Consider the following 230,686-nt stretch of genomic DNA (forward strand, 5'->3'; position numbering starts at 1 on the left):
AGGAGTTGCGCGTACGCCTGCTGCCGTCGCTGTTCGACCGTCTGCTGGAGTCGGCGGCCCGGTATGTGTTCGGGCGGGCGGTGAACCGGCTGCTGAGGATGGGGTGACGGACGTTACGATCGACCCCACGTGCCGGCGGCCCGGCCGGTCGGGGGAAGGGGAGAACGTGCCCGAGGAGAACGTGCGGCTGGAGCTTCGGATCGACTCGGGTCCGGGAGCCACCGCGGAGCAGACCGACCGTCAGGTCCGCAGTCTGTACGGCGATCTGCGGACCCTCGGCCTCCTCCGCGTCGAACGCAAGACCGTTGCCGCACCCGCCAAGTCGATGGCCGGCGTGGGACACGACCTCGCGGTGCTGGTGGTCAGCGGCGCCTTCTCCGCCGCCGCGCTCAAGGCCGTGAGCAATGTCGTCGTCGCCTTCGTGCAGCGCTCGAAGGCACGGTCGGTCGAGTGGGAGATCGACGGTCACAAGGGGTCGTTCGGCGCCCTGTCCGCCAAGGACCAGCAGGCGCTGGTCGAAGCGGTGACCGCACGGATCGGAGCGGGCACGGCCGCCCTGACCGGCACCACGAACGACCCGGGCACCGCCCCGGCCATCGACCCGAACACCACCAGCGATCCGGGAGTTGGCGATGGCGGGACGCCGGATCGCACTGCTCGTCGCGACTGACGGCTACCAGGATCCCGGGCTCAACCGGCTCAGGGCACCCGCCCGGGGTGCCGCCGAACTGAAAGCCCTGCTGCGGGACCCGGCGATCGGCCGCTTCGACTTCGTACGCGAACTGCCGAACCGGCCCAAGGAAGAGATCGAGACCGCGGTCGAGGAGGTCCTCAGCAACCGCGACCCCGACGATCTCGTCCTGCTCTACTTCGCCTGCCACGGCATCCGCAACGACGCCGACCGGCTGTTCTTCGCCACGCTCGGCACGCAGTTGAAGCGTCCGCACACCACCGCCATCCCGGCCGCCTTCCTGCACCAGCTCCTCGACGAGTGCGAGGCCCGCACCAAGATCGTGCTGCTGGACTGCTGTTACAGCGGGCTCTTCCACCGGGGTTCCCCCATGTCGCCCGCGCCCGTGGACGTGGAGGCGGCGCTCGCCGGGCGCGGCACGTTCGTCATCACGGCGTCGACAGCGCTGGAGTACGCGTACGAGGGGGAGTTGCTGACCCTCGACAACAGTCTGTCGGCTCCTCGGTTCACGGCGGCCGTGATCGAGGGGCTGAGCACCGGCCTCGCCGACCAGAACCGGGACGGAGTGATCACTCCGGAGGAGCTGTACACGTACGTCCACGACACGGTGATCAACCAGGCGGGGCCCGAGCAGACGCCGACCAAGTCGGGCCGGTGCGAGGGGAATGTCGCCCTCGCCTACGCGCCCTGGATCGACGCGTCCGCCGGGCCCGCCGCCCGGGCCGCGATGGCCGAGGAACTCACGCTCGGCTCGCTGCTGCCGCCACCGGTGGAGACCGTCGACCGGGGTTTCATCTGCGACGCGTGGGAGGGCTCGTCCCGGCTGCTCGTGCCCGTCGGGCGGCTGGAGAACAGCACCGGGGGCGATCCCATGTGCGTCGACTTCGCCGGCCGGGACGGGAACGCGGCGGTGGTCGGCAAGCTGGGCAGCGGCAAGACGACTCTGCTCCGCTCCATGATCATGTCGCTGGCGCTGACCCACACCGCGCACGAGGCGGAGTTCCATCTGCTGGAGGGCGCGGTCAACCGGCTCGGGGTGCTGCGTTCGCTGCCGCACGTACGGACGTTCGCGGCGCCGCACGAGCACAGCGCCGTCGAGGCCGCCCTGACGGCGGTCAAGGCCGTGATCTCCACCCGGCGCACCCTGTTCCGCGACCTCGACATCGACTCCGTCGAGGCGTTCCGCGCGCTGCGCACGACGGACCGGATCGAGGAGGGGACGGCAAGCGATGTCTTCCTCGTCGTGGACGGATGGCTCGACTTCACCTATGAACACCCGGAGTTCGCGGACACGGTCCAGAAGCTGGCCAACGCCGGTCTGAACTACGGCGTCCATCTGCTGGTCTCGGCCCGCCGCTGGAGCGACTTCACCACGGACCTGCGGGGGCTCCTCGGCACCCGGCTCGAACTCGCCCTGGACGACCCGGAGGAGTCCTTCTTCGACCCCGCGCTGGCTTCGGGGGTCGCGGTCGGCTGGGCACTGTCCCGGCGCCGGAGGTTCCGGGTGGCGGTGCCGCGCTTCGACGACGGGGTGGGGCCGGTGGCGGCACTGGAGTCGTTGACGGGGACGGCGGAGCTGGTGCGGGCCGGGTGGGAGGGTCTGCGGGACGAGGACAGCACCGACACCGAGTCCGCCGACGGCTGGCAGTACGCCTCTCACCGGATGCTGCTGGGTGTCGACGACCCGGCCTCGCTGGATCTGACGGCCCTGCGCGAGCGGCCGGCCGCCGGGGACCGGCTGCGGGTGCCGATCGGTGTCGGCGAGGGTGGCCGGCTGGTGATGCTCGACCTCAAGGAGGGCGCTCAGAACGGCATGGGGCCGCACGGACTGTGCGTGGGGGCGACCGGGTCCGGCAAGTCCGAACTGCTGCGCGCGATCGTGCTGGGGCTCGCCGTCCGTCACTCCCCCGAAGAAGTCACCTTCGTCCTGGTCGACTTCAAGGGGACCACGGCCTTCGCCGGGCTGGCCGAGCTGCCTCATGTGTCGGGGCTCGTGACACAACTCTCCGACGAGCCGCTGCTCGTCGCACGGCTGCGCGAGACCCTCCGCGGTGAGCTGTACCGGCGTCAGCAAGTGCTCCGTAGCGGCGGCTGGGCGAACGTCCAGGACTACGAGAAGGCCCGCACCACCCGCACCGACCTCGATCCCCTTCCCGAACTCGTCGTCGTGGTCGACGAGTTCACCGACATCCTGCGCGCCCAGCCGGACTTCCTGGAGCTGCTTCTCCAGGTCTGCCGGCTGGGCAGATCGCTGGGCGTCCATCTGCTGCTGGCCACCCAGCGGATGGAGGAGGGCGACAGCCGTCGGCTGGACACCTACCTCTCGTACCGCATCGCTCTGCGCACCTTCAGCGCCTCGGAGTCCCGCTCGGTGCTGGGCACACCCGACGCCTTCCATCTGCCGAACGTCCCGGGCAACGGATTCCTCAGGACCGACGCGCCCGACGAGGTGGTCCGCTTCAAGGCCTCGTACGTGTCCACCCCCCTCGCGGGTTCGGACGACGCCTACGGCTCCGCCTCGCTGCTGGACGTCGTCGTCGGCCAACTGGCGGCCACCCGCCCGGTCGCGCGCCGGATCTGGCTGCCGCCGCTGGACAGATCACCCGCCCTCGAACAACTGCTCCCCGCGAAGCTGGTCGTCGACGAGCAGCGTGGCCTGCACTCCCCGCGATCCGAGCCCCTGCGCGCTCCGTTCGCGCTCGCGGACGAGCCGTTCCAGCAGCGGCGTGCCGTCGTCTCCTTGAACGCCTCCGGGGCCGAGGGGAACGCCCTGGTCGTGGGCGGCCCGCAGTCCGGCAAGTCGACCCTGCTGGCCACGCTCATCACCTCGTTCGCCCTCACCCACACGCCCGCCGAAGTGCAGTTCTACTGCCTCGACTTCGGCGGCGGCGGACTCGCGCCCCTGGCCGGACTGCCTCATGTCGGTGGCGTCTTCTCCCGGCTGGACCCGGACCGGGTCCGGCGTACGGTCGCCGATTTCTCCAGGATCCTCGCCGAGCGCGAGGACTCCTTCCGCGTTCACGGCATCGAGTCGATCCACGCCTACCGTCGCCGCCGCGCCGCCGGCGAGTGGCCGGACCAGGGCCTGGGCGACATCTTCCTCGTCGTCGACGGCTGGGCGACCCTCCGGACGGACTTCGAGGCGCTCGAACCGGTGATCACGGACATGGCTGTCCGTGGCCTGGAGTACGGCGTGCATCTGCTGATCAGCGCCTCACGGTACGGGGAGATCCGCCCGTCCCTGCGCGATCTCCTGGTCAGCAGAATCGAGCTGCGTCTCGGCGATCCGACGGAGTCCGAGATCGACCGGCCACAGGCGCAGTACGTCCCTCTGGGAGCACCCGGCCACGGCCTGTCACGCGACAGGCTGCACTTCGTGACCGCCCTGCCGGCACTGGGAGGCGGGGCCGAGGAGGAATCCGGCGAGGCGAGGGACCGCCTGGTCGCCGCCGTCCGCGACAACTGGCCGGGCCCGACCGCTCCACCCGTACGCACTCTCCCGACCCTGGTCCCCCTCGGCGAACTCCCCGGCCCCCACGGGTACCCCGGCCACGGCATCGCCATCGGCATCGACGACGCCGGCCTCACCCCCGTGTTCCTCGACTTCTCCAACGACCCCTTCTTCCTCGTCTACGGCGAGCCCGAGTCCGGCAAGAGTTCGTTTCTGCGCATGCTGGTGCGTCAGCTCTGTGCGTGGGCCTCGCCGGAGGAGGCCCGACTGCTCGTGGTCGACTACCGGCGCTCGCTGCTCGGCGAGGTGCCCGAGGAGTACTCGCTGGGCTACTGCCCTTCGGGGCCCCCGGTCGCCGAGGTCGTCAAGCAGCTGACCGCCGTCCTGGAGGCCCGGATGCCCGGCCCCGACGTGACAGCCGAGCAGCTGCGGGCCCGCAACTGGTACGAGGGCCCGGACATCTATCTGCTGATCGACGACTACGACCTGGTCGCCACCAGCAGCGGCAACCCCCTCACCCCGCTCGTGGACTACCTGCCGTTCGCCCGCGACCTTGGCCTGCACATCGTGCTGGCCCGCAACTCGGGCGGGGCGTCGAGGGCCCAGTACGAACCCTTCGTGACGCGGTTGCGGGAGCTGGGCGCGCAGGGCCTCCTGCTCTCCGGCGACCCCACCGAGGGCTTCCTCCTGGGCACCGTCAAACCGAGTCACCAGCCGCCCGGACGCGGCACGCTGGTGACCCGCAAGTCCACCCATGGCGTCCAACTCGCCTACACGGATCCGAAGTTGGACTGAGCGACCGGGGTCAGGCCACCACCCCGATCCGCCCCACCGCCGACGACGCCCCGTCGTGATGGATCGGCGTATGCGCCCCCGTCAGCGAAACCCCGCTCCCGCCCCGCCTGTTGGCGACGATCTCCGACGCGATCGACAACGCCGTCTCCTCGGGCGTACGGGCGCCCAGGTCCAGCCCGATCGGTGACCTGAGCCGTGCCAACTCCAGCTCCGTCACGCCGACTTCGCGCAGCCGCTCGTTCCGGTCGAGGTGGGTCCGGCGGGAGCCCATCGCGCCGACGTACGCCACCGGCAGGCGCAGGGCGAGTCGGAGCAGGGGTACGTCGAACTTGGCGTCGTGGGTGAGGACGCACAGGACCGTACGGGCGTCCACCGGCGTCCGTTCCAGGTACCGGTGCGGCCACTCGACGACGATCTCGTCCGCGTCGGGGAAACGGGCGGGCGTCGCGAAGACCGGGCGGGCGTCGCACACCGTCACGTGGTAGCCGAGGAACCTGCCGATGCGGACCAGCGCCGACGCGAAGTCGATCGCGCCGAACACGATCATGCGGGGCGGCGGCACCGACGACTCGACCAGGACCACGATCGGCGCTCCGCAACGCGAGCCCTGCTCCCCGATCTCCAGGGTGCCGGTGCGGCCCGCGTCGAGGTAGGCGCGTGCCTCGGCAGCCACCGTGCGGTCCAGCTCGGGGTGGGCGCCGAAGCCACCCTCGTACGAGCCGTCCGGGCCCACGAGCAGGGCGCGCCCCAGCAGTTCCGCCGGACCGGAGACGATCCGTGCCACGGCCGCCGCCTCCCCGCCCACGGCGGCGGCCAGAGCCGACTCCAGCACCTTGCGGACGGGATCCGACCCCCGTACCGGCGTCACCAGGATGTCGATGATCCCGCCGCACGTCAGGCCTACCGCGAAGGCGTCCGCGTCGCTGTAGCCGAAGCGTTCGAGGACCGACTCGCCGTCCGCCAGGGCCTGTTGGCACAGTTCGTACACCGCGCCCTCCACACAGCCGCCGGAGACCGAGCCGATCGCCGTGCCGTCGGTGTCCACCGCGAGGGCGGCACCCGGCTGGCGGGGCGCGCTGCCGCCCACGCCCACCACGGTGGCCACGGCGAAGTCACGGCCCTGCTCGACCCACCGGTGCAGTTCTTCGGCGATGTCCAGCATCTCGGTCTCCTCATCAACGGTGTGCGTACATCGTGGGCTGCTAGTGGACGCCCAGCCAGCTCTCAATAGGACTGAGGGCGAAATAGACGAAGAAGATGCCTGTCAGGGCCCACATGAAGGCACCGATCTCGCGCGCCCTGCCCTGCGCGACCTTGATCGCGACGTACGAGATCACGCCGGCCGCCACACCCGCCGTGATCGAGTACGTGAACGGCATGATCACGACGGTCAGGAACACCGGGACCGCGGTGGCGCGGTCGGCCCAGTCGATGTGCCGGGCGTTCGACATCATCATCGCGCCGATGACCACCAGGGCGGCCGCCGCGACCTCCCCCGGCACGATCGCCGTCAGCGGGGTGAAGAAGAGGCAGGCCGCGAAGAACAGGCCGGTGACGACGGAGGACAGGCCTGTACGGGCCCCTTCGCCGACGCCCGTCGCCGACTCCACGAACACCGTCTGGCCCGACGCGCCGGCGACGCCGCCGATCGCCCCGCCCGCGCCGTCGATGAACAGCGCCTTGGAAAGGCCCGGCATCCGGCCCTTCGCGTCGGCGAGCCCGGCCTCCGTGCCGACGCCGATGATCGTCGCCATCGCGTCGAAGAAGCCCGCGAGGACGAGGGTGAACACGATCATGCCGACCGTCATCGCGCCGACCTCGCCCCAGCCGCCGAACTCGACGTCCCCGAAGAGCGAGAAGTCCGGCATCGACACCGCGCTGCCGTGCAACTCCGGTGCCCCGCCGGCCCATTGCTTGGGGTCGATCGCGCCGACCGCGTTGAGCAGGACGGCGATGACGGTCCCGCTGACGATGCCGATGAGGATCGCGCCGGGGATGCCGCGCGCCTGGAGCATGAAGATGAGGAGGAGGGTCGCGGCGAACAACAGCACGGGCCAGCCCGTGAGTTCGCCGTTCGGGCCGAGGGAGAGCGGGGTCGCCCTGCCCTGGTGCACGAAGCCGGCCTTCACCAGGCCGATCAGTGCGACGAACAGGCCGATGCCCATGGTGATCGCGTGCTTCAGGGCCAGCGGGATCGCGTTCATGATCATCTCGCGCAGGCCGGTGACGACCAGCAGCATGATGACCACGCCGTACAGCACGCACATGCCCATCGCCTGCGGCCAGGTCATGGCGGGCGCCACCTGCGAGGACAGCACGCCGGACACGGAGAGGCCGGCGGCGAGCGCGAGGGGGACCTTGCCGACGAAGCCCATGAGGAGGGTGGTGACGGCTGCGGCGAACGCGGTCGCGGTGATGAGCGCCTGTTGGCCGAGGGTGTTTCCGGCGGCGTCCTTGCCCGAGAGGATCAGGGGGTTGAGGAGCAGGATGTACGCCATCGCCATGAAGGTGGTGATGCCGCCGCGGATCTCTCGGGCGAGGGTGGAGCCTCCGGCGGTGATGCGGAAGTAGCGGTCGAGCGGGGTTCGGGTGCCTGGGGGCGCCTCGACGGGCCTCGGCTGTACCGACTGCTGGGTCATGGTGCGGTCTCCCAAGGTTCATAGGGGGTTGGGAAGGTGCACGACCCGGGGGACGGCCCGAGACGAGTGGGGGTATTTGTGGGGTTCGTTATGGGGTTCGTTGTCGGGTGCGGGTCCGGTGGGGGCTGGTCGCGCAGTTCCCCGCGCCCCTAAAAGCCCCGGCCCTGCGGGCCGAAAGGCGAGGGGCACAGCCCCTGCCTTTCAGGGGCGCGGGGAACTGCGCGAGAAGCCCCACCGGACCCGCACCCGACAACGAACCGACTACGCCGTACCAGTCAGGTGCTCCGGCCGTACCGGCGTCTTCGTCAGCTCCAAGCCCGTCGCATTCCGAATGGCCGCCAGGACAGCCGGAGTCGACGACAAGGTCGGCGCCTCGCCAACCCCGCGCAACCCGTAAGGCGCATGCGCGTCGGCGAGTTCGAGGACGTCGACCGGAATGGTCGGGGTGTCGAGGATGGTCGGGATCAGATAGTCCGTGAAGGACGGATTCCGTACCTTCGCCGTCTTCGGATCGACGATGATCTCCTCCATCACCGCGATGCCAAGACCCTGCGTCGTACCGCCCTGGATCTGCCCCACCACCGACAGCGGATTCAGCGCCTTGCCGACATCCTGCGCACAGGCCAGCTCGATCACCTTCACCAAGCCCAGTTCCGTGTCGACCTCGACGACCGCCCGGTGCGCGGCGAACGAGTACTGGACGTGGCCGAAACCCTGCCCTGTACGGAGGTTGAAGGGTTCGGTCGGCCTGTGCCGCCACTCCGCCTCGACCTCGACCGACTCCTCGCCCAGGACGTCCACCAGGTCCGCCAGGACCTCGCCGGCGTCCGTCACCACCTTGCCGCCCTCCAGGAGCAGCTCGGCCGTGGCCCAAGCCGGGTGGTACGAACCGAACTTGCGGCGCCCGACCTCCAGGACCTTCTCCCGCACCAGCTCGCACGAGTTCTTGACGGCGCCGCCGGTGACGTACGTCTGGCGGGAGGCCGAGGTCGAACCGGCGCTGCCCACCTGGGTGTCGGCCGGGTGGATCGTCACCTGGGTGACGCCCAGCTCGGTGCGGGCGATCTGGGCATGGACGGTGACCCCGCCCTGCCCGACCTCCGCCATCGCCGTGTGGACCGTGGCCACCGGCTCGCCGCCGACAACCTCCATACGGACACGGGCCGTCGAGTAGTCGTCGAAGCCCTCGGAGAAGCCGACGTTCTTGATGCCGACCGCGTAGCCGATGCCCCGGACGACGCCCTCGCCGTGGGTGGTGTTGGAGAGGCCGCCCGGCAGCTGGCGTACGTCCGCCGCCTCGCCCGCCGCCAGCCACTGTTGCTCCGGCGGAAGCGGCATCGCCTTGACGCGGCGCAGGAGTTCGGCGACCGGCGCCGGGGAGTCGACCGCCTGTCCGGTGGGCAGCAGGGTGCCCTGTTCCATCGCGTTGAGGCGGCGGAACTCGACCCGGTCCATGCCCACCGCGTCGGCGAGCTTGTCCATCTGGGCCTCGTAGGCGAAGCACGCCTGGACCGCGCCGAAGCCACGCATCGCGCCGCAGGGCGGGTTGTTGGTGTAGAGGGCGATGCAGTCGATGTCGACGTCGTCGATCACGTAGGGGCCGGCGCCCAGCGAGGCCGCGTTGCCGACGACCGCCGGGGAGGCGGAGGCGTACGCGCCGCCGTCGAGCACGATCCGCGCCTTCAGGTGGGTCAGCTTGCCGTCCTTGGTGGCCCCGTGCTCGTAGGTGAGCTTCGCGGGATGCCGGTGGACGTGACCGAAGAAGGACTCGAAGCGGTTGTAGACGATCTTCACGGGTTTGCCTGTGCGCAGGGCGAGCAGGCACGCGTGGATCTGCATCGACAGGTCCTCGCGCCCGCCGAAGGCGCCGCCGACGCCCGACAGGGTCATCCGGACCTTGTCCTCGGGCAGGCCGAGCACGGGCGCGATCTGGCGCAGGTCCGAGTGCAGCCACTGGGTGGCGATGTAGAGGTCGACTCCGCCGTCCTCCGCGGGGACCGCGAGGCCCGACTCCGGGCCCAGGAACGCCTGGTCCTGCATGCCGAAGGTGTACTCGCCGGTGACGATGAAGTCGGCCCGGGCACGGGCTGCTTCGACGTCGCCCCGGATGACCGGCTGGCGGTGGAGGATGTTCGGGTGGTCGACGTGGCCGATGTGGTGGTCGGTGCGGTTCTCGTGGATGAGGATCGCGTCCGGGGCCGTGGCAGAGGCTTCGTCCGTGATCACCGGCAGGTCGCGGTACTCGACCTTGATCTTCGCTGCCGCGCGGCGGGCGGTCTCCGGGTGGTCGGCGGCGACGATGGCGACCGGTTCGCCGTGGTGGCGGACCCTGCCGTGGGCGAGGACCGGGGTGTCCTGGATCTCCAGGCCGTAGTTCCTCACGTCGGTCGGGAGGTCGTCGTACGTCATGATCGCGTAGACGCCGGGCAGGGCGAGGGCCTCGGCCGTGTCGATCGAGACGATCTCGGCGTGGGCGACCGTGGAGCGCAGGATCTGGCCCCAGAGCATGTCCTCGTGCCACATGTCGGACGAGTACGCGAACTCGCCGGTGACCTTGAGGGTGCCGTCCGGGCGGAGCGTGGACTCGCCGATGCCGCCCTTGGTCTGCGAGCCCTGGGTGACCTTGGTGGGCGTCCCGAGGGGAGCGCTCTTGCCGGGCATGTCAGACCGCCTCTCCCTGTCGGGCCGCGGCCAGCCGGACCGCGTCCATGATCTTCTCGTAGCCCGTGCAGCGGCACAGGTTGCCCGACAGCGCCTCGCGGATGTCCGCGTCGGTCGGGTTGGGGTTCTGCTCCAGCATCTCGTCGGCGGCGACCAGCAGACCGGGCGTGCAGAATCCGCACTGGACGGCGCCGGCGTCGATGAACGCCTGCTGGATGGGGGCGAGTTCGACGCCCTCGCCGGTCTGGGAGTCCGTGCTGCCCTTGGGCTCCCAGCGCTTGGCCGCGTCAAGTGACGTACCGCAGGCGCCCGTTCCGCAACTGCCGTGTTCCGTACGCTGCTTGGCGTAGTCGGCGAGCCCTTCGACCGTGACGACCTCGCGCCCTTCGGCCTGGCCCGCCGCGACGAGACACGAGCACACGGGTACGCCGTCGAGGCGGACGGTGCACGATCCGCACTCGCCCTGCTCACAGGCGTTCTTGGAGCCGGGCAGGCCGAGCCGCTCCCGCAGGACGTACAGCAGGGACTCGCCCTCCCACACGTCGTCGGCCTCCTGCGGACGTCCGTTGACCGTGAAATTGACGCGCATTACGCGACACTCCCCTTCTTATGGGTCCGGCCGTCACTGCGGTACGACTCCCAGGTCCACGTCAGCGTGCGGCGGGCCATCACGCCGACCGCGTGGCGGCGGTAGCTCGCGGTGCCCCGGACGTCGTCGATGGGGTTGCAGGCGGCTGCGCACAGGTCGGCGAACTGCTTGGCGACCGACGGCGTGATGATCTTCCCGTTGTCCCAGAAGCCGCCCTCGTCGAGCGCCGCGTTCAGGAACTCCTCGGCCGCCTTCGCCCGGACGGGTGTGGGCGCTGCCGACCCGATGCCCGTACGGACAGTCCGGGACTCCGGGTGCAGCGCGAGGCCGAAGGCGCAGACCGCGATGACCATGGCGTTGCGAGTGCCAACCTTCGAGTACTGCTGGGGGCCGTCCGCCTTCTTGATGCGGACGGCGCGGATCAGCTCGTCGGGCGCGAGCGCGTTGCGCTTCACGCCGGTGTAGAAGTCGTCGATCGGGATCAGCCGGGTCCCCCGTACCGACTCGGCCTCGACCTGCGCGCCCGCGGCGAGGAGCGCCGGATGGGCGTCACCGGCAGGGGAGGCGGTACCGAGGTTGCCGCCGACGCCGCCACGGTTGCGGATCTGCGGGGAGGCGACCGTGTGCGAGGCGAGGGCCAGGCCCGGCAGCTCGCCACGCAGCTGCTCCATGATCTTCGTGTACGGGACCGAGGCGCCCAGGCGCACGCTGTCACCGTCGGTCTCCCACTCGTACAGATCTCCGATACGGGTGAGGTCGAGCAGGTACTCGGGCCGGCGGTGGTCGAAGTTGATCTCGACCATCACGTCGGTGCCGCCCGCGATCGGCACAGCGGTGGGGTGCTCGGCCTTCGCGGCGAGCGCCTCCTGCCAGCTGGCGGGGCGAAGGAAGTCCATGACCGGCTCTTTTCCTCTTCGTCTCGGCGTCTCGTGAGTCGTACCGACGGGTCGCGCCAATGGCTCGTTCATGTGCTGTTCACAGGGGATGAGATCAGTACACAGCGCTGTACTCCGCCCGGGTCAGTCACGGAAACCATGAAGGAGTTGGCTGGCCAGGGCGATCGTCTTGTAGATTCGTATGAACAGAGGTCATCAGTAACCTCTCTGATTTTCCCCGGAAACAGTGAGCGCCGCGCAGGCGGAAAAGCGCGGCTCGCAAAGAGAACGGCGGCGACGAGAAATGCGGCTGCGCGCACTGCTGGACACCGACGCGCTGGGCCTCAGGCTGCTCGGCGGCGAGGACGAGCTGGACCGCACCGTCCGCGGGGTGATGACCACCGACCTCAGGGACCCCAGCCGCTACCTCTCGGGCGGCGAGCTGGTGCTCACCGGCCTGGCCTGGCGGCGGGACCCGGCGGACTCCGAGCCGTTCGTACGGCTCGTGGCGGGGGCCGGGGTCGCGGCCCTGGCCGCGGGTGAGGCCGAGCTGGGGGCCGTCCCGGACGACCTGATCACGGCCTGCGCCCGGCATCGGCTGCCGCTGTTCGCGGTGCACGAGTCGGTGGCGTTCGCGTCGATCACCGAGCATGTCGTACGGCAGGTGTCCGGCGAGCGTGCCGGGGATCTGGCGGCGGTCGTGGACCGGCACCGCCGGATGATGACCTCGGGTCCGGCGGGCGGCGGCCCGGACGTGGTCCTGGACCTGCTCGGCTCGGACCTCGACCTGCGCGCCTGGGTCCTGTCCCCCGCCGGACGTCTCATCGCGGGCTCGAAGGTCTCGGGCCCGGCCCCGGCCCCCGACGTGTGCGCGGCCCTGGCGGCCGAGCATCTGACGGCGTCCCGCACCGGCCGACGCGGACCCCACCGGGTGGCGGTGGGCGGCACGACGTACTCCCTGTTCCCCGTCCGCGGCAACGGCCGTACCGCCACGCAGAGCGGCTCGCGGGACGTACGCGAAACCCTTCTCTCCGACTGGCTGCTCGCCGTGGAGGCGGACGCCGGGGACTGGCCGGCGGAGCGGCTCGACCTGCTCCAGGGCGTCACGCAGCTGATCGCGGTCGAGCGCGACCGGCGCGACACGGCCCGTACGGTACGGCGGCGGCTCGCCCAGGAGGTCCTGGAACTGGTGCAGACGGGCGCCCCGCCCGCCGAGATCGCGGCCCGGCTGCGGGTCGCCGCGCCGGTACTGCTGCCCGGCCTCGGCGCGGCCCCGCACTGGCAGGTCGTCGTGGCCCGCGTGGACTGGGCGGGCGGCGAGATCGAGGGCGGTCCGGTGGCCCAGGCGTTGCTGGAGGAAATCCTCGTCGACCCGCTGCTGGCGGGCCCGGAGCACTCCGACCGGATCGCGGTGGCCCAGACGGGCGACGAGGCGATCGCCCTCGTACCGCTGCCGGCGGTGTCGTCGGAGCACGACGGTTCGGAGACGGGAATCCTCGCCGAGGAGCTGCTGACCGCCGTACGGGACCCGCTGTCGGCGGGCCTGGACGACGACGGGCGACTCACGATCGGCGTCAGCGCGGCCGTGCACTCGGCGGAGGGGCTGCGCGGGGCCCTGGAGGAGGCACGGCACGCCCGCCGGGTGGCCGCGGCGCGCCCCGGCCGGGTGTGCGCGGCGGGCCACCAGGAACTGGCCTCGCACGTCCTGCTGCTCCCGTTCGTCCCGGACGACGTCCGCCGCGCCTTCACGGCCCGCCTCCTCGACCCCCTGCGCGACTACGACCGACGCCACCGCGCCGAGCTGATCCCGACCCTGGAGGCGTTCCTGGAGTGCGACGGCTCGTGGACGCGCTGCGCGACCCGGCTGCATCTGCATGTGAACACGCTGCGGTACCGGGTGGGGCGGATCGAGCAGTTGACGGGGCGTGATCTGTCACGGCTGGAGGACAAGCTGGACTTCTTCCTGGCGCTGCGGATGAGTTGAGCCCGCGGCGGCTTCGCGGCCACGGGTTCGGTGACAGGCCGTACGGGGCGTGCGGTCCTGGCGTGCGCCGGGTGAGAGCGGTTGCGTGGCAACCGGGCGATCGATCTTTCCCGACTTTGTGAAATCCTTCACCTACCCCCTTGGCCCGGTGCCGGGATTCATGCTGAGATGCCGCCACCACTCAACAAGCTCGATGGCGTGCTCGGGGAGGGCAACGTGGCGCATACCGCCATGTCTGGTTACGGAACGACCTCTGGTGACGATCCTCTCCAGACCGCGGTATGGCGGCTGCGCTCGCGCGCCTGCTGGGCGGACGCGGCGGCGCTGCTCGACCCCACCACGGCCGACGCCTCGCTCCAGCGGGCCGTGCTGCTGGTGGAGCGGTGCCTCTACACCGAGCAGGGCTGGGGAGAGGCCGAGGACGCGCTCCGTACGGCGGAGGCGCTGGCCCAGAGCGACGACGAGCGGGGTGCGGCGGCATGCGAGCGGGGGCAGTTGGCGTACGCGTCGACGCTGCTCGGCGTACGGGACCGTGCCGACGAGGCTCGGGCCGCGCTGGGGCGGGCCGCCGCGCTGATCCCGCCGGGGGCTTCCGGGCGGGCGGTGCTGGACTTTCGGCGGGGGTTGCTGGCGGAGAACCTGGCGGGGTCTCCGCAGGCTGCGCGGGCCGCGTATCGGCGTGCCCATGCGGGGGCGACCGCGCATGCGGATCCGCTGCTGCTGTCGTTCACCTGGCGTCATCTGGCCGGACTCGCCCTGCGGGACGGGGAGTTGGCGGAGGCGCGGCACGGGTTCGGTGAATCGCTGCGGATTCGGGAGGAGTTGGGGTATCTCGTGGGGACCGCGCCGGCGTTGGCCTCACTCGCCGATGCGGAGTCCGAGCCGGAGGCTTCGCGGTTGCGGGCGGAGGCTGGGCGGTTGTTCCGGTTGTTGGGTGGGGTGCCTACGTGGTTGGCGCGGCAGTTGGCTCCGCCGGCGGCGTCTGCCTAGTTGGTTGGGTGCGCCAACTGGGTGGGGTGGTTCTGTTGGCCGGCGGGTGCGGGTGCGTCGTGGCTTGTCGCGCAGTTCCCCGCGCCCCTTGAGGGCGCGTCAGTGGGCGCCTGTTACATGTTCTCGTGTCAGTGACTGGACCAACTGCACGTCTCTTGCCGTCAGTGCGTCCAGCAGGGCCATGTGATCCGCCGCGTCCGCCATGAGGGCCGCCGGCTTTGCGCCCACCAAGGGCCACTGGGCCCGGCGGTGGAGGTCTTCTGCTATCTGGACGAGTTGGGTGTTGCCGGCCAGGGACAGGACCGCCCGGTGGAAGGCCCGGTCGGATTCGGCGTAGGTGGCTCGGCAGCCGGTGGAGGCCGCTCGGGCCGTCGCCTCGGCCAGGGGGCGGAGTTCCGTCCAGCGTTCCGTCGGCACCGTGCGGGCCAGGCGGAGCATCACCGGGAGTTCGATCAGGGCGCGGATCTCGGCCAGCTCGGCCAGCTCGCGGGCGCCGCGTTCCACGACGCGGAAGCCACGGTTCGGGACGACCTCGACGGCGCCCTCCAGGGCGAGCTGCTGCATCGCCTCGCGGACGGGCGTCGCGGAGACCCCGAAGCGGTCGCCGAGCGCGGGGGCCGAGTACACCTCCCCGGGCGCCAGCTCGCCCCCGACGAGCGCGGTGCGCAGTGCGTCGAGGATCTGGCCGCGCACGGAGGAGCGCTGGACGACGGGGCGTGCCTGCTCGGTACGAGGGAGCGGGATCGGCCGCTCACTGTGCGTGTGCTCACCCCGGGCGTCGCCTCCCCGGGCGCCCGCTCCCGCGACCTCGCGGGCCGTCGGGCCGCTCGCCCCCTGGCGCCACCCCCGGTCCACGTCCGCGGCCCTGGGCTGCGGTGGGACGCGTACGGCACCCGGGCGTGAAGCCGGGACCCCTGTCTCGGGCGAGCCGTGCGCGCCCTGTGGGCCGGCGTGCTGCACGGGGGCCTCCTCCGGGCTAGATGGCACCTTGACGGCACATGGGGTCATTACGGCGGGTTGTTACTCGCCCGTCAAGCACCATAGGCGCACATTCCGTCAGTTCAAATCCCGATTCGCGTCCAGGTTCGATTCCGGGCCGGATCCGGTGTTAAATCCGGATCACATCTTGGGCATGATGGGTAAGGTAAGGCTTACCTTTGATCTTCGAACTGTCTCTCGAGATGCGGTGGTCCCGACATGTCCGCTCCCGCACAGGCCCGGTCCGCCGTCACGGACTCCTACGACCGGCTCGCCGAGGCCTACTCGCACGCGACCGTCATCGAACTGGGCCCTGGGCAGGAGCATCCGCGCGGCGACGGCTGGGTCCGGGCCGCCGGGCTCGCGGCGGCCGACACCGACCTCGACGCCTTCCTCGCCTGGGACCACGAGCAGGTCGTGCGGGACTACGAGGAGCCGGGCCGTCCGGACGTCGTCGCCGGTTTCGGGCTGCACCGGTACGCGTGGACCGCCTGTCTGCTGATCACCGTGCCGTGGTTCCTGCACCGCCGGGTACCCCGGCTGCCCGTGGAGGACGTCTCCTACCACCGCGTGGACGGGCGCTTCCGTGTCCGTCCGGGCACCTTCGCCTGCCTTCCCGGCGACCCCGCGGCCACCCTGCCCGGCGCCCGCGTCGTCGGCGACGAGGAGGCGCTGCGCGCGGAGGTCCGGGCCGCGCTCACCGAGCACCTGGAGCCGCTGCTCGGCGGTTTCGGGCCGCGGATGCGGCGGCGCGGCCGGGCCCTGTGGGCCGTGGTGACCGACGACGTCGTGGAGGGCCTGCACTACATAGGGCAGGTCGTCGGCGAGGCGGACCGCGCACAGCGGGAGCTGGAGCTGCTGCTGCCGGGCTCGACCAGGCCGTTCGTCGGCTCGGCCGGCTTCCGTGAGGTGACGACGCCGGACGGCGCGACGCTGCCCACCCGCGACCGCGCCAGCTGCTGCTTCTTCTACACGATCCGCCCGGACGAGATGTGCGACAACTGCCCGCGCACCTGCGAGAGCGAACGCGTCGCCAAGCTCGTGGCCGCCGCCGCGAGTTGAGGAACCCTCAGGGAATCCCCGGGAAACCGTCAGGAGTACCCCCCTGCCGCACGGGCCGGCGTGACGTGTCGTAAGATCCCCGCCGTAAGATCACGTTCGATTAGGTCTCCCTACGGTTACAGCCACTTCACAAGTTCCTCACTTGGCGCAGGAACTTTCCGTGGAACCACCCGTACGGGTAGTCTTATTCGAACTCAACTCCCGCCCCTCAAGCGGCAGTTCGAGCAGAATGTCGCCCTGAGTATCCCCTTGCACCTCCTTAGGCGGCCTCTTGCCCCGAAACCCCCTGAGGGCTGAGGGGATTGGGCCACTATGGCGGGCGTTACGCCCTATCCCAATGCAAGGGACCCCAGATGAGATTGACCGACATATCGCTTAACTGGCTGCTTCCGGGCGCCGTACTGCTCCTGGGCGTGCTGGCGGCGGTGGCGGTGCTCGCGCGCGGCAAGCGCTCCTCCGGGGCGAAGGCCGGCCAGGACGACTCGTGGGAGCGCACCGAAGAGCGCCGCAGGCGCAAGGAAGCCATATTCGCCACAGCTTCCTACGTACTCCTCTTCTGCTGTGCGGCGGTCGCCGCGGCGCTCTCCTTCCACGGCCTCGTCGGCTTCGGCGAGCAGAACCTGAACCTCACCGACGGCTGGCAGTACCTCGTCCCGTTCGGTCTGGACGGAGCGGCGATGTTCTGCTCCGTGCTCGCGGTGCGCGAGGCCAGCCACGGTGACGCGGCGCTCGGCTCCCGCATACTCGTGTGGCTGTTCGCGGCCGCCGCCGCCTGGTTCAACTGGGTGCACGCGCCCCGGGGTCTCGACAACGCGGGCGCCCCGCAGTTCTTCGCCGGCATGTCCCTGTCCGCCGCGGTCCTCTTCGACCGCGCGCTGAAGCAGACCCGCCGGGCCGCCCTGCGCGAGCAGGGTCTGGTGCCGCGTCCGCTGCCCCAGATCCGTATGGTCCGCTGGGCGCGGGCGCCCCGTGAGACGTACAAGGCCTGGTCGCTCATGCTCCTCGAGGGCGTGCGCAGCCTGGACGAGGCGGTCGACGAGGTGCGCGAGGACCGGCGCCAGAAGGAGCAGGCGCGACTGCGCCGCCGGGAGCAGGAGCGGGCCGAGCGCGCGCACCTCAAGGCGATCAGCCGGGGCCACCGCGGCCCGTTCGGCGGCGGTGGCGGCGGCGGTGGCCACCAGCAGGTCGAGGTGGAGCGGGCGCCCGCCCAGGTCACCTCGGAGCCTGCCATATCCTCCGCGGAGCAGCTGCCCTTGCGCGCCCGTCCCTCCCTCCAGCCCGTTCGTGGCAGCAGTGACTCGATCACGGTCGACCTCACGGCGGAGGACGACACGATGGCCCTGCCCCGCCTCGACTCCCTGGAGCGCAAGCTCCGGGACCTCGAGAAGCAGTACGGCTGAGCACTACCGCACGTTCTGAGCGCGACCGATACGGGGGCGCGGCCGATTCAGGCCGCGCCCCCGTTCAGTTCGAACCACACCGCCTTGCCCACGCCGTGCGCCCTGACCCCCCACGCGTCGGCGAGGGACTCCACCAGGACCAGACCTCTGCCGTGCGTACCGTCGTCGGCGTCCGGTACGCGCAGCCTCGGCCTGCGTCCCACGAAGTCCCGTACCTCCACGCGTAATCCGTGCGGCGAGACGGTGGCCGTCAGCACCGCGTCGCGGTCGGTGTGGACCAGTGCGTTGGTGACCAGTTCGCTGGTCAGCAGTTCCGCTATCTCCGAGCTGCCGGGCCTTCCCCAGTGCCGCAGCAACTCCCGCATGGCCCTGCGGGCCTCCGGTACCTCTCTCAGATCCGAACAGCCCAGCCTGCGCCTCAATTGCGACGCCTCCCCCCGGTTCACGCCATCGCCGTCGCGGATGCCGTGGTCTGTGTCGTTGTCGCTGCCGTTGTCGGTGTCTTCCTCCGCCTTCGTCGAGAAGGCCCCGATGGTTACGGGACCGCCTCCTCGTGCCTGCCTCTCCATGACCCCCGCCCGGACGCCGGTGTACTGTCCCCTCCTGATCGAACGCGTTCACGGGATCCATGCCCCCGACCTGAACACGGCAGTCATGTCGAATCGTCAACGACCGGATGTACGGGGATGGTTGGACCGTTCCTGGCCGGATCAGGACGTCGACCGCGCCCACCGGGCGCTGCTGGAGAGGCATATGGAGCGGACGCTGCGGCAGTTCACGCGCCCGGCCAGTCCGGGGCCGGGCGCGTGGCGGCGCCGAACCGGCCCAACTGTCCAGCAGGGGCTGCCGATCCGGCCGTAGGCCACTTCCTTCGACAGCTCCTGTCACGCCTCCCAGACCGCGGCGGCCGTACGGTCGTCCGCGTACCCCTTGACCCGCACCTGGGTGTCGGCGAGGAACGCGGCGAGGCCGGGCGGGGTGGGGCCGGACCAGCGTCCCGTGAGGTACTCGCACAGTTCGGGCTCGCCCCGCAGCGGCTCGGCGAGGCCGCCGGTGCACAGCAGGAGCGTGTCCCCCGGGCGGGCGACGGAGGCCCGGAACCGGAAGGGTTCGCGGGGCGGTTCGGGGGCGGGTTCGTACGGGCTCGGCGGGGTCGTGATCCCGAGGTCCATGGTGAGCCGGTCCCCGTCCGGGGTCTCGTGGGGCAGCGAACCGAATCCGACGACGGGCTCACCGGCCGGGATCTCGGCGACCCGGGGTTCGATGTCCTGCCACTCGCCGTCCCTGAGCCGGAACAGTCCGCCCGCGCCGACGCCGAAGAAGACGCGCGTACGGCAGTCGGGGTCGGCGGGGAGCAGCAGGCAGCGCAGGCCCGCGGTGTACTCCTCGGGCTCGATGCCCTGCTCGGCGGCGCTCGCGCGGAGCTTGCCGAGGCTGCGGTCGGTGAGCCGGTGCAGCCCCGACTTGAGGTCGCCGCGCCGGGCGGCCCGGATGTCCTCGGCGAGCCGCACATGGCTGCGCCCCACCGCGCGCCCGATCCACTGGCACGCCTCGGCGGCGGCCCGGTGCGCGCCGGGCGTGGCGCGGGCGCCGGTCGCCATGGCGATGAGGACGAGCGCCTGGTCACCCGCTCCGAAACGGGCGGTGAGGAGGGAGTCACGTCGGGGCTCCCCCCGGAAGCGCGCGGAGTCCCCGCGCAGGGAGACGGCCCGGAGCGTGCTGGCACCGTACTGCGCCCCGTCGAGCACGGTGTCCGCGACGAGGTCCCCCAGGTCGTCCGGGTCGGCGGGCGGAAGGGCGGTGGGCTCGGGCGCGTAGGTGGGGGGACCGGAACCGACGTGGTCGACGGCGGTGGGCGGCCCGTCGGCGTTGATCGCGGAGGAAGGGGCGGCGGGGTCAGCCACTCCGGAGCCCTCCCGCCGCTCCTGCGGCTCCTGCGGCTTCGGTGCCCCGGGCGGGATGGCCGGGATGTCCCGACGGGTCGGGGTACGGAGGAGGGAGGAGTCGGCCGGGGGACTGTCCTGGACGGCATCGCGCCGGGGTCCCCTCTTCGACGCGGCCCAGCCGGAGAGGGGCGCCGCCCCCGAGCCGGGCCGCCTGTCCGGAGGATCCTCCCGGGCGTCCGCGGATACGGGGCCGGTCGCGGCGTCCGAACGCGGCGGGGCGCCCCACACACCGTCCGCGGCACCCCTGATGTCGCCGCCTGCCTCCCGGGCACTCTCGCCGACGGGCCCCTCGGCGCCGGGCGTGGGCGCCTGCGGAGACGGCGGGGCGTCCCACACGGCATCCGTGACGTCCTTGGCGTCCGCGTTGTCGGCGCCTGCTTCCCGTTCGCTCTCGCGGGCCGACCCCTCGGCGCGGGGCGTGGGCACCTGCGGACGCGGCGGAGCGTCCCATACGGCATCCGCACCATCCGTGACGTCCCTGATCCCGGCGCCTGCCTCCCGGGCACTCTCGCCGACAGGCCCCCCGGCACCGGACGCGGGCGCCTGCGGGCGTGGCGGGGTCTCCCACACGGCATCCGCGCCGTCCCTGGCGTCCCTGATCCCGGCGCCTGCCTGCCGGGCGCTCTCGCGGGACGGCCTCTCGACGCCGGGCGTGGGCGGCTGCGGAGACGGCGGGGCTTCGTCCCACACGGCATCCGTCGTGTCAGCGCCTGTCTCCAGGGCGCTCTCTCGCGCCGGCCCCTCAGCGCCGGACGCGGGCGCCTGCGGACGCGGCGGGGCGTCCCACACGGCATCCGGGACGTCCTTGGCGTCCGTGTTGTCGGCGTCTGCCTGCTTGGCAGGGCCGCCGGGCGCGGGGGGCTGTGTGCGGTCCCGGAAGCCCGGGGGCTTGGGGCCGGGCGGGAAGGTCGCGGGGCCCGGGGGCATGGCGGGGGGTGGCTCCCAGGGGGCGCGGGGGCGCGCGGGGCCGTTGCCGCGCGGGGTGTCCCACATGCCGTAGGGGACCCCGCCACGCTGCGGCGGAAGCGAGACCGGGGCCGGAGGGGGAACGGGCGCCGGCGGAGGCACGGGAACCGGAGGGGGTACGGACCGCGACGGCAGCGGTGGCAAGGCCTCCGCCGCCAAGTCGTCCCACTCCTCGAAGGCACCGGATGCACCGGAAGCACCAGAGGCGCCGAAGGCATCCCCCGACACGGTCTCGCGCCCGAACACCGCTTCGTCCTCGTATCCGGACCCGTACTCCGGCTCATAAGCCGAGGACCCCTCCGGGGCATCCCCGTCCCGTCCCGGAATCGCGTCGACCGTGCCCGCCGCCGAGGCGAACCGGTCGTCCAGGGAGTCGCCCGCGGCCGTGGGCCCGGTGTCCTCGGTGGAGTCGTCGTACAGCTGCCCCCACCAGTCGTCCTCGTGACCGGTGGACCTCTCCCCCTGCTGGCTCATGCCCCCAATTGTCCACCGCACGGGCCGGATGAAAACGGGGCATCAGGAAAATCCGGCGGGGTGTTCCGTCGCGAACGGCGTGTTCGACGGCGTGTCGGATGACACGACGAACAGCCGTACGAAACAAGTCGCCGGGCGGCCCCACCCCCCACGGGAGAACCGCCCGGCGACGCCGGGGTGACCTGACCCACGAGCCCCCGCAGGCCCCACGAGTTCCAGGCCTGCGAGAGCCGCACAGCGCGCGCCGTACGTCGAACTGCCGTGCACGCCGGTCCGCTCCGACCCGAGTGTGACCGGTCTTCCTTGGGTTCCGCTGTGGTTGGCGGTGGCGACACCTTGGCAGAGGGAAGGGTGGTACGGCGATGATGTACCGAGGCGGGTTTGCGTCGTGGCCGGTTCCCGCCACGGACAACGTTGGGGAGGGCGGCGCCCGGTGCTTGCGGCGATAGGTCTGGACGAGGCGCACGAGTCGGCGTACCGGGCCCTGGTGGCCGTGGGCGCCGCCGATGTCCCCGATCTCGCACGACGGCTCTCGCTCGGCGAGTACGTCACCGAGCGCGCCCTTCGCCGACTGGAACGGCACGGACTCGCCGCCCAGTCGTCGGCGCGGCCCGGACGCTGGGTCGCCGCGCCGCCCGGGGTCGCGCTGGGCGCCCTGCTCACCCAGCAGCGGCACGAGCTGGAGAAGGCGGAACTGGCCGCCGCGCTCCTCGCCGAGGAGTACCGGGCCCAGGCCGCCGAACCCGCCGTGCACGACCTGGTCGAGGTGGTGACGGGCGCGGCGGCGGTCTCGCGCCGGTTCCTCCAGCTCCAGCTGGGTGCGAGCGACGAGGTGTGCGCGCTGGTCACCGGGAACCCGGTGGCCGTCACCGGCCCGGAGAACCACGCGGAGGAGCAGGCCGCCGACCGCGGCGTCGACTACCGCGTGGTCGTCGAACGGGCGGTGCTGGACCTGCCCGCCGGTGTCACCGAGCTGACCGCCGCGCTGAACCGGGGCGAGCGGGTCCGGGTCGTCGACCGGGTGCCGACGAAGCTGGTGATCGCCGACCGCTCGCTCGCCCTCGTCCCCCTCACCTCCCGTACGGCGGAGCCCGCCGCTCTCGTCGTCCACGCCAGCGGCCTGCTCGAACTGCTGTCGGCCTGTTCGAGTCGGTGTGGCGGGACGCGCTCCCGCTGCGCCTCGGCGTGGCGGACGACGGGTTCACGGAAGGTACGCCGGACCAGCCCGACGCCGCCGACCTGGAGATCCTGTCCCTGCTGCTGGCCGGGCTGACCGACGCGAGCGTCGCCAAACAGCTGGACCTGGGGCTGCGGACCGTACAGCGCCGGGTGAAGCGGCTGATGGAGCTGACGGGCGTGACGACCCGGCTACAGCTGGGCTGGCACGCGTACGAGCGGGGCTGGGTCGTCCGCGACCGACGCCCCTGAGCCCTCGCCCGGGATTCCTTCCCCTCCCCTGACCTGCGGTTTCGCCCGTACTCAGGCACGCTGGACAGATGGGAGCGTGGGATCTCCTGCTGATCGGCCTGGTGATGCTGTTCGGTCTGTGCGGAGTTCTGGTGCCCGGGGTGCCGGGGTCGTGGCTCGTATGGGCCGCGGTCCTGTGGTGGGCGCTGAAGGATCCGGAGGCGGTCTCCTGGTGGGTGCTCGTGGGTACGACCGTCGTCCTGTTCCTGTCCCAGGTGGTCCGCTGGCAACTGCCCCCGCGCCGACTGCGCGCGAGCGGCGCAACCCCCCGAATGGCGGTGTACGCCGGGACGGGCGCCCTGCTCGGCTTCTTCCTGTTGCCCGTGCTGGGCGCGATCCCCGGTTTCGTGGGCGGTGTCTATCTCCATGAGCGGCTGCGGCTGGGCCGGCACGGTGAGGCGATGGCGGCCGTGCGGAGGGTGATGCGGTCGGGCGGCACCAGCGTGCTCATCGAACTCTTCACCTGCCTGCTGATCGCGGGCGCGTGGCTGGGTGCCACATTCTGGGGCTGACACATCGGATCTCTCTCACCTTATTGACGGCATCTCGCACCTTCTCTACGTTGCTTTCCGGGATAGCTCCGATGAATGAACGAATGATCCGAGCCGCCGGGAGGCAATGTGCCCAGCCCGTCCAGACGTACCGTCCTCGCCACCGGATCTGCTTTGGGCGGCGGGCTCCTCACCGGAGGACTGCCCACGCAAGCTCAGGCCTCCGTCGACCCCTGGCACACCGTCCTCGACGACGCCGACCTCGTCTGGCAGCGGATGCCGACCACCTGGTACGAGGGCCCGTATCTCGGCAACGGCTTCCTCGGCTCCGGCATCTACGCCGACCCCGACTCCCCCACCAAGGCCGTCCGTTTCAATGTCCAGCACTCCGAAGTGCAGGACCACAGGCCCGAGTTCGGCTCCCTCTTCGGACTCGCGCGGCTGCCCATCGGCTACTTCACGCTGGAGCCGGTGGGCACGATCACCGGTCTCGACTGGCGGCTCGGGCTGCGCGACGCCGAACTCACCGGCACGCTCACCACCGACCGGGGCACCCTCGCCCTGCGCGCCCTGGTGCACAACGACCGCTCGGTCCTCGCCGTCGAGGTCACTCCGAGCAAGGGCGAGCGCGGCTTCCGCTGGGTGTTCCACCCGGCCGACGCGATCAGCCCGCGCGCCGCCTCCAAACCGCTGCCGGACGGCTACCGGGGCAACGACCCCGCCCAGGTCGCCGAGTACGACGAGCACCACGGCGTCTCCGCCGCCGTACAGCCGCTGCTGGCGGGCGGCGAGCATGTGACGGCCTGGCGGGAGCGCGGCCGGGGCACGAGCCGGACGCTGTACGTCCATGTGACGCACTCGTACCCGAGGCGTACGGCACTAGGGCGAGCGCTCAAGGAGGTGCGCGGTGCCTCCCAACTCCCCTACTCCGCCCTCGCGTCGAGCCACCGGGCCTGGTGGAACGCGTACTACCGCAAGAGTTTCCTGTCCGTCCCCGACGCCAGGATCCAGCGCTTCTACTGGATCCAGCTCTACAAGACGGCGTCGGCCGCGCGCCGGGACGCGCCCGTGATGGCGACCTGCGGCCCCTGGCTGGAGCCCACGCCCTGGCCGAACACCTGGTGGAACCTGAACGTGCAGCTGGAGTACTGGCTGATCCACGGCTCCAACCATCTCGAACTCGACGCCGTGACAAGGGCGTTGAGCGAGTTCCGGGACAACCTGACCAAGGAGACGGCCCAGCCGTACCGCGCCGACTCGCTCGGCATCCCGCGCACCACCGACCCCCAGCTCGTGAACGGCGCGGTGAGCCCTCTGATGGGTTACGGCGTGGGCATCCCCGGCCAGGACCCGCCGACTCCCGAGGTGGGGAACCTGACCTGGGCACTCCACAACGTCTGGCTCAGCTACCGCCACACCATGGACGAGCGAATCCTCAGGGACGTCCTCTACCCGCTCCTCCGCAAGGCGATCAACTACTACCTGCACTTCCTGGAGCCTGGCCCCGACGGCAAGTTGCACCTACCGCCCACCTTCTCCCCGGAGTACGGCGGCAACTCCCGCGACTGCAACTACGACCTGATGCTGCTCACCTGGGGCTGTCGCACCCTCCTCGAATCCGCCGAACTGCTGGGCATCAACGATGAGTTGGCACCGCGCTGGCGCGAGGTGCTGGCCAGGCGGGTGGCGTATCCGACCGACGCGAACGGCTTCATGATCGGCGCGGACATCCCTTTCTCGAAGTCCCACCGCCACTACTCCCACCTGCTCGCGATCTACCCTCTCTACGAGCTGACCGGCCGCACACCGGACGAACGGGCCCTGATCGAGCGGTCGTTGGCCCACTGGGTGGGCTTTGAGGGCGCTCTCCAGGGCTACACGTTCACGGGCGCGGCCTCGATGTCCGCGCTCCTGGGCAAGGGCGAGGACGCGCTCGCCTACCTGGGTGAGCTGATGTCCCGCTTCATCCAGCCCAACACCATGTACAAGGAGTCGGGCCCGGTCATCGAGACGCCGCTCTCGGCCGCGCAGTCCCTGCACGACATGGTCTGCCAGTCCTGGGGCGGGATCATCCGCGTGTTCCCGGCGCTGCCGGCCGCGTGGGCGGACCTCACAGTGCACAACTTCCGTACGCAGGGGGCGTTTCTGCTGAGTGCGGTCCGCGAGGACGGTGTCACCCGCTGGGTACGTCTGGTCAGCGAGGCGGGCGCGCCCTGTGTCGTACGGCATGGCATCGCGGGCCGGATCGACGTACGGGACGAGCGTGGCCGCACCCTGCGCTACCGGGATCTCGGCGAGGGGACGATCCAACTCGCCCTGTGGAAGGGCGAGTCGGCGACCGTCACGGGCCGGGGCGACCGCCCTGACCTGACGATCGCCCCGGTCCGCCCGAATACCCAGGCCCCACGCTGGGGCCTGCCACCGCTCACAGCCGCATGAGGTCCGCGAGGTTGATCGCGTCGGCCATGGCGCGCATGCCGGCGTCGTTGAAGTGGAGGTGGTCGCCGGGGTCGTAGGCGGCGCGCATCCGCTGCGGGTACTCCGGGTCGCGGACGGCGGCGTCGAAGTCGACGACCGCGTCGAAGAGGCCGCTGGTGCGGATGAAGGTGTTCACGGTCCGGCGTACGGACTCGCGGTCCTCCTTCCACTGGGCGTGGCCCGCATACGGGGTGATGGTGGCACCGATGACACGGATGCCGTGGGCGTGGGCGCGGGCCACGAGGGTCCGGTAGGCCCGCTCGAAGGCGCGCGGATCGGTCTCGGCCGGGGTCCCGTTGATGTCGTTGATGCCCTCGAACACGATCACCGCACGGACCCCGGTCCGGGAGAGGACGTCGGCGCCGAAGCGGCTCAGGGCGCGCGGGCCGACGCCGTCGATGAGGAGGCGGTTGCCGGAGATACCCGCGTTGAGGACGCCGAGGCGGCGGTTCGGGGGCAGTGCGGCGAACCGGTCGGCGAGGCGGTCGGGCCAGCGGCGGTTGGTGTCGGAGGTGGTGCCGCCGCCGTCGGTGAGGGAGTCGCCGAGCGCGACCACGCTCCCGGCGGCGGGTGCGTCGAGGACGTCCACGCCGGTGACGTAGAACCAGGAGGTGGTCGTCCTGGTGTAGGCGTCACCGTTCTCCACGTCGGCCCAATCGCCGCTCGGGGCAAGGAAGTTGGTCTGCTTGGCCGCCCGGTGGTAGGTCGCCGGTCCGGAGTCGTCGGGTGTGTGGACGGTGACCAACAGATTGGCGCCGTACGGCACGACGAGGTCGACGGCGTCGGTGACGCGGTCCTGGCCCGCCGGGATGGTCACCGTGGGGGCGCCCGCGAAGGTGGCAGTACGCATCGAACCGGGTTCGGCGTCCGGGCTCCTGGGCTCGCCGGGTTCCTGGAGAGCGACGGTGACCGCGCCGAGACGGAGGGCCTCGGTGCCGAGGCGGTTGGTCAGGCGGACGCGGAGCGCGCTGCCGCCGACGCTGAGATGCAGGACGTTGCGGAAGGAGGCGCCGGGCCGGGCCGCGGCGGTCCCGGAGGCGGCGGCAGCCCAGGTGCCGGTCCAGAGCCGCGGAACGGGGGTTTCCGCAGCGGCAGATACAGGAGACAGGACCGAGGTCGGGGGCAGGAGGAATTCGGTGGCCCCCTCGTCGGCTGTCGCAGCGGGCGGGACGAGCGCCAGGGCGGTCACCAGGGCCGCGAGGATGTGCCGAACCATGATCGCGCGGGTCATGGGCGCATGGTTCCCCGAACGATCACCGGCGCCACCGCGACGTCACACCCATGGCGGCACGCACTTACGTTCGCACGTACACCCGTGTTTCCGCTGCGCCTGCCCGGCCCGCCGTGTTTGGCTGCCGACATGACCGAATTCAGCGCGGCCGAGCGCGCCTACCTCCGGACCCAGCGGCTGGGACGGCTGGCCACCGTCGACCCCCACGGGCAGCCCCAGGCGAACCCCGTCGGTTTCTTCCCGCAGGACGACGGGACGATCCTGATCGGCGGCCTCGCGATGGGCCGCACCAAGAAGTGGCGCAACCTGGAGAAGAACCCGAAGGTGGCACTGGTCGTAGACGACGTGGTGAGCGTCCGCCCCTGGAAGGTACGCGGCGTCGACATCCGCGGCGAGGCCGAACTCCTCACCGGCCCACACGAGTTGGGCCCGCACTTCAGCGAGGAGGTGATCCGCATCCACCCGAGGCGGATCCACAGCTGGGGCCTGGAGGAGCAGGGCGAGGGCTGACCCTACGGAGCGAGCGGGACGCCCTCCAGCCCGAGCAGCCGGCGCTTGCGGTCAAGACCGCCGGCGTACCCCGTGAGGGACCCGTCCGCGCCGATCACCCGGTGACAGGGCCGGACGACGAGCAGCGGATTGGCGCCGATCGCACCGCCGACGGCCCGTACGGCGGCCCGGGAGGCCCCGATCCGCGCGGCGATCCGCCCGTACGTGGTGGTCTCCCCGTACGGCACCGAGTCGAGGGCGTCCCAGACCCGCTGCCGGAATTCGGTCCCGCTGCTCCTCAACTCCAGCTGGAAATGGGTGAGTTCACCGGCGAAGTAGGCGGCGAGTTGTTCGCCCGCCGTACGGAAGGGCCCGGGGTCCTGCCGCCAGCCGTCCTGTACGGTCCGGCCGCCCTTCTGTCCGGGTACGGAGAGGGAGGTGAGGGCGCCCGACTCGTCGGCGGTGAGGAGGAGTTGGCCGAGGGGGCTGTCGAGGGTGGTCCAGTAGGAGGTGGTGGCGGAGCCAGTGGTGTGCGTATTCGTGTTCATGACGATGAGGACTCCCACTCGCCTGCGGCGATGAGGTGATGGAGGGCGTACGAGCGCCAGGGGCGCCAGGTGTCGGGGACATCCACGCCGGGTGGCGCGACGTCGGGGTCGCCGAGCGCGCGGGCCCGGACGACGGCGACGGTACGGGGGTCGAGTCCCGGCAGGGCGAGCAGGGCTCGGTGGGTCTCGTCGCGGTCGGCGCCGGGGTCGAGTCGGAGGGCGCCGTCGGCGAGGGCGGCGGTGAGGGCGCCGAGCGGACTGTCGTCCTCCCGGGTCACCTCCGCCAGTACCGTCGGCTCGGGAAAGAGATGAGTGAGGCTGCCGGAGGGGACGTCGAGCACTTCGCCGTACCGCGCCACGAGCCGCTCCGCCGCCGCCCTGCCGACCAGCGCCCGCACGGCCAGCTCCGCGGGATCGGCGGCACCGGGCGAACGCAGTCCGGGCCGGAGCGCGACGAGGTGGGCGAGGCGGGGGTCCGCGCCGAGGCGCTCGTCGACGGCGTACGGATCCGAGTCGAGGTCGAAGAGGCGTCGCAGCCGCTGTACGGCGGTCGTCAGGTCGCGCAGGTCGGTGAGGTGCAGCCGGGCGTCCAGCCAACGTCCCCGGGGCGCGCTCCCGCGCTCCTCGACGGCGACGATTCCGGTGCCGTACGGGAGGCGCAGCGTCCGGCGGTACGTGCGGCCGCCCGGGCTGCCGCTCACCTCCTCGATACCGGGGACGGCCTCGTGGGCGAGGAGGTCGAAGACGGCGGCGGAGTGGTAGGGGCCGCGGTGGGAGAGGCGGAGGGGGATGCCGGGTGGGGTGGATGCGGGCGCGGGGGTGGGGGTGAGGTTGGGGGTGGTACTGGGCGCTGTCGCGCGGAGGGTGCTCGGGGTGGCCGCGTACACCGTTCGGATCGTGTCGTTGAACTGGCGGACGCTGGCGAATCCGGCGGCGAAGGCGATCTCCGTGACCGGCAGGCCGGTGGTCTGGAGCAGGACGCGGGCGGTGTGGGCCCGCTGGGCGCGGGCGAGGGCGACGGGGCCCGCGCCCAGTTCTGCGGTGAGCTGGCGCTGGACCTGGCGTGCGCTGTATCCGAGCCGTACGGCGAGCCCGGCGACGCCCTCCCGGTCGACGACTCCGTCGCCGATCAGGCGCATCGCCCGGCCTACGACGTCCGCGCGTACGTTCCACTCGGCGGAGCCGGGGACCGCGTCCGGGCGGCAGCGGCGGCAGGCTCGGAAGCCGGCGCCGTGTGCTGCTGCGGCGGTCGGGTAGAAGCGGACGTTGTGCCGCTTCGGGGTGACTGCGGGGCAGCTGGGGCGGCAGTAGATGCCGGTGGTCTCGACGGCGAAGAAGAACTCGCCGTCGAACCGGGCGTCCCTGCTGCGCACAGCCGCGTACCTGGTGTCTTGGTCGGTCACGCTGTCCAGTTTGCGGCAGGTGGGGAGGGCGGGGCTGGCGGATATCGGACACGGGGTTTGTCTCGCCCCCGCCGCCCCTACCCGTTCCCATCCTCGGGGGCTCCGCCCCCGAACCCCCGCTCCTCAAACTCCCCCAGAGGGGGGACCCCCAAGGGGCTAGGTTTTTCAGCCCGTCCGGCGTTTGAGGACAAAGGGGGGTCTGGGGGCGCAGCCCCCAGGGATGGGACGGGTAGGGGCGGCGGGGGCGAAAATGGCTCTGCACGCCCCAGCGGCCGCTACCGCTGGCGCCCCCGCTTCGCCTCCATCGCCGCCCTCCCCTCCGCCCCCTTCTTCTTCCAGTCCTTGCGGATCTCCGCCCGCAACCGCGCATCCGTCTTCGCGACGATGTACTGGTTCTCCCGCAGCAGCTTGCGGTAGCTGTCCAGGCGCCGCTGACCCAGCGCGCCGGAGTCGACCGCGGCCAGCACCGCGCACCCGGGCTCCGCCGTGTGGGCGCAGTCCTGGAAGCGGCAGTCGACGGCCAGTTGCTCGATCTCGGCGAAGACCTGCCCGACACCGGTACCGGCGTCCCAGAGGCCGACGCCACGCAGCCCCGGTGTGTCGATGAGGACGCCCCCGCCGGGCAGGGCGAGCAGGTTGCGGGTGGTTGTCGTGTGCCGACCCTTGCCGTCGGCGTCACGGGTGGCCTGGACCTCCATGACGTCCACGCCGAGCAGCGCGTTCGCGAGCGTCGACTTGCCCGCCCCGGACTGCCCGAGGAGCACGGCCGTACCGTCGGAGACGACCGCCGCGAGGACGTCGATGCCGTCCCCGTTGGTGGAGCTGACGGTGAGCACCGGCACCCCGGGGGCGGTGGCCTCCACGTCCTGGACGAGGTAGGAGAGCGTCGTCGCGTCCGGTACCAGGTCGGCCTTGGTGAGCACCACGACCGGCTGCGCACCCGATTCCCAGGCCAGCGCGAGGAACCGTTCGACGCGGCCGAGGTCGAGTTCGACGGCCAGCGACACGGCGACGATGGCGTGGTCGACGTTGGCCGCGAGGATCTGACCCTCGGACCGCTTGGAGGAGGTGGACCGTACGAACGCACTCCGGCGCGGCAGATACGTACGGAGGTAACGCGGGTCGCCGGCCGGTTCGACCACGGCCCAGTCGCCCGTGCAGATGACCCGCATCGGATCGTTGGGCGTGACGAACGTGGTGTCGGCGCGCAGAACGCCATCGGCGGTGGCCACGTCGCACTGGCCCCGGTCGACGCGGATCACGCGGCCGACGAGCAGCCCTTCGGCGGCGTACGGGGCGGATTCGGCTGCCCATGCGTCGTCCCAGCCGTACGGGGCGAGCGCGTGTGAGGAAAGAGAAGTCAAGGGAGACCCTTCACAAGGGTGGCCCCGGCGCGCGCACTCGGGCGCGAAGGAACTGGAGGTCAGCCGGTGGCCACGGAGGTGGACTTGATGCACTTCTGAATGCGGGCAGCGCCCATCTCAAAGACAGCCATCGGGTCACACCTCCTGGTCCTGCTCAGCGTCCTGCTCAGCCGACGTCGGCAGCCGATCGGCCGCCGACGGAACAACAGAAACCCTAGCCCCGAGTCCTGGAGGGAAGCCAACTCTTTTTCTGCTTCTGCCTCAACGCCGTCGAGCCCCCACCGTCATCGTCACTGTCATTTCACCGAACACTTCGCCCCCGAGGTCGCCCAGGACATCCTCGCCGTACTCGTAGACGCCGGTTACCGCCCCACCCTCACCGGCGAAGAGGTCTGCTGCGGTCTGACCTGGATCTCCACCGGCCAGTTGGACGAGGCCGCCCGCGCGGGCGTACCCATCGTGGGTATCGAGCCGTCGCGCACCGCCGCGCTCCGGCACGACGCGGTCGAACTGCTCGGCACGGACGCCGCCCGCCGGGTGGCCGCGGCGACCCGCACCCTCGCCGAACTGCTCGCCTCGGACGGCGACTGGACCCCGCCCGACCTCACCGGCGTGGAGGTGGTCGCCCAGCCGCACTGCCACCAGCACGCCGTCGGTGGCTGGGACGCCGAGGCCCGGCTGCTCGCCGACGCGGGCGCGCGGGTGCGACGGGTCGGCGGCTGCCGCGTCGCGCCGCCCGTGGTGACCTGGGCGGTTCGGGACGCGACGGCGCGGCATAAGGATCGCTGATGGTCACCTGCGACAACCGTGTGCTGGATCCTCTGTCCCGGCCGGTACGGCACGGCAATCATGAAAGGCCTCGCCGAAACGCCTGAGGAGGGTGCAACCTTGCCGAACGACGCTTTCGACCTCATGGACGAATGGGGCCCGGAGAAGGTGGTCTGCGTCTCCGACCGCCGGACCGGGATGCGGGGAGTCCTGGTCCTCGACAACACCGCCCGTGGCATGGGCAAGGGCGGCACACGGATGAGCGCCGGCCTGAGCGTGCTGGAAGTCGCGCGGCTGGCCCGGGCCATGACCTGGAAGTGGGCCGCGGTCGACCTCTTCCACGGCGGAGCGAAGGCGGGCATCCTCGGCGACCCGAACTCCCCGGACAAGGAGCGCATCCTGCGTGCCTTCGCCCGCGCCCTGTCCAACGAGGTGCCCAGCGAGTACGTCTTCGGCCTCGACATGGGCCTCACCGAGACCGACGCGGCGATCTTCGTGGACGAGCTGGGCGACCGCGGCGCCGTCGTCGGTCTGCCGCGCGCGCTCGGTGGCCTGCCCTACGACGAGCTGGGTGTCACGGGCTACGGCGTCGCCGAGGCCGCCGACGCCGCCGCGCAGAGCATCGGGCTGCCCCTCGCCGGCGCGCGCGTCGCACTCCAGGGCTTCGGCGCCGTCGGTCTGGCCGCCGCGCACCGGCTGGCCGAGCTGGGGGCCGTCGTGGTCGCCGCGTCCACCGCCCGGGGTGCCGTGCTCGACCCCGAGGGCCTTGACATCCCCCGGCTGGCGGAGCTGCGTGCCGCCCACGGCGACGACTGCGTGCGGGAGTACGGCGGTACGGTCGACACCGACGCCGTCCTCACCGCCGACGCCGACATCCTCATCCCGGCCGCGCGCGAGGACGTCATCGACAAGGACCTGGCCGGCACGACCTCCGTACGCCTCGTCGTCGAGGGTGCCAACCTGCCCACCACCCCGGCCGCGCGCGATGTGCTGCACCAGCGCGGCATCGCCGTGGTGCCCGACTTCATCGCCAACGCGGGGGGCATCGTGGCCGCCGCGCACTCCATGGACGCCCGCTACTCGCCCTTCACCGTCGACCCCGACGACGTCTTCCCCATGGTCTCCGCCAAGATGCGCGCCAACACGGCCACCGTGCTGGCCGAGAGCGCCCGGCACGACGTACCGCCCCACCACGCAGCCCTGCTGCTCGCCCAGGAGCGGGTGCGCGAGGCGATGCGGTTGCGCGGTCAGTACAGCCCCGGAAGGCTCGGAAGGTGAGGTCCATGCGGTTCGTCGATTCCACCGAGCTGCGCGCCGGCTTCGCGGCGCGCCTGTCCACGCTCTACGGGACGGAGGTACCGGCGTACACCACGCTGGTCGATGTCTCGCACGAGGTGAACCAGCGGGTCATGCGCCGTGACCCCGAGGCCGCCCAGCGGCTGGGCACCATCGCGCGCGTCACCGCCGAACGGCACGGCGCCATCCGCGTCGGCAGCCCCGCCGAACTGGCCCAGGTGGCGCGGATCTTCGGCGCGCTCGGCATGTACCCCACCGGCTTCTACGACCTGCGCGACGCCCGCCCACGGCCGATCCCGGTGATCTCCACGGCCTTCCGCCCCACCGACCGGGCCGAGCTGGCCCGCAACCCGTTCCGCGTCTTCACCTCGATGCTGGTGCCCGAGGACGGACGGTTCTTCGACACCGACCTCGCGCAGAGGCTGCGTACGTTCGTCGGCGGCCGTCGCCTCTTCGGCGACGAACTCCTCACCCTCGCCGACCACGCCGAGGCCGAGGGCGGCCTGAAGGAGACCGACGCCGAGCGTTTCCTCACCCTCGCGACCGCCGCGTTCGCGCTGTCCCCGGAGCCGGTGGACCGGGCCTGGTACAGCGAACTGGAGCGTGTCTCCGACGTGGCCGCCGACATCGGCGGTGTCACGTCGACCCACATCAACCACCTCACCCCGCGCGTGCTGGACATCGACGACCTGTACGCCGACATGAGCAGCCGCGGTATCGCGATGATCGACCGCATCCAGGGCCCGCCGCGCTGGGAGGGCCCCGACGTGCTGTTGCGCCAGACGTCGTTCCGCGCCCTGTCGGAGCCGCGCCGCTTCCGCGAGCCGGACGGCAGCGTCCGCGACGGCGAACTGCGGGTGCGCTTCGGCGAGGTCGAGGCACGCGGTGTCGCGCTCACCCCGGCGGGCCGTGACCTGTACGACCGGCTGGTGGCCGCCGTGGACGAGCGGACCGCCGCCCGGCCGGACGACGACCGCCAGGACGTCGCCGCCGAGGTGTGGCGCGAGGGCATGCCGCGCACCGAGCGCGAACTCGCCGAGCGGGAGCTGGCGTTCTTCACGTACCGCGTCCGCGAGAACGGCCCGGCCGGCCCGCCACCGGCCACCGCGTCCGCCGCCGACCTGATCACGGGCGGCTGGGTGGAGCCGGAGCCCATCGTCTACGAGGACTTCCTGCCCCGCTCGGCCGCCGGCATCTTCGCCTCCAACCTCAGCGGCGCCGGCCACCTGGACACCGACGAGGGCGGCACCGATCGCGACCTGGCCTGGCTCTCCGGAGCCGTCGACCGCGAGATCCACGTACCCGAGGAGCTGTACCGGGCGGAGAGCGAGGCATCGCTGGCGGCAGCGCTCGCCGAACTCGGCACCACGCCCCGGCCCTCCTCGCCCGCGTAGGGAGTGCCCATGAGTGGGGTCCGATCAGTCCCCGGGCCCGGCACAGCCGACGTCCGCCACGCCCGCGCCGTCGAGCCGCGGTGCGGACGCGGCGGGAGTCCTTGCATGCACCGACATCCGGCGTGGCGGTGCTGCCCGGGGCGAGCCGGGGCTGCCCGGCGATTGGGGCTGCGGGGGCGACGGGACGTGGACGGACGGTACTTGCCCAGCGAGGGAGAGCTGGCCCGCAGGTCAGCAGGTCATGCTGTCGCCGACGTCGCCGTGATGCCGATGCCGTTGGCGGCGACCTCGCGGGCGGAGGTGTGCAGCGCCGTCAGCATGGTCCGCCACACTCCGTCGGTGGCGCCCGGTGAGCGCAGGGCCACCACCTGGCGGTAGGCGTCCGGGTGGGCGAGGGGGGTGCAGGTGACCCCGGGGGCGGGCGCGTAGCCCAGCGCCGGTACCACGGCCACGCCTAGACCGGCGGCCACCAGGCCCCGTAGCACTGCGTAGTTGTTGCTGCGGTACGCCACCAGGGGCTCGAAGCCCGCCGCCGCGCACAGCCTGCGCAGCATCGAGGCGGCCGATGTGCCGGGACGGGTGGTGATCCACGTTTCCTTGGCCAGCAGCTCGATCGACGGCCCGGCGCCGTCGCCGTCGGCGATCAGGGGGCGGTCGGCCGGGGTGAGCAGCAGCAGGTCCTCGGTGAGCAGCCGTTCGGCGCACAGGCCCTTCGGCCAGCGCCGGGGCACCAGTCCGTAGCGGTAGACCAGCACGACGTCCAGCTCGTGGCTCTCCATCATCGGCAGCAGCTCGGCGGGCTCCCCCTCGTCGAGCTGGACGTCGACCTGCGGGTGGTCGGCGGTGAACGCCGACAGCGCGCGCGGCAGCAGATGTTCGCTCGCGGTCGGGAAGCTGCCCAGCCGCAGCCGGCCCACCACGCCGTCGAGCAGCAGCGCGACATCGTCCTCCAGGGCCCGCAGGCTGCCGAGCGCCTCCAGGGAGCGCCGGGCGATGAACTCGGCCGTCGGCGTCGGCCGGACACCGTGCGCGCCCCGTTCGAAGAGAGGGGCGCGCACCTGTCGTTCGAGCGCGGACATCTGCTGGGAGACGGCCGAGCCGGTGTAGCCGAGTTGCCGGGCCGCGTCGGCGAAGGAGCCGGTTCGCAGGACCGCTTGCAGGGTATGGAGATGGATGGGATTGAGCATAAGGAACACTAACCTCCCGCTCTCACCGGACCTTCTCTTATACGCGCGTATATAGAGTGTGAATCCGGCACCCGTTATCCGTTCGACGCTTGGTTAACCGGTGTCTCACCTGCCGAAACACAGGCGGAACGGGGGCTCCGGGCGCGACTTGCAGAGCTTCTTCCCGCGCCCTGCAAGTAATTTCACCGCTCGGCCGCGCCCGTCGCGTCGAGCCCAAGCATCACTTATCGCAGCGTAATTCTTCCTGCGTCTTGAGCCACTTCCTCAAGAGTTAATCATTCGGGCAGTGTGACTCGCCAGAGATCAGTCGCGGTGATCGCGGCGGAACCGATGACGGGCAGGACACACGATGTCGCAGCGGCACCGACGCGACGGACGGCCGGACCACCCCTCGCCCGCCCACGCCAAGGTCCTGGAACACGACACCACCCGATGCCTCGGGCGCTCCCCCCGGGGCGACACCGGACAGGCCGACGCTCTTCTGTGGACCGCCGAACAGCCCGGCCACCCCTGCCCCCTGCCACCCCTGCCACCCCTGCCACCAGGCATGCGATGCTCAGACTCACCCCGGCCCCCGCACCGGCAGGCAACCGGGCCGCCGCCCCCGGTGGCCCTCCCGACCGGCGGCTCGACGTACTCGCCCCGCCGCTCAACCGCAGAACGGCGGCCCGACCGGCCGTCCGGCACACCCCGACGCCGGTGGGCGGCCCGGCAGCCGACCGGGCACCCACCGCACCAAGCCACCGCACGAACCGGAGGAACTCGTGACCACGACAGCACGCCATGTGCCGCCCGACGCGGCCGACGTCGTCATCATCGGCGGCGGCATCATGGGGCTCAGCGCCGCCTACCATCTCGCGGCGGCGGGCGTCGAACGGGTCGTACTCGTGGAGCGCGGCGCTCTCGGCGAGGGCTCGACCTGCAAGGCGGCCGGCGGGGTCAGGGCGCTGTTCTCCGACGAGATCAACATCAAGCTCGGCCTGCGCAGCCTGGAGACCTTCGAGCGCTTCGGCACCGAGTTCGGGCAGGAGATCGACCTCCACCAGGTCGGCTACCTCTTCCTCCTCGACGGCGAGGAGGACCTGGACACCTTCGCCAGGAACGCCGAGTTGCAGAACGCCCTCGGCGTGCCGAGCCGCGTCATCGACGTCGCCGAGGCCAAGCGGCTCTCCCCGCTCATCGACACCGAGGGCCTGGTGGGCGCGCTGTACTCGCCCCGTGACGGCCACTGCACCCCGGAGTCGGTGGTCCTCGGCTACGCCGGCGCCGCCCGCCGCGCCGGCGCCCGCCTCGTAACCGGGTGCGCGGCCACCGGGATCGACACAGAAGGCGGGGAGATCACCGCCGTACACACCGAGCACGGCACGATCCGCACCGCCACCGTCATCTGTACCGTCGGCGCCTGGGCCAAGGAGGTCGGCGCCTGGGCGGGGGTGACGCTGCCGGTGGAGCCGCTGCGCCGGCAGATCGTGATCACCGAACCGGTGCCGGGGCTGGCCCGCGACACCCCGTTCACCATCGACTTCTCCACCTCGTTCTACTTCCACAACGAGGGCAAGGGCCTACTCATGGGCATGCCCGACCCCGTCGACTCCTGGGGGTTCGACCAGACCCGCGATCCGGAGTGGCTCGCCGACCTCGCCGAGGTGCTGGAGCGGCGCGTCCCCGCCCTCGGTGACGTCGGCATCGCGAGCGGCTGGGCAGGTCTGTACGAGATGACGCCCGACCACAACGCGTTGATCGGGCGCTCGGCTCAGGTGCCCGGTTTCCTGTACGCGACGGGCTTCTCCGGGCACGGTTTCCTCATGGGCCCCGCGGTCGGCGAGGTGCTGCGCGACCTCTACATCGGCGCGACCCCCTTCGTGGACGTCAGTGCGCTGAGCGCGGACCGGTTCACGAACGCGGACATACGGCGCGAGCTCAACATCGTCTAGACGGTCCAGACCCTGTCCGGCACAACCCGCGAGGAAGCTGATCCACCCATGACCCGAACCCACATCCCCGGCCCCGGCCTCCTCGGCGCCCAGGCCCTGGAGGCCGCCCGCAGCTGCGGCGTCGACGTGGCCGCCGTCGCCGGCGACGCCCCGCACCGCTCGCCGGTGAACGGCGGTTCGCTGGGCGGTGTCGCGTGGAGCGAGCCCGTCGGCCTCGACGAGGTGGTGGCCCGGTCCCGGGAGGCGTTCCTGGCCTGGCGCAAGGTCCCCGCCCCGGCGCGCGGCGCCGTGGTCAAGCGCCTGGGTGAACTGCTCACCGCACACAAGGCCGACCTCGGCGAACTGATCAGCCTGGAGGCCGGGAAGATCACCTCCGAGGCGCTGGGCGAGGTGCAGGAGATGATCGACATCTGCGACTTCGCGGTCGGTCTCTCCCGCCAGCTCTACGGTCGTACGGCCGTCTCCGAGCGGCCCGGGCACCGGCTGATGGAGACCTGGCACCCGCTGGGCGTGGTGGGTGTCATCAGCGCCTTCAACTTCCCGGCCGCGGTGTGGGCGTGGAACACCGCGATCGCCCTGGTCTGCGGCGACACGGTGGTGTGGAAGCCGTCCGAGCAGACGCCGTTGACCGCGTGGGCGAGCGCCGCGCTGCTCGACCGGGCGCTGACGGAGGCGGGCGCGCCGCGCGAGGTCAGTCAGGTCGTGGTCGGTGGCCCGGCGGTGGGCGAGGCCCTGGTCGACCACCGGGACGTGGCGCTGGTCAGCGCCACCGGCTCGACCCGGATGGGCCGCGCCGTCGGCCCCCGGGTGGCGAACCGCTTCGGCCGCTCGCTGCTGGAACTGGGCGGCAACAACGCCGGCATCGTCGCGCCCTCGGCGGATCTGGACCTCGCCCTGCGCGGCATCGTGTTCAGCGCGGCGGGCACGGCCGGTCAGCGCTGCACCACGATGCGCCGCGTCATCGCCCACCGCAGCATCGCCGACGACCTCACCGAGCGCCTGGTCGAGGCGTACGCCCGACTGCCCATCGGCAATCCGATGGTCGCGGGGACCCTGGTGGGCCCGCTGGTGAACCGGATCTCGTACGAGGCGATGGCGGCGGCGGTCAAGCAGGCCACGGCCGAGGGCGGCACGGTCGTCGCGGGCGGCGGCCGCGAACTGGCGGACGAGGCCCCGGACGCGTACTACGTCCAGCCGGCCATCGTGCGCATGCCCGCCCAGACGGACGTCGTCCGCGCCGAAACGTTCGCCCCGCTCCTCTACGTGCTGACCTACGACGACCTCGACGAGGCCATCGCGCTCAACAACGACGTCCCGCAGGGTCTGTCCTCGTCCCTCTTCACCCGCGACCAGGCGGAGGCGGAGATCTTCGTCTCCGACGAGGGCTCGGACTGCGGCATCGTCAACGTCAACATCGGCACCTCGGGCGCCGAGATCGGCGGTGCGTTCGGCGGCGAGAAGGAGACGGGCGGCGGCCGCGAGTCCGGCTCCGACGCCTGGCGCGGCTACATGCGCCGCGCCACGAACACCGTCAACTACTCGGGCGAACTCCCGCTCGCCCAGGGGGTCGACTTCTCGATCTGACCGAACGTTCGCGAGGGGCCCGGCCGGTCGTCGGCCGGGCCCCTCGTTCTTCCCGTCACCGCGCTTTCGCTCCAAGCGCACACCCGCTCGGCACGCGACCCGATATCCGGCTGAACAACTGGGGCCCCACCAGCCGTAACTGATCAGTGCGGCGGTTGGACCGCGCCGAGCGACCGCACCGAGCGAAGGAGCACACCATGAAGGCGACCGCGCAGATCGGCGTCACCGGCCTGGCGGTGATGGGCCGGAACCTGGCCCGGAACTTCGCCCGGAACGGTTACACCGTGGCCCTCCACAACCGGACCCCCGCCAGGACGAAGGCGTTGGTCGAGGAGTTCGGGCACGAGGGCGACTTCGTGGCCGCCGAGACGGCCGAGCAGTTCGTGGCGGCCCTGGAGCGTCCCCGGCGGCTCATGATCATGGTGCAGGCCGGGGCGGCCACCGACGCGGTGATCGACGAGTTCGCCGCCCTGCTGGAACCCGGCGACATGATCATCGACGGCGGCAACGCCCACTTCACCGACACCCGCCGCCGGGAACAGGCCCTGCGCGGGCTCGGGATCCACTTCGTGGGAGTGGGCGTCTCGGGCGGCGAGGAGGGTGCGCTCAACGGGCCGAGCATCATGCCCGGCGGCTCCGTGGCCTCGTACGCCGCGCTCGGGCCGATGTTCGAGACGATCAGTGCCAAGGTGGACGGCGAGCCCTGTGTCACCCATGTCGGCACGGACGGCGCCGGGCACTTCGTGAAGATGGTGCACAACGGCATCGAGTACGCCGACATGCAGCTGATCGGCGAGGCCTACCACCTGCTTCGGCAGGTCGGCGGATACGAGCCCGCGCGGATCGCCGAGGTGTTCCGGCAGTGGAACAAGGGGCGCCTCGACTCCTATCTGATGGAGATCAGCGCCGAGATCCTCGCCCACACCGACGCCGCCACCGGCAGACCCTTCGTGGACGTGGTGGCCGACTCCGCCGGGCAGAAGGGCACCGGCCGCTGGACCGTACGGACCGCCCTGGACCTCGGTTCGCCGGTCACCGCCATCGCCCAGGCGACCTTCGCCCGCGCCGCGTCCGGCCAGAGCGCCCTGCGCGCCGCGTACCGCGAGCTGCCCGGCGGCACCAGCTGGGACCTCACCTCGTACGAGGCCGAGCGCTTCGCCTGCATCGTCGAGCACGCCCTGTACGCGTCGAAGCTGATCGCCTACGACCAGGGCTGGAAGATGATCATGGATGCGTCGGCCGAGTACGGCTGGGACATCGACCTCGGGGCGATCGCGAGGATCTGGCGCGGCGGCTGCATCGTCCGGGCCGCCTTCCTCGACCGGGTGCGGGCCGCGTACGCCGCCGATCCCCGCCGGGTCACCCTGCTCACCGAGGAGGGGTTCGCGTCCGAGATCGCCGACGCCCAGGTCCCCTGGCGCGAGGTCGTCGCCACGGCCGCCCGGCACGGCGTCCCGGTCCCGGCCTTCTCCGCCGCCCTGTCGTACTACGACACCCTGCGCACCGAGCGCCTCCCGGCCGCCCTCACCCAGGGCCAGCGCGACTACTTCGGCGCCCACACCTACCGGCGCACCGACCGCGAGGGCCGCTTCCACACCCTCTGGGAGCGGGCGGACCGGAGCGAGAGCGAAGTGATCTGACCCCGGTCGGCCACGGCCGCCCGGCACGGCCGTGGCTCTCGGAGGCGTCTGCTTCTAGGGCGAAGTGGGGCTGCTCTGCCGGAGGTTGTCGGTGAGGGCGCTGGTGGGGATGAGAACTCCGCTGCCGGGTTCGTCCTTCTTCCAGGGAGCCCACGGTACGACGTTCGGATCGCGTCGGAGGGTGACCTGCTGGTGGGTCTCGCTGGTGACCAGTCCGGAAGCGCGGTCGGGGTGCAGCAGGTGTTCGAACTCGACGTACCGCTGGGCGTAGGTCCAGCGGCACGGCATGTAGTCCTCGGGAATGTCGCCGCTGACATGGGCGGCCCGAAGGCCCTGCCACTGCCGGCCGTTCCAGATCTCCTCGAAGCTGTGGTCGGCCAGTGATCCGAAGGTGTAGTCGCTGTCGCCGCCGATGAGGTGGTCGCAGAAGCCGATCTGCCCGTTGTAGCGCACATAGGCGTAGCTCCACGGGTGCATGCACGCCGGCCGCCGCACCATGTCGGGCAGCGCGAGGGAGGGGTCGGGTGCGGCTCCGAGTTGCACCACGACGCCTTCACGTCGGCCCGTTTCCGCGGCCTCCTCGTACGCCTGCTGCGTACGTTCGAGATCGTTGCGCAGATGCCCGGGGTCATCGAGGCCCGTGACCAGGGGGTGGATGGACACCAGCGGCACATCGAGTCGGGCCGCGAGCCGTACGATGTCCGCGAGTTCGCCGAGGTTGTCGATACTGGAAACGACGTTGAGGCACACGTTCTCCCGGGGAGCTCCATGACGGTCGCGGGCCTCGACGAGGGAGGTGACGGTGCCGACCAGGCGTTCGATCGTGCCGCCCGCGCGTAACTTGGCGAACAGGTCCGGTGAGGCCGCGTCACAGGAGACCGTCACCATGGCGTGGGCGCGCATCATCATGTCCCACACGGGTCGGCGGTTGACCATCCCGTTGGTGACGAGCCGCAGTTGGACACGGTGCTTGACCGCGCGTGCGACGAACTCGCCGAACCGGGGCAGCATGGTGCTCTCGCCCCAGCCCCGGAGATCCACCACGTGAGCCGTGGGGAAGAGTTCCTCGGTCAGACGGTCGAAGACGGCTTCGTCCAGGTTGAGTCGAGGGTCGTACTTCTCGCCGAACCGGCACATCGGGCAGCGCAGGTTGCAGTTCTGCGTGAGTTCGATGAACAACGCGAGGGGACGGCTCTTGAGCACTGTCGCGCCGGCCTGGTACTCGGCGATGTTCAGCCGCTGGTTCTCCTTCCGCGGATCGGTCAGTTCGAACGGCGCGCTGGGAAGGTCGAGAAGCAGGTCGTCGGACCTCATGTCATCTCCCGGTGCAGTGGTTTCGCGGCTGCCCTGCCGTCGTTCTCGGACGCGGGCATGCCAGGACTGTCGGCGGGGGCCGAGCAGGAAGATCGCAGACCGGGGTCAGCGCAGGTCGGACTTGCGCAGCGGCTGCCGCCGCTGTCCTGCGGTGTGGCTGCCGTAGGCCCACTCGAGGATCTCGCCGAGGTCCTCGAAGCCGTAGCGATTACCCGCGGCGAAGTAGACGAGGTAGTCGCTCAGCAGCAGACTTGCCCGCTCGTCCCCACGCAGGACGTGGTGTCCGAGGGCTTCGACCGTGCCGCGCAGGTAGCAGCGCTCCGTCCACTCGGTCTCCTCGGGTCCGAGCCACGAGTCGTGCCGCATCGTCGCCTGCGGAACATGGGCGAGGGCCCGGCCGCCGGCCATGAGGGCGTAACCGAACTCGGTGTCCTCACCGGAACCCGTTCCGGTGCCCGGCCCGAGCGTGGGAAGGAAGACGGGCCGCCCCGGCAGCATCAGGCTTCGGCGCAGGGCGACGTTGTTGGACGAGCCGACCACCGCCCAGGTCATCGTCGGTTCACTCGTGGTGATGCCCGGCTTCCAGTTCGGCGAGGTGACAGCGGGGCACCACTGCGGCTCCTCGCCGGGGCCGGCCACTTCGCCCCAGGCGGACTGTCCGATGCCCGGAGCCTTGTCGGTCAGTACCCGGCCGCCCGGCACCGGGACCGGCTCGACACTTCCGTACGCCGCGGCGACGGTCGGCTCGGAGGCCATGTAGGAGGCGAGTTCCGCTGTCCAGGCGGGGTCCGGGAGACAGTCGTCGTCGAAGAAGAGGACCACGTCCGTCGTGGCCTGTTCCAGAGCGAGATTTCGGCCGTCGGAGGTTCCGCCGGGCCCGGGGAGGACACGCAGCGGCAGTGGGGCGAGGACGTCCGACAACTGCTTCTGGTCGAGGGTCGAGTCCCTGGCGTTGTCGACGACGAGGACCTCCGCGATCACCTCGGTCCTGCCCGCCGCGAGGTTGGAGAGAGCCCTGGTCAGGAGTGGTCGGCCGACGGTGCAGACCGCCACCGTGACCATGCCGGGCGAGGCGTCCTCGGTGCCCCGTAAGTCCGAAGTGCTCGAATTGGCCATGCGCGTTCCTTTCCGGTGATTCCCGGTGGGAGCTGCGTCAATGTCGGAGCGATCGGTGTGTCCTGAAATCGATGTGCCTGAATTGCCGTCGGCCCACAGCCGGTTCGGCGTCAGGATAAACGTCCGGACCTAGGTCGCCACAGACGCTGGAACGATTCACCGCCGCAACCTTGACATGCCCACGAATGCTTGTCAAGATCGGCAACAGAACCGTGGGGAACTCTATGGATATTCATAGCCGAAGGGTTTTGGCCGAGGATATGCCTGCTTGACAGCTCCCCCTCGCACCTGCCAGCGTCCAATCGGGTCAACCTCTCGATCCAATCGCACGGGGAGCAGCGAGTGGAGCCGACACTTAGCTTGGTAATACCCTTCTGTGACGTGGAGTTATATCTGCCCGCCTGCCTCGAATCGATCGCCGGTCAGACTCTTGTCGATTTCGAGGCCGTACTGGTCGACGACGGGTCCGTCGACGGCAGTGGAGAAATCGCAGAGGAATACGCCGGGAGGGACGGCAGATTCCACGTCGTCCATCAGGCGAACAGAGGCCCCGGAGCCGCCCGGAACTTTGGGCTGAGGAAGGCTCGCGGACAGTACCTGGGCTTTGTCGACGCGGATGACGTAGTCGCCCGGGACGCCTTCGAGCGACTGGTCGACTCGCTCCGCGAGACGGACTCCGACCTTGCCTGTGGTGGTGTCGAACGCTTCAACAGCACGAGCCGGTGGGCTTCGCCCCTCCACGCCGACATCTTCGAGGAGCCCCGAAAGCGGACGCACATCACCCGGCACAGAGCGCTGCTGGGGGATCGCACCGTATGGAACAAGGTGTATCGCCGGTCCTTCTGGAGGCAGCACGGGTTCCTGTATCCCGAGCACCCCTACGAGGACGGGTTGGTTTCGGTCTCCGCGCATGTACTCGCCGAGTCCGTCGATGTGATCACCGGCCCCGTCTACTTCTGGCGACAGCGCGACGCCGGCCCGCTCTCCATAACGCAACGGGAGCTGGATCTCCGTAACATCGACGGAAGAATCAGACAGATACAGGCGATATCCGAATTTCTGGCGGCGCGGGACGCCGGGCTCCGGGACGCGTATGACCGTGCCGCACTCGAACATGATGTCATCATCCTGCTCATGGCCGCTCCGCGTCTCGAAGCTCCCTGCCGGGACGAAGTCCTGGATTTTGCCAGAGAATTCGCAGGGCGGGTTTCTGAGGACGTTCTGCGGCGGCTCTCCGAAGAGAACCTGAAATTCTATTGTCTGCTCCTCGAGCGGAGAACGGGGGACCTTTTCTGTCACCTGGAGGATCGACGACAGGATGCGCTCCTCTAGCAGGTGCCGCAAGGAAGGTGTCCGGAAATCACTGAGATCAGAATGTCCAGGAGAAAGAGCAGAAGTGAATCGGAATCGGAGGCATTGCGGGCACGTATCGCGATTTGCTTGCTCTTTGCGGCCCTGGGTCTGACCAATGCCGCCTGGTCCTCGCGGATTCCGGAGATTCGCCACAATGTGGGCGCGGACAACGCGACCTGGGGGCTCCTCGGTGCGTCGTCGGCCGTGGGAGATCTGGTCGCCATCGCGGTGACCATGGTCCTGATCGGCACGACCAGGACCCGGAAGCTCACCCGGGTCGGCGCGTTCCTGATGCTGCTCAGCGGGCCGCTGCTCGCCGGGGCCTCGGCATTCGTCGCGCTGGGCGCCGGGCTGGTGATCTGGGGATTCGGTGCGACGCTGCTGGCCACCGCGATCAACACCCAGGGGGTGAGCGCGGAGACGACCTACGGTCGGCGCATGGTGCCGTTCTTCCACGCCTGTTACAGCTGTAGTGTGCTCGTCGGCGGCTTGTACGGTTCGGCGTCAGCCGCTCTGGGGGTGTCTCCAGGACTGCAACTGGCCATCAGTACAGCGGTCTTCGGGCTGCTGCTGCTGGTGACCGCCAACTGGCTGCCGGACGACGCCCCGCAGTCGGACGGTTCGCACAGCACGCTGGCGGAACGGCTCCGGAACCGCTGGGTCCCCCAACTGCGGCTGCTCGCCCTCCTCGCCTTCGTCGCGTCCTTCATCGAGGGCACGGTCGGCCAGTGGTCCGCCATCTACGCCACCGACACCGCCGGCGCGAATGCCGCGCTGGCCGCCGGAATCTACACCGCCTTCACCGTCGCCATCCTGGTCGTCCGCCTGGTCGGCGACCTCGTCATGCAGCGCGTCGCCGTCCGGACATTCCTTCAGTGGTCGCTCCTCGTCGCCGGGCTGGGGATCGCCACGGTGATCCTGTGGCCGTCCACGGCAACGGTCGTCGTCGGATTCGTCCTCGCGGGGATCGGCATCGGCTGCGTCATGCCGGCCGTGATCCGCCTGGCCGGCCAGCAGCCGGACGTCAGCGCGGGTGAGGGCGTCTCCATGGTGACCCTCGGACAGTGGCCCGGCTTCCTCCTGGCGTCGCCGGTCATCGGCGTCGTCGCGGGCGCCACGGATCTCCGTACGGCGCTCATGCTGCTGATCGTCTGCGGCATCGGCGGCGCACTGTTGGCAAGGAAGGTGCAGCAGACCGAGCCCGGCCAGTAGCCCCAAGCACATGAACGCCGGACAGGCCGCCCGGAAGCGGCCGGAAAGCGAGTGACACCGTGCGCACACTGAACTTCGTTGACTTCGAAGGCGGCTTCGGGTGCTACACGCCGGCTGCCGACAACCCGGTATTTGTCGAAGCGGAGATCATCTACGGCGAGCTGTTCCAGAAGGACACCTACCTGAGGAACATGGATCCCATCAGGCCCGACGGGCTCGTCATCGACGCGGGCGCCAACATCGGGCTCTTCGCCCTGTTCATCAAGCGGCGCCACCCCGGAGTCCGGGTGCTGGCCATCGAGCCGATACCGGACAACGTACGGGCTCTGCGCGCGAACATCGAACTGCACGGGCTCCAAGGGGTCACGGTGTGCCCGAAGGGTCTGTCGGACGAGAGCGGCCTGCGCGAGTTCTACTACTTCCCGTCGATGCCCGGGAACTCGACCACCCAGCTGGCCGAGAAGCTCAGGGACCGGGAGACCATGACGACGTACGCGGAACGCCGGGTGGCGGAGGAGGTGTTCCAGCACGAGACGGTGAGCGTTCAGGTGGCCAGGCTCTCCGAGATCCTGAGCGGTGTCGAGCCGTCCGACGAGGTGGACCTGCTGAAGATGGACATCGAGGGCGACGAGGTGTCGGCACTGCGGGGCATAGACGACGCCGACTGGGCGCGCATTCGTCAGGTCGTGCTGGAGGTCCACGCGGCCAGGAACCAACTGCCGAGCGTCCTGGAGCTGCTCACGGCGCAGGGGTTCACGCCGGAGGTCGAGACACCGGCGGACATCCCCGACGGACTCGACAACAAGATCGTCCATGCGCGCCGGGTCTGACGATCCCGTCCCGGTCGTCGTGAGCCCGTGACTCCGGGCTCACGACGGGGCCCGCCGCGCACCGCCTGTGTCAGGTCGTGCTCGTGCAGCGGCTGCCGTTCAACGTGAAGTCGAACGGGGGCGCGTTCGTGCCCTGCCAGTCGGCCAGGAAGCCGAAGGAGACCGTGCCGTCGGCCGCGACCGTCCTGTTGTAGTCGGCGGCGGTGGCCGTGACGCGGGCGCCGTCCTGGGCGAAGCTCGCGTCCCACATCTGGCCGACCTGCTGGCCGTTGCGGAAGGACCAGGCGATGCTCCAGCCGTCGATGGCCTTCGCGGTGGTGACGCTGATGGTGGCCTGGAAGCCGTCGGGCCACTCGTTGACGAGGTCGTACTCGACCTCGCAGGAGATCTCGTCGCTCTTGCTGGGACTCGGCTTCGGCGCCGCGCCGCTCGCGGTGGCCGTGGAGGTGCCCTGGGGCTCCGGGTCGGGCTTGTCGGAGGGTGTCGTGGACGTGTCCGGGGTCGACGGGTCGGGCGACGTGGACGGGGTCGCGCCCGCCGGGACGGTCACCCCGGACGGCAGGCCGCCCGGGTCCACCACGGGCTGGCCGTCGGTCGTGCCGCCCTTCGCGGAGACATCGTTGCCGGAGCCGTCGAAGGGCATCAGCGAGACGGTGAGCGCCAGGGCGGAGACGATGACGGCCGCGACCAGGATCGCCGTACGGCCGATGCGCGGACGGGACTCCCCGACGGTGAGGCCGGTGTCGATGCCCGCCTCCCCGCGCCCGCCGAGCAGGCCGGCCTCGGCGGCGCGGCGGCGCCGTTCCAGGTAGGCGAGCCCGCCCCAGCCGATGACACCGCCGGCGAGCGCGGAGGGCAGGCCGCTGGCCCCGCCGTACAGCCGCAGACACGCGGCGGCCTCGGCGCACTCCACGCAGATCGCGAGGTGCCGGGAGAGGTCGTCGGGGATCTCGGCGCCCTGCGAGCGGGAGACCGCGTCGAGCAGCCGGGCGAAGGCGCGGCAGTCGGAGTGCATCGGGCTGTCGAGGAGGTTGCGCTGGCAGCGGTCCCTGAACAGGGCGCGTACCTGGGTGAGTTCCTCGGTGGCGCTGTCGGGGTCGAGGCCGAGCCGGCGGGCGACGACGGGCAGCGGCAGCGACTCCACGTCGGCCAACCAGAGCAGGGCCGCGTCCGGTTCCTGCATGTCGCGAAGGGCGCGCAGCGCGAGCGGGCGGCGCAGCGGCGGGCCCACGTACCGGGCGGCCTTGTCGGAGTTGAGCCACAGTCTCAGGTCGGGGTCGAGATGGTTGCCGTGCCCGGTCTCCTCCCAGGACGCGGCGGTACTGCGAACTGCCGCCAGGAGCAGGGGTATCCAGGGCAGGCGGGGTATGCGGCGTCCGGTGCTGCGGGCTCCGAAGTCGGCGGCGCGGGCCGCGTGGATGCCGTGCGTGAACGCTTCGGCGGCGAGTTCGGTGCCGGCGGACGCGCCGGACGTGCAGAGGTCGGCGTACGAGAGGACCGCGTCCCAGCACTCCGAGAACAGCGCTGCCTCGGCGGCGTCCTGAGGGGTCGGCAGATCTGGCATATGGGGGGACTCCAGCATCAACGGCTTGCACACGCCAACGTCAAGGTCAACTGACCCCAAGAGCAGGGGAGTTGGGAACCGTTTTGCAAAACGGAGCCCGAGCTTTTCACGTTTCCCGCACAACTGACAAGCGACGTATTCACATGTCGTCACATGTCAACGCGGACTCGCCGTACGGGGTCCGGAGTTACCGGGAACCACGGGTGGTTCCCAGTCCCCCCATACGGATCGATGCGGTGTTCCGTTCAGACTTTCGACCCGGATCCTCAGCCGGATCCCCGACTCAGATCTTCGCCGCCGAGCCCCGGGCCGGCAGGCTGTCCATGAAGGAGCTGACGGAGAACACGGCGCGGCCGGGGCCGGGTTCGCCGTAGCCGGGGGGCGAGTCGAGGCCGAAGTCGTCCATCGTCTGGCGATACGCCTGAAGCAGCCGGATGTGGTACTCCAGCGGCGCGCCCTGGGGGTTGGCCTTGCCGAGCGGGGTCGTCGGCTCGGGGCACCAGGTGGTGAAGCGGGGCGTGATGCCGTGCGACATGAAGAAACGCAGGCCCTCGGTGGTCGACTCGATCGCCTCGTCGACCGTCTTGAAGCCGAAGGGCTCGGCCATCTCCACGCCCGCCACGAAATTGGGGATGACATTGCGCGCGCCGAAGATCTCCGCCGAGTCGAGGATGCGCTTGTGCCATTCGGCGCGGCCGACGTAGCGCTCCTTGCCGGGGCAGTGCAGTTTGAAGAGGTACTCGTCCCACACCTCGTAGTTGGGGTGGTAGATCTGCACGCCGTAGTCCTTGAAGCGCTGTACGTCGTCCTTCGGCAGCGCCTGGGCGACGACCTTGCCGATCCAACGGCCCGGGAAGCGCTCCTCGATGGCCTTGGCGTAGTGGCCGTAGAAGTCGGCCTCGTCGCGGCCCTGGAGCTTGGAGGTGATGGCGCCGCCGGTGAGGGTGTAGGCGGTGGAGGCCTTCGCCGTGTCGTACCGGTCGATGATCTCCAGGGCTTCGAGGACCTCCTCGACGTCCTTGACGCCGGTGTAGGGCCGCCCGGCCGCCTTGTGCTGGCGCCAGTTGTGGTTGATGTCGCAGTACTGGCACTCCTCCTTGGCGCCGAAGTACTGGCAGACCCGGAAGACGGTCAGATAGATGAGGTAGCCCCACTGGATGGTGGGGGCGACCTCCATGACGGACTTCCCGTTGGAGAGCTTGTGCTTGTAGTACTCGGGCATCGGCGGCACGCCGACGTCCGAGATGCGCTTCCCGTCGAGGTAGAGGCCGAGCACGCCGTGCTCGTCGGCGGCCACCCGGTAGGGCGAGGCGGGGTTCACGCGTACGGACACGACGGTCCGGCGCAGGTCGTACGGGCCGCCGGTGAGGATGATCTCCTCCGGCGGGCGGCGCAGCGCGGCCTCGCCCAGCTCGGGGAGGGTGCCGTGGTCGAAGGAGAAGATGAAGTACGACTTCGGCTTGACGTCGCCGCTCTCGTTGTCGCTGAGCGCGGACGGGTCGAAGGCCACACCACCCCTGAGCAGGTCCTCTTTGAAGACGGCCTCGCGCGGTACGTGCGGAAAGCGCTCCATCAGATCCTCGACCAGCGCGGTGCGGCTGCCCATCCCGTGTCTCCTCCAGCTCCGGCGGTAATCCGGCGTTCGACTCCTCACGGTATGCCCCCGCCTGCGTGTCCGTGGCCTCGGGGCCCCTCGGGCATGTCACACACCACTGCGTGAGAAGGTCGACGCATCTGAGCGGAGGGACGGACCCGATGGCCGAGACGCTGACCAACTGGGCGGGCAACATCACCTACACGCCCAAGGAGCTGCACCGACCGCACACCCCGGCCGCGCTGCGGGCGCTCGTCGCGGAGAGCGCGCGGGTGCGGGTGCTGGGCAGCGGGCACTCGTTCAACCCGATCGCCGAGCCCGGCGACGGCGGCGTCCTGCTCTCCCTGGCCGCGCTCCCGCCGGAGATCGACGTCGACACCACCGCCCGTACGGTCCGGGTCGGGGGCGGGGTCCGGTACGCGGAGCTGGCCCGGGTCGTCCACGGGCGCGGGCTCGCGCTGCCCAACATGGCGTCCCTCCCGCACATCTCGGTGGCGGGCTCGGTGGCGACCGGGACGCACGGCTCGGGCGTCGGCAACGGTTCGCTGGCCGCCCCGGTGCGCGAGGTCGAGCTGGTCACGGCGGACGGCTCGACGCTGACGATCGCGCGGGGCGAGGACGGCTTCGACGGCGCCGTCACCGCGCTCGGCGCGCTCGGCGTGGTCACGGCGCTCACCCTCGACCTGGAGGCGGACTTCGAGGTCGAGCAGTACGTGTTCACCGAACTGCCCCTGGAGGGGCTGGACTTCGAGGCCGTGGCGGGTGCCGCGTACAGCGTGAGCCTGTTCACGAACTGGCGGGGGCCGGGCTTCCGGCAGGTCTGGCTGAAGCGGCGCAGCGACCAGCCGCTGCCGGACTTCCCGTGGGCCGCGCCCGCCACCGAGGCGATGCACCCGGTGCCGGGGATGCCGGCCGTGAACTGCACCGAGCAGTTCGGGGTGCCGGGCCCCTGGAACGAGCGACTCCCCCACTTCCGGGCGGAGTTCACCCCGAGCAGCGGCGAGGAACTCCAGTCGGAGTACCTGCTGCCGCGCCCCTACGCCCTCGACGCGCTGCGCTCACTCGACGCGATCCGGGATGTCGTCGCGCCGGTGCTCCAGGTGTGCGAGGTGCGGACGATCGCCGCCGACGACCAGTGGCTGAGCCCGGCGCACGGGCGGGACAGCGTGGCGTTCCACTTCACCTGGGTCGCGGACACGGAGGCGGTGCTGCCCGTCGTACGCCGGGTCGAGACGGCCCTGAACCCGTTCGGCCCGCGTCCCCACTGGGGCAAGGTGTTCACCGTACCGGCGGAGGTACTGCGCGGCCGATACCCACGCCTGCCGGACTTCACGGCCCTGGCCGCGTCCCTGGACCCCTCGGCGAAGTTCACCAACACGTTCGTACGGGAGATGCTCGGCGACTGATCCGCCGGACCAGGCCGGGGACAGCCGCGGCGCCTGACCGCAGGCACGAGCGAGGCGGACGGGGTTTCTCGTGCGGGGTTGTCCGGGCGTTCGGCCGTACGGAGGAAGGGGCCAGGACATCGGCCGCTCCGGGGCGGGGCATGCCGGGCGGTGGCCGATGGCAGCGCGGCCACGCGGCGGGCACGGCCGGCAATCAGCCGCACGGCGGAAGGTACGGGGGTGTCAGCCGCTCCGGGAGCCACCGGACGCACCCGCGGCCTTCGTCTCGCACACGGCCGGCCGGGCGGGTACCGGACGCCCGGCCGCACAACGGGACGGGCAGGAAGACCAACCGCCCCAGAGACCGAACGCCCGCTCGGACGACAAGCCGACACACCCCACCACCACGGCTCGCACACGGCCGGCCGGGCGCGTACCGGGCCTCCGGCCGCACGATGGAAGGGGGCCAGCACCGGGGGAAGGGCCGGCGGACCCCAGCTCCACGCGGCGCTGTCCCGCCGCTCGGGTGCGGTCGGCAGGGCGGAGGCCTGTGCTCGGCCCCGTGCCAAGTGCGGGAAGACTTTCTTCAGCCCCTTTCCTAACCCCTTGTCGAACCTCCCCCGCTGCCCATAGCCTGGCGCGGCGCCGGTGCCGTCGCGCACCGGTCTGTCTGCACTGAGGTCTGCACGGCGAAGGGGCAAGCCCGGTGGTGAAGCGCACATCACGTGACATCCGCACCGCGAACCGCTATGAGGTGCTGCGCCAGATCATCGCCCACTCCCCCACCTCCCGCCAGGAGCTGGCGGCGGCCACGGGGCTGAGCCTGGCCACGGTCGCCACGCTCGTCGGTGAGCTGCTCGATCTGCGGATGATCACGGAGGTCGGGTTCGAGGACTCGGCGGGCGGCCGCCCCCGGGGTCTCGTGGCCGTGAACGCGTCGGGGGGCGCGCTGATCGGCGTCGACATCGCGGAGACGTACGTCCATGTCGAGCTGTTCGATCTCGCGCTGAACGTGCTGGCCCGCGCCGACGAGGACATGCGCCCCGGCGAGAGCCTGCCCGAGCAGGTGGTCAGCCATGTGGCCGCCGCCGTGGGCTCGGTGGTCGCGCAGGCCGGTATCGAGGGCGCGCGGGTGCTGGGCGTCGGGGTGAGCGTGCCGGGGCAGGTGGACCGGGACACCGGCATCTCGGAGTACGCGCCGAACTGGGACTGGCACGACGTGCCGCTGCTCGATCTGCTGTCCGAGGTCATCGCGTACCCCCTCTACCTGGACAATCCGCTGCGCGCCGGCGCGGTCGCCGAGATGTGGTTCGGGGCGGCGCGCGGGCGCGGGGACACGGTGGTGGTCAACCTCGGGACGGGGGTCGGCGCCGGGCTCGCGCTCCAGGGCGGGCTGTACCGGGGGGTGAGCAACAGCGCCGGCGAGTGGGGTCACACCACGCTCGTGCTGGACGGACGGCTGTGCCGCTGCGGCAACCACGGCTGCGTGGAGGCCTATGTCGGCGCGCCCGGCATCATGCTGAACCTGCGGGAGATCGGCCCGAGCAGCCCGCTGCTGCACCCCGACGACCAGACCGCCACCATCGACGCGCTGGCCCGGGGCGTGGAGGAGCGGGACCCCGTGGCGCTCAAGGTCGTACAGGAGACGGCTCGTTACATCGGCGCGGGCATCGCGAACCTGGTCAACGTCCTCAACCCGGAAGTGGTCGTGCTCAGCAGCTGGGTGGCCCGCAGGCTCGGCGAACCGCTGCTGCGTGAAGTGCGCGAGGCCGTCGGGCGGCACGCGCTGCCACGGCCGATGGCCGCCACCGAGATCGTCCTGTCCGCCATCCCCACCGACCCGGCGTGTCTGGGCGCGGCGACGTTCGCCCTCGAAGGCGCGCTGTCCTCGGCCACCCAGCGGTCGTCGTCCGCCCGGCGCACCGGTCCGATGCCCCTGAAGTAGGTCCGGGCTAGCGGCCAACCAGCCCTGCGCGAACCGCTGTTGACGCGGTCCGCGACTTCGTCGTGTCCGCCGTCGACCCGTCGCGTCCGACATCCCGAACGCCCGGCAACGTTTCGAACGGGCTTCGTCCAACCCCTTGCCGAAGCCTTAGCCGAAGGTTAACGTCCCGCTCCGCACCTCCTGTTTCAGCCACTCGGCGTTGAGCCCGTGGCCCGCAGCCGCACTAGAGACAAGGACGTCACCATGTCGGCCATGAGCAGCAACTGGGACCGCCGATCCATCCTCCGGGCCGCAGCCGGCCTGTCCGCCGCGGGCGCGCTGACCGCCTGCGGCGGCAACAACGGCCGCTCCGGCGGAGGCAGTTCGGGCAAGAACCTCACGCAGTTCTTCCACGCGTACGGCGAGGCGGGCACCGAACAGGCCATCAAGAAGTACGCGAAGGCCTATGAGGGCGCGAACGTGACCACGCAGTGGATCACCGGCACCAACTTCGAGAGCAAGCTGTTCTCGTCGCTGCTCACCGACCAGGCGCCGGACGTCTTCGAGTTCCACCCGCAGCTCCAGCTGATCAAGAGCGGTCAGGTGGCGCCGCTGGACGACATCATCAACCCGGTGAAGTCCGACTTCAATCCGGCGGACATCAAGTCGCACACCGTCGACGGCAAGGTCTACGGCGTCCGGATGATCGACGACCCGCAGTTCTTCTACTACCGCAAGTCGCTGCTGGAGAAGGCGGGCATAGGCGTCCCCCAGACCCTCGAGGAACTCGCCGAGGCCGCCGAGAAGCTCACCACCGACAAGGTCAAGGGCCTGTTCCTCGGCAACAACCTGGTGTCGACGAACTACGCCCTCGTCTGGGCGGCCGGCGCCGACCAGCTCAACGACAAGAACGAGATCGCGTACCACACGGACGACGTGGCCGCGGCGCTGAAGGTGTACCGCAAGATGTTCACCAGCGGTCATCTGCTCCTCGACGCCCCCGCCGACTACTGGGACCCCTCGGCGCTGGTCCAGGGCCTCACCGCGATCCAGTGGTGCGGAATGTGGGCGATGCCCGTGATGCAGAAGGCCCTCGGCGACGACCTCGGGATCTTCCCCTTCCCCTCGGCGGCCTCCGGCGCCAAGCCGGCCGTCTACAACGGCGGTTGGTCGATGTTCGTCAACGCCAAGGGCAAGAACGTCGACCTGGCCAAGGAGTACGTGAAGTGGCTGTGGATCGACCAGAAGGAGTACCAGGAGGACTGGGCGCTCAGCTACGGCTTCCATGTGCCGCCGCGCACCTCGCTCGCCGAGTCCGCCACCAAGCTGAAGACGGGCCTGCCCGCCGAGGGCGTCAAGCTCTTCAAGGACTACGGGCGCTTCGACAACATCTCGTGGACCCAGGCCATGATCACCGCCCTTGAGGGTGTGATCGCCGACGCCGTCCGCAAGGGCGTCGATCCCGAGAAGGCGCTCGACACGGCGGACGTGAAGGTCAACCGCGAGCTCAAGACGCTCTTCGGATAGGCCAACGGACGGGTAGCGAACGGACAGGCATCGACATGTCGACCACCACGCGCGAACTCGCGCGCCCCGCCCCGGCCAAGGTCCCCAGGACCAAGCCCCGGCGGGGCGTGGCGGGCGCCACCCTCAACTTCTGGATCTTCACCGGCCCGTTCCTCCTCGGCCTGGTGATCTTCGTCTACATCCCCATCGGCTGGAGCCTGTGGCTCAGCTTCTTCGAGGCACGCTTCACCGTCACACCGGACAAGTTCGTCGGCTTCGACAACTACAGGTGGATGCTGACGAACGACTCGTTCGTCAAGTCCCTGGGGACCTTCACCGTCTTCGCCGCGATCATCGTGCCCGTCACCTGGGCGTTCTCCCTGGCGCTGGCGCTGATGGTGAACCGGCTGCGCTTCATGAAGGCGTTCTTCCGGTCCGTCTTCTTCCTGCCGGCCGCGTGCAGCTTCGTCGCCGCCTCGCTGATCTGGAAGATGTCCCTCTTCAGCGGCGTCCGCTTCGGCCTCATGAACACGGTCATCGGCTGGTTCGGCGTCGAGAACATCGCCTGGCTGGCCAACCCCGACCCGCCCTGGTACTGGCTGGTCATCGTCACCGTACGACTGTGGCTCCAGGCCGGCTTCTACATGATCCTGTTCCTGGCGGCGCTCCAGAACATCCCGCCGGAGCTGTACGAGGCCGCCGCCATCGACGGCGCCAAGCCCGGCTGGCAGACCTTCCGGCACATCACGCTGCCCCAGCTGCGGGCGACCTCGACCGCCGTGATCCTGCTGCTGCTCGTGGCCGCCTACCAGGCCTTCGACGAGTTCTTCAACCTGCTCGCGAAGACGACATGGGGCCGCCCGCCGCTCGTCGAGCTGTACTACATGGCCCTGGGCGACAGCCAGGACTACGGCGCCGGCAGCGCGGGTGCGGTCATCCTGACCCTGCTGATCTGCACGGTGACCCTGCTCCAGGGCAAGCTCATGGGCTTCGGAAGGGGGGAGCAGTCCAAGTGACCACCACCATCGAGACCCGCAAGGCCGACGCCGGGCCCCCACCGCCTCCCAAGCGCCGCGAACGCAGGCGCGACCGGCGCGGGGTGATCGGCTCCGCCGGCCTCTACCTCGCCACCGGCATCTGCGCCCTGCTCTTCCTCGTCCCCTTCTATCTGATCGTCCGCAACGCGCTGTCCACGGACGCCGAGATCACCGGCGAGAACTGGCAGTGGTTCCCCACCGACATCCAGTGGGGCAACATCAGCGAGCTGTTCAGCGACGAGACGGTCCCCTTCGCGCACTCCCTGTGGAACTCCTGGCTGGTCGGCGTCGGGCACACGATCGGCACCCTGCTGGTCTGCTCGCTCGCGGGCTACGGCCTCGCCCGTATCCCGTACAAGCACGCCAACAAGATCTTCTACGCCGTTCTGGTGACCCTGATGGTCCCGGCCGCCGTCACCTTCGTGCCCAGCTTTGTGCTGGTTTCGTCGCTCGGCTGGGTGTCGTCCTTCCAAGGGCTCATCGTTCCGGGGCTCTTCAGTGGTTTCACCTGCTTCCTGTTCCGGCAGTACTTCTTGGGGTTCCCGAAGGAGTTGGAGGAGGCGGCGCGCGTGGACGGGCTCGGTTACTGGAGCGCGTACTGGCGCATCGTCGTACCCAACTCGCTGAACTTCTTCGCCGCCATCGCGACGATCACGTTCATCAGCGGCTGGAACGCCTTCCTCTGGCCCCTGGTCATCGGTCAGGATCAGGAGGCCTGGACGGTGCAGATCGCGCTGTCCTCGTACATGACCAACCAGACAGTCAACTTCCATCTGATCTTCATGGCCACGGCCGTATCGATCCTGCCCCTGGTGTTCGTGTTCCTCTTCCTCCAGCGCTGGCTGGTGCAGGGGGTCGCACAGACCGGCATCAAGGGCTGAGCCGCCCGCCCACCGGGCTGAACTAGGAGACCGATGTCCTCCCGCACCACGGCCACCTCGACCGACTACGTCGAGGACGTCTCACCCGGCAGCGGGGCCCTTCCGCCCCGCGCCTGGTACGCGTCCTCGGACGCCGGTTCGCTGTCCCTGAACGGCAGCTGGAGTTTCCGGCTGTCGCCGACCGCCGACGGCGCGGACGACTCGTTCGCCGCGCCGGGGTACGACGCCGGGGACTGGGCCGAGGTGACGGTCCCCGGGCACTGGGTCCTCCAGGGCGACGGGGCTTTCGGCTCCCCGATCTACACCAACCATCTCTACCCGTTCCCGGTCGACCCGCCCCGCGTGCCGACCGAGAACCCGACCGGCGACCACCTGCACGTCTTCGACCTGCCGTCCGACTGGCCCGATCTGTCGGACGGCGGGGCGGTGCTGCGTTTCGACGGGGTCGAGTCGTGCGCCCGGGTGTGGCTGAACGGCACGGAGATCGGCGAGTTCAAGGGCTCGCGCCTGGCGCACGAGTTCGCGGTCGGGAAGCTGCTGAAGCCGAGCGGCAACGTCCTCGCCGTCCGGGTCCACCAGTGGTCGGCGGGCTCGTACCTGGAGGACCAGGACCAGTGGTGGCTGCCGGGCATCTTCCGTGACGTCACGCTGCTGCACCGCCCGGCGGGCAGCGTCCTCGACTTCTTCGTGCACGCCTCGTACGAACACACGACCGGCGAGGGCACGCTCCGCGTCGAGTCCGACATCGACGGGCGCGTCACCGTGCCCGAGCTGGACATCGATGTCAGGACCGGCGAGCCGGTGACGGTCGCCGTCGAGCCGTGGACCGCCGAGACCCCCCGCCTCTACGACGGAGTCCTGGTCACGGCGGGTGAGCGGGTGCCGTTGCGCATCGGCTTCCGGACCGTCGAGCTGTCCGACGGGCTGATCAAGGTCAACGGCAGGGCGATCCTCTTCAAGGGCGTCAACCGGCACGAGTGGCACCCCGAGAAGGGCCGCGCCCTCGACCTGGAGACCATGCGGGCCGACGTCCTGCTGATGAAGCGGCACAACCTCAACGCCGTGCGCACCTCGCACTACCCGCCGCACCCGGCCTTCCTCGACCTGTGCGACGAGTACGGCCTGTGGGTCATCGACGAGTGCGACCTGGAGACCCACGGCTTCACCGAGCAGAACTGGCGCGACAACCCGGTCGACGACGACCGCTGGACCCCGGCCCTCCTGGACCGCGCGTCCCGGATGGTCGAGCGCGACAAGAACCACCCGTCGGTCGTCATCTGGTCGCTGGGCAACGAGGCCGGCACCGGGCGCGGGCTGACCGCCATGGCCGAGTGGATCCACAGCCGCGACAGCTCCCGGCTCGTGCACTACGAGGGCGACTGGGACTGCCGCGACACGGACATGTACTCCCGCATGTACGCCGACCACGCGGAGACCGAGCGCATCGGCCAGGGTCTGGACGGCGGTACGCAGAAGCGCCGCCAACTCCCCTTCATCCTCTGCGAGTACGGGCACGCCATGGGCAACGGCCCCGGCGGCATCGCCGACTACCAGCGGATCTTCGAGGCCCACGACCGCATCCAGGGCGGCTTCATCTGGGAGTGGATCGACCACGGCATCAAGGACGAACGGTTCGGTTACGCGTACGGCGGCGACTTCGGCGAGGAGCTGCACGACGGCAACTTCGTCTGCGACGGCCTGATCTTCCCGGACCGCACGCCCTCCCCCGGGCTCGTCGAGTACAAGAAGGTCATCGAGCCCGTCCGCATCACGGGCGACGGCTCGGACGGGACGGTCCGGGTCACCAACGCCTACGACTTCGCCGACCTCTCCGCGCTCACCTTCACCTGGTCGTACGACGTCGACGGCACGGCTGTCGAGACCGGCACCCTGGCGGTGCCGGCCCTCGCGCCCGGCGAGTCGGCGGACGTGAAGCTGCCCGAGCCGCCCGCCGACGCGCGCGGCGGTGCCGAGTCGCTGTGGACCGTACGGGCGCTGCTGGCGGACGAGTCGGCCTGGGGCGAGCGGGGGCACCAGGTGGCCTGGGGTCAATTCCCGGCGTCCGCACGGCCGTTGCCGACGGTCGCCGCCTCGGCCGCGCCCGCCTCGGCCGACGGGGTCGTCACCCTCGGTCCCGGCACCTTCGACGCCCGCACGGGCGCGCTGAAGTCGATCGGCGGCCGCGAGGTCCAGGGTCTGCGCCTCGACGTGTGGCGGGCGCCCACCGACAACGACTTCGGCGCGGCCTGGCAGCCCGACATCCGCTACGGCGTGCTGTGGCGCAAGCTGGGCCTGCACCGGATGCAACACCGCCTGGACTCCGTGGAGTTGGGCACGGACTCGCTGACGGTACGGACCCGGGTGGCGCCCGCCGCCGCCGAGGTGGGCCTGAACACGGCGTACCGCTGGACGTCCGACGGCGACAAGCTGAAGCTGACCGTGACCGTCGATCCCGAGGGCGACTGGACGCTGCCGCTGCCGAGGCTCGGCATCCGGCTGGGACTGTCGGCCGCGGACCGGGTGACCTGGTTCGGCGGCGGCCCCGGCGAGGGCTACCCCGACACCGACGCGGCTTCCATGGTGGCCCGTTGGGAGTCCACGGTCGACGACCTCCAGACGCCCTACCTCCGCCCGCAGGAGAACGGCGCCCGGACCGACGTCCGTTGGGCTGAGATCGGCGGACTGCGGGTCGACGGCGACCCGGAGTTCTGGTTCACGGCCCGCCGCTGGACGAGCGAACAGCTCGACGGGGCCGAGCACCTCACCGACCTCGCCCCCGGCGACACGGTGTGGGTCAACCTCGACCACGGCCAGCAGGGCATCGGCTCGCAGTCCTGCGGGCCGGGCGCGCTTCCGCAGTATCTGCTGAGGGTTCAGCCCGCTGAATTCTCCGTTGTCTTCTCGGCCATCGACGACTGAGTATGTTACCGGTCACATCACACGGCCGTCCGGCTCCCCAGCCGGACGGCCGTGTTCGTACGTCGCAAGTTCCCGGAGGTTCCCTGAGTGAGTGGTTCCATCGAGGTCCGCGGCCTGTCCCGGACCTTCCACACCACCGTGCGGCGTCCCGGTTTCACCGGGGCCCTGCGCTCCCTCGTCCAGCCGGAACGGGTCGCGAAGGACGCCGTCTCCGACATCACCTTCGACGTGGCGCCGGGTGAACTCCTGGCCCTGCTCGGCCCGAACGGCGCCGGCAAGTCGACGACCATCAAGATGCTCACCGGCATCCTCACCCCCACGTCCGGCGAGGCACGCGTCGCCGGCGTGGTGCCGTACCTGGAGCGGGAGCGCAACGCCCGCAACATCGGGGCGGTGTTCGGCCAGCGCACCCAGCTCTGGTGGGACCTGCCGGTGCGCGAGTCGTTCTCGATCCTCCGGGACATCTACGAGATACCCAAGCCCGAACACGACGTACGGCTGCGGGAGTTCGACGACCTGCTCCAGCTCTCCACGTTCTGGGACACCCGAGTACGGCACCTCTCTCTGGGCCAACGGGTGCGCTGCGACCTGGCAGCGGCGCTGCTGCACGATCCGCCGGTGGTGTTCCTGGACGAACCCACGATCGGCATGGACGTGGTGGTGAAGGAACAGGTACGGGAGTTCCTGCGCCACCAGGTGGAAGAACGCGGCCGGACGGTGTTGCTGACCACACACGACATGACGGAGGTCGAGCGGCTCGCCGAGCGGGTCGTCCTCGTCAACCACGGCCGGCTCGTGCTGGACGGCACGCTGGACGAGATCAAGAAGAGGTTCGGCTCGACCTGGCAGGTCCGGGCCACCCTGGCCGACCCGCACGCGGAGGTGGCGGCGCTCCCCGGCATCGCGCTCCTGCGCCGCGAAGGCCCGCAGGTGGTCTTCGGCCCCGACGGCCCGTCCGCTCCCACGGTCCACCAGGCGCTCAAGCGGGTCATCGAGCGGTACGAGGTGACGGACATCGCCCTCGACGAGGCCGACCTGGAGGACGTGATGCGGGCCGCGTACGTCCACGCCGACGCCCCGACTCCGCGCGAGGGCGGCTGACATGGCCGTCCTGCACGCCTGGCGGGCCACCAGGGTCACACCCCTCGGTGAACTGCACGCCCCGCCCCGGATGACCGCCGCCCTGGTCCGGCTGACCGTCCAGGTGGTCCTGGTCGCGTCCCTGTGGAACGGCCTGTACCAGCAGACCGGTACGACGGCCGGCCTCGACCGCGAACAGGCGGTGACGTACGCCGTCATGGCCGTACTCGCCTCCCGCCTGCGGGAGTTGGACCAGTACGCGGGCCGCGACTCGGTCCTCCAGCACATGCACTTCGGCACGATCGTCTACTGGTACCTGCGCCCGCTGCCGCCCCAGCGCTACTACGCGCTGCGGGCACTCGGCGAGCAGTTGTACGGGTTCGCCTGGGCGCTCGCCGGGTACGCGATCTGCCTGACCGTCGGGGTGGTCGAGCCGCCCGAATCGGCGGCCGTGGCAGGGGTGTTCGCGCTGAGCCTGCTGCTGGGGCAACTGGTTCTGTATTACGTCATGCTGGTGATCGACCAGCTGTGCTTCTGGACACTGCGCAACGGCGCCGCGATGCTCATCCTGATCTTCGCGCAGAACCTGCTGTCCGGGGTGTACGCACCCCTGTGGTTCTTCCCGGACTGGTTCATCACGCTCAGCTCGTTCCTGCCCTTCCAGGCCACCCTGAGCGTGCCGCTGTCGCTGTACGTGGGCCGCGTCCCGCTCTCGGACGCGGCCCTCCAACTGTCCATCCAGGCCTGCTGGATCCTCGTACTGGCCCTGTTCACCCGGTTCCTGTGGAGCCGGGCCGCCCGACGTGTCATCTCCCAGGGAGGCTGAGCCCGTGAACGCTGTCCGCATAGCGTGGCGCATCACGCGCCTCAACTTCCGCGCCCAGCTGGAGTACCGCTCCGAGTTCCTGCTGATGATCGCGATCGGCGCCGTCTGGCAGGTGTCGGTGATCGTCTTCGCCACAGTCCTGCTGACCCGGTTCACCGGGATGGGCGGCTGGGACAGCTCGGAGGTACTTCTGATCCCGGCGACCCGGATGCTGGCCCACGGCATCTTCGTGTTGTTCCTCGGGAGGATGCACGGCATCGGCCGGATCATCCAGGAGGGGATGATCGACACCTACCTGGTCCGCCCGATGCCGGTGTACCGCCAGGTCCAGCTGTCCGTCTTCCCCACCAACGCCATCGGCGACCTGACGGTGGCCGTCGGCCTCATGGTCGGCGCCCTGTCCCGAAGCAACCTGGACTGGACGACGGGCCGCATCTCGTACCTCGTCGTCTGCGTCCTCGGCGGAATGCTCCTGGAGGCGGCCCTGTTCACGGTGGTGGCCTGCGCGTCGCTGCGCTTCCCGGCCGCGGACTACTGGGGCCGCTGGCTGGAGGAGCTCCTGGGAACGTTCGGCAGCTACCCCCTCAACGTCCTACCGAGGGCGGTCAGCGGCCTCCTCACCTTCGGCCTGCCGCTCGCGTTCGTCGCGTACTTCCCGGCGGCGGTACTGACCGGGCACGGCCACGACACTGGCGTGCCGTACTGGCTGGCGGCGGCGTCGCCGTTGCTGGGGTTGGTGGCGTTTCTGGGGGCGCGGTTGTTGTGGCGGTGGAGTTTGGGGCATTACACGGGGGTCAACGGGTGATCTTGTTGCTCGGGGTTGTCCGGACCTTGTTTATTCGGTACAGGTCATCCGAACCCGAACAACCGCCGAGCCACTAGACCAGGACGCAGGTGAACCCTCACCAGTCGGAGCACTGAGAAGGGAAACGCATGCGAATCTTGGCGAAGTCACTGGTCAGCGCCACCGCGCTCGCCGGAATCCTGGCCGGAAGCCTCGCGGGGGCTAGCGGCAGCCTCGCGGCGACCGAGGCTGCCGCGAGGCCGACAGCCGGTGTCGAGGCGGTCAGCCCGCTCGCTGTGGACCAGCACGGACTGACCCAGACGGAGGCCAGGTGGGTCCAGTGCTGGCTACAGGACTACTGGGGCTACACCGGTGAACTCGACGGCCTGTTGGGCACCGAGAGCTGGAAGGCGATACAGCGCTTCCTCCAGACGTACTGGGGTTACCCCGGCCCGATCGACGGCATCCCCGGGCCCAACACCGACAGGGCGTTGCAGCGCTTCCTCCAATCGAGCTGGGGCTACCCCGGGGCGATCGACGGCATCTGGGGCCCCAACTCCACAGCCGCCTTCAAGCGGTTCGCCGCGGTCTGCTCCGGCAACTGCTGAACCGGGGCCCGTCAGTGGTCCGCGCAGCACGGCGTGGGTTCCGGTACCTCGAACGGGACCAGCGTGCCGCCGACCGCGGGCATCACGGTCAGTACGAGTTCGCCGTCCAGCCACTGTGGGCGGACGTGATCCCGTGTCACCAGCAGTGTGTCCGGGGCGAGTTGGTCCCGGGTGCCGAGTACGGTCACACGGTCGATCGCGGAGTGCTCCAGTAGCTGAGCGACCGTCAGCGTCCCGGTGAGCGAGGAGACACCCGGGTACAGCACCGCGCGACCCACCGCGTCCGGCACCCCGGGTGTCACCTCGTACCCCAGGGCCATAAGCCGCTCCTCGGCAGTGCGCTGGAGCGGCTCCGACGGCAGGGTGAACGACAGGGCCACCCGGGGACGTTCGCCGCGCACGAGGTGGGTGCAGCCGAACGTGCCCTCGGGGAGGGCGAGTTCGGCCGCAAGGCGCAGCAGCAGATGATCGGCCGTGCGGAGGGCCGACACCGGGGTGTCGGCCCAGAGGGCGTGCGGGGTCACGAAGGGAGCACCCATACCGGGTTCGTGTAGAACCACAGGTCGCGCCACGGGTCCGCGTCGCCGACGACGTCGATGGCCGGGCCCGCCGGGTCGACCGCCGCGCCCAGCGAGCCTACGGCGGACCGGTTGCCGTCGCTGCCGCGCAGGCGGACGTACAGCGGGCGGTCTACGCGTCCGAGGTCGTAGGTGAGGCGGAGCGTGCCCGTGGGCTGGTTCACCTCGTATGTCTTGACGACCTTGGCCGAGGGAGCTGTGAAGGTGTCACGGTCCGCGACCGGGCCGGTGACATCGCCCTGGATGACGTCCACCTTCGCCAACTTCGGGAGGAAGCCCGCCCAGTTGGGGCCGTCGGCCAGTGTCACGTCCACCGTGAGCGTGACCTTCGTGCCTCGCTTCACGTGCAGCGCGCCGCCCAGCGTGCTCCAGCGGCCGGCACCCGAGACGCGGACGTCCAGGGCGTCGATCAGTTGGCCGTGGTCGACCCAGATGCGGCCCGCGCGGATGCCGTCCATGACGGCGGCGTAGGAGAAGCCGTCGGAGCCGACGTGGGTGCGGCTGTACTGGCCGGGCCAGTAGTCGCCCTGGGTGATGTCGATCTTGCCGCCGTAGGCCGGGTCCTCGTAGCGGCCGTTGGTTTCGAAGCTGCCGCCGGGGCCGCGTACCGCGGTGTCCGCGTAGACCTGGTGGGAGTCGGAGTTGGCGGTGATCCACCAGGGCTTGCCCTCGGCGATCAGGCTGTCCCAGAGGCCGCCGACGGTGGCGGTCATCCAGTCGAAGCCGCCCCAGGTGCGGTAGCTCTCCAGGGGGTAGCCGGGGAAGGAGTTGGCGCTCGGGTTGTTGTCGTAGATCCCTCGGGCGCGGCCCGGACCGAGCGGGGCGGGCAGGCCCGCGGCCTGGTGGCCGGGCGCGCCCTCGAAGCCGACGGCGATCTGGTGGCTCGCGGGGCTCGCGTCGCGCCAGGCGCGGATCTCGTGCGGGGAGTCGACACCGCGCCGCGCCGGGTGGTTGGCGAGCATCAGCGCGTCCTTGACCTTGCGCCGCTTCACCTGGTCGGAGAGGAAGGCGAGGCCCGCGACGGCGAGCGCCTCGTTGGCGGGCGTGGAGTCGGAGGCGTTCTTCACGCTGCCGTCGTAGTCGGTCTCGAACTGCTTGAGGACGGACACCTCGTTGTTGCCGGGGTGCACGAACACCGTGGCGTGCTCGGCGCCCGGGATGTTCCACTCCAGGCCCTGGAAGACGAGGGTGTCCTCGTACGCGGCGCGGGCCGCCCTGATGTCCGGGTTGACCTTGTCCACACCGATCTTGGCGTGCGTGGCCGAGCCGTGGTCGGTGATGACCAGCCAGTCCATGCCGTGCTTGGCGCCCTGGCGGACCTGGTCGACGACACGGTACTTGCCGTCACTGCTGTACTGCGTGTGGATGTGGTGGTCCCCGGTCAGCCACAGGAAGCCGCCTCTTCGGCGGGAGTTGGTGGTCGCGTAAGCGGGAGCGACGGCCGTCGGGGCGACGACGCTCGCGGCTGCGAGGCCCGCGCCGAGCAGGCCGGCACCGCGCAACAGCGTGCGGCGCGACCGCTGTTCGGGGTTCAGGGCCTCGTCGGGCACGGACGTGTCGAGGGCGGCGGGCAGCGCCGTACCGTCCTCGCCGGTGTGGACGTGTGCGTGATGGTGGTGATGACCGCCGTGTCCGTGCGAGTGCCCTTGCCCCATGGCTGCGCCTCCTCAGTCACGCGGCGCCCGTCGTGCGCCGCCTGAGGAGAATCCGTGCGAAACATGAACCTTGCCCGACCGGCGGGTGATCGCCGGGCGTCCCGGACGCGGCAGATCGCCTCAGCGCTCACTGTTCCCCCAACAGACCTTGTCCATCACACTGTTGGCCGTTGAACCTGAGCAGTGCTCACCTCTCGTCCCCATGGAGACACCCCCACCATGAGAAGACTCATCGGCACCCTCGTGGCCGGCGCGCTCGCGCTGACCGGGCTCGCCACCACCGGCTCGACCCCGGCGGCAGCCGCCACCTCGGGCACCTTCAACGTCCTCACGTACAACGTCGCGGGCCTCCCCGAGCTGCTCAGCTCGGGCAACCCCGAGGTGAACACCCCGCTGATATCACCGCGGTTGGGCGCGTACGACATCGTCAACGTGCAGGAGGACTTCAACTACCACGCGGCGCTCTACGCGAACGACAACCACGCGTACCGCACGGCGACCAGTGGCGGTGTGCCCTTCGGTGACGGCCTCAACACCCTCTCGGACTACGCCTTCCAGGACTTCGAGCGGGTGCAGTGGAACGACTGCACCGGCACCAACTGCCTTACCCCGAAGGGCTTCTCGCTGGCCCGGGTGCGGCTCGCCGAGGGCGTCTACGTGGACGTGTACAACGCCCACCCCAACGCGGACGACACCGACGAGGCGCACGCCGCCCGCCGGGCCAACATCTCGCAGCTGTCCGCCTTCATCCAGGCCAACTCCGCGGGCAACGCGGTGATCGTCGCCGGTGACACCAACACCCGGTACACACGCGCGGGCGACAACATCCGCACGCTCGTGGCGGACAACGGTCTGACGGACGCCTGGGTCCAGCTGGTGAAGGGCGGTGTGCAGCCGACGCAGGGCAGTGACGCGCTGCTCTGCCCGACGACCGCGCCGACGAACGACTGCGAGGTCGTCGACAAGATCTTCTACCGCGGCAGCAAGCTCGTGAACCTCTCCGCGACCCGCTACAACAACGAGTGGGCGTCATTCCTGGACTCCGCGGGCGCCAACCTCTCCGACCACTTCCCCCACACGGTCGACTTCTCCTGGACGCTGCCCTCGAACCTGCGCGCGAGCGATTTCTTCGGCGGCCCGCACGGTACGGCGTTCAGCGACGCCGACGACCTCCCGGCGACGCGCTCGCCCCGCACGCTCACCCTGCGCGGCGGCTCCCGGCTGGACGCGGTCTCCCTGACGCACGACGGCGGAACGACCCTCACCCACGGCGGTACGGGCGGCACGGCCACCTCCCTCACCCTGGCGTCCGGCGAGCACCTCACCTCGGTGAAGCTGACGCAGGGTCAGAAGGACGGCAGGACAAGGATCTTCTCGGCGGCGTTCACCACCGACAAGTCCCGCACCCTGACCTCCGGCACGGCCACGTCGGACACGACGACGTTCACGGCACCGTCGGGCTGGCAGATCGTCGGCTTCACGGGCCGCTCGGGCGACGAGATCGACAAGCTGGGCGTGGTGTACGCGCCGATCGGCTGAGCAGCCCCGATCACAGCTCGTAGTGCTCCCGTTGCCGCCGGCCGGTCAGTGGGCCGGTCCGGCAACGGGAGCCAGGGGGTTCGAACCGGCGGCAGGGGACACGTAGGCGCGGTAACCCGGCCGGGCGGGCGGGTCCGGCAGGTCGAGGGGCCGCCAGGAGCGGGCGTACGACGGGATGCCCTGCCCGCCCGAGAGCAGGACCACGACCGGCCGCCGGACGCCCGCTTCGGCCAGTGCCCCCGGGGTGATGCCGGCGTCGTGGCCGGTGGGCTGGCGGGAGGCGCAGCCCGTGAGGAAGGCGACCCGGATCGCGTCGTCGCCGGTGAGGACGCAGGGCGGCCGTACGCCGTGGGTGCGCAGCACGGCGGCGACGCGGGAGTTGGCGGCGGCCGTGGCACGGGCGCGGCCGGTCACACCGTCGAGGACGAGGTACTGCGTCACCAGGTGGACGGCGAGGCACCCGGCGAGGAGCGCGACGACGGCCGGGCGCCACCGCCGCGGCTGGGCCAAGGCCCGGACCAGGCCGTACGCCGTGGGCACGGCCAGGAGGGCGTACGCCGGGAGCAGGAACCGGGGTGCCGCGTAGCCGACGGTGAACAGGTAGGGCACGGCGAGCGTCGCTCCCACCGCCGCGGCCAGGAGGACCGGGCCGCGCCGCCCGGTGCGGGCCGCCGCGCGGACGCCGCCCGTGACGATCAGGGGCAGCGCGAGGAACCACAGGGCGCTGACGGGGTGACTCAAGGAGCCGTCGCAGGGGCGGCAGAGGGTACGGCCGCCCAGGGCGCGTGCGTGGTCGTCGACGGCGAAGTACCAGCCCAGGTGCCCTTGGATCTCGCTGGCCCGCGCGAGCCGGGCGCCGAGTCCGCCGTATGCCGCGTACGCCTCGACGACCCACTCGGCGCAGCCGAGCACGGCGGAGCCGACGAGGACGGCGAGGAGCAGCGTCCTGCGGCTGTTCGGCACCGACAGGGCGGCCCCGGCGAGCGGCAGGGCCAGCCATACCGCGTCCGTCGGGCGCATCAGCGCGGCCAGTGCCATGCCCGCGCCCAGGCCGATCAGCGCGCGGTGGTCCCCGGGATCGCGGGCGGCGCGCAGAAAGCAGCCGACGGCGGCGAGCGCCCCGAGGGCGACCCAGAGGTTGGGCATGGCCTGCGGACCGTAGAAGACCGTGACCCACAGGCTCGCGAACAGCGCGCCCGCGACCGCGAGCACGGGAGCCGGCAGCAGCCTGCGCCACACCCACAGCGCCGCGAAGAGCCCGCAGCCGGAGAGCAGGGCGAGGTAGACGCGGAGTGCCTCGGTGGAGGTGGTCCACGCGGCGACCGGTGCGACCAGGAAGGTGATGCCCCGCGCGCGGGGAGCGCTGAAGAACGCCGCCGGGGCCTGTGGGCTGATCTGACTGACGTACACGGTCTCGTCCCAGCCGAGCCCCACGCCGGGGACCGCGAGGGCCAACTGGGCGAGGGTGAAGGCGCCGGCGACGGCCAGCAGCCAGGGCAACGGGCGTGCGGGTGCCGTCGTCCGGGGGTCCGTGGCCGGTCCCGGGGCCGCCTCCCGCGCCTCGTGCCGAAGCCCGCCGCCCTGGTACCGCGTGAGGGAGACCGAGCGTGATTCCTGCATGGCCTCCACGCTGTGGGCCGGGGGAAGGGCTCACCACGCGGGGCAGGCAGTCGGCGGAATGAAAGCACCTGCAAGGGTGTGAAGGGGCTCATCGACGGCGTGCGGGCTCACGTCCCGTAAATCATTGCGCTCCGGGCCTTCCCAGCCGGTAACTTCGGGAGGATGAGTGATCACTACGACGTGCGCGGCTCCGGCCCCGTCCTCCTCATCCTCCCTGGCGGCGCCGGACATCCCATGGGCCTCGACGACTTCACGGCCCGCCTCGCACAACGCTTCACCGTCGTGACGTACGACCCGCTCGGCCTCGCCCACGGCCAACTCGGCAAGCCCGTCGAGGAACAGCGCGTCGAGTGGTGGAGCGAGGGCGCGGCCCGGGTGCTGGACACGGTGCTGCCCGAGGGCGAGTCCGCGTACGTGTTCGGCACCAGCGCCGGTGCCGTCCCCGCGCTCGACCTGGCGGCCCGCCACCCGGACCGGCTGCGGCACGTGGTCGCGCACGAGCCGCCGGTCGTGGGGGTCCTGCCCGACGCGGAGCGGCAGCGGGCCATGTTCACCGACGTGTACGACACCTACCGCAAGCACGGCCTGGAGGCCGCCGCGGCCAGGATGAACGCGGGCCTGGAGGAACGCCCGCCGACTCCCCCGGAACCGGACCCGGAAGCCCAACCCCTCTGCCCCACCGACGAGTTGGCCAACCCGATGGCCCTCATGATCACCCGCGTCCTGGTGCCGTTCACCTCCTACGACGCCGACCTCGCCGCCCTCTCCTCCGCCCCTCCCCGTCTCACCCTCGCCGCGGGAATCGACTCCGCCGGCCAGCTCCTGTACCGCACCGCCACGATCCTCGCCCGCCGCACCGGGAACGCCCTCCGCCAGTTCCCCGGCGGACATCTCGGGGGACTCACACACTCGGCGGAGTTCGCCGCACGGCTCACGGAGACACTGGTCCCGGTCGGCTGATCCGGTTCGGTCACGCGCATCCGTGGCGCTGGTGACCGAGGGCCACCACTTCGTCGTACGAGGGTGCCTCGCCCTTCGGCACCCGCCCGGCCCGGATGTCGGTGAGCGCCTCCACGGCCGCGCCGAGCGCCCGCCGGTAGAGAAGCGAACCGAGGCTGACACGGCGTACACCGAGGTCGCCGAGCTGGGCGACTGTCGGTCCCGTGGGCGAGTAGAGGATGTTGAGCGGCACGTCGACGCGCTCGACCAGTGCGGCGATCTGTTCCGGGTCGGTCAGTCCGGGCACGAACACCCCATCGGCGCCCGCCTGTTGGTAGGCGTCGAGGCGGGCCATGGTGTCTCGGGCCAGGTCGGGGGACCGGCGGTCGCCGAGCCAGTACGTGTCCGTGCGGGCGTTGACGAAGAGGTCCGGGGCGGCGGCCTTGACGGCGGCGATCTTGGCGGCGTGCAGGGCGACCGGTCCGGGGCCGCCCTCCCCGTTTCCGTCCTCCAGGTTGATGCCGACGGCGCCGACGACGGACAGCTCCCGGGCGAACTCCCCCACCCGGCACGGGTCTTCACTGAAGCCGCCCTCGGCGTCGACGGACAGCAGGAAGTCCTCCGTACCGAGATTCAGGGCGAGTTGGAGGGTCTGGTCGCGCGTGGCCGCCGTACCGTCGGGCAGTCCGACGGCGGCGGCGACGCCGAGACTCGTGGTGCCGATCGCCGCGAAGCCCTGGGCTGCAAGGGCGACGGCCGAGGCGTGGTCCCAGGCGTTGGGGAGCAGGAGGGGCTCGTCGCGGTGGTGGAGGGCGGCGAAGGCGGAGGCCGGGCCTGAGGGGGTCATGCCGTCACGGTAGGGGCGCGACCGTTCGGCGCCCGCCGAACCGTACCGCGCCGCTGCGAAGAACCTGTCCGATCCGGCTACGAAAAACCCGTCCCATCCGGCGGCAACCTTTCCCCTCTCCCCGGCAACAGACAGGCATGACTTCAGCACCACTCCCCCGCACCTCCGCCCATCGCCGCACCCACGCGGCCCGCAAGCCCCTGATCGGCGGGCTCGCGGCGGCCGGGCTGCTCGCCGGCGCCTGGTACGCGACCGCCGGGGCGGCGACCACGGCGACGCCCGGTCTCGCCATCACGACCACCTCGGTGACGCTGCCGGCCAAGTTCCCCTACGTGTCCGCCGGTTACAACAACACGCGTGAGTGGACGCGCACGGCGACAGCGGTCGCGCCCAACGGCACGATCCGGGTCGCCTGGCCGGCCTCGGACGGTGTGCACGTGACCCCGCTGACCACCGCGGGCAAGCGCGCGGGCGGCGACGCGATCATCAAGGGCGCCAAGGAGGTCGGCGGGCTGGTCGCGCACAACGACGGGTTCGCGCTGCTCACCCGGGTCGCCGACACCAACAAGTGGAAGGAGACGGCGGCGGCGCTGGTCCGCTTCTCCCAGGGCAAGGAGGCCTGGCGGACCAAGCTCACCGGCACCGCGTCCAACGACACGTCGCCGACCCTGGACGGCCAGCTCACCTGGAACGGCACCAAGTACGGCGCCTACTTCGTGGTGCACGGCGCGGGCGGCTTCGCCGACGGCCACTTCGGCGACAAGCTGTCGTACCTCAGCTCCAAGGGCGCGAAGCTCAGCGGCGGTTGGGGCTGGGGCTGCTCCCACAACGAGGGCATCGCCCTGCACGCCGAGACCACCGGCGCCTTCACCTCCCTCTGCTTCGACGACTGGCGCTCGGGCCTGTTCGTGTCGACGGGCATCGGCGCCCCCGACAACGCCCCGGCCGTGCAGCGCGAGCAGTGCTGGGCGGGCTACTGCGGCGGCACGTACGCGGGCCGCACCGGTGACCTGGTGAAGTCGTCCACGGGCCGCTACGCCACCGCGTACGGTTCGCGTGGCTCGGCCTCCGCAGCGAAGAACCCGGACGACTCGAGCGGCCGGGGCTGGACGGTGAAGCCGAGGTGGAGCACGCACCAGGCGGCGGTGTCCTTCCTCAAGAACCGCAACTCCCCTGCGGGCAAGGCCATTTACCTGACGAACTCGCCGGGTACGGAACACGTCAACGTCCGGGTCGCCCCGTACGGCAAGGACCGGCTGCTGGTCTCCTGGGAGTCCCTGAAGAACGCCAAGTGCGCGAGCGGCACCTGCACCGGCACGTTCACGGGCACGCATCTGCGGCTGATCGACTGGAACGGCGTGTACAAGACGCCGGACAAGGTCGTGCAGGCGCGCATCACCGGCGACATAGCGGTCCTGAAGAACGGCTCCCTGACCTGGGCCTACGCACCGGTGACCCCGACGTACGCGACCCCGCTGAACGGCGCGTCCCCGACCACCGCGACGCTGCGGATCGCCCGTCTGGCCCTCTGAACCGGCCGCGCGAGCAACGCATGGGGCGTCCCGACCCGCGAAATTCGATCGCCGGACCGCCGCGTACCGCAGAGCATGACCGCAATGGTGGACATCTCTCTGTACGCGGCCTTCCTCGCCGCCGCCCTGGCCCTCTGCGTCGCCCCCGGCCCCGACATGATCGGCTTCGCCGTCGACGCTTCGGTCGGTCTGCTCGTCGGCCGCCTCTCCTCGGCACTGCGAGGCAGCCGCCGCATCGCCCGCAGCCTCAACATCTTCAGCGGCACGGTCGTCACGGGCCTCGCCGTACGACTGGTCGCGGCTCCCGAGTAGTCACAGCGCGAGGTAGAACCTGGAGCGCCCCGGTTCCGGTCGAGACGCCCCAGGGGCTCTTACCGGGCCGACGGCCCCTAACGCACCCCGCCCCGCGGAACAAGCCGCTGCGCCACCAGCTCGTCGCGCACCAACTCCGCGTACACCGTGGCCCCATGGACAGACGTGTGTGTGTTGTCCCGCTTCTCGTTGTACAGGTACAGCGCCTTGGAGCCCTCGACCCCGAGGGACTCCACCAGCGCCTTCGTCTTTGCCGTGAGATCGATCAGCGGCACCCCCTGTGCCGCCGCCACCGCCCGGATCACCGCCGGATGGTCGACGCCAAGTCCGTTGACCAGCAGGGCGGTTCCGTTGTTCAGGGTGCCGTCGGCGTTGAACCAGCGGCGCACGATCGGGGTCACCAGTACCGGGTTCCCCCCTCGCTCGCGGATACCCGCGACGAGTGTCTCCAGGTTCGCGCGGTACGTCGGTTCGTCCGTCTGCTTGTCGTTGTGGGCGAGTTGGACGAGAACCAGGTCGCCGGGGCGGATCAACGGCTGAACGGTCGGGAAGAGCGCGGAGTTGGCGAGGTAGGTGACCGTACTCTCCCCGGAGTCCGCGTAGTTGGCGACGGACAGGCCCTTGCGGAGGTACTGCGGGAGCTGCTGGCCCCAGCCGGTGTACGGGTCGCCGGGCTGGTCGCAGACGGTCGAGTCGCCGACGAGGAAGATCTGCCGGGTGTGGCGGCTTGCCGGGGTCACGCGGATGTCGGCCAGGGCCGGCGCCGAGCCGCCGAGGACCAGGTCGAGGCCGGGGGTGCCCTCGGGGCCGGTCGGTTCACCCTCGGGTGTACGGACGTCGACGGTGAAGCTGCGGGACACGCGCTCGCCGGCCGCCGTGGCCGTCTCCGGGAGCAGCGCGCGCCGGGTCTCGCCGCTGACGGCCGTACTGGCGGCGGCCTCACCGCCGAGCAGTACCCGTACGTCGTAGGTGCCGGGCGCGACGTCGAAGTGGCATGCGGTGGCTGTGCAGTTGGCGATGCCCAGGGCGTGCGGAGGGCGTGCGTGGGCGGCGGCCGGCACGGCCGACAGACCGGCGGCGGTGCTCAGGGTCACGGCTGCCAGCACGGCACGGTTGAAACGTCTCATCGCGGTTCCCACAGCAGTCCTCCGTCGCTCGACAAGGCCCAGCGGCAGGACCGTACATCGTCCGACAAGCGCTTTCTAGATGTCTGCACGATTTCACACAACTGCCAACTTCCTTACAACGAAAGCCCTTTCGCGAAATCGATTCAACTGTCACTCTTCCGAAAACCACACCCCCCACGACCCGCACCCGCACACCCCCACACCTCCGAAGGAGGCACCCCCACATGTCCTCAGCCAACGACAGACACGCCGGGCCCCACCTCGGCCGCCGTGCGCTCGTCCTCGGCGCCACGGCCACCGCCGCCGGACTCGCCCTCCCCGGCACGGCGCAGGCGGCGACCTTCGGCTACACCGACGACGGCACGAACTACGTCATCGACACCGGCGCCAACCTCGTCTTCAAGGTCCGCAAGTCCAACGGCGACCTGTCCTCGCTGGTCTACCGGGGCACGGAGTACCAGGGCTACGGCGGCATGAACTCGCACATCGAGTCCGGCCTCGGCACCTCCACGGTGACCATCGCGCAGTCCGGTTCGACGATCCTGGTCAGCGTCACGTACGGCACGCTGAAGCACTACTACGCGGCCCGCAGCGGCGAGAACAACGTCTACCTGTGGACCAACAAGGCCGACACCTCGGTCTCGGCGACCCGGTTCATCCTGCGTGTGAAGGCGGGCCTGTTCCTCAACGACGAGCCGGACTCGTACACGTACACGAACAGCACCATCGAGGCCTCGGACGTCTTCGCGAAGTCCGACGGCCAGACCCGCTCGAAGCACTACTCGAAGCTGCGGGTCATGGACTACAACTACGTCGGCTGGACGACCGGCAGCGTCGGCCTGTACGTGGTGCGCAGCAACCACGAGAAGGCGTCCGGCGGCCCGTTCTACCGTTCCCTCCTGCGCCACCAGAGCGCGGACGGCGGCGGTCTGTACGAGATCCTGTACTACGGCCAGAACCAGACCGAGGACCAGCGGTTCGGTCTCCAGGGCCCGTACGTCATCGCCTTCACGGATGGCGGCACACCTTCCTCGTCGCTGTTCCCGGGCACGCTCACCACCTCGTGGGCGGACTCGCTCGGCATCTCCGGTTACGTCGCGGCGGGCGGCCGGGGCCGGGTCGCGGGCGTCGGGATCACCGGGCGCAACACGGCGTACGCGTACACGGTCGGGATCGCCAACTCGGCGGCGCAGTACTGGGCTTCGGCCCGCGCCTCCGACGGCTACTTCTCGGTCACGGGCGCCCTTCCGGGTACGTACACGCTGACCGTCTTCAAGGGTGAACTGGCGGTGTACACCACGTCGGTGACGGTCACGGCCGGCGGTACGACCACGCTCAACTCGATCGCGATCCCGTCGTCGAACGACCCGAGCAACGCGAGCGCGATCTGGCGGATCAACGACTGGAACGGCACGCCGAGCGGCTTCAAGAACGCCGACCTGATGACGTACGCGCATCCGTCGGACGTCCGGGCAGCCTCCTGGACCGGCAACGTGGTGATCGGCAGCGGCAGTGAGACCTCGGCCTTCCCCTGCTACATCTGGAAGGACGTCAACAGCGGTCTGCTGGTGTACTTCAAGCTGACCGCGGCGCAGGCCGCCGCCGCGCACACCCTGCGCATCGGGGTGACGACGGCCTACGCGAACGGTAGGCCGCAGGTCGTCGTCAACGACACCTGGACATCGGCCATCCCCTCCCCGCCCACCCAGCCGAACACCCGGTCCCTGACCAACGGGTCCTACCGGGGGAACAACAACACGTTCACCTACAGCGTCCCGGCGAGCGCGTGGCTCACGGACACCAGTCAGTACAACGTGCTCAAGATCAACGTGGTGAGCGGGTCGGGGACGACCTCCTATCTCAGTGCGGGGACGGCGATCGACGCGCTGGACCTGCTGAGCTGAATCCGGCGGACGGTACCCGGCGCCGTGTCAGTGGTGCCGGGTACCGTCGTGCGGGGCTCTGTCCGGCACCCGAGAAGTCAGTCGCCGCCCCCGAAGTCGCCGCTGCCACCGCCGCCGTACGTGTCCATGTCCGCCAGACCGTCGAGACCGTCGTCGACGTCTCCCGGTCCCTTGCGGGAGCGGGGCGACCGCGGGGGCCTGCGGCCGCCCGCACCGGACCTCCTCTCGCGCCGACCGGGCGGAGAGAACACGGCCCGCGAGACCCTGAAATCGGTCTCCGCGCTCTCGTCGGCCAGCGCCTGCGAGACGGCGACGCGACAGCGGCGGGTGAACCGGGGCCAGGGGCGGGACGACTCCGGCGGCCACAGCGCCGTGAGAGAGGCCAGGACGGCCCACACCGGCATCCACACGATCGTCCACCACCCCGGGTCCTGGTCGGGCAGGCCCGGCACACCCTGGCGCCTGCCCATCGCGTGTATGGCCATGCAGAAAGCCACCGTGAAGGCGGCGGTCACAGCAGGCACGCGGTATCTGCCGAACCGTTCGCGCAGGGGGGCGCGACGCGATTCCAGGACCGTCCGGAACCTCTCGAAGCGCGGCTCGGTGCGGAGTTCGAAGACCGTGGCGCTCCCGTGCCGGCGCAGGCCGGCCACCAGCGCCGCGCGAACCGGGTCCGCGCGCCATCGGGACCGCCTGTGTGTCAGGGTGACCCGGCCGTCCCTGTCGACCTTGGCGTCTCCGGCCGCGATCAGCAGGCGTACGGCCACCTCGGCGGCGTACCACTCCTGCTGTGCCGGCGCGTTCTCCCAGGAGGCGCCGAGCCACCAGGCCGCCTGGACCGGGTCCACGTCCGTGCCCTCGCCCTCCTTGAGGAACCGTCGCTCGGACCGCGTCCGTTTCCAGTACGACACGAACAGCGCCCCGTTGAACCCGGCGAACGCCAGCAGCCAGCCGGCGGCGATCCACGTCCCCTCGCTCATGTCAGCCGCCCCGGTCCCCGCCCTGCGACCCCCGACGGCTCCGCTCGACTCATGAGACGGCCTCCACACCCTCCAACTGGGCGAGACTGCGGGCCCACTTGCCGTGCAGCACGGTGCCGTCACAGGTGGGCAGGTCACCCGACACCTTGTTGACGTTCTTCGCGTCTATGTAGCCGATGGGCCTGCTGCCCTTGTCGGTGTAGTGCTGAGGGCTGGAGTCGCTGTTCTGCCCTCCCGTGGCCAGCAACCGCTTGTTGAGCAGCACGCCGTACCACACGGTGGACGCCCCCGCCGGATCCTTGACCGAGCACACCACGGACAGTTCTTCGCCCCGCTGCGGGTGGCAGTCCGGCTCGGGACTGTTGCAGGTGTCGCGCTCATCGACGAGGACCCTGGTCTGCTTGCAACTGTCTTCGGAGTCGCTCGCGCAGGAGACCGGCGCGAGGTTCAGCGGAATCCTGAATGCGTCCGGAACCCCGCTGACGCGCGCCCACGAGGCGCTGAGGGTCGTCCTGTGGATGTCGGGAAGCGCGCAGAGGTCGATGTCTGCCGTACCGCCGAACACGTCGTCCTCGACGGTTGCTTCGTGCCTGTCGGGGCAATCCTGCGAGCCCGCATCGGCCGCCGTTCCGTCGGCAGTCGTTCCGTCGACGGTCGGCGAGCCCGTGGCGTTTCGCGCCTCGTCCGCTTCAGAGCCGCACGCGGCGAGGGACAGCGCCAGTGCGGCCGCTCCGAAGCCTGCAAGGAAACGAACCCGGGTTGACACGAAAAGTACCTCTTCCCCACCGCTGGACAGCGACACATGGGTGCCTACGCTCCCAGGGCCCGCCCCTGAAAACTTCGGTGAGATTACGCAATTCGATACGCAGGTACAGCCGTACCTTCATGGCCTCTGGCTTCGGCCTCTGCCGGCCACCATGGACGCCAGCGCCGCGCGGGAGGGCGCTGCCGTCTTGCGGTAGATCCGGCTGAGGTGGCTCTCGACGGTGCGTCGGCTGAGATAGAGCTTGGTGGCGATCGCCTGGCTGGTGAGGCCGACGGCAACCAGCTCGGCGATCTCCCGCTCGCGCCGGGTCAACGCGGCCAGGCTGTCGGCCTGGTCGAGTTGTTCGAGTTGTTCGACCGGTGTGGCTGAGCCCTCGAACACCGCCGGGTGCACCAGTTCGGCCAGGCCTGCCAGCAGTCGTGCTCCGCCCTGAGAGGCCAGGCGGGACCCCCGGTGCCACATGGCGGCCGCGCGGGGGCCGTCTCCGGCGGCCTTCGCGAGGGGGGCGCCGAGCAGCAGGGACTGCGCCTCCCGCAGTACTGCCCCGGACCGTACGCTCTCCGCTGCGGCTTCGGCGAACAGCCGGGCCGCCGCTGCCGTGTCGCCGCGGTGTGCCGCGATCTGGGCGTGGCTGCGCAGCGCTGCTCCGCGCTGGGCCGGCAGATGGAGCTGTTCGGCTTCCTTGTGGGCGCGCTCTGCCCAGCGTTCGGCTTCTTCCACGTCACCGGTGCCGAGTGCGGCAACCGTGAGCAGTTCCAGGAAGTTGGGCCGTACCGAGGGCTGCAGCCGCCGCAGGTCGCTTCCGCCGCCCGCCCGCAGCAGGACGTCCCGTACCCGGTGCGGATCACCGGCCATGTACGCGGCGTAGGCGAGCATGCACGAGGCCAGTGACGCCCACCAACTGTCGCTCGTACCGGCGGCGGCCGCTGCCTCCTCGGCGACGGCCAGTGCGCCGGGATCGCCCGGCGGGCGTGCCTGCAACAGGATCTGGGATCTGAACCCCAGGGTGAAGGCGAGCAGTTCGCCGCTGCCGAGGGCCCGCGCGATGGGCTCGGCCTCGTCGGCCAGTTCCAACGCCGTGGTGATCCGGCAGGTGTGGAAGTGGACGTGGGCCTTGCACAGCAGGAACTGTGGCAGCAGATAGAGCTGGCCGGTCCGTCGGGCGATCTCCAGTCCGCGGTCGGCATGCCGTTCCGCGGTGGTGTAGTTCTCCAGGAACACCTCGGCCCAGGCCAGTCTGGACAGGGGGTCGCACAGGCCGGCGAGGTCGTCGTCGGTCAGCGCGTCCGCCAGCTGGGCCGCGGGTTCGGCGAAGCCGCGGGCCGCGGCCATGTCGCCCTCGTACGCCTCGCCCATGGCGACCAGCGCCAGGGCGCGCACCTCGCGGACCTCGTCGCCGAGGGAACGTGCGGTCGCCAGAGCCTCGGTGACCTCCGCGCGCACGTCCGGGTAGCGGGCGGCGGACAGCGCGGAGAAACCCAGTCCGAGGCGTAGCTCGACCGTCTGGGCAGCCGGTCGTCCAGGCGTCCGGGCCAGTTCGCGGCGCAGTAGCGCGTCGCTCTCCGGGTAGCGGCCGAGCCGGCGCTCCATCAGGGCGCACAGGGCGACCGCGGACGTGCGGACGGCGTCGTCGTCCTCACCCGGCATGTCCATCGCCTGGTGCAGCAGCTTCCGGCTCTCTCTCAACCCGCCGGTCAGGCCGAGCGCCTCGGCGCGCAGCAGCATCAGTTCGCGGCGCCTGGAACGGTGCTCCGGGGTGTCCGGCAGGAGACGCAGCACGACCTCCAGCCAGTGGGCGGAGATGGCCGGAGCGGTCATGGCGGTCTGCTCGGCGGCCTCGACGAGTACGGTGGCCGCCTGCGGGTCCCAGCGAGTCAGTGCCTGTTCGAGATGGTGTGCCTGCTCGACGACGGACGCGCCGGCCCGGGCCAGCTCCGCTGCCGCCCGGCGGTGGAACTCCTCGCGCCGCCAGGGGTCGATGCCTTCGTGGACCAGCGTCCGGATCAGCGGGTGGCGCAACACCAGCCCGCGTCCCCCCTGCCCCGGCCGCACCAGATCGCGCCGCATCAGCCGGCGCAGCGCCTCGACGGTGTCGGCCACGCCGGAGCCGGTGAGGTCGCTGATCATGGCGGGAGTGGCCTGGTCTCCGAGGACCGCAGCCGCCTCGACCGTCCGACGCTCCAGCGGACTCAGCGGCGACAACTCGTCGATCAACAACGCCTTGAGGTCGACGGACCGGATGTTCCGCCCTCCCGGCACGGCGGAGGCCGGGGCTGTCGAGGAGGGCGTCCGAGGCAGCCGGGCCCCGCGCCGGGCCTGGAGGAGCGCGAGGAAGTACAGCGGATTGCCCTCGCTCACCGCGTACAGCTCGGCCGCCTGCGGACGTGGCAGGTCGAAGGCCAGTTCCTCGACGCAGTCGCGTTCGCCCAGCGGCCCCAGCGCGAGCCGCAGCACCGCTCCGGTGTCCACACCACGGGCCAGCGTGGTGGCGACCCCCGCCGGTATCTGACGGTCACGTCGTGAGACGACGAGCAGCAACGGAGCCGGCACCGGGTGCCGGACGAGGTGGTCCACGAGCTCCAGCGACGCCGGGTCCGCCCAGTGCAGGTCGTCCAGCATCACCACCAGCCCCGCGCCGCCGACACGCCCCAGCACGGCCGCCGTCGCCTGGTACAGGCCGAAACGGTCACCGGCACCCGGCCTCCCCGGTTCTTCGGCCTCGCCTCGCAGAACCGGGGAGAGCTCCGACAGCGCCGGAAAGGCCGCCAGCGCTCGCCGGTCGAGGTCGGCGAAAGCGTCGGCGAACGGCCGGAACGGGCTGTGGCGCTCGTACTCCGTGGCCCGGCCACGCAGCACGGTCAGCCCCCGGCGGCGGGCCCGCGCACAGAACTCCACCAGCAGCCGGCTCTTGCCGATACCCGCCTCACCGGTGACATCGACGACCGCCGGACCACCCGCCCCCAGCCGCGCCAGCACGGAGTCCAGCCGGCCGATCTCCGCGGCTCTGCTGACGAACGGCGCCGAGTCGGCGTGCTCCTGTGGCCCGTCGTGCGCCCCTGCCACCACGAAACCCCCCACCTCGCGCTTTCCCGAGCGTACTCGTCCATGTCTTGGTCAAATAAACGGAGAGCGCTTCTGACCTGCAACGACAGGACTTGTTCAGGGTCCTGTCGACTGCACGGAAAGAAGCACTCTCCAGACGATCAAGCGTATCAACGGATGTTCAGGTACCGCGCGTCCACTGCTGGTTGGTGCCTCCGTTGCAGGTGTACGTGATCAGTGCGGCACCGTTGGCGGTGGACGCGCCGTTCACGTCCAGGCACTCACCGGTGGCGCGGGACTTGAGCAGGACGTAGCTGCCCGAAGTGGTCACCGACCACTGCTGGTTGGTGGCCGACGTGCCGCAGTTCTCCTGGGTGACGGTGGTGGCTCCCTCGGTCACGCACAACGAGCTGCCCCGGCCGACCAGTTGGTAGTAGCCGCTGTCGACCGACCTGAACCAGAACTTCTGGTTGTTGCCACTGTTGCAGTCGTACTGCTTGATCTGGGCACCCGCCCACAGCGACTGGCTGGTCACGTCCGCGCACTTCGAGGAGTGGCGGGCGATCAGCGTGTTGTACGTGGCGCTGGTACCGGTGATCGTGCCGGTGGCCGTGTCGAGAGTGACCTCGGGGGACCAGGACATGGACATCGTGGTCGTCGTCGGGAAGCTCAACGGCAGCCAGACGTAACGGGAGTCGTTGACGGTGCCGCCGAAGGAGTTGCCCCAGCGGTCGCCCATGTAGAGGTAGGAGGTGCCCGAAGTCCCCTGCACGGGAAGGACGTACGCGGTCTGCGAGCCGTACGTCGTCGAGTCGCCGACGTTGGCCATGGCCGTCCACGGGCCGGTGATGCTGGTCGCGGTGGCGTACTGCTGCTGGTTGGGGCTCCAGCCGGTGGCGCCCGAAGTCAGCATGAAGTAGACGCCGTTGCGCTTGAAGAGGGCCGGCGCCTCGCGGTGGCCGCCGTGCCAGGGGTCGGCGACCAGGCTGTCGATGCCGGTGTAGTCGGCGGTGAGCTTGTAGATCTGGAGGTCGTAGTTCTCGCGGGCGGCCGAGATCATGTACCCGGTGCCGTCGGTGTCCACGAACACCGTGATGTCACGGGACATGTGGGTGTCGAGCGGGCGGAAGCTGCCCTGCCAGGTGTAGTTGCCGTCGACGGTGTCGGACACGGCGACTGCCGCGCGGGCCTCGCTGTAGTCGGCGCCGTTCTCCTTGTGCATCCACATCACGTACTTGCCGGTGGCCGCGTTGTACATGACCTTCGGCCGCTCGATGTTGGCGGTGGCGAGTTCGGAGGAACTGGACTGCGTCAGGACGTGGTTGCGGAACTCCCAGTTCTTCAGGTCGGTGGAGCGGTAGGCGTCCACGTACTGGAAGGTGTTGTCGGCGTTGCGGTGCTCGCCGAACCAGTAGTAGTAGGAGCCGACCTTGATGACCCCGCCGCCGTGGGCGTGCAGGGGGCTGCCCGAAGTGTCGGTGAACTGGGTGCCGTTGGTGATGGTCACGGCTGCGGCCTGGGCGGGTCCGGCGGTGGCGAGGGCGCCGGCCAGGGCCAGACAGAGGGCGAGGAGAACCGCGTACACACGTCTCATGAGCCACTCTCCAAGAGTGAGTTGACCTGCGTGCCTGTCTGTGTGTCGGCGACGGGGATGCCGAAGTCCGGGGTGCCGTCGGTGTTCCAGCCGAGCTTCTGCACCCGGGTGTGGCGGTTGGGGTCGTTGAGCGGGTCGCCGACGATGTCCTTGTACTGCCGTGCGTGGTAGACGAGGACGTCGGTACGGCCGTCCTCGGCGACGGTGAAGCAGTTGTGGCCGGGGCCGTACTGCTTGGTCGTGTCGTTGCTGGTGAAGACGGGGGTCGGAGACTTGGTCCAGTTGGCCGGGTCCATGAGGTCGGCGCGGGCGTCGATGGTCAGCAGGCCCATGCAGTAGTTGAAGTCGGTGGCGCTCGCCGAGTACGACATGAAGATCCGGCCGTTGCGCTTGATGAACGACGGCCCTTCGTTGACCCGGTAGCCGATGCGCTCCCAGTCGAACTCCGGGGTGGTGAGCCTGATTTGAGGACCCGTCAGGGTCAGGGGGTCGGCCATCTTCGACAGCCAGACGGCGGTGTTGTTGTCCATGCCGGGCTCGTGCTGCGCCCAGGCGAGGTAGCGGGAGCCGCGGTGGGTGAAGGTGGTGGCGTCGAGGGAGAAGGTCTCCCAGGCGGTCTTCAGCTGCCCGCGCTCGACCCAAGTCCCCTTGAAGGGATCGGGGTTGGCGTTCTCCAGCACCCAGATCCGGATGTCCCAGATGGCCTCGGCGGGCGCGGAGGCGAAGTAGACGTACCACTTGCCGTCGATGTGGTGGATCTCCGGCGCCCAGATGTGCGCGCCCATGACCCCGGTCGCGTGCTTGCGCCAGATGACGGACTCGTCGGCGGTCGCGATCCCCCGGATGGTGCGGGAGCGGCGCAGGATGATGCGGTCGTACTCGGGGGCGGTGGCCGTGAAGTAGTAACGGCCGTCGGTGTGGCGGTGGATGTGGGGGTCGGCGCGGTTGCGGACGAGGGGGTTGGCGTAGGGGGCGGCCGTGGCACAGGGGGTGCCGGCCGGGGCGGTGGCGGCATGCGCGGTGCCGCCGATGCCGGGGACGGTCACCAGGGCGCCTGCGGCGAGGGCGCCCTTCAGCAGGGTTCTCCGGGCGGAGGGGAGGGGGGAGTCAGCGGACGGACGATGGTCGGCGCGGCTCATACGGGCTGCCTCTCGGGGGTGGGGCGCGAGATGTTGGCGTGTGTGCGTATGTGGGGGTTGACACGAGAAACGTTCGTAATTACGAACAAGATCTGTCATTCCGAACGCCGAAAAGGTAAGCGTGTGTTACGGGAAGGTCAACGGGTCGGGAGAGACCAAAACGGCCGATCAACTTTCTGTTATTACCCGGGAGTCCGTTCCGTCTCCGGCGATGTGCACAGCCACTCCCCCATCACCAGCCCCGCCCGAAGGTCGGCGACCGCTGCCGCGGCCCTCGCGATGACCGCCCTCCTGCTCGGCGCCCCGCCCGCCTCGGCGGCCGGCCCCCGGGACGCCACCGCCGACGTACTCGCCGGCCGGGACGTCACCCTCACCGGCGACACGGTGGTGAGGGTGCCCGCCGGGACGACGACGTACGACGGTGTCTTCCGCGGCGAGGGCACCCTCACCGTGCGCGGCACGGGCACCCTGATCCTGACGAAGGACAGCGACTTCACGCTGCCCAGGTCCCGGCAGGGCCAGCAGGTCGGCATCCCCGGCGGCAACCACCCGTACGTCACGGTGACGAACCCCGACCCACCGGCGGTGACGGTGGAACGGGGAGCCACGCTCCAGTACGGCAACGGCGGCACGACCGGCCTGATCGGCCACTTCCCGTACAACACCCCGGCGTTCCGCCTGAACCAGGACAACATCAGGGTCGACGGCACGCTGCGCCTGTCCCTGAAGAGCGCGTACAACCTCGGCACGATCAGCGGCAGTGGCCTGCTGTCCCAGCCTCGTTTCCTCTGGGGCACCTGGGACCTCTCGGGCACTCACCCCTTCTCCGGGGTGATCGACAACGGCACCCAAGTGAACGCGGGGCGACCGGAGTTCGCGACGTCGCTCCCCCGTGTGCGCAAGGTCCTGAACCAGGGCACCTGGACGGTCGACACCCCGCTCGGCCAGACGGTCACGATGGGGATGGACTTCTACCAGCGCGAGTACGGCAGCGACATCAACGTCCAGTCCCGGCCGGGCTCGAAGGTGATCCTGACCGGCCAGTACAGCTGGTCGAACCAGGGCGGCGACACAAACCCGTCCCTGAGCGACCCCGCCCTCAACTGGACGCCGGCCCGCAAGAACGTCAACAAGCGCGGTACCAACATCAAGGGCGCCAACGTCCAGTGGGGCGACGGCACGACGAACAAGATCTTCATGCCGGGTACGGCCGAGACGGTCTACATCAACCTGCTGGCGGCGAGGGCGCGTTCACTCCTGACGTTCGACTACAACGGCCCGGTGACGCTGGGCGCCCCGATAGGCGGCGGCCGCTTCCACGACACGCTGTCCGCGCCCGGCGCCGGGGACATCGTCATCAAGGGGACGCGCGGCAACGACGTCACGTTCGCGGCGGTGCAGTACTACGACGGCTCGACGACGGTCGAGAAGGGCGCGGTACTCCGCCTGGGCAGCGGAAAGTCGGGCGGCGACGGCGGTCTGTACACGAAGGGTTCGCTCTACAAGGTCGTGAACAACGGCTCGTTGGTGGTACGGAACGCGAGTCGGGGTGTGGTGCTTTCGCGGATCACGGGGAGCGGGTCGTTCACGCAGTCGGGCACGGCGACGACGACACTCACGGGGACTGGAGTGACGTACGGCGGCACCACGACGATATCGAAGGGGACGCTGGCGCTCAGGGGCGGAGCAACTCTGGCCAGCAGCAAGGCGATTCGGCTGACGGCGACGGGCGCACGGCTCGACGTGGGCACGGCGGGACTGCGCGTGCGGAAGACACTCACTGGTTCGGGGACGGTGAAGGGCTCGGTGACCAACGAGGGCGTGGTCGCGGGCGGGTTGACGGTGACGGGTGGATACACGCAGGCCGCGAAGGGCGAACTGGTGCTGCGCGGACGGCCGTTGAAGGTCGGCGGGGCGGTGCGGCTGGCGGGGGCGCTGGACTTGTCGGCGGCAGGAGCGGCCTCTGATTCCGCACCCACGATCAAGGTGCTCGACAATGCCGGGCGCGCGAAGACAGTGGGTACGTTCAGCGGGCTGAAGGAGGGGGCCGCGTTGAAGCTCGGCGCCACGACGTACCGGATCAGTTACCGGGGCGGCGACGGCAACGACGTGGTCTTGTCGGCGGTCACCAAGAGCGCGTCGGCGACGGCGAGTTCGGGGGCCCGCTCGGGATCTGCGGCGGGGTCGGGGTCGGATTCGGTGACATCTGCCGACTCGAACACCAACTCCGTTCCGGCGGCGGCCAGTTCGGGGCTCGGATGGTGGCCGTACGCGATGGCGGTCGGGCTGTTGGCGGGGCTGATGATTCCGGCGGCTCGGAAGGTGCGGGGACACGGGAGCGGGACCGGAAGGCGGCGGGGCGGGCGGCACGCGGCGCAGGACTGACTCCGGGCGGCCGGGACCTGTCGGTGCCGGCCCCCGCTCCGGATACTGGGGGCATGGAATTCGCCGTCCTCATGACCCTGCCCGGGCTGGTCATCCTGCTGACCGTCATGGCCTTCGTGGATCAGCTACTGCTGCGGGCCGGGCGAGCGGGAATGCTGCCCTGGCGGAACAGCGCCCGGCAGGGCCAGATATCGGCGACCGGGTTCGAGCAGCTGCACGCGACCTTCTCACCCGGCAAGCAGAACGAACTCAAGGAGCGACAGTCGTCATTGCTGATGCGGGACGACGAGGAGGACGGGGCGCCGCCGAACCGGACGACGGTGGATCTGGAGGGTGGGGTCGCGGTCGTCCGGATGCGGCAGGCCGACCGGTAGAGCACGGGCCGGTAGAGCACGGACTGGTAGGGCGCGGACCGGTAGGGCGCGGCTCGACCTGAACCGGCGCCACCGGCAAGGGACTTCGCCTGCTCCCGACTGCGCGCTGGGCTGTACTCTCGTGCGACCAGTCGAGCCTGTATGACCGGGGGTCCGTATGGCCGATCAGCCGCTCAAGGCGCACTTCACCGAGACCGTGAGCCTTCCCGACGGCCGGAAGGTACGGGTGAGCGCGTATCCCGACGGCAGTATCCGCTTCCGCGTCGACGGACTGCCGTACGTCCTGACCGAGGCCTACCTGACTGGCAACCCCGAGAAGGACGAGGCGATCGTGAAGCTCTCGCCCGGCAAGCAGGGGAGCAACGCGGCGTACAACTACGTCGACGAGCTGACGAAGAGGAACGCCACGTAGTCACCGTCGTCGCAAGGACTGCGGGACTGCGGGACTGCCGGGGTACCGGATCGGTACCGTCGACGTACGACGTAGCTGTACGCCGTACGGTGGCAACCGACAGTTCTCGCCCTTCAGGAGACCCCGTGCCCCAGTCCGTCCACCTGGTGGCCACGCTCGCCGCCCCTCGTTCGCTCTCGCGAGCCGATGACGCCCCCTACCTGGTGTATTCGGCCGCCACGCGACTGCTTGTGCAGCGGGGCGACACGGAGCTGGTCGTACAGGAGATCGGGCCGCCGGCCGCAGCCTGGGCAACGGCTCCGGAGGTTTCCTTTTCGGCTCCCTGGCCCCGCAGGTTCGGCACTGCCACGGTGTCCCCCGCCGGGGACCTGGCTGTCTTCGCGGGGGTTCACGCGCTGCGGGCCGTGGACCGGTCGGGGAGCGTGCTCTGGGAGCTGAGGCACCGGTGCTGGGCAGGCTGCGCGGGACACTCGGCGTTCGAGGAGTACGCGGAGGACCATGATCACCAGCATGCGAGCGGCGGCTCGGCCGGTTTCTCCGCGGACGGGAAGCTCGTCTGGGCGCACGTCTGCGGCCCGCTGATGCAGGACCGGCTCGACAACGGCGAGACGGCAGAGGAATGGCTGGTGCTCGATGCTGCGGACGGATCGGCGCTCGCACGCGCCGAGACGGACACCGCGGCTGCCGGATCGTTTCACTACATGTCGCCGAACCCGGGCCAGATGGGCCTGAGTATCGGCGAGGGCCAGGACGGGTCCCCGCTCAGATGGGGCCGCTGGGACGGAGGCACCCTCACGGTCGATCGCTTCAATGACGAGGACCGCATCCTGATGGCGGTGAGCCCGTCCGGCGACCGACTGCTCACCGTGACCCACGACCAGGACACCCTTGCCGTCCATCGGGTCGACGACGGCTCCGTGGAGGCCGAGCTGAACGCCGACACAGTTCCCCGGCATCCCGAAACGGAACCAGAGGACGACGAGGCCGGAGCCTTCTTCGACTACTACGGCGGTTTCGTCGACGAAGGCACCGCCGTCGTAGGCACGGTCGAGAGCGACGAGGAATTCGGCCGGGGACGACACTGGCTCGTCGACACCGCGCCCATGCGAATCACCGACGAGCTGATCTACCCGTATCCCGTGTCCGGCCCCCCGACGACCCTCGGCGACGGGACTTGGTACACCCAGTCCGCCACCGAGAACGCGCTCCATGTCTGGGCCCTGCACGACATGGACTGAGCGGGCATGTCGGCGCCCCCGAAGTGCGCACCCTCTCCCCGCAGTACTCACACCGTTAAGGAGCAGTGCACCTTCCATTGAGCGGCATCTCACCAGGGGCATGGCATTCTCCCGATCATGTCACCCTGGAGAACCAAACTGAGACTGACCGTGCCCGCAGGGCTCGCCGCACTCACCCTCGCCACGGCCGGTGCCCTGTCGCCGGCGTCCGCAGCGACCAACTGGTCCTACCGGAACGGCTATGGCTCGTGCCTCAACGTGGGGGGATGGGGCAGCAACGAATACGTCATAACGATCGACTGCTACGACACCACATCGCAGCTCTTCCACTGGGGCTCGGAGTCGAACACGTGGCAGGGGCACACGATGCGCCGACTGGTGAACAACTACAGCGGCAATTGCGTCACCACGGACAACGCGACCGAGTTGAACGCCGTCTGGATGAGCCCCTGCGGAGGCGGCCGTTCCGGACAGTTCTGGACTGCCGACGATGGCCGCATTCAGAACCAGAACGGGAACTTCCTCATCGGCGATGACATCGGTCCGCTCAATACCGTCCGGGAGTTGGGCACAGGGGCCGCATTCCAGTGGATCGGGTCCACGCACTGAAGTACGGGCTTCTCTCAGCAGCAGGCGTCTGAAGATGCCTGCTACTGAGCCAACTCCGGGATGACCGGCGTGATCACGCTCTGCGTGCCCGCCCGAGTCGTCGGTTTCCCCCACGGCGCCGTCGATCCGGGCCCGGAGCATGTGCTGCCGGCGGCGCTTGCTTTCACGGCGGACGTAGGGTCATGCCTATGCGCTTGGACCTGCCGTCGATACGCACGGAGCATCCCCAGAACGCCACGCTGTTGGACTTCCTGAGGGCGCAGGGCGCCCCGCCACACGGACCGAACGACTACGCGCTGGGCGAATGGCAGCTGCACACGCACCCCGATCTCCTGGACAGGTTGACCGAGTTGGCTCCGCACGCACCCCTGCATGCCGCCTACGGCGTCCCGGTCCTGGCATACGAGGGCATCGCGGCCGCCGCTGCCCTGGGAACCTCGACACTGCTGGTGCGCCTGCCCGCAGCGCCGACGAACCTGAAAGTCGACGCGCCCGTCCCTCCCCTGGCCGATCACGGATGGCAGGCAGTCGACGCCTGGCAGAGCGAGCTTCCTTCCGCCGAGGGACACCGGAGACTCTCCGGCACCATCCAAGGAGCCCTTGCCCACGCCCGGGACCTCACCTCATAAGCGTGTTCTGGGGGACGGTGGCGGGGCCGCGATCCGGTCCTCGCCCCTGAATGATCAGGATCTCAACGCCCGCTGGGCGGCCCCGGAAACCCGACCCCCAACGCCAGCTCCCGCGCCTCCGCAGCCCACCCCGCCAAAAACGCGAGCACCAACCCCCGCTGCCGGTAAAGCCGTTCCGCGGACACCGCCTCCGCGCCCCCGTAACCGACCTGCCGCTCCTCCCCCGCACGCGCCAGCATCAGCCCGGTGATCCAGTCGTACTTGACCGCCGACGCGCACACCCCCAGCCGTACGAGCCGCTCGTCGCCCCGCCAACCACCCTCGCGCAGCCCCTCCACATACGCCTCGTACACCGCCGACGCCAGTTCGGGCAGGCGGGCGGCGGGCAGGAACAGGTCGAAGAAGGTGTCCGGGATGTAGTTGCCGATGTCCTCGCCGAGCGCGCCGTCTCCGGTGAAGGACCAGTCGATCAGGGCGCTGTTACGGCCGGTCGTGCGGAGGTTGGCCGGCCAGTGGTCGAGGTGGTTCAGGGCTCGTGGCAACGTCTCCATGATGTGCAGGAACCACTCGCGGTCGTGGTGCAGCCGGACCATGTCCTTGCGCAGACCCGGCGGGAAGTGGTCGCGGATCAGGGGCTGTTGCCAGGCCTCGTCGTCGTCCAGGAGTTCCTGGCCGAGTGTCTTGCTGCCGATGTACTCCCGTAGGAATCCGCGTGACAGCCACGGCCGGTCCGGCGTCTCGCCCACCGAGCCCTCAGCAGCTCCTTGTGCCGCGCCCAGGCGGCGGGCGTGTGCTGCGTGACTCGGGATGCGCCACCTCGTGGCCGGTCTGCCCCGGAGGCGCTCCAGCCACAGCGCGACATCGCCGTCCGCGCGTTCCGCGCAGGCCAGCAGACGGGGTGCCCGGATGCCGTACAACCGCCATGCCTGCGCCAGCCCCGACTCGTACACGTGGGCCTCGCGGCGCCAGTAGTTCCAGTGCCGTGGGTCGTCGGAGGCCGCCCAACCGGCCTCCGACTGCTTCCGACGGGTGAGGACCTTCAGGACCGCGTGCCTCTCACCGGCGCTCACCGTCCATACGCCTGCCGTGACGCCGTTCTTCGGGTTGTGCGTGTTCGTCGCGAAGAACATGGGCCCGGCGAACGGGCCCAGGACCTCACGCACTTCGGCTTCCGTGAAGGGGATCTCCGACATGGCCCCAGGTTAGGCGGCACAGGAACGGCACACCGTGGTCCAGCACTGACGCCGCAATCTACCGGTTTGCCCAGGTTAGCCCCCAGGAGAAGACTGGCCATGTCAGAAGATTTCGAATGTGCGCGCGACTTCAGGGAGTAGTCATGTTCGTACGCGCGGTTTATGCGACCGGTGATCCGGCCAACATCGACACGGCTATTGAGGGGCTCAACACCGAAGGCCGGGAACTGGTCGCGCAGCAGCCAGGATTCCGCGGCTTCGGCATCTTCGTGGACCGGGAGCTCGGAAAGCTGTTGGCGTCCAGCTGGTGGGAGACGGAGGAGGCCCGGAGGAACAGCGACGAGGCCTTGCGCGAGCGGCGGGCGGCGCTCCTGGAGCGGTTCGCGGCGACGACAACGACCGAGAACTTCGAAGCCGCGGTCGTCCACCAGGTCCGCCAGCCCGAGGCAGGAGCGGGACTGCGGATCACCAGGGTGGAGTTCGACCCCTCGGACGCGGATCTGTTCGCCGAGACGTTCCGGGCGACGGTGATCCCCAAACTCGAAACGCTCCCGGGACTGGCCAGGGCGTCCCTGCTCCTCGACCGGGACCGGGGACGCGGGCTGGTCGCCGCCGTGTTCACCGACCGCGAGTCCCTTGCCGCGTCCCGCGCGGGCCAGGCGGCGGCCCGGCATGAGGGCGCCGCCAAGGCACATGTCACCGTGACCGGGCTGGAGGAGTTCGAGGTCGTCTTCTCCGACGTGCGGAGCGAGTGAGGCAAGTGCAGCGAGCGAGTGAGGTCACGCGGGCTTGATGCCCGGCGTGTCCTCGGCGCCGACCGCCTCCGTCGACCCCTGCCGCCCCCGCATCCACACATACACCGGAATCCCCGCGAACAGGAACAGCACCCCCTGATACACCGCCGCATACCCCGCCCCCGCGATCAGCCAGAACGAGAACGCGAAGGACAGGGCGGCGACGATCAGGTCGCGGATCAGGCCTGCCGGGCGGACGCGGTCGCGCGTGCCCTTGGCCAGCCAGTACAGCTGGGCCGCCGCCGAGAAGAGGTACGGGACGCAGCCCGTGAACGTCGTGATCAGGACCAGGACGCGGAACGTGGTGTCCGGGCCCGCCGTGTAGTTGAAGGCGATCAGGATCGTGCCGAGGATCGCGCAGGCCAGGACGCCGAAGCCCGGTACCCCGCCCTTGCCGACCCTCGCGAACCGTGCCGGGAAGAGGCCGTCGCGGGCCGCCGCGTACGGCATCTGCGCCGCGAGCAGGATCCAGCCGTTCAGGCAGCCCACGATCGACGCCACCGCCACCAGCGCGATCGCCGTACCGCCCCAGCTGCCGCCGGTGATCACGTTGACCGCGTCGGCGAAGGGGGCGCCCGAGTCGACCAGCTTGTCGTGCGGGACCAGGCCGAAGACGGCGACCGTGCCGAGGACGTAGACGAGGGCCGAGCCGAGCGTGCCCAGGACGCTCGCGCGGCCCACGTTGCGCTCGGGGTCCTCCACCTCGCCCGCGCTGATCGCCGCCGACTCGACACCCAGGAAGCTGTACAGGAGCAGCGCGGCCGAGGCGGCCAGAGCCCCCGGCACGCTGTCGCCCGACGCGTTGAACGCGCCGAAGTTGTCCGTGTCCATGAAGAACAGGCCGACCGTGGCCACCACCAGCAGCGGCACGAACTTCAGGATCGTCGACACGATCTGTACGCCGCCCACCCACCGCGTGCCCGCGAAGTTCGCGGCGGCCGGGAGCCAGAGGGCCAGGATCGCGACCAGCGCGCCCAGGGCGTGGCTGTCGTTGAGAGGGATCAGTACGTCCACGTATCCGACCACCGCCACCGCCAGCGCGGCGATGCTGACCCAGGTCATCGTCCAGTACGACCACGCCGACAGGAAACCCGCGAAGGGGCCGAACGCGTCGCGCGGGTACACGTACAGGCCGCCGGTGACCGGGCTGCGGCGGGCCAGCTTGCCGAAGAGCAGGGCCAGGAGCACCGCGCCTATCGAAAGGACCAGGAAGGCCAGCAGGCTGACCGAGCCGTACGGGGCGACCGTGGCCGGCAGGACGAAGATGCCGCCGCCGATGATGTTGCCCATCACCAGCGCGGTGGCGGCCGCCAGGCCGAAGGTGCGGCGGCCGGGCGGCGGCTTCTCGGTCGTCCCGGTCTTCGCGGCCGTCTCGGTCGGGTTCAGCTCCGGCTCGTCGGCCTCGGTGGTACTGGGCGCAGTCATGACACTTCCGGTCAGCGGGGAGGGCAGCGGGGACAGGTGAAGGCAGGTGGGGAGGGCGTGATCGTAACTCGCCATCCCACAATGTGGGCCATCTGTTCATGTACTGGACACATACGGTCGCCGGGCCCACGGTGGACTAGCGTCGAGGTATGACCAGCGAGACCAGCGAAACCTCCTTCTCAGCCGCCCTCACCTCGGGCTCCCCCCTCGTCCTCGACGGCGGTATGTCCAACCAGCTGGGGTCCGCCGGGCACGATCTGAGTGACGAGCTGTGGTCGGCGCGGCTGCTCGTCGAGCAGCCCGAGGCGATCGTCGACGCGCACCTCGCCTACTTCCGGGCGGGCGCCGACGTCGCGATCACCTCCAGCTACCAGGCCACCTTCGCCGGCTTCGCCAAGCGCGGCATCGGCCGGGAGCGCGCCGCCGAGCTGCTCGCGCTGAGCGTGGAGCTGGCCCGCGAGGCCGCGCGCCGGGCGGACGCGGAGCGGCCGTTGTGGGTGGCGGCGTCGGTCGGGCCGTACGGGGCGATGCTCGCGGACGGGTCCGAGTACCGGGGGCGGTACGGGCTGAGCGTCGACGAACTGGAGCGTTTCCACCGGCCGCGTGTGGAGGTGCTGGCCGCGGCCTCGCCCGATGTACTGGCCCTGGAGACGGTTCCGGACGCCGACGAGGCCGAGGCGCTGCTGCGCGCGGTGCGCGGGCTCGGGGTGCCGGTGTGGCTGTCGTACAGCGTGGCCGGGGAGCTGACGCGGGCCGGTCAACCGCTCGCGAAGGCCTTCGAGCTGGCCGCCGAAGCGGACGAGGTCGTCGCCGTCGGTGTGAACTGCTGTGTGCCCGAAGACGTCGAGGGTGCTGTGGAGTTGGCGGCTCGCGTGACCGGGAAGCCGGTCGTGGTCTATCCGAACAGCGGCGAGGTCTGGGACGCCGACGCCCGTGCCTGGAGAGGCAGTTCGACCTTCTCCGCCGAGCAGGTGACGGGCTGGCGGGGTGCGGGGGCGCGGCTGATCGGCGGGTGCTGCCGGGTGGGGCCGGGGGCGATCACGTCGATCGCCCGGACACTGAACCCGGCGTGACTCCCGCGCTCGAACCGGCGTACGTCCCATGCCGAACCGGCGTAACTCCGCGCTCAAACCGGCGTGACTCCCGTGCTGAGCCCGGCGTACCTGCCGCGCAGAGCCTGGCGCACCTCCACACGCCGAACCTGGCGTAACTCCCGTGAAGCATGGGCTCAATGAGGGCTTCACGGGCCGGTGATGGAGTCCGGGGCGAACCCGTACGCCGATCACGGAGGCCGTGGTGACCGAGCCGCCCACGCAGGACCAGTTGGACGCCTATGTACGGACCCGGCTGGCGTTGGCCGGGTTCGATCTGTCGCTCCTGCCCGAGCAGGTCGACCCCGCCACCGGAGTCCCGACGCGCTCCCAAGTCCTCGCCTCCCTGCGGGCGTTCGTCGCCTCGACCCCCGGCGCGATATCCGGCTGGACACCGCCCGCCACCGACCCGGCGTACGCACAGCAGGCCTCGCCACCACTCCTGTACCCGTCCATCACCGAGGCGTGGACCGGAAAGGCGGGCGACCGGGCATGAGCAGTCCCCTCAAGAGATCCATCAACAGATCCATCAACCGGCGGATATTCCTGGCGAGTTCGGCAGCGCTGGCCGGCGGACTCACCATGCAGACGGCAACTCCCGTGCACGCGGCCCCGGTTACCGATCGCGCCTCCGACCCCACCATCGCCCCCACCCTCGACATCGACATCGAGATACGGCAGGCCGCACGCAACGACCCGTCCGAGGCGACGCTCGCCGAGGCCGCCGTGCTCATACGGCGAGGGAAGCTCAAAGCGACTGAGCTGACCGAGGCATATCTGGAGCGGATCGAGCGGTACGACGGCACGTACCAGGCGTACGCCGAGGTCACCGCCGAGGACGCGCGTGCGGCGGCCCGGCGCGCGGACCGTACGTCGGCGGGCAGGCGCCTCCTGCACGGCATCCCCCTCTGCATCAAGGACAACTACTTCACGGCGGGCGTACCCACCCGCTGCAACTCCCTCATCTTCGAGGACTTCGTGCCGGACGCGGACGCCACGGCCGTGGCCCGGCTGAAGTCGGCGGGCGCGTTCGTGCTCGGCAAGGGCCAGATGGGGCCCCTGGCCACCACCCGCGCCACGAAGCCGAACGGCACGGTGACGACGGTCAACGCGTGGACGCCGGACGACCCGTCGGTCGACCCGGGCGGTTCCTCGACCGGCCCGGCCTGTGCGGTGGCCGGGCGGCTCGCCTCCTCGTCGATCGGGACGCAGACCGGCGGCTCGATCGTCCTGCCGTCCAACCAGCAGAACCTGACCGGCCTGAAGCCCACGATGGGCCGCGTGTCCATCCACGGCGTCATCCCGCTCTCGTTCACCCGCGACCACGCGGGCCCGCTCGCGCGCGACGCGATGGACGCGGCGATCATGCTCCAGGTCCTGGCCGGACCGGACGCCCAGGACCCGCGCACGCTCGGCCTGCCCGCCGTACCCGACCTGATCCGCGCCGCGACCCCGGTCATGGCGAGAGGCGGCAAGGTACGTCTGCGCCGGGCCACCCGTATCGGCGTCCCCGCCGATTTCCTGTCCGCCCAGCGGGAGTTGAGGACCGCGTTCCTCACGCGCCTGGACGCGATCCCGGGCGTCACGCTCGTCGACGTCGCCTACCCGGACGACTGGGCGCTGCTCACCGGTACGTTCAACGCGGCCCGACTCGCCGAACGTACCGAGCCCTTCCGGCACTGGCTGCGCACCGATCCCACCAAGTTCGGGGTGTCGCTGCTGAGTTGGCTGCAAGGGCTGATGCTCTCGGGCGACGAGTGGATCACGGCCCAGCGCGCCAAGAACCACCTGCTGCGAGAGGTGCTCGACGGTGTGCTGACCACCGCCGACGTCGTCCTCCAGACCGGCCCCGTCCCCTTCGACATCCTCGGCCTGCCCGAGATCGGCTTCCCCATCGGCTTCGACGGCGCCGGCGTACCCGTCGGCACGATCCTCGGTGGCCAACCGTACGAGGAGGAGCGGCTGTTGGAGGTCGCGGCGGCCTATCAGTCGGTCACCGACTGGCACGCCCGCAGGCCGGCCGACCCGGCCCCGGCGACCGCCCGAAGCTTCGGCGCCGCGACCGCCCGTCCGCGCATCTCGGCGGAGGAGGCGGCGGCGAGTTCGGCGTAGAGCTGCGTAGATCGGTGTAGGGCCGAGATGGAGGGGTCGGTCACGGTGAAAGTTTCGGTTCCGGGCCCCTCGCCCTCCCGCTCCCGCCCGCCCACATCCACTGCTAGCCTCCGGACCGGGAACCGGTTGCCGATGTGTTGCCGCAGGTCCCACGGACAGGGGGGCACACACCATGACGCGAAAGAGCAGCACCGGAGTCAGTGCGACACGCAGCACCATCCGGGATGTCGCGGCCCGCGCCGGGGTGTCCGCGTCCACCGTGTCCCGGGTGCTCGGCGGCGACTACCCGGTGAGCACGGCGACCCGTACCAGCGTCATGCGGGCCGTCCGGGAGCTGGACTATGTCGCCGACGCGCGCGCCAAGGCGGTCGCCGGAGTCGGTACGCCCACGCTCGCCTTCGTGCTCGACGACATCACCGGTCCCTCCTTCGCGCTCATGGCGCACGGCGTGGAGCGCGAGGCGACCCGGCTCGGCCATCTCAGCCTGGTGTGCAGCACGGACGGCGACACCGCGCACGAACTGGAGTTCGTCGAGATGATGCGCGCCCAGCGTGCCGCCGCCGTGATCCTGGTCGGCGGCACCGCCGACACCCCCGAGTACCGCACCCGCACGGCCCGCATCGCCGACTCCCTCGCCTCCGTCGGCTCCCGCCTGGTGCTGTGCGGCCGGCCGCCGCTGAATCCCGGTACGCCGGTCACGGTCATCGAGTACGACAACGAGGGCGGCGCCTACGCCCTGTGCGCCCACGTCCTCGCCCAGGGCCACCAGCGCGTCCTCTTCCTCGGCGGCCGACCCGACCACACCACCGCCCAGGGCCGCGAACGCGGCTACACCGCCGCCCACCGTGCCCGTGGCCTGGAACCCGACCCGGCGCTGCGGCTGCACGGCGACTTCACCCGCGACTCGGGCCACCGTCTGATGCGCCAAGCCCTGTCCCAGGGACTGGAGTTCACGGCCGTGATGGCCGCCACCGACATGGTCGCCGCCGGTGCGCTCACCGCCCTCCACGAGGCCGGTCTCTCCGTGCCGGGCGACGTCTCACTGGCCGGGTACGACGACATCCCGTTCGCCCGAGACCTGCACCCGGCGCTCACCACGGTCCATGTCCCCTACGAGGAGTTGGGCCGCCTCGCCGTACGCACCGCCCTCGGACGTACCCAGGACGACCCGGACGAGCACCTGCTCCTGGGCACGCATGTCGTCGTACGGAACTCGGTGGCGGCACTCCGCAGTTGACGTCCTGACTACCGAAGCCGGGCGTACGCCCGCACATCCGCGTCCGCGTCCCCCGACACCGAAGCGAGCGCCTCCGCGACCCCCGGATGGCCGTCGTGGCGGCACAGCGCCCGGACCGCCGCCTTGCGGACGTCGGCGAACGCGTCGGACAGCGCCTCCGCCAGGGCGGGCACCGCCAACTCCGGTGCCGCCGCGCCCAATGCCGTCGCCGCGCCCGAACGGACCTGCCAGGCAGGGTCGTTGAGCGCCGCAGCCGCGGCCGTGTCCAGCGGCGGCGGGCAGCCGGTGGTCGCGAGGGCGGTGAGCGCGGCGGCCCGGACCAGGGCATCCGAGTCGGCGAGCAGGGGCTTCAGGTCCTCCGGGGTGCCGACGGTACCCAGGCCCTGCGCGGCGGCGACCCGCACCTCACGGGACGTGTCGGCGGCGGCACGGGCCAGTTCGGGCACCGCGTCCACCGACACCAGCGCCCGCACCGTCTGGATGCGTACCCCCAGGTCGGGGTCGGCAAGAGTGCGGGCGTACAGGGCGGCGTCGCCCAGGCGCAGCGCGCGCAGGACGTCGAGCGCGGCGGCCCGTACGCCCTCCCGGCCGGGATCACCAAGGGCCAGCGCGGCGACCAACGCGTCGCGCAGCGCGTCCTCGGGCGGCAGCACCTCGACCAGTTCCCGAAGCGAGCCTGCCGCCAACTCCCGTACGCCCGCGTCCTGATCGCCGAGTGCGGTGGCCAGGGCCGGACCTGTGCCGTCGGGGGCGGTTTCCGTGAGCGTGGCGACAGCAGTCCGGCGTACGGCCGGGTCGGGGTCGGTGAGATAGGGACGCAGGTCGGACAAGCCCGGCTGGTCCTCGGCCAGGGCGAGGAGTTCGAGGATGCGTGGGGAGGGCGCGGTCGAAGTGGGCAGGACCGTACGGGACTTGACCGTTCCCGAGCCGACCGGGGCCACCTCGCGCGGGCCCGCCGTCGCCACCTGCTCGGGATGCACCTCGCCAATTACCCTCGCCGCGCCGCCTGGTGGTGCGAAGCCCTCGACCGGGACCAGGTAGGGCGCCACCGGCCGGGTCAGGAACTCCATCGAACCGTCCGCCGCCTTACGGACGTTGAGGTGCACCAGCCAGTCCGTGTCGTCGCGCTGCGGGAGGTCGGTGCGCTCGTGGTAGAGGCCCCAGCGGCTCTCCGTACGGGCCAGAGACGAACGGGCCGCCAACTCGGCGCAGTCGCGGATGAAGTCGACCTCCGCGCAGCGCATCAACTCGTGCGGGGTCCGGCCGCCCATGCCGGCGATCTCGTCACGCATCCGCTCGAACGCCTCGACGGCCAGGGAGAGTCGGGCGCCGCTCTTGGGCGGGGCGACGTAGTCGTTGACGAAGCGGCGGAGCTTGTACTCGACCTGGGGCTGCGGAGGGCCGTCCGGGTTGCGCAACGGCCGGTAGATCAGCTCGTGCGCCTCGTGCAGTTGGTCGGGGGGCAACTCACCCTCGTACACGCGGTGTTCGGTGGCCGCGTCGGCGCCCGCCAGGTCGCCGAAGACGAACGCGCCGATCATGTAGTTGTGCGGTACGCAGGCGAGGTCGCCGGCCGCGTACAGGCCCGGGACGGTCGTGCGGGCGTGCTCGTCGACCCAGACTCCCGACGCCGAGTGGCCGCCGCACAGGCCGATTTCGGAGATGTGCATCTCGATGTCGTGGGTGCGGTAGTCGTGGCCCCTGCCCGAGTGGAAGGTGCCGCGCGTCGGCCGTTCCGTGGTGTGCAGGATGTCTTCCAGGGCGGCCACCGACTCCTCCGGGAGGTGGCTGAGCTTCAGGTACACCGGTCCTCTCTCGCTCGCCACCTCCGCCGCGAACTCGGCCATCATCTGGCCCGACCAGTAGTCGGAGTCGACGAAGCGTTCGCCGTGCCGGTTGACCTGGTAGCCGCCGAAGGGGTTGGCGACATAGGCGCAGGCCGGGCCGTTGTAGTCCTTGATCAGCGGGTTGATCTGGAAGCACTCGATACCGCTGAGTTCGGCGCCCGCATGGTACGCCATCGCGTAGCCGTCGCCCGCGTTGGTCGGGTTCTCGTACGTGCCGTACAGGTAGCCGGAGGCGGGCAGGCCGAGGCGTCCGCAGGCGCCGGTCGCCAGGATCACCGCGCCCGCCCGTACGGTGACGAACCGTCCGGTGCGGGTGTCGAAACCGGCCGCGCCGACCGCCCTTCCCCCCGCTGTGAGGACCCGTACCGGCATCACGCGGTTCTCGATGCGGATGCGTTCGCGCATCTCACGGCGGCGCAACTGCCGGTACAGGACCTTCTTCACGTCCTTGCCCTCGGGCATCGGCAGCACGTACGAGCCCGAGCGGTGGACCTGGCGGACCGCGTACTCGCCGTGCTCGTCCTTCTCGAACTTCACGCCGTACGACTCCAGGCGCTGCACCATCGCGAAGCCGCGCGTGGCGGTCTGGCGGACGGTGGCCTGATTGACGATGCCGTCGTTGGCGCGGGTGATCTCGGCGACGTAGTCGTCGGGTTCGGCCCGGCCCGGGACGACGGCGTTGTTGACGCCGTCCATGCCCATGGCGAGGGCGCCGGAGTGGCGGACGTGGGCCTTCTCCAGGAGCAGGACGTTCGCGCCGTGCTCGGCGGCGGTCAGCGCGGCCATGGTGCCGGCGGTACCGCCGCCGATGACCAGGACGTCGCAGGTCAGCTCGTCGGCGTCGTGGAGGGAGGGGATGGGCGTGGCCGTCGTGCTGTCCATCGGGAGGGAGACCTTTCAGCTGCTGAGGGAAGCGAGGATCTCGCGGCGCAGGGCGACCGTCGCGGGCTCGCCGTGGGCCGCGCGCTCGCGGGGTCGGGGGACGTCCAGCACCTGGCCGGTGCCGAGGAGGGCGACGCGGTCGCCGAGGAACACCGCCTCGTCGACGTCGTGGGTGACGAAGACGACCGTCGCACGGGTCCCGGCCAGGACTTCGACCAGCAGGTTCTGCATCCCGGCCCGGGTCTGCGCGTCCAGCGCCCCGAACGGTTCGTCCATCAGCACCGCGCGCGGACGCCCGGCCAGGGCCCGGGCCAGCTGTACGCGCTGACGCTGACCGCCGGACATGCGGTGCGGCAACTGCTCCTCGCGGCCGGCCAGGCCGACCTGGGCCAGCCACTCCATCGCCTGCGCTCGGCGTTCGGCGCGCGGCAACCCCCGTATCGCCAAAGGGAGTTCGACATTGCGGCGAGCGTTGCGCCAGGGCAGCAGACCGTCCTCCTGGAACACCAGCGCCCGGTCTGCCTCGGGCCGGGTGATCGGCCTGTCGTCCTGGCTCACCTCGCCGTCGAGCGCCGGCAACAGCCCCGCCAGAGTCCGCAGCAGCGTCGACTTGCCGCAACCCGACGGGCCTACGACGGTCAGCAGCTCGCCGGGGGCGATGTCGAGGTCGAGGCCGTTCAGCACCCGAAGTCCGGGGCGCCCGATGGTCGCGTCCGCCAGCCGCAGCCGTACACCGCGCGGGGCCTCGGTCTCCACCGTGGACGTGCTGACCTGGATCGTCATGATGCCGCCCTCCCGGACGCGTGCGCGGTGGCGGCCTGGCGCCGCGCCACCCGCAGGGGCGCCTCCCGCTCGGTGGCCGGGCGCGGCAGCCAGCGGGTCACTCGCCGCCCGGCGACCTCGACGGCCGTGAAAGTGAGCCAGCCGAGGAGGCCGATCGTGGCCATGCCGACGAGGACGCCCGGGTAGTTGACGATCGTGTAGTCCTGCCAGGTGCGGTAGCCGACGCCGTACTGGCCGGAGATCATCTCGGCGGAGATCACACAGATCCAGGACACACCGATACCCACCGAGAGCCCGCCGAGGATGCCGGGCAGCGCGCCCGGCAGGACGACCGAGGCGAGGATGCGCAGTCGGCCACCGCCCATCGTCAGAACGGCCTCCTCCCAGACCGGAGTCAGCGCCCGCACGGCGTGCCGGGTCGAGACCAGGACGGGGAAGAAGGCGGCGGTGAAGGTGATGAAGACGATGCCCTGCTCGTTGGTGGGGAAGAGCAGGATCGCCACGGGGACCAGGGCGATCGCCGGGATGGGGCGCAGCACCTCCACCAGCGGGCCGAGCAGGTCGGCGGCGAGGCGTGAGCGGGCGATGGCCGTGCCGACCGCGATCCCGGCCACCGCGGCGAGGGCGAAGCCGGTGAGGATGCGGGTCAGGCTGTCGGTCAGGTCCTGCCAGTAGACGGCCGTGCCGAGGCGGTGCGCGAACTCGTCGGCGACCTGGGTGGCGGTCGGGAACTGGGCGAACCGCAGCCACAGGTTGACGTGTTGGCTGGTCAGCAGCTGCCAGATGCCGAGCGCGGCGAGAAGCGAGGCCGCGCGCAACGCGTATCGGGCGTACGGGGATGAGGGGGCGGTCACTTCGCTGCCTGCCGGAGTGCGTCGGCGTAGCTGACGATGCGCGAACCGGGGTGCTCGGCGGCCCAGGCGTCGGCGGCGGACTCGGTGACGAAGGGCTCCAGGTCGGTGCCGTCCTGGACCCAGACCGACCTGTCGGCGAACCAGCGGGTGCCGGTGGTGGCGTCGGGGACGTACGCGGCCCTCACGGTGTCGCTGTGCTCGGCGATCGAGCGGAGCAGCGCGGTCGGGTCGGCGTAGGTGCTGGTCGTGGAGGCGCCCTTGAGCCAGACCTCGGGCTTGGAGGCGGGGGCCGTGGTGGCGGCGGCCTTGGCGTATCCGGTGCCGTACGCCTTCTTGAGGTAGCTGTCGTCGACGAAGTCGGAGACGTCCACCGTGCCCGCGAGCTTGGCGGAGACCAGCAGCGGGACGTCCTTCTTCAGGGCCGCGACCAACTCGGGCTTGAGGGTGGGGTCGAAGGTGGCGATACCGCCCTTGCCGTTGTAGAGGTACACGACCTCGGCGGGGAGCCCGGTGACCTCGGCGACCTTCTCGGCGGCTTCGACCGGGTGCGCGTCGAGGTAGGCGGTGGCCTTGATCTGGGCCGCCAGGAAGGCCTCGACGACCGCCGGGCGCTGGTCGGCGAAGGCGCCGCGCACAGTGACGCCGTGCAGGGTGGGCAGACCGAGCGAGCCGCCGTCGTACAGGGCCTTCGCCTTGCCCTGGAAGGCCAACAGGCCCGGCCACGCGACGAATTGGGAGAGCGCGTCGGCGCTGCCCGCCTCCAGTGCCGAAGCACCCACCGCGGGCTGCTGGTTGAGCTTGCTGATGTCCTTGTCGGGGTCCAACCCGGCCTGTTCCAGGGCCCGTACGAGGGTGCCGTCGGCGGCGGAGCCGACGCTCGTCGACACCTTCTTGCCGCGCAGGTCGGACAGCGACTTCAGGTCTGAATTCGGGGCGGTGACCACGGTGTTGAGGGCGCCGCGCGAGTTGTAGCCGGTGACGGAGACCAGCCGGGTCGGGGCGTTCAGCTGCTTGCCCCGGGAGGCGTTGATGAGCAGCGGGAAATCGCCCATGGAGCCGATGTCGACCTTCCCGGCGACCATCGCGGCGGTGATCGGGGCACCGGTCGCGTAGTCCTGCCACTCCACCTTGTAGGTGATGCCGTCGCGGGCGCCCTGGGCCTTCAGCGCGCTCTCGAAGTAGCCGAGGGAGCGCAGGAGCGTGCCCGCAGTGACGGTGTTGATGGTCTTGGACTGGTAGCCGACGGTCACGGTGACCGACTTGCTGTCACTCGCGTCGGCGGAGCCGCCGCAGGCGGTGAGCGGGAGGAGCAGCGCGGCGGCGAGGGCGGCCGGAGCGATTCCGCGAGGCAGGCGGGACAGGCTGGACATGCGGGCGGGACCTTTCACCGGAGGAGGTAGGGCATGTTGACGGTGACCGCGCCCGTGGGGCAGCGGGCGGCGCACGGGCCGCAGTACCAGCACTCGTCGACGTGCATGTACGCCTTGCTGGTGTCCGGGTCGATCGCGAGGGAGTCCAGCGGACACATGTCGACGCAGAGGGTGCAGCCGTCGATGCACTTGGACTCGTCGATCGTGACGGGCACGTCGGCACGCTGGGGGACGAGAGGCATGGCTGTCTCCGGGAAGTGGGTGAAAGGGGGTACGAAAGAAGGAAGTCGGGAATCAGCTGGACCGGTGCAGCAGTCCCCGCATCGTGATCCGGTCACCCCGGAAGCGGATGAACTCCAGATCCACGGGCCGCCCGTCGGACAGACAGGTGAGCCGCTCCAGCATCAGCACGGCCGCACCGCGCGGCGCCTCCAGTACGACGGCGGAGTGCGCGTCGGCCGTGACGGCCTCCAGGGTGATCTCGGCGGTGCCGAGACGCTTGCCGGTGATCTGCTCCAGCAGCCGGAAGACGTCGGTGTTCTCCAGGTCGGCGCCGAGGAGTTCGATGCCGATGTCCATCGGGATGTAGGTGAGGTCCAGGGACAGCGGCACCCCGCCCAGGCGGCGCAGCCGCTCCACGTACAGCACTTCGGCGCGCGGCGGCAGTCCGAGCCGGTCGGCGACCGGGCCGGGCGCGGGGACCGGGCTCATGGTGCGGACCTCGTTGGTGACCCGGCCGTGCTCGTGCAGGGTCTCCGCGAGCCCCATCAGCCGGTCCAGGCCGTGCGGGTACTTCTGACAGGTGACGACCGTCCCGACCCCGGGCAGTCGCTCGACCAGCTGTTCGGTGCGCAGCAGGTCCAGGGCCTGCCGCACGGTGTTGCGGGACGCGCCGTAGTCGACGCCGATGGCGTCCTCATGAGGGAGTACGCCGTCGGGGAAGCCCTCGGTCAGGATCTGGTGGCGCAGCAGGTCGGCGAGCTGCCGTGCCCGGTCGGCGCGCAGCCGGCGGCGCCGCGCTGCCGCGACGGGCGCGGTGTGTTCGCGAGGGCGGTCGGCGGGCATCGGGGGCTCCCAGAGGGGCGGGGGTACGTTTCCCCCGGACCATATCCACGCCTCGCCCGCCATGGTGTTGCGGCAGTGTTGCGCCACCCCGGTGACGGTCGGGTACGGGTCTGAGCTGGCGTTTTGCCGTCGCGGGCGGCACACCTGCCACCTGGGGGCGGCCGGTGGTCAGCGCCTCGGGACACTGCCGGGGAGGCGGAGCCGCCGTACGACCGACCGGGGCTCCACGGCACGCATACGCGAGCCGGGTGAAGGGGCCGATGCCGAGGTGAGCCCTGGGTCGGCCGCCCACAGAGCCAGTTCGGGGTCCCGTGGGCCTCGTACGGTGTGCGGGGCGCCGTCGCCGAAGACGCGCACCGGGTGGGAGGCGTCCCAGGGCTGCCAGCCCGGGTCGCCGTCGACGGCGAAGCGGACCCACGCCGTGTGCATGGCCTCGGCGAGATCCTGCGGGGCGCCCTCGCCCGCGAGCTTGGCCGACTCGGGTGCCTCGTGGGTGTCGAACACGAATCCGAGTTCGAGGGCGTGGCAGGCGCCAAGGCCAGGCTTGGTGGAGGGCCAGGCGAACTCGTACACATGGGCCCCGCCACCGTGCCGGGCGTCCGCGAGGCGGTGCAGCGGTACGCGGAGCAGGTGGTCGGTGACCAGCTGGCCGACCAGGTCGGCCGTACTGGCTTCGGGGTGCAGGGTGCGGTAGCCGCGCGGGACCTCCGGGCCGCAGCGGCAGCGGGCCATGGCGCCGGCCAGGGCGACCGCGCCGAGCCGGTCGACGCGGTCCAGGAGCCCGCCCGGCACCAGCCAGAGGCGGTACTCGTCCCGGGTCCAGCCCAGCATCAGGTCGACGTCGGCGGCGGCTCCCTCGACGAGGGCCTCCAGGGGGTCGCGGGGTACGAGGTCACCGTCGACGACGATGCCGAAGGCGGGCCCGCCGAGGACCGGGCTGCTCAGTCGGCCGACCTCGCCCTGGACACGCAGCAGCAGCTCCCGGTCGACGGCGGCGAAGGCCTCGGCGGTCGCCGGGATCTTCAGCCGGGTCGCCATCCGGCGCACCATCCGCCGCACCTTGTCGCGCTCGCTCACCTCGGGCGGCCCGCTCTGGAGCACCGCCCGCCGGAAGAGCCCCTGGGCGCGGGGAGCGGCGAGCAGCGCGCCGATGCTGATCGCGCCGGCCGACTGGCCGAAGACGGTGACCCGGTCGGGGTCGCCGCCGAAGGCCGCGACGGACGCCCGTACCCACTCCAGCGCGGCGAGCTGGTCGCGCAGTCCCGGGTTGGCCGGTGCGTCCGGGAAGAGGCCGTAACCCTCCACGCCCAGACGGTAGTTGACCGAGACGAGGACCACGCCGTCGCGGGCGAAGGCGTGTCCGTCGTAGACGGGGACGGCCGAGGAGCCACGGGTCAGGGCGCCGCCGTGGATCCACACCATGACGGGAAGCCGCGCGTCCCGGCCCAGCTCCGGTGTCCAGACGTTGAGGTTGAGACAGTCGCCGCCGGGGACCACCGGGTCCGACAGCAGCCGGGCGAAGGCCTCGGAGTACGGCGGTTTCGGCGCGGTGGGACCGAAGCCGCCCGCGTCGCGCACCCCGTCCCAGGGGGTGGGCGGCACGGGCGGCCGGAACCGGCGGGGGCCGAAGGGCGGGGCGGCGTACGGGATGCCACGGAAGACCGCGATCCCGTCACCCTCGTATCTGCCACGGACGTCCCCATAGGGCGTCCGCACGACAGGCTGCTCCACGGACTCCCTCGGTTCTGCCGTCATCTGCCCACCAGCTCCCTCGCCGCCGCGCGTGAACCGTTCAGATCAGAGCAACACATGACCTGGCGGTATTCCCGCGGAAGAAGCCATTCGGTGGGTGACGGAGCGGCTATTTGGCGTACATCAGCGTGCCGAAACCGGTCTGGTCGAAGCCGCCGCTCGTCGTGCCGTAGTCCCCTCCCCCGCCCTCGGGCCGGACGCTCTCGGCCATCGCCTGGATGTACGGCACGGACAGACCGCGCCGCTTCGCGTAGTGGTAGTAGAGGATGTCCCAGACCGGGCGGACCTGGCCCCGGCTCGCGGAGGAGATCACGGTCTGCGAGGACTGGGCGCAGTTCTGGCCGGTGCCCCAGGTGTAGGTGGTGAACGGGACGTCGTTGCCCAGGTTGTACTTGGCGACGTACTGGGCGGCCTTCATGAACCGGTTGCTGTCGTAGCCGTACAGGTCGTCGCCCTGCGACCAGGCCATCTCGCAGAAGGCCCCCATCTGGCCCATGCCCATCACTGTGTGGCCCTGGTCGCGCCCGGACTCCTGCCACTGGCCCAGCGCGTAGCCGGCGGAGTCGGTGTAGAGGTACGGGACGGCGTGCGCGATGGAACCATTGCCCGCGCCGGTCTTGAAGTAGTTGACCGCCTGGTCGTACTTGGCCGCGTCGTCGCACAGGATCCCGATCGCGAGGATCGAGTTCATGTTGCAGAGGTCCCAGTTGGCCCAGTAGTTGGTGATGCAGGCGTCGTTGTGGCCGGTCAGGAACTGGTTGTTGAGAGGGTAGAAGACGTTGAGCATCATCTCCTGGAAGGCGGCGAGGTCGAACCCGCTGTAGCCGCGCATGAGTTCGGCGGCGTTGGCGAACTGGTAGCCGTAGATCCCGGCGGCCAGGAAGCGGTCGGCGTTGCCGGTGACGCTGGTGAGGGTGGACGCCCACGCGTTGAGGATGGCAACCGCCGTGTCCCCGTTGGCCGTTGTGCCCGCGATCTTCCAGCGCAGGGCGTTCTGGTAGGCGGCGTGGATGTCGTTGTAGAGGATGCCGTAGTTCTCGCCGGTGCCGCCCCGGATGATCGTGGCCTGCGGCCGGGCCGTCCAGGTCGACGCCGAGTGGGAGTTGGCGGTGAGACGGTTCCAGCCGGAGAGCCAGGGGTCGGTCCCTGCGGCGACCCGGACCTTGGCGCGGTTGAGTTCACCGTAGGCGTGCAGCATGCCGGGGTGGGTGAAGGTCGCGGGTGCGGCCTGGGCGGAGGGGGCCGTGAGCGCGGCGGCTGACGCGCCCACGGCGAGTGCGGCGGTGAGACCACCGGCGGACTTCAGCAGTCCCCGGCGGCTCAACCGGGTTGGATTCTCAGGTGGGTTGTGGGGGTGTTCGCGGCTCATTGCGATGCATCTCCAATCCCAGGGGAATTCTGGGGATTCAGGTGGGGCTGATGCTCACCTCGTCGAAGACCGAGGTGCAGCGGGCCAGGGGGTCGCGGGAGCAGACCACCAGGCCCACGTAGTAGGCGGCGTCGCCGAAGCCGGGGATCTCTCCCTCGGCGAGGGGGGTCCAGCTGACGCCGTCATCGGTGGAGAAGGCTGCGGAGAAGGCGGTCCCGACGCGCTTCAGCCGTAGCAGGCAGGGCAGTTGGAGGGCGGGGGTGGCGGTTCCGGTGAAGGCGGAGGCTCCGGCCACGGTCTTCCGGAGCATCAGCTGTGCCGTGGTGCCGCCGGTGACGATCGCCCCGGCCGCCTGGTCGAACGGCGACAGGGACTTGGCCATGAGCAGCCCGACCCGGTCGGCGGCCGTGGCTCCGGTACGGGAGACCAGCCGGGCGGTGAGGACACTGTCCCCGGTGACCGCTTGCCGGACGAACTGCCCGGTCATTCCCTGCCCGTTGACGTTCAGGTCGGTCCCGGCACCGCGTACGACGAAGGTCCCGTTCCCGTCCTCCTCCTTGTACGAGGTCGAGCCGGGCGTACGGATCGCGACCACGCCGTACGTCCCCAACTCCCGTTCGTCGAGGACGACATCGCCGAGGTCGCCGTACGTCAAGGGGGCGGGCGGCGGCGCGGAGACGGTGAGCGTGAGGGTCGCCGTCGCCGTGCCGGAGGCGTTGCTCGCGGCCGTGGTGACGGCGAACTCCCCGCTCTCGGCGGGCGTTCCGGAGACGAGACCCGTACGCCGGTCCAGGCGCAGCCCCTTCGGCAGCCCGGCGGCGGCAAACCGTACGGGCTCGTGCGAGGCCCGGATCAGGTGCTGGAAAGGGACGCCGACGTTGGCGAAGGCCGTGCCCGCCGACAGCACCTCCGGCATGGACGGCACCGGCATCACGGCACCACTCGGCGCCGAACGCGGCCCACGGCCACCGGAGTTGGTCTTGGCGACGGTGTAGTGGTACGTCCGTCCGGGCACCCCCGTCGCGTCCGCGTACCGCACCCGGGTGCCGAACCCGACCGGCCCGACACCGGTCGCGACACTCTCGTACGGGCCCTCCGGACGCGTGCCCCGCAGCACCGTGTACCGCGCCGACAGATCGGGGTCGGTCCACGTCAGCTCGACGGCGTCGGCTCCGGTGGCCGCCCGCAGATCGCCGGCGGCGCGTCGAGGACGCGGCACACACCAGACGGACCCGGAGTCCGAGGTCACCTGGACGTTGTCGAAGGCGCCGGTGCCGGTCTCGGCGTACTCCGCGTCGACGCCCAGGCACGAGGCGAGGGCGAGCCCGGCGTACACCGTGCGCCCCAACTCGACCTCGGTGGAGCCGACTTGGGTCCAGTGCTCGCCGTCCGGGGAGACGGACCCCGTACAGCGGCGGCCGTTGCGCTCGACCCGCACCCAGTAGGGGGCCCGGAGGCGGTAGCCGTCGCCGGCGCCTTCGACGTACGGCGCCTCCAGCGGTGTCGCCGATTCGGGGAGCGTGCCGAGGTCGGAGATCGGGAAGGACGCGGCCGTGGTGATCGCCTTCTGCTGCGAGGGCGGTACCGGGGTGCTGCCGGTCGCGGAGATCGGCGCTCCGGACGCCGGGCGTACGGTCCACACCCCGCTCCAGGTGTGCAGCGGCAAGCCCTGGATCAGCATCGACGCGTGCGGGGCGGCGGGGTCCAGGGAGGCGCGCAGGGTGACGCCGATCTTGGAGTACTGGGAGCTGAGCGGCCAGACGATCCGTGCTGTGACGGCGCCGTCGCCGCGCAGGGGCACGTGGGCCAAGCGGTGGGTGTCCGCCGTACCGCCCGCCTCCAGCACGAACCGTTCACCGTCGAAGACCGCCGAGCCGGGGACGCCCGTCTCCCCCACGTCCTGACCGGACCAGGGCGCGGGCAGGCCGACGCTCGCCGACGCCCAGCCAGAAGTACCGCTCGTGCCAAGGGAGTTGGTGGCGGTCACCGTGTAGTAGTACGTCCGGCCGCGACGGGCGTCCCGGTCCGTGTACGTGTCGGTGGTCACCGCGTCGGCGATCGTCTCGTACGGGCCCTCCGGGCGGGTGGCCCTTCGTACCGTGTAGCCGGTCGCCCACGCCGACGGCAGCCAGGAGACGGTGACTGTGTCGTCCTCGCCGAGTGTCGTGATGCCCGCTGGAGCTGTGGGCGCGGTCGGCGCCGGGGCCGTCGTACCCGCGAAGGTGAAGGTGCCCCAGCTCGGCAGGTCGTCGTTGCTGCCCTCGATGAGGCGGGTGCCGCCCGACCCCCTGAAGACGGCGGCCTTCGTGTACGGGGTGTCCAGGCCCCGTACGCCCGCGTAGTGCGCGTACGCCATCTCGTAGATCGGGGGCAGGGTGCCGCGGACCTTGTCCGACACCGTCGTCTTGATGTACTTGCCGGTGCGGTCGAGGTCGGGGGTGAAGGGGACGGTGTTGCCCAGGTTGTAGCGGGCGGCGTACTCGACGTTGGCGAGGAGACGGTTGTCGTCGTCGCCGTACAGGTCGATGCCCTGGTTCCAGGCGACCTGGGCGGCGTCGGCGTGCAGGCCGACGGCCAGTTGTTCGTGGCCCTGGTCCCGGCCGCTCTCCTGGCCCTGGCCGGCGTCGGTGACGATGCGGTGGCGGACGCTGCCGTTGCCCGCGCCGGCCGCCAAGTACCGCAGGGCGTCCTCGAAGAGGGTCGGCTCCTCGCAGAACACGCCGATGGCCAGGACGGTTTGAAGGGCCGTCAGATCCCAGTTGCCGTTGGCGTAGAGCATGTAGCCGGAGACGGCCGGATACCAGACGTCGAGGAACGACGCCTCGCAGCGGGCGATGTCGGCGGCCGTCCAGCCGTCGTAGTCGCCGCCGTGGCGCAGGAGTTCGGCCGCGTTGACGAACTTGAAGGCCTGGAGGCCCGCGCCGAGCGGTCCGTCGGCGCCGGTGACGGCGGTCAGTGACGCCGACCACGCGTTGAGGATGCCCCGGGCCTTGTCGGCGTACGCGCGCTCGCCGGTCACGCACCACATCAGGGCGTTCTGGTAGGCGGCGGCCGAGTCGGCGACGGCCTGGTTCTGGAAGTTGGCAGGGCCGCGACCCCAGGAGGTGATCTGGCCGGTGTTCTGCACGATGTACGTCGACTTCGAGCGGGCGTGGGCGGCGAGCGCCAAGTAGCCCTCGTACACCGGGGATTGCTTTGCGGCGACCGCTTCCTTCATCCGGGTGAGGTCGGTGGCGCTGTGCAGCAACCCCGGGTGGGCGAAGGTGCGTTGACGCGCCGCCGCCCAGGCCGGGCCGGGGACGGCGGCGAGGCCGGTCCCGCCCGATGCGAGCAGCAGAGCGGCGGCACCGCTCCCGCCGAGGAAGCCCCGGCGGCTGAGTGGGGAGGTCGTCATGACGTCGCTGCCGCCTCGGCCTCGGCTTCGGCGGTGGTGAGGAAGCGGAGGTTCGTCACGTGCTCGTTCGTGTGCATCGGGATGGTGTCGGTGGTGAGGTACCAGGTCGGCTTCTTCATCGAGTCGGCGATCACCAGGCCGTTGACGACGAGGTTCTCGAAGGTCACGTCCTTGATCGCGTGCTTGGCGTCATAGCCGAGCAGCAGGCACGTGGCGAGCGGCTTGCCCGTGTAGGACAGGTCTTTGACGTGGACGTTCTGGATGCCGCGGCCGACCGAGGTGTTGTACTTCGTGTTGTACATGATCCGCATGTGGATGAGCTGACCCCAACGGAAGTCCTCCACACGGACGTTGTCGACCTTCACGTTCTTGATCAGGTTGCTGTCACCGGCGTTGAGCGCGATGCAGCCCTGGTAGCCCATCTGGGGCTCGCGGTGGTCCAGGATGTCGAGGTTCCTGAAGGTGAGGTTCTTCAGCACCTCGGGGTTGTCGGTGTTGCCGTGCGTGCCGACGTTGACGGGGTGGGCGACATCCGCCCAGAGGGTGGAGTTGCGGACGGTGATGTTCGTCGTGTCGCCGTAGTACTCCCAGCGGTGGGTGTAGATGGCGATGCAGTCGTCGGAGTTGCGCATGAAGACGCCGTCGATGACGACGTTGCTGCTACAGAAGACGTCGATGCCGTCGCCCCAGCCCTTCGAGCTGAAGGAGCCGAGACCCTTGATCGTGACGCCCGTGGCCTCGCCCAACTGGACCGCGTAACCGTTGGGGTTGAGGACGGTGACGGCGCCGATGGAGATGTTCCGCGCGTTCTCCACGAGGGCCCCGCCGCCCGCCGTCCCGGCGAGGACGCCCCGGCCGGCGATCCCGGCGTGCTCCACGTCGCGGAAGATCACGGTCGCCTTGAGGACGGCGCCGCCGTCGAGGTAGACGGTCTTGCCGGAGGGGACGAGCAGGGTGCCGTCGGCCGTGGTGTGGACGCCGGGGCCGTAGTAGATGACGTTCGGGTCGTCCGCCGAGGGGCGCTTCTTCTCGACCGCGCGGGCGAACAGGTGCAGGCAGTCGAAGATGTCGTCGTTGATCTGGACGACGACGTTGCGCGGCCGGTCGAGCGTGAACCGCAGGGTGTCGCCGAGGAGTTCGGGCGTGATGCCGTACGAGTCCGGTCTCACCCGGGCCTTGGTGGTGCCACCCTTGAGGTAGGTGACCTCGATCTCGACGGAGCCCTGGAAGTCGAAGTACGCCAGCGAGGAGTTGTAGACCTTGCTCGACCCGGTGGTGGGGTTGATCTCCCCCAGCTGGGGCCGCCAGATGTCGATGGTCTGCCACTCGCCGTCGGGGGCGGTACGGACCCGCACCTTGAAGCTGGTGTTGGTCGGCATGGCGGACGGGCGCGGGTAGGTGACGAGCGTCGGCGCCGCCGCGACTTCGTCCGCCTGGGCCGTCGTGGCCGTCAGGTTGGTGAGACCGGCCGCGAGCGCGGTGGCACCGGCCGCCTGGAGAGCGGTACGGCGGGACAGGAACGGGTTCATCCGGAACTCCTTGCAGGGTGAAAAGAGACAAGGGGCGAACGAGGAAGACGGGAAGGTCACTTGAGGCCGGTGGTCGACATCCCGGCGACGAAGCCGCGCTGGGCGATCAGGAAGATCAGCAGGATCGGCACGACGTACATCACGGACCCGGCGGCCAGCAGGTTGTTGACAGGGAGCCCGCCCGGAGTGACGTACTGCGTCATGATCGCGACGGAGAGCGTGGTGCGGTCGCTGGACAGCAGCAGCATCGGAGCGATGAAGTCGCCCCAGCTCCAGGTGAAGGCGATCACGAAGCTCGCGGCGAGCACGGGCCGGGACTGCGGCAGGAAGATCCGCCAGAAGATCGTCGCGTAGCCGCAGCCGTCGATGATCGCGGCCTCCTCCAGCTCCCTGGGCATCCCGGCGAAGAACTGCCGGAAGAGGAAGACCAGATAGGGCGCCGCCGACAGTCCCCACAGCACCCACGGCCAGTACGTGTCGACCATGCCGACCTTGGCGAAGATGAGGTAGGTCGGGAAGAGCGTGATCATCTGCGGCAGCATCATCGAGCCGAGCAGGATGCCGAACAGCACCTTCTTGCCGGGCGCGTCGAGCCGGGCGAAGCCGAAGCCGACCCAGGCGGAGCTGAGGGTGACGAGGGTGGCGTAGATCAGGGCGATGATGAGGGAGTTGCGGGCGTAGCCGAGGAAGTCGATCTGGGTGAAGGCGTCGGCGAAGTTGTGCCACTGGACGCTGTCCGGCAGCCAGTGCACGGGGGACGCGGCGAGTTCGGGCGTGGTCTTCAGCCCGGTGATGATCAGCCAGCCGAAGGGGCCGATCATCAGGCCGGTGATGACGACGAGGACGGTGTAGAGGACGAGTCGGGAGGTACGTATCCGCACGCGGGCTGCGGAGCCGTCGTTCCTCGGTGTGACGGTGGTGGCGGTGGTGGTGGCGGTCACTTCTTCGCCTCCGGATCGACGTTGTAGAACACCACACCGGAGGTGAGCTTGAAGATCAGACCGGTCGCGATGAGGATCAGGACGAAGAGGACCCACAGGAGCGCGGAGGCGTAGCCGTAGCGGCCGAGCGCGAAGTACTCCGCGAACACGTGCATCATGTACATGTAGTTGGTCTGCGGAATCGCGGTGACTCCGGCGGGAGTCGGATTGGCCGCGATCAGCAGCGGCATGATCGTCTGGACCGAGGCGATCATCCCGGTCACCGCCTGGAACAGCAGCACCGGCGAGAGCAGTGGCACGGTGATGCTGCGGAAGGTCCGCCAGGCGCTCGCGCCGTCGATCCGGGCCGCCTCGTGGAGTTCGCGGGGTACGTCCTGGAGCCCGGCCAGCGAGATGATCATGACGTTTCCGGCGGCCCACAGCACCGCCATCAGGATCACGTAGCGGGCGTACGGATCGTCCAGCCAGGCGACGGCGTCGATGCCGACGATGTCGAGGACACCGTTGGCGGCGCCCGAGTCACGGTTGAACAGCGCCTTGAAGACGAGGCCCGCGCCCACCGGCGGTACGACGGCCGGCAGATAGAGCAGCGTGCGCCACAACCCCCTTGCCCGCAAAGGGCGGTTGACCAGGACCGCCAGCGCGAGCCCGGCGACGATCGACAGCGGTACGGAGGTGAGGGCGAACACCCCGGTTCGGCTCAGCGCGTCCCAGGTCACCGAATCGGACAGCAGCTCACGGTAGTTGGCGAACCCGACGAAGCTCCAGTTCGGGGAGATCCCGTCGAAGGTGGTGAAGCTCAGCCACAGCGCGTACGCCATCGGCCCGACGGTCAGCAGCAGCAAGCCGATGATCCAGGGTGCGGTGAACATGTAGAACGCCCGGTGTCTGCGGGCGGTCATGGAGGTCCGGGGCAGGCCGCCGGAGCGGGTGGCACCGGTGCGGGCGGTGGACGGCAGCGGCCGCCGCACGGCTTCGGGTATCTGACCGACGGTCATCCCACCTGCTCCTTACCGCGCTTGAGCTGCTCGTTGATCGACGCGTTGAGGCGTCCGGCGAGGGTGTCGACGGAGATCCGGCCGTTCATCGCGGCCGGCAGGACCTGGTTGATCAGGGCTTCGAGCGCGTCCCACTTGGCGTAGGGGGTGAAGGGGGTCACCGAGAAGTGCTTCAACTCGGCCTCCTGCACCCGGAAGACCCGCTTCTGGTACTCCTCCTTCTGCGGCATCAGCGGCCGCAGCGACTTCAGCGTCGGAATCCCCCAGCCGCCCTCCGCGCGGGCCTTGGCCGGCCCCTCGCCGAAGAACCACTCGAAGACCCGCCAGGCGGCGTCCTTGTTCCGCGCCTTCTTCGGCATCCACATGCCCGTGCCTGCCTGGCAGGAGCTGATCCGGGGACCACCCTCGAACACGGGGGCGGGCGCGAGCCGGGACACCTCGGCGATCTTCGGCTCGGCGTTGATCATGCCGCCCAGCCAGTAACCGTTGCCCGACATGGCCATGCGGTTCGCGACATAGGTCGGCCCGTCCCAGGCGTCGGGGTTGGGCTGGATGAGGCTCGGCCCGACCTTGGCCTTGGCGTAGTCGACGTACCAGGTCAGCGCCCTGCGGGCCTCGGGAGTGGTGAAGTCGACCCGGGTGAAGTCCGGGGAGAACAGTTCCCCTCCGGCGGCGGCGACCAGATTCGTCAGCAGGATGACGACGTTCACACCGTTGTAGCTGCCGCCGTAGACGGTGGTCTGGCCGTTCTTCCGTACGACCAGACGGGCGGCCTTCGCCGACCACTCCTCGTAGGTGATCGGCTCGGTCTCGGACGGATAGTCCACGCCCGCCCGGTCGAACTGGGCGGTGTTGAACCAGAACATCGCGTCCTGGGAGAAGTCCTTCGCCATGCCGTAGCGAGGGCCCTTGCCCTGGGTGGTGCCGTCGAACCGCCACAGGTCGTTGGCCGGATCGAGGTCCTCGACCTTCAGGACACTGGACTTGGCGAAGTACGGGTCCAGGTTCTCGGCGACGCCCCGGGCCGCGTAGAACGGCGCGTCCAGGGCGCCGACGCCACGCACCAGGTCCGGCGGCCTGCCGCTGGTGAGCATCGCGATCAGCCGGGTGATGTCGTCCTGTACGACAGTGATGTCGATGCCCAGCTCGCGTTGCGCCTGCTGGATCAACTCCGTGGAGATGTCGTCGAGTTTGACCATCATGGTGATGGACTCACCGCCACCCGTGGCCGCGCCGGCCACCCGCAGGGCGCAGCCGCTCAGCGCCGTCGCGCCGACCGCCGCCCCACCGGCCGCCGAGAGGGCGAGAAACCGGCGGCGGCTCGGGGGTGTACCGGCGGCCTGTGCGTGCATGAACGTCCCACCTCCTGCTGTCTGTTGTTCGGTACCGGGCATGGGCAGCAACCGGTTGTCGTATGTCGTGCAGAGCTTCTTCCGGTCAACAGGCGACGTCAAGAGTCTCGACGACTTTCGAAAAGACTGGGTGAGCCGGTCGAAGCGGGTAATTTCAGCAACCGGTTTCTCACACGTCAGCGAGTTCTCGTACAGGGAGTTCTCGTACGTCGAACCAGTCGAAGTCCGCCGGGGTGCGGGTGCCGCCCAGATCCTGGGCGCAGACGCCGACGAACGCACCGGTGAAGCGCAGGCGTTGGCCGTAGTCGTCGGAGAGCCTGGACGCGTCGAGGACGGGCCCGACCGGCCGCCAGTCCAAGCCGTCCGGGGAGGCGGAGAAGCGGAGTTCGGCACCGTCGAAGCGGGCACGCAGGTGCACCAACGGCCAGTCGTCGACGTCGAGTTGGGAGTCCGGGAGTTCTCCGTACGCCCCGTCGTCGGTGAGGACGATGCCCAGTACCCGACCCCTGCCCTCGGTGTGGGTGAGGCGCAGATAGTAGTGCTGGGTGGTGTCGTACCAGCAGATCAGGCCCGCCAGTTGGGTGAAGTGGGCGGGGCGGAAGTCGACCACCGTCGTCACCTCGCAGCGCACCGAGGTCAGCCGGCGCGCCACCAGGCTCTGGTCGTAGCGGGAGTGCGGGCTCTGTCTGCCGCGCAGCCGGAGATGGCCCGGGCGCTCGGTGAGGGTGAGCCAGTCGGGGGTGGCGGGGACGCGCAGGGTGCTCCAGTGGGCGGGGAGGGTGGGGGCGTCGAAGTCGTCGCGGTCAACGGCCTTGGGCGGAGCGGCGCTTGGAGGTTCCCCTGACCTGGGTTCCGCTGCCTTGGGTGCGGGCACCTCCAGGCTCGGTCGGCGGCCTCCGTCCGCCAGTCGCAGCCAGCCGTCGTCCGTCCAGGTCACGCGTTGCAGACAGGTCTCCCGGCCGAGTACGCAGCGTGGTCCGTCGGGGGTGGCCACGGGACGCGAAGCGAGGTGGGCGAGGTACCATTCCCCCGCCTCCGTGCACACCAACTCCCCGTGCCCGGCCTTCTGTAGCGGCCAGTCGGGGATGTCACGGGTCGTCAGGAGCGAGCCCTGGGGGTCGAGTTCGTAGGGTCCGGCCAGTTCGCGTGAGCGGGCCATCAGGATGCCGTGGTTCCAGCCGGTGCCGCCCTCGGCGAGCATCAGGTAGTACCAGCCGTCCCGCCGGTACACGTTGGGTCCCTCGATCAGCTCGTCGTGGGTGAGGATCGTGCGCGGCAGTCCGATCAGGGCCTGCTTCCGGGCGTCGTACTCCTGGAGCAGGATTCCGGCGAACGACGGGTGCCCCTCGCGGGGGTCCCACTGCATGTTGAGCAGCCAGCTGCGGCCGTCCTCGTCGTGGAAGAACGACGGGTCGAACCCGGAGGAGTTCAGGAACACCGGTTGTGACCACGGGCCGTCGATCGACTCGGCGGTCACCAGGTGGTTGTCGACGTCCTTGTAGGGGGAACCGACGGTCCGGACGATGCTGTAGACCATCCAGAACCGTCCCTCGTGGTACGACAGCGAGGGCGCCCACACTCCGCCCGAGTCGGGGACTCCGCGCAGGTCGAGGAGGTCGGCGCGGTCCAGGATGTGCCCGGCCGGCGTCCAGTGGACGAGGTCCGTCGAGTGGTGCACGGAGACGCCCGGGAACCATTCGAAGGTGGAGGTGGCGAGGTAGTGGTCGGCGCCGACCCTCAGGATGCTGGGGTCCGGGTGGAATCCGGGGAGCACGGGGTTGTGGATGGGGCCCGGCAACATACAGGTCCTTCGTGTTCGGTATGTCGAAATTTTCGGTCCGGAACGATCAGGTGAATCCCTGTGTCTTCACGCCGCGTTGAGGCGGGCTTAATGTAGAAAGCGGTTGCTACGCGGTCAATGTTTCCGTCGTGTGAGCAGCGCTATTCGAAATTTTCGATGGCCCTCGGGCAGGTCGGAGAGGCGGTTGCAGATGGTCCGCACCGGAGATGGCACCACGTCGACCGGGCCCACGCTGGCGGTCGTGGCCCGGGAGGCCGGGGTCTCCGTACCGACCGCCTCGAAGGTCGTGAACGGCCGGGAGGACGTGGCGCCGGAGACCCGCCGGCGGGTCACCGAGGCGCTGGACCGGCTCGGCTATGTGCGCAGACCCCGCTTCGACGCGTCGAAGGCGCCCGGCCTGGTCGACCTGATCGTGCACTCGCTCGACAACTCGTGGTCGGGCGCGGTCCTGCACGGTGTGGAGGAGGCGGCGCACGACGCGGGCCTTGAGGTGGTCGTGTCGGCGGGCCTGACCCGGACCCGGGGCGGGCGCCCGGAACGCGGCTGGCTGGACAAGCTGACGACCCGCGGCTCCTCCGGCGTCCTGTTCAACCTCGCCGAACTGACCCCGTCCCAGTACGCCTGGCTCGACCAGCACCACATCCCGTTCGTGATGATCGACCCGGTGCTGGAACCGCCACCGGGGGTGGTGTCGGTGGGCGCGGCCAACTGGCACGGCGGAGTGACGGCGGCGGAACATCTGCTGGGCCTGGGCCATGAACGTATCGCGGTCATCGCCGGGTACCGGCGCAAGATGTGCAGCAGTGCGCGGGTGGCCGGGTATCGCTCGGCGCTCGTCGCGGCGGGCGTGCGGTTCCGGCACGAGTACGTGCGGTACGGCAGCTTCGACGAGACGGTCGCGTACCGGCGGATGGTGGAGCTGCTGGACCTGCCGGAGCCGCCGACTGCGGTGTTCGTGTGCTCGGACAAGATGGCGCTCGGTGTGTACCGGGCGTTGGCGGAGCGGAAGTTGAGAGTGCCGGAGGATGTGAGTGTGGTGGGGTTCGACGACCTGCCGGAGTCGCGGTGGGTGTCGCCTGCGCTGACCACTGTTCGGCAGCCGTTGTCGGAGATGGCGGGGGCCGCGTTGCGGTTGTTGGTGCGGATGATGGCCGGGGACCGGCCCGAGGGGACTCGGACGGAGTTGTCCACGCGGTTGGTTGTGCGGGGCAGCACGGCTGCGCCGGGCTCTCCCGGTTCCTGAGGTTTCCCGAGCTGACCGTGCACCGCTACCGGACCGAGCTGTCGGCGGTGTCGCAGAAGACCCCGGGCGCGCTGGCCCGCACGCAACGCATGGCCGCCGAACGGGCGAACCCGATCGCCGTCGCGGTGGCCGCCCGGGACGAGGCCGGAGTCTTCCTCAACTCCGGTGACTTCGCCGGCGGGTCGGCCATCGTGGAGCGCGCGGTAGATGGCCCGAGTCCACCCGTCCTCTTTCGACAGGTGGAGCCTTGGTCGTGCGGATCGGACCGGAATCGAATCGGATGGATATTCGGTGTCTGCCTGCCCCATGAGGACACAAGATGGTGCGCATGACTTTGGCAACCCCCGTACTGCACACCGCTCGCCTGCGACTGCGCCCCTTCACCGACGCCGACGCGGACCCGCTCTTCGCCCTGCACAGCAGCACCTACGTGATGCGCTACTGGGACTCCCCGCCGTGGAAGGAACCGGCCCGCGCCGAACGCTTCATCGACATGTGCCGGAAGATGGCGGACGAGGGCACCGGGGCCCGGGTGGCCATCGACCGCGCTTCCGACGGGGCCTTCGTCGGCTGGTGCGGCCTGACCGGATGGAACCCGGACTACCGCAGCGCGTCGTTGGGCTACCTCCTCGACGAGGCGATGTGGGGACACGGCTACGCCACGGAGACCGCGCACGCCGTGCTGCGGTGGGCATTCGACACACTCGACCTGAATCGAGTCCAGGCCGAGGTCGATACGCGCAACATGGCGTCCGCCCGGGTCCTGGAGAAGATCGGATTCGTGCGTGAGGGGACGTTGCGGGAGGACTGCGTCGTGAACGGCGACGTATCCGACTCGTGGGTGTTCGGATTGCTCAGGCGAGAGTGGCGGCCGGCGGCCGTGCCTGTTCCAGCCGGCGAAGGGCGGCGTTGAGTCCGCCTCCGGCAGCCGCCGCGTCCGGTGCCTTGGCGTAGTGCGTGGGCGCTGCCTCGTCAGCGCTGCATTTTCGGGAGTTGTTTGTTCGGGCCGTCGGACCGAACGCGAACAACCTCTGAGCCGCTACACCTTGAGCGAACGGTCAGGTCGGTTGCGACTACGGAGGAGATCAAGTGAGCTTGAGAGGCATCAGGAAACGGGCGGCTGCACTGGTCGTGACGGTGATCGCCACAGTGGCCCTTGTTCCGCTGGCGACGCAGGCACCAGCACAGGCGGCACCGAACGTCGCGGCCGGACCGACCGCCTGGACACCGGGGATCTCCCCACTGTTCTCGGGCGAGTGGGTACAGCGGAATGTGTCGAGTGCCGATCGGAACACGGCGCTGGTGGCGTGCTCCTTGGCAGCTGGAATCGCCTGCGTGTCGGTTGGCCAGGGCGACGGCACACACAGCGTCTTCCATCTGTTCAGGTGCGAGACGCGGTCGCTCTCGAACTTCTTCAACGCGCTCGCTGTTCGCAACAACCAGACCGGCGGAGCCCAGGTCCACTTCTGGGGGCCCACGTACCAGGTCTACATCCCTGCGGACGGCCTGATCCACACGGTCCCGGACTACGCGACGTACGACTTCAACCGCCTCGATCTCTGCTGAGGGCACATCGACCCGGACACGCTGTCACGGTGTCCGGGTCTGAAGCCTTTGCGGTGACGGCTGCGGAGTGACGACTGTCTGACGCACAGGTGGCCGAGACCCTGGTCGACCACGCTGCGCCGGGCGATGGTGAACAGCCAGGCCTCCTCCACGGCCGCATCCGCCACGAAGGCGCCGTCGCCGTGCTCGACCTCGACCACGCCCTCAGGCCGCCATCAGCGCCGCCAGGGCGCGGTCCATCGCGGCGTTGAACTCTTCCGGCGTCAGCGGCAGACGGGACTTGACGTCCCGGCTCCACCGGTCGGCGAGGACCTCGGCGGCGCCCGCCTCGACACCGTCGAGCGCCGCGTCGGCCAGGTCCGACGGAGCGATCTTGGCCACGGGCCAGCCCGCCGCCATGTCGGTGTCGGCCAGGCCGAGGTGTACCGCTGTGACGAGCGTGCCCTGCTCGGCGAGCTCCAGGCGGACGCCGTTGGTCATGGCCCAGGCGGCGGCCTTGGTCAGGTGGTAGGCATTGGCGCCCTTGCCCCCGAACCACGACATGGCGGAGAGGACGTTGACGATCGCGCCCCCGCCGTTCCCGGCGAGCGCCGGCGCGAACTCCCGGATCATTCCCAGGTGGCCGAACATGTTGGTCTCCAGCTCGTGCCGCACCGCGTCCAGCGAACCGGTCACCAGGTCGGTCCCCGTACTGATTCCCGCGTTGTTGATCAGTAGCGAGACGTCCGGGGCGGCCTCGGCGGCGGCCCTCACGGATGCGGGATCGGTGATGTCGAGGGGCAGCACCTCGACCCCGGGCAGGTCCACGGTCTCCGGTCGGCGGGCCGTCGCGTAGACCTTGCGGGCGCCCCGTTCGAGCAGGCGCTGGGCGAAGGCGCGGCCCAGGCCGCGGTTGGCTCCGGTGACAAGGGCGACGGAGTTGTTGATGTCCATGGCCGGTACGCTAAAACCTGACGCTGACGTCAGGGGCAAGCGCTGGTCGTCAGGGCCAGGGGGTGAGAGGAATCACCATGACTGTCACAGTGGCCGCAACCGAGCGGCTGATCCGCATCGGCGAGGTGGCACGAGGTGGCGGCGTCTCGGTGCGCGCCGTGCGCTACTACGAGCAGCAGGGGCTGCTCATCGCGGAGCGCAGCCCGTCCGGCCAGCGCCTGTACCGGCAGGACGCCATCCCCCGGGTCCGCTTCTTCCAGCAGATGTTCGCCGCCGGCCTCACCAGCCGAAGAATCACCGAACTCCTGCCGTGCTGGGACGCCGGGCACACCGACGCCGGGCAACGAGCCATGCTGCGAGCCGAGCGCGAGCGCATCCAGGCCAGGATCGACGACCTGCGGGCCACCCTGGACCACCTCGACGAGGTCATCGCGATCACGGACACGCACCCGTAGGCGCGGCCGGCCAGACGTCTCGTCAGCGAGCCGAGAAATGGGACTGCCCGCGCCCCTGAAGGGGTGCCCCTAACTCAGGCCCGTTGCCCAGGTGATGCCGCCCAGCAGGTGGGTGCGGAAGTCCGGGTCTTCGTATGCCTCCTCTGCGTGGCCCAGAGCGGTGTAAAAGACTCGGCCGTTGCCCGCACCGTGCTCTCCGCACCACGCCAACGGGTGGTCGTCGCCCATTCGTCCGCCCTCGTAGGAGGCCTCGTCTGCGGATATCAGTACCCGTACCGTCCCTCGGGGGTTGGTGCGGAAGTCGTACCACTCGTCGGTGAACTGCCAGACTTCCGGCAGGTGGGCGGTCGCGGGGTGGTCGCGGTCCTCGACCACCGCCTTGCCGGGCTGGTACGCCGGGTGTTGGGCGAACCGGGCGCCGAGCAGCTCGCCGTAGTACGGCCAGTCGTACTCCGTACAGGCCGCCGCGTGTATGCCGACGAACCCGCCGCCCGTCTCGATGTACGCGGCGAGCCGCTCGCGCCCGGCCGGGGTCAGCACCTCGCCGCTGGTGGAGAGGAAGACGACGGCCGCGTACCCGTCCAGAGGCCGCTCGAAGGCCTCGGGTTCCTCGGTGTGGTCCACCTCGAAGTCGCCGAGTGTGCGTACGGCGGCCACGGCGGCCGGGATGGAGTCGTGCCGGAATGCGGTCGTGCGGGTGTAGACGAGGAGTCTCGGTGCCATGGGCAGCGAGCTTATGCGGCGGGGTCGTCCGGTCCCAGGGGGTCGAGGTGGTCGGCGACGAGGAGGGCGAACTCGTCCGGGGTGGCCAGGCGGACGCCGAGGGTCTCGGCCTTGGCGCGCTTCGATCCGGCGCCTTCTCCGGCGACGACCAGGGTGGTCTTCTTGGAGACGCTGGAGGAGGAGCGGCCTCCGGCGCGTTCGATGAGTTCGTTCATCTGGTTGCGGCTGAGCTTCTCCAGGGCTCCGGTCATGGCGCCGGTGACGACCACCGCCATCCCCGCCAGGGGGCCGTTCGTCGTGTCCGCCGTCCCCGGGAGGCCGTCGGCGGCGGCTTCGGTCGTGGGGGCGGGTGGCGTGGCGCCGGGTTCCGTCATGTTCACCCCGGCTGCGACAAGTCTGTCGATGAGCGGGGCGAGTTCGGTCAGTTCGGCGACGATGGACGGGGCCTTCTCGGTGCCGATGCCCTCGACCTGACGCATCGCTTCGGCGTCCGCGGCACGGATGTTGTCCATCGTGGCGAAGTACCGGGCGATACGGCGGGACATGGAGCGGCCGGTGCCGCGTACCCCGAGGGCGCACAGCACGCGCGACAGGGGCTGGCCCTTCGCCGCGTCGATCGCGGCGAGGAGGTTGTCGGTGCTCGTCTCCCCCATCCGTTCCAGGGCCAGCAACTGCTCCCGGGTGAGGGCGAACAGGTCGGCGAGGTCCTTCACCAGTCCGGCGTCGACGAGTTGGACGACGCGGGTGTGGCCGAGTCCCTCGATGTCGAGCTGGTCGCGGCCGGCCGCGTAGGAGAGTGCGGCGACCAGATGGCAGTTACGGCCGTTCTCGCAGCGCCAGCGCTGTTCGCTGGTGTCGATGGCCGCCCCGCAGCGCGGGCACACCTCGGGGAAGACGATCGGCTGCTCGTCGCCCGTACGCAGGTGCGCGACGGGGGCTTCCACGCGCGGGATGACATCGCCGGCGCGGTGGACCATGACGTGGTCGCCCAGACGCAGGTCGCGGCGGGTGATGTCGTTGGGGTTGTGGAGAGTCGCGTAGGTGATGGTGGCGCCGTCGATCTCGACCGGCTCCAGGACCGCGCGCGGGGCGATGATCCCGGTACGGCCCACGTTCCACTCCACCTCCAGCAGCCGGGTGATCTTCTCCACGGCGGGCAGCTTGTAGGCGATCGCCCAGCGCGGAGCGCGTGACCCCGACCCGGCGGTCTGCTGGTCGACGGCCAGGTCGGCCTTGATGACGATCCCGTCGATCCCGAACGGCAGCTCCGCCCGCAGTGCGCCGATCTCCGTGACCCGGGCCATCACCTGCTCGACCGTGTCGCAGGTGACACCGGGTACGGCGGTGGTCGCGGTGGTGTTCACGCCCAGCTCACCGGCCAGCGTCATGAGGTCGCTGTGCGCGAGCCCGCCCAGCCGGTCCGCGAGCTGTGTCCCGGTGTCGGCGAGGGGCAGCAGGCCGTAGCCGAAGAACGTCATCGGCACGGTGTACGCACGCTCCTTGGCACGCAGGGTGCCCGCCGAGGCGCCGCGCGGGTTGGCGAACGGTGCGCCACCGTGTGACGTGCGGACCTCGTTGGCGTACTCGAACTGGGCGCTGGTCATCAGGACTTCGCCGCGCACCTCCACCGTCACCGGTTCGGCCAGCTCGGCGGGCAGGCCCTCGACGGTGCCGATGGCGTGCGAGACGTCCTCGCCGGCTCTCCCGTCGCCGCGGGTGATCAGCCGGGTGAGACGGCCGTGGGTGTAGCGGGCGGCGATCGCGAGTCCGTCGAGCTTCGGCTCCACGCTGAACCGCTCCACCTCGTGGCCGATGCGGCGGGCCAACGACGCCGTCCAGGCGGTGAACTCCTCCGCCGAGAACACGTTGTCCAGGCTCAGCATCTCGACCGTGTGCGGGACGTCGCCCTCCACGGCGCCCCCGGCGACCTTCCCGGTCGGCGACTCGGGCAGCACCTGCTCGGGATGCTCGGCCTCCCAGGCCGCGATGCCGCGTACGAGCCGGTCGTAGGCGTCGTCGTCCAGCACCGAGGTGCCACCCTCGTAATAGGCGGCCGACGCCTTCACCGCGTCCTCGACCGCCTGCGCGTAGGCGACGGCATCCACGATCACTGCAACTGGTGTGGTCATGCACGCCATCCTGCACGCCACCACTGACAACGCCCCGTGCGCCAGGTGCGGATCACGGCTCGCTCGGGCCCTGGTCGAGGCGGAACGGCGGGTAGACGTCCGTCATCAGTGCCGCGTACGCCACGACGCGGGCCGTCCAGCGGTGCAGGCCGACGTTGAGGTCGTACATGCCGCGCGGATAGCGGCCCGTGAAGAGCAGGGAGACGCCCGCATACAAGGCCAGCAGGCCCGCGAGGCCTCCCACGAAGCGTGCGCCGCCCTCGAAGACGGCGACCACCAGCAGCTGCGGCAGCACCAGCAGCCACCACTTGACGAGCACGAGCCCGCGCGAGAGCTGTTCGGGCCGGGCGACATCCAGGTGCGCCGGGTAGTCGGGCACGTCCGCGAGCGTGAACGGCGGATAGCGGTCGGTGCCGAGGGAGCCGTACGTGTAGTACGCCACCCGCCAACTCCAGCGCAGGACACCGACGTTGAAGGTGAACAGGGCGCGTGGATAGGCGCCGGTGAACAGGATCGCGAAGAAGGCGATCACGGTGACGAGGAGGAAGGCGATCCAGAGGAAGAGGAGGACGACGTAGTGCGGGATCGCCAGCACCCACTTGACCAGCCACAACCAACGGGAGAGGCCGGGTTCGTACACCGCTTCCACGGTCACCGGACTCCTGGGGTACTCGAACAGTGCTGTGTTCATGGTCAACCCGCCAGGTTCAGGTTCCAGGTGCGGGACTGGTCCCTGTCGCAGTCGAACTGCACCAGGGGGACGTTGTTCTCGGTCGAACGGCCACCGGCGACCGTCGCGCACTTGCCCGTCTGGTCGTTGACGAGTTCGTAGGAACTGCCGTCCCAGTTGACGAGGCTCCAGCGGCGCGAGGGGTCCGAGTCGCAGTCGAACTGGACCAGTTCGACGTTGTTCTCGGTCGAGCGCCCGCCCGCGAGCGTCGCGCACTTGCGCGTCTGCACGTTGACGAGCTGGTACGAGTTGTCTTCCCCGTTGGTGAGCCGCCAGCGGCGCGAGGGGTCGGTGTCACAGGTGAACTGGACAAGCCGGACGTTGTTCTCCGTCGAGCGGCCGCCCGCGACCGTCATGCACTTCCCGGTCTGCGGATTCTTGATCTGGAAGGCGGCTCCCGAGATCACGGCCGGGGCGTTCCTGGAGTCGGCGACCGAGGGAGTCGGCAGCAGCAGGACGCCTCCCGCGAAAAGGATCGTCGATGCCGTCAGAAGACGATGTGCCCGAGTGTGCTTACGCATGGCAGTGCTCCTCCTTTTGATCAAGGTGCAGCTGCCCTTCCCACTATTCGCGCCCTCCGCGGGGCTCGCAACCGGGGGTGAAACGGGGGGTCAGCACGTCCGATTTCTTCAATACCGGTCTCCGGCCGCCTGCCTAACCTGGCCATATGACTTCACAACCGACCCCACAGCCCACGCCCCGCTTCGACGCCGTCGGTATCGTCGTCGCCGACCTCGCCGCCTCTGTCGCCTTCTACCGCCGACTCGGGCTCGAATTCCCCGAAGGAGCCGAGGAGCAGCCGCATGTAGAGGCCCAACTGCCGGGTGGGCCAAGGCTGTTGCTCGACACGGAGGAGACCGTCCGTTCCTTCCACTCCGGGTGGCGGCGGCCGAGTGGTGGCGGGCGGATCGGGCTGGCCTTTCTGTGCGGGTCGGCTGCCGAAGTCGACGCATTGTACGAGGAGTTGGTGGGGGCGGGGTATCGGAGTGAGTTGAAGCCGTGGGATGCGGTTTGGGGGCAGCGGTATGCGTGTGTGCTTGATCCTGACGGCAATGGGATTGACTTGTTCGCCCCGCGGGAAGTGCAGTGATTTACCCGCGGGGAGGTGGGGGCTGGTCGCGCAGTTCCCCGCGCCCCTTACGGGGCACCCACTAGCCGCCCCAGCGACGTTCCCGCCAACTCCCTTACGTCCCGTGCCAAATGAGCCTGGTCCGCGTACCCCGCCCGGGTCGCCGTCTCCGCGAAAGGCACCCCCTCCCTCGCCATGGCCAATGCGCGCTGCAAGCGCAGGATGCGGGCCAGGGTCTTGGGGCCGTAGCCGAAGGCGGACAGGGAGCGGCGGTGCAACTGGCGGGCGCTCAGGCCCAGTTCGTCTGCCGTTCGGCCGACCGGGCGGCCGGATTGCAGGGCCGCGACCAGGCCGCCCAGCAGGGGATCCGGCGGGGGCGTGTCCGCCGCCCGTTCCAGTGCCAGCTGCTCAAGCGCCGTCCCCGGATCGGGCGCCGCGTCGACACGTGCCCTCAGCCGCCGTACCTCCGCCGCTCCCCACAGGTCGGCCAACTCGACGCGCCGGTCCCGGAGTTCGTACGCGGGTACGCCGAGCAGGGCCGGCGCCGTGCCCGGGTGGAAGCGGACGCCCGCCCAGTGCGCGGGGGCGCCCTCGGGGACGTACGGGCGGGTGTCGGGGCCCGCGACCAGCAGGCGGCCCTCGCGCCAGAGCAGGTCCATGCAGCCGTCGGGCAGGACGGGCCGCGCGCCGGGCCCGGCCGGGGTGTTCGTCCACACCACCGCGCCCGGCAGCCGGGAGGGCCGTTCCTCGTACACGTACGAAAGGCTACGCCGCCACGAGGCACGTCTGCGCGCCAAGTCGGATTCGCCCCCGCCGCCCCTACCCGTTCCCATCCCTGGGGGCTGCGCCCCCAGACCCCCCTTTGTCCTCAAACGCCGGACGGGCTGAAATACCTAGCCTCTCCGGCGTTTGAGGAGCGGGGGTTCGGGGGCGGAGCCCCCGAGGATGGGACGGGTAGGGGCGGCGGGGGCGAAGAAAAGCCCGGGCCGCGCCCCGCCCCCCGTCACTTCGCGGAGGGCGGCCCCTCCCCCGTCTTGGGTGTGCTCTTCACCTGGGCCCGCAGCCGGGACGTCACGTCCTCCGGGGGCAGGAAGCGGGACCAGCGTTCCGGGAACTCGGAGGGCATGTCCGCCGGGTCGTCGGGGTCGTCGTCGTGCTCGTAGGTGCGGGCGGCGGTCATCCGGGCGACGTACTCGGCGGCCTCCTCCTCACGGAGGCGTTCGTTGGCGGCGCGCGCCGCGGCGGTGGAGGCGGCCGGCCAGACACGGTCGATCGCCGCGTTGACGGCGGCCCCGACGAGCACGGCGAAGGCCGAGACGCCGACCCACAGGAGGACGGCGACGGCCGCCGCGAGCGATCCGTAGATCGTCGCGCCCTCGATCGTCTTGGTCAGGTAGATGCGCAGCAGGAAGCTGCCGAGCACCCACATCCCGAGGGCCACCAGCGCGCCCGGGACGTCCTCGATCCACGGTGAGCGCACCGGGACCGACACATGGAACAGCGTCGTCAGGAAGGCGATGGAGAGGAGGATGACGACGGGCCAGTACAGGACCTGTACGAGCGTCTCCGACCATGGCAGGACGTTGAGTACGGCGTCCGGGCCGGCCACCATCAGCGGCAGCGCGACCGAGCCGATCAGCAGGGCTACGACGAACAACACGAAGGCGACGAGCCTGGTCTTCACGATGCCGCGGACGCCGTCCAGGCCGTACATGACGGTGATGGTGTCGATGAAGACGTTCACCGCGCGGGAGCCGGACCAGAGGGCGAACAGGAACCCTATGGAGATGACGTCGGGCCGGCCGCCCTTCATCACGTCGTCCAGGATCGGCCGGGCGATCTCGGTGACGCCCTTGTCGGACAGGACCGTCCGGGACGCCTCCAGGATGTTGGTCTCCAGGCTGGTGATGGTGTCGGTGCCGGTCCAGTCGTCGACGTAGCCGAGCAGACCGATCAGGCTCAGCAGCAGCGGCGGCACGGACAGCAGCGTGAAGAAGGCCGCCTCCGCGGCCAGACCCAGGATCCGGTACTCGATGCACGAGTTGACGGTGTCCTTGAGCAACAGCCATGCGGTCCTGCGCTTCGAGACGTTCCGGTAGAGGACGCGCGCGCGATGGAGTCGGCCGCTGGGGCTCTCGGGAAGTTCACTTGCTGCCTGCACGCCCTAACGGTATCGGGCGGGCGGTACCCCTCTCACCCTCCGGTGCCCCGCCCAGGGCCCGGCACCCGCACGCCGCTCCCTCCCCTTCCTTCCCGTGACGCGCCAGAAAACGAAGAGAAACCCAGTGGAAACGGAAAGGAACGATTCAGCAGGCAAATCGAATACTATTTCTGTCATGCACTCGGCGGCCATTTTTCGGCGCGCCCAAACGGAATACCGCCCGGCAATTACACCTGCCCCACGGAAAGCTCCCAGGTGAGGGGTCCGTACACGCGGTCGCATTCCGTACGAAAAGTCGTGACTCTGTAACAGGAAAGCGACATTACGCCGGTGACGCTTGACCCATTCATAACCGGGTCGAAACAATTCGGATTGCATTCTCCGGGGCACACCCACCCAAGGGAGTGCGAAGCACCACGACACGGGGGCATCCGGGCTCCGACCAAGCCCGATCGAGCCGCGTTGCCCGTGATCCGTACGGAAACCGTGCGGATCGACACCGTGCCGCACGCCGCGCTCATCGACATTTTCCACTGACACGTCAATTCGTCCCGTACGCCATTTCCCATATCGCGTCAACCGTCACTCCTGCTCACAGCTGTACCGCGGGCGTACGGCGGACGTGAAATCCATCGTGCCAATTTTCCAGTTTACGGAGCTACTCATGCCTATATCGACACCGCGCATCGCCGGTGTGGACGTGGCCCGTGGTCTCGCGTTACTCGGTATGTTCTCCGTGCATGTATTCGGAGCGTTCGAGCCGGACGATTCGCCGACGGTGGCCTGGCAGCTGGCGGGCGGCCGGTCCTCGGCGACCTTCGCCCTGGTCGCCGGCGTCGGCCTGGCCTTCACGACCGGCGGCCGTACGCCCCGGGTCGACCGCGGCTCGCTCGCCTCGGTCGCCGCACGGGCACTGTCCGTCGGTCTGATCGGGCTGACGCTGGGCTACGCCGCCAACGCGGCCGGCCTCGAAGTCGACGTCATCCTCGCCTTCTACGCCCTGCTGTTCCTGCTCGCGCTGCCTCTGCTGGCCCTGCGGGCACGGACGTTGGCGTGTATCGCCCTCGGGCTGGGCGTGGTCGCGCCGTTCCTCGTGCACCTGTTGCAAGGAGCGCTGCCCGAACCCGCCTTCGACGGCGACCCGACGCTCCAGGACGTCGTCACCGACCCGGCCGGTCTCCTCGGCGACCTCCTGGTCCACGGCGACTACCCGGTCCTGGCGTGGACGGCGTACCTCTGTGCCGGTCTCGCCATCGGGCGCCTCGACCTCTTCGACCGGCGCACCGCAGCCCGGCTGCTGACCGCCGGACTGGCGCTCGCCGCCACCTCCTGGCTGGTCTGCTCGCTGTGGCTCTTCCGCTGGGGCGGACTGGCACGGCTCCAGGAGAACGAGTTCTACGACGTGACCGGGCCGCACGCCCGCGACGAGGCCCTGTGGGACACCCCGGACGGCGAGACCTGGTGGTCGATGCTCTCCCGGGCGCCGCACTCCACCTCGCCGTTCGACATGCTGCACACCCTCGGCTCGGCCACCGCGCTGCTCGCGGCGGTCCTGCTGCTGACCCGGATCACCGTGGTGCGGCGCGCGCTGATCCCGCTGGCGGCCGCCGGAAGCATGCCGCTGACCCTCTACACCGCCCATGTCCTGTTCCTCGCCACCGGAGCCCTGAACGGCTCCCCCGACCTCCAGTACGCCGTACTGGTCGCGGGCTCGCTGCTCTTCGCGGTCGTCTGGCGGCTCACCAGGGGCCGGGGACCCCTGGAGGCCCTGGTCGCGGGGGCGGCGCGGGAGGCCCGGACATGGGTGCGGGGACGGGAAACAGGCCGGGAACAGGGGACCCCGGCCGCCGCTCGACCGATCGTCCAGCGATCCGAGCCGACCGAATCAGCCGACCGAACCGAAAGCCAGGACCAGCACCGCTAAGGAGCTTCATCGTGGGGGGAACAGTGGGGGGAAAACCGATCGAGTTGGCGTCCATACCGCCGACCGATCCGATCAAGCAGACGCAGCAGACGCAGTTGTCCGGCGCCGGGGGTGACATCGAGCGGATCCTCGCCGAGGTGCTCGCCGGGGTCGTGAAGACGGACCAAGTACCGCTCGACAGCCACTTCTTCGACGATCTTGGCGCCAACTCCCTGGTCATGGCGCACTTCTGTGCCCGCGTCAGGAAGCGCGACGATCTGCCGTCGGTGTCGATGAAGGACGTGTACGGCCATCCGACGATCCGGAGTCTGGCGGCGGCGCTCGGCAGCGCCCCGGCCGAGGCGCCCGCCGCACCGCCCGCCGAGGCCCCGGCGCCCGGCAGCAGCCTGCGGTATGTCCTGTGCGGGGCCGCGCAGTTGCTGGTCTTCGCCGCGTACTGCTTCCTCACGGGGCTCGTCACCGTCGAGGGCTACGAGTGGATCAACGCCGGCGCGGGGGCCGTCGACGTCTATGCGCGGTCGGTCGTGTTCGGCGGTGCCGTCTTCGTCGGGATGTGCACGCTGCCGGTGGTCGCCAAGTGGGTGCTGATCGGCCGCTGGAAGACGACCGAGTTCCCGGTGTGGGGCCTCGCCTATCTGCGCTTCTGGACCGTGAAGGCGCTGCTGCACGCCAACCCGATGGTCCTGTTCGCCGGGAACCCGCTCTACGTGCTCTATCTGCGGGCGCTCGGCGCGCGGATCGGCAAGGGCGTCACGATCCTCTCGCCCAGCCTCCCGGTCTGCACCGACCTGCTCACGGTCGGCGCGGGCACGGTGATCCGCAAGGACGCCCACTTCCTCTGCTACCGGGCCGTCGCCGGCCGTATCCAGACCGGCCCGGTCACCCTGGGCAGGGATGTGTACGTCGGTGAGAAGACCGTCCTCGACATCTGCACGTCGATCGGTGACGGGGCCCAACTAGGCCACTCGTCGACCCTGTTCGAGGGCCAGGCGGTCCCCGCGGGCCTGCGCCGGCACGGCTCGCCCGCCCAGCCCACGGACGTGGACTACGTACGGGTCCCCGCGGCCCCCTGCTCCACCGCCCGCCGGGCCGCCTACGGCCTCGCCAGCCTGCTCCAACTGCTCCTGTTCTACGTGCCGTTGGCGGTCGGGGGCGGCTATCTGCTGCTGGACCTGGTTCCCCGGCTGGACGCGCTGTTCGACCCGGACGTGGCCGACATGACCTCGCTCCGCTTCTACGCCGAGGCCCTGGGTGTGTCCCTCGCGCTCTTCACCGCCGTGATCGTCGTCGGAGCCGTGAGCGTGTCCGTGGTGCCCCGGCTGCTGAACCTGGTGATCCGGCCGGACCGGGTGTATCCGCTGTACGGCCTGCACTACGGGGCGCAGCGGGCCATCACCCGTATGACCAACCTGAAGTTCTTCCTGTGGCTGACGGGCGACAGCTCGTACGTCGTCCACTATCTGCGGGCCATCGGCTACGACCTCTCGCATGTCGAGCAGACCGGCTCCAACTTCGGTACGGAGGTACGGCAGGAGACCCCCTACCTGGTCTCCGTCGGCCGCGGCACGATGGTCGCCGACGGGCTGTCGGTCCTCAACGCCGACTACTCCGGTACGTCGTTCCGCGTCTCGCGGGCGGAGATCGGGCCGCACAGCTTCCTCGGCAACCACATCGCGTATCCCGCCGGGGGCCGGACCGGCGAGAACGTCCTCCTTGCGACCAAGGTGATGGTGCCGCTCGACGGTGAAGTCCGGGAGAACGTCGGCCTGTTGGGCTCGCCGTCCTTCGAGATCCCCCGGTCGGTGGAGCGGGACAGCAGCTTCGACCATCTGCGCGAGGGCGACGAGTTCGTCCGCCGGCTCGCCGCGAAGAACCGCTACAACCTGCGCTCGATGGGCCTGTTCCTGTTCGTCCGCTGGATGCACTCCTTCCTCCTGACGGTGCTGGGCTTCGCGGCCTTCGCCGTGTACGGCACGCACGGCGTCGCCGCCGGTGCGCTGGTCGGCGCCTCCCTGGTCCTCGGGCTCGTGCTGACCGCCGGGTACTACGTGCTCGTCGAGCGGCTCATCACCCGGTTCCGGCCGCTGGTACCCCGGTTGTGCTCGATCTACGATCCGCACTTCTGGTGGCAGGAGCGGCTGTGGAAGGTGCCCTCCGCCTTCCTGGTCGCGCTCAACGGCACGCCGTTCAAGAGCCTGGCCTGGCGGCTGCTGGGCGTGCGGATCGGGCGCCGGGTGTTCGACGACGGCGCCGCCATCACCGAGCGCACCCTCGCCACGATCGGCGACGACTGCACCCTCGGCCCGCGCAGCATCCTCCAGGCCCACTCGCAGGAGGACGGCACCTTCAAGTCCGATCACATCGTCCTCGGCGCGGGCGTCACGGTCGGCACGGCCGCACTCGTGCACTACGGGGTGTCGATGGGCGACGGGTCCCAACTCGCCCCGGACTCCTTCCTGATGAAGGGCGAGGACATGCCGTGCCTGGCCCGCTGGGGCGGAAACCCGGCGGTGCCGCTGCGCAGCGACCAGATCGTCCTCACCGCACGGTCCAACCGGCCCGCTCCGACCGCACACAACACCGCACTGACGACACAGACCGATCGGCTCGCACAGCCCGGTCGGACCGCAGAGATATCGACGGGGGCAGAACGATGACCACGATTCCACGCTGGATATCCGACCCGGTCCCGGGCGCGGACCCGCAGAACGGGCCCCACTCGGTGTACGCCGAGTACGAAGTCCCGCTCGACGCCACCCTGTTGAGGTCGGCCTCGTTCGAGTCGGCGTTGCTCGCCGCGCACGCCAAGGTGCTCGCCGCGCTCTCCGGTGAGCGGGAGGTCACCACCGGGTACGTGGCGGTGAAGGGGCAGCCGCCCGTGGCCCGCCGGATGCTGGTCGGCCCCGGCTCCTGGCGGGAGCTGCTGGCCCTGACGGACCTCGCCGACGAGGTGGGCGGAGCCGACGAGCCGCCGTACGAGACCGTCCTCGACCCGCACGGCGGCGAACTCGCCGACGACGGCGCCGTGTTGTATCTGAGCGTCGGCGAGCACACCCTGCGGCTGCGTCACCGCACCGATGTCCTCGACGCCGAGGCGGCTGCCCGGATCGCCGGCTACCACCTCACCGCGCTCTCCCTGATGGCCGCCGACCCGGACGCCGACCACGAGGGTCAGAGCCTGCTGTCCGGTGCGGAACTCGCCTTCCAGCTGGACGGGTTGGCGGGTCCGGACCGTGAACTCCCGGACCGCCGGGTGCACGAGCTGTTCGAGGAGCGGGTCCGGAAGCACCCGGACGCGGTCGCGGCCGTGCAGGGCGGCACGGAGTGGACCTACCGTCAGCTCAACTCCCGGGCGAACCAGGTCGGTCGGGCGCTGCTGGCCCGTGGGCTGACCCGTGAGGGGGTCGTCGCCGTGGTCACCGAGCGCAACCTCGACTGGATGGCCGCCGTGCTCGGGGTGCTCAAGGCGGGCGGTGTCTATCTGCCGGTCGAGCCGCACTTCCCGGCCGGGCGCATCACCGCCACCCTCACCCGCGCCGAGTGCGCGTTCGTCGTCACCGAGCACGGCAGCACCACCACGCTCGACGCGACCGGGACGGACGTACCGAGGCTGTACGTCGACGAGATCGAGGCGGAGGGGCACGCGGACGACGATCTGAACGTGCCTGTCACCGCCGGTCAACTCGCCTACATCTACTTCACGTCCGGGTCGACCGGGGAGCCCAAGGGCGCGATGTGCGAGCACGCGGGCTTCGTCAACCACGTCCTCGCCAAGCTGGAGGACCTGGAGGTCGGCGAGGGGCAGACGGTGGCGCAGACCGCTCCCCAGTGCTTCGACATCTCGCTGTGGCAACTGGTGTCCGCGCTGCTCGTCGGCGGCCGGACGCTGCTGGTCGGGCAGGACGTGATCCTGGACGTGGCCCGGTTCGTGGACACGATCGTGGACGGCGGGGTCAATGTGCTCCAGATCGTGCCGTCGTATCTCGAAGCCGTGCTGGCCGAGTTGGAGCGGCGGCCCCGTGAACTCCCCGAGCTGCACTGTGTGTCGGTGACCGGGGAGGCGGTGAAGCGGGAGCTGGTGCAGCGCTGGTTCGCCGCCCAGCCCGGCATCAAGGTCGCCAACGCCTATGGGCTGACCGAGACTTCGGACGACACCAACCACGAGGTGATGGACCGGGTGCCGGACGGTCCCCGCGTTCCGCTCGGGCGTCCCGTACGCAACGTCCGCGTGTACGTGGTCGACGAGCACCTCTCGCCCGTGCCGCTCGGGGCACCCGGGGAGATCGTGTTCTCCGGGGTGTGTGTCGGCCGCGGGTACGTCAACGACCCCGAGCGCACGGCCGCCGCGTTCACCGTGGACCCGTACCGGCCCGGTGAGCGGCTCTACCGCAGCGGTGACCACGGGCGCTGGCTGCCCGACGGCAGGCTGGAGTTCCTCGGCCGCCGGGACACCCAGGTGAAACTGCGGGGCTTCCGGATCGAGATCGGCGAGATCGAGAACGCGCTGCTGCGGGTGCCCGGCGTCCGGGACGGTGCCGTGGTGGTCGTACGGGGCGTGCGGCTGGTGGCGTTCTGCACCGGCGCCGAACTCGTGGACGTACAGGCGCGGTTGGCCGAGTCGCTGCCCGCGTACATGGTTCCGGCGGCCGTGCACTGGCGGGAGCGGCTGCCGCTCACCCCCAACGGCAAGACCGACCGCAGGACGCTCACCGCGCTCGCCGTGGAACTCGACACCGCCGAGGAGGGCATGCGGGGGCCGGAGACGGCCGGTGAGCGGCGACTCGCCGCCGCCTGGGCCGACGTGCTCGGGGTTCCGGCCGACCGGATCGGGCGCCTGGACCACTTCTTCGACCGTGGCGGCACCTCGCTGTCGGCCGTCCGGCTCGCGATCGCCCTGGACCGGGCGATCACCCTCAAGGACGTCATCCGCCACCCGGTCCTCGCGGACCTGGCCGAGCTGCTCGAATCGCCGGCCGCCACCGCCTGACGACGGCCGCACCGAAAGGAACGACAACCATGGCACTCTCCTCCACACCTTCGGCATCGACTCCCGCTCCCCCGGCCGCACTTGCGGGCATCGAGCTGCTCCCCGACCGGCCGCCGACCCTGCGTACCCCGCCCGTCACCGACCCGGCGGAGTGGGCCGGCGCCCACCGGGACGCGCTGCGGGCGGCCGTCGCCGAGCACGGCTCACTGCTGGTGCGCGGCCTCGGACTGCACGAGCCCGCGACGACCGGCGCCGTGCTGCGGCGGCTGACCGACGGCCTGATGAGCGACCAGGAGGCCTTCGCGCCCCGGCGGCGGTACGCCGACGGCGTGTACTCGTCCTCCAAGTGGCCGCCCAACCAGCCGATGTGCATGCACCACGAGCTGAGCTACGCCCAGGAGTTCCCCGGCCTGCTGATGTTCGCCTGCCTCGAAGCGCCCGCCGAGGGCGGCGCGACCGGGGTGGCCGACGCGGCGGCCGTGCTCGACGCGCTGCCCGCCGAACTCGTCCAACGCTTCGAGAAGGAGGGCTGGTTGCTCACCCGTACCTTCAACGACGAGATAGGCGCCACGCTCGCCGAGGCCTTCGGCACCTCCGACCGAGCCTCCGTCGAGCGCTACTGCCGGTCCCACGCCATCGAGTTCGCCTGGGAGCTGGACGGCTCCCTGCGCACCCGCCAGCGGCGCGGCGCGGTGCTGCGCCACCCGGTCACGGGCCGGCGCTGCTGGTTCAACCAGATCGCGTTCCTCAACGAGTGGACGATGGACCCGGAGGTCCACGAGTACCTGGTCGACGTGTACGGCGCCGACGGCCTCCCCTTCAACACCCGCTACGGCAACGGCGATCCGATCGGCGAGGACGTCGTCCAGATCCTCAACGAGGTGTACACGGCGCACACCGTGCGCGAGCCGTGGCAGGGCGGCGATCTGCTGCTCGTCGACAACATCCGTACGGCACACAGCCGCGAGTCGTTCGAGGGGCCGCGCGAGGTTCTCGCCGCCCTGGCCGACCCGGTCCGCCGCACCGACTCTCTCGAAGGGAATGCATCATGACCACGACCCCTGTCACGGTCCCGCCGTTCTCCGTCATCTCCGGTGAGCAGGTCCAACAGGCCCTCCAGGGACGGGAGTCGGACGTCGTCGACCTCGTCGAGGCGGTGTACCGGCTGCACGGGGCCGGGGACTCGGTGAACCCGCCCTCGTACTTCCTGCGGTTCCCGGACCGTCCGTCGTCGCGGATCATCGCGCTGCCCGCGTCGATCGGCGGGGACGTGCGCGTGGACGGGCTGAAGTGGGTGTCCAGCTTCCCGGAGAACGTGGCGGGCGGGATCCCGCGGGCCTCGGCCGTGCTGATCCTCAACGACCACGACACGGGCTATCCGTTCGCCTGCCTGGAGAGCTCGATCATCAGCGCCTCCCGTACGGCGGCCTCGGCAGCGCTGGCCGCCGCCAAACTGGGCCAGGGGCGTGCGCGACCGACCCGCGTCGGGTTCGTCGGCACCGGGCTCATCGCCCGCTACATCCACACCTATCTCGCCGCCACCGGCTGGGAGTTCGACGAGACGGGCGTGTTCGACCTGTCCGCCGACAGCGCGGCCGGCTTCCGTGGCTATCTGGAGCGGTCGGACGGCGGCGGCAAGGTCACCGTGCACGACAGCGCCGAACAGCTCGTCCGTTCAAGCGACTTGCTGGTGTTCGCCACCGTCGCCGCGAAGCCGCACATCCACGACGTGTCGTGGTTCGACCACCATCCGCTCGTCCTGCACGTCTCGTTGCGCGACCTCGCGCCCGAGATCCTGCTCGCCTCGGCGAACTACGTCGACGACGTCGAGCACTGCCTGAAGGCGGAGACCTCTCCGCACCTGGCCGAACAGCTCACCGGCAGCCGGGAGTTCATCGACGGCACGCTGGACGACGTGCTCACCGGCCGCACGAAGGTCCCGGTGGACCGGCCGGTGGTGTTCTCGCCCTTCGGCCTCGGAGTGCTCGACCTCGCCGTCGGCAGGTTCGTCCACGACGAGGTGACCCGCCGCGGCGAACTCCGTGTCGTCGACGGCTTCTTCCACGAACTGCGCCGGCACGGCTGACCTGTTCAGGGGGACAGTCACAGCGCCCGGGTTGCCGGGTGCCGTGCCACAGATCAGGCGCGCCGAGGACAGGCGCGTCACACTCAGGGGGACAACATGCCAGTCATTTCCCAACCATCGGACTTCAACGAGGACGAGCTGTACGTCGACCTGCGGGCCACCGTCGGGCTTCCCCTCTACCTGAAGTGCGAGGGCTTCAACTTCGCCGGTTCGATCAAGATGAAGGCCGCCTGCGAGATGGTCGCGGCCGCCGAACGGGACGGCAGGCTGCGGCCGGGATCCGTTCTCGTGGAGTCCTCCTCGGGCAACCTGGGCGTCGCGCTCAGTGTGCTCGCGGCCAGTCGGGGCTACGGCTTCCTGTGCGTGACCGACTCACGCTGCAACGCACAGGCGATCCGTCTGATGGAGGCGCTGGGCAGCCGGGTGCACGTCATCGACCGGCCCGATCTGCACGGCGGTTTCCTGGGCGCCAGGATCGGCTACGTCCGCGCGCTGTGCGCCTCCGACGAGCGGTACGTATGGCTCAACCAGTACGCCAACGACGGGAACTGGCGGGCGCACTACCGAACGACGGCACCGGCGATCGCCCGCCGGTTCCCGGGCCTGGACGTCCTGTTCGTCGGCGCCGGCACCACCGGCACGCTGATGGGCTGCGCGCGCTGGTTCTGGCAGTGGAACCGGCGGGTGCGGATCGTCGCCGTGGACGCCGTCGGCTCGGTCACCTTCGGGGGGCCGCCGGGACCCCGGATGATCCCGGGCCTGGGCACGAGCGTACGGCCGCAGCTGCTCGACGAGTCGTACATCGACGAGGTGATCCGCGTCGAGGAACCGGACGCGGTGCGGGTCTGCCGGCAGCTGGCGGCCCGGGGCTTCCTGTTCGGCGGGTCCACCGGCACGGTCATCAGCGGGGCCAGGCAGTGGCTGGCCCGGCACGACGGACGTGACCTCACGGCGGTGGCGATCGCCCCGGACCTCGGCGAGCGCTACCTCGACACCGTGTACCACCCCGGCTGGCTGGAGTCCCTCCAGGCCGACCAGGACGTGACCTCCCTGGCCTCCGACGAACTGGCGGCACTCTCCCGACCGGCCTGACCGGCACGGATCGCACGAACGGCACGGGGTGCTGCGCCGCCGGGAACCGGTGAACAACACCGTACCGGGGGGTAGGTTCCTTTTATGGCAGCCAGCACCCACACCGTGACCAACCAGGCGCCGCCCCTGGTCGGATATGACGTGTTCACCGCCGACAAGGCCCTGGTGGCGGCCGTCGAGCGGCATCTGGACCCCGGGCTTCTGGACGAGGCCCGGGACGAACTCTCCACGCTCGGGAAGTCCGCCGGATCCGCGCAGGTGCAGGAATGGGGGGCGCTCGCCAACGAGAACCCCCCGAAGCTGCGCACGCACGACCGGTACGGCAACCGGATCGACGAGGTGGAGTTCCACCCGGCCTGGCACCGCCTGCTCGGCAAGGGCGTCTCCGCCGGGCTGACGGCGGCCTGGACCCGACCGGGCGGGCATGTGCGGCGGGCCGCCGGGTTCCTGGTCTGGTCGCAGGCCGAGGCGGGCCACGGCTGCCCGCTGTCGATGACCCACGCGGCGGTGCCCGCACTGCGCACCGACCCGGCCCTCGCCGCCGAGTGGGAGCCCCGGCTGACGTCCACCGTCTACGAGGAGGGGCTCAGGCCGGCCGACCGGAAGGCCGGTGTGCTCTTCGGGATGGGCATGACGGAGAAGCAGGGCGGCAGCGACGTACGGGCCAACACGACGGTCGCGAGGCCGCTCGCCGAGGACGGGACGTACGAGCTGACCGGCCACAAGTGGTTCTGTTCGGCGCCCATGTCGGACGGGTTCCTGGTGCTGGCGCAGGCACCCGGCGGAGTGACCTGCTTCCTCCTCCCCCGCGTCCTGCCGGACGGCACGCGCAACGAGTTCCGGATCCAGCGGATCAAGGACAAGCTGGGCAACCGGTCCAACGCCTCCGCCGAGGTCGAGTTCGACGGGACGTGGGTGCGCCGGGTAGGGGACGAGGGACGCGGGGTGCGCACCATCATCGAGATGGTCTCGGCGACCCGGCTCGACTGTGTGCTCGGCGCGGCGGCGCTGATGCGGCAGGCGGTCGCCCAGGCCGTGCACCACTGCACGTACCGCGAGGCCTTCGGCGGGAAGCTGATCGACAAGCCGCTGATGCGCAACGTACTGGCCGACCTGGCCCTGGAGTCGGAGGCGGCGACGGCCCTCGCACTGCGGCTGGCCGCCGCCTACGACGACGGCGGAGAACAGGAACGGGCCTTCCTGCGGCTCGCGTTGCCCGCCGCCAAGTACTGGGTGACCAAGCGCTGCACCCCGCTGGTGGCGGAGGCGTCCGAGTGTCTGGGCGGCAACGGCTACGTCGAGGAGTCGGGCATGCCCCGGCTGCTGCGCGAGTCACCGCTCAACTCGATCTGGGAGGGCGCCGGGAACGTCCAGGCGCTGGACGTCCTGCGGGCCATGCAGCGCGAGCCGGCCGCCCTCAACGCGTTCCTCCTGGAGGTAGGCAAGGCACGCGGCGCGGACCACCGCCTGGACGGCGCCATCAAGAACCTGCTGGCCGAACTCGCCGACCTGGACGGCATCGAGGGCCGCGCCCGCCGCCTGGTCGAGCGAATCGCCCTGGTCCTCCAGGGCTCCCTACTGGTCCGCTTCGCACCCCCGGAGACAGCCGACGCATTCTGCGCCTCCCGCCTGGGCAACGACTGGGGCAACGCCTTCGGCACCCTCCCCCACACCCTGAACCTGGCAGAGGTGGTGACCCGAGCAAGACCCCTGATCTGACCCCAAGTGCTGTACCGAGAGTCCTGTACCGATGTCGGGGAAGCGCGCCAGCGCGACCCGACAGGGGCGCGGGGAACTGCGCGACAAGCCCCCACCGGACCCGCACCCAAAAAAACCCACCCAACCCGCGGAGCGCACCGCGGAGGTGGTGCTGCGCCGACACGGCACCACCCCCGCTCGCTGGCCCGCATGGATCGGGAGCGCGGACGCCGCGCGGGCGGCGTCGCCCAAGTTTCAGACACCGCAGGGCAGTTCACCAGGGTTGCAGGGGGTTGCAACTTGTTGGCATCTGTGTGCGGAGTGTGTCGCTCCGGGGCCACGGGACGGCACCATGAGACAACCAGTCAATACGGGGCCCGGGCAGCGTCCCCGAACGGCTCCGGCAACCGGTTGTCGGCACCCCTGTACGGGAGGACCCAGTGGCGAACCCGCCGATGGACGTCACACAACTCGCCGCGCGTGACGCGGCGCAGGCGGCGCGACTGCTCAGCGACGTACGTGCGGCCCGCCTCACCGGACAGCGCCCGCGCCTCGCGCCACGCCCGGTGATCGACCAGTCCTGGGACCGCATGCTGCGCAGCGGCGTCGACCCCGACCACGACTTCCGGGCCGGACTGCTGAGCCGCGAGGAGTTGGAACGGCGGCGCGAGACCACGCGGTTACGGCATGTCCTCCCGGTGCTGCGACAGGGGCTGTTGTCGGTCGCGGACGCCAGCCAGCACATCATGGTCGTCGCGGACGAGGAGGGCCGCGTGCTGTGGCGCGAGGGCAGTACGCCGGTGCTGCGCAAGGCCGACTCGTTCGGCTTCGAGCCCGGCGCCGACTGGGCCGAGGACGTCGTCGGCACCAACGGCGTGGGCACCCCGGTGGTCGCCCGGCGGGCCGTACAGGTCTTCGCCTCCGAGCACTTCGTACGGTCGCACGCCTCCTGGACGTGCACGGGCGCGCCGATCACCGACCCGCGCGACGGCCGGCTGATCGGCGTGGTGGATGTGAGCGGGCCGCTGGAGAGCATGCATCCGGCGACGCTCGCCTGGGTCGACTCGGTCGCCAAGCTCGCCGAGGCGGGGCTGCGGGAGCGGCACCAGCACTCGCTGGAGCGGCTGCGGGCGGTGGCGGCGCCGGTGCTGGCGCGGCTCGCCGGGCGGGCCCTGGCGGTGGACCGGGACGGCTGGACGGCCGCGGTCACCGGCATGCCGTACACGAACCGCGTCACGCTGCCCAAGTCGCTGTCCCCGGGCCGGTGTTGGCTGCCGTCGGTGGGCCTGTGCGCGGTGGAGCCGCTGTCCGGCGGCTGGCTGATCCGCGCCGCCGCCGAGCCAGAGCCGCGCGGTGCCACCCGGATCGTCCTGGACCTGGGCCGGCCGCGCCACTGGTCGGTGGCGGTGTCGGGCCCGGCGGGTTCCTGGACCCATGAACTGAGCCCCCGGCACGCCGAGTTGCTCTACCTCCTGGCCCTGCACCGCACCGGCCGCAGTGCGGCGGGCCTGGCGGAGGACGTGTTCGGCGACCCGGCCCGCACGGTGACCGTACGCGCGGAGATGTCCCGGATACGGCGGTATCTCGGGGCGTTCCTCGACCATCGCCCGTACCGCTTCAGCGAGGAGACGGAGGTGACCGTCCTCCTCCCGGACGACCCGCTCGATCTGCTGCCCCACTCGACGGCGCCGACGGTGGCCCGGGGCCGGGGAGCGGCGACCGAGGGGTGAGAAGGGCGACGCACAGTGACCGGGCGTGACACCTGCGTACGAAAAAGGGCCCGAACGGGCCCCGTGTACAACACAAGCGCATGGATTCCGGGGTATTCGACCAGGCCTGGCGCCCCCTGACGTACCATCCTTCCCACGGCCCCCCACACTGCTGTCCTGGTTCAACGCACGGACCGTGACCAGCAGTTGGCCTGCCACGGGAGGATGTAATGAAACATCGCGGCAGACACCGCAGGCAGAAGAGGGGCAGAGCGCTGCGCGGCGTCCTCGCCGGTACCGCGCTCGCCCTCACCGCCGCGGCCACCATCGTCAGCGCCTCCCAGGCCGTGAGCAGCGACAACCCGGGTCCCCTGAAGTCCGTGACGTCCGCTGCCGAGCTGGCGAACTTCCAGCTCAAAGAGCATCTGACGGCGAAGAGTTCGCTCGACCGGCTCGCCTCCTCCATGGGCGGCACGGTGGGTGTGAGCACCGTCCTGGAACACACCAACCGCACGATGCGCAACACCGCCGAGTGCGCCTCCACCGAGACCGAGGCGCTGCCCGTCGCCCCGACCGCCACCCGCGCGTACTGCTGGGACGACGCCGACTCGGCCAGCCAGCGCTGGCTGCCGCAGTCCGTCACCACCTCCGGCGACGCGGACGAGGACGGCCGCTGGGGCGCCAACCGCGTGATCCTCTCCGGCTGGACGCACAACGACGCCAAACCGGACGAGCCCACGGTCTCCCAGGGCCTGGCACGGGTCGCCGTCATGGACGCGAACGACCTGAGCAGCATGACCTACCGCTGGGTGCTGCTGGTCGTCCCGACGAAGGACGGCTCGGACTACCGCAAGCTGTCCTCGTCGATCTCCGGCATGGTCTGGTACCAGGACAAGCTGCTGGTCACGGCCTCGCCCACGGACTCCGACCACAACTCCCTGTACGTGTACGACATGAACCGCATCCAGCGCGCCTCGGTCGACAGCCCGGCGGTCGGCAAGGTGCCCGGCGGCTGGTCGGCGCACGGCTACGGCTATGTCATGCCCGCCGTCGCCTCGTACAGCCTGACCGGTGGCACGTGCGACCCGTCGTCCGACGAGGGCACCCCCTGTTTCGGCTCCCTCTCCCTGGACCGCAGCTCCACGCCCGACAGCCTGGTCGCGAGCGAGTGGTTCCCGTCCGGCGCCGATCAGCGCAGCCGCCTGTGGCGCTACTCGTTCAGCGGCGCGGGCGACCGCTCCGGCCTCCTCGCCACCAACGCGCTGGGCCGCGCGGACGCGGTGGAGGCCTACTCGACGAAGGCCACCGGCATACAGGGTGTCCTGTCGTACCGCTCGGCGGGCGACGAGAAGGCGGACTGGTACATCGGCCACGCCCCCAGCGCCAAGAACCGCCACGGCACCCTGTGGCGCCTCGACGCCGAAGGCGCGAAGGCCGCCCGCTGCGGCACCGACGACCAGTCCCGCCGCTGCTGGGCCGAACACGCCGAGTCCCTCTCCTACTGGGAGGGCACGGGCGAGGTCTGGTCCCTGACAGAACGGGCGGCGGACCAACGAAGCGGCTGGCAGGGCACAGCTGTCCCGGAACGGGTGCTGTATGCCGTACCCCTGTCGTCGATCACCGGCTCGCTGAAATAACGCCCACACGGGCGGAGCGAGGTTGGTGAAGTGGGGGAAGGCGGCGCTGATGAATTCGGGCGCACGGTGACGCCCTGCTTTTAGGGGCGCGGGGAACTGCGCGACCAGCCCCCACCGGGCCCGCGGACGACAATCGACAGGCAACCCACCCGGATGATTCCCTGGCAGCCATGAGCAACATCGCCGTGACCACCTGGTCCCTGGAACAGACCTCCCCGACCGACCTCCTCCCCGCCGAGGCCCCCGACGGGGACGTCAGAATCACCCGCGCCGAACTCCCCTCCCCGGAGTTCAGCCGCTACCTCTACGCCTCGGTCGGCGGAGACATCCACTGGACCGACCGCCTGACCTGGACATACGCCCGCTGGCAGGAGTACCTCGCACGCCCCGGCGTAGAGACCTGGGTCGCCTACGACCACGGCACCCCGGCGGGCTACGTGGAGTTCGAACCCCAGGACGACGGCATCGTGGAGATCGCCTACTTCGGCCTGCTCCCCGCCTTCCGAGGCCGCCGCATCGGCGGCCACCTCCTCTCGTACGGCACCGCCCGCGCCTGGGACCTCGGCGACCGCCGGCCCGGCCTCGCCCCGACAAAGCGGGTCTGGCTGCATACATGCAGCAAGGACGGGGAGCACGCCATGGACAACTATCTGCGCCGCGGCTTCACCCTCTTCGACACCAAGGTCGAGGAGGAGAAGGAGGTCACCGCCCCCGGACCCTGGCCGGGCGCGTACTCCGCCTGACCTGGCCGGACGCCACCAGAACCGACCCGTTCGACCGGCCGCACCCCCGCCATGTGACCGACAACACCTCGTCTCATCGTACGAGACAAGGGTGTCCGCATGGCGGACAATGCTGGACTGTGTCCAGATTGCCGTGACACGCTTCCGTCATGTCTGGAACTGGGATTGCCTTGGTGAGTCGGCGGCACGTCGACCTCGGCCGCATGTCCAGCGCCATCTGTCCGGCAAGCTGAAGAGCCCTCAGCACCGCCGATCCGCTCTCCTATGCCTCAAGCCCGCGCAGAGCCGCGCGGGCCTGACCATGCGCCCGTACGCGCAGGTAAGAGCCTCTTCCCGCCTGTCCCGGAGGACGTAGAACCATGGCCGCCACCCCGCAGAACCCTGCCGCCGCGCCCCGCCGCAAGGTGAGCCGTCACCGTGGTGAGGGTCAGTGGGCCGCGGGACACTTCACCCCGCTCAACGGCAACGAGCAGTTCAAGAAGGACGACGACGGTCTCAATGTGCGGACACGCATTGAGACGATCTACTCCAAGCGCGGCTTCGACTCCATCGACCCCAACGACCTGCGCGGACGTATGCGCTGGTGGGGGCTCTACACCCAGCGCAAGCCCGGGATCGACGGCGGCAAGACCGCGATCCTGGAGCCGGAGGAGCTGGACGACGAGTACTTCATGCTGCGCGTCCGCATCGACGGCGGCCGGCTCACCACGGAGCAGCTCCGGGTGATCGGCGAGATCTCGCAGGAGTTCGCACGCGGCACGGCCGACCTCACGGACCGGCAGAACGTGCAGTACCACTGGATCCGTATCGAGGACGTCCCGGAGATCTGGGAGCGCCTCGAAGCGGTCGGTCTGTCCACCACCGAGGCCTGCGGTGACACGCCCCGCGTCATCCTCGGTTCGCCGGTCGCCGGGATCGCCGAGGACGAGATCATCGACGGCACACCCGCCATCGAGGTCATCCAGCGCCGGATCATCGGCAACAAGGACTTCTCGAACCTGCCCCGCAAGTTCAAGTCGGCGATCTCCGGCTCGCCGCTGCTCGACGTGGCGCACGAGATCAACGACATCGCGTTCGTCGGTGTGGAGCACCCCGAGCACGGCCCCGGTTTCGACGTCTGGGTCGGCGGCGGTCTCTCCACCAACCCGAAGATCGGCCAGCGCCTGGGCGCCTGGGTCCCGCTGGACGAGGTCCCGGACGTCTACGAGGGCGTCATCTCGATCTTCCGCGACCACGGCTACCGTCGGCTGCGCACCCGCGCCCGGCTGAAGTTCCTGGTCGCCGACTGGGGCGTGGAGAAGTTCCGCCAGGTCCTGGAGGACGACTACCTCAAGCGCAAGTTGATCGACGGCCCGGCCCCGGCCCAGCCCGTCGAGCGCTGGCGCGACCACGTCGGCGTCCACCGCCAGAAGGACGGCCGCTTCTACGTCGGTTTCGCCCCGCGCGTTGGCCGCGTGGACGGCACGATCCTCACGAAGATCGCCGAACTGGCCGAGGCGCACGGCTCGGGCCGCGTCCGGACGACCGTCGAGCAGAAGATGATCGTGCTCGATGTGGAGGAGAACCGGATCGACTCGCTCGTCGAGGGCCTGGAGGCACTCGACCTGCGCGTCAACCCCTCACCCTTCCGACGCGGCACGATGGCCTGCACCGGCATCGAGTACTGCAAGCTCGCGATCGTCGAGACGAAGGCGCGCGGCGCCTCCCTGATCGACGAACTGGAGCGCCGTATCCCGGAGTTCGACGAGCCGGTCACCATCAACATCAACGGCTGCCCGAACGCCTGCGCCCGTATCCAGGTCGCGGACATCGGTCTCAAGGGCCAGTTGGTCCTGAACGACGCGGGCGAGCAGGTCGAGGGCTTCCAGGTCCACCTGGGCGGTGCCCTCGGTCTGGAGGCCGGCTTCGGCCGCAAGGTCCGTGGTCTGAAGGTGACTTCGGAAGAACTGCCCGACTACGTCGAGCGCGTGCTGAAGAACTTCCAGGCGGAACGCGAGGACGGCGAGCGCTTCGCCGCCTGGGCGACCCGTGCCTCCGAGGAGTCCCTGTCATGAGCGAGCGCGCCGCCCCCTTCTACTGCCCCTATTGCGGCGACGAGGATCTGCGTCCCAACGAGCAGGGCCATGGCGCCTGGGAATGCGGAGCGTGCAATCGAGCCTTCCAGTTGAAGTTCCTCGGGCTGCTGGCCCGTGGACTTCAGCCCAAGGAAACGGGAGGGGACGCGATATGACCACCGTTCAGGAAGAGCGTACGACCGACGACTTGAAGGCACTCGCCGAGCAGGCGGGCCGTGACCTGGAGGACGCCTCCGCGCTGGAGATCCTCCAGTGGGCCACCGCCACCTTCGGCAAGCGCTTCTGCGTGACCTCCTCCATGGAGGACGCGGTGGTCGCCCACCTCGCCTCCCGTGCGATGCCCGGCGTCGACGTCGTGTTCCTCGACACCGGCTACCACTTCCCCGAGACCATCGGCACCCGTGACGCGGTCGAGGCCGTGATGGACGTCCGCGTCCTCACCCTCACCCCGGTCCAGTCGGTCGCCGAGCAGGACGCCGAGTACGGCCCCAAGCTGCACGACCGCGACCCCGACCTGTGCTGCAAGCTGCGCAAGGTCGAGCCCCTGGAGCGGGGCCTCAAGGGGTACGCGGCCTGGGCGACCGGCCTCCGCCGCGACGAGTCCCCGACCCGGGCGAACACCCCGGTCGTCGGCTGGGACGAGAAGCGGCAGAAGGTCAAGGTCTCCCCGATCGCCCGCTGGACGCAGGACGACGTGGACGCGTACGTCGCCGAACACGGCGTACTCACCAACCCGCTGCTGATGGACGGCTACGCGTCCGTCGGCTGCGCGCCCTGCACCCGCCGGGTGCTGGAGGGCGAGGACGCGCGCGCCGGCCGCTGGGCGGGCCGCGGCAAGACCGAGTGCGGGCTGCACGGCTGATGACCCGAGCCCAGACCCAGACCGCGAACCCCGAGGACCAGGAGATACCAGTGACGACCGGAGCCACCGTATGGCTCACGGGTCTGCCGAGCGCCGGCAAGACCACCATCGCGTACGAGCTGGCCGGCCGGCTGCGCGAGGAGGGCCACCTCGTCGAGGTGCTCGACGGCGACGAGATCCGTGAGTTCATCTCGGCGGGCCTCGGCTTCAGCCGTGAGGACCGGCACACGAACGTGCAGCGCATCGGCTTCCTCGCCGAGCTGCTCGCCCGTAACGGCGTCAAGGCACTGGTCCCGGTGATCGCGCCGTACGCGGACAGCCGCGAGGCGGTGCGCAAGCGGCACCAGGAGAGCGGCGCCCCGTACATCGAGGTGCATGTGGCGACCCCGGTCGAGGTGTGCTCCGTACGCGATGTGAAGGGTCTGTACGCCAAGCAGGCCGCGGGCGAGCTGACCGGGCTCACCGGGGTCGACGACCCGTACGAGGCGCCCGAGACGCCCGATCTGCGGATCGAGTCGCAGGACCAGACCGTCCAGGAGTCCGCGGCCGTGCTCCACGCGCTGCTCACCGAGAGGGGACTGGCATGACGACGACCGTTGCCAAGCCGGCGGAGGGTACGGGCGCCCCGTACACCCTCTCCCACCTGGACGCCCTCGAGTCCGAGGCCGTGCACATCTTCCGTGAGGTGGCGGGTGAGTTCGAGCGGCCGGTGATTCTCTTCTCCGGCGGCAAGGACTCCATCGTCATGCTGCATCTGGCGCTGAAGGCCTTCGCCCCCGCGGCGATCCCCTTCTCGCTGCTGCATGTGGACACCGGGCACAACTTCCCCGAGGTGCTGGAGTACCGGGACCGTGCGGTCGAGCGGCACGGGCTGCGGCTGCATGTCGCGTCCGTGCAGGAGTACATCGACCGGGGTGTGCTGAAGGAGCGTCCGGACGGGACCCGCAACCCGCTCCAGACGCTTCCGCTGACCGAGAAGATCCAGGCCGAGAAGTTCGACGCGGTCTTCGGCGGCGGTCGGCGCGACGAGGAGAAGGCCCGGGCCAAGGAGCGCGTCTTCTCGCTGCGCGACGAGTTCTCGCAGTGGGACCCGCGTCGCCAGCGCCCCGAGCTGTGGAACCTCTACAACGGGCGGCACGCGCCCGGCGAGCACGTCCGCGTGTTCCCCCTCTCCAACTGGACCGAGCTGGACGTCTGGCAGTACATCGCCCGTGAGGGCATCGAGCTGCCGGACATCTACTTCGCGCACGAGCGTGAGGTGTTCCAGCGGGCCGGGATGTGGCTGACGGCGGGCGAGTGGGGCGGCCCGAAGGCCGACGAGACCGTCGAGAAGCGGCAGGTCCGCTACCGCACGGTCGGCGACATGTCCTGCACGGGTGCCGTCGACTCCGACGCGGTGACGCTGGCCGACGTCATCACCGAGATCGCCGCCTCCCGGCTCACCGAGCGGGGTGCCACCCGCGCCGACGACAAGATGTCCGAGGCCGCGATGGAAGACCGCAAGCGCGAGGGGTACTTCTAGCCATGAGCACGACCACGGAACTCACCGAGACCACGCTCCTGCGGTTCGCCACCGCCGGTTCCGTCGACGACGGCAAGTCCACCCTCGTGGGGCGGCTGCTGCACGACTCCAAGTCGATCCTCACGGACCAGTTGGAGGCCGTGGAGCGCGCGTCGGCTTCACGGGGGCAGGAAGCCCCTGACCTCGCGCTGCTGACGGACGGTCTGCGGGCCGAGCGCGAGCAGGGCATCACCATCGACGTGGCCTACCGCTACTTCGCCACGCCGAAGCGCCGGTTCATCCTCGCCGACACCCCCGGCCATGTGCAGTACACCCGCAACATGGTGACGGGTGCCTCCACGGCCGAGCTGACGGTGATCCTGATCGACGCCCGCAACGGCGTGGTCGAGCAGACGCGGCGGCACGCGGCCCTCGCGGCGCTGCTGCGGGTCCCGCACGTGGTTCTCGCGGTCAACAAGATGGACCTGGTCGACTACCAGGAATCGGTCTTCGCGGCGATCGCCGAGGAGTTCACGGCGTACGCGCTGGAGCTGGGCGTCCCGGAGATCACCGCGATCCCGATCTCGGCGCTGGCCGGCGACAACGTGGTGGACCCGTCCGCGAACATGGACTGGTACGGCGGGCCGACCTTCCTGGAGCACCTGGAGTCGGTCCCGGTCGCCCACGACCTGAGCCACTGCCACGCCCGTCTCCCCGTGCAGTACGTGATCCGGCCGCAGACCGCCGAGCACCCGGACTACCGGGGGTACGCGGGCCAGATCGCCGCCGGTTCCTTCCGCGTCGGCGAGTCCGTGACGGTCCTGCCGTCCGGCCACGCGTCGAGGATCGCCGGGATCGACCTGCTCGGCGAGCCGGTCGACATCGCGTGGACCACACAGTCGGTGACCGTCCTCCTGGAGGACGACATCGACATCTCGCGCGGCGACCTGATCGTGCCCAGCAAGGACGCGCCGCCGACCACGCAGGACGTCGAGGCGACGGTCTGCCATGTCGCCGACGCACCGCTGACGGTCGGCCACCGGGTGCTCCTCAAGCACGGCACCCGTACGGTCAAGGCGATCGTCAAGGACATCCCGTCCCGACTCACGCTCGACGACCTGTCCCTGCACCCGCATCCGGGACAGCTCGTCGCCAACGACATCGGCCGGGTGAAGATCCGTACCGCCGAGCCGCTGCCCGTCGACTCGTACGCCGACTCGCGGCGCACCGGCTCGTTCATCCTGATCGACCCGAACGACGGCACCACGCTCACCGCCGGCATGGTCGGCGAGTCGTTCGCGTCCCCGGAGCCCGTCAAGGACGCGGCCGAGGACGACGGGTGGGACTTCTGACATGAACGCCACCGATTACTACTCGACGTTCGCGAAGGAGGGCGGCCGCGTCGGCAGCGGCGCCCTCGGCAGCGGGCAGGGCGGAGTCGCGCGATGTGCGTGCTGACGTACGCGCACCGCTTGCGCGCCCTGTCCCCCCACCGGACGTCCCGACATCGACGAAGACCTGCCGACCTCCCGGCCACGACCTGAGAGACCGTGACCGCCGGGCCTCCGAGAGGAACACCTCCCGTGCCTGTCAACCGCTCATCCTTCCTCCGCCGCGGCGTCGCCGTGGTCGCCGCTCTCCCGCTGCTGACGCTCGCCGCCTGCGGGTACGGGTCGGACTCCAAGGACGAGAACACCAACGCGAAGGTCGCCGCCGGGGCCGAGAAGATCGACGGACTCGACTCCGTCAAGATCGGCTACTTCGGCAACCTGACGCACGCGACCGCACTCGTCGGTGTCAACAAGGGGTACTTCCAGAAGGCGCTGGGCGCCACCGAGGCCAAGTACCAGATCTTCAACGCCGGCCCGTCCGAGATCGAGGCCCTCAACTCGGGCTCCATCGACATCGGCTGGATCGGCCCCTCCCCGGCGATCAACGGCTACACCAAGTCCAAGGGCACCAACCTGCGCATCATCGGCGGGTCGGCGTCCGGCGGTGTGAAGCTCGTCGTCAACCCGGACAAGATCAAGACCCTGAAGGACGTCAAGGGCAAGAAGATCGCCACCCCGCAGCTGGGCAACACCCAGGACGTGGCGTTCCTCAACTGGATCGCCGACCAGGGCTGGAAGGTCGACGCGGAGAGCGGCAAGGGCGACGTGTCGGTCGTCCGCACCGACAACAAGGTCACCCCGGACGCCTACAAGTCCGGCTCCATCGACGGCGCCTGGGTGCCGGAGCCGACCGCGTCCAAGCTGGTCGCCGAGGGTGCGAAGGTGCTGCTCGACGAGGCGGACCTGTGGCCGGACAAGAAGTTCGTGATCACGAACATCATCGTGTCGCAGAAGTTCCTCAAGGAGCACCCGAAGGCCGTCGAGGCGGTCCTGAAGGCCTCCGTCGAGACCAACAAGTGGATCAACGCCAACTCCGACGCGGCGAAGACCGCGGCGAACAAGCAGCTGGGCATCGACTCGGGCAAGGAGCTGCCGGCCGCGGTCCTGGACCCGGCGTGGAAGTCCATCCAGTTCACCAACGACCCGCTGGCCTCCACCCTCAACACCGAGGCGGAGCACGCGGTGAAGGCCGGTCTGCTGGAGGACCCGCTGCTGACGGGCATCTACGATCTCACGCCCCTGAACACGGTCCTCAAGGCCGCGGGTGAGAGCACGGTCGACGACGCCGGTCTCGGCGTCAAGTAAGCACCGATCCCTCAAGTCCCCAGGAGGTGACGACCATGGCCACCGCTATCGCCAAGGCCGGAACGGCCGAGTCGGTCGAGTACGCCGCCCGCATCGAGCATGTCTCGAAGTCCTTCGCCGGGCCCGCCGGGCAGCAGCTCGTCCTCGACGACATCACGCTCGATGTCGCACCGGGTGAGTTCGTCACCCTCCTGGGGGCCTCGGGCTGTGGCAAGTCCACGCTGCTCAACCTCGTCGCGGGTCTCGACGGCCCGAGCGCGGGCAGCATCAGGACCGACGGGCGTCCTGCCCTGATGTTCCAGGAGCACGCCCTGTTCCCGTGGCTGACCGCGGGCAAGAACATCGAACTCGCCCTGAAACTGGGGGGAGTTCCGAAGAACGACCGGCGTGGCCGTGCCGAGGAGCTGCTCGCCCTCGTCCGGCTTCAGGGCTCGTACGACAAGCGGGTGCACGAGCTGTCCGGCGGAATGCGCCAGCGGGTCGCGCTGGCCCGGGCGCTGGCGCAGGAGAGCCGGCTGCTGCTGATGGACGAGCCGTTCGCGGCGCTCGACGCGATCACGCGTGACGTGCTGCACGACGAGCTGACCCGGATCTGGGCGGAGACGGGCGTCTCCGTCCTGTTCGTCACGCACAACGTGCGGGAGGCGGTGCGGCTCGCACAGCGGGTCGTCCTGCTGTCGTCCCGGCCGGGCCGGATCGCGCGCGAGTGGACGGTCGAGATCCCGCAGCCGCGCCGTATCGAGGACGCCCCCGTGGCGGAACTGTCCATTGAGATCACCGAACAACTGCGTGGGGAGATCCGCCGTCATGGCCAGCAGTGACACCAAGTCGGGCCTGACGGACACGCGTCAGGACCGGTCCGACGGCAACCACCAGACCGCCGGCCTGGAGGCCGGTCTGGACGCCCTGGAGAACGTGGCCACCACACGCACGCCCTTCTCGGTGACCTTCCGCGCCAAGATCCTCCCGCCGCTCATCGCGACCGGCGTGGTACTGCTGGTCTGGCAGGCGCTGATCACCTTCAACGTGGTCACCGACCCGACCAAGCTGCCCTCCCCCGGCGATGTGGCGGCCGAGTTCAAGGACGCCTGGCTGGAGGGCAAGCTTCTCGGCTACATCTGGACCAGCGTCGAGCGCGGTCTGCTCGGCTTCCTGCTGGCCCTGGCGATCGGCACCCCGCTGGGTCTGGTGGTGGCCCGGGTGAAGTTCATCCGCGCGGCGATCGGACCGGTCCTGTCGGGCCTCCAGTCGCTGCCGTCGGTGGCGTGGGTGCCGCCCGCCGTGCTGTGGCTGGGCCTGAACAACTCGATGATGTACGCGGTGATCCTGCTCGGCGCGGTCCCGTCCATCGCCAACGGCCTGGTCTCCGGCATCGACCAGGTGCCGCCGCTGTTCCTGCGGGCGGGCCGCACGATGGGCGCGACCGGCTGGAAGGGTGCCTGGCACATCGTCCTGCCGGCCTCGCTGCCGGGCTATCTGGCCGGTCTGAAGCAGGGCTGGGCGTTCTCCTGGCGCTCGCTGATGGCCGCGGAGATCATCGCCTCCTCGCCCGACCTGGGCATCGGTCTCGGCGCGCTCCTGGAGAACGGCCGCAACGCCAGCTCCATGCCGATGATCTTCGAGGCGATCTTCCTGATCCTGTTCGTCGGTATCGCCGTCGACCTGCTGTTCTTCAGCCCGCTGGAACGGCGGGTGCTCCGCAGCCGCGGCCTCCTGGTGAAGAGCTGACCCATATGTACGACAAGCCGGTCCTCCTCGTCATCGCCCACGGCAGCCGCGATCCGCGGCACGCGGCGACCGTGCACGCCCTCGTACGGCGGGTACGGTCGCTGCGGCCCGGGCTGCGCGTGGAGACCGGCTTCCTGGACTTCAACATCCCGTCCGTACAAGGGGTGTTGGAGTCCCTGGCGGCGGAGGGCGTACGAGATGTCGTGGCCCTCCCCCTCCTCCTGACCCGCGCCTTCCACGCGAAGGCGGACATCCCGGCGGTCCTGCGGGACGCACCGCGCGGGTTGTGCATCCGTCAGGCGCAGGTGCTCGGCCCGTCGCCACTGCTGATGTCCGCCCTCGAACGGCGGCTGTACGAGGCGGGGTTGACGCCCGCCGACAAGTCCTCGACCGGGGTCGTGCTGGCCTCGGCGGGGTCCACCGACCCGGAGGCGATCGCAGTGATCGCAGAAATCGCGCGGGAGTGGCGGCACACCGGTTGGTGCGCCGTGCGGCCTGCGTTCGCCTCCGCCGCACTCCCCCGCACGGAGGACGCGGTACGGGAGCTGCGGGAGCTGGGCTGCGAGCGCGTCGCCGTAGCGCCTTATGTCCTCGCCCCCGGTTTCCTCCCGGACCGCATCGCGCGGGGCGCGGAGCGGGCGGACGTACTCGCGGACGTCCTGGGACCGGCGCCCGAGGTGGCCCGGCTGCTGCTGCGCCGGTACGCGGAGGCGGCGGTGCGGATGCCGTTGTCGAGGCGCGCCGCGGTGAGCGCGTAGGCCGAGCGAGCCAGCGGGCGGGCGAAGCGCCCCTCCTCTCACCAGCTCACGTGCCAGGGGACCCGGGTCACGCCGTTCGCCAGCAGTCGCTGGAGCACGGGGGTGAACGGCCGCTCGTATCCGTGGTCCTGCGTCAGTTGCAGCTCCCGCAGCCGGGGCATCTCCAGCAGGGGCGTCCAGTCCTCCACCCGGTCGCAGCCCAGGAGGCTGAGCCGCTCCAGTTCCGGGAAGGCGCCGATCCCGCCGATGTCGGTCAGGTAACCGTGCCCCAGGTCCAGCGTGGTCAGGGCGGTGAGCCGCTTCAGCGGGGAGAGGTCGGGCCAGGGGAGTGAGGTCGCCCGCAGGTGGGTCACCTGCGCGGGCAGATCCGTCACTTGGGGGCAGCCGAACAGTCGCAGCCTCTTCAGCTCGGGCTTCGCCTCCAGGGATGCCAGGCTCCGCAGCAGGGGCATGCCCATCAGCTCCAGCCGGGGGATGTGCGATCCGGCGAGCGCGTCGATGTCGGTCAGCAGCGGAAAGCCGTTCAGTGTCAGCCGGTCGGTGTCCGGCAGCCCGCCCCGCTCCCCCAGGGTCGTGACCAGGGGCACTTCCCACAGGGTCAGTTCACTCAGGGCAGGCAGATGCCCGATGCCGTGCACCGACCTCAGGGCGTGGCAGCGCCAGATCATCAGCTTCCGCAGCGCGGGGTGGACACGTATGCCGTCCAAAGTGCGCAGGGACCGGCACTCGATGAACCGCATGTGGTCCACCAGGGTCATGACGGGCAGCTGCGAGAGGTCGGTGAGCGCGTCCAGCCCGAGCGCGTCGATTTCACGGAGCCCGGGGACGTGCTCCAGGGCGGAGAAGTCGGCCAGGGCGGGGCAGCCCTCGGCGCGGAACCGGGTGATGGGTGAGCCCTGTAGCCCTTCGAGGGTGGTGAGTTGTTCGCAGTCCTTGACGCAGACATGGGTGAGGCCGGTCAGGGCTCCCAGGCCGCGTACGTCGCGCAGGGCGGAGCAGCCGTCCACCGTCAGTTCGGTCAGGCCCGGGTGGGCTCCCAGGCCGGTGAGGGTGGCCAGTTTGCGGCAGTCGGTGATCCGCAGCCCCGCCAGACCGGTCAGCGCGCGAATGCCCTCCAGGGTGGTCAGCGAGGCGCAGCTGCTGAGGTCGAGTGCGATGAGGGCGGGCAACGTCGTGAGGCCCCGGAGGTCGCGCAGCCCGGTCCAGCCGAGGTCCAGCGTGGTCAGCCGGGTCAGTCCGGCGAGCTGCCCGGCCTCACGGAAGGAACGGCAGCCGCGCATGGTGAGGGTGCGCAGGTCCGGAAGGGCCGCGGGCAGGCCGGTGACGTCACGCACCTTGGTCATGCTGAGGTCCAGCTCGCGCAGACCGCCCAGGGTGAGCAGCGGGCGGATGTCGGTGACCTGACGGCAGCGGTGCAGATTGAGCCGGGTGAGCGCGGTCAGGGTGCTCAACGGGGTCAGGTCGGATATCCCGGCGCAGCCGTTGAGGTCGAGGTCGGTCAGGCCGGTGAGCGCGGCGAGGTCGCCGAGGTCGGTGACCTCCTTGCACCGGTCCAGGTGGAGTGTGCGGAGCATGGTCAGGTGGCGCAGGCCGCGCAGCGACGTGATCCGGCGCAGCCGTAACTCGGTGCGGCCCTCGCGGGCGAGAGCGGGTGCGAGGAGCAGTTCGCAGAAGCGGTCCGGATCGGCGGCGCGGGGCAGTTCACGCAGCAGGAGGTCTCCGGAGCAGGCGGCGGTGGGCGCGAACCGGGCGGCGAGGTCGAGGGCGGCCCCGTCGTCGTGAACGGTGAGCAGTTCACGTATCGCCTTGCGCGCGCGTGCGGGGGTTGCGGTGGCGAGCAGGCCGCGCAGTTCGCCGACCAGCGGGTGGACGCCGTCTGCGTCGGCGGAGACGGGGTTCTGGGATGTCATGGCGTGGAGCTTAGGGGCGGGGTACGACAACGGGGTTGGAGACGGTTCGGGGTGGCCCCTCCCCGGCCGCCGACGTCCGGTCTCGCGCTAGGGACGACCGGCCGCGGGCTCTCGCACGGACGCTACGGCCTCGTCCGCCAGTCGTACGAGTTCCGCCGACGGCAGCGAACCCGCCGGCCGCCGCTCCCGGGCGAATGTGTCGGCCAGCCGTTGCAGCAGCTCGTTCAGCGGAGTCGGTACGCCGTGCAGCCGGCCCAGGAACACGATCTCGCCGTTGAGGTAGTCGGTCTCGATCGTGCCGGTGCCCCGGGCCAGGGACTGCCAGGTGGAGCCGCCGCCGGCCTCGACGCCGGGGAGCGGCCGCAGGGTGATCCTGTCTCCGCGCCTCGCCTTCTCCTCCTCGGCGCTCGTGTACGGGATCCCGGCCGCCGCGAGCACCGACCCGCCCTCGGCGTACACCCGTTGGCGCAGGCGTTCGCTCTCCGCGCTGTCCGCGGCGCCACTGAGCGCCCGGACGGCGTTGCCGAGGTTGGTGAGCAGCTTGGCGTACAGCCACCGAGTGACGTCCGCGACGACGGGTGCCTCGAACGCCGTCTTCTCCAGGTCGGCGGCGATCCGGCGGAGGGTGTCGTCCGTGCCGTGCGGGTACCGGCCCAGGTGCAGGATGCCGGTGAGCGGGGCGCCTGCGGCGGAGACGACGCCGGGTTCCACGTAGGTCGCGGGGAGCCAGACGCAGACCCCGTAGACATGCCGGAAGCGGCGCAGCGCGAGGCGCGGGCCCTCCACACCGTTCTGCGCGCAGAGCAGCGGCAGCCGCTCGACCGCCGTACCGCCACCGGCGACGGGCGCCGGCCCCCAGGCCGCGAGGGCGCCTTCGCTGTCCTGCGTCTTCACGGCGAGGACGAGTACGTCGTCGGCGCGCAACTCCCCGAGTCCGGCGGGTCCGTCGACGGTCGGCAGGCGGTACGTGTGCTGCCCGTCCGGGGTCACCAGGCGCAGCCCGTGCACGCGCAGCGCCTCGTACTGCGCGCCCCGGGCGACGAGGACCACCTCGTGCCCCGCCCCGGCCAGCCGCCCGCCGATGGCACCGCCGACCGCCCCTGTCCCGATGATGATGTAGCGCATACCGATCAGCTTGCCAGCAGAGAACCCAGGTCAGTCAGCCTCGGTCAGTTCCACCAGCTTGACCACCGTGTTCCAGTTGCGGGTGGTCGCGATCAGACCCTTCAGAAAGCGGGGTTTGGCGAGCTGCTCGGCGAGCTTGGAGCGGCCGAGGCCGTCGGGGGCGTACAGGTACAGCACGCGGTCGCCGAGGCGGAACTCCTCAGGGAGGTGGGCGGGTTGGTCGATCTCCGCGAAGCGGGTCTCGTCGACGGGGGTGGAGAAGTAGGTGACGTGGAGTTGCTTTGCTTCCAACTCGGCTGCCGGGAAGGGGCAGTTGTCCCTGACCGACAGCAGGTGGACGTGGTCGCGCACGATCACGTCGACGGTGAATCCGAAGTGCTTCTCGATGGCCCCCGCGATCTCCCCGGCGAGGGACTCCTCGTCCCCGTGGCCGGTGGCGAACACGGCGTTGCCGCTCTGGAGGTAGGTGCCCACGCCGTCGTACCCGAGGCCCTCCAGGAGGGTGCGCAGCTCGGCCATGGGGACCTTCTTGTTGCCGCCCACGTTGATGCCGCGCAGCAGCGCCGCGTAGGTCTTCGTCGCCTGCTCACCTGTCGTCATCCGCTCACCATAGGACGGCCCACTGACAGTCGCCGGGTCACCGCGCCCCTGATGCATCACCCCGAGATCGTCTTTTAGATGTAGGGGACCGGTGTCCTACCCAGTGGGGAGACACCGGCATCCGACGGGAGGACTTTCGCCGGGCGCACCTCACCGGGGAGCACGACGAGACGCTCTTATCCGGCCCATACCTTCGGACTAAAGGTGATGGCAGGGGGCTGTCGCCGCTTACGAGGGGGCAAGCCCGTCATGGGGAACGGAGAAACGCGGGTACGGGGCATAGCCGCCCGGGCCGGCGGCTGGAGCGCCAAGCATCGCTGGGCGGCCGTCGGGATCTGGGTGCTGTTCGTCGTCCTGGCGATGGGGCTCGGCTCGGCGGCAGGCAGTGTCGAGGTCAAGGAGAGCGACCAGCTGGGGGGCGAGACCCACACGGCTGCCAAGATCGTCGAGGATGCCGGGATCGACGAGCCGTCCAGTGAGACCGTCCTCATCCAGGCGAAGGACGGGAGCCTCAAGGCCACGGACCCCGCGTTCCGGGCCGCCGTCGCCGACGTCATGAAGGCGGTCGACGGCACCGGCCGGGTCACGGACGTGCAGTCGCCGTACGACACGGACACCCTCTCGAAGGACGGACGCAGCGCGCTCGTCCAGTTCGACATGCGGGGCGACGCCGAGACGGCGGGCGACCGGGTCGAGCCGGTGCTGAACGCCGTCGCGAACGTCCAGAAGGACCACTCGGAGCTGCGGATCGAGGAGATCGGCGGCGCCAGTATGAACAAGACGTTCGACGACGCCTTCGGTGACGACTTCAAGAAGGCCGAGTACTCCGCCGTGCCGGTGGCCCTCGGCATTCTGCTGATCGCGTTCGGCGCGGTGGTCGCGGCGCTGCTGCCGGTGGCGCTGGCGATCACCGCGATCGTCGCGACGATGGGCCTGATGGGCCTCGTCAGCCACCTCCAGCCGATGGACGACACGGCCAGCTCCGTGATGCTGCTCGTCGGTCTCGCCGTCGGTGTCGACTACTGCCTGTTCTATCTGCGCCGGGAGCGCGAGGAGCGGGCCGCGGGCCGTACGCCGGAGGTCGCGCTCCAGATCGCCGCGGCGACCAGTGGCCGCGCGATCATCGTCTCCGGTGTCACGGTGTGCGTGGCCATGGCGGGCATGCTGTTCACCGGGCTCGCCACGTTCGAGGCGATGGGCCTGGCCTCGCTGATGGTCGTGGCGGTCGCCATGGTCGGTTCGGTGACGGTCCTTCCGGCGCTGCTGTCGCTGCTCGGCAGGCGGGTCGAGAAGGGCCGGATCCCGTTCCTGCACCCGGACAAGCGGCGCAAGAACGGAAATGGCAAGGGTGGCGGGGAGAGCCGGTTCTGGACGGCCGTGTTGAAGGTCGTCCTCGCCAAGCCCGCCATCGCGCTGGTCGTCGCGGCCGGTGCGCTGCTCGCCATCACCGCGCCCGCGCTCGGCATGAAGACCCAGAACCTCACCCTGGACCAGGAGTTCGGCGACTCGCTGCCGATCGTCGGCACCTACAACCGCGTCAACGACGCGTTCCCCGGCGGCTCCGACCCCGCCGAGGTGATCGTCAAGGCGAAGGACATCAACGCGGCCGACGTGAAGTCCGCGCTCGCCGACTTCCGTGAGCGGGCGATCAGTTCGGGTGCCTCGCGCGGCCCGGTGGACATCAAGCTGCACGACGCCGAGAACATCGCCTTCGTGTACGTCCCGCTGGTCGGCGGCTCCGACCTGGACAAGGCCGGCGAAAGCCTGGACAAGCTGCGCGACGAGGTACGCCCGGCTACCCTCGGCAAGGTCGACGGCGTCCAGGCGCCGATCACCGGACAGGTCGCGGGCTCGAAGGACTTCAACGACCAGCTGGCCGGCGCGGTCGCCCCGGTCTTCGCCTTCGTCGTCGTGTTCGCCTTCCTGCTGATGCTCCTGTCGTTCCGCTCCCTGACGATCGCGATCACGTCGATCGTGCTCAACCTCCTCTCGGTCGGGGCGGCTTACGGCATCCTGGTCGCCGTCTTCCAGCACGGCTGGGGCGCGGGGCTGGTGGGCGCGGAGGGTGTGGGCGCCATCATCACCTGGCTGCCGCTGTTCCTCTTCGTGATCCTGTTCGGCCTGTCGATGGACTACCACGTGTTCGTCGTCTCCCGTATCCGCGAGGCGCGGCTGCGGGGCCGTACGACGAAGGACGCGATCCAGCACGGCGTGGTCACCACGGCCGGGGTCGTCACCAGCGCCGCCGTCATCATGGTCGCGGTCTTCGCCATCTTCGGCACCCTGTCCATGCAGTCCATGAAGCAGATGGGCGTGGGCCTCGCGGCCGCGGTGCTCATCGACGCGACGATCATCCGGGGTGTGCTGCTGCCCGCGGTGATGGCACTGCTCGGCGAGCGCAACTGGTACTTCCCGAAGTGGCTGAACCGGCTGCCCGACCTGACGCACGACGAGTCTCCCGAGGCGGTCACGCCGAGGGTGGAGGGCGGCGAGCGGATCAGCGTCTGATCCATCGCCAGTTCCCTTCCAGAGAGGGCCCGTTGGTCACCGGGGAGCCAACGGGCCCTCTTCACGTCATACGCCGGACAGCTCGGCCTCGATCAGGTCGGCGGCCCGCCGGGTGCCACCTTCCCTGGCCATCCCGGCCTGAACTTCCTTGAGCCGCCTGGCGACTTCGGGATCGTCGACGAGGGCGAGGGCTGCCGCGCGCAGCGCCTGGGCGGTCGCCTTCTCCATGGGGAGATGCCGGGCGACTCCGAGCCCCTCCAACATGTCCGCGTTGCCGAACTGGTCGACGGCCTGCGGTACGGCGATCATCGGCGTGGCGGTGGCCAGCCCCTCCTGACTGCCGCCGGCCCCGGCATGCGTGACGAACAGGTCGGCCTGCCGCAGGACCGCCAACTGCGGCACCCAGGACCGCACTTCGACATTGGCCGGTACGGGGCCCAGCTCGCCCGCGTCGACATGCCTGCCGACCTGGAGGACGAGGTGCCACCCCGGCAGGTCGCCGAAGGCCCGTACGCACTCCCGGTAGAACTCAGGCTGCTTGGTGAAGGCAGACCCGAGCGACACGAGGACCACCTTCTCGGCGTCGGCGGGCCGCTGCCAGTCCCCCTGCGCGGAGCGGTCGCCCTGACAGGCGCCGACGAAGGAGTGGACGCGTTCGTCGACCCGGTCGGCGTTCGGCTGCAAGACCTTGGGGATCAGGACGAGGGAGCGGGCGGGGCGGCCGGCGAAGGGGTCGGGGTGCTGGCTGATCCCGTTCTCCTTCAGCCAGCCCTCGAAGCGCGCGTAGTAGGCCCGGCCGCGCTCGGTCTGCCGGGGCTCCGCCCACATCGGCTCGGCGACCTCCTCCTCGTACCCGTCCCAGGCGACGAGGTTCGGCGAGAGGGAGACGGCGGGCACGCCCCAGCGGTGGGCTAGGACGCGGGCCGGGTAGGAGGTGATGTCGTGCAGGACGAGATCGGGCGTATCCCCCTCGTACGCCTTGATGAGCTGCGGCAACGCCTGGATGGCGTCGGCGAGGAAGGGCTCGACGTTGTCGAGGAGGGTGGTGCCCCAGGCCGCCGGGTCGTCGTCGGGGCCCGGCAGCGTCGAGGTGTAGAGCACGGGCCGGGCTCCCGTCTCGGCCACCTTGTCGGCGAAGGCGGGCGGGATCGCGTATGTGACGCGGTGTCCTCGGGCGACCAGCTCGCGGATGACCTCGATGCTGGGGTTCACGTGGCCGTGGGCGGCGATGGAGAACATGGCGATGTGGGCGGGGGTCGTGCGGGTGCCGGTCGCGCGGAAGGTGGTCGCGCGGGAGGTGGTCATGCGGGAGGTGGTCATGTTCTCGACCGTAAGCGAGACGATACGTCTCGTGCAACTTGATTCGAAGCCCTCACCGACGGCCACTCACCGCTGATAGCGGGCCAGCACCAGATTCCCGTCCTTCTCCAGCCGTTTCCGCAGTTCGGCGAGGTCGATCGCCCCGCTGTAGTACTCCTGGAACGCGGGCGTCGCGACCTTGTCCTTCCACTCCGGGTAGCCCCGTACGGACTGGGCGGGCGCCGAGCGGAGGTGGCCGGCGAGGGCGGTACCGGTGGCCCAGCCGTCCTTCTCCGTCCGCAGGGACGGGGACTTCAGTGCCTCGGCGCCGGTGGGAAGCATCCAGTCGCCCGAAGCAAGACGGACCATGTTCTCGGGGCGCAGCATGAAGTCGATGAACTCGGCCGCCTCGCGCGGGTGTTGGGTGTCCTCGGCGATGGAGAGGGTCTGCGGGCTGACGCCCTGGGTGAGTCCGTCGGCGCCCGCCGGGGCGGGCAGCACCTGCCACTCGAAGCCCTTCGGAGCCTGCTGCGCGATCTGCTGCCGGTAGGAGAAGCCGAGCGGGACCATGGCATACCGTCCGCCGAAGAACCCGGGCAGGGTGTCGGAGCCGCCGCTGCCGAGGGTGGTCGGCGAGGCGCTGTGGTCGGTGTTGGCCTGGTCGTGGATGGTGCGCGGTACGGTCTCGTCCGCCGCCTCGAACCGGATCGTCACCTTGCCGTCGGCGCCCCGGTGGAAGAGCTGCCCGCCCGCCGACAGTGACAGGTTCAGGGTGGCGGAGACGGGCTCCTTGAGCGGCCAGGCGACGCCGTACTTGCCGTCGCCGTCGCCGAGTTGTCGGGTGATCCGCCTGAACTCCGCCCAGCTCCACGGCTGTTCGGGGGTCGGGATCCGTACGCCCGCCTCCCGCAGCCACTTGGCGTTGGCGATCAACACGCGCGGCTCCTGGAGGAACGGCACGCCGTAGATGCCGTCCCCGAAGGTCGTCGTGTCCCAACTGCGCTGCGGGATGTCGGACTTGAGCCGCTCGGGCAGCAGTTCGCGCAGATCGGCGAGGTAGCCGCCGTATGCGAAGTCCGCGAGGTCGTCCGAGGCGTCGTGGATGATGTCGGGGGCCTCGCCGCCCTCGAAGGAGGTGAGCAGCTGGTCGTGGACGCTGTCCCAACTCCCCTGTACGTACTCGACCTTGACGTCCGGATGGGTGGCGTTCCACTCCTTCACCAGCGCCTTGTTGGCGGCGACTGACTCGTCCTGCCAGGCGAGGGACTGGAAGCGGAGGGTGATCGTGCCGTCCGTGGCCGTGCCACCGCCGCCGGTGCAACCGGCGAGCAGCAGACCGAGGACGACGAGGAGCCATCGCGCGCGCATCAGGCCTTCACCGCCCCGGCCGTCATCCCGCCCGTGATCCGGCGCTGGATGATCGCGAAGACGACCAGTGAGGGCAGCGTCGCCAGGAACGCGGCGGCGGCCAGCGGGCCCAGGTCCGCCACGCCCTCCGCGCCGATGAAGTGCGTGAGGACGACCGGCAGGGTCTGTTTCTCCGGGGTCTTCAGGAGGACGAGCGCGAAGAAGAACTCGTTCCAGGCGGTGATGAACGCGAACAGTGCCGTGGCCACGATCCCCGGCGCGAGCAGCGGCGCCGTGACGGAGACGAGCGTGCGCAGCCGTCCGGCGCCGTCGACGGCCGCCGCCTCCTCCAACTCGGGCGGTACGGCCCGTACATACCCGACGAGCATCCACAGCGCGAACGGCAGCGCCCACACCACGTACACCATCACCAGCCCGAAGACGGAGTCGATCAGCCGCAGGTTCTTGAGTACCAGGAACAGCGGGATGATCACCAGCACGAACGGGAACGCCTGGCTGACCACCACCCACCCGGTCGCCGCCCGCCCGAGCAGCGTGCGATGCCTGGCCATGACGTACGCCATCGGGGTCGCGATCAGTACGGCGATCAGCGCGGCCGAGGCCGCCGCGAGCAGGGAGTTCAACGCGGCGTGCAGCAGGGGCTGTTCGTCGAAGGCCTGGCGGAAGTTGTCGAGGGTCGGGTTCCTCGGGATCCAGGTGGGATGCAGACTGCCCAGTTCTCGTGGGGACTTGAAGGCGGTGGACAGGAGCCAGAGGAACGGGAGGGCGAGGAAGGCGAGATACGCGAGGAGGGCCGCGTACTGGCCGATGCGGGCGCTGGTGCTCGTCCTCACCTCTCCTCACCTCCCCGCAGCCGGCCGACGAGGAACACGGCGAGCAGGACGGAGATCAGCGCGACCATCACACAGCCCATCGCCGCCGCGTAGCCGAACTGGCCGTAGCGGAAGGCCTCTTCGTAGGCGAAGAGCATCGGCAGGCGGGTACGTCCGCCGGGGCCGCCGTTGGTCAGGACGTAGACCAGGGCGAAGGAGTTGAAGTTCCAGATGAGGTTGAGGGCGGTGATGGCGAGCGCGATCGGTCTGAGCGCGGGCCAGGTGACCGTCCGGAAGCGGCGCCAGGTGCCGGCGCCGTCGATCGCGGCGGCCTCGTGGAGTTCGTGCGGGGTGTTCTGGAGGCCCGCGAGCAGGGCGACCGTCGTCTGCGGCATCCCCGCCCAGACGCCTACGACGATCACGGCGGGCAGCGCGGTCCCGAGGCCGCTGAGCCAGTCGCGGCCGTCGCCCAGGCCCAGGTCGCGCAGCGTCTCGTTGAGGACACCGGCGTCCGGGTTGTAGACAAGTCGCCACATGATGCCGACGACGACCTCGGGCATCGCCCACGGGATGATCGCGAGGGCGCGGGCCAGCCAGCGCAGCCGTAACTCCTGGTTGAGGAGAAGGGCGAGGCCGAGGGCGAGCAGGAACTGCGGCACGGTCACCCCGACCGCCCAGACCAGCCCGATCCGGAACGACTCCCAGAAGAGTGAGTCGTGCAGCAGATCCTGGAAGTTGAGCGTGCCGATCCACCGGGTGGACGCGGTCCGGCCGGACTGGGCATCGGTGAACGCGAGCAAGATCCCGTACAGCAGCGGTCCCACGCTGAGCACCAGAATCGGGATCAGCGCGGGCAGGACGAGGAACCAGGCACCGTGGCCGGTGATCCGCCCGCCACCGCCCGGTCCGGCGCGGGTCGTGCGCTTGGCCGGCCGCCTCACCCCGGTCACCAGTGTCACGTGGTCGGCTCCTTCGGTCGCCCGAGATGGCCCCCGGGAGTGGGCTCCGTCATGGTCGTGAAGCCGATGTACACAGTCAAGGCACTGCGCACACGCCCCCACCAGTGCGAATGCGACACTGACCGGCGGATGGCGTGAACCTGACGCCGTTCACATACGTACACAGGCATCGACGGGACATCGCGCGGGAGGCGGACCATGGACGAGGCACGAGCCCGGGACGTACTGGCCACGGCGGGCGTACTGCCTGCCACGGCACCGGACGTACGGCTTCTCGCGCTGGGCGAGAACGCGGTGTTCGCCGCCGGTGACCTGGTCGTCAAGGTGGGCCGCGACGCCGAACTCCTCGACCGCGCCCGGCGGGAGCTGGACATCGCGCTCTGGCTCGCCGAGGCGGACGTCCCGGCGGTCCGCGCGGCCGACCCGAAGCCGCTCCTCGTCGAGGGTCACCCGGTGACGGTGTGGCACCGGCTGCCCGATCCCGTACGCCCCGCCGAACCGGCGGATTTGGCCGAACTCCTACGGATCGTGCACGCCCTGCCGCTCCCCGCCACCTTCACCCTCCCGCCCCGTGACCTCCTGGGCGGCGTCGAACGCTGGCTGCGGCTCGCGGGCGACGCGATCGATCCGGCCGACGCGGCGTATCTGCGTGAGCGGCGCGACGGTTTCGCGACGGCCGCCGCCGCGCTGGCCCCGCGGCTTCCGCGCGGCCCGATCCACGGTGACGCGTTGCCGCGCAATGTGCACATCGGGCCCGACGGGCCGGTGCTGGTCGACCTGGAGACGTTCTCCGCCGATCTGCGCGAGCACGATCTGGTGGTCATGGCTCTCTCGCACGACCGATACGGGCTGCCGACCTCGTCGTACGAGGCGTTCACGGAGGCGTACGGGTGGGATGTGCGGGAGTGGGAGGGGTGTGGGGTGTTGCGGGGGGCGCGGGAGACGGCGAGTTGTGCGTGGGTGGCGCAGCATGCGCCGGTCAATCCTCGGGCGTTGGGGGAGTTCGTGCGGCGGGTGGAGTCGTTGAGGGAGGGGGATTCGACTGTGCGGTGGTATTCGTTCTGAGCGCCTAGGGGGGTGGGGGGTTGTTGTTGTCGGGCGGGTGCGGGTTGTTGGTGGCTGGTCGCGCAGTTCCCCGCGCCCCTTTGGGGCGCGTTACTCCTCGGCCCTGATTGTCTGTGCTGCCTTGCCCAGTGCCTTCAGTACCGTTCTTACAGCCTTTCTGGCCGTTCGTTCTGGGCGGTGGAGGGCGTCGATTCTGCGTCTGGACTCGACTCCGGTGAGGGGTTTGAGGATCAGGGCGGGGTGAGGGCCGGAGGTCCAGCGGGGCATGAGGGCGAGGCCTCCGCCGGCGGCTACTGCCTCTGCGGCGACCGTGAAGTCGTTGATGCGGTGGGCGAGGTGGGGGCGACGGCCCGCTGCTGTAGCGATGGCCTCGATCGTTGCCATGATCGGGAAGCCGTCGTGTACGGCGATCCAGGGCTCGTCGGCGACGTCGGTCGGGGTCAGGCGTCGTTTGGCGGCGAGTGGGTGGTCGGCGGGCATGGCCACGTCGAGGGGTTCGCGCAGCAGCGGGGTCGCCGCGACCGTGCGCGGCCAGGGCGGGGCGTGGTCGAGGCGGTGGGCGAGGACGATGTCGTACTCCCTGGTCAGCGGCGGGAAGTCGTCCTGCGTGACGTCCTTGTCGGCCAGCGCCAGCACAGGACCGTCCGGTCCGGCGAGGGCGCGCAGCAGCAGCGGGAAGAACGCGGCGCCCGCGCTGTGGAACGCCGCCACGGACACCTCCCCGTCCGGCCGGTCCAGGAACTCCTCGACGGTGTGCCGGGCCCGCGCCAGTGCCGACTCCACCTCGGTCGCCGCGCCCGCCAGCGCCTGTCCGGCGTCGGTCAGCACCAGCCGACGGCCCTGTCGCTCGGTGAGCGGGACCGGGATGGCTCGCTGGAGCAGCCGCAGTTGCTGCGAGATCGCCGAGGGTGTGACGAGAAGCGCGTCGGCGACCGCGGTGACGCTGCCCAGCTCACCGAGTTCGCGCAGGATCCGCAGCTGTCGTTCGTCCACGGGACCAGTGTAGGCAGACTGTGTAGGGAAACTAAAAGATCGTTGAAGAAGGTGGCCCTGGGCTTCAGGGTCACCGACAGTGCACCGTAGTCGCGTGTCCGACTCCCGCCGTACCGATGCGGTACTCCTCCTTGTAGCGCTCGTCTGGGGCTCCAGCTATCTGTCCGCCCAGACGGCCACCTCCGCCCTGCCCGTCCTCGTCGTCCTGTTCGTCCGGTACGCCTTCTCCGCGCTCGCCTGTCTCGGTCTGGTCGCCGCGGGGCGGAAACAGGGCCAGGGGTTTCGCCTGTGGACCCGGGAGGAGGTGCGGGCCGGGCTGCCGCTGGGCCTCACCCAGGCTGCCGTCCTGGTCGTGGAGACGTACGGTGTCGCCCACACGACCGCCGCCAACGCGGGTCTGATCATCAGCCTGACCATTGTGCTCACCCCTCTCCTCGACCGCGCCGGACACCCCGGCGGGCTGCCCCCGGCCTTCTACGCCGCCGCCGGTGTCTGTGTCCTGGCCGTCGGTCTGCTCATGTCCGGCAACGGCTTTCACGCGCCGCGGCTCGGGGATCTGCTGATGCTGGGCGCGGCGCTGGTGCGGGCGGTCCATGTGGCGTTGGTCGGCCGCCTCACGACAGGCCGGCCGATCCGGCCTCTCCACCTGACGACACTCCAGACCGTCATCGGCACGGTCGTGTTCCTCCCGGCAGCCGCGCCCTCCCTGCCGACTCTCACCCACGCCGACGCCGGGACCTGGATACAGCTGGTCTATCTCGCCCTGTTCTGTAGTGTGTTCGCGTTCCTGGCCCAGACGTGGGCCGTGCAGCGGACGTCGGCGAGCCGGGCCAGCCTGCTGCTGGGGACGGAACCGATCTGGGCGGCTGCGATCGGGATCGCGTTGGGGGGCGAGCACTTGACGGTGCTGACGGCGCTGGGGGCGACGCTGATGGTGACGGGCACGTACTGGGGCCAGTCGGTGGAACGCGCCCACCGCGCCCGCCGGGCACCCCAGAGAGTCTCGCCCCCGCCGCCCCTACCCGTTCCCATCCTCGGGGGCGCTGCCCCCGAACCCCCGCTCCTCAAACGCCGGAGGGGCTAGGTTTTTCAGCCCGTCCGGCGTTTGAGGACGAGCGCGTTCAGCGCGACCTTCCCACCCACCCGCCCCCGCCCTCCCCAGCGACGGCCGGCACCACCCAGCCCGTCCGGCGTTTGAGGACGAGGCCGTTCAGGCCGACAGCGGGGGTCTGGGGGCGCAGCCCCCAGAAGGATGGGACGGGTAGGGGCGGCGGGGGCGAGGAAAGCATGCCCCGCCGCACGCGCCTCAGACCCCCGCCCCAACCTCCCGCACAGGCCAACTCCCGTCCACCACCGCGTCCGCCTCCCCCTTGCGCCGCAGAAACCCCTGAAAATCCGCCGCCCATTCCGCATACCACTCGATCTGACGCCGATGCAGCTCCACCGCCCCCAACCCCGCGACCTTGGGATACCGCTCGGCTATCGCACCCGCCAACCGCGCCGCGGCCAACGCGTCCGCGGACGCGTCATGGGCGGCGTCCAGTGCGACCCCGTACTCCGTGCACACCGCTTCGAGGTTCCGCTTGCCACGCCGATAGCGGTCCACGGACCGGTCGATCGTGTACGGGTCGATCACCGGAGCCGGATCCAGCCCGCCCAGCCGCTCCCGCAGGGACGGCAGACCATGCCGCCGCAGCTCCGCGGAGAGCAGGGTGAGGTCGAAGTTCGCGTTGTAGGCGACCACCGGCACGCCCGTCTTCCAGTACCCGGTCAGCACATCCGCGACCGCGTCCGCCACCTGGTCGGCGGGCCGCCCCTCACCGGTCGCGCGCTCGTTGGTGATGCCGTGCACGGCCACCGCGTCCGCCGGAATCTCCACACCCGGATCCGCCAGCCATTCACGGCGGCCGAGCGGCTCACCGCCCCTCACCTCGATCACCGCGGCGGTGACGATGCGTGCCTCGGTCGGGTCCGTCCCGGTCGTCTCCAGGTCGAAGCCGATCAGCAGCTCATGGTGCCAGCCCATGCCTGGCCCCCCTTCTTGGTGGTGCTTTCCCCCAGTGGTCTCCACGATCCCATGAGCCACTGACAATCAGAGGACCGCATTCCGCTTACCGGAGCCGCACAGGCCGGCCAGATCAGGACACCGGCCGCGAATCCGCCCAGGCCACCTCGAACTCCTCGCGGTACGTCGGGAAGATGCCGATCTCCTCCGACTCGTCCGACTTGACCACCCTGCTGCCGCCGCGCAGCACCAGCACCGGCGCCTCCATCCCCCGCGTCCGGCGCAGATACGTCTGCACGATCGCGACCCCGTCCGAGCCGTCCCCGTCGACGAGGTAGGCCGTGAAGCGGGGCGTCTCGTCGAAGACCTGGATCTCGAAGGCGCCGGGGTCGCGCAGCTTCGACCGCACCCGGCGCATGTGCAGGATGTTCATCTCCACGGCGCGGCTCAACTCGCCCCGCTTGATGCCGAGTTCCCGTTCGCGCCGCTTCACCGCGCTGGACGCGGGGTTCAGGAACAGCAGTCTCGTGCGGCAGCCCGACTCCGCCAGCCGTACCAGCCGCCGCCCGGAGAAGTTCTGCACGAGCAGGTTGAGGCCGATGCCGATGGCGTCGAGGCGGCGCGCACCGCCGAAGATGTCCTCGGCCGGGAACTGGCGCATCAGCCGCACCCGGTCGGTGTGCACGGCGACCACGTCCCCGTACCGGTCGCCCACCAGGTCCTCGACCGCGTCCACCGGCAGCCTGCGCGCGGAGGGGACGTCGCCGCCCGCGCCGAGGGTCTCCAGGAGCTTGCCGGAGGCCCGTTCGGCCTGGTTGAGGACGGCCTCGGACAGGGCCCGGTTGCGGGAGACGACGTTGCGCGTCACCTCCAGCTCGTCCAGGGCCAGTTCGACGTCGCGGCGCTCGTCGACGTACGGCTCGAAGCACGGCCAGTGCTGCACCATCAGCTCGCGCAGCTGGGGGAGGGTCAGGAAGCTCAGGACGTTGTCGTCGGCCGGGTCCAGCAAGTAGCCCTTGCGGCGGCTGACTTCCCGTACCGCCACCGCCCGCTGCACCCATTCCTGGCCGGCCGGTCCGGCGGCGGCGACCACCCACTCGTCGCCGTGGACGGGTTCGTAGATGGGGCGCAGGACGGCGGCCACGACCGCGCGCAGTCGCTGTTCGACCAGGTTCAGCCAGATGTAGGCCCGGCCGGCCCGCTGGGCGCGCGTACGCACCTCGCGCCAGGCGTCGGCGTCCCAGTCCAGTTCCGGTCCAATGGAACCCGTCTCCATCGGCCGTGCCAGGGACACCGCGCCGGGCGGGACCTCTGTGGAGTTCCCCTCGTGACCCTCGTCACCAGGGGGCAACTCCAGCCCTCCCGAGCCCACCCGCGCACCGCCTTCCGCTCCCCCGAGCTTCTCCCCGTGGCCGGTCTGGGCCAACGATCAAGGAAGGGTACTCCGGGAGCGGTCGACGGTGCAGCCCGATGGACAGGTCGTTTCTCAACTACCGCTTTCGACATGCCCGTTCTGGTCGGCGAGGGCGGCGGGAGTGAGCGGATTCATAGCCGTGACATCGCGCGGGGCGATGGAGAAGCCCTGCCAGTGGACGGGCATGGGCTGCTGGTCCTCGTCGCGGGCTATGTGGTGGAAGCCCACGTTCACCCAGACCAACGGGTGGGTGAGGGTCTGTCCGTTGACCCATCCGTCGACGGACTTCTTGGCGCCGGCACCGCAGTTGGGCAGGTTGTCGCTGGCGAACTGCTCACACTTGTTGTACTCGGTGAAGTAGATGTCGTGCCGGGTGAAGCTGCGGCCCGGGTACTTGGTGGTGGCGGCGGGGACGATCTCGTACGACCGCGCGTGGCCGTCCTTGTTCTTGCCGGTCGCGCTGACCACCCGCCACCAGCGCATGTTCTTGGCGTCGCCCGCGAGTTCCTTCTTGACCTGGGTGCGGGTCGTTTTGTTCGTGGGTCCCTCGTCGCCGTTGGCGGGCGGGCTGACCACGGAGTCGTACTGCTCGACCTTGCCCTTGGAGGAGCCGTCGAGGCCGAAGTCGAGCCGCCAGAAGACGTTGTGGCTATGGCTGGTGGCGTACGCCTTGGCGCCCTTGCCGATGGGCCAGCCGCGGCCGTCGCCCGCGTCGTAGTCCTCGGGCGCGAGACTGCCGGTGGCGCCGACGTTCATGTTGACCGTGCCGTCGTCCTGGAAGCGCCACTCGGTGATGTATTCGTACCAGCCGACCTGGTTGACCGTGTAGACGAGCAGGTCCTTGCCCTGGGTCTGCCAGACCTTGTTCGCGGTGTCGCCCTGCATCCGGTAGGCGTGGCCGCGTGAACGGGTCGTGGTGCACAGGCCCTTGACGTTCGCCTGGTCCGGGAACCAGGGCTCGGGCACCTTGACCGTCTTGATGGTGCCGCCGGGGCACTCACCGGGCGCCATGTTCATCAGTCCCTGGCCGAAGCCCGCCTGGGTGAGGTCGCTGTACTCGGCCTTCCCGTCGTCGTAGGGGACGTGTATCTGGGCGAGCTTCGCCGAGTTGAGGACCTTGATCGGGGACTGGCCCGGAGGCTGGTACGAGACGTTCTCCAGGACGAGCCCGGCCTCGCTCTCGTAGCGCCAGCACATCCGCCAGGTGGTGCCGGTGGTGAGCTTCTGCTCGATCCGGTACGGCGCACTGCACTCGGCGGGCGGCACGGGCGCGGCCTTCGGCTGGGCGGCGGCCGGCCCCGCCGCCGTGGTGAGGCCGGCGGCCAGCGCGACCACGGAGAGGCCTACGAGCAACGACTTTTCGCGCATGACGAAGAGACTCCCAAGGAGGAGAGAGCTGAAAAGGGTGAGAGAAGAGAGAGGGGAGGGAAAGAAGAGCCCCCGGGTCAGCCGAGCTCGGCCACCTTGCGGGCGCTCAGGTCGACGACGAGCGAACGGGCGTCGATCCACGGCCCGTTCTTCACCTTCGGGAAGAGCCGCACACAGCGGTGGTCGCCGCAGGAGTCGAGCACGGCGGGCTGGGCACCCGGAACGGCCCGGTAGATCATGCTGCTGACGAGGAGCTGGTCCGGCGAGGTGAGTTCCTTGCCGGTGGCGTCCTTGTAGTCGGCCTTCAGGCCCGCGCCCAGCGCGTCGGCTATCAGCAGCTGTGTCGCCTCGGCCGTCTCGGTGCGGCTCAGCGGCGGCTGTACGCCGTGCTGGGTGCCGGTCCGCTCGACCTTGCCCGTCTCCAGGTTGACGGTCGTGGTGACCAGGGTGTCGTCCTTGTAGTCGTAGTACGACACGTCCGCGCGCCGGGGCGCGTTCGGGTCGTCCACCTCGGCGGCCTCGGGGTCGGCGAGGTCGATGCCGATCCGCTGCGGGCCGCGCTGCCCCTCGACGTTCTCGCTGGAGTCGCGCAGCTGCCGGTTCAGGGCGATCCGCTCGACCTTCGCCATCTCGCCGTCGGTCAGCGGATCACGGCCCTTGCCCTGCTCGCCCTCGACGGGCGCCTGTTCCACGACAGCGGGTGGCACCGCGGCCTGCTGCTGCGCGGACCCTCCCGCGCTTCCGCCCGTACTCGTCGTACTCCCCGCGGTGCCCGTACCTCCCGATTCGTCGGCCCCCGCCGATCCCGGCAGTGTCACCGCGACCATCAGGGCCGTACCGGCCACCGCGATCCCCGTACCCGCCACCACCTTGCCCAGGTGGCGACGCACGATCTTGCGCACGTAGTCCCCTTACTCCCCCTCACAGCCCCGGGAGTATGTAAAGAACGAAAAGTTTTGACATACCCGTGTATGCGGGTACGCACTGGTCGACCGGTAAGAGGGACGTAAGTCGTAGGTGGTTCCATCACTTTCGGGGAGACTCGGAGCGGAGTCGACCCAGCGGCGAACCACAACTGAAAGAGTCGGGTGCATGCAGGTCTGGCCAGGAGAGGCGTACCCACTCGGTGCCACGTACGACGGCGCCGGCACCAACTTCGCGGTCTTCTCGGAGGCCGCCGACCGGGTCGAGTTGTGTCTGCTGCACGACGACGGCTCGGAGACGGCGGTGGAGCTCCGGGAGAGCGACGCGTTCGTCCGGCACGCGTATCTGCCCGGGGTGATGCCGGGTCAGCGGTACGGCCTCCGTATGCACGGCCCGTACGCGCCCGAGCGCGGCCAGCGGACCAACTCGGCGAAGCTGCTGCTCGACCCGTACGCGAAGGCGATCAGCGGGGCGGTCACCTGGGGCGAGGAGGTCTACGGCTACCACTTCGGCTCACCCGAGCGGCGCAACGACCTCGACTCGGCGCCGCACACGATGTCGTCGGTCGTGGTCAACCCGTACTTCGACTGGGGCGACGACCGGCGCCCGCGCACCGAGTACCACCACACGGTGATCTACGAGGCCCATGTGAAGGGCCTGACGATGCGCCACCCGGCGCTGCCGGAGGAGCTGCGCGGGACGTACGCGGCGCTCGCCCACCCGGCGATCATCGAACACCTGACCAAACTCGGCGTCACGGCCCTGGAGCTGATGCCGGTCCACCAGTTCGTGAACGACCACCGGCTGGTGGACATGGGCCTGAACAACTACTGGGGCTACAACACGATCGGCTTCTTCGCCCCGCACAACGCGTACGCCTCCTGGGGCGACCGCGGCCAGCAGGTCCTGGAGTTCAAGTCGGCGGTACGGGCGCTGCACGAGGCCGGCATCGAGGTCATCCTGGACGTGGTCTACAACCACACCGCGGAAGGCAACCACCTGGGCCCGACGCTGTCCTTCCGGGGCATCGACAACGCGCAGTACTACCGGCTCGCCGAGGACCAGCGCTACTACATGGACACGACGGGCACCGGGAACTCGCTGCTCATGAGGTCCCCGCACGTGCTCCAGATGATCATGGACTCGCTGCGCTACTGGGTCACCGAGATGCACGTCGACGGCTTCCGCTTCGACCTCGCGGCCACCCTGGCCCGGCAGTTCCACGAGGTGGACCGGCTGTCGTCGTTCTTCGACCTGGTCCAGCAGGACCCGGTGGTGTCCCAGGTGAAGCTGATCGCCGAGCCGTGGGACGTGGGCGAGGGCGGCTACCAGGTGGGCAACTTCCCGCCGCTGTGGACCGAGTGGAACGGCATGTACCGCGACACCGTACGGGACATGTGGCGGGGCGAGCCGCGCACGCTCGCGGAGTTCGCGTCCCGGCTGACGGGCTCCTCGGACCTCTACCAGGACGACGGCCGCCGTCCGCTGGCCTCGATCAACTTCGTGACCTGCCACGACGGTTTCACCCTGGGCGACCTGGTGTCGTACAACGAGAAGCGGAACCTGGCCAACGGCGAGGACAACCGGGACGGCGAGAGCCACAACCGGTCCTGGAACTGCGGCGCGGAGGGCGAGACCGACGACCCCGACGTCCTCGCTCTGCGGGGGCGCCAGCTGCGGAACTTCATCGCGACCCTGATGCTGTCCCAGGGTGTGCCCATGATCAGCCACGGGGACGAGTTCGCCCGCACCCAGGGCGGCAACAACAACGCGTACTGCCAGGACAACGAGGTCTCCTGGGTGCCGTGGCCCGGCGACGAGGACGGCGAATCCGGCGTCGGCGATCTGCTGGACTTCACGCGCGCGATGGTGTGGCTGCGCAAGGACCACCCGGTCTTCCGCAGGCGCCGCTTCTTCCACGGCCGCCCTGTGGAGGGCACCCACGACGACCTGTCGGACATCGCCTGGTTCACTCCGGCGGGCGAGGAGATGGTCCAGAGCGACTGGGACTCGTCGCAGGCGGGCGCGATGAGCGTGTTCCTCAACGGCAACGCGATCTCCGAACCCGGTGCGCGCGGTGAGCGCATCACCGACGACTCGTTCCTGCTGATGTTCAACGCCTCGCCGAAGACGCTGGAGTTCGTGGTGCCGGTCAACCACGGCCGCCGCTGGCAGGTCGTGATCGACACGGCCCGCCCGGAGGGCGTGCCCCCGGGCACGGGCGCGAAGGTGGAGGCGGGCGACCGGCTCACCCTGACGGACCGCAGTCTGACGGTGCTGCAACGACCCGCGTAGCCGTGGCGATGACACGAAAGGCCTCGGGGCGGGTACGTAGGTTCCCATGACACCTGAGCGCCCTGACCCGGTCGTGCCCACGGCCACCTACCGGCTGCAACTCCAGCCCGCGTTCCCGTTCGGTGCCGCGGCGGCCGCCGTGCCCTACCTGGCCTCGCTCGGCGTCTCGCATCTGCATCTGTCGCCGTTCCTGGAGGCCGTCCCGGGTTCGACGCACGGCTACGACATCGTGGACCCCGCGCGCGTGCGCGGTGAACTCGGCGGCGAGGATGGCCTGCGCGCACTGGCGCGCACCGCGCGGGAGCACGGTCTCGGGCTGGTCGCCGACATCGTGCCCAACCACATGGCCATGTCCCCGCGCCACAACCGCCCCCTGTGGGAGGTGCTCCGGGAGGGACCCGATTCGCCGTACGCGCGGTGGTTCGACATCGACTGGGAGGCACAGGACGGCCGGATGCTGCTGCCGGTGCTCGGGGCGCCGCTCGGCGCGGAGCGGGACCAGCTGAAGGTCGGGCACTGGGAGGACGCGCACCTCGGGTACGACGGTCCTGTCCTGCGCTACTACGACCATGTCCTCCCCCTGCGCGAGGGCACCGAGGAGCTGCCGCTGCCGCAGCTCCTCGACGCCCAGTGGTACCGCCCGGTGTGGTGGCGGCTGGCCCGCACCGAACTCAACTACCGGCGCTTCTTCAGCATCTCGGAGCTGATCGGGGTGCGGGTCGAGGACCCCGGGGTGTTCGCGGCGACCCACGGGAAGCTGCTGGAGCTGCTCGACGACGGAGTGGTGGAGGGGCTGCGGGTCGACCATCCGGACGGTCTCGCGGACCCGGGCGGGTATCTGCGGCGGCTGCACGAGGCGAGCGGGGGCCGCTGGACGGTGGTCGAGAAGATCCTGGCCGACGGGGAGCGGCTGCCGGCGGGCTGGCCGGTCGCGGGGACCACCGGGTACGACGCCCTGCGGCACGTGGACGGCCTGTTCACGGACCCGGCCGGGGTGGGTGAACTCCTCGGCCAGTACCGGCGGTTCGCGGCCCCTCAGGCCGACCGGGGCGGGCACTGGGAGACGACGGTCCGGCGGGCCGCGTACAAGGTGGTGACGCACGAGCTGGCCACCGAGGTGGACCGGCTGACCCGCGTGGCGAACCGTATCTGCGCCACGTCCCCGGATCTCGCCCTGCGCGACCGCGCGCCCTGGGCCCTGCGCACCGCGCTGCGCGAACTGCTGGTCCGCCTGGAGGTCTACCGCCCCTACACCCCCGGGGACGCGGCCTCCCTGGTCACCGAGGAGGCCGCCGAGGAGGCCCGGCGGGCGTTCGCCGTCCCGGAGGAGGGCGGGGCGGTGGACGTCGTACGGAATCTGCTGCTCGGTCGGTACGGGGACGGGCCCGACCACGTCGAGTTCCGGAACCGGTTCGCGCAGACGGCGTCGGCGCTGCGGGCCAAGTCCGTGGAGGACACGGCGTTCTACCGCTATGTGCCGCTGCTGTCGGCGACCGAGGTCGGCGGCGGTCCGGGCAGTCCCGCGGTGTCCCCGGAGGACTTCCACGCCTACTGCGCGCGCGTGCAGCGCGACTGGCCGGCCACGGGGACGGTGCTGTCGACGCACGACACGAAGCGCAGCGCCGACGTACGCGCGGCGCTGGCCGTCCTGACCGAGTGCCCGCAGCGCTGGGCCGACGTCCTGGCGGAGGTCACGCGCACCGGCGAGGGCGTGCCCGACGCCCAGTTGGCGTGGGCGGCCTGGCAGACGGCCTTCGGGCTGGGCCCGGCGGCCCCTGAGAGGCTCCAGGGCGCCCTGCTGAAGCACGTCCGGGAGGCGGGCCTGCACACCGCCTGGACGGAGCAGGAACCGGCGTACGAGGAGGCTGTGGCGGCCTTCGTGGCGACGGGCCCGTGCGGGGCGCCCGGTGAGGTCGTGGCCGCGCTGCGGAGCGCCCTGGAGCCGTATGTCCGGGCGAACGTCCTGGGGGCGGCCCTGGTCCATCTGACGATGCCGGGGGTGCCGGACCTCTATCAAGGCACGGAGAGCGAGTACCGGGCGCTGGTCGATCCCGACAACCGCCGCCCTGCCCGATTCCCTCCGGAGGACCCCGGCGAGAAGGCCGAGTTGACGGCTGCCGCGCTGCGACTGCGCGCGCGGCGGCCTGCGGTGTTCGGCGACACGGCGACGTACACGCCGCTCGTCGCGGAGGGCCCGGCGGCGGCGCACTGTGCGTCGTTCGCGCGCTCCGGGGAGGTGGTCACAGCGGTCACCCGGCTGTCCCTGCGGCTGGCGGACACGGGCGGCTGGCAGGACACGCGGCTGCCGTTGCCGCCGGGCCGGTGGACCGATCTGCTGGCTCCGGAGGGGGAGTTCACGGGGCACGCGCGCGTGGAGGAGCTTTTCTCGCGGCTGCCGGTGGCGCTGCTGGAGCGTGTCGGCGAGGAGTGACAGCGGGGGCGCGGGCTCGTTGCGCGCGCTCCTTTTAGCGCCCTGGCGCCCGGCTCACGGCGGCGCGCACTCCCGGAGCGCGTAGTGCGTGACCGGCGCATGGTGGTGAGCGGCGTCGCTCCCTCGGCGCCCCGTCGATTGCACGCGTACACGCTCCCGGCGGGGCCCACGCGTGCCGTTCCGCACGGCGGATGTCCCCGTCGGCCGTTCCCTCGGCCGCACTCCCCCTCACCACCGGCGGTGAGTACTCCTTGGCGCCCCCTGGAGCCGCCCCCGTCGCCTCCTTGACAGTCCTCGGACGCCATGGGGTACTGCGGATTGCGACGCAGGGTGGACCAGACGGGGGTGAGTCTCCTGCCGGAGCTGCGCTACCCCAGTGTGAACGAACTCGTCTCGTCCGCCCGGGCGCTGGCGGCTCACCGGCCCGGCCTGTGCGCCCTCAGGCAGGTGGGCTCCTCCCGCGCGGGACGGCCCCTGCACCTGCTGTCCGTGGGCCACGCACGGCGCGCCGTGCTCGTCGTCGCGGGCGCCCACGCCAACGAACCCACGGGCGGCTCCACACTCCTCGCCCTCGCCGAACGGGCCCTGTACGACCACGAGCTGCGGACGGCGACCTCCTGGCACTTCCTGCTGTGCGCGGACCCGGACGGCGCCAGCCTGCACGTCACCCCGGCGCCGCGCAGCCTGCTCGACTACCACCTCGGCTTCTACCGGCCCGCCGGGGCCGAGCAGCCGGAGTGGTCGCCCTCCGTACTGCCGCCCGACCGGCTGCCGCCCGAGACCCGCGCCCTGATCCGGGTCATCGACGAGTTGCGGCCCTACCTCCAGGTCACCCTGCACGGCACCGACGTCGGCGGCAGCTGGGTGCAGCTGACGAGGGACGTCCCCGGGCTCGCCGAGCCGTTCGCCAAGTCGGCGGCGCAGCTGCACATCCCGGTGGAGACGGGCGCCTCGGACGCGGCGGGCTGGCCCGCGTCGGGGCCCGGTGTGCATGTGATGCCGCCGCCGGGCTCGGACGCGGCGTACCCGAGCATGCCGGACGACGCCCGGCACAGCACCTGGTACCACGCCCACCGGTACGGCGGTCTGACCGCGGTCGTCGAGGTGCCGATGTGGGCGAGCGACCTGGTGGACGACCCGGCCCCGCACCCCGCGCCCGCGGCGGCGTTACGGCGGCTCGCGGGCCGGCTGCTGCGGGACGGGCTGGAGGTCGAACGGGTCCTCGCGGACGCGCTGCCCCGGCTCAAGGGCGCCGAGGGGCCGCTGCTGCGGGCCGCCCAGTGGGCGCTGGAGCTGGTGCCGGGGCTGGCCGCCGACTGGACGCACACACCGCCCGCCGACACGACGATGGCGTACGTCGGCAGCGTGGACGCGTTCGGCCGCCGGCTGCCGCTGCGGGCCGCCGCGATGCTGCTGCGGGTCCTGCGGGAGACCGACGACCGCGCGGCACCGCGCCTCGAACACCTGGTCACGGTCTGGAGCGAGGCCTTCATGGACCGCTTCCGCGCGCGCTGGGTGCCCCTGGAGCACCAGGTCGAGCACCAGGCCCGCACGGTGGTGGCGGCGGCGCGGCACGCGCGCGAGGGGGCCGCCCGGAGGAGCTAGGCGCTCCGCCGGATGTGCCGTGCCGGGTTGTCTTTCGACTGCGGCGCCGTCGCGGCTGGTCGCGCAGTTCCCCGCGCCCCTTGGCGGCGTCGCCGGACCGCAGTCGACTTCACCGGGTCCGCTTGGAGGAGCCAGGAGAAACCGTTCGCCTCTCTCCCTGCCGTTCGCCCGGCCGGGGCGCCCCCGATGGGCACCTACAGGGCGAACACGGCCCCGGTCCGCGCGCCCAGTTCACAGCCGTTGGAGAAGGTCCTGTCGTACTCCCGCGGGTGGCCGTTCCACTCCCCGTGCGCGTGGACGGTGACCGGGGAGTAGAGCATCGGGCAGATGACCTTCTTCGGCGGGATGCCGCCGATGTCGCCGTCCGCGGCGGCGAGGTCCGCACAGGCCCTGGCCGCCTGCGCGTGCCCCTGGGGCGGGTCGCACAGCACCAGCGTGCCGCGGGTGTCGCCGGAACCCGACTCGCCCCGGGTGACGGTGACGTAGAGCCAGTTGTCGCCGGCGCTCCCCGGGGAGACTGCCTGGGCGGGGGCCGAGCCCGCGACGAGGAGACCGACGGCCAGCAGGGCACCGCGTACCGCTCGCACGGTCCTGACGGTCCCGTCGGTCCGGACGGGGCTGATCGTGTTGCCGGCGTTGATCGTGTGGGTCATTCCCTGTGCATCGGCACCGCGGACTCCGTGCCCCAGCCCGAGTCACCCGAACGGGAGCCCACGCGCGCGTGGCGACCCGCCAGTTCGAACGCGGCGAGCACCACCCGCGACTGGTACTCCACCTGACGGGCGACCGGTATCCAGCGCGCCCCGCAGCCGTCGCGGTAGTCGGCGCACCACTCGTCGATCAGCCGGTCGAGCGCGCACCGGACGTCGGCGGCCCCCGGACCGGCGGCGCCCGCCAGCTGGTGCAGCAGCCCCGCCGTGCGCAGGGCCAGCTTCCGCCCGGCGATGCGGAGGGTCGCCAGGTGGGCGGTGCTGAGCGGGGGCAGGGGGCGTGCGGTGCCGCCGTCCGTGTCGGGGTCCCAGGTGTCGGCGAGGCCGGGGCAGACCAGGAGGTAGTCGTCCACGGGGGCAAGGAGACGGTCCGCGTCCGGCACACGCGCGAGGTGGGGTCTCAGGCGTCCGAGGGCCAGCTCCAGATACCGCGTGTCGTGCCGCAGCGTGTGGCTGATGGTGCGCAGCACGGCGTCGGCGTCGGCGGGCGGGCTGTCGTCCTCCACGGCGGCGACGCCCCACATGGGCGACTCGACGATCGCGGTCACGGTGCCGTGCCGGTGCGGATGGAACCAGGTCGACTCAACGGCGGCCTCGGTGATGGCGGCGGCCAGGTCGCCGCGCCTCGGCGGCGGTATCCGGTGCACGGCGGGTCCCAGGCGGGGCCAGTACAGGGTGTCGAACGAGCCGAGTTCGCGCGGTATGCCGAGCCGGGCCGCGGTCTGCGCGACGCGCTGCGGGAGGCCGGGCAGGTCGCGGGTGAGTTCCACGAAGGCGCCGCCGACGTCGACGCCGTGCAGCGAGCACTGGAAGAACGGCCGCAGTTCGTCCTGGACGGCGAGGAGTGCGCGGGTCTCCGGCAGGGCGGCGCCGGCCGCGCCGTCGGGCAGCCATTCGGGCTGTTCCAGGAAGCCGGGCCGGAAGAAGTTCCGGAAGTAGTGCCCGAGCGTGTACGGGCCCCCGAGCCAGCCCTCGTTGCGGCGCGAGCCGTCGGGGTCGAGGCACAGCAGCAGGTTCCAGGTGGCGTCCGCGCGGAGGGCCGGTCCGGGGTCGGCGAGGGCCCGCTCGGCCAGCCGGAGGGCGGTCGCGCCGCCCACGGGCTCGTTGGCGTGCGGTCCGGCGACGACGAGGGCCTGGCGGTCGCCGTGCCCCACGGAGAGCAGCCACAGGGGCGTACCGCCGCGTGAGGTGCCTACCGTGCGCAGCCGGGCGTCGGCGGGATGCCGGGCGACGAGTGCGGCGGCCCGGTCGGCCAGCTCGTCCACGGACGGGTAGCGGAGGAGCGGCGACAGGGCACACCTCCACAAGCGGGGCCGTCGATTCACCTGGTGTACATGGTGCACGCACAGTCAGTCACGACTCCGGGGGTACGTCAACACCGCGGCAGGCAAAGTGAACTGCTCCCACGGGGACGGTCCCGCGGGGATGGTGTCACTCGGCGGCGAGCCTGAACGCCATGTGCCCGAAGCCGATCTGGTCGCCGTCCCGGACGACGGCCGCGCCGATCACACGTCGGCCGTTCACCGTGGTGCCGTTGGTCGAGCCGAGGTCGCGCAGCACCCACAGGCCGCCCTGGTGCCGGAGTTCGGCGTGGACGCGCGAGACCGTCTCGTGGGTGAGCCGCAGACCGTTGGCGGGGTCGCGCCCTATGCGCAACGGGTGGCCGCTGCCGGGATGGGGCAGCAGCAGCTTGGGGAGCCGCTCGGACTGCCAGGCCCTGCGCAGCCGTACCGTGAAGCCGGAGACCGCCTCGACCGTCCCGAACACCAGGCGGGACAAGCGGCTCTCGGTGGGCAGATCCGCGGTGAGGACGGCCAGTTCGTCGGACCGGCGGGCGATGAGGGCGAGTTCCATCCGGCGGATGAACGTGTCGTGGGAGAGCCGGCCCAGGGCGACCCCGTCCCGCAGCACCTTCAGCGCCCGGTCGCGCTCCGCGTCGGAGAGACGAGCCGGATACGTGTGGAACTCGAAGGACGACGTCACGTTCGTGATTGTCGGGCAGCGCGCGCGGGGTGTCCAGAAAACGCGGAAACGGTGGCCCGTCGGTCAGGCCCGACGACACCCGGGGCAAACGTGAAGATTCAAGCGCGGAGCGGGGGTGTTTGAAGCACGATGGGACGGGCTACCTCCCGGGCACCACCCGGCAGACGAAGGGGAACCGTCCGTGCACTTCGAGGTGTGGGCACCGCAGGCCAGTCGTGTGACGCTCCAGTGCGACTCGGGCACGCGCGCGTTGGAGCGCGATCCGGAGCGCGCGGGCTGGTGGTCCGGCGAGGCGGAGGCCCGGGACGGGTCGCGTTACGGCTTCGCCGTGGACGACGGCCCCGTACGGCCCGACCCGCGCTCGCGCCGCCAGCCGGACGGCCCGGACGGGTTGAGCGCCGTCGTCGACCACGGGCTCCACACCTGGCGCACCGAGTGGGCGGGCCGGGCGCTGCCGGGCGCGGTCCTGTACGAGCTGCACGTGGGCACGTACACGCCCGAGGGCACGCTGGACGCGGCGGCCGGGCGGCTCGGCCACCTGGTGGAACTGGGCGTCACGCACGTCGAGTTGATGCCGCTGTGCCCGTTCCCGGGTCGGCACGGCTGGGGGTACGAGGGGGTCTCGCTGTGGGCGGTGCACGAGCCGTACGGCGGTCCCGAGGCGCTGAAGCGATTTGTCGACGAGGCGCACGCGCTCGGTCTCGGTGTGGTCCTGGACGTCGTGCACAACCACTTGGGCCCGTCCGGCAACTATCTGCCCGCCTTCGGCCCGTACTTCACGGACACGCATCAGACGCCGTGGGGTTCCGCCGTGAACCTGGACGCGCCCGGGTCGGACGAGGTGCGCGCGTATCTGCTGGGCAGTGCGCTGGCCTGGCTGCGCGACTACCGGATCGACGGGCTGCGGCTGGACGCGGTGCACGCGCTGCGGGACACACGCGCGTGCCACTTCCTGGAAGAGCTGTCGACGGCCGTGGACGCCCTCGCCGCCGAGCTGGGCCGGCCGCTGTCCCTGATCGCCGAGTCCGACCTCAACGACCCGCGGCTGGTCACCCCGCGCGCGGGCGGCGGTCTCGGACTGCACGCCCAATGGAGCGACGACTTCCACCACGCCCTGCACACGGCGCTGACCGGTGAGTCGCAGGGCTACTACGAGGACTTCGCGCGGGCCCCGTTCGCGGCGCTCGCCAAGACGCTCACGGGCGGCTACTTCCACGACGGCACGTACTCGACCTTCCGGGGCCGGCTGCACGGCCGCCCGCTCGACCGCACCCGGGTCGCCGCACACCGGCTGCTCGGCTTCACCCAGACCCACGACCAGATCGGCAACCGCGCCCAGGGGGACCGCCTTTCGGCCTCCCTCTCCCCCGGTCTGCTGGCCTGCGGGGCCGCGCTGATGCTCACCGGGCCGTTCACGCCGATGCTGTTCATGGGCGAGGAGTGGGCGGCGGGCACTCCGTGGCAGTTCTTCACCGACCACACGGACGCGGACCTCGCGGAGGCCGTACGGCGGGGCAGGCGGCGGGAGTTCACGGCGCACGGCTGGGCCGAGGAGGACGTTCCGGACCCGCAGGACCCGGCGACCCGCGACCGCTCCTGCCTCGACTGGTCCGAGCCCGGACGTGAGCCCCACGCGCGCGTGCTGTCCTGGTACCGCGAGCTGATCGCCCTGCGCCACGCCCAGCCCGACCTCACGGACCCCGATCTGTCGGACATCAAGGTCGCGTACGACGAGGAGGCCCGCTGGCTCGCGTTCCGGCGCGGGGACGTACGCGTGGTGGCGAACCTCGCCAAGACGTCGGCGGCGATCCCGCTGGGGCCGCGACGGGCAACGGTGCTGGCCGCCTGGGAACCGGTCGAACTGCCGGGCGCGGACGGACTGCTGCACGTCCCCGGGGAGTCCTGCGTGGTGCTGGAGCAAGGGTGAGTGCAGGGGGCTTATTCTTCCTCGTCCTGCTCCCGCAGTTCCGTCACCCGTTCCAGCAGGATCGCCTCCCACGCGCGCCGCAGCTGCACCCGCAGCAGCGGTCGCGGGGCGGCGTCGCGGCCGGTGAGGCTCTCGGCGAGCCGGACGACCGTGTCGCAGCGGGCGAGCCACAGGCCGCGCAGACAGGGGCGGGCCGCGTAACCGGCGAGGGTGGCGGCGCGTACGGCGGCGGGCGAGCCGACCGCGAGGGCGAGCCCGGCGATGTCCTCGGCGGGGTCGCCGACGACCGCGTCGGTCCAGTCGAGGACACCGCGCACCCGCCCGTCGGCGCTCACCACGAGGTGCTCGCCCCGGAGATCGTGGTGGACGAGGACCGCCGTTCCGGCCTGTGCGGCGAGCTGCGTGGCGGCGGCCGGGGTCAGCTGGTGGAGCCGTGCGGCGTCGAACTCGTCGGCCGCGGCGAGGCGTTCGGCCGCGCGCTCTGCGGCCCGGCGCAGGGCCTCCAGGGAGCGTGGCGCGACCCGTGGCACCCCGAGCGTCTCGGCCTGCCGTGCGGGCACCTCGCGCAGGCCCGTGAGCAGCGCGGCCAGGTCGGCCTCGCCGACGGCGGAGACGTCGTGCTCCTCGGCCGAGCCGCCGGGCACCCTGGTGTCCAGCGTGTAGGCCAGTCCGGCGGCCCACTCGCCGTGCGCCACACCGACGGGGACGGCGACGCCGAGGTGCGGGCGTACGAGGTCGCGCAGGCGCAGTTCGCGGCGCAGCCGGGCGGACGCGTCCCGGTCGGGGGCCAGGCGCAGGACGTGCCGGGCGCCGACCCACCAGGTGGCCGCCTCGCCGCCCGCGCCGACGGGCCGGACCTCGGGCCCCGGCGTGGCGGACGTGCCGAGGACGCTGTCCGCGAGCAGGGAGCGGACCAGTCGGCGGACCGTGTCCGCGGTGGGTGTCGGTGCCTGTGTCATGGTCGCGCCATTGTCGTCCGGAGGGGTGCTGGCGGGGCGGAACTCCTGATGAGGGGGCGGTCAGTCCACGACGACCAGCTCGCGCGTCGTGTTGTTGAGGCGTCGGCCGCCGTCCTCGGTCACCGTGACGATGTCCTCGATGCGTACACCGAACCGGCCCGGCAGGTAGATGCCGGGTTCCACGGAGAAGCACATGCCGGGGACGAGCGGCCGTTCCTCGCCCTCGATCATGTACGGCGGTTCGTGCGTGGTGACGCCGATGCCGTGGCCGGTGCGGTGGATGAAGTACTCGCCGTACCCCGCCTCGGTGATGACCGCGCGGGCCGCCCGGTCGACGTCCTGGCAGGCGGCGCCGGGCCGTACGGCGCGGAAGCCCGCCTCCTGGGCCTCGCGCACGATGTCGTGGACCCTGCGCTGCTCGGCGTCCGGTTCGCCGACGTGGACCGTGCGGGAGGTGTCGGAGCCGTAGCCGTGCAGGAGGCCGCCGAAGTCGAGGACGACCATGTCGCCCCGCTCGATGACGCGGTCGCCTGCCTCGTGGTGCGGGTTGGCGCCGTTGGGGCCGGAGGCGACGATCGTGAAGTCGACCTCGGAGTGCCCGAACCGCCGCAGCAGATCGGCGAGATCGCCCGCGACGTCCCTCTCGCGGCGGCCCCCGAAGGGAACCTTCCGGATCTCCTCGTACGTTGCGTCAGCAGCCGCTCCCGCGGCTGCCAGGCGTGCCAGTTCCGCCGCGTCCTTCACGGCGCGCAGCATCGGCAGTCCCTCGGTGAGGGAGACGTACGAGGTGCCGGGCAGCGCCTTCTGGAGTGCCAGCAGGTGCAGTGCCCAGGCGTTGTCGCTGACCCCGAAGCGACCTGCCGCGTCGAGGAGGGGTGCGGTGGCCGCGTACGGGTCCTTGCCGTCGGTCCAGTCACGCAGGGTCAGGGCGGGTGCGCCCGCCGCGTGGGCCGCGTCCGGGGCCTCCAGGGCGGGGACGACGAGGACCGGGTCCTGTCCGGCGGCCAGGACCAGCAACGTGAGGCGTTCGGTGACCGCGGTGGGCGCGTAGCCGGTGAGCCAGACGAGGTCGGGCCCTGGGGCCACCAGGAGCCCGGCGAGCCCCGCGTCCTCGGCCGCCCGTGCGGCGCGCCGCATCCGGGCCCGGTAGTCGTCGGCGGTGAAGGGCGCGGGGCTGCTGCCGGTCATCCGGGCCTCCGTGGAAGGGCGAGGGGCTACGGGCAGCATCCTGCCCGGATGCGCGGGGCGGCGCGAGCCGGTTTGCAGCTCTCACCACCCGTCTCGCGCCCATCTCCCGCCCGCTCGCTTCCATTTCGGCCCGCCCGACTAACGGATAGGAGTTGAGCAACCATTAGATCTAATGCTTAGATCTACCTGAACCATTAAGGGAGGCGGAAGTCCATGCTCGTACTGGCCCACATCAGCGATCTGCACCTCGACGGAACCGCGCGGTCCATCGCGCGCGCCGAACAGGTGCGCGACCGGCTGTGGGAGCTGCCGGGGCATGTGGACGCCCTGCTGGTGACCGGGGACATCGCGGACCACGGCACGGAGGCCGAGTACGAGGAGGCCGCGCGCATCCTCGGGCTGCGCACCGGCGACGCGCCCTTCCCCGTGCTCACCTGCCCGGGCAACCACGACAGCCGCGCGCCCTACCGCAAGGCACTGCTCGGCCTGCCCGCCGCCGAGGGGCCGGTGAACAGCGCGCACGTCTTCGACGACGCCGCCGTCCTGATGTGCGACTCCAGCGTGCCGGGCCGCGACGAAGGCGCCCTGGACGACGAGACGTACGACTGGATCGACGCGACGCTCGACGAACTGGACGAGGGCGTCCCGGCGCTGCTCGCCTTCCACCACCCGCCCGTCGCCCTGCACCACCCCCTGCCGGACTCCTACCAGCTGGGCCGGCCCGACCGGCTGGCGGCCCTGATGGAGCGCAGGCCGCAGATCGCCGGGCTCATCACCGGTCACGCGCACACCCCGGCCGCCACGGCCTTCGCGGGCCGGCCGCTGGTCGTCGGCCCGGGGGTGACGTGGACCCTCCGGCTGCCCTGGGAGGGCGAGGAGGTCGCGGACCGGGACGCGCCGGTCGGCCTCGCCTTTCATGTACTGGCCGACGACGGGCGGCTGACCAGCCACTTCAGGGTGGTTGTCTGACGGCGGGGTCAGGTGGCGGACACGCTGGGGTGACCGAGCCGTCAACTGACGGATGCGGTCAGGTGACGACTCCCGGGATCGCCACCAACTGCTGGTAGCCACCGCTGCGGTGACGGACCGTGAGGGTGATCTCCGTACCGGGGCGGGCACGGGCGACCACCCGGGCGAGGTCGGCCGCCGAGTCGACCCTGGCCCCGCCGAAGGTCAGGAGTACGTCGCCCCGGACCAGGCCCGCGGTGTAGCCCGGGCCCGGGATGTGGACGCCGACGACCAGGGCGCCCACTTTCTCGGCGTCCACGGCCTCGACACCGAGCGTCGCGGTCACGGCCGACGCAGAGGAGGCCGGGCTCGCGCCTCCCGAGGGCTGCCGGGAAGGGCCCGACCCGGATCCCGGCCCGGACCGGGACTCGGCCCCAGGCCCTGACTCGGCGGGCGCGCCACTTCGCGCGCCCGCCGAGTCGGTGCCCTGCCCCTGTTGCCCTGCCTGCCCGTCCTGTCCCGCCTGACGCTGTAGGTCCGCGAGCTTGCTCATGCCGATCACCGTGGCACCGAGCGTGCCGAGCCCGATGCCCGCGAGGACCAGGACGGTCCCGACGAACAGGCCGAACAGCAGGGTCGTCAGCCGTCGGCCGCGCCGGGGCGCGGCATGCGGGCGCCGGGCCGGACGGGTTGTGGTGCCGCCGGCCGGTTCCTGACCGGGCATGGGCTTGGGACGCAGTGCGGTCTGTTCCATGGATCGCCTCCGGCAGGTGCTCTACCCTGCGCACCGGCGCACAACGAGCCACGAACGAGTGAGACTGACACAGGGTCAGAAATGGGCAGCCATAGGCGTCCGCCCGGACCCCTCAGGCCGTGTGACCGTCGTGGCCGCCGTGTCCCGCCCCGTGGTCGAACTCGAGCACCTCCTTGGGCATCACCACGAAGGGCCGCATCATGCCCATGTCCTCGTGTTCGAGGAGGTGGCAGTGGTACATGAACCGGCCGTACGCACCGTCGAACTTCCCCATGACGCGCAGGATCTGGTTCCCGGGGACCCGGAAGACGTCCTTGTAGCCGCGCTCGTTGGGCGCCAGCGGTATCTGTGTGGCCGCGTCGAAGGCGATCGGACTCCGGGTGCCGCCGACCGCCGGGTCGAAGCCCGAGACGTTGTAGGCGTCCCGGCCGAGGAGCTGGAAGTCGGCCAGGTGGATGTGCATCGGGTGGACGATCGGAGCGAGGTTGAGGAAGCTCCACTGTTCGTGGCTGCCCTCGGCGATGGTGAAAGCGAGGCCGTCGTTGAACGTCCGTGCCGTACGCCGGTACGTCTTGGTCGTTCCGTCCTGGCCGGTCACCTGGATGACGCCCTCGGCGGGGAACTGGATGCCGGTCGGGTCGGCGACCTCGGCCATCTCCCAGATCTCCGGATGTCCGCCGCCTCCCTTGGTGGCGGGCGGGGTGAGGACGATCAGCCGGTGCCCGTGCTCGATGTCGTGCGTGAGGCGACGGAAGGAGCCGGAGAGCACCTCGGGCAGTTCGAAGCCGTCGTTGACGCACTCCTCGCGCACCCGGAACTCCATGACCTCCGGGTAGCGCACGTCGCTCGCCGGGTCGGGCACGCCCGGCGCCTGGACGCGGCCCTTGTTGACCAGGCGCAGCTTCCGGCCGGCGAGCCCCCTGAAGTCGACGAGCAGGTCGAAACGCTCGGCCGGTGCGGCGGTCAGGGTGGGCAGCGCTCCGTCGAAGTCGACGGGGACCGGGCGCGGCAGCAGTCCGCCGTCGCTGCCGATCTGGTGGACGACGCCCGGGACCGGGTTGTCGTCCTCGTCGACCAGGACGAGGTTGTAGATACGCGCGTTGGACGCGTTGACCAGCCGGAAGCGGTACCAGGCGGCGTCCACGTCGGCGTACGGCCAGATGCGGCCGTTGACCGTGGTGTACGGACCGGTGAACGGGATGGAGACCGGCTTGCCCGTCTCCGGGTTCTCCTGCTGGACGACGACGGTCTTGTGCAGCAGACGTCCGTTGAGACGGCCGTCCTCGTCCGTGTCCAGGTTCCGGTCGGCGAGCAGCAGTGGTATCTCCCGCTCCCCGCAGGGGAGACGGAGGGCGTCCTCCTCGTCGTCACGGACGAGGTAGGTGCCGTAGAGGCCCGCCAGCACGTTCCACCGGGTGATGTTCATGGCGTGGTCGTGGTACCACCACTGGACCGCCTGGTGGTCGTTCGGATACTCGGAGAGCTGGGCGTCGCCGAAACCCACGGCGTTGTCCGCCCAGCCGTCGTTGCCGCCGCCCGTCTGGGCGCCGTGCAGATGGGTCACCGACCAGGCGGGCAGGGCCGCAACGTCCTTGTCGGGCTCGACGCCCTCGCGGCCCGGTTCGGTGGTCGCGGGCGGGGTCCCCGGTGCGCGGACCGGGACCTCCACGGCGGTGACCGGGTATTCGCCGTCCGCGGGAATGCGGTTGGTCCAGGCGATCCGGACGCGCTGCCCGCGGCGCACCTCGATGGTCGGGCCGGGCACCTGTCCCTCGTACCCCCACATCAGGGTCGGCGGCAGCTGCGGGTGCAGGCGCACCCAGGCCGGGCGCAGGGCGATCTCGGTCTCCTTCAGCACGTCCTCGGACGCGGGCCGCAGGACCGGCGGGACGGGCAGCGGCGCCATGTACGGAGTCAACTCCCCCGGCGCGGGCGCCTGTTCTCCCGAAATGCTTTCCGTGGGCCTCTCAATGATGTCGGTCAAGGTCGAACACCCCCGTGTTCTGGTGGTCAGTCATTCCACTCCACTCACCCCATAAGACTCTTCGCGAATTGCCGAAGTTCCCTGAATATGACGTTCCGTACGAGAAAGTTGGGAAATTGGTAGTGGACGGCGATATTCCCGTTGTCAGTGGGGACTGTTACGTTCTGCGGCATGACCGATCACGCCCTGCGGCTGCTGCGACAGAGCCGTTCCGCCGCCGAACTCGCCGCGTTCCCCTTCGACTTCGACCTCGACCGCGCCGACCACGGGGAGGAGGTCCGCCTCGCCTCGGGCGGAGAGCTGACCCCGGTGGCCGGCGACGGCACGGGAGGCACGTTCTTCGTGTGCGCGGACGGGTCCGTGCTGTACGCCGACTCGGAGGGCTCGGCCGGGATCATCGGCTCCAGTGTCGACGAGGCGCTGGAGACAGTGATCGGTCTGCCCGGCTGGCACGACTACCTGGACCTGTCGCCCGCCGACGGTACGGAGAAGATCCTCGCGCGCGTAGCGGAGACGGAGCAGGAGATGCGCGAGGACTTCGACATCGATGCCGAACGCGCCGAACTGCGCGGCGCCCTGGGCCTGCCCGAGCGCTCCCCCGTGGAGCTGATCGGCCTGCTGCACAAGGCACTGCTGCGCACCGAGCCCGACTTCCTGCTGCTCAACGCGGAGGAGGGCGGGGCGTACGAGCGGCTCGGCCGGCATCCGCGCCCGCCCCTGTGGGAGCCGGTGCTCGCCCGTGGCCGGGCCGACCTGGCCGAACTGCGGTCCGGTGACGGCCCCGCAGCGTGGGACGCGGTGGCCCGGGATCCGCTGCGCCGCCGACTCGCCCTGCGGGCCGCGCAGTTCGACCGCGCGGACGGCGATCTGGGCCTGTTGCGGCATCTGGTGCGGTGCGAGGCGGAGTCGTCGATGACGGACGAACTGCGCCTCGGAGCCGTCCTCGTGGGCCTGCACGGACTGGCCGGGGATCTGCCGCTGCTGCACGAGGTCCGGGACACGGACTTCGACACCGCGTGCGGTCTGAGCGAGCTGCCCGGGTCCGGAGCCCCGGGCGCCGAACTGCGGCAGTGGGCGCTGGACATGGACGCCTCGATGTTCGGCACGGACCCGTCGGACGAGCCGCTGTTCACCTGGACGGAGCTGGCCCGCGCCCAGGGCATGACCGAACTGGCCCGGGTCGCGCTGATCCGTCTGCTGGACGAGATCGATCTGGGCCTGTATCAGCATCGAATCGGGCGGCCCGGCGGGACACCGGAGGCTCTGGACACCTCCCCGCTGCGTGGCCTGAGCCGGGAGTTCCAGGAACTGGGCGACCGGTTCCAGGCATTGCGCGCCCAGCGGCTGTTCGCCGGCCTTCAGGACACGGCCTGGGCCCGAGTGTCGGCCCGGCTGGACCAGGCCCGCCTGGAACGGGAGCTGGGGCAACTGCCGCAGGCCACGGCCACGTTGGAGAGCCTGCGTGCCATCCTCACGGACCCCCGGGACACGTCCCTGCGGCTCTGGCACGGGGTGAACCTCGGCCGCTACATCGCCGAGGAGCACTACGCCCTCACCCGCGCGCTGGCCGACGCGGACCTCCCTGAGGAGGCCCGCGCCCTGCTGGCCTCCGCGGACGCGATACTCGGCGAGCTCTCGGGGAACGCCGCCACGGGCGTACGAGAACTCGCCGAGGAGACGGCGGAACGGGTGCGCGACCTCGGCTGACGGAGGACGGGCGCGGATGTACCGGCGGGCGGGGAGCCGTCAGCCGACCGCCAGTACCGAGCTGCTGCGGTCCGGCAGGAAACCGTGCGACCTGCGGGCCAGGTAGTCCGACTTGTAGCGGGGTACCTGCTGGTGCCAGTGCAGGATGCCGGACAGCCAGTTCCGCAGCTCGTCCACATAGCCGTCCATGATCGCGCGTGCCTCGTCGGTGAGCTTGAAGTCCTCGTACAGGACCGGGAATTCATGCGCGGCGACATGCTCGAACTGCTGCATGCGCTGGGTCATCAGATCGTGGATGACGCCGAGCGCGGTCGGGTAGTCGCAGTCGAAGAAGTTCTGGACGACGAGGATGCCGTTGTGGATCTCGCCCTCGTACTGGATCTCCTTCTGGTACGAGAAGACGTCGTTGATGAGCATCGCGTAGTCGGAGGCCGCCTTCTCCAGCGACTGGACGGGGCCGCTGCGGTAGACCTCCGGCGGGACCGTCCGGCCGTGGCCGATGCGGCACAGGCTCATGGTGAGGTCCGAGCCGAAGGTGGCGCGGCGCATCTCCAGGTAGTCGATGGGGTCGGGGATGCGGTTCTGGCTCATGTTGGACAGTTCCCACACCCAGCTCTCGGTCATGACGTCCACCGCGGCACGGAACGTGCGCCGCTGGTCCGGGGTCATCTCGACCGTCGTACGCCGCCACAGGTCGATGAGCCCGCGTTCCATGCCGTTGACCGGGACGGGGAACGCGTCGCCCTCGATGGGCATACAGGCGGAGAGCCGCTCGGTGCACAGGCGGGCCGCGGCCAGGTCGCGGCGGTGGCCGAAGACGAGGGGGTAGTAGTCGTCCCCGTAGGTGCCCCAGGACAGCCATGCGGAGCTGAGGTCGAGGGCGTCGGCCGTCGCGTCCGGATGGATGCCGGCCGCGCACAGGGGCAGGTCGGCGGCGGCGAGTTTGTCCTCGTCCCAGACGCCCTCCTGGAGCATGCCCATGCTGTGCATCCAGTCGGTCAGGCGGTACCGGGCGCCGTCCAGGTGCGGGCTGAGGGTGAGGCCGAACGGCATGTAGAAATCCGGCAGTCGGGACGGGCCGACCTTCTGATAGGGCACGTGCGTGTAGGCACGCAGGCGCTCGGCGCCGGCCGAGGCCAGCAGTGCGCCGATGTTGGTCGCGGACGTGCCGAAAGCGCCGACCCCGAACGGCCGCGACTCCTCCAGGGCCCCCTCGTTCATGTACCGGCTGGAGCGCAGATGCCACTCGTGGCCCCCGGACTGCCAGTCCTGCAACCCGCGCGTGTACGCGGCCACCGCGGCGACCTGGTCCGGGGCGAGGCCCTTCTCCAGGGCCAGGCCGGGCACTTCGGTGAGCGCGGTGTGCTCGAACTGGTGGAGGCGTGAGGTGAGGATGTCGTTGACGGTGTCGGCGGCCTCCTGGGTCGTGCATCCGAAGAAGGTCTCCAGGACGAGTACGCCGTTGCTCAGTTCGCCCTCGTCCTCGACCTCCCGCTGGTAGGAGAACAGGTCGTTGCGCAGATGGACGCCGTCCGAGAAGGTCTCCATCAACACCCTGAGCGGCCTCGACCCCGCGACGGACGCGGGCACTTCGGCGGTCGCGTACTCCACGAGCCCCGCCGACCAGGGCGCACCGCCGACCTTGCGGCGCATCTCGATGTACTCGACGGGGTTGGCGATCCGGCCCTCGTTGATGTTGGACAGTTCCCACATCGATTCGTTCAGCAGATGCTCGGTGGCGACGGAGAACCGCCTGCGCCAGTCCACGGACATCGACGGAACGGTGCGTGCCCACAGGTCGGCGAGGCCCGCCTCCACCGGATTCTGCGGCTCCGGTACGGGAGTCGAGAGGTCGAGCGGCATGAAAAGGGGCAGCCGGTCCAGATAGGCCTTGCCGCCGTCCCGGTCCTGGCTGCGCTTGAAGACCTCCAGGAAGTGGTCGTCGAAGAAGAAGACCCACACGTACCAGTCGGTGATGAGAGAGAGGTCGGGCCCGTCGCAGTCGGGGTGTGTGTACGCGCACAGCAACCCGTAGTCGTGCGCGTCGAGATCGGACTGCTCCCAGACGCCTGAGCCCTCCAGCATTCCCATCTCCCGCGCCCAGACGGTCGAATGGGCACGCGCCTCGTCGAGATGCGGATTCAGGCGCGCGGGATACGGCATGTAGAAGTGCGGGAGTACGAACGGCTGTGTCATGGGCGGGGCCTTACCCCTGCCCCGGACGTGCCATCCACGGAGCGGGACATGATCACACCATCGCGTGAATCAGGACCGATTCCGGGATTCCGGACGAGCGCTGTGAGTTCACTCGACATGCGAGCACTACGAGATGTCCTGCGACTGCTACGAGACCTCACCCGCCCCCGAGCGCACCGCCCTTCCGACCTGCGCCCTCAGCGCCACGAACTCGGGCAGCCCCCGCGTCCCGATCTGGTCGCGCGGGCCGGGGAGTCCGACCGGGAGGTCGAGGAGAACCCGGGAGCCGGGGCCCGGCGACAGGACGACGACGCGGTCGCCGACGTACACGCTTTCGTCGATGTCGTGCGTGACGAAGACGATGGTCGCGCCGTCCGTGCGGTGCACCTCGAGGAGCAGGTCTTCGAGGTCCTCCCGCGTCTGGGCGTCCAAGGAGCCGAAGGGCTCGTCCATGAGGAGCAGGGAAGGACGGCAGACGAGGGCTCGGGCGATGGCGACGCGCTGCTGCATACCGCCGGACAGCTGCCAGGGGTGGCGGCGGGCGGCACCGGCCAGACCCACGCGCTCCAGGATCCGTTCCGCCTCACCGCGTCGTTCGGCCCGGCCGAGACCACGGCGGCGCAGCGGCAGCGCGACGTTCTCGCGCACGGTGAGCCAGGGGAACAGGGAGCGCCCGTAGTCCTGGAAGACGACGGCGAGCCGGTCGGGCACTCCGGAGACGGGCGTGTCGTCGACGGTGACCGTGCCCTCGTGGGCGGGCAGCAGTCCGGCGATGGTGCGCAGCAGCGTGGACTTGCCGCAGCCGGACGGGCCGACGACGCACAGGAGTTGGCCGTCGGGCACGGTGAGGCTGATGTCCCGCAGGACGCTGTGGTCGCCGTAGTGCCGGCTGAGGGAATCGAGGGTGAGCATCCGGATCGGTCACCTGTCCTGAGGGGCTGGGGTCATGTGGGTCGCCTGCTGCCGATCAGCCGCTTCTCGACCGCCAGCAGGCCGGTGTTGAGGAGGTATCCGAGGGCGCCGAGCAGGACGAGGGCCGCCCATACGGTCAGCAGGTCGGAGCGGGACTGGGCGTCGGTGAGGGTGAAGCCGATGCCGTTGGCGGTGCCCGGCAGCAGCTCCGAGAACACCATGAGGATGAGGGAGAGCGAGAGGCTCAGCCGAAGCCCGGCGAAGATGCGCGGCAGCGCGGAGGGCAGAAGCAGCAGCCAGAGCCGTTCGAACGCGGTCAGGCGCAGCACGGTGGCCACTTCGAGCCGCAACGGGTCGACATTGCGCGCTCCGTCCGCCGTGTTGATCAGCACGGGCCATACGGCGCTGAAGACGATCGACGCGATCTGCATCTGCGTACCGAAGTCGAGCACGACGACGAAGACGGGTACGAGGGCCGGGGGCGGGACGGCGCGCGCGAACTGGAGGACCGGGTTGCAGAGGGCGTACGCCCGGTGCGACCGCCCGACCGCGATACCCAGTGCCACCCCGGCGACGGCGGCGAGCGCGAACCCGACGGCCATCCGGCCGAGGCTGGGCAGGATGTTGTCGACGGCGGCGTCGGTGAGGAAGAGCTGGCTGACGGGGCCGGAGAACCACAGATCGTAGGCGTGGCGTGCGATACGGCCGGGAGGAGGGAAGTAGACGCTGCCGTGCGCACGGGCGGCGAGCTGCCAGGCGCCCACGGCGAGGGCGAGCACGAGCCAGCGGAGCAGGGCGCCTCGGGCGAGGGAGCCCACACGGGCGGCACGGGAGGCGAAGGGGGTGGGGGCGGTGGTGGAGGCAGAACCGGTCCCGGCGGTCCCGGTCTTCTTGGTGGTGTCCGCGCGCGGGGGCTGGTCGGCCGTGGGTCCGGGGCGGCCGCTCATGGGTGGACCTCGTGGTCGGAGACGTCGGCGGCGGACCGCTCGCCTCGCACAGATGCGGACGCAGGGCGTGCTTGGCGCTCGCGTGGCCGGTGTTCCGGTGTCCATGGAAACGCTCTGCGTTCGCACCGCACGAGCACCCCGTCGATGACCAGGCCCAGGGTCCCGGCCCACACCACACCGGCCAGGACGTCCCGGGTGCCGTCGGTCGCCGTGCCCGCCTGGGCGATGAAGATGCCGAGGCCCTCGCCGAAGCCGGCGAGGATCTCCGTGGCGACGGCGAGGATGAGGGCGATCGCGGCCGAGATGCGGATACCGGCCGCGATGAAGGGTGCCGTGCCGGGGAGTTCGACGTGGAGCAGCACGGAGAGGCGGCCGAAGCCGAAGGCGCGCAGGGTGTCCTTGGCGAGGGGGTCGGTCTCGCCGAGTCCGTAGACGGTGTTGAAGAGGATCGGCCAGACCGAGGCGTAGGTGATCAGCGCGACCTTGGTCTCGGTGCCCGACCCGAGGAGGAGGGAGACCAGGGGGATCAGTGCGACGGACGGCAACGGGCGCAGGAACTCGACGATCGCGCGTACGGCGGCGTCGACGACCGGCACGCTCCCGAGCAGCAGCCCCAGCGGGATCGCTATCGCGCAGGCCAGGCCCAGCCCCAGGGCCCATGCGCGCAGGGTCGCCCCGAGCCCGTCCAGAAAGGCCCGGTCACCCGCCAACTCCACGGCCCGGGCCAGGACTTCGGACGCCGGCGGCAGATAGCTGCGCCGTACGATCCCGGCCCTGCTCACCGCCTCGCACACCCCGAAGGCGAGGAGCACACCGAGAACACCGAGCACCGGCTCCTGCCGTACACGCACCCGACCCCGGCCCAACTCCCGTACCCGCGCACGTACTCGTGCCCGTTTCACCGCACCAACAGCGTCGCCGGATCGATCGCCTTCTTCAACAGCCCCTGTTTCTCCATCAGTTCGGTCAGCCGGGCGATCTGCGTGGCGTCCATGACCGGTGGGAAGACCGGCAGGTCGATGGATTTCGCCTGGTCCGCCGTCACCTTCGTGTACGTCGGCACCACCGCGCGTACGGCCGACGGGTCCTCGCCGGCGATCTGCGCGGCGGCCTTGATGGCCCGTTGGAAGGCGGCGAGGGTCTCCGGGTTCTCGGTGGCGTACCGGTTGGTGGTGACGTAGCCGCTGAGGGGGATCGTCTCGACGGGCGGGGACGAGCCGTCGATGAGCACCCTTGCCTTCAGTTCGTCCTGGATGACGCTGTCGAAGGGCTCGACCACGTGGATGGCGTCGACCTGTCCCTTCTCCAGCGCGGCGCCCATCTGCGGGAAGGGGACCTGCCGGTAGTCGGGAAGCCCGGCGCCCGCCTTCTCCAGGATCTCGTTGAAGGTCAGCGACTGGACGTTGTTCAGGACGTTGACGGCGACCTTGCGGCCCTTGAGGTCGGCGACGGTCTTGATGTCCGAGTCCTTCGACACCAGGACGTCCATCATGTGCGGCGCGGCTCTGATCGACTCGGCGACGATGCGGATGTCGAGAGTGCCCTTCTCATGGGCCTGGAAGTAGGTGACGTAGTTCGCGCTCGCGACCACGTCGACCTGGCCCTTCGCCAGCGCGGGCAGCGCCTGGAGGCTCTGCTGGACCTGCGTGATACGGACGTCGAGGCCCTCCTTCTCGAACAGACCGCGGTCGCGCGCGATGTAGAGCGCGACGCAGTCGATCAGCGGCAGGGCGGCGACATTGATCCGTTCCTTGCCGCCGTCCGAGGAGGACGAGTCCGAGCTGTCGCCGCCGCAGGCCGCGACGGCCAGAGTCAGGGCGGCCAGTGCCGCCGCGAGTTTTCCTCTTCCCGAGCGCAATGGACGTAACGCCATGGGCGCATGCCTATCAAAGATTTGACATGATCACCACAGGTCAACGAGCCACCTGGACGACCGCACGCGTACCGCTCGTCCGCCAGCGCTGCCCCTCGGCGGCCACGAGCGCGGTCTCGGTACGGGCGTCGAGGCCGACGATCACGTCCGACTTCAGGGTGCGCAGGGCGGCCACCGGGCCGGGGAAGTAAGCGGTGACGTCCGCGAAGGGGGTGGTCGGGGGCCGGAGCCGGTCACCGACCAGGCGGCGGTAGTTCAGGTCGCCCTTCATCACGGTGACCGTGGCCGAGGCGAAGTCCTCGCGCAGGTCGTCGGGCATCTCCGCGTACGGCAGCGGGGCGCAGGAGAAGGGGTGGGCGCGTACCGCGAGGCGGCCGTCGGCCATCGCGGACCAGAGGCGGTGGCCGTACGCGGCGGCCTCGCCCGGAGCGCGGGTCAGCCGGCGCAGGGCGTCGACGACGTCGGCGGTGGTCGCGTCGGAGACGAAGAACGGGTGCGGTTTCACATGCAGGACGGCACGTTCGGCGTACCCCCGGGTCAGCAGGTGGTCCAGGAGCAGCAGGTCGGGGACGAGTTCGCGGCCCGCGTTGTCCGCGACCAGGCACACCGTGCCGGCGTCGCGTCGGGTGGGCCGGAGCAGCGACCAGAGGGACTCGCTGTCGTCGGCGACGAGTCCCGCCGCCTCCCCGCCCTCGTCCGCGCCGGAGAGCCGGAAGCCGAGGTCGGCCCGGTTGCCCCACAGCGACCCGTGGAGCAGGGCGCGCGCCTGTTCCTCCTCGGGCCTGCCCACCAGGTCGTCGAGCGCGGCCAGTTCCTCGTCGGTCTCGGGGGCGTCCAGTTCGGCGAGCTTGAAGGGACGGAAGGGGTCGATCCCGCGCCAGGCACCGGCTCCCCCGCCTCCGCCTCCTCCGAAGTACCCGACCGCTTCGAGGAGTTGGCGGTAGAAGTACCCCTCCGCCCACAGCCACGGCACGTCGAACCAGGACCGGCCCGTGTACTCCCGGGTCCCCCACTCCTCCCACTGCTCCCGGTCCTCGGCCCCGGCCGGGAGCGGTTCGACGGCGCCCTCGGTGCAGCTCTTGAGCAGCGCGTCGAGCGCGCGGTGCTGCTCGGGACCGTACGGGAAGGCGTCCCGCACCTTCTGGATGAGCGCGGGGTGCCGTTCGGCCAGCACGCTCCAGGGGAACGAGCCCGGCTCGTTGGAGAGGATCACGGGCGGGGACACGGAGTCGGAGACAGGCATGAGCCTCACGCTACCGCCCACGAAACACCCGGCCCGGAACCCGCAGCGCGGCGACCTGAACGGCCGGGAAACCCCCTAGGGGCGCGGGGAACTGCGCGACCAGCCACAACTGACCAGCCACCCGGCCCGCAACCGCGAGCCCCTCCCCAGTAGCCGCACGGCCCGTCTCACGCCACCACCCTTATCTCCCGCTCCAGTTGCGCCACCAGGCTCAGATACCGCGCCCGCCTCGGCGTCGGCACCAACGCCCGGATGGTGAGGCGCCACATGTCCGCCGTACGGCGGGGCTGGCGGGCCACCGGCTCCACCGCCCTGCTGACCACGCGGCTGCCGACGAAGAAGCTGACGAGGGAGTGCGCCATCGCGTCGACGTCGACGTCCGGGTGGACGTCGGACTCCTTGACCGCGCCGAGGAGTTTGCCGGACGCGATCTCCGACCACTCGCGGAACGGGTGCCGCAGCGGCGGCCGTACGACGACGTCGCCGGCGGCGAGGCGCAGGCCCGCCCGGGAGATCGGGCCCTCGACGGCCATCCTGGTGATCCCGAAGGTGATGCGGATCAGCGCTTCGAGCGAGGAGTAGCCGCGGCCCTCGATGTCCCTGGCCATCCGCCGGGAGGTCCTGGACTGGATCTCCAGGATGGCGTGGGCCAGATCCTCCTTCGCCGCGAAGTGGAAGTAGAGGGCGCCTTTGGTGACATGGGCGTGCTCGACTATGTCGCTCAGGCTGGTCGACTCATAGCCGTGGCGGTCGAACAGGTCGGCCGCGGCCGTGATGATCGTCGCGCGGGTCTGCTCGGCGCGTAACTGCCTCGCCATCGGCGCCCACCCCTTCCCACACCGTCCCCGGCGCTCCCGAACTCCCTGAAGAAAAACGGGATATGCCGTTTGTTTCTTACTGCCTGTACAAGATAGCCGACCGTTCCGCGGTGCCCACCACACACTCGAAAACCGTGTGTCCCTCCTGTGTTCCCACCACCTTCAGGGCCCCGTCACCTTGATCGGTGGACTCTATCCAGGTGGGCAGGTCCAGTTCGGCGAACTGATGGAAGGTCGTGTCGAAGGACACGGGTATCAGCCCGCCGTCGGGGCCGGTGCGCGCCAGCGCGGCCTGGCGGGCGGCCTCCAGGAGCAGCATGCCCGGTATGTGATCGAGAGGATGGTCGAAGAAAACAGCATGACCGGTATCAACTCGCAACTGCCAGTCACGATCGGCCTGTTGAGGCCGCGCCAGGACGACGTCCGCCGCCGAGTCCCGGCCCACGTCGGCGGCCGGCAGCCCCGGCGGGACGGGCAGCGCGGTCACGCCGGCCGCCGTACGACCGCCGCGCAGCCTGCTGAAGACGGCGCCGCTGGTGCAGGTGAAGGCGACGTCGGCATGCGCGACCAGCTCACCGTCCAGCAGTACGTCGGCCGCGTAACGGGCCGAAACCAGGCGCTTGCCTCGATGGCGGATGTCGGAGAAGGTGATGTCGACGGTGGGTTCGGCAGGGACCGGCCCGACGCCCAAGTGCTCGGGGAACGTGGTGATCCGGAACTCCTGGAGCACGAACTGGTGGTCCAGGGGCACCTGGTACTCGGTGTGGTTGAGCAGGGTTCCGGCCTGACGCACGGTCTCCACGACGAGCAGCGGATCGTAGGCCGTCCGGTCGGGCGACACGTGTAAACAGTGGACTCGCGGCCACTGCGCGGAGACGCTGAACCGGTCGGTCTCCGTTCGGGACCAGCCGGTGGGGAACGTCTCCGCGATCGCCGCACGGTGCACGAGTTGGCGCGGAACGCTCGCCGTCATGAGTGGGATTTCGGCAGACTGCGGCACTGGAAGCAATGTCTCTCCCTCGGTCCCCCGAATGGCGTGGCAGACGGAAAGGCGCCCGCTCCGGTGAGCGTTAGAGTACGAGGCGACCGGTTTGTTTTCAACGAGATCAGTCGGTCCGGCCCTATGATCGGCGGTTCCGGCGCACCAGACCACGCGCCGTCACGCACCAGCACGGCACTGAATACGGCACCGAATACGGACACCGGCCAACTGGGCGCCAGGGAGGGGCTCTTATGGCGAAACAGGAGCGCGCCATCAGGACGCGCAGGGCGATCCTGGAAGCCGCGGGCGCGGTTTTCGACGAACACGGCTACACGTCCACGACCATCGCGATGGTGCTGGAGCGGGCCGAAGTCACCAAAGGCGCCCTGTATTTCCACTTCCCTTCCAAGGAATCCCTCGCGCAGGCGGTGCTCGACGAGCAGGTGCCGTTCGGCACGGTCCCGGAACAGCCCTGCAAGCTGCAGGAGATCATCGACATGACGTTCGTCGTGGCGCAGCGGCTGCTGACCGACTCCCTGCTGCGAGGCAGCGTGCGGCTGACGGTGGACCAGGCGACGCCCCCCGGGGTCGACCACTCCGGACCGTTCCGGCAGTGGGGGGAGCGGCTGATCGTGCTGATGGAACAGGCCGGCGCCCAGGGCGAGTTGCTGCCCACGGTGAAGCCGCAGGACACGGTGGAGCTGCTGGTGGGGGGCTTCGCGGGCATCCAGTTGATGTCGCGGGCCCTGACCGACCGGGCGGACCTCGCGCACCGTATCTCGGTCCTGTGGTCCCACATCCTGCCCGGCATCGCGGTACCGGGGCTCCTGCTCGGACTGGACAGCCGGGCCGACCGCGGCGTCCGCATCCTCTCCCCGGCCCCGGTCCCGGTCCCCGTCCCGTGATTCTGCTGACGGGGGCCACCGGCACCGTCGGTCGGCTGGTCGCCGAACGCCTGGCGGGCACCGGCCCGCTGCGCCTGCTGACCCGCGACCCGCACCGCGTCACCCTCGCCGGTCCCGGAATCGAGGTGGCGCGCGGGGACTTCGACGACCCCGCCGGGCTGCGCGCGGCGCTGGCCGGCGTACGGTCCGCTCTGCTCGTCACCGCGAACCCGCTGGCGCCGGCCCAGGACGAGAACTTCGTGGCGGCCTCCCGAGCGGCGGGGGTGTCTCAGGTGGTGAAGCTGTCGGCCCAGGCGGTCACCGACCCCGGGGCCACCGACCTGATCACACGGTGGCAGCGGTGCAACGAGGAGCTCCTGCGCGCCTCCGGCCTGGCGTGGACCTTCCTGCGTCCGCGCGCCTTCATGTCCAACACCCTGGGCTGGGCCCGCTCCGTCAGGGAGGAGGGGGTCGTCCGGGGCCCCTACGGCACCTCACGGAACGCGAACGTCGACCCGCGGGACATCGCGGATGTGGCGGTACGGGCACTCACGGACCCGGAAGCGCACGCGGGGCGGGCGTACGCGTTGACGGGGCCGGCCGGGGTCACCCCGGTCGAACAGACGGAGATCCTGGGCGAGTTGCTGCAACGACCCCTGAAGTTCGTCGAGTTGACGGAGGACGAGGTTCTGCGGGGGCTGCTCGCCCGTTACCCGGAGGCGGTGGCCCACGCCCTCGTGGAGAGTGCGGCGCGGGGGCGGGACGGCTCGAAGGGGCAAGTGGAGCCGGATGTCGCCGAGTTGCTCGGCCGGCCGGGGCGCTCGTACCGCGAGTGGGCGGCGGAGCACCTGGCGGAGTTCAGCGGGTAGCTCCGCTGGATGGGCGGTTCGTTCGCTGCGGGCCGGTGGGGGCTGGTCGCGCCCCGCGGCGGAGCCGCCGATCGACACAGCCCCGCGCCCCTTTCGGGGCGCTGTCGCGCACCCGAATTCACCCGTATGACAGCGGCGGGTCGGTCGGCGTCCATCCACGCCGACCGACCCGCCCGTCTGTGTCACACCTTCAGCTCACTGGATCAGAAGGTGAGCTTCCAGCTGTTGATCGTGCCGGTGTCCGCGGAGGCCACGTCCTGGACGCGGAGCTTCCAGGTGCCGTTGGCCACCTCGCTGGAGGCGTCCACCGTGTACGTGGTGTTCACGTTGTCGGCGGAGTCCGAGGTGCTGGAGGCCTTCAGCGGGTAGGTCGTGCCATCGGGCGCCACCAGCGTGATGACCAGGTCACCACGGTAGGTGTGGGTGATGTCGACGCCGACCTGGAGGGCCGAGGGGGCGTTGCCGGTGCGGCCGCTGACGGCGATCGAGGACTCGACGGCGGAGCTGTTGTCCGGGATCGAGACGGCGGTGGTGGAGGAGAAGGTGGTGCCCGAGGTCGTACCGCTCACGGCCTGCACGGTCTTGGTCGCGTCGGCCAGACCGGCGCCGCAGCCGCCCGAGCAGGCGCCGGGCAGGGCACGGGAGTTGGTCTTGATCGCCGACTCGATCTGGGCCGGGGTCAGCGAGGAGTTCGCCGACTTCATCAGCGCGGCGAGGCCCGCGATGTGCGGGGCGGCCATGCTGGTGCCCTGGTAGTAGGCGTACGACTCGGTGGACGGGCCCTGGGTGCCGGAGTTCAGCGTGGACAGGATGCCGTTGGCGGTGCCGGTGCTGGTCTGGCCGCCCGGGGCCGCGATGTCCACGGTGGAGCCGTAGTTGGAGTACGAGGCCTTGGCGCCCGTACGGCTCAGTGCGGCGACCGAGATGACGTTGGCGCAGCTCGCCGGCGAGTAGTTGGCCGCGTTGGCGTTGCTGTTGCCCGCCGCGACGACGACCGTGGTGCCACGGTTGACGGCGTTGGTGATCGCCGTCTGGGTGGCCGAGGTGCACGCGCCGGAGCCGCCCAGGCTCATGTTGATGACCTTGGCGACGTTGGCGTTGGCCGGGACGCCGGAGACGGTGCCGCCGGACGCCCAGGTGATGGCGTCGATGATGTCGGAGTCGTAGCCGCCGCACTTGCCGAGGACGCGCAGCGGGGAGATCTTCGCGTTGTACGCGATGCCCGCGACACCCTTGTTGTTGTTCGTGGCGGCGGCGATGGTGCCCGCGACATGGGTGCCGTGCCAGGAGGAGTTACTGGAGCCGGTGCCGGTGCCGCACTCGTCGGTGGCGTACCAGTCGCCCGGGTCGGCCGGGTTGCTGTCACGGCCGTTGCCGTCCACCGAGACGGCGGTGTCGGAGATGAAGTCGTAGCCCGCGACGATGTTGGCGGCCAGGTCGGAGTGGGTGACATAGCCGGTGTCGATGACGGCGACGGTCACGCCGGTGCCGGTCGCGGTGGTCCAGGCGCCCGGGACGCGCATGCCCGCGGTGGTCTCGAAGAGGTCCCACTGCTTGCTGTACTCGGTGTCGTTCGGGTCGGCCTGCGGCTTGTTGAGGCGGTCCGGTACGACGTAGGCGACCTGCGGGTCGGCCTGGTACTCGGCGATGACGTCGGCGACGTCCGCCTTGCTGAGCCGCTCGCCCAGGTCGACGAGGGCGGCACCGGTGCCGAGGCGGCGCTGGAAGTCCAGGCTCTCGCCGGCCTCCTTGCCCTTGGCGACGGCGTCGGCGTCGGCGGCCTGGTTCGACCTGGCCTCGGCGGCGCCGGCCTTGTAGCCGACGATGAGTCGTTCGGCCGGGGCGGCGACCGCCTGCGCGGCGGCTTCCGGGGCGGTGGCGGGAGCGGCGGGCTCCTGGGCGAAGGCGACCGAGGTGGTGGCGGCGGCGACCAGCGCGGCGGAGACCGCGGCGGCGGATATCAGCTTCCGCCCCGTGACACGGGTGGGTGAGGTACGCAAGGGCTTGCCTTTCGTGGCCGTACGCCGGGCAGCCTGGAGGGCGGCGCGGGGTGGCGGTCGATTCGCTTCGTCGTCGAAGCGGCGGGGGGTGCAGTCGAAAAGCGGCGCGGCGGCCGGCCAAGCGCGAGCGGCCCGTTCCGGGGTTACCTGTGGGGCGGCTGTGGTGGAACAGTAGGCAAAGAGAAGGTCATCCGGATACAGGGGAAACCCTCGATCCGTCCGGTTCCACACCCTCGAACGCCGGAAACCGCCCCTGGACGACGGCCAGTTGACCGGGTTGGGCGAGTTACGGGGGATTGGCGGCGTGTGCGGCGGGGCGAGCGGCGGTGGGTGTGGCAGTACGTGTGGCGATTGAACGCGGTCTGCCCGCTTCCCGTACTGCCCGAAGGCGGATCCGTTCCCGGGCGGGCCCGCAGCAGACCTGTTCAGACCTGTTCCCCCTCGGTCGAGGAGACATCCCGATGACCGCCCACCGCCGTACTCTCTCGGCCGCCGCACTCTCCTGCACCGCCGCCGTCGCGGCACTGCTGTTGCTGACGTTGTCGGCGGCGGCTCCCGCCCAGGCGCACGGTGCGCCGACGAAACCGGTCAGCCGCGCCTACGCCTGCTCCCCCGACGGTGGCAGCACGGCCGGTACGGCGGCCTGCCGGGCGGCGCTCACCGCGAACGGCGGGGCGCCCTTCACCTTCTGGGACAACCTGCGGGTCGCGGACGTGAACGGCCGGGACCGTGCGGTGATCCCCGACGGCAAGCTGTGCAGCGGCGGGCTGTCCGACTACCGGGGGCTCGACATCGCCCGCGCCGACTGGCCGTCGACCACGCTGTCGCCGGGCGCGCGGCTGACGATGACGTACCGCTCGACGATCCCGCACACCGGCACGTTCAAGATGTTCCTGACGAAGCCCGGGTACGACCCGGCCGAGCCGCTGAAGTGGTCCGACCTGCCGGACAAGCCGTTCGCCGAGGTCAAGGACCCCGCGATGACGGGCGACGCGTACCGCATCGACATGACGCTGCCGTCGGACCGGACCGGCCGGCATGTCCTGTACACGATCTGGCAGAACTCCAGTACGCCGGACACCTACTACTCGTGCTCGGACGTGGTGTTCCCGACAGCGAAGAGCAGCACCAGCGGTTCCGGTGACACCGGCGCGTCGGCCACCGCGACCCCCGCCGCGCAGACCGAGCCCACCCGGTCCCCCACGCCGGCCGAAGCGGCCGAGGAGCCGGCGAAGACGGTGGAAACGGAAGAGGCGGCGGAGTCCGCCGACTCCGCCGCCCCACAGGCCGGAAGCACCGTGGCCGGTGCCCCGGTGGCGTCCACCACCGAGGACACCGGACCGCGGTACGCGGTCGCGGGCGGCGCCGCGGCCGTACTGCTCGCCGTGGCGGTCGCCCTCGTCCTGCGGCTGCGCCGCCGGTGAACTCCGGTGGCCCAGCCGCTCATTGACAGATCGTCAGTTGACGAAGACCGTGGCGTTGCCCTGCGTCACGTCCTGCACGGGGGCGTACTTGGCGGTGAAGTAACCGGCGCTGAAGCACAGCGACGAACCGGACGTCCTGGTGAACGCCTGGGCCGCGAAGTTGATGCTGTTGTCGGCCTCGCCGGTCGTACCGGTCAGGCTGGGCGCCTGGTAGACGCAGTTGATGCTGCCGAGCAGGGTGCGCAGCACGACGGTCGTCTGGATGGTGGAGCCCGCGGCCGGGCTGACGGTGACGGATTCGTCGGAGCCCACCACGGTGGTGTACGGCAGGTTGTTGACGGTCACGCTGGTCACGCCGAGCACACCGAGCACATTGCTGGTGCAACTGCTGAAGGTGTGCGCGGTGACCGACTCGGTCGCGACGCCGGGCGCGGCGGGGTTGTCGATGACCTCGGCCGTGAAGGTGGACGCGGCACACGTGACACCGCTGGTGCCGGTCGCGCTGGAGTAGAGCGTGGCGGTGGTGCCGGAGGCGAGGGAGGCGCTGAGGACGTCGCCCACGGCGACGGCGTCGCCGGCCGCGCTGCCGACGGTCAGCACGGTGTCGGCGGCGGACGCGGGGGTGACCGCGGCGACGGAGAGGCCGACGACAGCGGCGGCGAGGGCCAGGGTGGAACGAGTGCGAGTACGCATGATGCGGGTGCCTCTTTCTGGAACTGGGGGTGTTCGGGGGTGTGTTGGGGGTGAGGTGGGGGGGTGTCCAGGGGGGTCAGGGCATGCGGAAGTACGCGTGGGAACGCGTGCCGAACGCCTGAAGGGCAGGGGAAACGTGAAGGGCGCGGGAAAGGAGGCGTCGCCGGCCCGTGACGCCTTCTCCGTACGTGACGGACCGGCAACGACAACCGGCCGGTGACCGGCAGGAAGGCTTGGAGGGAGGCTTCCTGGCCGGACCGGGCGGGACAGGGCGACCCGGCGACGGCCCAGGGGGGAAACGGCCGTGCCGGCGCCTCGGAGGCGGACTTCGGAATGAGCGTTGAGTCCGGGAAGAGCGGCTCGCACCGCTGCGGATCCGGCGCCACGGATCCGGGGAAACCAGGGCAGTTCTAGACCTGAGGAACCGTCAACGTCAAGGTGCAGAACGGAAGTTGATGTCTCTGACCCCATTTCCCCCTGGTTCTGCGCTTGCCGCTCGAAGGGGTCTCGGAGGGGTCTCAGAGGGGCCTCCGGACCCCCGGACGACCCTCGATCACCCCGCGAAGCCACAGGTGGCGCATAATCCGCACCCTTTTTTCACAACTCCCTTGACCCTCCAAAGTAACCACGGGTAACTTCCTCGGCGGCTACTGGTGCGTAACCGTGAAAGCCCTTGCAATCGCCGGGAGTTGCGAGGAGACGGATACCCCAGCTGCTGTCCGCGCCAGGACAACACGCCACTGAAGCCCGACCAGCATTGACGCATTGACTATGCACTTGGGAGCAGCCATGGCCTCGTCCTCGGACGTCTCGTCGTCCGCCGGATCCAACCCCGAGCAGCCGGAGAGCGGTAACGCCTCCGGTGGCTCCGGGGGCTCGGGATCCTCCAACGTGTCCGAATTCTTCGAAGGCGCCGGAAAGGGCGCCGAGCGACGCGGGCGGGTCCGTGGACGCCGCGCCGCCATGATGGCGGTGCCGGCCACCCTGATCGCCGCGACGCTCGCGGTACTCACCGCCGAGGGCGCCCTGGGCGTCCAGTTCGCCATCTCCGGCATGCCGTTCACGGTCACCGCGACCGAGCTGAACGGCACCGGCTTCGAGCAGTTCGGCGGCCTCGACCACATGATCGAGAACAGCCCGAACGAGGGTGACACCGGCGGTCAGGTGCTGGTCATCACCTCCGCGATCAAGAGCGCGTCGCTCACCAAGCTGTGCCAGAGCGTCGACCTCGGCGGCATCAACCTGCTGATCAAGGCCGGCAGCAGCGGCACTCCGGTGACCGCGACCGACCTGACGACCGACTCCACCGAGCTGTCGGGCAACGCGTCGTTCGACAACATCGAGATCGGCAACGACGCCAGCACGCTCACCAAGGCGGGCGTCAAGGGTCCGGCCGGTGTCTTCAGCCAGCAGGCGGACACCGTCCACATCTCCAACCTGCGGCAGACCAACTACGCGACCACGGCCGCCGTGTTCAAGCTGCCCGGGCTGAAGCTCAGCTTCAGCGAGTCGGGTTGCTGATGTCGGCCGACATACGGCAGGGGGTGCGGCCCGCCTTCAGAGCATGGCGGGCCCACCGTCCGTACCTGGCCGGGGTGCTGCTCACCCTGGGCGGGGCGGAGATCCTGGTCACGATGAAGGTGTCGCTGAAGGTCGTCCTGCACATCGGTATGCAGGGTCTGGCGGGCTATCTGCTGCCGTCGCTGATGATCGTGTGCGGGCTGCTGATCATCTTCAACCCCGCACAACGCCTGTTCTACTCGATCGTCGGCGTCCTGCTGACGCTGGGCACCTGGGTCACCTCGAACCTGGGCGGCTTCTTCGTGGGCCTCACCCTGGGAGTCGTGGGCAGTTGCATGGCCTTCGGCTGGCTCCCGGACCAGGAACCCAAGATCAGCCGCAGGCAGCGGCGCAAGGCCAAGCGGGAGCGCAAGGCCGTCATCGCGGCGCAGACGACCGCGGAATCCAAGGCGGCAGCAACAACGGACGACGGTCAGGAAGACACCGGCGAGGGCAGCCTGCGCGGCTCGATGCGCTCCTCCACCGTCGACTCCCCTTCACACCTGACGACATAGGCACCCTTGCCCGGCAACTCCGCGACCGCCTCGACGAGTTCGGTCCCTCGGTAGACGAGGCCGACCCCGTCGTCGGTGCAGTGCGTGGTGGGCAGGGTGCCGTCGGCAACCAGCGTGTGGACCAGCGGGCGGCGGCCCGCGTCACTGTCGTAGTGCACCCCGTTGCCGTACGGCAGAAACCCCAACGCATCGGTGAGCGGCCGGAGTTCGGGGCCGAAGGAGTCGGTGGTGCCGCCCCTGAACCAGCAGAGGGAGCCCGCGCTCACACCGCTGAGCACCACGCCGGCCTCCCAGGCGCGCCGCATGATCCGGTCGAGCCCGTGCACCCGCCACACGGCCAGCAGGTTCGCGACCGAGCCGCCCATGACCCAGACGACGTCCTGTTCGAGCACCGCGCCCTCGACGTCGTCCACGTTGGGCATGGGGAAGAGATTCAGCGGCGTGAGGTCGAAGCCCGCGACCCGGGCGGCCTCGCCCATGCGGGCCGTGAAGTGCTCGGCGTCCCCGATCGCCGTACCGACGTAGAGGACGCGCGGCCTGCGGCCGTGGGCCCCGGAGAGATCGACGGCGTGATGCACGAGGGCGTCGAACTCCACCATGGTCCGGCCGCCGGAGCGGAGGCCGCCGGAGGTCGCGAGGATGGTCGGTTCGGAAGCGGCCATGCGGATGATCCTACCGATCAACGGCAGGCTCCTACCGATCGGCGACGGGCTCCCGGCGGTCGACGACAGACTCAGTCCGGTGGGCAGCGCCCTCGCCCACCTGCGAAGACCCCTCCCCCGCCGAGCCGTTCGCCGGCTCGCCCACCGTGCCGTCCGCCTTCATGGCCTGCGCCTCGCTCTTGAGGATGCGCATCGAGCGGCCCAGTGCACGCGCCGTGTCCGGGAGCTTCTTCGAGCCGAACATGACGATGAACACGATCGCCACGATCAGCAGATGCCAGGGTTCCAGTCCGTTCCGGAGCACAACCTCACAGCCCTTTCCTTCGTCACACATAACAGTTGCCACTTTGCGCAACTGTACAACCAAGGTGAGACGTGAGAAGGGCGCCGATGACCACCAGCACCAGCAGGCGGGCCGTACCAGCACGACACCGGTCCGCCGCAGGCACCCGGCGGCGCAAATCGGGGCGCCGGGGACGGCTGGCACTGGGGATCGTCCTCTCGTTCCTGCTGCTCGTCGCGGCCGGCGCCGGCTGGGTCTATCTGAAGCTGGACGGTGACATCAAGACCTTCGACTCGGGCGGCATCTCGGACGACCGCCCCGCCGAGGGCTCGTCCAAGGGCGAGAACGTCCTGGTCATCGGCTCGGACGCGCGCAACGACGGCAACGCGGCGCTCGGCGGCGGCGACGTCAACGACATCGGCCGTTCCGACACCGCGTTCCTGCTGCACGTATACGCCGACCACAAGAACGCCGTCGCCGTCTCCATCCCCCGCGACACCCTGGTCACCATCCCGCCGTGCAGGCTGCCCGACGGCAAGTGGACGACCGCCCAGCCGGACACGATGTTCAACGAGGCCTTCTCGGTCGGCGAGACCGAGAAGGGCAACCCGGCCTGCACGCAGAACACGGTCGAGAGCATCACCGGGCTGCGCGTCGACCACACCGTCGTCGTCGACTTCAAGGGCTTCGCCGCGCTGACCGACGTGGTGGGCGGGGTGAAGGTGTGCCTCCCCCAGAAGGTGTACGAACGTGACCTCAAGCCCAAGCTCCCCACGCGCGGCAAGCTGCTCTTCGACAAGGGCGAGCAGGAGGTGTCGGGCCAGAAGGCGCTGGACTACGTCCGGATCCGGCACGGCATCGGCGACGGCTCCGACATCGGCCGTATCAAGCGCCAACAGGCCTTCGTGGCAAGCCTGATGAAGGAGGTCAAGAGCAACGGCCTGAGCCCGACCAAGCTGCTCCCCCTCGCCGACGCGGCCACCAAGTCGCTGACCGTGGACCCCGGTCTGGGCTCCGCCGACAAGCTGATCTCCTTCGCGATGTCGCTGAAGAACATCGACCTGCACAACACGAAGTTCGTCACCATCCCCTGGCGGTACGAGGGTTCACGCGTCGCGATCGTCGAGCCCGACGCGAGTGACCTCTGGGCCGCCCTCAAGGCGGACCGCACCCTGGACGGCAAGGACGCGAGCGGCAAGAAGAAGGCCTCCCCGAGCGCGAGCCCCAAGGCCTCCCCGACTCCCGTGTCCGGCAAGGGAATCGCCGTCGCCGTCTACAACGGCACCACCGTGACGGGCCTCGCCGCGAAGGCCGCCGCCGAGCTGACCGCCGACGGTTTCACGGTCACCGGCACGGCGACCGCCAGCTCCCAGGACCACGCGACGACGGTCATCGAGTACGGCCCCGACCACAAGACCGAGGCCCAGACGGTGGCCCGCGTCTTCCCCGGGGCCGCCCTCCAGCCGGTGACGGTGGACGGCATCAACGTGGTCGTCGGTGAGTCGTACCAGGGCGGCGCCACGGCCTCGCCGACGCCCACCGCGGTCCCGAAGGACGTGGCCGAGGGCGCCCGTTCGGCGGACGACAACCCCTGCTCGAACCTCAGCTACGGCTGAGCCGGACCCACGGCTGACCGATCCCTCGCCGTCGACGAGCGCCGCCGACCGACGGCGAGGGCACCCCCGTACAGCACCGGCACGACCACCAGACCCGCGTAGTACGACCCCGGCAGCCCCACCAGCCCCAGCGAGTCCCCGACCGGAGAGGGGGGCAGCAGCAGCCCGACGGCGGCGAGCGCACCGGCCGCCCGTCCGACGACTCCCGCGCCCCGGCCCCCGCCACCGCCGCGCAGGAGCAGCATCACCACGGCCTGGGTGAGGAGGTTCTCGGTGAACCAGGCCGAGTGGAAGACGGCCCGGTCGTCCAGGGTGTCGGGCCCGTGCAGCGCGAGTGCGAGCACGCCGAAGGTCGCGAGGTCGGCCACGGCGTTGAGCGCGCCGAAGCCGCCGAGGAAGCGCAGGAAGTCACGGGTGCGCAGCACGGTCGGCCGGGCCAGGACACCCGGCGCCGGACGGTCGTACGCGTACGCCAGTTGGGCCGCGTCGAAGCACAGGTTCTGCACGAGCACCTGCGCCGGAAGCATCGGCAGGAAGGGCAGCAGAAGCCCGGCGGCGAGCATCGCGACGACGTTGCCGAGGTTTGAGGAGAGCGTGACGCGCAGATACGTGGCGATGTTGCCGCTGCTGTGCCGCCCGGCCGTGACCGCGTGGGCCACGGCGCCGAGATCCTTCTCCCCGAGGACGACATCGGCACTCTCCCGGGCCACGTCGACGGCGTCACGCGGCGCGATCCCGACGTCGGCGGCACCCAGCGCGGGCACGTCGTTCACCCCGTCCCCGAGAAAACCGACGGTATGACCATCGGCCCGCAGCGCGGCGACGATCCGGGCCTTGCCGGCCGGGGTGCAGCGCGCGAAGACGGTCGTACGCCGGACCAGATCCGCCAGTTCGGCGTCCGCGAGGCCGTCCACCCCCTCCGCCACCACCCCCGGGGCGAGGCCCAGGTCGCGGCAGGCGCGGGCGGCCGTGCCCGGATGGTCGCCGGTGAGGATCTTCACGCCCACGCCCAGCGCGGTGAGATCGCGCAGGGCATCGGCGGCGGTGGGCGCGAGGTCGTCCCGCAGGGCGACGAAACCCCGGAAGGTCAGGCCGTGTACGTCGGCCGGGGTCCAGGCGCGGGTGCGCGCGGGCCGCTCGGCGGTGGCGACGGCGAGCAGCCGCAGCCCGCTCGCCGCCTCCCGGGCGGCGCGCGCGAGCAGCCGTTCCCGCTCGGCGGGGTCCAGCGCGCACCGCCCGACGACCTCGGCGACCGCGCCCTTGACCACGAGGACATGGGTCCCCAACCGCCCTCGTACGACCGCCGTCGCCAGCCGCCGCACCGGATCGAAGGGCAGCGCCGCCACCCCGTCGTACCGCTCCCCGACCGGCCCCGCCGCCGCGAGCAGCGCCTCGTCGAGGGCGTCCGGGGTGGGGAGTTCGGCCAGCTGGAGGGTCCACCAGGCGGCCGTGGCGGCCCAGTCGAGCGCCGGCGGATCGTCCCGACCGTCGGCGTCAAACGAACGTTCGACGACCGGGCGGTCCTGGGTGAGGGTGCCGGTCTTGTCGAGGCACAGGACGTCGACCGCGCCCAGGTCGTGCAGCGCGGGCAGCCGTTTCACCACGACCCCGTGCGTCCGGGCGAGCCCCGAGGCACCCCGCGCCAGACAGGTGCTGACGACGACCGGGAGCATCTCGGGCGTCAGCCCGACGGCCACCGCGACGGCGAACGGCAGCGTCTCGGGCCCCTGTCCGCGCAACGCCGCACTCGCCATCAGCACGAGCGGCGGGGCGAGCAGCATGAACCGGATCAGCACCCAGGAGATCCCGTGCAACGACCGGTCGAAGGCGCTGAGCGCCCCGCGGGAAGTGCGGTGTTCAAGCTGCGAGACCGTTGGTGCGGCCGGCCGCGCCCCTCGGCGGAGTCGCTTGCGGACACAGTGGCACGTGAAGCGCACCGGAGTTCGCCGGATCCGAGCACTCCCGTCCGGGCGCACGGCTCCCCCGTGCGCGCCCGCGAACCGTGTACGCGCCCCCGTGGCCACCACCACGGCGGTGGCACTCCCGGAGGCGACGGCACTGCCCTGGAAGCACAGTTCGGGCCGCGCGAACACGCCCCGGTCCGCCGCATCCGGGTGTACGCCCTTCACCACCGGCGCCGACTCGCCCGTGAGCGGCGCCTGGTGCACGGTCAGGCCGGTCGCGCGCAGCAGCCGTACGTCCGCCGGAACCAGGTCGCCGGGTCCGAGCCGGATCACATCGCCCGGTACGAGTTCGGCGACCGGGATCTCCCGGGCGAGCGGCGGCCCGCCCGCAGCCGGGCGGCGCAGGACGGTCGCGGTACCGGCGACCAACTCGCGCAGCCCACTGAGGAAACGTTCCGCCTGATGTTCGCCCGAGGCCCGCAGCACGCAGCTGACCGCGACCAGGGAAAGGATCACCGAGGCCGTCCCCCAGGCCGTGACGGCCGCGGAGACGAGCCCGAGACAGAGCAGTACGGCGGTGAAGGGGTCGCGCAGACTCCGTACGAACCGGACGGGCCACCGAATCGGACGGGCGGCCGGGACCACATTCCCCCCGACCACCGCCAGCCGCGCCTCGGCCTCGCTGTCCGTCAGGCCACGCGGGAAGTCGTCGAGGCGGCTCGGCGTCCGAAGATCAGACTCCACGGAGGTGCCGTACGGACGTGTCCTCGGCCCGGTCGGTCAGCCGTCCGACCAGCAGCCGTACGACGGTGACGACGTCCGGGTCGTCGACGAAGTACACCTGGCGGCGGCCTTCGCGCCGGGACCGGACGAGCCCGGCGAGTCTCAGCTTGGTGAGGTGCTGGCTCACGGCGGGCAGTGCGCCGCCGACCCGCTCGGCGAGCCCGGTCACATCGCTCTCGCCCTGGGCCAGCGCCCATACGATGTGCAGCCGGGCGGGCGAGGCGAGCAGCCCGAAGGCCCCGGCGGCCTCCGCCAGCACCTCGGCGGACGGATCGTCGGAACCGGAGCTACCCGTACCTGTTACCACTCGCCCAGTTTAGGCCGGTGCGGGACCCGTGCTGCGCCGCACGATGAGGTGGGCGGGGATGACGGTGACCAGGCCCGTGTCCGGCTCCGCACCGACCGTCGTACTCGCGTTCGCCTGGCCGTCGATCCGCGCCAGGAGCAGCCGCAGCGAGCGGGTGCCGATCTCCTGGAAGTCGGTGCGGATGGTGGTGAGCGGGGGCAGCAGATGGGCCGCTTCGGGGATGTCGTCGTAGCCGACGACGCTGACGTCGTGCGGGACCCGGCGGCCGGCCTCGTGGAAGGCGCGCAGCGCGCCGAGCGCCATCTGGTCGTTGGAGGCGAAGACGGCGGTGACGTCCGGATCGCGGGCGAGCCGCCGGCCCAGTTCGTATCCGGAGTCTGCGCTCCAGTCGCCGACGAGCGGTTCGGGCACCTCGGTCCCGGCCTTCTCCAGGGTCTCGCTCCAGCTCGCGGCCCGGCGTTCGGCGGAGGTCCAGCCGATGGGTCCGGCGATGTGCCGGACCGTACGGTGACCCAGGTCCAGGAGGTGTTCGGTGGCCAGGCGCGCTCCGCCCCGGGAGTCGGCGGTGACCATGGGGGTGTCGTCGCCGAGGGCGTTGTCCATCACGACGAGGGGGATGTCGAGGTGAGCCTCGGCGAGCGCCTTGCCGACCCGGCGCTGCGGGGCGATGGCGATGACCCCGTCGGCGCCCTCCGCCGACAGTCGGTCCACGGCCTGGACGACGGTGTCCCGGTCGGCGGTGTCGAGGGCGATGGAGCTGACCAGGTAACCCGCGTCCTGGGCCGCGGTGTTGATCGCGGTGAGCGTGGAGGCGGGCCCGTAGCGGGCCGCGTCGAAGGAGATCACCCCGAGCATCCGGGTCCGTCCGCTGGCCAGCGAACGCGCGCTGCGGCTCGGCCGGTACCCGAGCGACCGCATGGCCTCAAGCACGGCTTCCCGGGTCTCGGCCCGTACGGCCGGGTTGTCGTTGAGCACCCGCGACACGGTCTGCTTGGAGACACCGGCCAGCCGCGCCACGTCGTCCATCACCGGCCGCGTGCCCGCGAAGTTGCGCCGGCTGCGTCCCTTGGGAGCGGCGCCGCCTCCGGCACTTCGGGTCATGGGGATGCTTCCTTCGACGTTGTCCGTGGCGGTCGTGCCCCGCCCGGCTGGCCCACAGGATAGGCCGCCGGGCGACGCTCACCACCGACCGGGACCTACCCGGTGATCACCTGAGTCCGTACGGTGACCCATTCGACGCGCGAGATGCGGGCCTCCCCCGCCGGCACGGGCACCGGCAGGTACACGGGCGGGTCGGCGGCGAACGGCAGCACCTTCATCCGCAGGGCGCCCTCCGGGACCCGGTCGAGGGCGATGTCCCAGATCCGCCCCGAGGAGAACTGGTCGGCGACCAGCGTCTCCCCGGCATACGCGCGGGCCACATCACCGGTCCAGTGGACGCGCAACAGCGTTCCGGTGCGCGGGAGTTGGTCCGGTACGTCGATGAGGTACTCGGCGGCGGACGTGTCGAAGTACTTGTCGGCGGGGGCACTGGCCCGGTCCAGTACGCCGGTGACGGTCTCGGGGGCGGGTCCGGCGGCTCGGAGGAGGGAGACATCGAGCGTGCCCGAGTCGCCGCCCGTGGGGAGCGTGTAGCGGGTGAACACCCCGTCGGCGGCCACGGCCAGGTTCTCGCCGGGAGGCCGCTCGGGTGCGGGCAGCACGGCGAACGAGGTCTCCGCCGCCGCACTGTGCACCCGCACCTCTCCGGCCGGTTCGTCGAAGACGACCCCGTCCCCGGCGTCGCACAGGACCAGCCGCTCGGCCCCCCAGGCCACACCCCGGTAGGCGGTACGGGCGGTCGCCGCGTCCAGCACCAGCAGACCGACCTGTCCGCCGTCCAGCGTGCCGACCTCGACGAGGGCGTCGGTGCCGGGCCGCAGCCCGGTGACGAGGAAGCGCCCGTCGGCGGACACGACCTTCCCCATGGGCGTGTGCACATACCTCAACGTGCTGATGTCCAGGGCCAGTTCGACGTCCACCCCGTCCGTGGCGGCCAGCACGAGAACGGTACGTCCGCCGACGTCGACCGTGCCCACGGGCTGGGCGGTGGCCCAGTCGAGCCGCAGTCCTGCCACATCGAGCCGTAACGGCCAGCAGAAATAGGCACCTTGAGGAACCGTCACCGGTGCGCTGGGAACAGTCAGTTCGGGCCCGTCCGGAAACGCCACCGTGAACGACGTGTCCGGATGGTCGGGCAACGGCTCATGCGGCTGATGGTTGTTGACGAAGAGGAACCCGGAGTCGCCGTCACTCCGCACGGCCCATCGCAGCGTCTCCCGGTCGTCCTGCCCGGCCGGCTGCCGCTCGGGCAGCACGGACTCCATGGGTGCGATGCGCTCGCCGAAGTCCGCCAACAGCAGGTGCTGGAGGCGCAGTTCGTCGTACGAGGGCCGGTACTGTCCGTACTCGCCGAGCGGTGCCTGGAAGTCGTACGTCAGGACGGGCAGGTCGTTCGGGTAGTCGGTGGCGTGGGACTCCTGGAGGGTGCTCAGCTCACCGGCGGGATTCGTGCCGCCGTGGAACATGTAGTAGCCCTGCCAGACCGAGCCGCATCCGATCTTCGTGAGCCCGAGGGCGCCGATGTCGGCGGCGTCGACCCGCGGGCGGCGGTGGTAGGCCACGGCCATCCCGCCGCCCAACTCGCAGGTGGCCCAGGGGAATCGGTCGGTGGGCGCCGGTTCGCCGCCTCGTACGGTCGTCGGTCGCAGGTCGGCGCCGATGCCCTCGTCGTCGCGCTGGTGGGTGAAGAAGAAGTGCTTGCGGCAGGTGTCGGACCAGCCGCCGTCCCACTCGGTCCAGAAGGTCTCGGTGTAGCCGCCGTACAGCGGAAGCAGTTCGTCGGGCGGGAGTTGGACCCCGCCCCAGGCGGTCGAGGTCCAGAGCGGGGCGCTCAGTCCGGCCTCCTGCGCCATCCGTTTCAGGGTGAGGAGGTGGCCGGGCTGGTCGTACAGCTCGTTCTCGATCTGGATGGCGACGATCGGGCCACCGTGCGCCCGGTCGAGCCCTTTCAACTGCTCGGCGATCGCGGTGAACCAGCGGTGTACGGGTCCCAGGTAGTCGGGGTCGTCGGTGCGGGGTGCGGTGGTGCGAGTGAGCAGCCAGTCGGGCAGGCCGCCGTTGCGGACCTCGGCGTGGCTCCAGGGCCCGATGCGCGGGATGAAGTCGAGGCCGTGGCGGGCGCAGAGTTCGGCGAAGCGGCGCAGGTCGCGGTCGCCGTCGAAGCGGATCCGGCCCTCGATCTCCTCGTGGTGGATCCAGATGAGGTAGCTGGCGACGGCCGTGACACCGGCCGCCTTCATCTTCAGCAGTTCCTCCTCCCACTCCCCGGCCGGGTAGCGGGAGTAGTGGAACTCGCCGGAGACGGGGAACCAGGGGCGTCCGCCGCGGGTGAACCAGCGGCTGGTCACCGCGATCGGGTCGGCGACGCCCGGCGCGTCGGTGAAGGGGAGGTGGCCGGTGAGCGGGGGTCCGGCGGGCGCCGGGATCCGGAGGGAGTGATGGGTCACGGTTTCACCGGTCCGAGGTCGGGGGTGTCGGTGAGCAGGGCCTGTGCGGAGGTGGTGGCGTTCAGCTCAAGGAGCACCAGTTCGTTGGCGCCGGGGCGCAGTACGGGCGCGGGGACGTAGAGGGTGCGCTGCGGGCCGCGGTTCCAGTAGCGGCCGAGGTGGAAGTTGTTGATCCAGGCCTGGCCCTTGGTCCAGCCGGGCAGCGACAGGAAGGTGTCGGCGGGGGCGTCGACCTCGAACGTGCCCTTGTAGAAGGCGGGTTGGGTGGCCGGGGTCGCGTCGGCGGGCGCGAAGGGCAGGGCGCTGAGGTCGTCGAGGGTGAGGGGGTGGCTGTCCCAGCCGTGCAGGGCGGTGCCGTTGAAGGTGACCGCCCCGAGGAGGCCCTTGGGCGAGCCGATGCGCGGCCCGTAGTTGACCCCGCCCATGTTCTCCACGAGCACCTCAACTACCGCTCCGGCGAAGGGAATCCGGACGGGCAGGGTCTCGTCGTGCCGCTCGCGTTCGAGTACACCGACGGGGGCGCCGTCGACGAACACCTGAGCCCGGTCGCCCACTCCGCCGGCGAAGTGGAGCAGCCCGTCGCCCGCGAGGGGAGCGGTGGTGCGGTACAGGACGTACCCGGCGCGCAGCCCCAGCTCGTCCATGGTCGCCGGTTCCTCGGTGCGTACGGGCTTGGCAAGAACCCCCACATGGGGCAGCAAGGACGCCCGCTGCCCCAACTCCACCACCGTGGGCGGGAGTTTGCGGCTCGGCGCGGGAACAGGCTCGTCGGGGACGGGAGCGTGCCGGGCGATCACCTCGCGGAAGGCGTGGTACTTCGGTCCGGGGTCGCCGTTCTCGGTGAGGGCGGCGTCGTAGTCGTAGGACGTGACCATGGGCTGGTAGGCATGGTCGTGGTTGGCGCCGTTGGTGAAGGCGAAGTTGGTGCCGCCGTGGAACATGTAGATGTTGACGGACGCGCCCGCCGAGAGCAGCCGGTCCAGGTCGGCGGCGGCGTCCGCCGCGTCCCGGACGTGGTGCTCCTCGCCCCAGTGGTCGAACCAGCCGATCCAGAACTCCGAGCACATCAGGGGCCCTTCGGGCTGATGCTCCCTCAACTGCTCAAGAGACCGGTCGACTCTGCTGCCGAAGGTGCCGGTGGTAAGCACCCCGGGAAGGCTGCCGGCCGCCAGATGCTCGGGGTTGGCCTGGTCGCAGGTGAAGAGCAACTCCCCGATGCCGCGCGAGCGCAGGGCCTCCGCGAGGTGTTCGAGATACGCGGCGTCGTCGCCGTACGCCCCGAACTCGTTCTCCACCTGCACGGCGATGACGGGACCGCCCGACTCGGCGAGATACGGCAGCAGCGGAGGCAGCAGCAGATCCAGATAACGGTCGATGGCGCCCGTGAAGCGGGGGTCGCTGGAGCGCAGCCGGATGTCGGGGTCGGTGGTGAGCCAGGAGGGCAGCCCGCCGCCGTCCCACTCGGCGCAGATGAACGGTCCGGGCCGCAGCAGGACGTGCAGCCCCTCCGCCTTGGCCAGCCGCAGATAGCGCGGCAGATCGAGGATCCCGTCGAGGGCGAGGGTGCCGGGCTCGGGCTGGTGGAGGTTCCAGGGGACGTACGTCTCCACGGTGTTGAGGCCCATCAGCCGGGCCTTGCGCAGCCGGTCGGCCCACTGGTCGGGGTGGACGCGGAAGTAGTGCATCGCGCCGGAGATGATCCGGAACGGCTCGCCGCGCAGCAGGAAACCGTCGGACGTCGTGGTCAGGGCGGGCATGCGGGGGCTTCCCTTCGGTTCGTGGACTCCAGCCGGTCCGCTGGAGGGTGGTGGTCGGTGAGCGAGGGGGTCAGTGGGTGCGGGTCGCCCGGATCAGCCAGATCGTGGCGGCCAGACAGAGCGCCGAGACCCCGCCGAGGAGCAGCGGTACGGCCCGTACGCCGGACCACTCGATGGCCTTGCCGAGCACCGGTCCCGCGGCCACTCCCCCGGCCATCGACGCGGCGATGACCACGGCACCGGCTCTCCGGGCGCGTGGGGCGGCGCGGTTCAGCCAGGGCAGCCCGGTGGGGAAGATCGGCGCGATGAAGAGGCCGACGCCCGCGTAGGCGTAGGGGGCGAGTCCGGGTATCGCGGCCAGCAGCAGGCAGCCGGTCATCCCGGCGCAGGACACCGCGATGATCGACTGGGCGGAGTAACGCAGAGCGAGCGGCGCGACCAGGAACCGGCCGATCGTCATCATCAGCCAGTACACGGAGGTGGCCGTGGCGGCGGCTCCGGCGCCGTACCCGACCGTCTCCAGGTGCGTCGGCTCCCAGCCGCCGACGCCCGCCTCGATGCCCACGTGCAGGACATAGAGGGTGACGAAGACGCCGAGTACGGAGCCCAGGCTGCGGGCGAGCGGCTGCCCGCCGGGGACGCCGGACTCGGGTGCGGGGGTCTGCTGCGGTACGTGTTCCCGTACGCCCCGAAGGCACAGCAGCAGGGGCAGGTTGGCGAGCGAGAATGCGAGGAAAACGGCCGGATAGTGCTCCGAGCCGACCGCGCCGATCAACGCCGGGCCGAGGATCGCGCCGATGCCGAAGTGCGCGTTGAGGACGTTCAGCATCGCCGTCGAACGCTTGCCGAAGCCGACCGCGAAGAGCTGGTTGAGGCCGTAGTCGATACCGCCGAAGCCGAGCCCGGCGAGCAGGGCGGCGGCCAGCGCGACGGGCCAGTTCGGCGCCAGCGCGAAGCCGGCGGCGCCGACGGCCATCAGGACGTACGAGCTGCCGAGGATGCGCCGGTTGCCGATCCGGACGTACAGCCGGTCGAAGAGCAGCACCCCGGCGACCCCGCCGACGAAATGGGCGCTCAGCCCGAGACCGGCGGCCGACGGGGAGAGCCCGAACTCGTCGCGGAGGGCCGGGATCGCCGGACCGTACAGGGCCTGGAGGGCCCCGATCAGCACGAAGCCGAGACAGGAGGCGACCACGGCGGCGGGGCTGAAGACGGGGGCCTCTGGGCCGATGGGGGTGGTCCGTCGCTCGGTGACCGTCGGTCGTGCCGTCGGTTGATCGGTCACGTGGACCCCCGTCACCTGTGGTCGAGAACGCGGCTGAACTCGTCCTCGCGCCGGTGCGGGGACGGCATCGATGTTACCGGTAACATTTGTGCCGTCAAGATCCCCCGAGGCCTTTCGCCTCAGGGGATTCGCAAGGGAGTCGGCAGGATCAGCCGATGGGGCCGAGCGACCAGCTGGGAACGCTGCCGGCCAGTCGGCAGGCGAGGAAGTACAGCGGTATCGGCGGGGTGTACGGGGAGTCGCCCTCGGGGCTGTGGATCAGCCGGGGCCGGACGGACGGGGACGCCGGTCGGGTACGCGTCCAGGACGGGTCGGCGAGCTGGGCGCCGACCACGTAACGGGTGCTCGGCGGCCAGGTGACTCCGATGTGGGAGCCGGACGGCACGATCCACCACCAGCGCTGGTCGTCGGCGAAGACACAGCCGACGCGGGGCAGGCTGTCCATGATGCGCTGCCCGTGCTCACGGGGCGTGCCGACGGCGTCGCAACCGAGCGTGGCGGTCGCCGCGAGGCGTTGTCGGTTCGCTGCGGCGCCGTTGTGGCTGGGCGCGCAGTTCCCCGCGCCCCTTTGGGGCGCTGCCGGACCGTAGCGGATCACGCCGGAGCCGTCAGGGATGCCGGGGCGCCCATGCTGGGGCTTTGTCGCGGGGGGTGCGTGGAGCGGCGGGGGCCTGAGGTAGGTCACCGGGTCGTGCGGGCGCGGGTCAGGAGCGGGAGTACGGGTGGTGCGGGGCGAATGTTCCGTACGGTCCATGTGAGGCGGTTCCTTCGGCCGAGTGGGGGACGGGCCGGGTGCGGTGCGGGGCCGGCGGCTGCCAGGGGGCCGGCGCGGCGACCTGTGCCGCATGAGCGGCGGGTGGGGTCGGGGGTAAGACGGGGGCGGGTCTGACCGGGGCCGGGGTGTCGGGCGTGGCGGGGGCGGGGGGTGTGGCGGCGGGCTCGGTGGTCACGGAGGTCGCGCGGTCGGCGGGAGCCGACGTCTCGCCCGAGGCCGAGGCAGCGGCGGGGGCATGCGGCTCGACGGAAGCCGAGCCGGCCGCGGGGACAGACGCCTCGCCGGAGGCCGAGGCCACGACCGGCGCCGCCGGTTCGTTGGCGCCCGTCACCTCAGCCTGCTCTGCTGAGAGTTCGGCCCAGACGATGCGCCCGGAGCCGTGCGGGGCGTCACGGACGCCCCAGTCGCTGCTCAGGATGCCGACCAGCAGGAGTCCGCGTCCGCACTGTTCGTCGGGACCGGGCATGCGCTGGGCCGGCAGGGTCCCGCCGCGGTTCTCGTCCTCGACCTCGACGTGCAGCCGCCCGGCGGACAGACGCAACCGGCACACGATGCGCTCGCTGGCAGTGTGGGTGAGGGCGTTGGTGACGAGTTCGGAGGTCACCAGGAGGGCGTTGTCGACGGTGTCGTCGCCGACGCTCCAGGCGCCGAGCAGTTCGCGCACCTTCCGGCGAGCCGCGCCGACGGAGGCGGGAGTCGCGGGCAGAGCGAACATGCCCGACTGCGGAGAGTGTTGCGGAGAGTACTCGGAGGGGCCGGCGAGCCTGTCCCTGGGCAGTCGGCCGAGTGGCTGGGGGAGGGAGGGCGGAGCCATCGCCGTTCGCCTTTCGTCTGCCTGCGCACCCTGGCCGGTGCGACGCCACCCCGACGCGAGCCACGAGTAGGTCAACCTGCCTCGAACAAGCGCAGGTTGCAGCCCCTTCTCCCCCAACAGGGCCATTCAGACTCGTCGTTCACCGTTTCCGGGAAGGTACGAACACTGTGACACCTGACAACAACGGCTCGCAACCAGCAAGTTGAAATTTGCAATTCGTGCGGTGCATGCTGCTTCCGTCGAAAGATGATCGTGACAGACTGCGACCCTGAGCCCGGTGTGAGGGGGTAGGTGTGACCGCGGAGACCGACTGGGGTGGCGCCCCCTCCGTCCTGCGCATGATCCTCGGCAGACAGCTGGAGGAACTGCGGACGCGCGCCGGTCTCACGTACGAGGACGCGGGTGTGGCGATCGGTGTCAGCCACTCCACGATCCGCAGGATGGAAGCCGCCAAGGTGGCCCGGCTCCGCCTGCCGGACGTCGAGAAACTGCTACAGACGTACGGGGTGACGGACCAGCAGGAGATCGACACGTTCCTCAAGTCGGTCCGCGAGGCCAACAAGCGCGGCTGGTGGCACAACTACCGGGACGTACTGCCCGACTGGTTCGCCGCGTATCTGAGCCTGGAACAGGCGGCGTTGCAGATCCGTGCGTACGAATCGCAGTTCGTGCCGGGCCTGTTCCAGACCGCGGACTACGCGCGTGCACTGCTGGGGGCCGGCAATCCGCACGCCTCTTCGGAGGCGACGGACCGCCGGGTGGCACTGCGCCTGCGGCGCCAGGAACTGCTCACCCGCGAGGCACCACCGCGGGTGTGGATCGTGATGGACGAGACCGTGCTGCGGTGGCCGGTCGGCGGTCCGGAGGTGATGCGCGCGCAGATCGACCATCTGATCGCGATGAACGCGCTGCCTCATGTGACCTTGCAGATCATGCCGTTCGGCAACGGCCCGCATCCCGCGATGCGGGCCGGAGCGTTCCATCTCTTCCGTTTCAGGGCACCCGAGTTGCCGGACATCGTCTATCTGAGCGGTCTGGTCGGCGCGGTGTATCTCGACAAGGCCGACGACGTCGTCGTCTATCGCGAGGCCCTGGACCGGTTGGGCGCGCAGTCGGCGCCCGCCAGAAAGACCGAGGCCATCCTCGGTGCGATTCGCAAGGAGCTCTGACATGCACCACCCCACCCACCCCCACCACCCCGTACGAAACGGCATGCCCGCCCGTGAACTCGGCGCCCGGGGCTGGTCCAAGCCGTGGAGCGACGACGCGGGCGGCGCCTGCGTCGAAGTGATGAAGCTCGCCGACGGCCGGGTCGCCGTCCGCCAGTCGACCGATCCCGACAGCCCCGCCCTGGTCTTCACCCCGAACGAGATGACAAGTTTCCTGGCCGGTGTGAAGGCGGGTGCAGCAGACTTCCTGCTCTGACGAACAGACCTGCCGTACAGAACTGATGTACTGAACTGACGTACTGAACTGCCTTGTTTCTACTGAGACTTGACTCAGACTCACCACGTGAATGGGAGGGGCGGCGTGCCCGACAACGGATGGCCGGCCGACCGGATCGACACGGAGAACGCACACTCCGCGCGGATCTACGACTACATCCTCGGCGGTAAGGACTACTACCCCGCCGACAAGGAAGCGGGCGACGCCATGTCGCACGAGTGGCCCGCCCTGCCGATCCACATGAAGGCCAACCGCGACTGGATGAACCGAGCGGTGGCCTACCTGGCCAAGGAAGCGGGCATCCGCCAGTTCCTCGACATAGGCACCGGCATCCCGACCTCCCCCAACCTGCACGAGATCGCCCAGTCGGTGGCCCCCGAGTCCCGGGTGGTCTACGTCGACAACGACCCGATCGTCCTCACCCTCTCCCAGGGCCTGCTGGCCAGCACCCCGCAGGGCCGGACGGCGTACATCGAGGCGGACTTCCAGCACCCGGAGGCCATCCTCGACTCCCCCGACTTCCGGGAGACCCTCGACCTGACCAAGCCGGTCGCGCTCACGGTGATCGCGATCGTCCACTTCGTCCTGGACGAGGACGACGCGGTGGGCATCGTCCGCCGCCTCCTCGACCCCCTCCCCTCGGGCAGCTACCTGGCGATGTCCATCGGCACCGCCGAGTTCGCCCCCGAGGAGGTGGGCCGCGTCGCCCGCGAGTACAAGGCCCGCAACATGCCGATGCGCCTGCGGACGTTCCCGGAGGCCGAGGAGTTCTTCGAGGGCCTGGAGCTGGTCGAGCCGGGCATCGTCCAGGTCCACAAGTGGCACCCGGACGAGACGAGCGGCGAGGGGATCAGGGACGAGGACATCGCCATGTATGGGGCGGTGGCTCGGAAGCCGTAGGAGCGACAGGGGACCTGTGGTCACTCCGGCTGCGGTTCGAAGTCCCAGTAAGGCCGTTCACCCTGGCGCACCGCCAGGGTGAACGGGCTGTCCGGCCCCAGCGCCTCGACGAGCTGCCCGAGCGTCTCCCGCTCCAGGCGGTCGGCGGCGTCGGTCTGGCGGAGGGCGCGCAGGTCGGCGGCCAGCGCCGCCTTGCACATCAGGGTCAGGGGATGCGCACTGCCCACCACCCGCGCCGACCGTTCCATACAGTCCCGGCTGTATCCGGCAGCCCCCTCCGGGTCCCCCACGAGGCTGCGCGCTCCGGCGACATTCAGCGAACAGCCCAACGTCCAGGGGTGGTCGGCACCCATCGCGGCGGTCATCCCGCGCAGTGCGCGCTCGGCGATGCGGAGCGCCTGGTCCCGGTCGTCGGACTCCCAGAGCGTGAGGCCTACGTTGCCTGCTGTGCCGACGGAGAAGGGGTGGGCGGTGCCGAGCAGGTCCGCGTAGTCGCGGGCGACCCGGTCGGCGAGGGTCCAGGAGCGGTCCAGGTCGCGGTGTTCGCGGAGCAGGGAGGCGTAGTCGGCGGCGACGAAGAGGGCTTGGGGGTGGCGGGGGCCGTAGAGCTGGCGGGCCAGGTCCACCACCTCGCGCATGCTCCGTTCCGCTTGCGGCAGTTGGCCGGAGCGGCGCAGGCACAGGGCCACGTTGTGTTCGGCGACCATCGGGTTGACGCCGTAACGGCCCATGAGTTGGTGGTAGTCGCTCAGATTTGCCTGTTGCCGGACGAGAGCCTCCCCATAGTGACCTAGGAGGCGCAGCGTCCAGCAGCAGCGCAGTTCGTTGTAGAGCGATCGGTAGTGTCTCCGGCCCACCTCCTCCCGCAGCCGCGCGACTATCGAGGTGTACAACTTCAACGAGTCGTCGTAACGCCCGAGCAGGCCCAGTACGTTGGCGAGGTTGGAGCGAATCTGCCGGCTCCGGATGCCCTCGGCTCCGTGCACTGCCGTCTCGACACGCACGGTGTCCTCGTACAGCTCAGATGCCTCGCGATACGCCCCCAACGCCACCAGGGTTCCGCCCAACCCGTTTTTGGCGCGCAGCAGTTCGTAGTCCTCAGCCTGCCGCCGTTCCGACAGCCGGTCGACGACCGTCCGCCCCACCGCTTCCGCCTCCTGGTAACGCCCCATCCGTCGGAGCATGTTCGCGTGCTGGTGGGTGAGGATGAGCATCTCGCTGCTGTCCGGTGGCATCCGGCTGTGCCACCGCGCGATGGTCAGTTCACACAACCTCAGCCCTGTGCGTGCCTCACCACGGCCGCGCAGGTACTCGACACAGTTCAGGACCAGCCCGGACACCGCGTCGCGGGCGCTGTCCAATGCTCCGGAGATCTCCAGATGTGGAATCAGCTCGGCATAGCGTGACCAGGTCCGGGTGTCCAATGGGTCGCCCGGATCGGCGGCCGCCAGCACACCGCACGCGACCTGCGAGAACAGATCACGCTCGTCCTCGCTGAGGCCGTCCCGCAGCAGGGAGTGGTAGAAATGGTGCACCTCGGCCCGCTCGACCCCGTCGTCGCCGAACACCAGTCGCACCGCCGATGTCTCCGCCAGCATCTGCAACGCCCCGTCCCACGCCTGGCGGTCGGCGGCCAGGGCCGCGATACGCGGCGACAGGCCGGTCGGATACTCCGTCCGCAGCAGCCGTACGGGGACGGAGTCCGGCGAGAAGCAGGTGAAGAGTTCGAGCAGTTCGACAATCGCCGGATGGCGTTGCTGAAGCGACTCCAGCGTGATCGACCAACTGCTCTCCAGCGCCTGCGGATACCCGGCCGCATCGCCGGCCCCACCCCCGCCCGGCTGCCCCAGCCTGGCGGGGTGACCGTTGTGGACACGCTCCAGGTACTCGGCGACGGGCATGGGGTGAGCGTCCAGCCAGCCCGCTGTGTGGGACAGCAGCAGAGGCAGGTCCTGCACAGCCTCCGCGAGCAGATCGGCTTCGGCGAGGTTCAGCCGGGGGGCGCGACTCCTCGTGTACGCGATCGACTCCGCGCGGGAGAAGGCGGGTACGTCGATGCGGTGGACGCGGTCGTTGTCGGCCCAGGCACGGCTGTTGGAGGTGATGAGGACGTGCCCCACGCCCTCCGGCAGCAGGTCCTCGATCTCGGTCATGTCGTCGGCACGGTCCAGCACCAGGAGCCAGCGGTGGTACGGCTGTCCGATACGCAGCGCCGCCTGGACCGCGCGGATCCGGTTGCCGATGCCCTGCCCCGCGGTGAGGCCCAACTTCGGTGCGAGTTCGGAGAGTTGTTCGCGGGCCGTGCCCTGGAAGCCGGCGCTGATCCACCACACGACGTCGTACTCGTTGCCGTACCGGTGGACGTACTCGGTGGCCGTCTGCGTCTTGCCCGTGCCGGACGGGCCGAGCAGCACGCAGCGGTGGCTGTCGGCCGCACCGGGTTCCTGGCCGGGGGCGAGCAGGGTCTGCCGTATCCGGGCAAGAAGGGTTTCGCGCCCGGTGAACCGGGGGTTGCGATGCGGGGCGTTGGAGACGGCGGGTGCGGTGCCGGGGAACCGTGGATCGACGGTTCGGCGGTCGCCGCTTCCGGTGCCGGCCCCCGTCAGCGGCGTACCGAGGAGGTCGAACAGGCGGCGTACGGCCTCGCGTTGGTCGACTCCCCGCAGGTCTGCCAGCGGCAACGCCCCGACGGCGGCGGGCCGTTCACCCGCGCCGACGAGGACTGCCGCCAGTTGTCCCGGCCAGTCGGCGGCCGCTTCGGGCAGGGCCGCGTTCCATTCGGCGTCGCTCCGGCCGCCGAGCCGGCAGTCGGTGTCCCCCAGCACGAGCAGGGTCCGCCCCGGTCCGCGCAGCAGCTCACCGAGTTCGTCCCACAGCACCCGTCCGGGGTCCGGATGCCAGGTCACCGCCGTCACACCGAACCCGGCGTCCTCCGCCTGATCGGCGACCCAGGTGCCCCAGGCCTGGCTGGCGCCGGTGTGGGCGACGGTGATCCGCCGGTCGGCTTCGGCGGACCTCCGCCTCCGCGCCGGTTGTTCGAGCACGGGGCTGGGAGCGGGCAGGGCGTAGACGGCGCCGTCGGCCGCGAGCAGTTGTACGGGCCCCCAGCCGACGCGTTCGGTGACGGTGGCGCCCCGCCTCACCAGCAGGGTTCGGGGCAGCGGGTCGTCGAGCAGGTCCAGCACTCTGGGGTCGGTGTCCGGAACCTCGACGGTGAACCCGCCCACGCCGTCGGCCCGTTCACCGAGCAGCAGATCCGGCCCGTACCGGCGTACCCGGAGCGGGACACGAGGCAGCCGGGCCGCGATCAGTCCGATATCGGTCACCGAGAGGCGTTCCGGGAGCTCGGGACGCAGGGTCACTCCGGACAGCCGGGCACTGGTGACCGTGGCGAGCTGCCAGGCGGTGGTGGTACGGCGGACCGGCTCGGGCAGCCGCGGCCAGGCACCGGCGAACCAGCGGGCCACCCCGTCCCGGCCCTGCTCGACCAGGGCCCGCAGGGCGGGCTCCAGCGCCCGTTCGATGGCCCGGTCGGCGCCTGCACCGTCCCGGATCGCGAGCCAGGTGGCCCACTCCTCGGCGAACAGCGCCGGTGAACGATGCTTGTGCAGCCGTTCGATCACGGACCACAGGGTGTGTACGGGCGCCCCGGTCGGTGAACCGGCAAGCCGGTCGGCGAGTTCGGCACGCAGCGACGGCAACAGGTCGCCGCGGAGCGAGACATAGCCGTACCCGCGCCGCTCCACAAGGTTCCCGAACCACAGGTCGACCTCGGCCGAGACATCGAGCAGCGGCGCCACCGTGATCCGTACCGCACGCATCAGTTCGGGCTCTATACGGCTCGCGACGCTGAGCAGAACGGCGAGTTCATGGCCCTGGCGGGCCGGGGGGCTCATGGGGGACCACCCGCGCCGCTTCCCTGGAGCCCTCCGACAACCCGCCCCACAGTGGTTCCCCGGTCCCAGGCGACCACCCGTAACCGGGACTGCCACCAAGCGGGCCAGAGACGTTCGGGAAGCGGCACGAGGGCGACGGTGTCGCAGCCGTGCTGCCTGATCCGGAGCAGGATCTCCCGCCATTCGTGTTCGGTGCTGCGGTGCGGGTCGAACACCGGGCCGATCCTGCCGAGGCCGGACAGCAGGAGTACCCGAGTGCCGTGCTGGGGCGGCTGGTAGGGCCGCCAAGTGCCGCGCGGCCCCGCGCCGACACCTCGGGACGGGCAGTCGGCGAAGCGCAGCACCCTGGTTCCGGCGACGCCGACGAGGCTTCGGACCTGTTCGATGGCGTCCTCGACATCCCGGGCGAAGGGTTCCATGGAGGCGGAGATGTCGGCGAGGATCTGCACTCCGTAGCGCAGGGTGGGGAGGGGGCGGCGCGGAATCTCGGCGAGGGGCAGTCCGCGGGCCAGATGGTCGGCGGCCCGTTCGACGTCGAGGTCGCCTTCAGGCGTGACACGGGCAAGGGCCGCGTGGAGCACGGCCGCGGTCGAGCGGGGGGCGAGCAGTGGCAGGTGCGGGGCCGCGCCCACTTCGGCCAGGGGGACGGACCGGGGAGCGGGCAGCGGGTCGACGGCCCAGCCGGTGCGGCGCGGCGGCCGGTGGCCGACGGGGACGAGCAGCGTGGACTCCTCGTCGGCACGAGCGGGCCGGGCGGCGTCGGGTGGTTCGGCATACGGCCGCGGATCTCCGTCGCCGACCGGGCCGCTCTGTCCTGGGGCGGAAGCCGGTTGCGGCAAGGCCGTCACGTCCGTCGACGGTTCGGCGGGAGGCGTGGGCCCGGTGCCCGGGCCGAGGCCGAGGAGGGCGGCCACGCGTTCCCAGCCGCTCCTGTCCGTGACGTCGAGGGTTGTGGCGGCGCGGACCACGTCACCGAGCCAGATCTCCCGTGGCACCGGCCTCACCACTCGTCCCCCGCGATCTGCTGGCGCTTGATGAGGACACAGTTCTTCAGCCACTCCCAGCGTTCGCTGCCGAGGGTGATCCCGAGGGTGAGGCAGGCGCGCAGCGCGTCCAGGAACTCGGCCGTGCTGGGTTCGCGCAGCCCGATGGTCATGGCCTGTTCCCGCACTTTGCCCAGCTCCACGGCGAGCGCCTCGGCCAGCCGCAGTTCGCCGTCACCGGCACTTCCGTGCCAGGTCTTCATGTGCTCCTCGGCGATCCTGACCAGGCTCGGCACATCATGATCGGGCAGCGTCTCCACCACGCACCGCCGGAGGAAGGCCTGCGGAAGTTCACGTTCGTCGTTGGTCGTGATGACGACGAGATGCCGGGAGAAGCGCGGGTCGACCTCTCCGGTGGGCCGCTCCAGCCGCACCTCGGTGCCGGTCTCCATGACGGTGAATCGATGCGAACCGAGCGGCACCAGAAGGCTGTTGGGTACGTCGGGATCGGCCTTGTCTATCTCGTCGATGAGCACGACGGCGTGATCGGGACTGCGCCCGGCGTTGACCTCGGCGGACGGGTCCAGGCACTCGGACCCGGGCGCCCTCTCTCCGGCCGACCGCCCTCGCCGTGCCGCGGACTGTGGCGCCAGCGCCCACCACAGCACGCCGGGTTCGACGTACGAGGCGTCGTCGAGACCGACGGCCCCCTGCCGATGGGCCTGCGCGTCGGCGAGCCGACGAACGCTGTCGTAGCGCCACAGGAGTTCGGTGGACCTGGTGGCGTAGGTGATGACGTGGTCGTAGTACCGCCAGCCGCGCTGTCGGGCGATGAATGGGGCCAGGGAGGACTTCCCGGACCCGGGCCGACCACGCAGGAGCAACGGCCGTCCGGTGGCGAGGGCCACCATCACCGCCTCGTCGATGCGTGGGGACATCACATAGATCTCGCCGTCCCCCCGGTCGGGGCTGAGGAACGACTCCTCGGGGCTCCGGTGCTCCGTCATCGGGCTCATCCCCTTCCCCGGGGCCGCCCGGGCCTGTCGTCGTCCCCGCCCCTGCCATGACCCCAGTCGTTCAACATCCCGTAGGCGACCCTGATCGCGATGCGCTCGTCGTCGGCCCCGAACGGCGGCACAAGCAAGGAGGCGTCTGCGAGCCGCCCGGGTCTGGGGTCGTCGTCCGTCAGCTCGTCCCGCGGAATGAGAAGAATGTGCAACCAGGGAATCTGTCCGTGCAGCCAGTCGACGACGCGCTCCGCCTCGTCCAGGGAACAGTGTTCGGCGAAGATCACCACGTAGGTGTCGCAGTCGGGCAACTGCGGCGCACTCGCCAGGCTTTCCCGGTCGGTCATCCCGAACCGGGCCCTGATGGTCCGTTCGCACCGGTACCGGAGCTCCTCCTCCGGGTCCTCCTCGCCCGGAGGCGGAGCGCTGACGACGATGGGCCAATAGCGGCTGTAGTCCATGCAGAAGGCCCGGCCCAGGTAGTACTCCCCGGTGTCCGGGTTGCGCACGCTGAGCACGACGGTGCGGGGCCCGGTGCCGTCACCGCCCGGCAGCACGTGCCGGGCGGAGGTAGCGTCGATCCAGACCGGCAACAGCAGACGGACGAGCTGGTCGAGAGCCGTGCTGTCCATGTGCCGGGCGATCTCCCCGACGGCGTTGCGCAGTGCCACAGCGTTGTGCGTGTGCAGCATCTGCGCGGCGAGGAAACCACAGCTGACATCCGTGACCGGGGCTCCGGCCAGATGCCGGTCGTGCATCCCGAGGGCTCGCCCCATCCGCGCGAGCCGGCTCATCGTACGCACCTGGCTCAACTGTGCGGTGATGTCCTCGGCCCAGCGCCGCACGGGGTCGTCGTCCTCTGGCAGGGACGGAAGTGGGGGAAACGCCCGTACGATGACCGCCGCGGCTTCGGCGGGATCCTGCGGTTCCTTCTCGGCGTCGCCCGCCCCGGCCCGCTGCACGAGCTGAAGGGACATCAGGTCCTCGAACCCGGCCCGGTCCATGTCCTCCGGGGTCACATCGCCGACAGCCGCGGGAAGGACGAAGAACGACTGGTTGAAGTGATGGCGCCACATCAGGATGTCGACTTCCCGGTGCACCCAACCCGAGGCGAGCGCCGTCCTGTTGAGCAACACGACAGCGGCCCGGCATTCCAACAGCCACTCGTACAGCCGCGGATGCCATTTCTCCCCCGGCAGGAGTCCGTCGGCATCGACCAGGACGTCGTATCCGCGCTCACGCAGCCCATGGACGACCTGTAAGCGCACCGCTGTGGCATAGGAGTCGCCGCGCGTGCTGTGGCTGATGAACACCTTGTTCAATCCCCCGCCCCCAAGTCCCCCGGCTCTAAGGGGATTCTGACGGCGGCTCAGCCCTGCCGCAATCGTGCGTCCCCCACGGCCGAGCTGAGCCGCCCGGCAATATGCCTGATCAGATGCTCGAGGTCATGGCAGTAGACGGACGGATTCAGGAATCCGGACTCGGCCCGGAAGCGATGGGCGTAATTCCCGCCCCCGCACACATCAACAAGCTCACAGCCCCGGCACGTCGGTGAGAGCGCGGCGATCCCGAGCTGGCGGGCGGCGATCCCGGGATGGTCGAGCGCCAAGTCGAAGGCGTGCCGAAAGACATCGAACCCGGTGACGGGAGCGCCCGCGTACGTGGTCTTGAGGGAGTCGACCTGCTCGATCGCCCCGTCGGTGTCGACGACAACCGCCACAACGGGCGAGGTCCCGACCGCCTCGGTGGCACTGGCCACTCCCATGAGCAGCCCGATGATCTCGGTGAACAGCCGAATGGTCGTACGCATCCGCCCGGCATCGAACCACTGGTCGAAGACGACGGCCAGCCATCGGCCGTAGGGCGCGGGACCGCCGGCGCCCGGCGGCGGCGCCGACCAATTGGCGTGCGGCAGCAGCAGATCCAGACTGGGCGGCGCGAACGCCAACAGCGACTCGTACACCTCCACGGCGTCCGCGGCGGGGTCGATGGTGCAGAGGATTCCGGCGTACGAGTCCGGGTGCCGCGACAGTACCCGTAACCCCCGAGTGGCGGCGGGCCAGGCAGGGCGCCCCCGGCGGTCGACACGCCCCCTGTTGTGCCGGGCGAACCCGCCGTCGAGACTCACCCCGATCCTGATGCCCGCTGCGGCGAGTTCGCTGACGACTGCGTCGTTGAGCAGCGTGCCGTTCGTCTGCATGGTGACATGCACCCGGCACGACTCCCCGGCTCGCTCGGCCACCGCCTGACGCACGGCGGCGACATAGCGGACGAGGATTTCCGTTCCGGACAGCAAGGGCTCCCCGCCGTGCAGATTGACATGCACGTCGGGCAGTTGATGAGCCGCGGCGTGCTCGGCGATCCGCTGGGCGGCCGCGTCCACGACTCCTGCCGGTACGGCCCGGGGACGCTCACGCCAACTCTGGTCGGGGCCCTCGTAGACGTAGCAGTAGGTGCAGGCGAGATTGCAACGGCTGTGGACCTTCAGCACGAACTGCTGGAAGGGAGTGGGGCCGACGCCGATGGCACGCCTGGCCGCTCGGACGTCCAGGCCCTGGGCGGGCCACGGAGGCGGCGCCACCGTCACGGGAGCAGGAACGGCCGCTCGACCGGGACATAGGGCGCATCCTCGTAGAACGCGCCGCGAGCCGGAGATCCGGCCCGCCGACAAAGAGTCTCGGCCACCTCGGCCAGGACGGGATGATCGACATCCGCAGCCAGGATGGCCAGATCCAGACCG

General features: G+C 70.6%; 185 protein-coding genes and 2 pseudogenes (2 of these 187 running past the window's edge). 91 read left to right on the forward strand and 96 right to left on the reverse strand.

What is annotated here, in order from left to right:
* The 3 genes in view from OG787_RS08670 to eccCb are tightly spaced (at most 59 nt apart) and all read left to right on the forward strand, a layout consistent with a single transcriptional unit that may run on beyond the window.
* A protein-coding gene (locus tag OG787_RS08670) for an SRPBCC family protein (protein ID WP_405534796.1) crosses the window boundary here: on the forward strand, positions 1-107 show its 3' end. Its footprint begins 334 nt before the window's first position; the window shows 107 of its 441 coding nt (coding positions 335-441); its start codon lies off the left edge, out of view; the stop codon is at positions 105-107.
* A 59-nt stretch (positions 108-166) separates the two neighbouring features.
* Positions 167-670, forward strand: coding sequence for a hypothetical protein (locus tag OG787_RS08675; protein ID WP_369030429.1), 504 nt, complete (start codon positions 167-169; stop codon positions 668-670).
* On the forward strand, positions 633-4,937 hold the full coding sequence (gene eccCb / locus OG787_RS08680; RefSeq protein WP_405534797.1) for a type VII secretion protein EccCb: 4,305 nt from the start codon (positions 633-635) through the stop codon (positions 4,935-4,937). The genes OG787_RS08675 and eccCb overlap by 38 nt, the downstream gene beginning before the upstream one ends.
* 10 nt (positions 4,938-4,947) lie before the next feature.
* Here the strand turns inward: eccCb and OG787_RS08685 are convergent, their stop codons facing one another.
* The 5 genes from OG787_RS08685 to OG787_RS08705 all read right to left on the reverse strand — a co-directional run bounded on the left by OG787_RS08685 (position 4,948) and on the right by OG787_RS08705 (position 11,722).
* Positions 4,948-6,099 (reverse strand): XdhC family protein, encoded by a 1,152-nt coding sequence (locus OG787_RS08685; RefSeq protein WP_405534798.1) that lies wholly within the window; start codon positions 6,097-6,099, stop codon positions 4,948-4,950.
* Positions 6,100-6,139: 40 nt separating this feature from the next.
* On the reverse strand, positions 6,140-7,576 hold the full coding sequence (locus tag OG787_RS08690) for an NCS2 family permease (protein WP_405534799.1): 1,437 nt from the start codon (positions 7,574-7,576) through the stop codon (positions 6,140-6,142).
* 261 nt (positions 7,577-7,837) lie between these two features.
* The gene (locus OG787_RS08695) at positions 7,838-10,237 is read right to left on the reverse strand and encodes a xanthine dehydrogenase family protein molybdopterin-binding subunit (protein WP_405534800.1); all 2,400 of its coding nucleotides are present in this window, start codon (positions 10,235-10,237) and stop codon (positions 7,838-7,840) included.
* Between the two features lies 1 nt (position 10,238).
* Complete coding sequence (locus OG787_RS08700; protein ID WP_369030434.1) at positions 10,239-10,826, reverse strand: (2Fe-2S)-binding protein; 588 nt, start codon at positions 10,824-10,826, stop codon at positions 10,239-10,241.
* A complete protein-coding gene (locus OG787_RS08705) occupies positions 10,826-11,722 on the reverse strand; it encodes an FAD binding domain-containing protein (RefSeq protein ID WP_405534801.1) in 897 nt (298 codons plus the stop codon). Before OG787_RS08705 ends, OG787_RS08700 begins: the two co-directional genes overlap by 1 nt.
* A gap of 283 nt (positions 11,723-12,005) precedes the next feature.
* On the opposite strand from OG787_RS08705, the gene OG787_RS08710 reads away from it, so the two are divergent.
* On the forward strand, positions 12,006-13,685 hold the full coding sequence (locus OG787_RS08710; RefSeq protein ID WP_369030436.1) for a PucR family transcriptional regulator: 1,680 nt from the start codon (positions 12,006-12,008) through the stop codon (positions 13,683-13,685).
* Positions 13,686-13,901: 216 nt separating this feature from the next.
* A complete protein-coding gene (locus tag OG787_RS08715; protein ID WP_405534802.1) occupies positions 13,902-14,675 on the forward strand; it encodes a hypothetical protein in 774 nt (257 codons plus the stop codon).
* Positions 14,676-14,774: 99 nt separating this feature from the next.
* On the opposite strand, the gene OG787_RS08720 is transcribed toward OG787_RS08715, so the two are convergent.
* Positions 14,775-15,635, reverse strand: a complete 861-nt coding sequence (locus OG787_RS08720; RefSeq protein WP_369030438.1) for a GntR family transcriptional regulator — start codon at positions 15,633-15,635, stop codon at positions 14,775-14,777.
* A 237-nt stretch (positions 15,636-15,872) separates the two neighbouring features.
* Between OG787_RS08720 and OG787_RS08725 the strand changes: the two genes are divergently transcribed.
* A complete protein-coding gene (locus OG787_RS08725) occupies positions 15,873-16,715 on the forward strand; it encodes a (2Fe-2S)-binding protein (protein WP_369030439.1) in 843 nt (280 codons plus the stop codon).
* A gap of 353 nt (positions 16,716-17,068) precedes the next feature.
* Complete coding sequence (locus OG787_RS08730) at positions 17,069-18,115, forward strand: DUF2637 domain-containing protein (protein WP_369030440.1); 1,047 nt, start codon at positions 17,069-17,071, stop codon at positions 18,113-18,115.
* Between the two features lie 47 nt (positions 18,116-18,162).
* Here the strand turns inward: OG787_RS08730 and OG787_RS08735 are convergent, their stop codons facing one another.
* Complete coding sequence (locus OG787_RS08735) at positions 18,163-18,684, reverse strand: ATP-binding protein (RefSeq protein ID WP_369030441.1); 522 nt, start codon at positions 18,682-18,684, stop codon at positions 18,163-18,165.
* A gap of 315 nt (positions 18,685-18,999) precedes the next feature.
* Complete coding sequence (locus OG787_RS08740; protein WP_405534803.1) at positions 19,000-21,501, reverse strand: protein phosphatase 2C domain-containing protein; 2,502 nt, start codon at positions 21,499-21,501, stop codon at positions 19,000-19,002.
* 433 nt (positions 21,502-21,934) lie between these two features.
* Between OG787_RS08740 and OG787_RS08745 the strand changes: the two are divergent.
* The 3 genes and pseudogenes from OG787_RS08745 (at position 21,935) to OG787_RS08755 (ending at position 25,898) form a co-directional block, all read left to right on the forward strand.
* Positions 21,935-22,929: pseudogene (locus tag OG787_RS08745) on the forward strand (helix-turn-helix transcriptional regulator).
* A gap of 68 nt (positions 22,930-22,997) precedes the next feature.
* Positions 22,998-23,480 (forward strand): DUF456 domain-containing protein, encoded by a 483-nt coding sequence (locus OG787_RS08750; RefSeq protein ID WP_369030444.1) that lies wholly within the window; start codon positions 22,998-23,000, stop codon positions 23,478-23,480.
* A gap of 108 nt (positions 23,481-23,588) precedes the next feature.
* Positions 23,589-25,898, forward strand: coding sequence for a glycosyl hydrolase family 95 catalytic domain-containing protein (locus OG787_RS08755; protein ID WP_405534804.1), 2,310 nt, complete (start codon positions 23,589-23,591; stop codon positions 25,896-25,898).
* Here OG787_RS08755 and OG787_RS08760 read toward each other — a convergent pair.
* Positions 25,885-27,168, reverse strand: coding sequence for an SGNH/GDSL hydrolase family protein (locus OG787_RS08760; protein WP_369030446.1), 1,284 nt, complete (start codon positions 27,166-27,168; stop codon positions 25,885-25,887). The genes OG787_RS08755 and OG787_RS08760 overlap by 14 nt on opposite strands.
* A 129-nt stretch (positions 27,169-27,297) precedes the next feature.
* Here OG787_RS08760 and OG787_RS08765 point away from each other — a divergent pair, with 129 nt between their 5' ends.
* Positions 27,298-27,678 (forward strand): PPOX class F420-dependent oxidoreductase, encoded by a 381-nt coding sequence (locus OG787_RS08765; RefSeq protein ID WP_405534805.1) that lies wholly within the window; start codon positions 27,298-27,300, stop codon positions 27,676-27,678.
* Between the two features lie 2 nt (positions 27,679-27,680).
* Here OG787_RS08765 and OG787_RS08770 read toward each other — a convergent pair whose 3' ends face one another.
* From OG787_RS08770 to rsgA, 3 genes are all read right to left on the reverse strand, one after another.
* Positions 27,681-28,205, reverse strand: coding sequence for a methylated-DNA--[protein]-cysteine S-methyltransferase (locus OG787_RS08770; protein WP_405534806.1), 525 nt, complete (start codon positions 28,203-28,205; stop codon positions 27,681-27,683).
* Positions 28,202-29,608: a DNA-3-methyladenine glycosylase 2 family protein gene (locus tag OG787_RS08775; RefSeq protein ID WP_405534808.1), complete on the reverse strand. Its 1,407-nt coding sequence runs from the start codon at positions 29,606-29,608 to the stop codon at positions 28,202-28,204. The genes OG787_RS08770 and OG787_RS08775 overlap by 4 nt, the downstream gene beginning before the upstream one ends.
* A gap of 275 nt (positions 29,609-29,883) precedes the next feature.
* Positions 29,884-30,972: a ribosome small subunit-dependent GTPase A gene (gene rsgA / locus OG787_RS08780; RefSeq protein WP_405534809.1), complete on the reverse strand. Its 1,089-nt coding sequence runs from the start codon at positions 30,970-30,972 to the stop codon at positions 29,884-29,886.
* A 99-nt stretch (positions 30,973-31,071) separates the two neighbouring features.
* Here rsgA and OG787_RS08785 point away from each other — a divergent pair, with 99 nt between their 5' ends.
* The 3 genes from OG787_RS08785 (at position 31,072) to OG787_RS08795 (ending at position 34,430) form a co-directional block, all read left to right on the forward strand.
* Positions 31,072-31,761, forward strand: a complete 690-nt coding sequence (locus tag OG787_RS08785; protein ID WP_369030451.1) for a hypothetical protein — start codon at positions 31,072-31,074, stop codon at positions 31,759-31,761.
* Between the two features lie 99 nt (positions 31,762-31,860).
* A complete protein-coding gene (locus OG787_RS08790; RefSeq protein WP_405534810.1) occupies positions 31,861-33,018 on the forward strand; it encodes a Glu/Leu/Phe/Val dehydrogenase in 1,158 nt (385 codons plus the stop codon).
* A 5-nt stretch (positions 33,019-33,023) separates the two neighbouring features.
* Positions 33,024-34,430, forward strand: coding sequence for a 2-oxoadipate dioxygenase/decarboxylase family protein (locus OG787_RS08795; protein WP_405534811.1), 1,407 nt, complete (start codon positions 33,024-33,026; stop codon positions 34,428-34,430).
* A gap of 239 nt (positions 34,431-34,669) precedes the next feature.
* Here the strand turns inward: OG787_RS08795 and OG787_RS08800 are convergent, their stop codons facing one another.
* Positions 34,670-35,617: a LysR family transcriptional regulator gene (locus OG787_RS08800; RefSeq protein WP_405534812.1), complete on the reverse strand. Its 948-nt coding sequence runs from the start codon at positions 35,615-35,617 to the stop codon at positions 34,670-34,672.
* Between the two features lie 552 nt (positions 35,618-36,169).
* Between OG787_RS08800 and OG787_RS08805 the strand changes: the two genes are divergently transcribed.
* The 4 genes from OG787_RS08805 (at position 36,170) to gndA (ending at position 40,775) form a co-directional block, all read left to right on the forward strand.
* Complete coding sequence (locus tag OG787_RS08805; protein WP_369030455.1) at positions 36,170-36,385, forward strand: hypothetical protein; 216 nt, start codon at positions 36,170-36,172, stop codon at positions 36,383-36,385.
* Positions 36,382-37,551 carry an NAD(P)/FAD-dependent oxidoreductase gene (locus tag OG787_RS08810; protein ID WP_369030456.1) on the forward strand — a complete coding sequence of 390 codons (1,170 nt, stop codon included), beginning with the start codon at positions 36,382-36,384 and terminating at the stop codon, positions 37,549-37,551. The genes OG787_RS08805 and OG787_RS08810 overlap by 4 nt, the downstream gene beginning before the upstream one ends.
* 48 nt (positions 37,552-37,599) lie before the next feature.
* Positions 37,600-39,135 carry an aldehyde dehydrogenase family protein gene (locus OG787_RS08815; protein ID WP_405534813.1) on the forward strand — a complete coding sequence of 512 codons (1,536 nt, stop codon included), beginning with the start codon at positions 37,600-37,602 and terminating at the stop codon, positions 39,133-39,135.
* Between the two features lie 197 nt (positions 39,136-39,332).
* On the forward strand, positions 39,333-40,775 hold the full coding sequence (gene gndA, locus OG787_RS08820; RefSeq protein WP_405534814.1) for an NADP-dependent phosphogluconate dehydrogenase: 1,443 nt from the start codon (positions 39,333-39,335) through the stop codon (positions 40,773-40,775).
* A 54-nt stretch (positions 40,776-40,829) separates the two neighbouring features.
* Here gndA and OG787_RS08825 read toward each other — a convergent pair whose 3' ends face one another.
* Entirely contained in the window at positions 40,830-42,089 is a 1,260-nt protein-coding gene (locus OG787_RS08825; protein WP_369030459.1) for a radical SAM protein, read from the reverse strand.
* 105 nt (positions 42,090-42,194) lie between these two features.
* Complete coding sequence (locus OG787_RS08830; protein WP_405534815.1) at positions 42,195-43,205, reverse strand: glycosyltransferase family 2 protein; 1,011 nt, start codon at positions 43,203-43,205, stop codon at positions 42,195-42,197.
* Between the two features lie 342 nt (positions 43,206-43,547).
* On the opposite strand from OG787_RS08830, the gene OG787_RS08835 reads away from it, so the two are divergent.
* The 3 genes from OG787_RS08835 (at position 43,548) to OG787_RS08845 (ending at position 46,600) form a co-directional block, all read left to right on the forward strand.
* Positions 43,548-44,537, forward strand: coding sequence for a glycosyltransferase family 2 protein (locus tag OG787_RS08835; RefSeq protein ID WP_405534816.1), 990 nt, complete (start codon positions 43,548-43,550; stop codon positions 44,535-44,537).
* A gap of 108 nt (positions 44,538-44,645) precedes the next feature.
* Positions 44,646-45,770, forward strand: coding sequence for an MFS transporter (locus OG787_RS08840; RefSeq protein ID WP_405534817.1), 1,125 nt, complete (start codon positions 44,646-44,648; stop codon positions 45,768-45,770).
* Between the two features lie 59 nt (positions 45,771-45,829).
* Positions 45,830-46,600 carry an FkbM family methyltransferase gene (locus tag OG787_RS08845; protein ID WP_405534818.1) on the forward strand — a complete coding sequence of 257 codons (771 nt, stop codon included), beginning with the start codon at positions 45,830-45,832 and terminating at the stop codon, positions 46,598-46,600.
* Between the two features lie 70 nt (positions 46,601-46,670).
* Here the strand turns inward: OG787_RS08845 and OG787_RS08850 are convergent, their stop codons facing one another.
* The gene (locus tag OG787_RS08850; RefSeq protein ID WP_369030464.1) at positions 46,671-48,164 is read right to left on the reverse strand and encodes a cellulose binding domain-containing protein; all 1,494 of its coding nucleotides are present in this window, start codon (positions 48,162-48,164) and stop codon (positions 46,671-46,673) included.
* A gap of 283 nt (positions 48,165-48,447) precedes the next feature.
* Positions 48,448-49,770, reverse strand: coding sequence for a radical SAM protein (locus OG787_RS08855; RefSeq protein ID WP_405534820.1), 1,323 nt, complete (start codon positions 49,768-49,770; stop codon positions 48,448-48,450).
* 149 nt (positions 49,771-49,919) lie between these two features.
* Here OG787_RS08855 and OG787_RS08860 point away from each other — a divergent pair, with 149 nt between their 5' ends.
* The 10 genes from OG787_RS08860 (at position 49,920) to OG787_RS08905 (ending at position 62,708) form a co-directional block, all read left to right on the forward strand.
* The gene (locus OG787_RS08860; RefSeq protein WP_369030466.1) at positions 49,920-51,164 is read left to right on the forward strand and encodes an FAD-binding protein; all 1,245 of its coding nucleotides are present in this window, start codon (positions 49,920-49,922) and stop codon (positions 51,162-51,164) included.
* Between the two features lie 688 nt (positions 51,165-51,852).
* Positions 51,853-53,088, forward strand: coding sequence for an ROK family transcriptional regulator (locus OG787_RS08865; RefSeq protein WP_369030467.1), 1,236 nt, complete (start codon positions 51,853-51,855; stop codon positions 53,086-53,088).
* Between the two features lie 243 nt (positions 53,089-53,331).
* The gene (locus tag OG787_RS08870; RefSeq protein ID WP_405534821.1) at positions 53,332-54,594 is read left to right on the forward strand and encodes an ABC transporter substrate-binding protein; all 1,263 of its coding nucleotides are present in this window, start codon (positions 53,332-53,334) and stop codon (positions 54,592-54,594) included.
* Positions 54,595-54,629: 35 nt separating this feature from the next.
* Positions 54,630-55,589, forward strand: a complete 960-nt coding sequence (locus OG787_RS08875) for a carbohydrate ABC transporter permease (protein WP_369030469.1) — start codon at positions 54,630-54,632, stop codon at positions 55,587-55,589.
* On the forward strand, positions 55,586-56,491 hold the full coding sequence (locus tag OG787_RS08880; protein ID WP_405534822.1) for a carbohydrate ABC transporter permease: 906 nt from the start codon (positions 55,586-55,588) through the stop codon (positions 56,489-56,491). Before OG787_RS08875 ends, OG787_RS08880 begins: the two co-directional genes overlap by 4 nt.
* A gap of 33 nt (positions 56,492-56,524) precedes the next feature.
* Positions 56,525-59,410: a glycoside hydrolase family 2 TIM barrel-domain containing protein gene (locus OG787_RS08885; protein ID WP_405534823.1), complete on the forward strand. Its 2,886-nt coding sequence runs from the start codon at positions 56,525-56,527 to the stop codon at positions 59,408-59,410.
* An 87-nt stretch (positions 59,411-59,497) separates the two neighbouring features.
* The gene (locus tag OG787_RS08890) at positions 59,498-60,511 is read left to right on the forward strand and encodes an ATP-binding cassette domain-containing protein (RefSeq protein WP_369030471.1); all 1,014 of its coding nucleotides are present in this window, start codon (positions 59,498-59,500) and stop codon (positions 60,509-60,511) included.
* A 1-nt stretch (position 60,512) separates the two neighbouring features.
* Positions 60,513-61,316 (forward strand): ABC transporter permease, encoded by an 804-nt coding sequence (locus tag OG787_RS08895; RefSeq protein WP_369030472.1) that lies wholly within the window; start codon positions 60,513-60,515, stop codon positions 61,314-61,316.
* Positions 61,317-61,320: 4 nt separating this feature from the next.
* Positions 61,321-62,121 carry an ABC transporter permease gene (locus OG787_RS08900; RefSeq protein ID WP_405534824.1) on the forward strand — a complete coding sequence of 267 codons (801 nt, stop codon included), beginning with the start codon at positions 61,321-61,323 and terminating at the stop codon, positions 62,119-62,121.
* Between the two features lie 128 nt (positions 62,122-62,249).
* Positions 62,250-62,708, forward strand: coding sequence for a peptidoglycan-binding domain-containing protein (locus OG787_RS08905; protein WP_369030474.1), 459 nt, complete (start codon positions 62,250-62,252; stop codon positions 62,706-62,708).
* Between the two features lie 11 nt (positions 62,709-62,719).
* On the opposite strand, the gene OG787_RS08910 is transcribed toward OG787_RS08905, so the two are convergent.
* Entirely contained in the window at positions 62,720-63,247 is a 528-nt protein-coding gene (locus OG787_RS08910; protein WP_405534825.1) for a hypothetical protein, read from the reverse strand.
* Positions 63,229-64,941 carry a PHP domain-containing protein gene (locus OG787_RS08915; RefSeq protein ID WP_405534826.1) on the reverse strand — a complete coding sequence of 571 codons (1,713 nt, stop codon included), beginning with the start codon at positions 64,939-64,941 and terminating at the stop codon, positions 63,229-63,231. The genes OG787_RS08910 and OG787_RS08915 overlap by 19 nt, the downstream gene beginning before the upstream one ends.
* Before the next feature lie 219 nt (positions 64,942-65,160).
* Between OG787_RS08915 and OG787_RS08920 the strand changes: the two genes are divergently transcribed.
* Positions 65,161-66,480 (forward strand): jacalin-like lectin, encoded by a 1,320-nt coding sequence (locus OG787_RS08920; RefSeq protein ID WP_369030477.1) that lies wholly within the window; start codon positions 65,161-65,163, stop codon positions 66,478-66,480.
* A gap of 45 nt (positions 66,481-66,525) precedes the next feature.
* On the opposite strand, the gene OG787_RS08925 is transcribed toward OG787_RS08920, so the two are convergent.
* Positions 66,526-68,100, reverse strand: a complete 1,575-nt coding sequence (locus OG787_RS08925; RefSeq protein WP_405534827.1) for a hypothetical protein — start codon at positions 68,098-68,100, stop codon at positions 66,526-66,528.
* A 162-nt stretch (positions 68,101-68,262) separates the two neighbouring features.
* Between OG787_RS08925 and OG787_RS08930 the strand changes: the two genes are divergently transcribed.
* Positions 68,263-69,060: an alpha/beta fold hydrolase gene (locus OG787_RS08930; RefSeq protein WP_405534828.1), complete on the forward strand. Its 798-nt coding sequence runs from the start codon at positions 68,263-68,265 to the stop codon at positions 69,058-69,060.
* 10 nt (positions 69,061-69,070) lie between these two features.
* Here OG787_RS08930 and OG787_RS08935 read toward each other — a convergent pair whose 3' ends face one another.
* Positions 69,071-69,886 (reverse strand): isocitrate lyase/phosphoenolpyruvate mutase family protein, encoded by an 816-nt coding sequence (locus OG787_RS08935; protein WP_405534829.1) that lies wholly within the window; start codon positions 69,884-69,886, stop codon positions 69,071-69,073.
* Between the two features lie 137 nt (positions 69,887-70,023).
* Between OG787_RS08935 and OG787_RS08940 the strand changes: the two genes are divergently transcribed.
* Together OG787_RS08940 and OG787_RS08945 are read left to right on the forward strand one after the other, a co-directional pair.
* Positions 70,024-71,418, forward strand: coding sequence for a hypothetical protein (locus OG787_RS08940; protein WP_405534831.1), 1,395 nt, complete (start codon positions 70,024-70,026; stop codon positions 71,416-71,418).
* 84 nt (positions 71,419-71,502) lie between these two features.
* On the forward strand, positions 71,503-71,730 hold the full coding sequence (locus tag OG787_RS08945) for a hypothetical protein (RefSeq protein ID WP_405534832.1): 228 nt from the start codon (positions 71,503-71,505) through the stop codon (positions 71,728-71,730).
* Positions 71,731-71,807: 77 nt separating this feature from the next.
* Here OG787_RS08945 and OG787_RS08950 read toward each other — a convergent pair whose 3' ends face one another.
* Positions 71,808-72,857, reverse strand: a complete 1,050-nt coding sequence (locus tag OG787_RS08950) for a rhamnogalacturonan acetylesterase (protein WP_369030486.1) — start codon at positions 72,855-72,857, stop codon at positions 71,808-71,810.
* A 224-nt stretch (positions 72,858-73,081) separates the two neighbouring features.
* Between OG787_RS08950 and OG787_RS08955 the strand changes: the two genes are divergently transcribed.
* Positions 73,082-74,761: a rhamnogalacturonan lyase B N-terminal domain-containing protein gene (locus tag OG787_RS08955; RefSeq protein WP_405534833.1), complete on the forward strand. Its 1,680-nt coding sequence runs from the start codon at positions 73,082-73,084 to the stop codon at positions 74,759-74,761.
* A 77-nt stretch (positions 74,762-74,838) separates the two neighbouring features.
* Here the strand turns inward: OG787_RS08955 and OG787_RS08960 are convergent, their stop codons facing one another.
* The 5 genes from OG787_RS08960 to OG787_RS08980 form a co-directional block, all read right to left on the reverse strand.
* On the reverse strand, positions 74,839-75,741 hold the full coding sequence (locus OG787_RS08960) for a hypothetical protein (protein ID WP_405534834.1): 903 nt from the start codon (positions 75,739-75,741) through the stop codon (positions 74,839-74,841).
* 49 nt (positions 75,742-75,790) lie between these two features.
* Positions 75,791-76,507 carry a hypothetical protein gene (locus OG787_RS08965; RefSeq protein ID WP_405534835.1) on the reverse strand — a complete coding sequence of 239 codons (717 nt, stop codon included), beginning with the start codon at positions 76,505-76,507 and terminating at the stop codon, positions 75,791-75,793.
* A 117-nt stretch (positions 76,508-76,624) separates the two neighbouring features.
* Positions 76,625-79,573, reverse strand: a complete 2,949-nt coding sequence (locus OG787_RS08970) for an AAA family ATPase (RefSeq protein ID WP_405534836.1) — start codon at positions 79,571-79,573, stop codon at positions 76,625-76,627.
* Positions 79,574-79,730: 157 nt separating this feature from the next.
* Positions 79,731-81,143 carry an RICIN domain-containing protein gene (locus tag OG787_RS08975; protein WP_369030492.1) on the reverse strand — a complete coding sequence of 471 codons (1,413 nt, stop codon included), beginning with the start codon at positions 81,141-81,143 and terminating at the stop codon, positions 79,731-79,733.
* Positions 81,140-82,282, reverse strand: a complete 1,143-nt coding sequence (locus tag OG787_RS08980; RefSeq protein ID WP_405534837.1) for a family 43 glycosylhydrolase — start codon at positions 82,280-82,282, stop codon at positions 81,140-81,142. The genes OG787_RS08975 and OG787_RS08980 overlap by 4 nt, the downstream gene beginning before the upstream one ends.
* A 279-nt stretch (positions 82,283-82,561) precedes the next feature.
* Here OG787_RS08980 and OG787_RS08985 point away from each other — a divergent pair, with 279 nt between their 5' ends.
* The 6 genes from OG787_RS08985 to OG787_RS09010 all read left to right on the forward strand — a co-directional run bounded on the left by OG787_RS08985 (position 82,562) and on the right by OG787_RS09010 (position 87,929).
* The gene (locus tag OG787_RS08985; protein WP_405540453.1) at positions 82,562-84,667 is read left to right on the forward strand and encodes an autotransporter; all 2,106 of its coding nucleotides are present in this window, start codon (positions 82,562-82,564) and stop codon (positions 84,665-84,667) included.
* A 53-nt stretch (positions 84,668-84,720) separates the two neighbouring features.
* A complete protein-coding gene (locus OG787_RS08990) occupies positions 84,721-85,041 on the forward strand; it encodes a DUF6191 domain-containing protein (RefSeq protein ID WP_369030494.1) in 321 nt (106 codons plus the stop codon).
* A 157-nt stretch (positions 85,042-85,198) separates the two neighbouring features.
* Positions 85,199-85,453, forward strand: a complete 255-nt coding sequence (locus OG787_RS08995; RefSeq protein WP_369030495.1) for a hypothetical protein — start codon at positions 85,199-85,201, stop codon at positions 85,451-85,453.
* 125 nt (positions 85,454-85,578) lie between these two features.
* Positions 85,579-86,691 (forward strand): hypothetical protein, encoded by a 1,113-nt coding sequence (locus OG787_RS09000; RefSeq protein ID WP_405534838.1) that lies wholly within the window; start codon positions 85,579-85,581, stop codon positions 86,689-86,691.
* Positions 86,692-86,808: 117 nt separating this feature from the next.
* Positions 86,809-87,300 (forward strand): hypothetical protein, encoded by a 492-nt coding sequence (locus OG787_RS09005; protein ID WP_405534839.1) that lies wholly within the window; start codon positions 86,809-86,811, stop codon positions 87,298-87,300.
* Between the two features lie 188 nt (positions 87,301-87,488).
* Entirely contained in the window at positions 87,489-87,929 is a 441-nt protein-coding gene (locus tag OG787_RS09010) for a hypothetical protein (protein ID WP_405534840.1), read from the forward strand.
* A 62-nt stretch (positions 87,930-87,991) separates the two neighbouring features.
* On the opposite strand, the gene OG787_RS09015 is transcribed toward OG787_RS09010, so the two are convergent.
* The gene (locus OG787_RS09015) at positions 87,992-89,122 is read right to left on the reverse strand and encodes an aminoglycoside phosphotransferase (protein ID WP_405534841.1); all 1,131 of its coding nucleotides are present in this window, start codon (positions 89,120-89,122) and stop codon (positions 87,992-87,994) included.
* A gap of 143 nt (positions 89,123-89,265) precedes the next feature.
* On the opposite strand from OG787_RS09015, the gene OG787_RS09020 reads away from it, so the two are divergent.
* Complete coding sequence (locus OG787_RS09020; protein ID WP_369030500.1) at positions 89,266-89,877, forward strand: hypothetical protein; 612 nt, start codon at positions 89,266-89,268, stop codon at positions 89,875-89,877.
* 24 nt (positions 89,878-89,901) lie between these two features.
* Here OG787_RS09020 and OG787_RS09025 read toward each other — a convergent pair whose 3' ends face one another.
* On the reverse strand, positions 89,902-91,341 hold the full coding sequence (locus OG787_RS09025) for an amino acid permease (protein ID WP_405534842.1): 1,440 nt from the start codon (positions 91,339-91,341) through the stop codon (positions 89,902-89,904).
* A gap of 149 nt (positions 91,342-91,490) precedes the next feature.
* On the opposite strand from OG787_RS09025, the gene mmuM reads away from it, so the two are divergent.
* The 4 genes from mmuM to OG787_RS09045 all read left to right on the forward strand — a co-directional run bounded on the left by mmuM (position 91,491) and on the right by OG787_RS09045 (position 95,781).
* A complete protein-coding gene (gene mmuM / locus OG787_RS09030; RefSeq protein ID WP_369030502.1) occupies positions 91,491-92,414 on the forward strand; it encodes a homocysteine S-methyltransferase in 924 nt (307 codons plus the stop codon).
* Between the two features lie 223 nt (positions 92,415-92,637).
* A complete protein-coding gene (locus tag OG787_RS09035) occupies positions 92,638-92,928 on the forward strand; it encodes a hypothetical protein (RefSeq protein WP_369030503.1) in 291 nt (96 codons plus the stop codon).
* Positions 92,925-94,544 carry an amidase gene (locus OG787_RS09040; protein WP_369030504.1) on the forward strand — a complete coding sequence of 540 codons (1,620 nt, stop codon included), beginning with the start codon at positions 92,925-92,927 and terminating at the stop codon, positions 94,542-94,544. The genes OG787_RS09035 and OG787_RS09040 overlap by 4 nt, the downstream gene beginning before the upstream one ends.
* Positions 94,545-94,716: 172 nt before the next feature.
* Entirely contained in the window at positions 94,717-95,781 is a 1,065-nt protein-coding gene (locus OG787_RS09045; RefSeq protein ID WP_405534843.1) for a LacI family DNA-binding transcriptional regulator, read from the forward strand.
* An 8-nt stretch (positions 95,782-95,789) separates the two neighbouring features.
* Here the strand turns inward: OG787_RS09045 and OG787_RS09050 are convergent, their stop codons facing one another.
* The 14 genes from OG787_RS09050 to OG787_RS09115 all read right to left on the reverse strand — a co-directional run bounded on the left by OG787_RS09050 (position 95,790) and on the right by OG787_RS09115 (position 115,718).
* On the reverse strand, positions 95,790-98,510 hold the full coding sequence (locus OG787_RS09050) for a fumarate reductase/succinate dehydrogenase flavoprotein subunit (RefSeq protein WP_405534844.1): 2,721 nt from the start codon (positions 98,508-98,510) through the stop codon (positions 95,790-95,792).
* Between the two features lie 15 nt (positions 98,511-98,525).
* Positions 98,526-99,293, reverse strand: coding sequence for an ABC transporter ATP-binding protein (locus tag OG787_RS09055; protein WP_405534845.1), 768 nt, complete (start codon positions 99,291-99,293; stop codon positions 98,526-98,528).
* Positions 99,290-100,147, reverse strand: a complete 858-nt coding sequence (locus OG787_RS09060) for an ABC transporter permease (protein WP_405534846.1) — start codon at positions 100,145-100,147, stop codon at positions 99,290-99,292. Before OG787_RS09060 ends, OG787_RS09055 begins: the two co-directional genes overlap by 4 nt.
* Positions 100,144-101,517: an ABC transporter substrate-binding protein gene (locus OG787_RS09065; RefSeq protein ID WP_405534847.1), complete on the reverse strand. Its 1,374-nt coding sequence runs from the start codon at positions 101,515-101,517 to the stop codon at positions 100,144-100,146. Before OG787_RS09065 ends, OG787_RS09060 begins: the two co-directional genes overlap by 4 nt.
* Before the next feature lie 14 nt (positions 101,518-101,531).
* On the reverse strand, positions 101,532-101,759 hold the full coding sequence (locus tag OG787_RS09070; RefSeq protein ID WP_006376935.1) for a ferredoxin family protein: 228 nt from the start codon (positions 101,757-101,759) through the stop codon (positions 101,532-101,534).
* Positions 101,760-101,811: 52 nt separating this feature from the next.
* Complete coding sequence (locus tag OG787_RS09075; protein ID WP_405534848.1) at positions 101,812-102,582, reverse strand: GntR family transcriptional regulator; 771 nt, start codon at positions 102,580-102,582, stop codon at positions 101,812-101,814.
* A 168-nt stretch (positions 102,583-102,750) separates the two neighbouring features.
* Complete coding sequence (locus tag OG787_RS09080; RefSeq protein WP_369030511.1) at positions 102,751-104,337, reverse strand: carboxylesterase/lipase family protein; 1,587 nt, start codon at positions 104,335-104,337, stop codon at positions 102,751-102,753.
* A gap of 106 nt (positions 104,338-104,443) precedes the next feature.
* Positions 104,444-105,703 carry an alginate lyase family protein gene (locus OG787_RS09085; RefSeq protein WP_369030512.1) on the reverse strand — a complete coding sequence of 420 codons (1,260 nt, stop codon included), beginning with the start codon at positions 105,701-105,703 and terminating at the stop codon, positions 104,444-104,446.
* A 37-nt stretch (positions 105,704-105,740) separates the two neighbouring features.
* A complete protein-coding gene (locus tag OG787_RS09090; RefSeq protein ID WP_405534850.1) occupies positions 105,741-109,097 on the reverse strand; it encodes an alginate lyase family protein in 3,357 nt (1,118 codons plus the stop codon).
* Positions 109,094-110,626 carry a glycosyl hydrolase family 28 protein gene (locus OG787_RS09095; RefSeq protein WP_369030514.1) on the reverse strand — a complete coding sequence of 511 codons (1,533 nt, stop codon included), beginning with the start codon at positions 110,624-110,626 and terminating at the stop codon, positions 109,094-109,096. The genes OG787_RS09090 and OG787_RS09095 overlap by 4 nt, the downstream gene beginning before the upstream one ends.
* A gap of 56 nt (positions 110,627-110,682) precedes the next feature.
* Positions 110,683-111,567: a carbohydrate ABC transporter permease gene (locus tag OG787_RS09100; protein WP_405534851.1), complete on the reverse strand. Its 885-nt coding sequence runs from the start codon at positions 111,565-111,567 to the stop codon at positions 110,683-110,685.
* On the reverse strand, positions 111,564-112,565 hold the full coding sequence (locus OG787_RS09105) for a carbohydrate ABC transporter permease (RefSeq protein ID WP_405534853.1): 1,002 nt from the start codon (positions 112,563-112,565) through the stop codon (positions 111,564-111,566). Before OG787_RS09105 ends, OG787_RS09100 begins: the two co-directional genes overlap by 4 nt.
* Positions 112,562-113,917, reverse strand: a complete 1,356-nt coding sequence (locus OG787_RS09110; protein ID WP_405534854.1) for an extracellular solute-binding protein — start codon at positions 113,915-113,917, stop codon at positions 112,562-112,564. The genes OG787_RS09105 and OG787_RS09110 overlap by 4 nt, the downstream gene beginning before the upstream one ends.
* A 169-nt stretch (positions 113,918-114,086) precedes the next feature.
* A complete protein-coding gene (locus tag OG787_RS09115) occupies positions 114,087-115,718 on the reverse strand; it encodes a glycoside hydrolase family 43 protein (RefSeq protein ID WP_369030518.1) in 1,632 nt (543 codons plus the stop codon).
* A 190-nt stretch (positions 115,719-115,908) separates the two neighbouring features.
* Here OG787_RS09115 and OG787_RS09120 point away from each other — a divergent pair, with 190 nt between their 5' ends.
* Entirely contained in the window at positions 115,909-116,961 is a 1,053-nt protein-coding gene (locus OG787_RS09120; RefSeq protein ID WP_405534855.1) for a LacI family DNA-binding transcriptional regulator, read from the forward strand.
* A 25-nt stretch (positions 116,962-116,986) separates the two neighbouring features.
* On the opposite strand, the gene OG787_RS09125 is transcribed toward OG787_RS09120, so the two are convergent.
* Complete coding sequence (locus OG787_RS09125) at positions 116,987-117,151, reverse strand: hypothetical protein (protein WP_405534856.1); 165 nt, start codon at positions 117,149-117,151, stop codon at positions 116,987-116,989.
* Positions 117,152-117,289: 138 nt separating this feature from the next.
* Here OG787_RS09125 and OG787_RS09130 point away from each other — a divergent pair, with 138 nt between their 5' ends.
* Both OG787_RS09130 and OG787_RS09135 read left to right on the forward strand, forming a co-directional pair.
* Positions 117,290-117,874 carry a GNAT family N-acetyltransferase gene (locus OG787_RS09130; protein ID WP_405534857.1) on the forward strand — a complete coding sequence of 195 codons (585 nt, stop codon included), beginning with the start codon at positions 117,290-117,292 and terminating at the stop codon, positions 117,872-117,874.
* 176 nt (positions 117,875-118,050) lie between these two features.
* Entirely contained in the window at positions 118,051-118,527 is a 477-nt protein-coding gene (locus OG787_RS09135) for a hypothetical protein (RefSeq protein ID WP_405534858.1), read from the forward strand.
* Between the two features lie 204 nt (positions 118,528-118,731).
* Here OG787_RS09135 and OG787_RS09140 read toward each other — a convergent pair whose 3' ends face one another.
* On the reverse strand, positions 118,732-119,460 hold the full coding sequence (locus OG787_RS09140) for an SDR family oxidoreductase (RefSeq protein WP_369030524.1): 729 nt from the start codon (positions 119,458-119,460) through the stop codon (positions 118,732-118,734).
* Between the two features lie 77 nt (positions 119,461-119,537).
* Here OG787_RS09140 and OG787_RS09145 point away from each other — a divergent pair, with 77 nt between their 5' ends.
* Positions 119,538-119,915 (forward strand): MerR family transcriptional regulator, encoded by a 378-nt coding sequence (locus tag OG787_RS09145; protein ID WP_369030525.1) that lies wholly within the window; start codon positions 119,538-119,540, stop codon positions 119,913-119,915.
* A 69-nt stretch (positions 119,916-119,984) separates the two neighbouring features.
* Here OG787_RS09145 and OG787_RS09150 read toward each other — a convergent pair whose 3' ends face one another.
* The 4 genes from OG787_RS09150 to OG787_RS09165 are packed head-to-tail and all read right to left on the reverse strand — an operon-like array spanning position 119,985 to position 124,018.
* Positions 119,985-120,638 (reverse strand): ThuA domain-containing protein, encoded by a 654-nt coding sequence (locus OG787_RS09150; RefSeq protein WP_369030526.1) that lies wholly within the window; start codon positions 120,636-120,638, stop codon positions 119,985-119,987.
* 11 nt (positions 120,639-120,649) lie between these two features.
* Complete coding sequence (gene ligA, locus OG787_RS09155) at positions 120,650-122,767, reverse strand: NAD-dependent DNA ligase LigA (protein WP_405534859.1); 2,118 nt, start codon at positions 122,765-122,767, stop codon at positions 120,650-120,652.
* Between the two features lie 52 nt (positions 122,768-122,819).
* Positions 122,820-123,458, reverse strand: a complete 639-nt coding sequence (locus OG787_RS09160) for a DUF4389 domain-containing protein (protein ID WP_369030528.1) — start codon at positions 123,456-123,458, stop codon at positions 122,820-122,822.
* Between the two features lie 2 nt (positions 123,459-123,460).
* A complete protein-coding gene (locus OG787_RS09165) occupies positions 123,461-124,018 on the reverse strand; it encodes an RICIN domain-containing protein (RefSeq protein ID WP_369030529.1) in 558 nt (185 codons plus the stop codon).
* A gap of 146 nt (positions 124,019-124,164) precedes the next feature.
* Between OG787_RS09165 and OG787_RS09170 the strand changes: the two genes are divergently transcribed.
* Positions 124,165-124,587 carry a VOC family protein gene (locus tag OG787_RS09170; protein WP_369030530.1) on the forward strand — a complete coding sequence of 141 codons (423 nt, stop codon included), beginning with the start codon at positions 124,165-124,167 and terminating at the stop codon, positions 124,585-124,587.
* A 47-nt stretch (positions 124,588-124,634) separates the two neighbouring features.
* On the opposite strand, the gene OG787_RS09175 is transcribed toward OG787_RS09170, so the two are convergent.
* Together OG787_RS09175 and OG787_RS09180 are read right to left on the reverse strand one after the other, a co-directional pair.
* Positions 124,635-125,321 (reverse strand): helix-turn-helix domain-containing protein, encoded by a 687-nt coding sequence (locus tag OG787_RS09175; RefSeq protein WP_405534861.1) that lies wholly within the window; start codon positions 125,319-125,321, stop codon positions 124,635-124,637.
* Between the two features lie 248 nt (positions 125,322-125,569).
* Positions 125,570-126,727, reverse strand: coding sequence for a YihY/virulence factor BrkB family protein (locus tag OG787_RS09180; protein ID WP_369036710.1), 1,158 nt, complete (start codon positions 126,725-126,727; stop codon positions 125,570-125,572).
* A 664-nt stretch (positions 126,728-127,391) separates the two neighbouring features.
* On the opposite strand from OG787_RS09180, the gene OG787_RS09185 reads away from it, so the two are divergent.
* From OG787_RS09185 to OG787_RS09285, 21 genes are all read left to right on the forward strand, one after another.
* Entirely contained in the window at positions 127,392-128,651 is a 1,260-nt protein-coding gene (locus OG787_RS09185) for a heparan-alpha-glucosaminide N-acetyltransferase domain-containing protein (protein WP_369036709.1), read from the forward strand.
* 11 nt (positions 128,652-128,662) lie between these two features.
* Entirely contained in the window at positions 128,663-131,308 is a 2,646-nt protein-coding gene (locus tag OG787_RS09190) for a Pls/PosA family non-ribosomal peptide synthetase (RefSeq protein ID WP_405534862.1), read from the forward strand.
* A complete protein-coding gene (locus tag OG787_RS09195; RefSeq protein ID WP_405534863.1) occupies positions 131,305-133,638 on the forward strand; it encodes a non-ribosomal peptide synthetase in 2,334 nt (777 codons plus the stop codon). The genes OG787_RS09190 and OG787_RS09195 overlap by 4 nt, the downstream gene beginning before the upstream one ends.
* A 29-nt stretch (positions 133,639-133,667) precedes the next feature.
* Positions 133,668-134,690, forward strand: coding sequence for a TauD/TfdA family dioxygenase (locus OG787_RS09200; RefSeq protein ID WP_405534864.1), 1,023 nt, complete (start codon positions 133,668-133,670; stop codon positions 134,688-134,690).
* Positions 134,687-135,724: a 2,3-diaminopropionate biosynthesis protein SbnB gene (gene sbnB, locus OG787_RS09205; RefSeq protein WP_405534865.1), complete on the forward strand. Its 1,038-nt coding sequence runs from the start codon at positions 134,687-134,689 to the stop codon at positions 135,722-135,724. Before OG787_RS09200 ends, sbnB begins: the two co-directional genes overlap by 4 nt.
* A gap of 96 nt (positions 135,725-135,820) precedes the next feature.
* Complete coding sequence (gene sbnA / locus OG787_RS09210) at positions 135,821-136,816, forward strand: 2,3-diaminopropionate biosynthesis protein SbnA (RefSeq protein WP_369036705.1); 996 nt, start codon at positions 135,821-135,823, stop codon at positions 136,814-136,816.
* Between the two features lie 84 nt (positions 136,817-136,900).
* On the forward strand, positions 136,901-138,535 hold the full coding sequence (locus tag OG787_RS09215) for an acyl-CoA dehydrogenase family protein (protein WP_405534866.1): 1,635 nt from the start codon (positions 136,901-136,903) through the stop codon (positions 138,533-138,535).
* A gap of 434 nt (positions 138,536-138,969) precedes the next feature.
* Positions 138,970-140,244, forward strand: coding sequence for a GAF domain-containing protein (locus tag OG787_RS09220; protein ID WP_369036711.1), 1,275 nt, complete (start codon positions 138,970-138,972; stop codon positions 140,242-140,244).
* A gap of 209 nt (positions 140,245-140,453) precedes the next feature.
* Positions 140,454-141,860 (forward strand): hypothetical protein, encoded by a 1,407-nt coding sequence (locus OG787_RS09225; RefSeq protein ID WP_369036703.1) that lies wholly within the window; start codon positions 140,454-140,456, stop codon positions 141,858-141,860.
* 170 nt (positions 141,861-142,030) lie between these two features.
* Positions 142,031-142,603: a GNAT family N-acetyltransferase gene (locus OG787_RS09230; RefSeq protein ID WP_369036702.1), complete on the forward strand. Its 573-nt coding sequence runs from the start codon at positions 142,031-142,033 to the stop codon at positions 142,601-142,603.
* Positions 142,604-142,752: 149 nt separating this feature from the next.
* Entirely contained in the window at positions 142,753-142,836 is an 84-nt protein-coding gene (locus OG787_RS09235) for a putative leader peptide (RefSeq protein ID WP_309486338.1), read from the forward strand.
* Between the two features lie 126 nt (positions 142,837-142,962).
* Positions 142,963-144,657 (forward strand): nitrite/sulfite reductase, encoded by a 1,695-nt coding sequence (locus OG787_RS09240; RefSeq protein WP_369036701.1) that lies wholly within the window; start codon positions 142,963-142,965, stop codon positions 144,655-144,657.
* The gene (locus tag OG787_RS09245) at positions 144,654-144,833 is read left to right on the forward strand and encodes a hypothetical protein (protein ID WP_369036700.1); all 180 of its coding nucleotides are present in this window, start codon (positions 144,654-144,656) and stop codon (positions 144,831-144,833) included. The genes OG787_RS09240 and OG787_RS09245 overlap by 4 nt, the downstream gene beginning before the upstream one ends.
* Positions 144,830-145,540: a phosphoadenylyl-sulfate reductase gene (locus tag OG787_RS09250; protein WP_405534868.1), complete on the forward strand. Its 711-nt coding sequence runs from the start codon at positions 144,830-144,832 to the stop codon at positions 145,538-145,540. The genes OG787_RS09245 and OG787_RS09250 overlap by 4 nt, the downstream gene beginning before the upstream one ends.
* Entirely contained in the window at positions 145,540-146,127 is a 588-nt protein-coding gene (gene cysC / locus OG787_RS09255; RefSeq protein WP_369036698.1) for an adenylyl-sulfate kinase, read from the forward strand. The genes OG787_RS09250 and cysC overlap by 1 nt, the downstream gene beginning before the upstream one ends.
* Entirely contained in the window at positions 146,124-147,062 is a 939-nt protein-coding gene (gene cysD / locus OG787_RS09260) for a sulfate adenylyltransferase subunit CysD (protein WP_369036697.1), read from the forward strand. Before cysC ends, cysD begins: the two co-directional genes overlap by 4 nt.
* Before the next feature lie 2 nt (positions 147,063-147,064).
* The gene (locus OG787_RS09265) at positions 147,065-148,393 is read left to right on the forward strand and encodes a sulfate adenylyltransferase subunit 1 (RefSeq protein ID WP_369036696.1); all 1,329 of its coding nucleotides are present in this window, start codon (positions 147,065-147,067) and stop codon (positions 148,391-148,393) included.
* 231 nt (positions 148,394-148,624) lie between these two features.
* Positions 148,625-149,737: an aliphatic sulfonate ABC transporter substrate-binding protein gene (locus tag OG787_RS09270; protein ID WP_405534869.1), complete on the forward strand. Its 1,113-nt coding sequence runs from the start codon at positions 148,625-148,627 to the stop codon at positions 149,735-149,737.
* 35 nt (positions 149,738-149,772) lie between these two features.
* Positions 149,773-150,558: an ABC transporter ATP-binding protein gene (locus OG787_RS09275; RefSeq protein ID WP_405534870.1), complete on the forward strand. Its 786-nt coding sequence runs from the start codon at positions 149,773-149,775 to the stop codon at positions 150,556-150,558.
* Positions 150,545-151,465 carry an ABC transporter permease gene (locus tag OG787_RS09280; RefSeq protein WP_369036693.1) on the forward strand — a complete coding sequence of 307 codons (921 nt, stop codon included), beginning with the start codon at positions 150,545-150,547 and terminating at the stop codon, positions 151,463-151,465. Before OG787_RS09275 ends, OG787_RS09280 begins: the two co-directional genes overlap by 14 nt.
* Before the next feature lie 5 nt (positions 151,466-151,470).
* Positions 151,471-152,223, forward strand: a complete 753-nt coding sequence (locus tag OG787_RS09285; RefSeq protein ID WP_405534871.1) for a sirohydrochlorin chelatase — start codon at positions 151,471-151,473, stop codon at positions 152,221-152,223.
* A gap of 38 nt (positions 152,224-152,261) precedes the next feature.
* Here the strand turns inward: OG787_RS09285 and OG787_RS09290 are convergent, their stop codons facing one another.
* From OG787_RS09290 to OG787_RS09300, 3 genes are all read right to left on the reverse strand, one after another.
* A complete protein-coding gene (locus OG787_RS09290) occupies positions 152,262-154,133 on the reverse strand; it encodes a leucine-rich repeat domain-containing protein (RefSeq protein WP_405534872.1) in 1,872 nt (623 codons plus the stop codon).
* An 87-nt stretch (positions 154,134-154,220) separates the two neighbouring features.
* A complete protein-coding gene (locus OG787_RS09295; protein WP_405534873.1) occupies positions 154,221-155,258 on the reverse strand; it encodes a ketopantoate reductase family protein in 1,038 nt (345 codons plus the stop codon).
* A 30-nt stretch (positions 155,259-155,288) separates the two neighbouring features.
* Positions 155,289-155,858 carry a DUF1697 domain-containing protein gene (locus tag OG787_RS09300; RefSeq protein ID WP_405534874.1) on the reverse strand — a complete coding sequence of 190 codons (570 nt, stop codon included), beginning with the start codon at positions 155,856-155,858 and terminating at the stop codon, positions 155,289-155,291.
* 249 nt (positions 155,859-156,107) lie between these two features.
* Here OG787_RS09300 and OG787_RS09305 point away from each other — a divergent pair, with 249 nt between their 5' ends.
* Positions 156,108-158,366 carry an MMPL family transporter gene (locus OG787_RS09305; protein ID WP_405534875.1) on the forward strand — a complete coding sequence of 753 codons (2,259 nt, stop codon included), beginning with the start codon at positions 156,108-156,110 and terminating at the stop codon, positions 158,364-158,366.
* 66 nt (positions 158,367-158,432) lie between these two features.
* On the opposite strand, the pseudogene mgt reads toward OG787_RS09305, so the two are convergent.
* From mgt to OG787_RS09325, 4 genes and pseudogenes are all read right to left on the reverse strand, one after another.
* A pseudogene (mgt, locus tag OG787_RS09310) lies at positions 158,433-159,729 on the reverse strand (macrolide-inactivating glycosyltransferase).
* Between the two features lie 23 nt (positions 159,730-159,752).
* Positions 159,753-161,033 carry an ABC transporter substrate-binding protein gene (locus tag OG787_RS09315; protein WP_405534876.1) on the reverse strand — a complete coding sequence of 427 codons (1,281 nt, stop codon included), beginning with the start codon at positions 161,031-161,033 and terminating at the stop codon, positions 159,753-159,755.
* Positions 161,033-161,866: a carbohydrate ABC transporter permease gene (locus OG787_RS09320; protein ID WP_369036686.1), complete on the reverse strand. Its 834-nt coding sequence runs from the start codon at positions 161,864-161,866 to the stop codon at positions 161,033-161,035. The genes OG787_RS09315 and OG787_RS09320 overlap by 1 nt, the downstream gene beginning before the upstream one ends.
* Positions 161,863-162,804, reverse strand: coding sequence for a carbohydrate ABC transporter permease (locus tag OG787_RS09325; protein ID WP_405534877.1), 942 nt, complete (start codon positions 162,802-162,804; stop codon positions 161,863-161,865). Before OG787_RS09325 ends, OG787_RS09320 begins: the two co-directional genes overlap by 4 nt.
* A gap of 198 nt (positions 162,805-163,002) precedes the next feature.
* Here OG787_RS09325 and OG787_RS09330 point away from each other — a divergent pair, with 198 nt between their 5' ends.
* Positions 163,003-163,869: a phosphotransferase enzyme family protein gene (locus OG787_RS09330; protein ID WP_405534879.1), complete on the forward strand. Its 867-nt coding sequence runs from the start codon at positions 163,003-163,005 to the stop codon at positions 163,867-163,869.
* Positions 163,870-163,959: 90 nt separating this feature from the next.
* On the opposite strand, the gene OG787_RS09335 is transcribed toward OG787_RS09330, so the two are convergent.
* Positions 163,960-164,862: a LysR family transcriptional regulator gene (locus OG787_RS09335; RefSeq protein ID WP_405534881.1), complete on the reverse strand. Its 903-nt coding sequence runs from the start codon at positions 164,860-164,862 to the stop codon at positions 163,960-163,962.
* A 94-nt stretch (positions 164,863-164,956) separates the two neighbouring features.
* Between OG787_RS09335 and OG787_RS09340 the strand changes: the two genes are divergently transcribed.
* Complete coding sequence (locus OG787_RS09340) at positions 164,957-165,946, forward strand: DMT family transporter (protein ID WP_405534882.1); 990 nt, start codon at positions 164,957-164,959, stop codon at positions 165,944-165,946.
* A 222-nt stretch (positions 165,947-166,168) separates the two neighbouring features.
* Here the strand turns inward: OG787_RS09340 and OG787_RS09345 are convergent, their stop codons facing one another.
* The 4 genes from OG787_RS09345 to OG787_RS09360 all read right to left on the reverse strand — a co-directional run bounded on the left by OG787_RS09345 (position 166,169) and on the right by OG787_RS09360 (position 170,551).
* Positions 166,169-166,888 carry a 3'-5' exonuclease gene (locus OG787_RS09345; protein ID WP_405534883.1) on the reverse strand — a complete coding sequence of 240 codons (720 nt, stop codon included), beginning with the start codon at positions 166,886-166,888 and terminating at the stop codon, positions 166,169-166,171.
* 112 nt (positions 166,889-167,000) lie between these two features.
* Positions 167,001-168,239, reverse strand: a complete 1,239-nt coding sequence (locus OG787_RS09350) for an SAV2148 family HEPN domain-containing protein (protein ID WP_369037636.1) — start codon at positions 168,237-168,239, stop codon at positions 167,001-167,003.
* Between the two features lie 114 nt (positions 168,240-168,353).
* Positions 168,354-169,649 (reverse strand): copper amine oxidase, encoded by a 1,296-nt coding sequence (locus tag OG787_RS09355; protein WP_369037633.1) that lies wholly within the window; start codon positions 169,647-169,649, stop codon positions 168,354-168,356.
* A gap of 77 nt (positions 169,650-169,726) precedes the next feature.
* The gene (locus OG787_RS09360; RefSeq protein ID WP_369037632.1) at positions 169,727-170,551 is read right to left on the reverse strand and encodes a Tat pathway signal sequence domain protein; all 825 of its coding nucleotides are present in this window, start codon (positions 170,549-170,551) and stop codon (positions 169,727-169,729) included.
* Between the two features lie 190 nt (positions 170,552-170,741).
* Here OG787_RS09360 and glgX point away from each other — a divergent pair, with 190 nt between their 5' ends.
* From glgX to OG787_RS09375, 3 genes are all read left to right on the forward strand, one after another.
* Positions 170,742-172,868, forward strand: coding sequence for a glycogen debranching protein GlgX (gene glgX, locus OG787_RS09365; RefSeq protein ID WP_405534884.1), 2,127 nt, complete (start codon positions 170,742-170,744; stop codon positions 172,866-172,868).
* A gap of 46 nt (positions 172,869-172,914) precedes the next feature.
* A complete protein-coding gene (gene treY / locus OG787_RS09370; protein ID WP_405534885.1) occupies positions 172,915-175,299 on the forward strand; it encodes a malto-oligosyltrehalose synthase in 2,385 nt (794 codons plus the stop codon).
* A gap of 345 nt (positions 175,300-175,644) precedes the next feature.
* The gene (locus OG787_RS09375) at positions 175,645-176,904 is read left to right on the forward strand and encodes a M14 family zinc carboxypeptidase (protein WP_369037629.1); all 1,260 of its coding nucleotides are present in this window, start codon (positions 175,645-175,647) and stop codon (positions 176,902-176,904) included.
* 194 nt (positions 176,905-177,098) lie between these two features.
* On the opposite strand, the gene OG787_RS09380 is transcribed toward OG787_RS09375, so the two are convergent.
* The 3 genes from OG787_RS09380 to OG787_RS09390 all read right to left on the reverse strand — a co-directional run bounded on the left by OG787_RS09380 (position 177,099) and on the right by OG787_RS09390 (position 179,597).
* On the reverse strand, positions 177,099-177,557 hold the full coding sequence (locus tag OG787_RS09380; RefSeq protein ID WP_405534886.1) for an SSI family serine proteinase inhibitor: 459 nt from the start codon (positions 177,555-177,557) through the stop codon (positions 177,099-177,101).
* Positions 177,554-178,879, reverse strand: coding sequence for a M14 family zinc carboxypeptidase (locus tag OG787_RS09385; protein ID WP_405534887.1), 1,326 nt, complete (start codon positions 178,877-178,879; stop codon positions 177,554-177,556). Before OG787_RS09385 ends, OG787_RS09380 begins: the two co-directional genes overlap by 4 nt.
* Positions 178,880-179,045: 166 nt before the next feature.
* Positions 179,046-179,597 carry a DUF1707 and FHA domain-containing protein gene (locus OG787_RS09390; protein ID WP_235474138.1) on the reverse strand — a complete coding sequence of 184 codons (552 nt, stop codon included), beginning with the start codon at positions 179,595-179,597 and terminating at the stop codon, positions 179,046-179,048.
* 181 nt (positions 179,598-179,778) lie between these two features.
* On the opposite strand from OG787_RS09390, the gene treZ reads away from it, so the two are divergent.
* Positions 179,779-181,524, forward strand: coding sequence for a malto-oligosyltrehalose trehalohydrolase (treZ, locus tag OG787_RS09395; protein ID WP_369037627.1), 1,746 nt, complete (start codon positions 179,779-179,781; stop codon positions 181,522-181,524).
* A gap of 11 nt (positions 181,525-181,535) precedes the next feature.
* On the opposite strand, the gene OG787_RS09400 is transcribed toward treZ, so the two are convergent.
* Positions 181,536-182,483 (reverse strand): aminoglycoside phosphotransferase family protein, encoded by a 948-nt coding sequence (locus tag OG787_RS09400; RefSeq protein WP_405534888.1) that lies wholly within the window; start codon positions 182,481-182,483, stop codon positions 181,536-181,538.
* Positions 182,484-182,543: 60 nt separating this feature from the next.
* Positions 182,544-183,671, reverse strand: coding sequence for an aminopeptidase P family protein (locus OG787_RS09405; protein WP_369037625.1), 1,128 nt, complete (start codon positions 183,669-183,671; stop codon positions 182,544-182,546).
* A gap of 213 nt (positions 183,672-183,884) precedes the next feature.
* On the opposite strand from OG787_RS09405, the gene OG787_RS09410 reads away from it, so the two are divergent.
* Positions 183,885-184,640 (forward strand): metallophosphoesterase, encoded by a 756-nt coding sequence (locus OG787_RS09410; RefSeq protein ID WP_369037624.1) that lies wholly within the window; start codon positions 183,885-183,887, stop codon positions 184,638-184,640.
* Positions 184,641-184,698: 58 nt separating this feature from the next.
* Here the strand turns inward: OG787_RS09410 and OG787_RS09415 are convergent, their stop codons facing one another.
* Together OG787_RS09415 and phsA are read right to left on the reverse strand one after the other, a co-directional pair.
* On the reverse strand, positions 184,699-185,373 hold the full coding sequence (locus OG787_RS09415; protein WP_405534889.1) for a PDZ domain-containing protein: 675 nt from the start codon (positions 185,371-185,373) through the stop codon (positions 184,699-184,701).
* A gap of 112 nt (positions 185,374-185,485) precedes the next feature.
* Positions 185,486-187,357, reverse strand: coding sequence for an O-aminophenol oxidase PhsA (gene phsA / locus OG787_RS09420; RefSeq protein WP_369034694.1), 1,872 nt, complete (start codon positions 187,355-187,357; stop codon positions 185,486-185,488).
* A gap of 171 nt (positions 187,358-187,528) precedes the next feature.
* Between phsA and OG787_RS09425 the strand changes: the two genes are divergently transcribed.
* On the forward strand, positions 187,529-189,064 hold the full coding sequence (locus OG787_RS09425) for a hypothetical protein (RefSeq protein ID WP_405534890.1): 1,536 nt from the start codon (positions 187,529-187,531) through the stop codon (positions 189,062-189,064).
* A gap of 39 nt (positions 189,065-189,103) precedes the next feature.
* Here the strand turns inward: OG787_RS09425 and cyc2 are convergent, their stop codons facing one another.
* From cyc2 to OG787_RS09465, 8 genes are all read right to left on the reverse strand, one after another.
* Entirely contained in the window at positions 189,104-191,260 is a 2,157-nt protein-coding gene (gene cyc2, locus OG787_RS09430) for a germacradienol/geosmin synthase Cyc2 (protein WP_405534891.1), read from the reverse strand.
* A gap of 147 nt (positions 191,261-191,407) precedes the next feature.
* On the reverse strand, positions 191,408-192,172 hold the full coding sequence (locus tag OG787_RS09435) for an ABC transporter ATP-binding protein (RefSeq protein WP_405534892.1): 765 nt from the start codon (positions 192,170-192,172) through the stop codon (positions 191,408-191,410).
* A gap of 32 nt (positions 192,173-192,204) precedes the next feature.
* The gene (locus OG787_RS09440; RefSeq protein ID WP_405534893.1) at positions 192,205-193,119 is read right to left on the reverse strand and encodes an ABC transporter permease; all 915 of its coding nucleotides are present in this window, start codon (positions 193,117-193,119) and stop codon (positions 192,205-192,207) included.
* Entirely contained in the window at positions 193,116-194,021 is a 906-nt protein-coding gene (locus OG787_RS09445) for an ABC transporter permease (protein ID WP_405534894.1), read from the reverse strand. Before OG787_RS09445 ends, OG787_RS09440 begins: the two co-directional genes overlap by 4 nt.
* Positions 194,018-194,992 carry an ABC transporter substrate-binding protein gene (locus OG787_RS09450; protein ID WP_369034688.1) on the reverse strand — a complete coding sequence of 325 codons (975 nt, stop codon included), beginning with the start codon at positions 194,990-194,992 and terminating at the stop codon, positions 194,018-194,020. Before OG787_RS09450 ends, OG787_RS09445 begins: the two co-directional genes overlap by 4 nt.
* 40 nt (positions 194,993-195,032) lie before the next feature.
* Positions 195,033-196,235, reverse strand: coding sequence for a damage-control phosphatase ARMT1 family protein (locus tag OG787_RS09455; RefSeq protein ID WP_369034687.1), 1,203 nt, complete (start codon positions 196,233-196,235; stop codon positions 195,033-195,035).
* A gap of 167 nt (positions 196,236-196,402) precedes the next feature.
* On the reverse strand, positions 196,403-197,053 hold the full coding sequence (locus OG787_RS09460) for a ScbR family autoregulator-binding transcription factor (RefSeq protein ID WP_405534896.1): 651 nt from the start codon (positions 197,051-197,053) through the stop codon (positions 196,403-196,405).
* Positions 197,054-197,129: 76 nt separating this feature from the next.
* Positions 197,130-198,026, reverse strand: coding sequence for a ScbA/BarX family gamma-butyrolactone biosynthesis protein (locus tag OG787_RS09465; protein ID WP_405534897.1), 897 nt, complete (start codon positions 198,024-198,026; stop codon positions 197,130-197,132).
* Between the two features lie 260 nt (positions 198,027-198,286).
* Between OG787_RS09465 and OG787_RS09470 the strand changes: the two genes are divergently transcribed.
* Complete coding sequence (locus OG787_RS09470; protein WP_389357187.1) at positions 198,287-198,940, forward strand: ScbR family autoregulator-binding transcription factor; 654 nt, start codon at positions 198,287-198,289, stop codon at positions 198,938-198,940.
* Complete coding sequence (locus tag OG787_RS09475) at positions 198,937-199,788, forward strand: SDR family oxidoreductase (RefSeq protein ID WP_405534898.1); 852 nt, start codon at positions 198,937-198,939, stop codon at positions 199,786-199,788. Before OG787_RS09470 ends, OG787_RS09475 begins: the two co-directional genes overlap by 4 nt.
* 203 nt (positions 199,789-199,991) lie before the next feature.
* Here OG787_RS09475 and OG787_RS09480 read toward each other — a convergent pair whose 3' ends face one another.
* Complete coding sequence (locus OG787_RS09480) at positions 199,992-201,788, reverse strand: S8 family peptidase (protein WP_405534900.1); 1,797 nt, start codon at positions 201,786-201,788, stop codon at positions 199,992-199,994.
* Between the two features lie 461 nt (positions 201,789-202,249).
* Here OG787_RS09480 and OG787_RS09485 point away from each other — a divergent pair, with 461 nt between their 5' ends.
* Complete coding sequence (locus OG787_RS09485; RefSeq protein ID WP_405534902.1) at positions 202,250-203,212, forward strand: lytic polysaccharide monooxygenase; 963 nt, start codon at positions 202,250-202,252, stop codon at positions 203,210-203,212.
* Positions 203,213-203,245: 33 nt separating this feature from the next.
* Here OG787_RS09485 and OG787_RS09490 read toward each other — a convergent pair whose 3' ends face one another.
* Positions 203,246-203,905, reverse strand: a complete 660-nt coding sequence (locus OG787_RS09490; RefSeq protein ID WP_369034680.1) for a Tat pathway signal sequence domain protein — start codon at positions 203,903-203,905, stop codon at positions 203,246-203,248.
* A 789-nt stretch (positions 203,906-204,694) separates the two neighbouring features.
* Between OG787_RS09490 and OG787_RS09495 the strand changes: the two genes are divergently transcribed.
* Both OG787_RS09495 and OG787_RS09500 read left to right on the forward strand, forming a co-directional pair.
* Positions 204,695-205,426: a DUF6230 family protein gene (locus OG787_RS09495; RefSeq protein WP_369034679.1), complete on the forward strand. Its 732-nt coding sequence runs from the start codon at positions 204,695-204,697 to the stop codon at positions 205,424-205,426.
* On the forward strand, positions 205,426-205,980 hold the full coding sequence (locus tag OG787_RS09500; RefSeq protein ID WP_369034678.1) for a DUF6114 domain-containing protein: 555 nt from the start codon (positions 205,426-205,428) through the stop codon (positions 205,978-205,980). The genes OG787_RS09495 and OG787_RS09500 overlap by 1 nt, the downstream gene beginning before the upstream one ends.
* Here OG787_RS09500 and OG787_RS09505 read toward each other — a convergent pair.
* Positions 205,899-206,642 carry a Type 1 glutamine amidotransferase-like domain-containing protein gene (locus OG787_RS09505; protein ID WP_405534903.1) on the reverse strand — a complete coding sequence of 248 codons (744 nt, stop codon included), beginning with the start codon at positions 206,640-206,642 and terminating at the stop codon, positions 205,899-205,901. The two genes, OG787_RS09500 and OG787_RS09505, sit on opposite strands and share 82 nt — an antisense overlap.
* A gap of 31 nt (positions 206,643-206,673) precedes the next feature.
* Positions 206,674-206,946: a Sec-independent protein translocase subunit TatA gene (gene tatA / locus OG787_RS09510; protein WP_405534904.1), complete on the reverse strand. Its 273-nt coding sequence runs from the start codon at positions 206,944-206,946 to the stop codon at positions 206,674-206,676.
* A gap of 86 nt (positions 206,947-207,032) precedes the next feature.
* Here tatA and OG787_RS09515 point away from each other — a divergent pair, with 86 nt between their 5' ends.
* On the forward strand, positions 207,033-208,541 hold the full coding sequence (locus OG787_RS09515) for an LCP family protein (protein WP_369034675.1): 1,509 nt from the start codon (positions 207,033-207,035) through the stop codon (positions 208,539-208,541).
* Here the strand turns inward: OG787_RS09515 and OG787_RS09520 are convergent.
* The 8 genes from OG787_RS09520 to OG787_RS09555 form a co-directional block, all read right to left on the reverse strand.
* Entirely contained in the window at positions 208,532-211,189 is a 2,658-nt protein-coding gene (locus tag OG787_RS09520) for an HAD-IC family P-type ATPase (RefSeq protein WP_405534905.1), read from the reverse strand. The genes OG787_RS09515 and OG787_RS09520 overlap by 10 nt on opposite strands.
* Entirely contained in the window at positions 211,179-211,535 is a 357-nt protein-coding gene (locus OG787_RS09525; protein ID WP_369034673.1) for an ArsR/SmtB family transcription factor, read from the reverse strand. Before OG787_RS09525 ends, OG787_RS09520 begins: the two co-directional genes overlap by 11 nt.
* 9 nt (positions 211,536-211,544) lie before the next feature.
* Complete coding sequence (locus OG787_RS09530) at positions 211,545-212,636, reverse strand: LacI family DNA-binding transcriptional regulator (RefSeq protein ID WP_405534907.1); 1,092 nt, start codon at positions 212,634-212,636, stop codon at positions 211,545-211,547.
* 95 nt (positions 212,637-212,731) lie between these two features.
* Positions 212,732-215,083: a beta-galactosidase gene (locus OG787_RS09535; protein ID WP_405534908.1), complete on the reverse strand. Its 2,352-nt coding sequence runs from the start codon at positions 215,081-215,083 to the stop codon at positions 212,732-212,734.
* Complete coding sequence (locus tag OG787_RS09540; RefSeq protein WP_369034670.1) at positions 215,080-216,840, reverse strand: beta-galactosidase family protein; 1,761 nt, start codon at positions 216,838-216,840, stop codon at positions 215,080-215,082. Before OG787_RS09540 ends, OG787_RS09535 begins: the two co-directional genes overlap by 4 nt.
* 70 nt (positions 216,841-216,910) lie before the next feature.
* Positions 216,911-218,071: a sugar MFS transporter gene (locus OG787_RS09545; protein WP_369034698.1), complete on the reverse strand. Its 1,161-nt coding sequence runs from the start codon at positions 218,069-218,071 to the stop codon at positions 216,911-216,913.
* 202 nt (positions 218,072-218,273) lie between these two features.
* On the reverse strand, positions 218,274-218,723 hold the full coding sequence (locus OG787_RS09550; RefSeq protein ID WP_405534909.1) for a hypothetical protein: 450 nt from the start codon (positions 218,721-218,723) through the stop codon (positions 218,274-218,276).
* A gap of 106 nt (positions 218,724-218,829) precedes the next feature.
* The gene (locus OG787_RS09555) at positions 218,830-219,615 is read right to left on the reverse strand and encodes an ATP-binding protein (protein ID WP_405534910.1); all 786 of its coding nucleotides are present in this window, start codon (positions 219,613-219,615) and stop codon (positions 218,830-218,832) included.
* A gap of 392 nt (positions 219,616-220,007) precedes the next feature.
* Here OG787_RS09555 and OG787_RS09560 point away from each other — a divergent pair, with 392 nt between their 5' ends.
* The 3 genes from OG787_RS09560 to OG787_RS09570 all read left to right on the forward strand — a co-directional run bounded on the left by OG787_RS09560 (position 220,008) and on the right by OG787_RS09570 (position 222,060).
* Positions 220,008-220,883, forward strand: a complete 876-nt coding sequence (locus OG787_RS09560) for a helix-turn-helix domain-containing protein (protein WP_369034667.1) — start codon at positions 220,008-220,010, stop codon at positions 220,881-220,883.
* A 1-nt stretch (position 220,884) separates the two neighbouring features.
* On the forward strand, positions 220,885-221,139 hold the full coding sequence (locus OG787_RS09565) for a DUF397 domain-containing protein (protein WP_369034666.1): 255 nt from the start codon (positions 220,885-220,887) through the stop codon (positions 221,137-221,139).
* 105 nt (positions 221,140-221,244) lie between these two features.
* Positions 221,245-222,060: an SAM-dependent methyltransferase gene (locus OG787_RS09570; protein WP_369034665.1), complete on the forward strand. Its 816-nt coding sequence runs from the start codon at positions 221,245-221,247 to the stop codon at positions 222,058-222,060.
* A gap of 20 nt (positions 222,061-222,080) precedes the next feature.
* Here the strand turns inward: OG787_RS09570 and fxsT are convergent, their stop codons facing one another.
* The 6 genes in view from fxsT to OG787_RS09600 are tightly spaced (at most 56 nt apart) and all read right to left on the reverse strand, a layout consistent with a single transcriptional unit that may run on beyond the window.
* Entirely contained in the window at positions 222,081-225,956 is a 3,876-nt protein-coding gene (fxsT, locus tag OG787_RS09575; RefSeq protein ID WP_405534912.1) for an FxSxx-COOH system tetratricopeptide repeat protein, read from the reverse strand.
* Positions 225,953-226,951, reverse strand: a complete 999-nt coding sequence (locus OG787_RS09580; protein WP_405534913.1) for a hypothetical protein — start codon at positions 226,949-226,951, stop codon at positions 225,953-225,955. Before OG787_RS09580 ends, fxsT begins: the two co-directional genes overlap by 4 nt.
* Before the next feature lie 5 nt (positions 226,952-226,956).
* On the reverse strand, positions 226,957-227,946 hold the full coding sequence (locus tag OG787_RS09585; RefSeq protein ID WP_405534914.1) for an AAA family ATPase: 990 nt from the start codon (positions 227,944-227,946) through the stop codon (positions 226,957-226,959).
* Positions 227,947-227,951: 5 nt separating this feature from the next.
* A complete protein-coding gene (locus OG787_RS09590) occupies positions 227,952-229,259 on the reverse strand; it encodes a toll/interleukin-1 receptor domain-containing protein (protein ID WP_405534915.1) in 1,308 nt (435 codons plus the stop codon).
* A 56-nt stretch (positions 229,260-229,315) separates the two neighbouring features.
* Positions 229,316-230,527 carry an FxsB family cyclophane-forming radical SAM/SPASM peptide maturase gene (locus OG787_RS09595; RefSeq protein WP_405540454.1) on the reverse strand — a complete coding sequence of 404 codons (1,212 nt, stop codon included), beginning with the start codon at positions 230,525-230,527 and terminating at the stop codon, positions 229,316-229,318.
* Between the two features lie 2 nt (positions 230,528-230,529).
* Positions 230,530-230,686: the 3' portion of a hypothetical protein gene (locus OG787_RS09600; RefSeq protein ID WP_405534916.1), read on the reverse strand. Its footprint extends 14 nt past the window's final position; the window shows 157 of its 171 coding nt (coding positions 15-171); its start codon lies off the right edge, out of view; the stop codon is at positions 230,530-230,532.

Source organism: Streptomyces sp. NBC_00075 (genome assembly GCF_045041225.1).
GTDB lineage: Bacteria > Actinomycetota > Actinomycetes > Streptomycetales > Streptomycetaceae > Streptomyces > Streptomyces adonidis.

What these genes read in the sequence shown, in the direction of transcription:
- OG787_RS08920 (WP_369030477.1), top strand. Translation starts at nt 65,161, where the DNA reads ATGAGAAGACTCATCGGCACCCTCGTGGCCGGCGCGCTCGCGCTGACC.
- OG787_RS09130 (WP_405534857.1), top strand. Translation starts at nt 117,290, where the DNA reads ATGACTTTGGCAACCCCCGTACTGCACACCGCTCGCCTGCGACTGCGC.
- OG787_RS09140 (WP_369030524.1), bottom strand. Translation starts at nt 119,460, where the DNA reads ATGGACATCAACAACTCCGTCGCCCTTGTCACCGGAGCCAACCGCGGC.
- OG787_RS08995 (WP_369030495.1), top strand. Translation starts at nt 85,199, where the DNA reads ATGGCCGATCAGCCGCTCAAGGCGCACTTCACCGAGACCGTGAGCCTT.
- sbnA (WP_369036705.1), top strand. Translation starts at nt 135,821, where the DNA reads ATGCCAGTCATTTCCCAACCATCGGACTTCAACGAGGACGAGCTGTAC.
- OG787_RS08850 (WP_369030464.1), bottom strand. Translation starts at nt 48,164, where the DNA reads ATGCCAGATCTGCCGACCCCTCAGGACGCCGCCGAGGCAGCGCTGTTC.
- OG787_RS09400 (WP_405534888.1), bottom strand. Translation starts at nt 182,483, where the DNA reads ATGACACAGGCACCGACACCCACCGCGGACACGGTCCGCCGACTGGTC.
- OG787_RS09005 (WP_405534839.1), top strand. Translation starts at nt 86,809, where the DNA reads ATGTCACCCTGGAGAACCAAACTGAGACTGACCGTGCCCGCAGGGCTC.
- OG787_RS08855 (WP_405534820.1), bottom strand. Translation starts at nt 49,770, where the DNA reads ATGGGCAGCCGCACCGCGCTGGTCGAGGATCTGATGGAGCGCTTTCCG.
- OG787_RS08770 (WP_405534806.1), bottom strand. Translation starts at nt 28,205, where the DNA reads ATGAACACGAATACGCACACCACTGGCTCCGCCACCACCTCCTACTGG.
- OG787_RS09495 (WP_369034679.1), top strand. Translation starts at nt 204,695, where the DNA reads ATGGCCTCGTCCTCGGACGTCTCGTCGTCCGCCGGATCCAACCCCGAG.
- ligA (WP_405534859.1), bottom strand. Translation starts at nt 122,767, where the DNA reads ATGACCACACCAGTTGCAGTGATCGTGGATGCCGTCGCCTACGCGCAG.
- OG787_RS09345 (WP_405534883.1), bottom strand. Translation starts at nt 166,888, where the DNA reads ATGGGCTGGCACCATGAGCTGCTGATCGGCTTCGACCTGGAGACGACC.
- OG787_RS09050 (WP_405534844.1), bottom strand. Translation starts at nt 98,510, where the DNA reads ATGGACAGCACGACGGCCACGCCCATCCCCTCCCTCCACGACGCCGAC.
- OG787_RS08825 (WP_369030459.1), bottom strand. Translation starts at nt 42,089, where the DNA reads ATGAGGTCCGACGACCTGCTTCTCGACCTTCCCAGCGCGCCGTTCGAA.
- OG787_RS08895 (WP_369030472.1), top strand. Translation starts at nt 60,513, where the DNA reads ATGGCCGTCCTGCACGCCTGGCGGGCCACCAGGGTCACACCCCTCGGT.
- OG787_RS09020 (WP_369030500.1), top strand. Translation starts at nt 89,266, where the DNA reads ATGTTCGTACGCGCGGTTTATGCGACCGGTGATCCGGCCAACATCGAC.
- OG787_RS08990 (WP_369030494.1), top strand. Translation starts at nt 84,721, where the DNA reads ATGGAATTCGCCGTCCTCATGACCCTGCCCGGGCTGGTCATCCTGCTG.
- OG787_RS09095 (WP_369030514.1), bottom strand. Translation starts at nt 110,626, where the DNA reads ATGAACCCGTTCCTGTCCCGCCGTACCGCTCTCCAGGCGGCCGGTGCC.
- OG787_RS08795 (WP_405534811.1), top strand. Translation starts at nt 33,024, where the DNA reads ATGCGGTTCGTCGATTCCACCGAGCTGCGCGCCGGCTTCGCGGCGCGC.
- OG787_RS09460 (WP_405534896.1), bottom strand. Translation starts at nt 197,053, where the DNA reads ATGGCGAGGCAGTTACGCGCCGAGCAGACCCGCGCGACGATCATCACG.
- OG787_RS09110 (WP_405534854.1), bottom strand. Translation starts at nt 113,917, where the DNA reads ATGCACGCACAGGCCGCCGGTACACCCCCGAGCCGCCGCCGGTTTCTC.
- OG787_RS09010 (WP_405534840.1), top strand. Translation starts at nt 87,489, where the DNA reads ATGCGCTTGGACCTGCCGTCGATACGCACGGAGCATCCCCAGAACGCC.
- OG787_RS09040 (WP_369030504.1), top strand. Translation starts at nt 92,925, where the DNA reads ATGAGCAGTCCCCTCAAGAGATCCATCAACAGATCCATCAACCGGCGG.
- OG787_RS09015 (WP_405534841.1), bottom strand. Translation starts at nt 89,122, where the DNA reads ATGTCGGAGATCCCCTTCACGGAAGCCGAAGTGCGTGAGGTCCTGGGC.
- OG787_RS08945 (WP_405534832.1), top strand. Translation starts at nt 71,503, where the DNA reads ATGGTGGACATCTCTCTGTACGCGGCCTTCCTCGCCGCCGCCCTGGCC.
- OG787_RS09220 (WP_369036711.1), top strand. Translation starts at nt 138,970, where the DNA reads ATGGACGTCACACAACTCGCCGCGCGTGACGCGGCGCAGGCGGCGCGA.
- OG787_RS09075 (WP_405534848.1), bottom strand. Translation starts at nt 102,582, where the DNA reads ATGCCCGCCGACCGCCCTCGCGAACACACCGCGCCCGTCGCGGCAGCG.
- cysD (WP_369036697.1), top strand. Translation starts at nt 146,124, where the DNA reads ATGACGACGACCGTTGCCAAGCCGGCGGAGGGTACGGGCGCCCCGTAC.
- OG787_RS09280 (WP_369036693.1), top strand. Translation starts at nt 150,545, where the DNA reads ATGGCCAGCAGTGACACCAAGTCGGGCCTGACGGACACGCGTCAGGAC.
- OG787_RS09470 (WP_389357187.1), top strand. Translation starts at nt 198,287, where the DNA reads ATGGCGAAACAGGAGCGCGCCATCAGGACGCGCAGGGCGATCCTGGAA.
- OG787_RS08975 (WP_369030492.1), bottom strand. Translation starts at nt 81,143, where the DNA reads ATGAGACGTGTGTACGCGGTTCTCCTCGCCCTCTGTCTGGCCCTGGCC.
- OG787_RS09355 (WP_369037633.1), bottom strand. Translation starts at nt 169,649, where the DNA reads ATGCGCGAAAAGTCGTTGCTCGTAGGCCTCTCCGTGGTCGCGCTGGCC.
- fxsT (WP_405534912.1), bottom strand. Translation starts at nt 225,956, where the DNA reads ATGAGCCCCCCGGCCCGCCAGGGCCATGAACTCGCCGTTCTGCTCAGC.
- OG787_RS09120 (WP_405534855.1), top strand. Translation starts at nt 115,909, where the DNA reads ATGGTCCGCACCGGAGATGGCACCACGTCGACCGGGCCCACGCTGGCG.
- OG787_RS09585 (WP_405534914.1), bottom strand. Translation starts at nt 227,946, where the DNA reads ATGACGGAGCACCGGAGCCCCGAGGAGTCGTTCCTCAGCCCCGACCGG.
- OG787_RS09245 (WP_369036700.1), top strand. Translation starts at nt 144,654, where the DNA reads ATGAGCGAGCGCGCCGCCCCCTTCTACTGCCCCTATTGCGGCGACGAG.
- gndA (WP_405534814.1), top strand. Translation starts at nt 39,333, where the DNA reads ATGAAGGCGACCGCGCAGATCGGCGTCACCGGCCTGGCGGTGATGGGC.
- OG787_RS08735 (WP_369030441.1), bottom strand. Translation starts at nt 18,684, where the DNA reads ATGGAGAGGCAGGCACGAGGAGGCGGTCCCGTAACCATCGGGGCCTTC.
- OG787_RS08800 (WP_405534812.1), bottom strand. Translation starts at nt 35,617, where the DNA reads ATGCTCAATCCCATCCATCTCCATACCCTGCAAGCGGTCCTGCGAACC.
- mmuM (WP_369030502.1), top strand. Translation starts at nt 91,491, where the DNA reads ATGACCAGCGAGACCAGCGAAACCTCCTTCTCAGCCGCCCTCACCTCG.
- OG787_RS09235 (WP_309486338.1), top strand. Translation starts at nt 142,753, where the DNA reads ATGTCTGGAACTGGGATTGCCTTGGTGAGTCGGCGGCACGTCGACCTC.
- OG787_RS08685 (WP_405534798.1), bottom strand. Translation starts at nt 6,099, where the DNA reads ATGCTGGACATCGCCGAAGAACTGCACCGGTGGGTCGAGCAGGGCCGT.
- OG787_RS09380 (WP_405534886.1), bottom strand. Translation starts at nt 177,557, where the DNA reads ATGACCCACACGATCAACGCCGGCAACACGATCAGCCCCGTCCGGACC.
- OG787_RS09330 (WP_405534879.1), top strand. Translation starts at nt 163,003, where the DNA reads ATGGACGAGGCACGAGCCCGGGACGTACTGGCCACGGCGGGCGTACTG.
- OG787_RS09540 (WP_369034670.1), bottom strand. Translation starts at nt 216,840, where the DNA reads ATGCCCGCCCTGACCACGACGTCCGACGGTTTCCTGCTGCGCGGCGAG.
- treY (WP_405534885.1), top strand. Translation starts at nt 172,915, where the DNA reads ATGACACCTGAGCGCCCTGACCCGGTCGTGCCCACGGCCACCTACCGG.
- OG787_RS09240 (WP_369036701.1), top strand. Translation starts at nt 142,963, where the DNA reads ATGGCCGCCACCCCGCAGAACCCTGCCGCCGCGCCCCGCCGCAAGGTG.
- OG787_RS08700 (WP_369030434.1), bottom strand. Translation starts at nt 10,826, where the DNA reads ATGCGCGTCAATTTCACGGTCAACGGACGTCCGCAGGAGGCCGACGAC.
- cysC (WP_369036698.1), top strand. Translation starts at nt 145,540, where the DNA reads ATGACCCGAGCCCAGACCCAGACCGCGAACCCCGAGGACCAGGAGATA.
- OG787_RS08785 (WP_369030451.1), top strand. Translation starts at nt 31,072, where the DNA reads ATGCGGGCAGCGCCCATCTCAAAGACAGCCATCGGGTCACACCTCCTG.
- OG787_RS09250 (WP_405534868.1), top strand. Translation starts at nt 144,830, where the DNA reads ATGACCACCGTTCAGGAAGAGCGTACGACCGACGACTTGAAGGCACTC.
- OG787_RS08955 (WP_405534833.1), top strand. Translation starts at nt 73,082, where the DNA reads ATGTCCTCAGCCAACGACAGACACGCCGGGCCCCACCTCGGCCGCCGT.
- OG787_RS08740 (WP_405534803.1), bottom strand. Translation starts at nt 21,501, where the DNA reads ATGAGCCAGCAGGGGGAGAGGTCCACCGGTCACGAGGACGACTGGTGG.
- OG787_RS09085 (WP_369030512.1), bottom strand. Translation starts at nt 105,703, where the DNA reads ATGAGCCGCGAACACCCCCACAACCCACCTGAGAATCCAACCCGGTTG.
- OG787_RS09300 (WP_405534874.1), bottom strand. Translation starts at nt 155,858, where the DNA reads ATGACGACAGGTGAGCAGGCGACGAAGACCTACGCGGCGCTGCTGCGC.
- OG787_RS08750 (WP_369030444.1), top strand. Translation starts at nt 22,998, where the DNA reads ATGGGAGCGTGGGATCTCCTGCTGATCGGCCTGGTGATGCTGTTCGGT.
- OG787_RS09125 (WP_405534856.1), bottom strand. Translation starts at nt 117,151, where the DNA reads ATGGCCGACCCGCCGGCGAAGTCACCGGAGTTGAGGAAGACTCCGGCC.
- OG787_RS09065 (WP_405534847.1), bottom strand. Translation starts at nt 101,517, where the DNA reads ATGTCCAGCCTGTCCCGCCTGCCTCGCGGAATCGCTCCGGCCGCCCTC.
- OG787_RS09145 (WP_369030525.1), top strand. Translation starts at nt 119,538, where the DNA reads ATGACTGTCACAGTGGCCGCAACCGAGCGGCTGATCCGCATCGGCGAG.
- OG787_RS09515 (WP_369034675.1), top strand. Translation starts at nt 207,033, where the DNA reads ATGACCACCAGCACCAGCAGGCGGGCCGTACCAGCACGACACCGGTCC.
- OG787_RS09425 (WP_405534890.1), top strand. Translation starts at nt 187,529, where the DNA reads ATGACCGATCACGCCCTGCGGCTGCTGCGACAGAGCCGTTCCGCCGCC.
- OG787_RS09500 (WP_369034678.1), top strand. Translation starts at nt 205,426, where the DNA reads ATGTCGGCCGACATACGGCAGGGGGTGCGGCCCGCCTTCAGAGCATGG.
- OG787_RS08935 (WP_405534829.1), bottom strand. Translation starts at nt 69,886, where the DNA reads ATGACCCCCTCAGGCCCGGCCTCCGCCTTCGCCGCCCTCCACCACCGC.
- OG787_RS09230 (WP_369036702.1), top strand. Translation starts at nt 142,031, where the DNA reads ATGAGCAACATCGCCGTGACCACCTGGTCCCTGGAACAGACCTCCCCG.
- OG787_RS09530 (WP_405534907.1), bottom strand. Translation starts at nt 212,636, where the DNA reads ATGACCCGAAGTGCCGGAGGCGGCGCCGCTCCCAAGGGACGCAGCCGG.
- OG787_RS08910 (WP_405534825.1), bottom strand. Translation starts at nt 63,247, where the DNA reads ATGGGTGCTCCCTTCGTGACCCCGCACGCCCTCTGGGCCGACACCCCG.
- OG787_RS09415 (WP_405534889.1), bottom strand. Translation starts at nt 185,373, where the DNA reads ATGGAACAGACCGCACTGCGTCCCAAGCCCATGCCCGGTCAGGAACCG.
- OG787_RS09490 (WP_369034680.1), bottom strand. Translation starts at nt 203,905, where the DNA reads ATGCGTACTCGCACTCGTTCCACCCTGGCCCTCGCCGCCGCTGTCGTC.
- OG787_RS08915 (WP_405534826.1), bottom strand. Translation starts at nt 64,941, where the DNA reads ATGGGGCAAGGGCACTCGCACGGACACGGCGGTCATCACCACCATCAC.
- OG787_RS08980 (WP_405534837.1), bottom strand. Translation starts at nt 82,282, where the DNA reads ATGAGCCGCGCCGACCATCGTCCGTCCGCTGACTCCCCCCTCCCCTCC.
- OG787_RS09165 (WP_369030529.1), bottom strand. Translation starts at nt 124,018, where the DNA reads ATGCGTAAGCACACTCGGGCACATCGTCTTCTGACGGCATCGACGATC.
- OG787_RS09105 (WP_405534853.1), bottom strand. Translation starts at nt 112,565, where the DNA reads ATGACCGTCGGTCAGATACCCGAAGCCGTGCGGCGGCCGCTGCCGTCC.
- OG787_RS09170 (WP_369030530.1), top strand. Translation starts at nt 124,165, where the DNA reads ATGACTTCACAACCGACCCCACAGCCCACGCCCCGCTTCGACGCCGTC.
- OG787_RS08985 (WP_405540453.1), top strand. Translation starts at nt 82,562, where the DNA reads ATGACCGCCCTCCTGCTCGGCGCCCCGCCCGCCTCGGCGGCCGGCCCC.
- OG787_RS08940 (WP_405534831.1), top strand. Translation starts at nt 70,024, where the DNA reads ATGACTTCAGCACCACTCCCCCGCACCTCCGCCCATCGCCGCACCCAC.
- sbnB (WP_405534865.1), top strand. Translation starts at nt 134,687, where the DNA reads ATGACCACGACCCCTGTCACGGTCCCGCCGTTCTCCGTCATCTCCGGT.
- OG787_RS08710 (WP_369030436.1), top strand. Translation starts at nt 12,006, where the DNA reads ATGCGGCTGCGCGCACTGCTGGACACCGACGCGCTGGGCCTCAGGCTG.
- OG787_RS08760 (WP_369030446.1), bottom strand. Translation starts at nt 27,168, where the DNA reads ATGACCCGCGCGATCATGGTTCGGCACATCCTCGCGGCCCTGGTGACC.
- OG787_RS09555 (WP_405534910.1), bottom strand. Translation starts at nt 219,615, where the DNA reads ATGTTCGCTCTGCCCGCGACTCCCGCCTCCGTCGGCGCGGCTCGCCGG.
- OG787_RS08905 (WP_369030474.1), top strand. Translation starts at nt 62,250, where the DNA reads ATGCGAATCTTGGCGAAGTCACTGGTCAGCGCCACCGCGCTCGCCGGA.
- OG787_RS08885 (WP_405534823.1), top strand. Translation starts at nt 56,525, where the DNA reads ATGTCCTCCCGCACCACGGCCACCTCGACCGACTACGTCGAGGACGTC.
- OG787_RS09265 (WP_369036696.1), top strand. Translation starts at nt 147,065, where the DNA reads ATGAGCACGACCACGGAACTCACCGAGACCACGCTCCTGCGGTTCGCC.
- OG787_RS08930 (WP_405534828.1), top strand. Translation starts at nt 68,263, where the DNA reads ATGAGTGATCACTACGACGTGCGCGGCTCCGGCCCCGTCCTCCTCATC.
- OG787_RS09485 (WP_405534902.1), top strand. Translation starts at nt 202,250, where the DNA reads ATGACCGCCCACCGCCGTACTCTCTCGGCCGCCGCACTCTCCTGCACC.
- OG787_RS09315 (WP_405534876.1), bottom strand. Translation starts at nt 161,033, where the DNA reads ATGCGCGCGCGATGGCTCCTCGTCGTCCTCGGTCTGCTGCTCGCCGGT.
- OG787_RS09080 (WP_369030511.1), bottom strand. Translation starts at nt 104,337, where the DNA reads ATGACGGCAGAACCGAGGGAGTCCGTGGAGCAGCCTGTCGTGCGGACG.
- cyc2 (WP_405534891.1), bottom strand. Translation starts at nt 191,260, where the DNA reads ATGACACAGCCGTTCGTACTCCCGCACTTCTACATGCCGTATCCCGCG.
- OG787_RS09285 (WP_405534871.1), top strand. Translation starts at nt 151,471, where the DNA reads ATGTACGACAAGCCGGTCCTCCTCGTCATCGCCCACGGCAGCCGCGAT.
- OG787_RS09505 (WP_405534903.1), bottom strand. Translation starts at nt 206,642, where the DNA reads ATGGCCGCTTCCGAACCGACCATCCTCGCGACCTCCGGCGGCCTCCGC.
- OG787_RS08925 (WP_405534827.1), bottom strand. Translation starts at nt 68,100, where the DNA reads ATGCAGGAATCACGCTCGGTCTCCCTCACGCGGTACCAGGGCGGCGGG.
- OG787_RS08960 (WP_405534834.1), bottom strand. Translation starts at nt 75,741, where the DNA reads ATGAGCGAGGGGACGTGGATCGCCGCCGGCTGGCTGCTGGCGTTCGCC.
- OG787_RS08690 (WP_405534799.1), bottom strand. Translation starts at nt 7,576, where the DNA reads ATGACCCAGCAGTCGGTACAGCCGAGGCCCGTCGAGGCGCCCCCAGGC.
- OG787_RS09215 (WP_405534866.1), top strand. Translation starts at nt 136,901, where the DNA reads ATGGCAGCCAGCACCCACACCGTGACCAACCAGGCGCCGCCCCTGGTC.
- OG787_RS08860 (WP_369030466.1), top strand. Translation starts at nt 49,920, where the DNA reads ATGGCCGAGACGCTGACCAACTGGGCGGGCAACATCACCTACACGCCC.
- OG787_RS09115 (WP_369030518.1), bottom strand. Translation starts at nt 115,718, where the DNA reads ATGTTGCCGGGCCCCATCCACAACCCCGTGCTCCCCGGATTCCACCCG.
- OG787_RS09200 (WP_405534864.1), top strand. Translation starts at nt 133,668, where the DNA reads ATGGCACTCTCCTCCACACCTTCGGCATCGACTCCCGCTCCCCCGGCC.
- OG787_RS09435 (WP_405534892.1), bottom strand. Translation starts at nt 192,172, where the DNA reads ATGCTCACCCTCGATTCCCTCAGCCGGCACTACGGCGACCACAGCGTC.
- OG787_RS08875 (WP_369030469.1), top strand. Translation starts at nt 54,630, where the DNA reads ATGTCGACCACCACGCGCGAACTCGCGCGCCCCGCCCCGGCCAAGGTC.
- OG787_RS09070 (WP_006376935.1), bottom strand. Translation starts at nt 101,759, where the DNA reads ATGCCTCTCGTCCCCCAGCGTGCCGACGTGCCCGTCACGATCGACGAG.
- OG787_RS09405 (WP_369037625.1), bottom strand. Translation starts at nt 183,671, where the DNA reads ATGACCGGCAGCAGCCCCGCGCCCTTCACCGCCGACGACTACCGGGCC.
- OG787_RS09090 (WP_405534850.1), bottom strand. Translation starts at nt 109,097, where the DNA reads ATGACGACCTCCCCACTCAGCCGCCGGGGCTTCCTCGGCGGGAGCGGT.
- OG787_RS08870 (WP_405534821.1), top strand. Translation starts at nt 53,332, where the DNA reads ATGTCGGCCATGAGCAGCAACTGGGACCGCCGATCCATCCTCCGGGCC.
- OG787_RS09185 (WP_369036709.1), top strand. Translation starts at nt 127,392, where the DNA reads ATGCCTATATCGACACCGCGCATCGCCGGTGTGGACGTGGCCCGTGGT.
- OG787_RS09195 (WP_405534863.1), top strand. Translation starts at nt 131,305, where the DNA reads ATGACCACGATTCCACGCTGGATATCCGACCCGGTCCCGGGCGCGGAC.
- OG787_RS09025 (WP_405534842.1), bottom strand. Translation starts at nt 91,341, where the DNA reads ATGACTGCGCCCAGTACCACCGAGGCCGACGAGCCGGAGCTGAACCCG.
- OG787_RS08730 (WP_369030440.1), top strand. Translation starts at nt 17,069, where the DNA reads ATGAGATTGACCGACATATCGCTTAACTGGCTGCTTCCGGGCGCCGTA.
- OG787_RS09055 (WP_405534845.1), bottom strand. Translation starts at nt 99,293, where the DNA reads ATGACGATCCAGGTCAGCACGTCCACGGTGGAGACCGAGGCCCCGCGC.
- OG787_RS08765 (WP_405534805.1), top strand. Translation starts at nt 27,298, where the DNA reads ATGACCGAATTCAGCGCGGCCGAGCGCGCCTACCTCCGGACCCAGCGG.
- OG787_RS08725 (WP_369030439.1), top strand. Translation starts at nt 15,873, where the DNA reads ATGTCCGCTCCCGCACAGGCCCGGTCCGCCGTCACGGACTCCTACGAC.
- OG787_RS08830 (WP_405534815.1), bottom strand. Translation starts at nt 43,205, where the DNA reads ATGGCCAATTCGAGCACTTCGGACTTACGGGGCACCGAGGACGCCTCG.
- OG787_RS09295 (WP_405534873.1), bottom strand. Translation starts at nt 155,258, where the DNA reads ATGCGCTACATCATCATCGGGACAGGGGCGGTCGGCGGTGCCATCGGC.
- OG787_RS09275 (WP_405534870.1), top strand. Translation starts at nt 149,773, where the DNA reads ATGGCCACCGCTATCGCCAAGGCCGGAACGGCCGAGTCGGTCGAGTAC.
- OG787_RS09465 (WP_405534897.1), bottom strand. Translation starts at nt 198,026, where the DNA reads ATGACGGCGAGCGTTCCGCGCCAACTCGTGCACCGTGCGGCGATCGCG.
- OG787_RS09045 (WP_405534843.1), top strand. Translation starts at nt 94,717, where the DNA reads ATGACGCGAAAGAGCAGCACCGGAGTCAGTGCGACACGCAGCACCATC.
- OG787_RS08950 (WP_369030486.1), bottom strand. Translation starts at nt 72,857, where the DNA reads ATGAGACGTTTCAACCGTGCCGTGCTGGCAGCCGTGACCCTGAGCACC.
- eccCb (WP_405534797.1), top strand. Translation starts at nt 633, where the DNA reads ATGGCGGGACGCCGGATCGCACTGCTCGTCGCGACTGACGGCTACCAG.
- OG787_RS09450 (WP_369034688.1), bottom strand. Translation starts at nt 194,992, where the DNA reads ATGGCGTTACGTCCATTGCGCTCGGGAAGAGGAAAACTCGCGGCGGCA.
- OG787_RS09565 (WP_369034666.1), top strand. Translation starts at nt 220,885, where the DNA reads ATGCACCACCCCACCCACCCCCACCACCCCGTACGAAACGGCATGCCC.
- OG787_RS09440 (WP_405534893.1), bottom strand. Translation starts at nt 193,119, where the DNA reads ATGAGCGGCCGCCCCGGACCCACGGCCGACCAGCCCCCGCGCGCGGAC.
- glgX (WP_405534884.1), top strand. Translation starts at nt 170,742, where the DNA reads ATGCAGGTCTGGCCAGGAGAGGCGTACCCACTCGGTGCCACGTACGAC.
- OG787_RS09305 (WP_405534875.1), top strand. Translation starts at nt 156,108, where the DNA reads ATGGGGAACGGAGAAACGCGGGTACGGGGCATAGCCGCCCGGGCCGGC.
- OG787_RS09410 (WP_369037624.1), top strand. Translation starts at nt 183,885, where the DNA reads ATGCTCGTACTGGCCCACATCAGCGATCTGCACCTCGACGGAACCGCG.
- OG787_RS08695 (WP_405534800.1), bottom strand. Translation starts at nt 10,237, where the DNA reads ATGCCCGGCAAGAGCGCTCCCCTCGGGACGCCCACCAAGGTCACCCAG.
- OG787_RS08705 (WP_405534801.1), bottom strand. Translation starts at nt 11,722, where the DNA reads ATGGACTTCCTTCGCCCCGCCAGCTGGCAGGAGGCGCTCGCCGCGAAG.
- OG787_RS09150 (WP_369030526.1), bottom strand. Translation starts at nt 120,638, where the DNA reads ATGGCACCGAGACTCCTCGTCTACACCCGCACGACCGCATTCCGGCAC.
- OG787_RS08815 (WP_405534813.1), top strand. Translation starts at nt 37,600, where the DNA reads ATGACCCGAACCCACATCCCCGGCCCCGGCCTCCTCGGCGCCCAGGCC.
- OG787_RS09160 (WP_369030528.1), bottom strand. Translation starts at nt 123,458, where the DNA reads ATGAACACAGCACTGTTCGAGTACCCCAGGAGTCCGGTGACCGTGGAA.
- OG787_RS09225 (WP_369036703.1), top strand. Translation starts at nt 140,454, where the DNA reads ATGAAACATCGCGGCAGACACCGCAGGCAGAAGAGGGGCAGAGCGCTG.
- OG787_RS09455 (WP_369034687.1), bottom strand. Translation starts at nt 196,235, where the DNA reads ATGCCTGTCTCCGACTCCGTGTCCCCGCCCGTGATCCTCTCCAACGAG.
- OG787_RS09290 (WP_405534872.1), bottom strand. Translation starts at nt 154,133, where the DNA reads ATGACATCCCAGAACCCCGTCTCCGCCGACGCAGACGGCGTCCACCCG.
- OG787_RS08805 (WP_369030455.1), top strand. Translation starts at nt 36,170, where the DNA reads ATGCTCAGACTCACCCCGGCCCCCGCACCGGCAGGCAACCGGGCCGCC.